The sequence below is a fragment of the Brevibacterium sp. CCUG 69071 genome, assembly GCF_021023135.1.
Lineage (GTDB): Bacteria > Actinomycetota > Actinomycetes > Actinomycetales > Brevibacteriaceae > Brevibacterium.
On record NZ_PGFV01000001.1, the window covers coordinates 859,936 to 1,090,621 of the forward strand.

At 66.2% G+C, this 230,686-nt stretch carries 191 protein-coding genes, 4 tRNA genes and 2 pseudogenes (2 of these 197 running past the window's edge); 64 read left to right on the plus strand and 133 right to left on the minus strand.

What is annotated here, in order from left to right; translation table 11 throughout:
• The 5 genes from CV023_RS03985 to rpsD form a co-directional block, all read right to left on the minus strand.
• On the minus strand, positions 1-761 hold the 5' portion of the coding sequence (locus CV023_RS03985) for a shikimate dehydrogenase family protein (RefSeq protein ID WP_230744157.1). The gene continues 94 nt to the left of window position 1, outside the view; only the first 761 of its 855 coding nucleotides appear in the window; its start codon is at positions 759-761; the stop codon falls past the left edge of the window.
• Positions 758-1,900 carry an endolytic transglycosylase MltG gene (gene mltG, locus CV023_RS03990; RefSeq protein ID WP_230744158.1) on the minus strand — a complete coding sequence of 381 codons (1,143 nt, stop codon included), beginning with the start codon at positions 1,898-1,900 and terminating at the stop codon, positions 758-760. Before mltG ends, CV023_RS03985 begins: the two co-directional genes overlap by 4 nt.
• Positions 1,897-2,373, minus strand: a complete 477-nt coding sequence (ruvX, locus tag CV023_RS03995; RefSeq protein ID WP_230744159.1) for a Holliday junction resolvase RuvX — start codon at positions 2,371-2,373, stop codon at positions 1,897-1,899. The genes mltG and ruvX overlap by 4 nt, the downstream gene beginning before the upstream one ends.
• Positions 2,370-5,024 (minus strand): alanine--tRNA ligase, encoded by a 2,655-nt coding sequence (alaS, locus tag CV023_RS04000; RefSeq protein ID WP_230744160.1) that lies wholly within the window; start codon positions 5,022-5,024, stop codon positions 2,370-2,372. The genes ruvX and alaS overlap by 4 nt, the downstream gene beginning before the upstream one ends.
• 204 nt (positions 5,025-5,228) lie before the next feature.
• Positions 5,229-5,828, minus strand: a complete 600-nt coding sequence (gene rpsD, locus CV023_RS04005; RefSeq protein WP_230744394.1) for a 30S ribosomal protein S4 — start codon at positions 5,826-5,828, stop codon at positions 5,229-5,231.
• A gap of 354 nt (positions 5,829-6,182) precedes the next feature.
• On the opposite strand from rpsD, the gene CV023_RS04010 reads away from it, so the two are divergent.
• Positions 6,183-6,743, plus strand: a complete 561-nt coding sequence (locus tag CV023_RS04010; RefSeq protein ID WP_230744161.1) for an NUDIX hydrolase — start codon at positions 6,183-6,185, stop codon at positions 6,741-6,743.
• 6 nt (positions 6,744-6,749) lie between these two features.
• Here CV023_RS04010 and CV023_RS18965 read toward each other — a convergent pair whose 3' ends face one another.
• From CV023_RS18965 to CV023_RS04035, 5 genes are all read right to left on the minus strand, one after another.
• On the minus strand, positions 6,750-8,327 hold the full coding sequence (locus CV023_RS18965) for a cation:proton antiporter family protein (RefSeq protein WP_230744162.1): 1,578 nt from the start codon (positions 8,325-8,327) through the stop codon (positions 6,750-6,752).
• A 123-nt stretch (positions 8,328-8,450) separates the two neighbouring features.
• Positions 8,451-9,944, minus strand: a complete 1,494-nt coding sequence (locus CV023_RS04020; RefSeq protein WP_230744163.1) for a replication-associated recombination protein A — start codon at positions 9,942-9,944, stop codon at positions 8,451-8,453.
• Positions 9,944-11,725, minus strand: coding sequence for an aspartate--tRNA ligase (gene aspS, locus CV023_RS04025; protein ID WP_230744164.1), 1,782 nt, complete (start codon positions 11,723-11,725; stop codon positions 9,944-9,946). Before aspS ends, CV023_RS04020 begins: the two co-directional genes overlap by 1 nt.
• Positions 11,726-11,783: 58 nt before the next feature.
• A complete protein-coding gene (gene hisS, locus CV023_RS04030; protein WP_230744165.1) occupies positions 11,784-13,118 on the minus strand; it encodes a histidine--tRNA ligase in 1,335 nt (444 codons plus the stop codon).
• A gap of 114 nt (positions 13,119-13,232) precedes the next feature.
• Complete coding sequence (locus CV023_RS04035) at positions 13,233-13,877, minus strand: MBL fold metallo-hydrolase (protein ID WP_230744166.1); 645 nt, start codon at positions 13,875-13,877, stop codon at positions 13,233-13,235.
• Positions 13,878-13,996: 119 nt separating this feature from the next.
• On the opposite strand from CV023_RS04035, the gene CV023_RS04040 reads away from it, so the two are divergent.
• Positions 13,997-15,349 carry a DUF349 domain-containing protein gene (locus CV023_RS04040; protein ID WP_230744167.1) on the plus strand — a complete coding sequence of 451 codons (1,353 nt, stop codon included), beginning with the start codon at positions 13,997-13,999 and terminating at the stop codon, positions 15,347-15,349.
• Positions 15,350-15,471: 122 nt separating this feature from the next.
• The gene (locus CV023_RS04045; RefSeq protein WP_230744168.1) at positions 15,472-16,020 is read left to right on the plus strand and encodes a hypothetical protein; all 549 of its coding nucleotides are present in this window, start codon (positions 15,472-15,474) and stop codon (positions 16,018-16,020) included.
• Positions 16,021-16,062: 42 nt separating this feature from the next.
• On the opposite strand, the gene CV023_RS04050 is transcribed toward CV023_RS04045, so the two are convergent.
• The 17 genes from CV023_RS04050 to CV023_RS04130 form a co-directional block, all read right to left on the minus strand.
• Entirely contained in the window at positions 16,063-18,357 is a 2,295-nt protein-coding gene (locus tag CV023_RS04050) for a RelA/SpoT family protein (RefSeq protein WP_284934631.1), read from the minus strand.
• Between the two features lie 18 nt (positions 18,358-18,375).
• Positions 18,376-19,392: a protein translocase subunit SecF gene (gene secF, locus CV023_RS04055; protein ID WP_230744169.1), complete on the minus strand. Its 1,017-nt coding sequence runs from the start codon at positions 19,390-19,392 to the stop codon at positions 18,376-18,378.
• Positions 19,389-21,734, minus strand: a complete 2,346-nt coding sequence (secD, locus tag CV023_RS04060) for a protein translocase subunit SecD (protein ID WP_230744396.1) — start codon at positions 21,732-21,734, stop codon at positions 19,389-19,391. Before secD ends, secF begins: the two co-directional genes overlap by 4 nt.
• A gap of 104 nt (positions 21,735-21,838) precedes the next feature.
• Positions 21,839-22,453: a preprotein translocase subunit YajC gene (locus CV023_RS04065; protein ID WP_230744170.1), complete on the minus strand. Its 615-nt coding sequence runs from the start codon at positions 22,451-22,453 to the stop codon at positions 21,839-21,841.
• 87 nt (positions 22,454-22,540) lie between these two features.
• Complete coding sequence (gene ruvB / locus CV023_RS04070) at positions 22,541-23,584, minus strand: Holliday junction branch migration DNA helicase RuvB (RefSeq protein WP_230744397.1); 1,044 nt, start codon at positions 23,582-23,584, stop codon at positions 22,541-22,543.
• Positions 23,585-23,643: 59 nt separating this feature from the next.
• Positions 23,644-24,240, minus strand: coding sequence for a Holliday junction branch migration protein RuvA (gene ruvA / locus CV023_RS04075; RefSeq protein WP_230744171.1), 597 nt, complete (start codon positions 24,238-24,240; stop codon positions 23,644-23,646).
• An 88-nt stretch (positions 24,241-24,328) separates the two neighbouring features.
• On the minus strand, positions 24,329-24,925 hold the full coding sequence (gene ruvC / locus CV023_RS04080; RefSeq protein ID WP_230744172.1) for a crossover junction endodeoxyribonuclease RuvC: 597 nt from the start codon (positions 24,923-24,925) through the stop codon (positions 24,329-24,331).
• A complete protein-coding gene (locus tag CV023_RS04085; RefSeq protein ID WP_230744173.1) occupies positions 24,925-25,677 on the minus strand; it encodes a YebC/PmpR family DNA-binding transcriptional regulator in 753 nt (250 codons plus the stop codon). The genes ruvC and CV023_RS04085 overlap by 1 nt, the downstream gene beginning before the upstream one ends.
• Positions 25,678-25,735: 58 nt before the next feature.
• A complete protein-coding gene (locus tag CV023_RS04090) occupies positions 25,736-26,215 on the minus strand; it encodes an NUDIX hydrolase (RefSeq protein ID WP_230744174.1) in 480 nt (159 codons plus the stop codon).
• Positions 26,216-26,397: 182 nt separating this feature from the next.
• Positions 26,398-28,380, minus strand: a complete 1,983-nt coding sequence (locus CV023_RS04095; RefSeq protein WP_230744175.1) for an alpha/beta hydrolase family protein — start codon at positions 28,378-28,380, stop codon at positions 26,398-26,400.
• Positions 28,377-28,985, minus strand: a complete 609-nt coding sequence (locus tag CV023_RS04100) for an HIT family protein (protein ID WP_230744176.1) — start codon at positions 28,983-28,985, stop codon at positions 28,377-28,379. The genes CV023_RS04095 and CV023_RS04100 overlap by 4 nt, the downstream gene beginning before the upstream one ends.
• On the minus strand, positions 28,982-30,988 hold the full coding sequence (thrS, locus tag CV023_RS04105; RefSeq protein ID WP_230744177.1) for a threonine--tRNA ligase: 2,007 nt from the start codon (positions 30,986-30,988) through the stop codon (positions 28,982-28,984). The genes CV023_RS04100 and thrS overlap by 4 nt, the downstream gene beginning before the upstream one ends.
• Before the next feature lie 179 nt (positions 30,989-31,167).
• The gene (locus tag CV023_RS04110) at positions 31,168-32,481 is read right to left on the minus strand and encodes a DUF4190 domain-containing protein (RefSeq protein WP_230744178.1); all 1,314 of its coding nucleotides are present in this window, start codon (positions 32,479-32,481) and stop codon (positions 31,168-31,170) included.
• Positions 32,482-32,715: 234 nt separating this feature from the next.
• A tRNA-Val gene (locus CV023_RS04115) sits at positions 32,716-32,787 on the minus strand.
• A 36-nt stretch (positions 32,788-32,823) separates the two neighbouring features.
• Positions 32,824-32,895 (minus strand) — tRNA-Val (locus CV023_RS04120).
• Between the two features lie 33 nt (positions 32,896-32,928).
• A tRNA-Cys gene (locus CV023_RS04125) sits at positions 32,929-32,999 on the minus strand.
• A gap of 26 nt (positions 33,000-33,025) precedes the next feature.
• Positions 33,026-33,098: transfer RNA gene (locus CV023_RS04130), tRNA-Gly, on the minus strand.
• 136 nt (positions 33,099-33,234) lie between these two features.
• On the opposite strand from CV023_RS04130, the gene CV023_RS04135 reads away from it, so the two are divergent.
• Positions 33,235-33,711 carry a PGPGW domain-containing protein gene (locus CV023_RS04135; RefSeq protein WP_230744179.1) on the plus strand — a complete coding sequence of 159 codons (477 nt, stop codon included), beginning with the start codon at positions 33,235-33,237 and terminating at the stop codon, positions 33,709-33,711.
• 71 nt (positions 33,712-33,782) lie between these two features.
• On the opposite strand, the gene zapE is transcribed toward CV023_RS04135, so the two are convergent.
• The 8 genes from zapE to hrcA all read right to left on the minus strand — a co-directional run bounded on the left by zapE (position 33,783) and on the right by hrcA (position 41,757).
• Positions 33,783-34,796, minus strand: coding sequence for a cell division protein ZapE (gene zapE, locus CV023_RS04140; RefSeq protein ID WP_230744180.1), 1,014 nt, complete (start codon positions 34,794-34,796; stop codon positions 33,783-33,785).
• 147 nt (positions 34,797-34,943) lie between these two features.
• Positions 34,944-35,879: a GTPase Era gene (gene era / locus CV023_RS04145; protein WP_230744181.1), complete on the minus strand. Its 936-nt coding sequence runs from the start codon at positions 35,877-35,879 to the stop codon at positions 34,944-34,946.
• 1 nt (position 35,880) lies between these two features.
• Complete coding sequence (locus CV023_RS04150; RefSeq protein WP_230744182.1) at positions 35,881-37,134, minus strand: hemolysin family protein; 1,254 nt, start codon at positions 37,132-37,134, stop codon at positions 35,881-35,883.
• A gap of 3 nt (positions 37,135-37,137) precedes the next feature.
• Positions 37,138-37,626: an rRNA maturation RNase YbeY gene (gene ybeY / locus CV023_RS04155; protein ID WP_230744183.1), complete on the minus strand. Its 489-nt coding sequence runs from the start codon at positions 37,624-37,626 to the stop codon at positions 37,138-37,140.
• A complete protein-coding gene (locus CV023_RS04160) occupies positions 37,623-38,624 on the minus strand; it encodes a PhoH family protein (RefSeq protein ID WP_230744184.1) in 1,002 nt (333 codons plus the stop codon). Before CV023_RS04160 ends, ybeY begins: the two co-directional genes overlap by 4 nt.
• A 97-nt stretch (positions 38,625-38,721) precedes the next feature.
• The gene (locus CV023_RS04165; protein WP_230744185.1) at positions 38,722-39,477 is read right to left on the minus strand and encodes a 16S rRNA (uracil(1498)-N(3))-methyltransferase; all 756 of its coding nucleotides are present in this window, start codon (positions 39,475-39,477) and stop codon (positions 38,722-38,724) included.
• Entirely contained in the window at positions 39,474-40,592 is a 1,119-nt protein-coding gene (gene dnaJ, locus CV023_RS04170) for a molecular chaperone DnaJ (protein WP_230744186.1), read from the minus strand. The genes CV023_RS04165 and dnaJ overlap by 4 nt, the downstream gene beginning before the upstream one ends.
• 97 nt (positions 40,593-40,689) lie before the next feature.
• Complete coding sequence (hrcA, locus tag CV023_RS04175) at positions 40,690-41,757, minus strand: heat-inducible transcriptional repressor HrcA (RefSeq protein ID WP_230744187.1); 1,068 nt, start codon at positions 41,755-41,757, stop codon at positions 40,690-40,692.
• A gap of 244 nt (positions 41,758-42,001) precedes the next feature.
• Between hrcA and CV023_RS04180 the strand changes: the two genes are divergently transcribed.
• Both CV023_RS04180 and CV023_RS04185 read left to right on the plus strand, forming a co-directional pair.
• Positions 42,002-42,868: a DUF3097 domain-containing protein gene (locus CV023_RS04180; RefSeq protein WP_230744188.1), complete on the plus strand. Its 867-nt coding sequence runs from the start codon at positions 42,002-42,004 to the stop codon at positions 42,866-42,868.
• 150 nt (positions 42,869-43,018) lie between these two features.
• Complete coding sequence (locus CV023_RS04185) at positions 43,019-43,762, plus strand: DUF4870 domain-containing protein (RefSeq protein WP_230744189.1); 744 nt, start codon at positions 43,019-43,021, stop codon at positions 43,760-43,762.
• 172 nt (positions 43,763-43,934) lie between these two features.
• On the opposite strand, the gene hemW is transcribed toward CV023_RS04185, so the two are convergent.
• Both hemW and lepA read right to left on the minus strand, forming a co-directional pair.
• Positions 43,935-45,167, minus strand: coding sequence for a radical SAM family heme chaperone HemW (hemW, locus tag CV023_RS04190; RefSeq protein ID WP_230744190.1), 1,233 nt, complete (start codon positions 45,165-45,167; stop codon positions 43,935-43,937).
• A complete protein-coding gene (gene lepA, locus CV023_RS04195) occupies positions 45,168-47,039 on the minus strand; it encodes a translation elongation factor 4 (RefSeq protein ID WP_230744191.1) in 1,872 nt (623 codons plus the stop codon).
• Between the two features lie 130 nt (positions 47,040-47,169).
• On the opposite strand from lepA, the gene CV023_RS04200 reads away from it, so the two are divergent.
• From CV023_RS04200 to rpsT, 3 genes are all read left to right on the plus strand, one after another.
• Positions 47,170-47,943: an endonuclease/exonuclease/phosphatase family protein gene (locus CV023_RS04200; RefSeq protein ID WP_230744192.1), complete on the plus strand. Its 774-nt coding sequence runs from the start codon at positions 47,170-47,172 to the stop codon at positions 47,941-47,943.
• A gap of 54 nt (positions 47,944-47,997) precedes the next feature.
• Entirely contained in the window at positions 47,998-48,615 is a 618-nt protein-coding gene (locus CV023_RS04205; RefSeq protein WP_230744193.1) for a type II toxin-antitoxin system PemK/MazF family toxin, read from the plus strand.
• Between the two features lie 198 nt (positions 48,616-48,813).
• Complete coding sequence (rpsT, locus tag CV023_RS04210) at positions 48,814-49,074, plus strand: 30S ribosomal protein S20 (RefSeq protein ID WP_230744194.1); 261 nt, start codon at positions 48,814-48,816, stop codon at positions 49,072-49,074.
• Positions 49,075-49,245: 171 nt separating this feature from the next.
• Here rpsT and holA read toward each other — a convergent pair whose 3' ends face one another.
• The 5 genes from holA to CV023_RS04235 all read right to left on the minus strand — a co-directional run bounded on the left by holA (position 49,246) and on the right by CV023_RS04235 (position 55,951).
• Positions 49,246-50,229 (minus strand): DNA polymerase III subunit delta, encoded by a 984-nt coding sequence (gene holA, locus CV023_RS04215; protein ID WP_230744195.1) that lies wholly within the window; start codon positions 50,227-50,229, stop codon positions 49,246-49,248.
• 38 nt (positions 50,230-50,267) lie between these two features.
• On the minus strand, positions 50,268-52,562 hold the full coding sequence (locus tag CV023_RS04220) for a ComEC/Rec2 family competence protein (RefSeq protein WP_230744196.1): 2,295 nt from the start codon (positions 52,560-52,562) through the stop codon (positions 50,268-50,270).
• A gap of 160 nt (positions 52,563-52,722) precedes the next feature.
• The gene (locus CV023_RS04225; protein WP_230744197.1) at positions 52,723-53,598 is read right to left on the minus strand and encodes a helix-hairpin-helix domain-containing protein; all 876 of its coding nucleotides are present in this window, start codon (positions 53,596-53,598) and stop codon (positions 52,723-52,725) included.
• Positions 53,599-53,771: 173 nt separating this feature from the next.
• Positions 53,772-54,647: a DegV family protein gene (locus CV023_RS04230; RefSeq protein WP_230744198.1), complete on the minus strand. Its 876-nt coding sequence runs from the start codon at positions 54,645-54,647 to the stop codon at positions 53,772-53,774.
• Complete coding sequence (locus tag CV023_RS04235; RefSeq protein WP_230744199.1) at positions 54,644-55,951, minus strand: UDP-glucose dehydrogenase family protein; 1,308 nt, start codon at positions 55,949-55,951, stop codon at positions 54,644-54,646. The genes CV023_RS04230 and CV023_RS04235 overlap by 4 nt, the downstream gene beginning before the upstream one ends.
• Before the next feature lie 120 nt (positions 55,952-56,071).
• On the opposite strand from CV023_RS04235, the gene CV023_RS04240 reads away from it, so the two are divergent.
• Complete coding sequence (locus CV023_RS04240) at positions 56,072-56,767, plus strand: hypothetical protein (protein ID WP_230744200.1); 696 nt, start codon at positions 56,072-56,074, stop codon at positions 56,765-56,767.
• 11 nt (positions 56,768-56,778) lie between these two features.
• Here the strand turns inward: CV023_RS04240 and nadE are convergent, their stop codons facing one another.
• Positions 56,779-57,612: an ammonia-dependent NAD(+) synthetase gene (gene nadE, locus CV023_RS04245; protein WP_230744201.1), complete on the minus strand. Its 834-nt coding sequence runs from the start codon at positions 57,610-57,612 to the stop codon at positions 56,779-56,781.
• 35 nt (positions 57,613-57,647) lie between these two features.
• Entirely contained in the window at positions 57,648-60,569 is a 2,922-nt protein-coding gene (gene leuS / locus CV023_RS04250; RefSeq protein WP_230744202.1) for a leucine--tRNA ligase, read from the minus strand.
• A 192-nt stretch (positions 60,570-60,761) separates the two neighbouring features.
• On the opposite strand from leuS, the gene CV023_RS04255 reads away from it, so the two are divergent.
• Positions 60,762-62,570 carry an AMP-dependent synthetase/ligase gene (locus tag CV023_RS04255; RefSeq protein ID WP_230744203.1) on the plus strand — a complete coding sequence of 603 codons (1,809 nt, stop codon included), beginning with the start codon at positions 60,762-60,764 and terminating at the stop codon, positions 62,568-62,570.
• Between the two features lie 151 nt (positions 62,571-62,721).
• Entirely contained in the window at positions 62,722-63,756 is a 1,035-nt protein-coding gene (locus tag CV023_RS04260; RefSeq protein ID WP_230744204.1) for a glutathione S-transferase family protein, read from the plus strand.
• 11 nt (positions 63,757-63,767) lie between these two features.
• On the opposite strand, the gene CV023_RS04265 is transcribed toward CV023_RS04260, so the two are convergent.
• The gene (locus tag CV023_RS04265; RefSeq protein WP_230744205.1) at positions 63,768-64,472 is read right to left on the minus strand and encodes a DedA family protein; all 705 of its coding nucleotides are present in this window, start codon (positions 64,470-64,472) and stop codon (positions 63,768-63,770) included.
• Between the two features lie 101 nt (positions 64,473-64,573).
• On the opposite strand from CV023_RS04265, the gene CV023_RS04270 reads away from it, so the two are divergent.
• Together CV023_RS04270 and CV023_RS04275 are read left to right on the plus strand one after the other, a co-directional pair.
• On the plus strand, positions 64,574-65,614 hold the full coding sequence (locus tag CV023_RS04270) for a YhjD/YihY/BrkB family envelope integrity protein (protein ID WP_230744206.1): 1,041 nt from the start codon (positions 64,574-64,576) through the stop codon (positions 65,612-65,614).
• 53 nt (positions 65,615-65,667) lie between these two features.
• Positions 65,668-67,095 carry a glyceraldehyde-3-phosphate dehydrogenase gene (locus CV023_RS04275; protein WP_230744207.1) on the plus strand — a complete coding sequence of 476 codons (1,428 nt, stop codon included), beginning with the start codon at positions 65,668-65,670 and terminating at the stop codon, positions 67,093-67,095.
• A gap of 184 nt (positions 67,096-67,279) precedes the next feature.
• Here CV023_RS04275 and CV023_RS04280 read toward each other — a convergent pair whose 3' ends face one another.
• From CV023_RS04280 to CV023_RS04320, 9 genes are all read right to left on the minus strand, one after another.
• Positions 67,280-67,879 (minus strand): hypothetical protein, encoded by a 600-nt coding sequence (locus tag CV023_RS04280; RefSeq protein WP_230744208.1) that lies wholly within the window; start codon positions 67,877-67,879, stop codon positions 67,280-67,282.
• Positions 67,876-68,841: a D-2-hydroxyacid dehydrogenase gene (locus CV023_RS04285; protein WP_230744209.1), complete on the minus strand. Its 966-nt coding sequence runs from the start codon at positions 68,839-68,841 to the stop codon at positions 67,876-67,878. The genes CV023_RS04280 and CV023_RS04285 overlap by 4 nt, the downstream gene beginning before the upstream one ends.
• The gene (locus CV023_RS04290) at positions 68,783-70,486 is read right to left on the minus strand and encodes an MDR family MFS transporter (RefSeq protein WP_230744210.1); all 1,704 of its coding nucleotides are present in this window, start codon (positions 70,484-70,486) and stop codon (positions 68,783-68,785) included. Before CV023_RS04290 ends, CV023_RS04285 begins: the two co-directional genes overlap by 59 nt.
• Before the next feature lie 148 nt (positions 70,487-70,634).
• Complete coding sequence (locus CV023_RS04295) at positions 70,635-71,273, minus strand: TetR/AcrR family transcriptional regulator (RefSeq protein WP_230744211.1); 639 nt, start codon at positions 71,271-71,273, stop codon at positions 70,635-70,637.
• Positions 71,274-71,393: 120 nt separating this feature from the next.
• Complete coding sequence (dnaG, locus tag CV023_RS04300; RefSeq protein WP_230744212.1) at positions 71,394-73,640, minus strand: DNA primase; 2,247 nt, start codon at positions 73,638-73,640, stop codon at positions 71,394-71,396.
• A gap of 3 nt (positions 73,641-73,643) precedes the next feature.
• Positions 73,644-74,951: a deoxyguanosinetriphosphate triphosphohydrolase gene (locus tag CV023_RS04305; RefSeq protein ID WP_230744213.1), complete on the minus strand. Its 1,308-nt coding sequence runs from the start codon at positions 74,949-74,951 to the stop codon at positions 73,644-73,646.
• A gap of 2 nt (positions 74,952-74,953) precedes the next feature.
• Positions 74,954-76,144, minus strand: coding sequence for a tRNA dihydrouridine synthase DusB (dusB, locus tag CV023_RS04310; RefSeq protein ID WP_230744214.1), 1,191 nt, complete (start codon positions 76,142-76,144; stop codon positions 74,954-74,956).
• An 18-nt stretch (positions 76,145-76,162) separates the two neighbouring features.
• Positions 76,163-77,881, minus strand: a complete 1,719-nt coding sequence (locus CV023_RS04315) for an ATP-binding cassette domain-containing protein (protein WP_230744215.1) — start codon at positions 77,879-77,881, stop codon at positions 76,163-76,165.
• Between the two features lie 276 nt (positions 77,882-78,157).
• Positions 78,158-78,706 carry a helix-turn-helix domain-containing protein gene (locus CV023_RS04320; RefSeq protein WP_230744216.1) on the minus strand — a complete coding sequence of 183 codons (549 nt, stop codon included), beginning with the start codon at positions 78,704-78,706 and terminating at the stop codon, positions 78,158-78,160.
• A 61-nt stretch (positions 78,707-78,767) separates the two neighbouring features.
• On the opposite strand from CV023_RS04320, the gene CV023_RS04325 reads away from it, so the two are divergent.
• Entirely contained in the window at positions 78,768-80,156 is a 1,389-nt protein-coding gene (locus tag CV023_RS04325; protein WP_230744217.1) for an L-lactate permease, read from the plus strand.
• Here CV023_RS04325 and CV023_RS04330 read toward each other — a convergent pair.
• Entirely contained in the window at positions 80,153-81,481 is a 1,329-nt protein-coding gene (locus tag CV023_RS04330; protein ID WP_230744218.1) for a M24 family metallopeptidase, read from the minus strand. The two genes, CV023_RS04325 and CV023_RS04330, sit on opposite strands and share 4 nt — an antisense overlap.
• Positions 81,482-81,674: 193 nt before the next feature.
• On the opposite strand from CV023_RS04330, the gene CV023_RS04335 reads away from it, so the two are divergent.
• Both CV023_RS04335 and CV023_RS04340 read left to right on the plus strand, forming a co-directional pair.
• Positions 81,675-82,160, plus strand: a complete 486-nt coding sequence (locus CV023_RS04335) for an Lrp/AsnC family transcriptional regulator (RefSeq protein WP_230744219.1) — start codon at positions 81,675-81,677, stop codon at positions 82,158-82,160.
• Complete coding sequence (locus CV023_RS04340; protein ID WP_230744220.1) at positions 82,157-83,548, plus strand: aspartate aminotransferase family protein; 1,392 nt, start codon at positions 82,157-82,159, stop codon at positions 83,546-83,548. Before CV023_RS04335 ends, CV023_RS04340 begins: the two co-directional genes overlap by 4 nt.
• A 356-nt stretch (positions 83,549-83,904) precedes the next feature.
• Here CV023_RS04340 and CV023_RS04345 read toward each other — a convergent pair whose 3' ends face one another.
• The gene (locus tag CV023_RS04345; protein WP_230744221.1) at positions 83,905-85,401 is read right to left on the minus strand and encodes a YibE/F family protein; all 1,497 of its coding nucleotides are present in this window, start codon (positions 85,399-85,401) and stop codon (positions 83,905-83,907) included.
• Positions 85,402-85,521: 120 nt separating this feature from the next.
• Positions 85,522-86,907 carry a glycine--tRNA ligase gene (locus CV023_RS04350; protein ID WP_230744398.1) on the minus strand — a complete coding sequence of 462 codons (1,386 nt, stop codon included), beginning with the start codon at positions 86,905-86,907 and terminating at the stop codon, positions 85,522-85,524.
• Between the two features lie 346 nt (positions 86,908-87,253).
• Between CV023_RS04350 and CV023_RS04355 the strand changes: the two genes are divergently transcribed.
• Positions 87,254-89,068 carry a DEAD/DEAH box helicase gene (locus CV023_RS04355; protein WP_230744222.1) on the plus strand — a complete coding sequence of 605 codons (1,815 nt, stop codon included), beginning with the start codon at positions 87,254-87,256 and terminating at the stop codon, positions 89,066-89,068.
• Positions 89,069-89,331: 263 nt separating this feature from the next.
• Here CV023_RS04355 and CV023_RS04360 read toward each other — a convergent pair whose 3' ends face one another.
• From CV023_RS04360 to CV023_RS04375, 4 genes are all read right to left on the minus strand, one after another.
• Complete coding sequence (locus CV023_RS04360) at positions 89,332-90,108, minus strand: isoprenyl transferase (RefSeq protein WP_230744223.1); 777 nt, start codon at positions 90,106-90,108, stop codon at positions 89,332-89,334.
• Positions 90,105-90,833: a DNA repair protein RecO gene (recO, locus tag CV023_RS04365; protein ID WP_230744224.1), complete on the minus strand. Its 729-nt coding sequence runs from the start codon at positions 90,831-90,833 to the stop codon at positions 90,105-90,107. The genes CV023_RS04360 and recO overlap by 4 nt, the downstream gene beginning before the upstream one ends.
• A 190-nt stretch (positions 90,834-91,023) precedes the next feature.
• Positions 91,024-92,796 (minus strand): 2-isopropylmalate synthase, encoded by a 1,773-nt coding sequence (gene leuA / locus CV023_RS04370; protein WP_230744225.1) that lies wholly within the window; start codon positions 92,794-92,796, stop codon positions 91,024-91,026.
• Between the two features lie 248 nt (positions 92,797-93,044).
• Positions 93,045-94,343, minus strand: a complete 1,299-nt coding sequence (locus CV023_RS04375) for a DUF6636 domain-containing protein (RefSeq protein WP_230744226.1) — start codon at positions 94,341-94,343, stop codon at positions 93,045-93,047.
• Between the two features lie 60 nt (positions 94,344-94,403).
• Between CV023_RS04375 and CV023_RS04380 the strand changes: the two genes are divergently transcribed.
• Together CV023_RS04380 and CV023_RS04385 are read left to right on the plus strand one after the other, a co-directional pair.
• On the plus strand, positions 94,404-95,255 hold the full coding sequence (locus tag CV023_RS04380) for a L,D-transpeptidase family protein (RefSeq protein ID WP_230744227.1): 852 nt from the start codon (positions 94,404-94,406) through the stop codon (positions 95,253-95,255).
• A gap of 10 nt (positions 95,256-95,265) precedes the next feature.
• Positions 95,266-95,868, plus strand: a complete 603-nt coding sequence (locus CV023_RS04385) for a hypothetical protein (protein WP_230744228.1) — start codon at positions 95,266-95,268, stop codon at positions 95,866-95,868.
• Between the two features lie 91 nt (positions 95,869-95,959).
• Here CV023_RS04385 and CV023_RS04390 read toward each other — a convergent pair whose 3' ends face one another.
• Complete coding sequence (locus CV023_RS04390; RefSeq protein ID WP_230744229.1) at positions 95,960-96,619, minus strand: NAD(P)-dependent oxidoreductase; 660 nt, start codon at positions 96,617-96,619, stop codon at positions 95,960-95,962.
• 77 nt (positions 96,620-96,696) lie between these two features.
• On the minus strand, positions 96,697-98,607 hold the full coding sequence (locus tag CV023_RS04395) for an N-acetylmuramoyl-L-alanine amidase (RefSeq protein WP_230744230.1): 1,911 nt from the start codon (positions 98,605-98,607) through the stop codon (positions 96,697-96,699).
• Between the two features lie 149 nt (positions 98,608-98,756).
• Between CV023_RS04395 and CV023_RS04400 the strand changes: the two genes are divergently transcribed.
• On the plus strand, positions 98,757-99,614 hold the full coding sequence (locus tag CV023_RS04400) for a DUF817 domain-containing protein (RefSeq protein WP_230744231.1): 858 nt from the start codon (positions 98,757-98,759) through the stop codon (positions 99,612-99,614).
• 39 nt (positions 99,615-99,653) lie between these two features.
• Positions 99,654-102,338 carry a penicillin acylase family protein gene (locus tag CV023_RS04405; RefSeq protein ID WP_230744232.1) on the plus strand — a complete coding sequence of 895 codons (2,685 nt, stop codon included), beginning with the start codon at positions 99,654-99,656 and terminating at the stop codon, positions 102,336-102,338.
• Between the two features lie 88 nt (positions 102,339-102,426).
• Here the strand turns inward: CV023_RS04405 and CV023_RS04410 are convergent, their stop codons facing one another.
• Complete coding sequence (locus tag CV023_RS04410; protein WP_230744233.1) at positions 102,427-103,626, minus strand: alpha/beta hydrolase family protein; 1,200 nt, start codon at positions 103,624-103,626, stop codon at positions 102,427-102,429.
• Positions 103,627-103,834: 208 nt separating this feature from the next.
• Between CV023_RS04410 and msrB the strand changes: the two genes are divergently transcribed.
• A complete protein-coding gene (gene msrB / locus CV023_RS04415; protein WP_230744399.1) occupies positions 103,835-104,305 on the plus strand; it encodes a peptide-methionine (R)-S-oxide reductase MsrB in 471 nt (156 codons plus the stop codon).
• Positions 104,302-104,817, plus strand: coding sequence for a GNAT family N-acetyltransferase (locus CV023_RS04420; protein WP_230744234.1), 516 nt, complete (start codon positions 104,302-104,304; stop codon positions 104,815-104,817). Before msrB ends, CV023_RS04420 begins: the two co-directional genes overlap by 4 nt.
• Before the next feature lie 18 nt (positions 104,818-104,835).
• Here CV023_RS04420 and CV023_RS04425 read toward each other — a convergent pair whose 3' ends face one another.
• Positions 104,836-105,327 carry a MarR family winged helix-turn-helix transcriptional regulator gene (locus tag CV023_RS04425; protein WP_230744235.1) on the minus strand — a complete coding sequence of 164 codons (492 nt, stop codon included), beginning with the start codon at positions 105,325-105,327 and terminating at the stop codon, positions 104,836-104,838.
• Positions 105,328-105,490: 163 nt separating this feature from the next.
• Between CV023_RS04425 and CV023_RS04430 the strand changes: the two genes are divergently transcribed.
• Positions 105,491-105,700 carry a hypothetical protein gene (locus CV023_RS04430; RefSeq protein ID WP_230744236.1) on the plus strand — a complete coding sequence of 70 codons (210 nt, stop codon included), beginning with the start codon at positions 105,491-105,493 and terminating at the stop codon, positions 105,698-105,700.
• A gap of 122 nt (positions 105,701-105,822) precedes the next feature.
• On the opposite strand, the gene hemQ is transcribed toward CV023_RS04430, so the two are convergent.
• Genes hemQ through hemE form a run of 3 tightly spaced genes read right to left on the minus strand, consistent with a single transcriptional unit; the run spans position 105,823 to position 109,046 of the window.
• Entirely contained in the window at positions 105,823-106,533 is a 711-nt protein-coding gene (gene hemQ, locus CV023_RS04435) for a hydrogen peroxide-dependent heme synthase (protein WP_230744237.1), read from the minus strand.
• A 58-nt stretch (positions 106,534-106,591) separates the two neighbouring features.
• On the minus strand, positions 106,592-107,995 hold the full coding sequence (hemG, locus tag CV023_RS04440; RefSeq protein ID WP_230744238.1) for a protoporphyrinogen oxidase: 1,404 nt from the start codon (positions 107,993-107,995) through the stop codon (positions 106,592-106,594).
• A 4-nt stretch (positions 107,996-107,999) separates the two neighbouring features.
• Positions 108,000-109,046 carry a uroporphyrinogen decarboxylase gene (gene hemE / locus CV023_RS04445; RefSeq protein ID WP_230744239.1) on the minus strand — a complete coding sequence of 349 codons (1,047 nt, stop codon included), beginning with the start codon at positions 109,044-109,046 and terminating at the stop codon, positions 108,000-108,002.
• A 161-nt stretch (positions 109,047-109,207) separates the two neighbouring features.
• Between hemE and CV023_RS04450 the strand changes: the two genes are divergently transcribed.
• Positions 109,208-109,822, plus strand: a complete 615-nt coding sequence (locus CV023_RS04450; RefSeq protein ID WP_230744240.1) for a DUF3000 domain-containing protein — start codon at positions 109,208-109,210, stop codon at positions 109,820-109,822.
• Between the two features lie 17 nt (positions 109,823-109,839).
• A complete protein-coding gene (locus CV023_RS04455) occupies positions 109,840-110,997 on the plus strand; it encodes a ribonuclease D (protein ID WP_230744241.1) in 1,158 nt (385 codons plus the stop codon).
• Between the two features lie 13 nt (positions 110,998-111,010).
• On the opposite strand, the gene dxs is transcribed toward CV023_RS04455, so the two are convergent.
• The 5 genes from dxs to CV023_RS04480 all read right to left on the minus strand — a co-directional run bounded on the left by dxs (position 111,011) and on the right by CV023_RS04480 (position 117,335).
• The gene (dxs, locus tag CV023_RS04460) at positions 111,011-112,981 is read right to left on the minus strand and encodes a 1-deoxy-D-xylulose-5-phosphate synthase (protein WP_230744242.1); all 1,971 of its coding nucleotides are present in this window, start codon (positions 112,979-112,981) and stop codon (positions 111,011-111,013) included.
• A gap of 204 nt (positions 112,982-113,185) precedes the next feature.
• Positions 113,186-114,223 (minus strand): hypothetical protein, encoded by a 1,038-nt coding sequence (locus CV023_RS04465; RefSeq protein ID WP_230744243.1) that lies wholly within the window; start codon positions 114,221-114,223, stop codon positions 113,186-113,188.
• An 899-nt stretch (positions 114,224-115,122) separates the two neighbouring features.
• Positions 115,123-116,214, minus strand: coding sequence for a cation diffusion facilitator family transporter (locus CV023_RS04470; protein WP_092013211.1), 1,092 nt, complete (start codon positions 116,212-116,214; stop codon positions 115,123-115,125).
• The gene (locus CV023_RS04475; protein ID WP_230744244.1) at positions 116,211-116,582 is read right to left on the minus strand and encodes an ArsR/SmtB family transcription factor; all 372 of its coding nucleotides are present in this window, start codon (positions 116,580-116,582) and stop codon (positions 116,211-116,213) included. Before CV023_RS04475 ends, CV023_RS04470 begins: the two co-directional genes overlap by 4 nt.
• 120 nt (positions 116,583-116,702) lie before the next feature.
• Positions 116,703-117,335: a TetR/AcrR family transcriptional regulator gene (locus CV023_RS04480; RefSeq protein WP_230744245.1), complete on the minus strand. Its 633-nt coding sequence runs from the start codon at positions 117,333-117,335 to the stop codon at positions 116,703-116,705.
• Positions 117,336-117,501: 166 nt separating this feature from the next.
• On the opposite strand from CV023_RS04480, the gene CV023_RS04485 reads away from it, so the two are divergent.
• Complete coding sequence (locus tag CV023_RS04485; protein WP_230744246.1) at positions 117,502-119,067, plus strand: MFS transporter; 1,566 nt, start codon at positions 117,502-117,504, stop codon at positions 119,065-119,067.
• Positions 119,068-119,389: 322 nt separating this feature from the next.
• Here CV023_RS04485 and CV023_RS04490 read toward each other — a convergent pair whose 3' ends face one another.
• Positions 119,390-120,898, minus strand: coding sequence for a multicopper oxidase family protein (locus CV023_RS04490; protein WP_230744247.1), 1,509 nt, complete (start codon positions 120,896-120,898; stop codon positions 119,390-119,392).
• Between the two features lie 206 nt (positions 120,899-121,104).
• On the minus strand, positions 121,105-121,533 hold the full coding sequence (locus CV023_RS04495) for a DUF6153 family protein (protein WP_230744248.1): 429 nt from the start codon (positions 121,531-121,533) through the stop codon (positions 121,105-121,107).
• Between the two features lie 160 nt (positions 121,534-121,693).
• Between CV023_RS04495 and CV023_RS04500 the strand changes: the two genes are divergently transcribed.
• The 14 genes from CV023_RS04500 to CV023_RS04565 all read left to right on the plus strand — a co-directional run bounded on the left by CV023_RS04500 (position 121,694) and on the right by CV023_RS04565 (position 134,405).
• Positions 121,694-121,903, plus strand: coding sequence for a heavy-metal-associated domain-containing protein (locus tag CV023_RS04500; protein WP_092013194.1), 210 nt, complete (start codon positions 121,694-121,696; stop codon positions 121,901-121,903).
• The gene (locus CV023_RS04505; protein ID WP_230744249.1) at positions 121,903-122,847 is read left to right on the plus strand and encodes a hypothetical protein; all 945 of its coding nucleotides are present in this window, start codon (positions 121,903-121,905) and stop codon (positions 122,845-122,847) included. Before CV023_RS04500 ends, CV023_RS04505 begins: the two co-directional genes overlap by 1 nt.
• Before the next feature lie 124 nt (positions 122,848-122,971).
• Positions 122,972-125,185, plus strand: coding sequence for a heavy metal translocating P-type ATPase (locus tag CV023_RS04510; protein WP_230744400.1), 2,214 nt, complete (start codon positions 122,972-122,974; stop codon positions 125,183-125,185).
• Between the two features lie 49 nt (positions 125,186-125,234).
• Positions 125,235-125,579 (plus strand): hypothetical protein, encoded by a 345-nt coding sequence (locus tag CV023_RS04515; protein WP_230744250.1) that lies wholly within the window; start codon positions 125,235-125,237, stop codon positions 125,577-125,579.
• A 148-nt stretch (positions 125,580-125,727) separates the two neighbouring features.
• A complete protein-coding gene (locus CV023_RS04520; RefSeq protein WP_230744251.1) occupies positions 125,728-126,324 on the plus strand; it encodes a YdhK family protein in 597 nt (198 codons plus the stop codon).
• Between the two features lie 90 nt (positions 126,325-126,414).
• Entirely contained in the window at positions 126,415-128,559 is a 2,145-nt protein-coding gene (locus tag CV023_RS04525) for a heavy metal translocating P-type ATPase (protein ID WP_139908189.1), read from the plus strand.
• An 11-nt stretch (positions 128,560-128,570) separates the two neighbouring features.
• Complete coding sequence (locus tag CV023_RS04530) at positions 128,571-128,894, plus strand: metal-sensitive transcriptional regulator (protein WP_230744252.1); 324 nt, start codon at positions 128,571-128,573, stop codon at positions 128,892-128,894.
• A gap of 247 nt (positions 128,895-129,141) precedes the next feature.
• Entirely contained in the window at positions 129,142-129,702 is a 561-nt protein-coding gene (locus CV023_RS04535) for a CueP family metal-binding protein (RefSeq protein WP_166971858.1), read from the plus strand.
• Positions 129,703-129,818: 116 nt separating this feature from the next.
• Entirely contained in the window at positions 129,819-130,916 is a 1,098-nt protein-coding gene (gene arsB / locus CV023_RS04540) for an ACR3 family arsenite efflux transporter (protein ID WP_166971860.1), read from the plus strand.
• On the plus strand, positions 130,913-131,929 hold the full coding sequence (locus tag CV023_RS04545) for a metalloregulator ArsR/SmtB family transcription factor (protein WP_166971862.1): 1,017 nt from the start codon (positions 130,913-130,915) through the stop codon (positions 131,927-131,929). Before arsB ends, CV023_RS04545 begins: the two co-directional genes overlap by 4 nt.
• 17 nt (positions 131,930-131,946) lie before the next feature.
• A complete protein-coding gene (locus tag CV023_RS04550; protein WP_230744253.1) occupies positions 131,947-132,369 on the plus strand; it encodes an arsenate reductase ArsC in 423 nt (140 codons plus the stop codon).
• Positions 132,366-133,415: an ArsO family NAD(P)H-dependent flavin-containing monooxygenase gene (locus CV023_RS04555; RefSeq protein ID WP_139908194.1), complete on the plus strand. Its 1,050-nt coding sequence runs from the start codon at positions 132,366-132,368 to the stop codon at positions 133,413-133,415. The genes CV023_RS04550 and CV023_RS04555 overlap by 4 nt, the downstream gene beginning before the upstream one ends.
• Before the next feature lie 101 nt (positions 133,416-133,516).
• Positions 133,517-133,804 carry a hypothetical protein gene (locus tag CV023_RS04560; protein ID WP_230744254.1) on the plus strand — a complete coding sequence of 96 codons (288 nt, stop codon included), beginning with the start codon at positions 133,517-133,519 and terminating at the stop codon, positions 133,802-133,804.
• Positions 133,805-133,973: 169 nt separating this feature from the next.
• Positions 133,974-134,405, plus strand: coding sequence for an arsenate-mycothiol transferase ArsC (locus tag CV023_RS04565; protein ID WP_157689076.1), 432 nt, complete (start codon positions 133,974-133,976; stop codon positions 134,403-134,405).
• Here the strand turns inward: CV023_RS04565 and CV023_RS04570 are convergent.
• From CV023_RS04570 to CV023_RS04600, 7 genes are all read right to left on the minus strand, one after another.
• Positions 134,394-134,549, minus strand: coding sequence for a hypothetical protein (locus tag CV023_RS04570; RefSeq protein ID WP_157689074.1), 156 nt, complete (start codon positions 134,547-134,549; stop codon positions 134,394-134,396). The genes CV023_RS04565 and CV023_RS04570 overlap by 12 nt on opposite strands.
• A 206-nt stretch (positions 134,550-134,755) precedes the next feature.
• Complete coding sequence (locus CV023_RS04575) at positions 134,756-135,064, minus strand: hypothetical protein (protein ID WP_039209028.1); 309 nt, start codon at positions 135,062-135,064, stop codon at positions 134,756-134,758.
• Positions 135,061-136,977 carry a heavy metal translocating P-type ATPase gene (locus tag CV023_RS04580; RefSeq protein WP_197678128.1) on the minus strand — a complete coding sequence of 639 codons (1,917 nt, stop codon included), beginning with the start codon at positions 136,975-136,977 and terminating at the stop codon, positions 135,061-135,063. Before CV023_RS04580 ends, CV023_RS04575 begins: the two co-directional genes overlap by 4 nt.
• Positions 136,974-137,327 carry a Cd(II)/Pb(II)-sensing metalloregulatory transcriptional regulator CmtR gene (gene cmtR, locus CV023_RS04585; protein ID WP_039209032.1) on the minus strand — a complete coding sequence of 118 codons (354 nt, stop codon included), beginning with the start codon at positions 137,325-137,327 and terminating at the stop codon, positions 136,974-136,976. The genes CV023_RS04580 and cmtR overlap by 4 nt, the downstream gene beginning before the upstream one ends.
• An 88-nt stretch (positions 137,328-137,415) precedes the next feature.
• Entirely contained in the window at positions 137,416-138,597 is a 1,182-nt protein-coding gene (locus CV023_RS04590; RefSeq protein WP_230744255.1) for an MFS transporter, read from the minus strand.
• A 70-nt stretch (positions 138,598-138,667) separates the two neighbouring features.
• The gene (locus tag CV023_RS04595; protein ID WP_230744256.1) at positions 138,668-139,732 is read right to left on the minus strand and encodes a flavin-containing monooxygenase; all 1,065 of its coding nucleotides are present in this window, start codon (positions 139,730-139,732) and stop codon (positions 138,668-138,670) included.
• The gene (locus CV023_RS04600; RefSeq protein WP_230744257.1) at positions 139,729-141,057 is read right to left on the minus strand and encodes an FAD-dependent oxidoreductase; all 1,329 of its coding nucleotides are present in this window, start codon (positions 141,055-141,057) and stop codon (positions 139,729-139,731) included. The genes CV023_RS04595 and CV023_RS04600 overlap by 4 nt, the downstream gene beginning before the upstream one ends.
• 74 nt (positions 141,058-141,131) lie before the next feature.
• Here CV023_RS04600 and CV023_RS04605 point away from each other — a divergent pair, with 74 nt between their 5' ends.
• Complete coding sequence (locus CV023_RS04605) at positions 141,132-141,476, plus strand: ArsR/SmtB family transcription factor (RefSeq protein ID WP_092013154.1); 345 nt, start codon at positions 141,132-141,134, stop codon at positions 141,474-141,476.
• A gap of 227 nt (positions 141,477-141,703) precedes the next feature.
• Here the strand turns inward: CV023_RS04605 and CV023_RS04610 are convergent, their stop codons facing one another.
• Both CV023_RS04610 and CV023_RS04620 read right to left on the minus strand, forming a co-directional pair.
• Entirely contained in the window at positions 141,704-142,678 is a 975-nt protein-coding gene (locus CV023_RS04610; RefSeq protein WP_139908196.1) for a hypothetical protein, read from the minus strand.
• A gap of 318 nt (positions 142,679-142,996) precedes the next feature.
• Complete coding sequence (locus CV023_RS04620) at positions 142,997-144,529, minus strand: Abi family protein (RefSeq protein WP_139908197.1); 1,533 nt, start codon at positions 144,527-144,529, stop codon at positions 142,997-142,999.
• Between the two features lie 812 nt (positions 144,530-145,341).
• On the opposite strand from CV023_RS04620, the gene CV023_RS04625 reads away from it, so the two are divergent.
• Positions 145,342-146,703, plus strand: a complete 1,362-nt coding sequence (locus CV023_RS04625) for a hypothetical protein (protein ID WP_230744258.1) — start codon at positions 145,342-145,344, stop codon at positions 146,701-146,703.
• Positions 146,704-146,844: 141 nt separating this feature from the next.
• Here the strand turns inward: CV023_RS04625 and CV023_RS04630 are convergent, their stop codons facing one another.
• Positions 146,845-148,599 (minus strand): MFS transporter, encoded by a 1,755-nt coding sequence (locus CV023_RS04630; RefSeq protein WP_230744259.1) that lies wholly within the window; start codon positions 148,597-148,599, stop codon positions 146,845-146,847.
• A gap of 134 nt (positions 148,600-148,733) precedes the next feature.
• Here CV023_RS04630 and CV023_RS04635 point away from each other — a divergent pair, with 134 nt between their 5' ends.
• Positions 148,734-149,108: an ArsR/SmtB family transcription factor gene (locus CV023_RS04635; protein ID WP_092107781.1), complete on the plus strand. Its 375-nt coding sequence runs from the start codon at positions 148,734-148,736 to the stop codon at positions 149,106-149,108.
• A 97-nt stretch (positions 149,109-149,205) separates the two neighbouring features.
• On the opposite strand, the pseudogene CV023_RS04640 reads toward CV023_RS04635, so the two are convergent.
• The 6 genes and pseudogenes from CV023_RS04640 to dnaE (CV023_RS04665) form a co-directional block, all read right to left on the minus strand.
• Positions 149,206-150,090: pseudogene (locus tag CV023_RS04640) on the minus strand (IS481 family transposase); the annotation flags it as partial.
• Between the two features lie 10 nt (positions 150,091-150,100).
• Positions 150,101-150,986, minus strand: a protein-coding gene (locus CV023_RS04645) for an IS5 family transposase (protein ID WP_230744260.1) whose coding sequence is annotated in 2 segments (ribosomal slippage) — positions 150,101-150,634 and positions 150,636-150,986 — 885 coding nt in all. Because the reading frame shifts where the segments join, the coding sequence is not laid out codon by codon here.
• Positions 150,987-151,031: 45 nt separating this feature from the next.
• A pseudogene (locus CV023_RS04650) lies at positions 151,032-151,154 on the minus strand (IS481 family transposase); the annotation flags it as partial.
• On the minus strand, positions 151,151-151,588 hold the full coding sequence (locus CV023_RS04655) for a MarR family winged helix-turn-helix transcriptional regulator (protein ID WP_230744261.1): 438 nt from the start codon (positions 151,586-151,588) through the stop codon (positions 151,151-151,153). The pseudogene CV023_RS04650 and the gene CV023_RS04655, both read right to left, overlap by 4 nt.
• Entirely contained in the window at positions 151,585-151,965 is a 381-nt protein-coding gene (locus CV023_RS04660) for a hypothetical protein (RefSeq protein ID WP_230744262.1), read from the minus strand. The genes CV023_RS04655 and CV023_RS04660 overlap by 4 nt, the downstream gene beginning before the upstream one ends.
• Positions 151,966-152,172: 207 nt before the next feature.
• On the minus strand, positions 152,173-155,685 hold the full coding sequence (gene dnaE / locus CV023_RS04665) for a DNA polymerase III subunit alpha (protein ID WP_230744263.1): 3,513 nt from the start codon (positions 155,683-155,685) through the stop codon (positions 152,173-152,175).
• A 121-nt stretch (positions 155,686-155,806) separates the two neighbouring features.
• On the opposite strand from dnaE (CV023_RS04665), the gene CV023_RS04670 reads away from it, so the two are divergent.
• On the plus strand, positions 155,807-156,727 hold the full coding sequence (locus CV023_RS04670) for a LysR family transcriptional regulator (protein WP_092107773.1): 921 nt from the start codon (positions 155,807-155,809) through the stop codon (positions 156,725-156,727).
• 889 nt (positions 156,728-157,616) lie between these two features.
• Here the strand turns inward: CV023_RS04670 and acnA are convergent.
• Positions 157,617-160,301 (minus strand): aconitate hydratase AcnA, encoded by a 2,685-nt coding sequence (gene acnA, locus CV023_RS04675; protein ID WP_230744264.1) that lies wholly within the window; start codon positions 160,299-160,301, stop codon positions 157,617-157,619.
• Between the two features lie 334 nt (positions 160,302-160,635).
• Here acnA and CV023_RS04680 point away from each other — a divergent pair, with 334 nt between their 5' ends.
• Complete coding sequence (locus tag CV023_RS04680) at positions 160,636-160,836, plus strand: hypothetical protein (protein WP_230744265.1); 201 nt, start codon at positions 160,636-160,638, stop codon at positions 160,834-160,836.
• Here the strand turns inward: CV023_RS04680 and CV023_RS04685 are convergent.
• Positions 160,817-162,190 carry a class I SAM-dependent RNA methyltransferase gene (locus CV023_RS04685; protein WP_230744266.1) on the minus strand — a complete coding sequence of 458 codons (1,374 nt, stop codon included), beginning with the start codon at positions 162,188-162,190 and terminating at the stop codon, positions 160,817-160,819. The two genes, CV023_RS04680 and CV023_RS04685, sit on opposite strands and share 20 nt — an antisense overlap.
• Before the next feature lie 6 nt (positions 162,191-162,196).
• Positions 162,197-164,107 (minus strand): APC family permease, encoded by a 1,911-nt coding sequence (locus tag CV023_RS04690; RefSeq protein WP_230744401.1) that lies wholly within the window; start codon positions 164,105-164,107, stop codon positions 162,197-162,199.
• Between the two features lie 137 nt (positions 164,108-164,244).
• Here CV023_RS04690 and CV023_RS04695 point away from each other — a divergent pair, with 137 nt between their 5' ends.
• Together CV023_RS04695 and CV023_RS04700 are read left to right on the plus strand one after the other, a co-directional pair.
• Positions 164,245-164,916 carry a potassium channel family protein gene (locus CV023_RS04695; RefSeq protein WP_230744267.1) on the plus strand — a complete coding sequence of 224 codons (672 nt, stop codon included), beginning with the start codon at positions 164,245-164,247 and terminating at the stop codon, positions 164,914-164,916.
• Positions 164,913-165,578: a potassium channel family protein gene (locus CV023_RS04700; protein ID WP_230744268.1), complete on the plus strand. Its 666-nt coding sequence runs from the start codon at positions 164,913-164,915 to the stop codon at positions 165,576-165,578. Before CV023_RS04695 ends, CV023_RS04700 begins: the two co-directional genes overlap by 4 nt.
• A 55-nt stretch (positions 165,579-165,633) precedes the next feature.
• On the opposite strand, the gene CV023_RS04705 is transcribed toward CV023_RS04700, so the two are convergent.
• The 3 genes from CV023_RS04705 to dut are packed head-to-tail and all read right to left on the minus strand — an operon-like array spanning position 165,634 to position 167,399.
• Entirely contained in the window at positions 165,634-166,011 is a 378-nt protein-coding gene (locus CV023_RS04705) for an OB-fold nucleic acid binding domain-containing protein (RefSeq protein ID WP_230744269.1), read from the minus strand.
• A 5-nt stretch (positions 166,012-166,016) separates the two neighbouring features.
• Positions 166,017-166,919, minus strand: a complete 903-nt coding sequence (locus CV023_RS04710; protein WP_230744270.1) for a DUF3710 domain-containing protein — start codon at positions 166,917-166,919, stop codon at positions 166,017-166,019.
• Positions 166,920-166,925: 6 nt separating this feature from the next.
• Complete coding sequence (gene dut, locus CV023_RS04715) at positions 166,926-167,399, minus strand: dUTP diphosphatase (protein WP_230744271.1); 474 nt, start codon at positions 167,397-167,399, stop codon at positions 166,926-166,928.
• A gap of 64 nt (positions 167,400-167,463) precedes the next feature.
• Here dut and CV023_RS04720 point away from each other — a divergent pair, with 64 nt between their 5' ends.
• The gene (locus tag CV023_RS04720; RefSeq protein WP_230744272.1) at positions 167,464-167,919 is read left to right on the plus strand and encodes a DUF3093 domain-containing protein; all 456 of its coding nucleotides are present in this window, start codon (positions 167,464-167,466) and stop codon (positions 167,917-167,919) included.
• Between the two features lie 197 nt (positions 167,920-168,116).
• Here CV023_RS04720 and CV023_RS04725 read toward each other — a convergent pair whose 3' ends face one another.
• Entirely contained in the window at positions 168,117-168,416 is a 300-nt protein-coding gene (locus tag CV023_RS04725) for a DUF4193 domain-containing protein (protein ID WP_135541258.1), read from the minus strand.
• A 289-nt stretch (positions 168,417-168,705) separates the two neighbouring features.
• Here CV023_RS04725 and CV023_RS04730 point away from each other — a divergent pair, with 289 nt between their 5' ends.
• Positions 168,706-168,933 carry a hypothetical protein gene (locus tag CV023_RS04730; protein ID WP_230744273.1) on the plus strand — a complete coding sequence of 76 codons (228 nt, stop codon included), beginning with the start codon at positions 168,706-168,708 and terminating at the stop codon, positions 168,931-168,933.
• A gap of 150 nt (positions 168,934-169,083) precedes the next feature.
• On the opposite strand, the gene CV023_RS04735 is transcribed toward CV023_RS04730, so the two are convergent.
• Positions 169,084-170,250 carry a ferrochelatase gene (locus CV023_RS04735; protein ID WP_230744274.1) on the minus strand — a complete coding sequence of 389 codons (1,167 nt, stop codon included), beginning with the start codon at positions 170,248-170,250 and terminating at the stop codon, positions 169,084-169,086.
• Positions 170,251-170,467: 217 nt separating this feature from the next.
• Between CV023_RS04735 and sepH the strand changes: the two genes are divergently transcribed.
• Complete coding sequence (sepH, locus tag CV023_RS04740) at positions 170,468-171,595, plus strand: septation protein SepH (protein WP_230744275.1); 1,128 nt, start codon at positions 170,468-170,470, stop codon at positions 171,593-171,595.
• Here the strand turns inward: sepH and cydC are convergent.
• Genes cydC through CV023_RS04755 form a run of 3 tightly spaced genes read right to left on the minus strand, consistent with a single transcriptional unit; the run spans position 171,570 to position 177,693 of the window.
• A complete protein-coding gene (gene cydC / locus CV023_RS04745; RefSeq protein WP_230744276.1) occupies positions 171,570-175,085 on the minus strand; it encodes a thiol reductant ABC exporter subunit CydC in 3,516 nt (1,171 codons plus the stop codon). The genes sepH and cydC overlap by 26 nt on opposite strands.
• A complete protein-coding gene (gene cydB, locus CV023_RS04750; protein ID WP_230744277.1) occupies positions 175,082-176,104 on the minus strand; it encodes a cytochrome d ubiquinol oxidase subunit II in 1,023 nt (340 codons plus the stop codon). The genes cydC and cydB overlap by 4 nt, the downstream gene beginning before the upstream one ends.
• A gap of 11 nt (positions 176,105-176,115) precedes the next feature.
• A complete protein-coding gene (locus CV023_RS04755; RefSeq protein WP_230744278.1) occupies positions 176,116-177,693 on the minus strand; it encodes a cytochrome ubiquinol oxidase subunit I in 1,578 nt (525 codons plus the stop codon).
• Between the two features lie 293 nt (positions 177,694-177,986).
• Between CV023_RS04755 and CV023_RS04760 the strand changes: the two genes are divergently transcribed.
• Both CV023_RS04760 and CV023_RS04765 read left to right on the plus strand, forming a co-directional pair.
• Positions 177,987-178,349, plus strand: a complete 363-nt coding sequence (locus tag CV023_RS04760) for a BlaI/MecI/CopY family transcriptional regulator (protein ID WP_230744279.1) — start codon at positions 177,987-177,989, stop codon at positions 178,347-178,349.
• Positions 178,350-178,367: 18 nt separating this feature from the next.
• Positions 178,368-179,261 (plus strand): M56 family metallopeptidase, encoded by an 894-nt coding sequence (locus CV023_RS04765; RefSeq protein ID WP_230744280.1) that lies wholly within the window; start codon positions 178,368-178,370, stop codon positions 179,259-179,261.
• Positions 179,262-179,440: 179 nt separating this feature from the next.
• On the opposite strand, the gene CV023_RS04770 is transcribed toward CV023_RS04765, so the two are convergent.
• On the minus strand, positions 179,441-181,552 hold the full coding sequence (locus tag CV023_RS04770) for a DNA gyrase/topoisomerase IV subunit B (RefSeq protein ID WP_230744281.1): 2,112 nt from the start codon (positions 181,550-181,552) through the stop codon (positions 179,441-179,443).
• Between the two features lie 127 nt (positions 181,553-181,679).
• Here CV023_RS04770 and CV023_RS04775 point away from each other — a divergent pair, with 127 nt between their 5' ends.
• Complete coding sequence (locus tag CV023_RS04775; protein WP_230744282.1) at positions 181,680-182,531, plus strand: N-acetylmuramoyl-L-alanine amidase; 852 nt, start codon at positions 181,680-181,682, stop codon at positions 182,529-182,531.
• 71 nt (positions 182,532-182,602) lie between these two features.
• On the opposite strand, the gene CV023_RS04780 is transcribed toward CV023_RS04775, so the two are convergent.
• Together CV023_RS04780 and CV023_RS04785 are read right to left on the minus strand one after the other, a co-directional pair.
• Positions 182,603-184,111 carry an RNA polymerase sigma factor gene (locus tag CV023_RS04780; protein ID WP_269067043.1) on the minus strand — a complete coding sequence of 503 codons (1,509 nt, stop codon included), beginning with the start codon at positions 184,109-184,111 and terminating at the stop codon, positions 182,603-182,605.
• A gap of 138 nt (positions 184,112-184,249) precedes the next feature.
• Positions 184,250-185,461 (minus strand): DUF4192 family protein, encoded by a 1,212-nt coding sequence (locus CV023_RS04785; protein ID WP_230744284.1) that lies wholly within the window; start codon positions 185,459-185,461, stop codon positions 184,250-184,252.
• A 206-nt stretch (positions 185,462-185,667) separates the two neighbouring features.
• Between CV023_RS04785 and CV023_RS04790 the strand changes: the two genes are divergently transcribed.
• Entirely contained in the window at positions 185,668-186,459 is a 792-nt protein-coding gene (locus tag CV023_RS04790; RefSeq protein ID WP_230744285.1) for a spermidine synthase, read from the plus strand.
• An 87-nt stretch (positions 186,460-186,546) separates the two neighbouring features.
• Entirely contained in the window at positions 186,547-188,766 is a 2,220-nt protein-coding gene (locus CV023_RS04795; protein WP_230744286.1) for a HelD family protein, read from the plus strand.
• Between the two features lie 518 nt (positions 188,767-189,284).
• On the opposite strand, the gene nrdR is transcribed toward CV023_RS04795, so the two are convergent.
• The 22 genes from nrdR to mraZ all read right to left on the minus strand — a co-directional run bounded on the left by nrdR (position 189,285) and on the right by mraZ (position 215,414).
• A complete protein-coding gene (nrdR, locus tag CV023_RS04800) occupies positions 189,285-189,782 on the minus strand; it encodes a transcriptional regulator NrdR (protein WP_230744287.1) in 498 nt (165 codons plus the stop codon).
• Positions 189,783-189,784: 2 nt separating this feature from the next.
• Positions 189,785-191,095 (minus strand): histidinol dehydrogenase, encoded by a 1,311-nt coding sequence (gene hisD, locus CV023_RS04805; RefSeq protein ID WP_230744288.1) that lies wholly within the window; start codon positions 191,093-191,095, stop codon positions 189,785-189,787.
• A 35-nt stretch (positions 191,096-191,130) separates the two neighbouring features.
• Complete coding sequence (dnaE, locus tag CV023_RS04810; protein WP_230744402.1) at positions 191,131-194,643, minus strand: DNA polymerase III subunit alpha; 3,513 nt, start codon at positions 194,641-194,643, stop codon at positions 191,131-191,133.
• Between the two features lie 132 nt (positions 194,644-194,775).
• On the minus strand, positions 194,776-195,699 hold the full coding sequence (locus tag CV023_RS04815) for an RluA family pseudouridine synthase (protein ID WP_230744289.1): 924 nt from the start codon (positions 195,697-195,699) through the stop codon (positions 194,776-194,778).
• Complete coding sequence (locus CV023_RS04820; RefSeq protein WP_230744290.1) at positions 195,692-196,228, minus strand: signal peptidase II; 537 nt, start codon at positions 196,226-196,228, stop codon at positions 195,692-195,694. The genes CV023_RS04815 and CV023_RS04820 overlap by 8 nt, the downstream gene beginning before the upstream one ends.
• Before the next feature lie 210 nt (positions 196,229-196,438).
• Positions 196,439-197,272: a DivIVA domain-containing protein gene (locus CV023_RS04825; RefSeq protein WP_230744291.1), complete on the minus strand. Its 834-nt coding sequence runs from the start codon at positions 197,270-197,272 to the stop codon at positions 196,439-196,441.
• A gap of 354 nt (positions 197,273-197,626) precedes the next feature.
• On the minus strand, positions 197,627-197,926 hold the full coding sequence (locus CV023_RS04830; RefSeq protein ID WP_230744292.1) for a YggT family protein: 300 nt from the start codon (positions 197,924-197,926) through the stop codon (positions 197,627-197,629).
• A gap of 140 nt (positions 197,927-198,066) precedes the next feature.
• Complete coding sequence (locus CV023_RS04835; RefSeq protein WP_230744293.1) at positions 198,067-198,603, minus strand: cell division protein SepF; 537 nt, start codon at positions 198,601-198,603, stop codon at positions 198,067-198,069.
• A gap of 77 nt (positions 198,604-198,680) precedes the next feature.
• Positions 198,681-199,439 carry a peptidoglycan editing factor PgeF gene (gene pgeF, locus CV023_RS04840; protein ID WP_230744294.1) on the minus strand — a complete coding sequence of 253 codons (759 nt, stop codon included), beginning with the start codon at positions 199,437-199,439 and terminating at the stop codon, positions 198,681-198,683.
• A 1-nt stretch (position 199,440) separates the two neighbouring features.
• Positions 199,441-200,631 carry a cell division protein FtsZ gene (ftsZ, locus tag CV023_RS04845; RefSeq protein ID WP_230744295.1) on the minus strand — a complete coding sequence of 397 codons (1,191 nt, stop codon included), beginning with the start codon at positions 200,629-200,631 and terminating at the stop codon, positions 199,441-199,443.
• A gap of 172 nt (positions 200,632-200,803) precedes the next feature.
• A complete protein-coding gene (locus CV023_RS04850) occupies positions 200,804-201,559 on the minus strand; it encodes a cell division protein FtsQ/DivIB (RefSeq protein ID WP_230744296.1) in 756 nt (251 codons plus the stop codon).
• Positions 201,560-201,564: 5 nt separating this feature from the next.
• Positions 201,565-202,965 carry a UDP-N-acetylmuramate--L-alanine ligase gene (gene murC / locus CV023_RS04855; RefSeq protein ID WP_230744297.1) on the minus strand — a complete coding sequence of 467 codons (1,401 nt, stop codon included), beginning with the start codon at positions 202,963-202,965 and terminating at the stop codon, positions 201,565-201,567.
• 2 nt (positions 202,966-202,967) lie between these two features.
• Positions 202,968-204,068, minus strand: coding sequence for a UDP-N-acetylglucosamine--N-acetylmuramyl-(pentapeptide) pyrophosphoryl-undecaprenol N-acetylglucosamine transferase (locus CV023_RS04860; RefSeq protein ID WP_230744298.1), 1,101 nt, complete (start codon positions 204,066-204,068; stop codon positions 202,968-202,970).
• Position 204,069: 1 nt separating this feature from the next.
• Positions 204,070-205,737 carry a putative lipid II flippase FtsW gene (gene ftsW / locus CV023_RS04865; protein WP_230744299.1) on the minus strand — a complete coding sequence of 556 codons (1,668 nt, stop codon included), beginning with the start codon at positions 205,735-205,737 and terminating at the stop codon, positions 204,070-204,072.
• A gap of 1 nt (position 205,738) precedes the next feature.
• Positions 205,739-207,289: a UDP-N-acetylmuramoyl-L-alanine--D-glutamate ligase gene (gene murD, locus CV023_RS04870; protein ID WP_230744300.1), complete on the minus strand. Its 1,551-nt coding sequence runs from the start codon at positions 207,287-207,289 to the stop codon at positions 205,739-205,741.
• Positions 207,282-208,370, minus strand: coding sequence for a phospho-N-acetylmuramoyl-pentapeptide-transferase (gene mraY, locus CV023_RS04875; RefSeq protein WP_230744301.1), 1,089 nt, complete (start codon positions 208,368-208,370; stop codon positions 207,282-207,284). The genes murD and mraY overlap by 8 nt, the downstream gene beginning before the upstream one ends.
• Entirely contained in the window at positions 208,367-209,833 is a 1,467-nt protein-coding gene (locus tag CV023_RS04880) for a UDP-N-acetylmuramoyl-tripeptide--D-alanyl-D-alanine ligase (protein ID WP_230744302.1), read from the minus strand. The genes mraY and CV023_RS04880 overlap by 4 nt, the downstream gene beginning before the upstream one ends.
• Before the next feature lies 1 nt (position 209,834).
• Positions 209,835-211,433, minus strand: coding sequence for a UDP-N-acetylmuramoyl-L-alanyl-D-glutamate--2,6-diaminopimelate ligase (locus CV023_RS04885; RefSeq protein ID WP_230744303.1), 1,599 nt, complete (start codon positions 211,431-211,433; stop codon positions 209,835-209,837).
• The gene (locus CV023_RS04890) at positions 211,433-213,214 is read right to left on the minus strand and encodes a peptidoglycan D,D-transpeptidase FtsI family protein (RefSeq protein WP_230744304.1); all 1,782 of its coding nucleotides are present in this window, start codon (positions 213,212-213,214) and stop codon (positions 211,433-211,435) included. The genes CV023_RS04885 and CV023_RS04890 overlap by 1 nt, the downstream gene beginning before the upstream one ends.
• 74 nt (positions 213,215-213,288) lie before the next feature.
• The gene (locus CV023_RS04895) at positions 213,289-213,858 is read right to left on the minus strand and encodes a hypothetical protein (RefSeq protein WP_230744305.1); all 570 of its coding nucleotides are present in this window, start codon (positions 213,856-213,858) and stop codon (positions 213,289-213,291) included.
• On the minus strand, positions 213,855-214,817 hold the full coding sequence (gene rsmH / locus CV023_RS04900) for a 16S rRNA (cytosine(1402)-N(4))-methyltransferase RsmH (RefSeq protein ID WP_230744306.1): 963 nt from the start codon (positions 214,815-214,817) through the stop codon (positions 213,855-213,857). The genes CV023_RS04895 and rsmH overlap by 4 nt, the downstream gene beginning before the upstream one ends.
• 165 nt (positions 214,818-214,982) lie before the next feature.
• Complete coding sequence (gene mraZ, locus CV023_RS04905) at positions 214,983-215,414, minus strand: division/cell wall cluster transcriptional repressor MraZ (protein ID WP_230744307.1); 432 nt, start codon at positions 215,412-215,414, stop codon at positions 214,983-214,985.
• Positions 215,415-215,920: 506 nt separating this feature from the next.
• Here mraZ and CV023_RS04910 point away from each other — a divergent pair.
• The 3 genes from CV023_RS04910 to CV023_RS04920 are packed head-to-tail and all read left to right on the plus strand — an operon-like array spanning position 215,921 to position 220,633.
• Positions 215,921-216,910 carry an AAA family ATPase gene (locus CV023_RS04910; protein WP_230744308.1) on the plus strand — a complete coding sequence of 330 codons (990 nt, stop codon included), beginning with the start codon at positions 215,921-215,923 and terminating at the stop codon, positions 216,908-216,910.
• A 4-nt stretch (positions 216,911-216,914) separates the two neighbouring features.
• Entirely contained in the window at positions 216,915-218,066 is a 1,152-nt protein-coding gene (locus CV023_RS04915; RefSeq protein ID WP_230744309.1) for a DUF58 domain-containing protein, read from the plus strand.
• Positions 218,027-220,633: a transglutaminase family protein gene (locus CV023_RS04920; protein ID WP_230744310.1), complete on the plus strand. Its 2,607-nt coding sequence runs from the start codon at positions 218,027-218,029 to the stop codon at positions 220,631-220,633. Before CV023_RS04915 ends, CV023_RS04920 begins: the two co-directional genes overlap by 40 nt.
• Positions 220,634-220,792: 159 nt before the next feature.
• Here the strand turns inward: CV023_RS04920 and CV023_RS04925 are convergent, their stop codons facing one another.
• The 3 genes from CV023_RS04925 to dinB form a co-directional block, all read right to left on the minus strand.
• Positions 220,793-221,401, minus strand: coding sequence for a YdcF family protein (locus CV023_RS04925; RefSeq protein ID WP_230744311.1), 609 nt, complete (start codon positions 221,399-221,401; stop codon positions 220,793-220,795).
• 73 nt (positions 221,402-221,474) lie between these two features.
• Positions 221,475-221,891 (minus strand): DUF3040 domain-containing protein, encoded by a 417-nt coding sequence (locus CV023_RS04930; protein WP_230744312.1) that lies wholly within the window; start codon positions 221,889-221,891, stop codon positions 221,475-221,477.
• A 123-nt stretch (positions 221,892-222,014) separates the two neighbouring features.
• Positions 222,015-223,259 carry a DNA polymerase IV gene (gene dinB / locus CV023_RS04935; RefSeq protein WP_230744313.1) on the minus strand — a complete coding sequence of 415 codons (1,245 nt, stop codon included), beginning with the start codon at positions 223,257-223,259 and terminating at the stop codon, positions 222,015-222,017.
• A gap of 98 nt (positions 223,260-223,357) precedes the next feature.
• Between dinB and CV023_RS04940 the strand changes: the two genes are divergently transcribed.
• The gene (locus tag CV023_RS04940; protein ID WP_230744314.1) at positions 223,358-223,897 is read left to right on the plus strand and encodes a hypothetical protein; all 540 of its coding nucleotides are present in this window, start codon (positions 223,358-223,360) and stop codon (positions 223,895-223,897) included.
• Positions 223,894-225,096 carry a polyprenyl synthetase family protein gene (locus tag CV023_RS04945; RefSeq protein WP_230744315.1) on the plus strand — a complete coding sequence of 401 codons (1,203 nt, stop codon included), beginning with the start codon at positions 223,894-223,896 and terminating at the stop codon, positions 225,094-225,096. Before CV023_RS04940 ends, CV023_RS04945 begins: the two co-directional genes overlap by 4 nt.
• Before the next feature lie 73 nt (positions 225,097-225,169).
• Here CV023_RS04945 and CV023_RS04950 read toward each other — a convergent pair whose 3' ends face one another.
• The gene (locus tag CV023_RS04950) at positions 225,170-225,523 is read right to left on the minus strand and encodes an Rv2175c family DNA-binding protein (RefSeq protein WP_230744316.1); all 354 of its coding nucleotides are present in this window, start codon (positions 225,521-225,523) and stop codon (positions 225,170-225,172) included.
• A gap of 128 nt (positions 225,524-225,651) precedes the next feature.
• Here CV023_RS04950 and CV023_RS04955 point away from each other — a divergent pair, with 128 nt between their 5' ends.
• Positions 225,652-226,839 (plus strand): lytic transglycosylase, encoded by a 1,188-nt coding sequence (locus tag CV023_RS04955; RefSeq protein ID WP_230744317.1) that lies wholly within the window; start codon positions 225,652-225,654, stop codon positions 226,837-226,839.
• Complete coding sequence (locus tag CV023_RS04960) at positions 226,836-228,920, plus strand: protein kinase domain-containing protein (protein ID WP_230744318.1); 2,085 nt, start codon at positions 226,836-226,838, stop codon at positions 228,918-228,920. The genes CV023_RS04955 and CV023_RS04960 overlap by 4 nt, the downstream gene beginning before the upstream one ends.
• 87 nt (positions 228,921-229,007) lie before the next feature.
• Here the strand turns inward: CV023_RS04960 and CV023_RS04965 are convergent, their stop codons facing one another.
• Together CV023_RS04965 and CV023_RS04970 are read right to left on the minus strand one after the other, a co-directional pair.
• Positions 229,008-230,402 carry a class II 3-deoxy-7-phosphoheptulonate synthase gene (locus tag CV023_RS04965; protein ID WP_230744319.1) on the minus strand — a complete coding sequence of 465 codons (1,395 nt, stop codon included), beginning with the start codon at positions 230,400-230,402 and terminating at the stop codon, positions 229,008-229,010.
• Between the two features lie 30 nt (positions 230,403-230,432).
• Positions 230,433-230,686: the 3' portion of a bifunctional nuclease family protein gene (locus CV023_RS04970; RefSeq protein ID WP_230744320.1), read on the minus strand. It continues 232 nt past the right edge of the window; only the last 254 of its 486 coding nucleotides appear in the window; its start codon lies beyond the right edge, outside the window — the gene reads right to left on this strand; its stop codon occupies positions 230,433-230,435.

Here is a 230,686-nt window from a genome sequence, read left to right on the forward strand (position 1 = left end):
TCGTGCTGGGCGACGGCCTGTTCGACGAGCATCGCGGTGCCCCCGACAGGGCTCAACCCGTGCGAGGCGGCCGCGGCCAGGAATGCCGATTCGGCGGCATAGGCGACGTCGAGGGCGACTCCCCCGCCGAACTCCGGTGCCCAGTCGAGGGCGGGGACCGCCTCGGCGGGCAGGGTGGAGATGACGATGTCCGCGACTGCGATCCGCGACAGCGGACCGGTCCCTGCCGTGATGTCGAGTTCCTCCGCGAGCGTGAGCACGCGGCGGGCACGGTCCGGGTTGCGCACGAGGAAGTCGACTTCGGTGACGCCGAGGTCACGACAGGCCACCAGCGCCGAGGCGGCGGTGGCCCCGGCACCGAGGATGACCGCCCGAGATGCTGCCGCACCGTCGTCGCGCTCCCCGTTGTCGAGGTGCGGTGCGATGGCGCGCACGATCCCCTGCACATCGGTGTTGGCGACCAGTGTGCGCTCCGGGAACCGGACGAGCGTGTTGCCGACGTCGGTCAGGGCTGCGGTGTCGTCGAGTCGCCATCCGGCGGCCCGGGCGAGTTCGACGAGGCGGTCCTTCAGCGGCATCGTCAGCGAGAACCCGGTGTAATCCGGGTGGCCGGCGAGGAACGCCTCGAGATCGTCGCTGCCGAGTTCGATGCGCTCGTATTCGCTCGCGTCCAGGCCGAGGGCGGTGAAGGCGGCCCGGTGCAGCAGCGGCGATTTCGAGTGGGAGATGGGCTGCCCGAGCACGGCGGCGCGGATGATCATCCTTCCCCGTTGTCCTCGCTGTGCTCCTTGAGCCACTTCCGGTAGATCTCGACGTTCTTCTGGTGTTCGTCGTAGGTCTCGGCGAACTTCGTCTCCCCCGTGTCCGGGTTCGTGGCGACGAAGAACTGCCAGTCGCCCTTGCTCGGGTTGAGGGCGGCGTCGACGGCTCCGGAGCTCGGGGCGTTGATCGGGCCGGGAGGCAGTCCCTTCTTCTTGTACGTGTTGTACGGCGAATCGGACTCGCGTTCCTTCTTCGTCGTCGTCAGGTCGGAGCGGGCACCGTGGATGTAGGCCACGGTGGCATCGGACTGGAGCAGTCCGCCGGTCTGCGAGTGGTCGGAGATGCGGTTGAGGAAGACGCGCGCGACCTTTTTACGCACCTCCTCGTCGCCCGGTGATTCCTTCTCGACGAGGCTGGCCAGCGTGAGGATGCGGTTCGCGTCCTTGCCCTCGACCCCGGCTTCGTCCAGTTCGGCCGAGGTCTTATCGACCATCTCCTGGACGACGTTCTCCGCGGTCTTCGACTTCTCCAGATCGTAGGTCGCCGGGTACAGGTAGCCTTCGAGGCTGGGGGCGTCGATGTCGAGCCCGTAGTCCTTCGGGGTCTTGTCGTCGATGGCCTTGTCGACCTCTTCGTCCTTCATCCCCGATTCGATCATGATGGTCTTGATCTCTTCGACCTGCTTGCCCTCGGCGACGGTGATCTTCGGCGGGGCGATGGGATTGACGAGCGCTTCGACGGCGGCCTTGGAGCTCATCTTCTCCCGCATCGTCACAGTTCCGGCCTGGATCGTGACCTCGCGGTTCTCGATCTCGTCGAGGAAGGGTTCGGAGTTCATGATGACTCCCTCCTCGACGAGCTGGTTCGCCACGGAGCGGGCGGAGGAGCCGGGCGGGATCTCCACGGAGACCTCGTTCGTTCCCTGCCCTTCGTAGTCGCCCTTGGGCCCGAAGAGGTCGTTGAACACGCCGCCGGCGGCCTTGATTCCGAAGAATCCGCCGAAGCCGAAGATGAGGACGCAGATGACGACGATGGTCGTCGTCCGCCGCTTGCGCATCATCCGCCGGTGCTTCTTGGCCTTGACCTCGGATCGGGTCAGGCCGTCGTCTTCCGAGAACTCACCTGGGAACGGGCTCATTGCTCACTCTCCTCGTCGGGCATTGCTCGTCCGGCGGGGGCACCGGTGTTGTGTTCGAACTCGAGGGCGTTCTGCAGGATGATCACGGCCGCTTGGGCGTCGACGATCTCACGTCGCTGCCGGGAGCTCTTGCCCGCGGCGGCGAGAGCCTGGTGGGCTTCGACGGTGGTGAAGCGTTCGTCGACGAGACGGATCGGCGTGTGTGTGGCCACCGCGATGCGGCGGGCGAATTCCAGCGCCGAGGCGGCTGCTGCTCGGGCCGCCCCGTCGAGGGACTTGGGGTCCCCGACGAGGAGTTCGATCGGCTCGTATTCGGCGACGAGGTCCTGCAGCTCACGCAGAGCCGCGGGTTCGTCCTTCCGTCGGACCACGCTCAGCGGGGTCGCGAGGATGCCTTCGGGATCGCTGGCGGCGACCCCGATGCGCACGGAGCCGATGTCGAGGCCCAAGCGACGGCCTCGGCGGAAACTCACTGGAGGGCCGCCTTGACTGCTGCGATGGCAGCGGGGATCGCAGTGCTGTCGCTGCCGCCGCCCTGGGCGAGGTCGGGCTTGCCGCCTCCGCCGCCGCCGAGCTCGCCGCAGGCCAGCGACACGAGCTTGCCGGCCTGCAGGCCGTCGGCGCGGGCGGCTTCGGTGGTGCCGATGACAACGACGGGCTTCGAACCGCTCGTGCCGATACCGAGGACGACGGCGGCACGGTCGGAGACTCGGGCGCGCAGATCGGTGACGATGGTGCGGATGTCACCGCCGTTTGCGACCTCGCCGAGCTCGGCGACGACGAAGAGGGTCGAGCCCACAGTCTGCGCCTGGTCGAGGAACGATCCCGCCTTGGCGAGGAGCTGCTGGGAGTTCAGTCGGGCGATCTCCTTCTCGGCGTCCTTGAGCCGGCCCATGAGGTCGGAGACGCGTTCGGGCACATCGGTGCCGGGAACCTTGAGCATCTCGGACAGGGAGGAGACGATGGTGCGCTCGGCCGCCAGGGAGCGGAAGGCGTCCATGCCGACGGCGGCTTCGATGCGACGGACGCCCGAGCCCACGGAGGCCTCCGAGAGCACGGAGATCGGTCCGACCTCCGAGGACGCGCCGACGTGGGTGCCGCCGCAGAGTTCGCGGGAGAAGGGTCCGCCGATGTCGACGACGCGGACGATGTTCGGGTACTTCTCGCCGAACAGGGCCATCGCACCGGATTTCCGTGCCTCCTCGAAGGGCAGGTATTCGGTGCCGACATCGTAGTTCGAGCGGACCGCAAGGTTCGCAACGTCTTCGATCTCGGCACGCATCTGGGTGCTCGGGGCCTCGGGGAAGGAGTAGTCGAAGCGCATGTAGCCGGGCTGGTTCATCGAGCCGGCCTGCACGGCGTGGTCGCCGAGGATCTCCCGCAGCGCCGCGTGGACGAGGTGGGTGGCGGTGTGCGCCTGGGAGCCCTGGAAGCGGTGGTCGTGATCGACCACGGCGAGCACCTCGTCGCCGACGCGGATCTCCCCGTCGATGACCTCGACCCGGTGGGCGGGCAGGCCCTTGATCGGGTTCTGCACATCGCTGACCTGCGCGGTGAATCCGTGCCCGCGGATCTGGCCGATATCGGCGCGCTGACCGCCGGATTCGGCGTAGAACGGGGTCAGGTCGAGGATGACGTCGGCACTCTGGCCGACGGTGAGGACCTCCTGGGCGATGCCGTCTGCGACGATGCCGCGGATCCTGGAATCGGCCTCGAGACGGTCGTAGCCGACGAATTCGCTGGCACCGTCGGCGAGCAGGGCGGAGTAGGCGGAGAGGTCGGCGTGGCCACCGCCTTTCTTCGCCTTCGCATCGGCCTTGGCGCGAGTCCGCTGTTCCTCCATGAGGGTCCGGAAGCCGGCTTCGTCGACCGAAACCCCATGTTCGGCGGCCATCTCAAGGGTGAGATCGATGGGGAAGCCGTGGGTGTCGTGGAGGGCGAAGGCGACATCGCCGCTGAGCGTCCGATCCGAACCGGTCAGTGACTCGGCCGCGGTGGTGAACAGCTGGGTGCCGGATTCGAGGGTGCGCAGGAACGCCTTCTCTTCGGCGTAGGCGATGCGGGAGATCCGGTCGAAATCGGTTTCCAGCTCCGGGTAGGACAGCTTCATCGCCTGCATAGACACGGGCAGCAGCTCGGGCAGGACCTCGTCGTTGACGCCGAGGAGGCGCATCGCTCGCACGGCACGACGGAGCAGCCGGCGCAGGATGTAACCGCGTCCTTCGTTGCCCGGGCGCACACCGTCGCCGATGATGATCAGCGAGGAGCGGACGTGGTCGGCGACGACGCGCATCTGCACGTCCGCGTCGTGGTCGTCGCCGTAGGCGTGGCCGGAGAGTCGGCTGGCGACCTCGATGACGGGGAACACCTCGTCGATCTCGTACATGTTCTCGACGCCCTGGAGCAGGAAGGCCACGCGTTCGAGGCCCATGCCGGTATCGATGTTCTTCGCGGGCAGTTCGCCGGCGATGTCGAAGTCGACCTTGGAGCGAACCTCGGAGAGTTCGAACTCCATGAACACGAGGTTCCAGATCTCGATGTAGCGGTCCTCATCGGCGACGGGGCCGCCTTCGACGCCGTAGCCGGGGCCGCGGTCGAAGTAGATCTCGGAGCAGTAGCCGCCGGGGCCGGGCTGCCCGGTGTGCCAGAAGTTGTCCTCGTTGCCGCGCGACTGGATGCGCTCACGGGGAATGGAGGTCTCCTCGAGCCACATGTCGATGGTCTCGAGGTCGTCCTCGTGGACGGTGGCCCAGAGCAGATCGGCGTTGAAGCCGAGTCCGCCCTCGGCGACGGGGTTCGTCAGCAGACCCCAGGCGAAGGAGATGGCTTCGCGTTTGAAGTAGTCGCCGAAGGAGAAGTTGCCGTTCATCTGGAAGAACGTGCCGTGACGGGTGGTCTTGCCGACCTCTTCGATGTCGCCGGTGCGCACGCACTTCTGCACGCTCGTCGCGCGGTTGAAGGGGGCGGGTTCCCGTCCGGTGAGGTACGGGATGAACTGGACCATGCCCGCGATGTTGAACAGGATGGACGGATCGGAGCTGATCACCGACGCTGAGGGAACCACGACGTGCCCGTTCGCTTCGAAGTAGTCCAACCAGCGTTGCTTGATCTCTGCCGTCTTCAATCCAAGACCTTTCGTATTGCTCGTGCGCTCTGGCACATATCAGGGACTAGTTTAGTGGCTCCACCACATTATGCGAGGTCGCCGTGTGCGGGGAACCGACCCGCCGGGGCACGACGGCTGTGTGAATGCACAACCGCCCGGAACATGATGTTCCGGGCGGTTGTGTCTGCGGTGACCGCTGTGATCGCGTGAGCGATCGAAGGATCAGCGCGAGTAGTGCTCGACGACCAGCTGCACGTCGACGGTCACGGGGACCTCTTCGCGCTTGGGGCGACGGACCAGGGTGGACTGCAGACCTTCGAGGTTCACCGACAGGTAACCCGGAACCGCGGGGAGGACATCCTGGTGTCCGCCGGCGGCTGCGACCTGGAAGGGGTCCATCGATGCGCTGCGCTCGTGCACCTGGATGGTCTGGCCTTCCTTCACACGGAAGGAGGGGCGATCGACGCGCTGACCGTCAACGGTGATGTGACGGTGCACGACGAACTGACGGGCCTGGGCGATGGTGCGGGCGAAGCCCGAACGCAGCACCAGGGCGTCGAGACGCATTTCGAGGAGCTCGACCATGGTCTCACCGGTCAGACCGGCGAGGCGGCTGGCTTCCTTGTAGGTCTTGAGCATCTGGGCCTCGCGGATGCCGTACTGGGCGCGCAGACGCTGCTTCTCCTTGAGACGGACCGAGTAGTCGCTGTCGTTGCGACGACGGGCACGGCCGTGCTCGCCTGGAGGGTAGGGGCGACGTTCGAAGTACTTCTCAGCCTTCGGGGTCAGCGGCAGGCCGAGAGCGCGCGAGAGGCGCGTCATCCGGCGGTTACGTGCTGGTGCTGGCACTGGTTTACCTTTCATCAAAATGGTGTGTCACGACAGGCCTGGGGTTCTCGCCCTGGTCGAAACCGTTGTTTCCCTGGGTGGGAAAGAGGGATTGAGCGTCGAGATCCGCTCGCACCGACCGCCTTTAGCGTGCAGGCACAACAGCTACCTATCTTAGCCGGAGGCCGCTCCCCTGCGCAAAGCCGCACCGGGCAGGCCCGACCGTGATCTTCACGACGTTCGGTTCGCGCGCGGCCAGGCTACATTGGTCATGACGGTCGGCCTGCGATCGTCCGGGCGAGCAACGACGACCGAGTTGTGATGCCGCGGCCGCAGAAGGGTGCCAGCATGTCCGAACCGGAATGGGAATTCGTCTCCAAGTCGGTGGTCCACCGCGGCTACCTCACACTCAGCGAGCATCAGGTCAGGCTGCCCACCGGAGAGTCCATTCGCTACGAGGTCGATGAGTCCGTTCCATTCAATGTCGCGGTGCTCGGGCTGACCGAAGAAGGCCACCTGCGCTTGGCGAGGCAGTACCGATACCCGATCCGCCGGTGGATCTATGATCTTCCGGGCGGAGGAGCCGAGCACGGTGAGGCTCCCATCGATGCGGCTGCTCGCGAGTACGAGGAGGAGACCGGTCTGCGCCCGGTCGACCTCACTCATCTGTTCACCTTCTTCCAGAATCCCGCTCGCATGGCATTTCCGGTCCACCTCTACTTCTGCCGCGACACCGTGCCGGGCACACCGATCACCGACGATCCGCAGGAGGTCGTAAGGACCGTGACCATGCCGGTCACGGAGCTCGACCGACTGACCGCCGCCGGAGAGATCATCGATCCGCCGCTGCTCATCAGCCGAATGGTCGCAGCACAGCGGGGCATTCTGCCGCCTGTCCACACGGCCTGAGCATGTTCACCCGCCCTGGGTTTTCATGGCGGCGTCGGCGACGGCGGCACCTGAACCGCTGTAGATGTTGACCACGGCGTGGACTCCCGCCTTGGTGAAGCGTCGGGCCTGATCGGGGCGCTGGACGACTGCGGCGATGGTGCCCTCGAAACCGGCGATCCGCAACTGCTCGAGCGCGAAGATGTTCGAGTCGTGGAGGGCCATGGCGAGGATGACGGTGTGGGCCTGCCCGCCGACGACGAGGCGGTGCCAGAACTCGTGGTCGGTGGCATCTCCCTCGAGGACCGTGAAGTCATCGGACCGGAGGGCAGAGATCACCGCATGGTCGTTGTCGATTCCGATCACAGACAGCCCACCCGTGTCGACGAAGCGCTCATAGGCGCCCCGACCGATCCGACCCATGCCGAGCACGACCACCTCGGCGCCGCCGGTGTCGATGGGGCGATCCGTGGGCCGCAGACGGGCTTCGTTCTCTGCCGGCAGGATGTCGTCGCACCAGGCCACGATCTGCAGGCTGTAGGCGTTGGCCAGGGAGGAGATGATCATGCCCACGGCCACGGCCAGTGCCGTCACCGTCAGCCAGTTGTCGGCGAACAGTCCGTTGCCGACGCCGACGGCGACGACGATGAGGGCGAATTCGGAGAAGTTGCTCAGGGCCAGGCTGGTGCGGATGCTCGTGCGATTGCGCAGACCGAAGACGCGGCCCATGAGATAGAAGCTGATGAAGTTGAAGGGGATGAGGACCACACAGAGGATGAGCGCCATGCCCAGGTCGGACCAGGTCGGCACCGCTTGGAGCCCGATGACGACGAAGAATGCGACGAGGAAGAGCTCCTTGACGCTGAACAGCGACTTCGAGAGCTCACCCGAGCGAGGGTGGCTGGCGAAGAGCAGCCCCATCGCCAGGGCTCCGAGGTCCCCGTGGATGCCCACGGATTCGAAGGCGACATAGCCGGGACCCAATGCCATGACGACCCCGAACAGCACGAGCAGCTCTCCGCGTCCGATCCGGTCGAGGATGCGCCGCAGCACCCAGGCAGCCGGGACGAGCAGGACCAGCGCGAAGGCCCAGGGGCTCGGCGGCTCCTCCCCTGCGGCCGTGATGAAGGCGACGGCGGCGAGATCCTGCAGGACGAGCACGGCGATGGCGATCTGTCCGTAGTACGAGCCGTCATCGGAGCGGTCTTCGAGTACCTTGACCACCAGCACCGTCGAGGAGAAGGACAGTGCGAAGCCGAGCAGAGCAAGGGTGCCGACTCCCCCGCCGAGGCTGACGACCCCGATGGTCGCGGCCGCACCGATGGTGCCCGCCCCGACCAGGACGACGGTGAGCATGTGCAGCAGTGCGGTGCCGTAGGCCTCGGGTTGGAGAAGGGAGCGCAGGTCGAACTTCAGTCCGATCGTGAACAGGAGCAGGACGACGCCGATATCGGAGACCTCGTCGAGGCCGGCGAAGGCGGTGAATCCGAGGAAGTGGAGGAGGAATCCGGCTCCGAGGAAGCCGACGAGCGGGGGGATCCGCAGCTCATAGGCGACCATTCCCAGGACCAGCGCGGCCGCGATGGTAACGATGATCTCTGCCACAGCGGCCCTCCTCGGTCGGTGTTGGGCATCGCGACCGATTCTCGCAGCCACTCTCTTCGGTGGTGCGCGGCGCGTGCCCTCACCACCAAAATTACCGCTTCGCCGGTCGAAGTGACAGTTCGCTCAGGGGCGCAGCAGCCGTCGCAGGCTCTCCAGCCGCTCGCCCATCGTGCGTTCCATGCCGTTGCCGCTGGGTTCGTAGTACCGCTTGTCCCGCAGAGTCTCGGGCAGGTATTCCTGGTCGGCAACACCGTGCGGATAGTCGTGGGAGTATTTGTAGCCCTCACCGTGGCCGAGTTCCTTCGCCCCCGGATAGTGGGCGTCGCGGAGGTGGTCGGGGACCTGCCCGGCCAGACCGTTCTTGACGTCGGCGATCGCCGCGTCCAAGGCACGGTAGCTTGCGTTCGACTTCGGTGCCATGGCCAGGTAGGTGACCGCCTCGGCGAGGGGGATCCGGCCTTCGGGCATGCCGATGTTCTGCACCGCGGTGGAAGCGGCCACGGCGATGGGCAGCGCCTGCGGATCGGCCATGCCGATGTCCTCGGCCGCGGAGATGACGACGCGGCGGGCGATGAAGCGCGGGTCCTCCCCCGCCACGATCATCCGCGCCAGGTAGTGCAGGGCGGCATCGACGTCGGAGCCGCGGATGGATTTGATGAACGCTGAGACGACGTCATAGTGCTGATCGCCGTTGCGGTCATAGCGGAGCACGGTCTCGCTGCTCGCCTCGGCGCAGGCCTCTTCGGTGATGAGGATCGGCGCAGCGTCCGCGGCCTCGTCATCGTCCGCGGTCTCCTCGCCGTCTGTCTCGTCATCGTCCTCGGTCTCGACAGCGCCGTCGGCCTCGGACACACGCTGCGCGGTCTCGCCCTGAGCCGACGCAATGCCGGCGGCCGCTTCGAGAATCGTCAGCGACCGCCTGGCATCGGCCCCGGCGATGCGGACGATGAAGTCCTTGGCCTCAGGACTGAGTTCGAAGCCTCCCGCCAGTCCGCGCTCGCTGGCGATCGCGCGGTCCAGCAGCCTGCCGATGGCGTCATCGTCGAGCGGTCGCAGGGTCAGCAGGAGCGACCGTGAGAGCAGCGGGGAGATGACCGAGAACGAAGGGTTCTCCGTCGTCGCGGCGACGAGCACGACGAGGCGGTTCTCCACCGCCGGCAGCAGCGCGTCCTGCTGGGCCTTGGAGAACCGGTGGATCTCGTCGAGGAAGAGCACGGTGGTGCGCTGATACATCTCCCGCTCACGGCGGGCGTTCTCGATCACCTGCCGGACGTCCTTGACTCCGGCGGTGATCGCCGAGAGCTCGACGAAGGTCCGGCCCGGAGCGTGGGAGATGACGTGGGCCAAGGTGGTCTTGCCGACTCCCGGTGGACCCCACAGGATCACCGAGGAGGCTCCGGCCCGGTCTCCCCCACTGGCCTCGACGAGTTGGTTGAGCGGGGAACCCGGGAAGGTGAGATGTTCCTGTCCGACCACCTCGGCGATGGTGCGCGGTCGCATCCGCACGGCCAGCGGATCGAGCGCTCGGCCCGTCGCCGCGGATGAGGAACCGGCGAAGCCCGGACCCGGTGTTTCCTGGTCCGGGCCGTCGGAGAACAGATTGGGTTCCTGGGTCATCAGGACGCGGCGTCGTCGTCTTCCGGTTCGAAGTCCACGCCCGCCTCGGCGCGCTGGGCATCGGTGATCGGTGCCGGTGCCGCGGTCAGCGGATCGTAGCCGCCGCCGGACTTCGGGAAGGCGATGACCTCACGGATCGAGTCCACCCCGGCCAGCAGAGACACGATGCGGTCCCAGCCGAAGGCGATGCCGCCGTGCGGGGGCGCACCGAATTTGAAGGCCTCGAGGAGGAAGCCGAACTTCTCCTCGGCCTCCTCTTCGCTGATGCCCATGATCCGGAACACGCGCTCCTGGATGTCCTTGCGGTGGATGCGGATCGAACCGCCGCCGATCTCGTTGCCGTTGCACACGATGTCGTAGGCGTAGGCCAGGGCGGCACCGGGATCGGATTCGAGAGTGTCGAGGAATTCGGGCTTCGGGGCGGTGAACGCGTGGTGGACGGCGGTCCATGCACCCTCACCGACGGCGACGTCTCCGGCGGCCTGAGCCGCGGCGGCCGATTCGAACAGGGGCGCGTCGACGACCCACACGAAGGCCCAGTCGCCGTCCTTGATCAGTCCGGTGCGCTCGGCGATCTCGTTGCGGGCGCCGCCGAGGAGGGCGCGCATGCTGCGATCACCGGCGGCGAAGAAGATGGCGTCGCCCGGGTTCGCGCCGGCGGCCTCGAGGAGTCCGGCCTTCTCCTCTTCGGAGATGTTCTTGGCCACGGGGCCCGACAGTGTGCCGTCCTCGGCCACGAGCACATACGCGAGTCCCTTGGCGCCGCGCTGCTTCGCCCAGTCCTGCCAGGCGTCGAGCTGCCGCCGGGGCAGGGAGCCGCCGCCCGGGTAGACGACCGAGCCGACGTACTCGGACTGGAAGACCCGGAACGGGGTGTTCGCGAAGAACTCGGTGAGGTTGTGCAGTTCGAGGTCGAAGCGCAGATCCGGTTTGTCCGAACCGTAGCGCTCCATCGCATCGTGGTAGGTGATGTGCGGGATCGGCGTGGTGATCTCGTGCCCGATGAGCTTCCACAGCGCGGTCAGGATCTCCTCGGCCAGGGCGATGATGTCGTCCTGTTCGACGAAGGAGGCTTCGATGTCGAGCTGGGTGAACTCGGGCTGACGGTCGGCGCGGAAGTCCTCATCCCGGTAGCAGCGGGCGATCTGGTAGTAGCGCTCCATGCCGGCGACCTGGAGGAGCTGCTTGAACAGCTGCGGGGACTGCGGCAGGGCGTACCAGGAGCCGGGCTTGAGGCGCGCAGGCACAAGGAAGTCGCGGGCGCCCTCGGGGGTCGACCGGGTCAGCGTCGGCGTCTCGATCTCGAGGAACTTGTGGTCATCCAGGACGCTGCGGGCGGCCTTGTTGACGTCCGAGCGCAGACGCATGGTCGCGGCCGGACCCGAACGGCGCAGGTCGAGGTAGCGGTAGCGCAGGCGGGTCTCCTCGCCCACGGTGCCGGAGTCCTCGGCATGGTCGGAGACCTGGAAGGGCAGCGCCGAAGCTTCGGAGAGGATCTCGACGGTGGTGTCGATGATCTCGATCTCACCGGTGGGCAGGTTCGGGTTCGTGTTGCCCTCGGGGCGCTGGGAGACGGTGCCGGTGACCTTGACGACGGTTTCGTTGCGCAGCTGGTGCGCATCGTCCTCACGGACGACGACCTGGACGATCCCCGAGGCGTCGCGCAGATCGATGAAGGCCACTCCTCCGTGATCGCGACGGCGGTCGACCCACCCGGTCAGGGTGACGGTCTCTCCTGCCTGTGTGGCTCGCAGGGTTCCGTTTTCGTGGCTTCGCAGCACCTAGGGCTCCTTTTGATGTTGATGTGTCAGCGCGCAGTCAATGATAGTCGCTCGCCGCTCAGGCCTTGTACACCCGCGGCCGGAGGTCGGCCTCCGGCGGTTCCCAGGTCTGCGGGTCGGCGGGAGTCTGCTCACCTGAGCGGATGTCCTTGACCTCGTGACCGGACTCCCCGCCGGTGAACCAGACGAAGGGGATCTCGCGACGTTCTGCGTAGCGGATCTGCTTGCCGAACTTGGCCGCGCTCGGCGACACCTCGCAGGCGATGTCGCGGGCACGCAGGGCGGTGGCCACGGCGTCCGCCTCGGCGCGTCCCTCTTCGTCGGTCACGGCCACGACCACCGCCGAAGGGGTGCCGCGGGTGGCGCTGATGCCCGATTCGGGATCGAGGATGAAGGCCATGAGACGCGAGACCCCGATCGACATGCCCACCCCGGGGTAGGTCTTCTTGCCCACCGTGGCCAGCGAATCGTAGCGACCGCCGGAGGCCACGGAGCCGAGCTCTTCGTAACCGATCAGCTGGGTCTCGTAGACCGCTCCCGTGTAGTAGTCGAGACCGCGGGCGATCTTGAGCTGGGCGACGATGACGCCCGGTGCCCGATCGTGGGCGGCGCGCAGCATCGTCGTCAGCGAGTCGAGGCCGGCGTCGAGGAGGGGGTGCTCGACGCCGAGCGCGCGCACCTCCTCGGCGAAGTCCGGTGAATAGGATTCGATGGCGGCCAGTTCGAGGCACAGCCGCTGCTGTTCCTCGGTCGCTCCCGCCTCGGTCGCCAGCAGCTTCGCGACTTCCTCGGGCCCGATCTTGTCGTATTTGTCGAGGCAGCGCAGCACAGCCTGGATGTTCTCCAGCCCGATGCCGCGGGCGAAGCCTTCGAGCAGGCGACGGTCGTTGACGACGATCTTGACTCCGGGCACGCCCAGAGGTGCGAGTCGGGCGAAGGCATCGGCGACGGCCAGCGGGATCTCGACCTCGAAGTGTCCGGGCAGCTCGGCATCGGCGATGACGTCAATATCGGCCTGGATGAACTCACGGTAGCGGCCCTGCTGGGGGCGTTCGCCGCGCCACACGGGTTGGACGCGGGCGGCCTTGAACGGGAAGCTCAGCTCGTTCGCGTTGTCGGCGATATAGCGGGCCAGAGGCACCGTGAGGTCGAAGTGCAGTCCCAGGGGGCTGCGTTCGGCACCTTCGGAGTGGAGGCGGGAGACGGCGAAGATCTCCTTGTCGATCTCCCCGTCCTTGGCCAGCTGGCTGATCGGCTCGACGGCCCGGTGGTTGAGTGCGGAGAAGCCGTGCAGGGCGAAGGTGTGCTCGAGGATGTCGATGACCTTCTTCTCGATCACGCGTTCGGCGGGAAGTCGTTCCGGGAATCCGGACAGACGGGCTGACTTCGCCATTATTCTCCTTGCTCTCAGTGCTGTGTGTTGTGTCTGCGGTGTCTGTTTGTATCGGGGATGTCTGCGGTAGGCAGATGTGTCCGTGGTGCTGCGGTCCTGCGGCCTGCGGCTCGGTCAGAAGAACGGGTTGGTGGCCAGTTCGTGGCCGACCCGCGAACCGGGGCCGTGTCCAGGATAGATCGGAACGTCGGGCAGCGTGGCGAATGCCCGCAGGGATTCCCCCATCGCCGCGGCGTCCCCGCCCGGGAGGTCGACCCGGCCGATGGCACCGGCGAAGACGACGTCACCGGTGAAGATGATCTCCTCGTCATCGGCGCTCACCCGCAGCAGCATCGAGCCTTCCGTGTGCCCGGGCGCGGCGACGGCGGTGACACTCAGCCCCGCGATCTCCAGGACCTGACCATCGCTCAGCCCGGTGACTTCCGGTGCCTGCCAGCCCTCGACCAGGGGCGCGAGCATCGGCGCGAACTGCGGGCTGAGTGTGCGTGCCGGATCGGCCAGGCGATAACGGTCGGGATCGCCGAGGTGGACGGGAACGTCCCAGCGGGCAAGCACATTGCCCAGCCCCAGGATGTGGTCGGGGTGGCCGTGGGTGAGGAAGACGGCACGCGGACGCAGCCCCTCCTCGGCGAGGATCTCCGCCAGACCGGGAGCACAGTCGTAGCCGGAGTCGACGAGGATGCACTCCTCGGCCCCCTCGGCGCGGACGACATAGCAGTTGACGTCGAGGAATTCGGCGTGGGTCGTGAATACATCCATACGCAAAGTCTATCCAGAGGCTCCGCCTTGGTTATGCTGGGATAACGTCCAATCAGAGATCGAGTGATCGGCAGGCGCGAGAGCCCGCCGGTTCGACCGATGGAAACAAGGTGAGAATCATGTCGACCCCGACGCCGAAGCCGACCCCCCGCCCGTCTTCCCTGCCCCGCCCGCAGGCGGCACAGGTGGTGAATGCGACGACCGTCGATCATGACGCCGAGGTCGCTCGTGCGGTCGCCCATGGTCGGGCCGATGAGGACGGCAATGTGTTCGTCATCACCCCGGAGGGTGAGCGCGCCGTCGGACAGTACCCGGACGCCACCGGCGCCGAGGCGCTCGAATACTTCGCGAAGAAGTACGTCGAACTCGTCGAACACTCCGTTCACCTGCGCAACCGACTTTCGGCAGGAGCTCCCGGCAAGGAGATCGTGCAGGCGGCGAAGACGCTGCAGGAGTCGCTGCCGGAAGCGAACGTCGTCGGCGACCTCCGCGGCCTGTCGGGAACCCTCGACACACTCGTCTCCGATGCCGAGGCCACGGACTCGCAGCAGGCCGCTCGGGCCGAGGCGGCGAAGCTCGAAGCCGCCGCCGAGCGTGAGGAGATCGTCGCCGAGGCCGAGTCTCTGGCCAAGCGGGATCCGGAGAAGATCCAGTGGAAACAGTCCGGTGCCCGACTGCGCGAGCTCTTCGCGCAGTGGAAGGACAAGCAGCGCAGCGGTCCGCGTCTGCCGCGTTCGGTCGACCAGGAGCTGTGGGGCCGCTTCTCCCAGGCCCGGAACACCTTCGAGCACAAGCGCAAGGAGTTCTTCGCCGAGCTCGACAAGGTCAATTCCGAGGGCAAGCGGATCAAGGAGAAGATCGTCGCCGAGGCGGAGTCGCTGTCCGGTTCGACCGATTTCCGCACCGTGTCCCAGAAATACAAAGATCTGATGACTCAGTGGAAGCGGGCGCCGCGAGCCTCGCGGAAGGATGATGACGCCCTGTGGGCTCGCTTCCGGGCCGCGCAGGATGTGTTCTTCTCGGCTCGGGATGCGGAGAACGCCGCTCTCGACGAGGAGTACAAGGGCAACCTCGAGGTCAAGGAAGGGCTGCTGAAGAAGGCCCAGGCGCTGCTGCCGATCACCGACCCGGTCGCGGCGAAGAAGCAGCTGCGGGTCATCCAGGACGAGTGGGAAGACGCCGGCAAGGTCCCCCGCGCCGATGTCTCGCGGATGGAAGGCGGCCTGCGCGATGTCGAACGGGCCCTGTCCGAAGCCGAGGACGCCGCCTGGCAGCGCAGCAATCCGGAGACCAAGGCCCGCACCTCGGGGGCGCTGAGCCAGCTCGACGATTCGATCGCAGAGCTCGAGGACAAGCTCACCGCCGCGAAGTCCGGTGGGGATGAGAAGGCCGTGACCGAGGCCCAGGCCGCCCTCGACGCCCGCCGCGCCTGGCGGGATCAGCTGGCGCAGACTGCCGCCGAACTCGACTGAGCAGAGCGGACGAGCGGAGACGAGTTCCGGTCGTCCACAGGCATCGACGCTCGAGTCGACACTTATCCACAGTTGGCCGATGCGACCTTGTCAGCGCCTCCGTACACCGCGATAGTGGCTGTATGGAGGCGCTGTTTCATCTGCGGGACTACGGGTACGAACATCTCACCGAGCTCACCCTCGACGGTCTGCTGACCCAGCTGACGGAGACCACGTGGGTACGCAAGGGTGCCGTGCTCGGTCCCGACGACCGGATGGCGGCGCTGCACACCCTGACACCCCAGGGACTCGTGCTCTCCCACGACAGCGCCTGGTGGGTTCATCGGGGGCTGGGACGGGCACCGTCGCCGCTGTCGTTCATCACCCACCCGCGACGCCGATTCGTCACCGAATCCGGATTGGACGTCCACGAACTCACGCTCACCGATGACGAATGCGAGTGCATCGACGGTCGCCTGCTGACGACCGAGGAGCGCACCCTCTACGATCTGCTGCTGCCCCAGGTGCGCACACCCGGTGATCATTCGCCTCGGGTGGTGAGGAACCTCATCGACGAGGTGCCCGGAGCGACCCGACGACGGTTCCGGCTCTATCTCGACAGCGTCTCGCGCCGTCCGTACGTGGCACAGATCCGTTCGACCTTCGAACGCTGCTGCGAACTCCCGAGATGACCCTCGGATTCAGCCGGCGGGCGTCGACGGCCCGAGCAGGTTCTATCCCCCGGCGATGCGGTAGACGTCGAAGACGCCTTCGACTTTCCGCACGGCGGAGAGCACGGTGTCCAGATGGCTCGCGTCGCTCATCTCGAAGACGAACTTCGACTGCGCGACCCTGGCCCGCGAGGTCGCCACGGAGGCGGAGAGGATATTGACATGCGTGTCCGTGAGGACCTTCGTGATGTCCGAGAGCAGGCCCGACCGGTCGAGGGCCTCGACCTGGATCTGGACGAGGTAGATGCCGCTGGTCTTCTCGCCCCAGGAGACCTCGACGATGCGTTCGGGCTCCCGTTCGAGGGAGACGACGTTCGGGCAGTCGACACGATGCACGGACACCCCGGAGCCGCGGGTGACGAAGCCGACGATCTCATCGCCGGGCACCGGGGTGCAGCAGCGGGCGAGTTTGACGAGCACATCGTCGACGCCTTTGACCGTGACCCCCTCCGAGGAGGAATGGTGTCCCGATGATTGGCCCGTGCGGTTGCGCGGTGCCGGCAGGACGGTTTCGTCGTCGTCCTCGCCGACCTCCTTGGCCAGCAGGTCCACGACATGGGCCGCCGAGGTGATGCCGTTGCCGATCGCGGCGTAGAGCGCGGTGACATCGGGCAGCCGGAGTTCGGTGGCGACGACCTGCAGAGCCTCCTGGCTCATCAGCGCCGATGCCGAGAGGGTGTGCCGACGCATCGCCCTGGCCAGCTGTTCGCGGCCGTTCTCGATCGCCTCTTCGCGGCGCTCCTTCGAGAACCACTGCCGGATCTTGCTTCTGGCCCGCGGGCTCTTGACGAAGCCGAGCCAATCGCGGCTCGGACCGGCGTTCTCATCCTTGGAGGTGAAGACCTCGACCGAGTCGCCGTTCTTCAGTTCGGTGTCCAGGGCCACGAGTCGTCCGTTGACCCTGGCGCCCATGGTCTTGTGCCCGACCTCGGTGTGCACGGCATAGGAGAAGTCGACGGGTGTCGCCCCCGCGGGCAGGCTCATCACGTCTCCCTTGGGGGTGAAGACGTAGACCTCCTTCGAATTCACCTCGTAGCGGAGGTTGTCGAGGAACTCCTCGGGGTCGCTGACCTCGCGCTGCCAGTCAAGCAGCTGCCGCAGCCAGGCGGCGTCGTCGACCTCGCCATCGTCGGAGACCTTGACCGAGCGGGCGGTGTTCGAGGTCACGGCCTTCGAGGGATTGCCGCGGTCCTTGTACTTCCAGTGGGCGGCCACGCCGAACTCGGCACGCCGATCCATCTCATGGGTCCGGATCTGGATCTCCACCGGTTTGCCGTTGGGGCCAATGACCGTCGTGTGCAGGCTCTGGTACATGTTGTACTTCGGCATCGCGATGTAGTCCTTGAACCGGCCGGGCACAGGATTCCAGCGGGCGTGGACGATGCCGAGCGTGGCGTAGCACTCCCGCACCGATTCGACGAGGACGCGGACGCCGACGAGGTCGTAGATGTCGGCGAATTCGTGGCCGCGGACGACCATCTTCTGGTAGATCGAGTAGTAGTGCTTGGGTCGGCCGGTGATCGCGGCCTCGATGCCGGACTCCCGCAGCTCGGAATTGAGTTCGTGCGAGACGGTCGCGAGGTACTTCTCGCGTTCGGGGGCGCGATCGGCGACGAGGCGGACCACCTCGTCGTAGACCTTCGGGTGGAGCACCTGGAACGACAGATCCTCGAGTTCCCACTTGATCGTGTTCATCCCCAGCCGGTGTGCCAGCGGAGCGTAGATCTCGAGGGTCTCCCGGGCCTTCTTCGTACTCGAGGAGGCGGGAACGAACTTCCAGGTGCGGGCGTTGTGGAGTCGGTCGGCGAGCTTGATCACGAGGACGCGGATGTCCTTGGCCATGGCCACGATCATCTTGCGCACGGTCTCGGACTGCGCCGCCTGACCGTAGGTGAGTTTGTCGAGCTTGGTCACGCCGTCGACCATGGCCGCGACCTCGGGCCCGAACTCCTCGGTCAGCTCGGACAGGGAATAGGAGGTGTCCTCAACCGTGTCGTGGAGCAGAGCGGCGGCCAGAGTGACCGGAAGCATGCCGATCTCGGCGAGGATCGTCGCCACCGCGATCGGGTGGGTGATGTAGGCGTCCCCGGACTTCCGGGTCTGACCGCGATGAGCTTCCTCCGCGACCTGGTAGGCGCGGACCACCAGGTCGATGTCGGCCTTGGGGTGGTTCGACTGCAGCGCCCTGATCATCGGGCCCAGAACCCTCGGATACCCGGGGTTGTTCTGGGCCCTGGCCGCCCACCAGGCTAGACGAGAGATGCCGCGCGGGCGGCGCGATTCGGCGGAAGAAGCCATGACATCTCCTCTCTCGACTCAGACCTCGGCGTGGATCACCGGCGGGACGTCTTCGACCCCTCTGTCCAAGCGTAGTTGACGAACCGCCTCTTCCTGTTCACGCACGGCCGGTTCATGTGCCCGGAGCAGGGCGTAGAGCGGGCTGGCCACGAACAGGGTCGAGGATGCTGCGACGATCATACCGATGAACAGCGACAGTGAGATGTCGACGAGGGTGCCGGCGTTGAGCGCCAGGACGCCGATGAAGAGGATCGAGGCGACGGGCAGGACGGAGACCACCGTGGTGTTGATCGACCGCACCGTGGTCTGGTTGACGCCGAGGTTGACCAGCTCGGAGAACTTGAGATCCCGCTTCTCCTTGAAACGGGCCGTGTTCTCTCGGATCTTGTCGAAGACCACCACCGTGTCATAGAGGGAGAAGCTCAGCACGGTGAGGAATCCGATGACCGCTTCAGGGGTCACCTCGATGCCGGTGGCCGAGTAGATGCCCATCGTGACGATCATGACGACGACGAGGCCGATGATCGCAGCCAAGGACATCTTCCAGGTGCGGAAGTACAGGGCCATGACGATCATCGCGATGGCGACGAAGATGACGAGCGCGCGGATCATCTTCTCCGTCACGTCCTGACCCCATTCGGGTCCGACGAAGGTCGAGGTCACATCCTCGTTCGAGACGTCGTAACCCTCGATCAGGGCATCACGGACCTGCTGCATCTCGTCGTCCGAGAGCTGATTCGTCTCGATCTGCACTGCGGTGTCGCTGGTCGGTGTCAGACGCGGTTCCGAACCAGAGACGGCGCCGGAGACGATGCCCTCACCCTTGCCGGGCGAGGTGTCGCTGACGTGGTCGATCTGGAACTGCGAGCCGCCTTTGAAGGCGATGCCGAAGTTGAATCCGGCGATCAGCGGGACGAGGAGCGAGAGGATGACGAGAACTCCGGCGATCGCCAGCCACAGCTTGCCCTTCCCGACGAAGGGAATGGAGGTCTCACCGTTGTGGAGCCGGTTGCCCCAGGCAAAGAACCGTTTCACTTGTCTGCCTCCTTGCCCTCGTCAGCGTCCTTCTCCTGGGCGGCTCTGCGTGCCGCCGCCTTCCGTTCGGCGATCGTGCCGCCGGCCGGAGCGGATTCGGAGCCCGTCGAGCGGGTCTTCTTCTTCGCCTTGCGCGGCTTCGCCGCAGACTCGGTGGTCGACTCGGCGTCACGGTCGTCAGACTTGTCGACGACCGACTCATCTGCCGTCGACTTCGCGTCCGTCGCTGATTTCTCGTCCGTCGATTCGGCGTCCGCCGATTCGGCTTCCGCCGTCGACTTCGCGTCCCTCGCCGACTTCGCGTCCTTCGCTGACTTCGCGTCCGAGGAACCGGCCTTCGCCGCAGCACCGGAGTCCGCAGACGCGGAGCCGACGGTGGCCGGAGCCCGGTCCTCGGCCTCACTCTCGGTCGAGGCGATGCCGGCCTTGCGGTTGCGAGCCTTCTCGCGGCGTTTGGCCTCCGGAGACTTCTCGCTGTCGTCGATGCTCAGGCCCAGCGCACCTCGGTAGGCGGCCGGTTTGACCCCGAGCAGCCTCGGATCCATTCCCGACAGCGGGTGCCCCTGACCGAAGAACTTCGTTCTCGCAAGCACCTCGAGCATCGGGTGGGTGAAGAGGAAGACGACGATGACGTCGACGATCACGGCGAGGCCGAAGGTGAAGGCGAAGCCGCGCACCGATCCGACCGCGAGGATGTAGAGGATGATCGCGGCGAGCATGTTCACGCCCTTGGACGCGTAGATGGTCCGCTTCGCCCGGTCCCAACCCACTTCGACGGCCGAGAGGAGATTTCTGCCGCTGCGCAGCTCGTCTCTCACGCGCTCGAAGTAGACGATGAACGAGTCCGCGGCCATGCCGATGCCGATGATGATACCGGCCAAGCCCGCCAGTGACAGTCGGTAGCCGTACCTCCACGAGGCCAGGAGCAGAAGCAGATACGTCAGCACGCCGACGACCACGATGCTCGAGACCGTGACGAGGCCGAGCACCCGATACTGCAGGAGTGAGTAGACGACGACGAGGATGAGTCCTGCCAGACCGGTGAGCAGACCGATGGTGAGGTAGTTCGACCCCAGCGTCGGTGAGATCTGGTCCTCGCTCTGGACCTGGAAGCTCAGCGGCAGGGAGCCGTTCTTGAGCTGGTCGGCCAGAGTCTGTGCCGAGTCGAGCGTGAAGTTGCCTGAGATCTCGGCCTTGCCGTCGGTGATGACGGCGTTGGAGGTCGGGGCGGAGAGCACGTTGCCGTCGAGCACGATGGCGAACTGGTTATAGGGCTGCTGCTTTCCGGTGATGTCCGAGGTGATCTGCTTGAAGATCTCTCGACCGGTGGAGTCGAACTCGAGGTTGACGGCCGGCTGGTTGGTCTGGGTGCCGTTGGCACCCGTCTGGTAGCCGAAGCTGGCGTCGGCGAGGTGATCGCCGGAGAGTTCGACGGGACCGAGAACGTACTTGGCCTGTCCGTCCGAGGCACAGGCGACGACCGGTTCGTCGGCGGGCAGCTGCTCGCCTCCGGTGCGGTTCTTCGGATCGGTGCAGTCGAGTTCGGTGTACTTCTTGATGATGTCATCGGACTGCCACTTGTCCGCGTCCGCTTCCGGGTCGAACAGGGGCCGCGGGGTCGAGTCGGTGACCTTGGTGTCCTCGCCCGTCCCCTCGCCGGCTCCCTCGCCCGAATCACCGGTGTCTCCGCTGTCGGTGCTCGACTCCCCGGAGTCCTTCCCGGCGGGTCCGGGAACTTGGCCGCCGGCCTTGGCCGGTTCGTCTCCGGAGGTCGTATCACTCGTCTCACCGGCGGACCGAGAGACCTGCCCGCCCCCTGCGGGGTCGGTGCCCTCGGCCTGACCGGAGCCGTCGGACTGGCCTGCCCCGTCGGCACCGGTGAGATCCTCGAGGCGCTTCTTCTCCTCATCGCTGAGGCCGTCGTCCGAAGACTGTTCGGAGCTGTCCCCGCTCTGTTCCTGCTCCTTCTGGATTGCCTCCTGGGAGCGCGGATCACCGACGAGGGCGACCCTGCGGAACACGAGCTGCGCGGACGAGCGGACCAGGTTGCGGGTCTCCTCGTCGGGGTTGCCCGGGAGGTTCACGATGATGTTGCGGTCACCCTGGGTCGTGATCTCGGCCTCGGAGACACCCGTCGAGTCGACGCGCTGCCGAATGATGGAGACAGCCTGGTCGAGCTGTTCCTTGCTGATGTCCGTGTCCTCCGAGACCTGCGGCTCGAGGATGATCGAGGTACCGCCCTCGAGGTCGAGCGCAAGCTTCGGCGAGGTTGTGGCATTCGACCAGATGACCCCGCCGGCGATGATGCCGGCAAGGGCAAGTGTGACGATGATGAGCCACATGAAGCGCAGACCAGGGCGCGGCTTTTCTTCAATATCGGACACGTTTCAGCTTTCGATCGAGTGCAGAGTGCGGCCAGAAGTGAGCGAAGTCAGTTCTGTCTGACTCAGTTCTTCTTGTCGGTGTCGGTATCGGTGGAATCCGAGCCCTCGGCATCAACATCGTCGGCGTCGAGCACATCCGAGTCACTGTCCGCGGGATTCGTCGACGAAGTCTCTGAGTCCGTGCCTGCCTTGAGCTCTGTGTCGGCGTCGAGCTCTGTCTCGGCGTCGACGGCAGGATCTCTCGTGTCGGCGGCTTCGGCCTTGAGGTCGTCGGTCTCGCTCAGGCTCTCGTCGTCGGCGGTGCCCGCGGCCCGCTTGCGCTCGTTCATGGCGTCGAGTTCGGCATCGGTGATGGCCGGAGAATCGGCCTCGACATCGGTCGGCTCCGCGGCATCGGCGGCGGGAGCGTCGACCGGAGCGACATCGGTCTGCGGGTTGTCGATCTGACCGATCGCCTGACGGTGGACGCGCAGCACTGTGCCCGGTCCGGATTCGATGGTGACCTGGTTGCTCTCTTCGTCGATGGAGAGCACGGTGCCGAAGACACCGAAGGTCGTCATCACTGTGGCACCCGGTACGAGACCGGTTTTGATCTGTTCCGCACGCGCCTTCTGCTTACGCCGAGAGTTGAACAGGAAAAAGATGAGCAACGCAGCAAGCGCGAGAGGGATCAGCAAATCCACAAGTATCTACCTTTCATAAGTACGAACCAGTCCACTAGCTTAGTTCGTCCTCAGTACCCATGGCGAACTCAACCGCCGGGATCAGAACTCATAGTTTGCTGGGATCTGCATCCCCAGGTGCTTCCAGGCCGCCGAGGTGGCGACGCGGCCGCGTGGTGTGCGGCTGATCAGACCCTCCCGCACGAGGTAGGGCTCGGAGACGGTTTCGACCGTATCGGCCTCTTCCCCGACCGACACGGCCAGTGTCCCCAGGCCCACCGGTCCCCCGCCGAAGCGTTTGCACAGCACCTCGAGAACCGAGCGATCGAGGCGGTCGAGACCGAGGGCGTCGACTTCGTAGACTTCGAGGGCGTTGACCGCGGCGTCGTGATCGATGATGCCGCTGCCGCGCACCTGCGCCCAGTCCCGGACCCGGCGCAGCAGACGGTTGGCGATGCGCGGGGTGCCGCGCGAACGGGTGGAGATCTCCTGCAGGCCCGCCAGCTCCGCTTCGATGCCGAGCATCTGCGCCGAGCGTCGCAGCACGGTGAGCAGATCCGTACTCGAGTAGAAGTCGAGGAGACCGGTGAAGCCGAAGCGGTCGCGCAGCGGTGCAGGCAGCAGCCCCGAGCGGGTGGTCGCCCCGACCATCGTGAAGGACGGAAGGTCGAGGGGAATCGCGGTGGCTCCAGGGCCCTTGCCGACGATGACGTCGACGCGGAAGTCCTCCATGGCCACGTAGAGCATCTCCTCGGCGGCCCGGGCCATGCGGTGGATCTCATCGATGAAGAGCACTTCCCCCTCCTCGAGGGAGGAGAGGATCGCGGCGAGGTCACCCGCGTGCTGGACCGCCGGCCCCGAGGTGACGCGCAGGCTCGACTGCATCTCATGCGCGATGATCATGGCCAGGGTCGTCTTGCCCAGTCCGGGAGGGCCGGAGAGGAGGACATGGTCGGGAGCCTTGCTGCGGGCCTTCGCCGCGTCGAGGACCAGGGAGAGCTGCTCCCTGACCTGCGGCTGGCCGATGAAGTCTTTGAGCCCCTTCGGGCGCAGGGCGGCTTCTGCATCACGTTCGGCGGTCTCGGCACGGCCGGAGACCAGACGATCCTGTTCGGCGCCGGTGAGACCCTGGTCGCCGAAGTCCATCTCATAGGATCCGGGATCGGTCTCCCCTGCCGCCCGGTCTGCGTCGAAGGACGGATCGGTCATTTCCTGGCACCGAGCACTTTGAGTGAGGCCTTGAGCAGCACCGAGGTCCCGGCATCGGCTCCGAGGTCCTTGACCACCTCGGCGACGACATCGGCGGCCTGGGCCTCTTTCCACCCGAGGCCGACGAGGGCATCGATGACCTGCTGATTGCTGCCGCCGAAGGACAGCTGCGGTCCGGGTGTCGAGCCGGCGAGCTTGGGCAGTTTGTTCTCGAGTTCGAGGATGATCCGGGAGGCGCCCTTCTTGCCGATGCCCGGGACTCGGGTCAATGCGGTGGCGTCCTGGTTCGAGATCGCGGAGGCGAGCTCTTCGGGTCCCATCACGGAGACGATGGCCATGGCCAGGCGCGGTCCGATCCCCGAGATCGAGAGGAGCACCTCGAAGGTGTGGTTCTCGTCCTCGGCGCCGAAGCCGAAGAGGGTCATGGAATCCTCACGCACGACCAGCGTCGTGACGAGGTCGATGTCCGCGCCGTGGCGGGTCGACGCCAGAGTGTCCGGGGTGACGTGGACCTTGCGTCCCACACCATAGGTGAGAACGACGAGGTGGTCAGCTGCGATGCGGTGGACCGTACCGCTGAGGAAACTGATCACGACCAGCCTTTCGAGTGGGAACACTTGTACGAATCCAGGTTAGCAGGAGGCCTCCACGGCACCTGTCCGCGACACGAGTCTGCGCCCACTACTTCGTCTTGCGCATGGCCTCTGCCCACTGCTGCTGAGCTTTGGTCAGACCGGACCCCTGGCGTCCTCCGGACTTGCGCTCGGTCAGGTCCTTGTTCGCTCCCGGCGTCGATTGGGCGCTCAGGGCGCCTCGCCAGGAATGGCAGATCGCGATCGCCAACGCATCGGCGGCGTCCGCGGGCTTCGGCGGCGCTTCGAGCCCGAGGATCCTGGTGACCATGTTCGTCACCTGCTTCTTGCCCGCCCGCCCGGAGCCGGTGATCGCGGCTTTGACCTCGGAGGGCGTGTGCATCGCCACCGGCAGTCCGCGTCGGGCGGCCAGGCCCATCGTTAGGCCCGAGGCCTGAGCGGTGCCCATGATGGTGGACACGTCGTTGCGGGCGAAGACGCGTTCGATGGCCACCATGTCGGGACGGTACTCATCGAGCCAGGAGTCGAACGCCTCGGCGATGGCCCCGAGGCGCAGGTCCACTGAATCCGCGGACGGAGTGCGCAGCACGTCGACGGCCACCATCCGGGCCTTCCGCGCGGGCAGGGTGTCGATGACACCCAGCCCGCAGCGGGTCAGGCCGGGGTCGACGCCGAGGATCCGCATCAGGCGTCGAGTTCGGCGAGAACCTCATCGCTGACATCGGCATTCGAGTACACGTTCTGCACTTCGTCGCTGTCTTCGAGCGCATCGATGAGGTTGAAGACCTTGCGTGCGGTCTCCGCGTCGAGTCCGACCTCGAGCTCGGGGACGAAGGAGGCCTCCGCCGAGTCGTAGTCGATGCCGGCTTCGACGAGAGCGGTGCGGACGTCGACGAGGTCGGTGGCCTCGCAGATGATCTCGAACTTCTCGCCCTCGTCCTTGACCTCTTCGGCTCCCGCGTCGAGCGTCGCCAGGAGGATCGCATCCTCATCGGTGCCCTCGGCGGGAACCTCGATGACGCCCTTACGGTTGAAGTTGTAGGTCACGGAACCGGGATCGGCCATCGAACCGCCGTTGCGGGTGACCGCCACGCGGACCTCTGAGGCGGCACGGTTGCGGTTGTCGGTGAGGCACTCGATGAGCAGCGCCACACCGCCGGCGGCATAGCCTTCGTACATGATCGTCTCGTAGTTGACCGCGGAACCGTCGAGGCCGCCGCCGCGCTTGACCGCGCGGGTGATGTTGTCGGCCGGGACCGAGTTCTTCTTGGCTTTCTGGATCGCATCGAACAGCGTCGGATTGCCCTCGGGATCAGGTCCACCGTTGCGTGCGGCAACCTCGATGTTCTTGATCAGCTTGGCAAACAGCTTGCCGCGCTTGGCATCGATGGCAGCTTTCTTGTGTTTAGTCGTTGCCCATTTGGAATGACCTGACACTGGTGTTCCTTCCTCTAGTTGCAGCCTTTCAAGTCTATACGCTCAAGGTCCGCGGCCCTCAATCGATGACAAGCGGGACCTCGGGCACCGCGCCCGTGGTCGCCAGCTCGATGAGGCTGAGCAGATCCTTCGGATAGATCGTCTCCGTCGTCGACATCAGCTCGTCCCTGGTCCACCAGCGGAACTCGAGCAGACTGCGCTTCTCGATGTCGGTCCACACGGCGTCCTCGAGTTCGATGTCCTCGGAGGTCCGGAACGCGAAGTAGGTCTCGTGCTGGCGCAGCTTCTTCTCCGTGAATTCGAAGACCTCGTCACGGGTCGCCAAGGGGCCGATGAGTTCGCCGGGTTCGCATTCGAGTCCCGTCTCCTCCGCGAGCTCGCGTGCCGCGGTCTGAGCGGCCGACTCGCCCATCTCGGAACCTCCGCCGCAGGTCATCCACCATTGGTGGGTGGGTGTGAGCAGATCCTGGGCTCGAATCAGAAGGACCTCGTCGCGCTCATTGAGTAATACGACCCGTGAGGCTTTACGAGGTTTCATGGTTCTCCAGGAGTTGGCGGCGAGGCGACGTAGTGTTCTGCAGAATAGTGATGCCGTGGGGTTTCGGCAACAGCGATTTCGGAGACGAGAGAACGATAGCGGGAAGTCTCGTTCCCACCAAGTCGGAAGCCGAAATGCGGGGTCGGGTGATCGCCGAGGAGGCGGTGGTGCAGCTCATGATCTCAGCCGACCGTCGCTGCGGAGTCGGAATCCGAGTTCAGATGCTGGTCCCACCAGTCGAGGATCGCCTCGAACCGCTGGCGGCGATGTCGGGGCTGTCCGGCCCGGGAGAGCTCATGGTTCTCCCCCGGGAAGATCAGCAGTTCGGTGTCGACTCCGGACCGCTGCAGGGCGGCGTAGTACTGCTGGGCCTGTTCGAGCGGACAGCGGAAGTCGAGTTCGGAGTGCATGACCAGGCTGGGTGTGCGGACCTGCCCGGCATGGGCCAAGGGCGACTGCCGGGCGATGGCCGTCCTCTCACGTGTTGTGTACTCCTCGGTGAAGAAGCGTCCGATGTCGGAGGTGCCAACGAAGCTGTCGGGATCGAGGTACCCGCGTTCGACGATGGCGGCGCGGAACCGATGATCGTGTGCGGTGATCATCGCCGTGAGGTAGCCGCCGTACGATCCGCCCTGCACGCCGAGGCGGCTGCCGTCGAGATCGGCATCCTCACTCAGCGCATGGTCGAGCACGGCGAGGACATCGGCCATCGCCGGATCCGCCATGTTCCCCTGCACCGCGGTCCCCCAGCTGCGCGTCCGCCCGCCGGAGCCGCGCGGGTTCGCGTAGACGACGGCGTAGCCGGCCGAGGTGAGCACCTGGGTCTCATCGAACCAGCCGTGGGTGTATTGGGCGAAGGGTCCGCCGTGGATGTTGAGGATGACCGGGAACGGCCCCTGCCCGGAAGGCTTGGCCAGCCATCCGGTGATGGTTCCGTCTTCGCCTTCGACGCGCAGCACCTGGGGAAGCACGGAGTTCGCCGGTGCGGGGTGTTCCAGGATGCTGCTCGCACCGCCTGGGGCGGCCGGTCCGCTCAGCGGCACACTTCCGAGCACGGCTTGGCTGCCCGGGGTGGCTGCGGTGAAGATCACGGTCTCGGCCGAGGCGTCGAAGCCGTTGACCACGGTGATCTCATCGGTGAGGAAGTCGAGTTCGTCCAGGCCCGCCTCGGCGGCGCAGAGGTCGATCCTGGCCAGCCGGGAGGCTCCGTCGGTGTCGACGACGGCCAGCACGAACTGGGCACCGTCGGCATCTGCCACCACCCGCGGACGGATCGAGGCGATGGCCACGGTCTCCGGGTCCGTCAGGCGTCGGGTCGTCCCCGTGCTCACCTGATGGAGGTAGAGCCCGGGCATCTGTCCGACGAAGTCGAGTGCGTCCCGGCTCAGATCGTTGGCCACGAGCAGCACGGAGTCGTCATCGATCCACCGGTGCAGGTTCACGCTCAGTCGCGGCAGGTCCAGCGCTCGCGCCTCGTCGACGCCGAGCAGCCACACCGTCGACCGCAGATCGGGTTCGCCCTGGTCCGGTGCCACCGCGGAGATCACGCTCGCCCAGTGGCCGCCGGTCGAGAACTGAGGGTCGTGCACGTCCGATTCGGGGGTCGAGAGCAGAGTCGAGAGCGGAACCTCGGCGCTGCCGGAGACTCCGGCCTTGCCGAGCCCCGGTTCCACGAGATCGACGAGGAACGCCCGCGCCGGACGGTCTTTGGTGTAGCCGAGGCCGTTGCTCAGATAGGCCGCAGAGCGGATGCGTCGCGGTGCCTCCTCGGTGGCTGGAATGTCCTCGTCCTCGCCGTAGCGGCCGGGTTCGGCGACGCGGGCGACGTAGAGCGCCCGTGCGCCTTCGTCATCGATGGCGAATTCGGACACGCCGAGGTGGTTGTCGGTGATCCGGTGTGCGGCCTCGAGGCTGGGGCCAGCGAAGAGCTGCGGGGCTTCCTTCTTCGCGGCGCTGAGGTACCCCGACCAGTTCGGGTGCACCTGTGCCGCCGAGTCATGCCAGTTGTGGGTCAGCCGCGTCGACCGGTCCTCGGTGAGTGCGAACAGCTGGGAGAGGTAGCTGTTCGACTCGAGGTCGGGACGGGTGATCGTGATGACCGCCTCGTCCCCGCGCTGCAGCGGGGACGAGTATTCGGCCAATGTGTCGAGATCTTCGGGGTTCATCGATTCCATTCCTTCGACAGCGCCGCCTGCACCTCACTGTGCACCTGCGGCAGCGCCTTGGTCTCCGCCACGATCGGCAGGAAGTTGGCATCCCCGCCCCACCGCGGCACGATGTGCTGATGTAGGTGGGCGGCGATTCCGGCACCGGCGACCGGTCCCTGGTTCATGCCCAGATTGAAGCCGTGAGGGTTCGAGACCGCACGGATGACCCGCATCGCCCTCTGCGTGAAGTGGGCGAGCTCGACCGTTTCGGCTTCGCTCAGCTCCGTGTAGTCAGCGACGTGGCGATAGGGGCAGATGAGCAGGTGACCGGGGTTGTACGGGTAGAGGTTGAGCACCGCGTACACGGTCTCGCCGCGGGCGACGATGAGTCCCTCCGCATCGGATTTCGAGGGCGCCGTGCAGAACGGGCATTCGTCTGCACTGGAGTCCTTCGGCTTGTCCTGTCCGCCGATGTAGACCATCCGGTGCGGGGTCCAAAGGCGTTGGAAGCCGTCGGGTTCGCCCGGGAAGCCGGCCGCCGCCTCCGGTTCGGGCGGCCCCTCGCCGAGGTGGTCCTCCCCAGGTGCCGGCGGTCCGGTTCCGCTGTCGCCGCCCTCGGTCATACCTGGGCCTTGGTGTCGATGGATTCGAGGATCCGTCGCACCGCCTCGGCGACGGGCACGCCGTTGTCCTGCTCTCCGCTGCGGAAGCGGAAGGACACCGCACCGGCGTCACGGTCCTCTCCCCCGGCGATGAGGACGAAGGGGACCTTCGACTTCGAGGCGTTGCGGATCTTCTTCGGGAACCGGTCGTCGCTGTCGTCGATCTCGACGCGGACGCCGGCGGCGCGCAGCTCGGCGGCGACCTCGGCGAGGTAGTCGTTGAACTCCTCGGCCACCGGGATGCAGGTGACCTGCACGGGAGCCAGCCACACGGGGAACGCTCCGGCGTAGTGCTCGGTGAGCACGCCGAGGAAGCGTTCGATGGATCCGAACTTCGCGGAGTGGATCATCACCGGCTGCTGGCGGGAGCCGTCGGCAGCGACGTATTCGAGGCCGAAGCGCTCGGGCTGGTTGAAGTCGAGCTGGACGGTCGACATCTGCCAGGTCCGGCCGATGGCGTCGCGTGCCTGGACGGAGATCTTCGGTCCATAGAAGGCGGCGCCGCCCGGGTCAGGGACGAGTTCGAGTCCGGTCTCCTCGGCGACCTCTTCGAGGACTCTCGTCGCCTCTTCCCACTGTTCGTCCGAGCCGATGAACTTATCGGCCTTCTTTCCGTCCTCGTCTCGGGTGGAGAGTTCGAGGTAGAAGTCGTCGAGGCCGAAGTCGCGCAGCAGGCTGAGCACGAAGTTCAGCAGATGGCGGATCTCCTTCCCGGCGTCCTCCTGGGCGACATAGGAGTGCGAGTCGTCCTGGGTCAGGGCGCGGACGCGGGTGAGGCCGTGGATGACTCCGGAGGCCTCGTCGCGGTAGACGGTGCCGAATTCGAAGAGCCGCAGCGGCAGATCACGGTAGGACCGTCCGCGTGAGCGGTAGATGAGGTTGTGCATCGGGCAGTTCATCGCCTTGAGGCGATAGGGGGTGCCCTCCTTGACGATCTCACCGGATTCGTCGCGGACCTCGTCGACGCTCATCGGCGGGAACATGTTCTCGCCGTAGTAGGGCAGGTGGCCCGAGGTGTAGTACAGGGTCTCCTTCGAGATGTGCGGGGTACCGACGTACTCGAAGCCCTCCTCGATGTGGCGGGCGCGGACGTAGTCCTCCATCTCCCGCTTGATGACGCCGCCCTTGGGGTGGAACACGGGCAGTCCGGAGCCGAGCTCCTCGGGGAAGGAGAAGAGGTCGAGTTCGGCACCGAGCTTGCGGTGGTCGCGGCGCTCCGCCTCGGCGAGACGGTCCTGGTGGGCCTTGAGGTCCTCTTTCGAGGCCCACGCGGTGCCGTAGACGCGCTGCAGGCTCGCATTCGCCTGGTCGCCGCGCCAGTAGGCCGCCGAGGAGCGGGTGACGGCGAAGCCGTTGCCGATGAGCTTCGTGTTCGGCAGGTGCGGGCCGCGGCAGAGGTCCTGCCACACGACTTCGCCCTTGCGGTCGACGTTCTCATAGACGGTCAGTTCGCCGGCTCCGACCTCGACGGAGGCCGAATCGTCGGATCCTGCGCCTTTGTCACTGATCAATTCGAGCTTGTACGGCTCGTTCGCCATCCGCTCCTTGGCTTCGGACTCGGTGACGACGACGCGGTTGAAGGTCTGGCCGGACTTGACGATCTGGGCGGCCTTCTTCTGGATCGCCTTGAGGTCTTCGGGGGTGAAGGGTTCGGCGACATCGAAGTCGAAGTAGTAGCCGTCGGTGATGTAGGGGCCGATGCCGAGTCTGGCTCCGGGGAACAGGTCCTGCACGGCCTGCGCGGTGACGTGGGCCGCGGAGTGGCGGAGGATGTCGAGTCCGGCGGGAGAGTCGATGGTGATCGGGCTGATCGAGTCTCCGGCGGTGAGTTCACGGCTGAGATCGGCGGGTTCGCCGTTGAGCCAGACGGCAACGACTGTGCGGTCCGTGGAGAAGAGCTCCGTGCCGGTCAGTCCCTGTTTCCAAGGAATGCTCTCGCCCGCGCAGTCAATGCTGTCTGCCACTGATCTTCTCCGTTCGTCTGGGATGAGGACTTCTCGTCCTCCGAGTCTAGTACCAATTCGGTGGTGCCAAATCAGTTGGGTGGCAGTCGTGTGACTGCCACCCAACTGGTGAATTCTACGTGATCTGCGTCCGCTGCGGGTTCACCGGTCTGTGCGACCGCCGGACCCGCATTCGGACATCACTGCTTGCTGAACTCGAAGTCCGTTCCGCTGCCGAGGTCCTCGATGAGCGAAAGCTTGAGATGCATCCCGTCGACATCGGAGGAGGGGACGCCGAAGGCAAACTCATAAGTCCTCTCCCCCTCGGCGGGAACGGGATCGGCGAAAGCGAGAGAGCCTTTGTACTTCGATCCGTCGAACACGTCCTGATAGTTCGCGGCGTTGCCGTCGCTAGCCGTCAGAGTCGCCAAGGTGAGTTCGACATCGGAGCTAGATGCGTTCTTGATGGTCATCGTGACGATGGCGATCTCACCATTGGACGATTCGGCTCCCGATGCGTACTGGTCGGCGGTTCCGGGGCGCACCTGCACAGCCGCAGTGAGGTCGTCGCCGATGGTGACCTCGCCACCCTCGACGGGCGCGGCCTCTTCGCCTTCAGAATCGCCTGCGCCCTGGCTGGGATCCTGTGCCGGATCGGAGGGATCCTGGGCAGGATCGGACGCGCCCGAGGTCGAGATTCCGGCGGACTTGCTTGCCTCGTCAGAGGCAGCTTTTCCGAGCAAGCCGATTCCGAGGATGAGTGCGACGACGACGATGATCGACAGTAGAACCGAGATGATTCCGAGCACGATGCCGGTGATGCTGAGGCCCTTGTTCGACGCGGTTCCTTTCTTCACCGCGCTCAGGCCGACGAAGCCGAAGACGACTGCGGCCGCGCCGAAGAGGAATCCTGCTCCGAACACGAAGGACAAGAGGATGCCGACGATGCCGCCGATGAGGGCGAGGATGCCCCAGATGTTCTTCGAGGTGTTGCCGCCGGTAACCGGGGGGAACTGGCCGTACCCGGCGTTGGGATTGGCCGGAGTGAACTGGTCGGATCCGCCGTCTGCGCCGGCGTAGGCCGGCTGCTGACCGTACTGGTTCGCGTCATAGCCCTGAGCATTGGCGTCGTAGCCGGGGTTCTGTCCGTACTGGTTCTGGTCGTAGTAAGGGTTCTGTCCGTACTGGTTCTGATCGTACTGAGCACCGCCGTCGTTGTGCTGCCCGTACTGGGGCTGGGAACCGTACTGCTGCTGACCCTGCTGGTCCTGCTGCCCATATTGGGGAGGCTGCTGCCCGTACTGCGGCTGAGCAGGCTGGGAACCGAAGGACTGATCCTGCTCGTTCGGGGATCCGTACTGCGATGCCTGACCGCCGGACTGGCCACCGTTCTGGTCGCCGCCGTATCCGGGCCCGTTGGGCTGCCCGCCGTTCTGACCGTTGGGGTTCTGACCGTTGGGGTTCTGATTGCCCGAGCCGTTGTCCGGCCCGTACGGGTTCTGAGGAGTAGACATGAGTGCTCCGAAGTCTTCGTCGTTGTTTACCGTCACTAGCGTACTAGTTAAAGTGCGGCTTGACTCATACAGAGGGCGTGGCAGTCCTGGAACACCACGGCCACACAGCCGAATGGGCCCCTCGCGGGTCCCCTCCGCCAGCTCTCCGCAGCACCCCGCCGAACTATCGCGGTTTCCTGCGGGATTCGCCGTGAATGCACGAAGCCCCGAGCATATCGCTCGAGGCTTCTTCTGTGCGCGATACTGGGATCGAACCAGTGACCTCTTCCGTGTCAGGGAAGCGCGCTACCGCTGCGCCAATCGCGCTCTATTCATTTGTTGCACCGGAACACGTGGTCCCTGTGCGCGATACTGGGATCGAACCAGTGACCTCTTCCGTGTGAAGGAAGCGCGCTACCGCTGCGCCAATCGCGCTGATCGACCAACATACCATGTTGGACGGATCCGAGGTGGCGACGGGATTCGAACCCGTGTATACGGCTTTGCAGGCCGCTGCCTCGCCTCTCGGCCACGCCACCGTCAAGGCGGTGCCATGACGCCTCCGAGCGGATGACGGGACTCGAACCCGCGACCCTCACCTTGGCAAGGTGATGCTCTACCAACTGAGCCACATCCGCATTTCTCGCTGCCCGGTTTCCCTGGCAACGAGATATAACTCTATACGCAGCCGGCGGCTGACGCAAAATCGGAAACGGGTGATCGTAGTCACAGGCATCGATCAAGCATTCAGGCTGATCCATTTAAGATGTGTGGGTGGACCAGGAATCCCCGCACAGCCGCCCCAAAGGGTGGCTGTCACGTCATCACAAGCAAGGCACCCGACCGTGGCGCAGGCTGCGATTGGGCTTCCTGCGCTGGCGGGGCACGGTCATGGCCAATCCCCACACCGCCCGCCTCTATCGCCTCATCGTCGGCGGCCTCGGCACCCTCATCGTGCTCATCGGGCTCGTCCTCGTGCCGCTGCCTGGGCCGGGCTGGCTCATCGTCATCATCGGCCTCTTCGTCATCTCCAGCGAGTTCAACTGGGCGCGCAGGATCCTGCACTTCGTGCGAGTCAACGTCGAGCGCTGGACGCACTGGATCATGGCGCAGCCGATCTGGGTCCGGTGGACCGTCGCGGCCCTCACGGCCGCGTTCGTGGCCGTCATCGTGTGGTGCATGCTCCGGATCATCGGACTGCCCGATTGGGTGCCCGAGCTCGAAGTCCTCGAGTTCCTCGACCTGCAGTAGTCCGGGGAGGACTCACCCGCAGAGAACCGGCCCGGTCAGGTCCGTGCCGGAGTGAACCATCCCGGGGAGGACTACTCCGGGGAGGACAGCGCGGTGAGGCGCGACAGGCAGCGCATGTACTTCTTCCGGTAGCCACCGGCCAGCGAATCCTCGGTGAAGACCTTGTCGAGGGCCTGACCGGAGTTGATGATGCGGACGTTGCGATCGTAGAGCCGGTCGACGAGCGCGACGAAGCGCAGCGCCACACTCTCGTTCTCGATCGTGGTGACGTTCTCCCACGCGGCTGCGTCGACGCCGTCGACCATGCGGCCGTAGCGTGAGGGATGGACGGTGGAGAGATGTTCGAGCAGCGTCGAGAAGTCGTCGCGGGCGACCACACCGGTGAGCTCGCCGGCAGCGGCATCGAGCTCCTCCGCGGGGACCGGGTCCGCCGGGGCACTCAGCGCCCGGTGACGGTAGTCCTGACCGTCGATGCGGTAGACCTCGAACTGATCGGCCAGCGCCTGGATCTCGCGGAGGAAGTCCTGGGCGGCGAAGCGTCCCTCGCCCAGCGATCCGGGCAGGGTGTTCGAGGTGGCGATGATCTTCACTCCGGCATCCGTGAGCTCTCTCATCAGCCGTGACATCAGCACGGTGTCGCCCGGATCGTCGAGTTCGAACTCGTCGACGCAGACGAGCTTCATCTCCGAGAGGTCGTCACGGGCTCGGGCGAAGCCGAGGGCACCCACGAGGTTCGTGTACTCGACGAAGGTGCCGAAGGTCGCAGGCTTGTCGTTCGCGTGCCACGCCGAGGCCAGCAGGTGGGTCTTGCCCACGCCGTAGCCGCCGTCGAGGTAGACGCCCTTGGGACCGGAGCTGCCCTTCGAGAACAGCTTGCCGAAGAGACCCTTCGACTGGGTCTGCGCGGTGAACTCCTCGAGCTTGTTCCGCGCCTCTGCCTGGGAGGGTTCGGCAGGGTCGGTGCGATAGCTGTCGAAGGAGACGTCTTCGAACTGCGGGGGCGGGACGAGTCCCGCGATGAGCTCTTCGGGTGCGACATGGGGGGATCGGTCGCTCAGTGCGACCGTGGTCTGCTCGGCATTCACTCGGCCTAGTCTATTGCAGTGCGTTTGCCCCCGATCAACCGCCCGACGTGAGAAGGCGCTCACCTGTGCACGCGGGCACGCGGCACGGACCGCTCAGGATCCGCCGCGAGGCCCGCGAGCCTCGCGAGCCCGATCGGCACCGGCAGGTCAGTTGAAGTCGAAGCCGAGACGGCCGAGCTGCTTCGGGTCCCGCTGCCAGTCCTTGGCGACCTTGACGTGGAGGTCGAGGTAGACCTTCGTTCCCAGCAGCTTCTCGATGCCCCGCCGAGATTCGGAGCCGATCCCCTTGAGGCGGCTTCCGCCCTTGCCGATGATGATCGCCTTCTGGCTGGGACGTTCGACGAACAGGTTGACGTGGATGTTCCACAGCGGGTTGTCCTCGCTGCGACCCTCGCGGGGATACATCTCCTCGACCTGCACGGCCAGGGAGTGGGGCAGCTCGTCGCGGACGCCTTCGAGGGCGGCCTCACGGACGAGTTCGGCGATCATCATCTCCTCGGGCTCGTCGGTGAGCTCGCCGTCCGGGTAGAGCGGCGGGGAGACAGGCAGATGTCCGGCAAGCACGGTGTCGACCGTGTCGACCTGGAAGCCGTCGACGGCGGAGACCGGAACCACATCGGCGAAGTCGGCGAGCTCGCCGACGGCCAGCAGCGCCTCGGCGACCTTGTCCTTCGGCACCCGGTCGACCTTCGTGACCAGGGCGATGATCGGCGTCCTGCCGTCGAGGAGTTCGAGCTGGGAGGCGATGTAGCGGTCCCCCGGCCCGATCGGCTCATCGGCCGGCAGGCAGAAGCCGATCACGTCGACCTCGCTCAGGGTTGCGGCGACGAGGTCGTTGAGTCGGCTGCCGAGCAGGGTGCGGGGTTTGTGCAGGCCCGGGGTGTCGACGAGGATCAGCTGGTGGTCGTCCTTGTGGACGATGCCGCGGATCGTGTGCCGAGTGGTCTGGGGCTTCGCCGAGGTGATCGCCACCTTCTCCCCCACCAGAGCGTTCGTCAGCGTCGACTTGCCCGTGTTCGGTCGGCCCACGAAGCAGGCGAACCCGGCCCGGTAGTCTTCCGGGTAGTCCGTGCGAAAGTCCATCTCAGTCCTCTTCCTGTGTCACCTTGACGTGGGCGATGCGGTGTCGGCGTCCCTGGCCCTCCATCGCTTCGATGCGCAGCCCCGAGATCTTCGCAGTCGACCCGGCGATGGGGACGCGGCCGATGAGTTTGGTCAGCAGTCCGCCGACGCTGTTGACGTCGTCTTCGTCGATCTTGACGTCGAAGTGCTCGGCGAAATCGGAGATCGACATCCGGGTGCTGATGAGGAAGGTGCCGTCGGCTTCCTCAACGAGTTCGTCATCGCTGGAATCGTATTCGTCCTCGATCTCGCCGACGATCTCCTCGACGATGTCTTCGATGGTGACCAGACCGGCTGTGCCCCCGTATTCGTCGACGAGGATCGCCAGATGGGTCGAGTCGAGCTGCATCTGCGAGAGCAGATCGTCAGCGGGCTTCGTCTCCGGGACGAAGAGCACGCCGCGGGCGAGGATGTCGACGGGCCGCTCGGAGTCCTCCGGGTGCAGGTGCAGCCGTCTGGCCACGTCCTTGAGGTAGGCAACACCTTGGATGTCGTCGAGGTCCTCCCCGCTGACCGGGATGCGGGAGAACCCTGACCGGAGGAAGAGGTTCATCACCTTATGCAGCGGGGTGCCGGAGATGACGGTGACGAGGTCGGTCCGCGGGACCATGACCTCGTTGGCTGTGGTGTCGGAGAGGTTGAACACGGACTGGATCATCTCGCGTTCGCCGTCTTCGATGATGTCGGACTCGCTGGCGCGTTCGACGAGGTCGCGCAGCTGCTCGGAGGTCACGAAGGGACCGTCCTTATACACCTTGTCCGGGGTCAGCAGGTTGCCGAGCAGGACGAGGATCTTCGTCACCGGTGTGAGGACGACGAGGACGAGCCTGACCACCCAGCTGAGATTGAGGCTGACGGCCAGGGATCGGCGCCGCCCGATGGTGCGCGGGGAGACTCCGGCCACGACGAAGACCGCCACCGAGGCGGTGAGCACGGTGAGCACGACCATGACGGGGCCGACCGAGTAAATCGAATCGTAGGCCAGGGCGATGAACACCGTGGCCAGGGCCTCGAGGAAGTTGCGGACGAAGATGATGACATTGATGTTCGTGGGCAGATCGGCGAGGATCCGCTCGACCCGCTCCGCCGACTTCTTGCCCTCGTCCTTGGCGTCCTGGACCGCATGATGGGAGACGCTGAGCAGCGCCGCATCCACGGCGGACAGGGTTGCGGAGACGACGAGGCACAGTGCAGCCCCGAGAAACAACCAGATCACGGCTCAGACCTCGGTGGGAGTGGGAATGTCGGTGCGACCGTCGTAGCGGGCGGCGAAGAACGTCAGCAGCAGATGACGCTGGAGGGCGAACATCTGCTCCCGCTCCTCGGGCTCGCCGTGGTCGTAGCCGAGCAGGTGGAGGAATCCGTGGACGGTGAGCAGCAGGATCTCGTCCATCGTCGAATGCCCCGCCTCGGCGGCCTGCTTCTCGGCCACCTCGGGGCAGATGATGATGTCGCCCATCTGACCCTCGGTGGGTGCTTCGGCCCGGCCCTGACTCAGCTGGTCCATCGGGAAGGACATGACATCGGTCGGTCCTTCGAGGTCCATCCAGGTGACGTGGAGTTCGGCCATCGCGGCCGCCTCGACCATGGTCACGGCGAGTTCGGCACCGGGATGCATATGCAGGGCCTGGCCGAGGTATTCGGTCAGTGCCACGACCTCGTCGAGATCCACCTCGGCGGCGGTCTCGTTCGCGATCTCCGTGTTCACTTCGCACTCCCCCACAGGTCGTAGGCGTCGACGATCTTCGTCACCAGGGAATGCCTGACGACGTCCTTGCTGCCGAGTTCGCAGAACTCGAGGTCCTCGATGCCGGTGAGGATGTCCCGGACCATCTTGAGTCCGCTGCGGGTCTTGCCCGGCAGATCGATCTGGGACACGTCGCCGGTGACGACCATCCGGGATCCGAAGCCGAGGCGGGTGAGGAACATCTTCATCTGCTCGCCGGTCGTGTTCTGCGCCTCGTCGAGGATGATGAACGCGTCGTTGAGGGTGCGTCCGCGCATGTACGCCAGCGGGGCGACCTCGATCGTGCCGGTCTCGATGAGCAGCGGGATCGACTCGGGGTCGACCATGTCGTGCAGTGCGTCGTAGAGCGGTCGCACATAGGGGTCGATCTTGTCGTTGAGAGTCCCGGGCAGATAGCCGAGGCTCTCGCCGGCTTCCACGGCCGGACGGGTGAGGATGATCCGGGAGACCTCTTTGTGCTGGAGGGCGTTGACGGCCATGGCCATCGCCAGATAGGTCTTGCCTGTGCCGGCCGGTCCGATGCCGAAGGTGATCGTATGGTGGCGGATGGCCTTGACGTAGTCGTGCTGACCCATCGTCTTGGGTCGGATCGACTTTCCCCGGGTGGAGAGGATGTTCGTGCCCAGCACCGCCGAGGCGGCCGTGCCCTCGGAGGAGAACGAGGTCACCCGGTCGATCGTCTCCTCGTTGATCCGATGCCCGGAGGCGTGGAGCTTCTTGAGCTCGCCGATCACGGAGACGAAGGCCTCGATGCGGGCGGGGTCGCCGACGGCCTGGACCTGGTTGGCTCTGACGTGGATGTCGAGGTCGGGGAAGGTCCGCTCGAGCTTGCGCAGGTTCGACTCCCCCGGCCCGAAGAACTCGACGAGGTCGATGGAGTCGGGAATCACGAGACGGACTGTGTCGGACGCGGCCGCCGCCTGTTCCGATGCGGCCGAGTCTCCGGGTTCGGTGTTCACAGAGTTCGTGTTGCGGGTGGAGGTGTCCAGAATGATCCTTCGCTGATGCGTGCACTCGGCTGAGTGCGGGTGTGTGCTTCCATCGTAGTCCGCTTCCTCACCAACGGCCCAATGAATTCTGGGCCATGACGAGACCGGCGGGTCCGGCCGAGGAGGTCCGCAGGATCGTGGGTCCGAGGAGGACGGGAGCGGCGCCGAAGTTCTCAAGTGCTGTGAGCTCGGCATCGCTGATGCCCCCTTCGGGTCCGATGACGAAGACGATCCGCTCGGGTGTCGTCTCGGCCTCGGCCAGTTCTCTCAGCGCCTGTGAGAGGCTCACCTCGGCAGTCTCGTGGAGGGCGAACACGGCGTCGGCCTCCGAGAGCGCCGTCACCAGTCCGGTGCCGCGGACCAGGTCGCACAGGTGCGGGAACCGTGAGCGCCGGGCCTGGAGGGAGGCGGCGTGGAGCAGGTTGTCCCACTTCGCGGCCATCTTCTCCCGCTTCTTCGCAGGCCAGTCGGCGATCGATCGTTCGGCGGCCCAGGGGATGACCTCGTCGACCCCGATCTCCGTGGCCGTTTCGATCGCCTGCAGATCGCGGTCGCCCTTGGCCAGGGCCTGGACGAGGACCAGCCGTGGGCCGCTCGTCTCGTCCCGGGTCACCGCGGTGACGTCAAGTGCCAGTTCGCTCGCCGAGGCGGTCGTGACCGTTCCGCTCGCCCGTGTCCCCTGCCCGTCGACGATGTCGACGGCCTCTCCGGGACCGATCCGGCGGACCCGGACCGCGTGTCCGGCCACGTCCTCACCGAGGATGAGCACGTGGCCGGGGACCGCCTCGGCGGCCTGCAGGGAATGGAACGTGGGTCGGCTCACCGACCGGCGAACTTCTCACGCATGCGGGAGAACATGCCCCGGTTCTGGGTGGTGATCTGTGCCCGCGGGGTCTCTTCGGCGCGGAGTTCGGCGAGCTTCTCCAGCAGTTCCCGCTGTTCGTCGTCGAGGGCGTCCGGGGTGACGACGTCGACGGTGATGAGCAGATCTCCGCGGGTCTCCGAGCGCAGTCGGGTGGCGCCGAGGCCCGCGAGTTTGACGACGGTGCCCGACTGGGTGCCCGGTTCGATGTTGAGGTCCTGGTTGCCGTCGAAGGTCTCGAAGGGGATCGAGGCGCCGAGGGCAGCCGCCGTCATCGGTACGGTCACCGAGGCGCGGAGGTGGTCTCCATCGCGTTGGAAGACCTCGTGGCGGGCGACCATGACCTCGACGAAGAGGTCACCGGCGGGGCCGCCGCCGGGGCCGACCTCGCCCTGGCTGCCGAGCTGGATCCGGGTGCCGTCGGAGACGCCGGCGGGGATGCGGATCTTCATGGTCCGCTGTTTGCGGACGCGACCGTCGCCCTGGCAGTTGAGGCAGGGGTTGGGGATGACGGTGCCGAAGCCGTGGCAGGAGTTGCACGTCTGGTTGGTGACCATCTGCCCGAGCAGAGTCCGCGTCATCCGCTGCACGCTGCCCGAACCGTGGCACAGGGTGCAGGTCTCGACGGAGGTGCCCGCCTGAGTGCCGGCACCCGAGCAGGTGTCGCAGACGACCGCGGTGGTGACGTCGAGGTCGACGGTGCCGCCGAAGGCTGCGGTCTTGAGGTCGATGTTGACGCCGACGAGGGCGTCCTTGCCGCGCTGGGTCCGCGGCATCGGGCCGCCGGCCTGGCCGCCGCCACCGCCGAAGAAGGTTTCGAAGATGTCGCCGAAACCGCCGAAGCCGCCGGCGCCGGCAGGGAATCCCTGACCGTTCTCGCCGCCGCCCATGTCGTAGTTGCGACGCTTCTCCGAGTCGGAGAGGACGTCATAGGCCAAAGAGATGGCTTTGAACTCGTCCTCGTGCCCGGGGTTCACATCCGGGTGGTACTTCCGGGCGAGCTTGCGGTAGGACGCCTTGATTTCAGCCGCCGAAGCATCCTTGGACACTCCGAGTGTTTCATAGTGATCGGCCACAGAAACTTCTCTCTCCCTGGTGGTGTGGTTGGTTCGCGTGTGTGGTGCCGGCTGCTGTGTGCGGCAGGTCTGTCATTCTTCCGAGCTATCTTCCGAGCTATCCGCGATCGAGGATCGAGGAGACGTACTTCGCGACCGCGCGCACGGCCGAGATCGTCATCGGATAGTCCATTCTCGTCGGTCCGAGGACGGCAAGTCGAGCCGAGGAACCCGCGTCATGACCATATTCGGCGGCCACAACGGATGTCGAACTGAAGGATTCGTGAGTATTCTCACGACCGATGCGCACGCTGATCTCCTCCTGGTCCTCGGCCATCGAGGTGAGCAGGCGCAGCAGCACCACCTGCTCTTCGAAGGCCTCGAGGATCGGGGCCATCTTCTCCCCGAACTCGCTGCCGGAGCGGGCGAGGTTGGCGGTGCCGGCCATGATGATGCGCTCCTCGCGGGTGGCCGCGGCGAGATCGACCACGGCCTCTCGGACCTGGGCGAGCACGCTCGTCTCCGCGCCTGCGGCCCCGACTTTGTCGGAATCGGCTGGCGTCGCGGAGGATTCGGCATCGGCTGCGTTCCTCGGCAGACTCCCGTTCATCACCTTCGCGAGCTTCTGCCCGGCGAAGTCGGCGTTGATCCGGTCCCTGATTCCCCTCAGCGCCTCATTGTCTGTGGGCGTCGGGGTGGTCACGGTCCGCTGTTCGACCTGTCCGGCATCGGTGATGAGGACGACGAGGATGCGGGTCGGCCCGAGTCCGACGATCTCGATGTGTTTGATTCTGGCCAGGGACACCGTCGGGTACTGGATCAGCGCCACCTGGTGGGTCAGCCCCGAGAGCACACGAACGGTGCGGTCGAGCATCTCGTCGAGTTCGACATTGCCGTCGATGAGTTTGAAGATGGCGCTGCGCTCGGCCTGGGTCAGCGGCTTGAAGTCATCGATGCGGTCGACAAACATCCGGTAGCCGAGATCGGTCGGGATGCGCCCGGCGGAGGTGTGCGGCTGGGCGATGTAGCCCTCCTGCTCCAGGTGCGCCATGTCATTGCGGATCGTCGCAGGCGAGACGCCGAGGGTGTGTCGCTGGACGATGGCTTTGGATCCGACCGGCTCGTTGGTGGCGACGAAGTCCTCGACGATCGCGCGCAGGACCTGTGCTCGTCTGCTGTCGTTCATCCGTCTCCTCCCCACTCTTGGCACTCGCTGGACCTGAGTGCCAATTCTACGCTTCTTGGGTGGCGATTTCACTTCAGGCCCCGCCTCGGCGGCCTTTCGCCGGTGCTCCGGCGAGACTCTTCCGGGTGCGTTCGGCTGGCTTTCCCGGATGCTCTGGGCGAGCTCTCCCAGGCGCTCTGGCCAGGCTTTCCCGGGTGTGCTCGGCAGGTCTGCGCGCACGCACGGTCGTCCTTGATTAGGCTGGGTGCCCGTGAACGCCTTTGATCGCTACGGACCCGATGTGCTCTCGGGATCCTCACCTTCCTCGCACCGTCCCAAGAAGTCCCGTCCCGTCGAGCTCGGACTCGGAATGGTGCTCGAGGACGCCATGAGCGGCTATGTCGGGGCGGTGGTCGGAGCCGAGAAGACCACGGCCGGGGTCGTCGTCAACCTCGAGGATCGGACCGGGAAGGTCAGAGCGTTCCCGCTCGGACCGGGATTCCTGCTCGATGGTCAGCCCGTCGACATCACCCTGCCGCGGAAGAAGAAGTCGAGTTCTCCCGGACGCACCGCCTCGGGCTCGCGCGCCGTCAGCGGAGCTCAGGCCAGAGTGGCCCGGGGTTCGCGGATCTGGGTCGAGGGCAAGCACGATGCGGAGCTGGTGGAGAAGATCTGGGGTGATGACCTGCGCATCGAAGGCGTGGTCGTCGAACCCCTCGGCGGCCTCGATGATGTCGCGGACAAGCTCGAGGCGTTCGGCCCCGACAGGGAACATCGGGTGGGTGTGCTCGCCGATCACCTGGTGTCGGGGACGAAGGAGTCGAAGATCGCCGAGGCGGTCCGTGCCGATCCGCGCTACCGCGACGTCGTCCACATCATCGGTCACCCCTATGTCGACATCTGGCAGGCGGTGAAGCCGCATGTGGTCGGAATTCGTCAGTGGCCGACAGTGCCGCGTGGAGAGGACTGGAAGACCGGAATCCTGCGGCGCATCGGATGGCCGCATGCCGATCACCGGGATGTTGCCCGGGGGTGGGTGCGCATCCTCGGGAAGGTGAGCACGATCGCCGATGTCGAGCCCACGCTCTCGGGTCGGGTCGAGGAGCTCATCGACTTCGTCACTGTCGCCTGAGTCGAGTCTGGGTCTGAGTCGGTCGTGACGTCGCCGGGCCGTGTTGCAGAGTTGGCACAGTCTTCGGGGTTTCCTCCCTGCGGCGGCGGGGCCGACTGCGATAGTGTGAAACCCAGGAAGCCCCTGACCGGAAGCCCCGAAAGGAACAGCATGTCGAACAACCCCGAGCAGCCGAACAACGGCCGCCCCATGCCGCCGAACTACTCCCAGGCCTCTGGTCCCCAACAGCCCTACACTCAGCAGAACCAGAGCGTCTGGTCCCAGCAGCAGTACGGGTCCCAGCAGAGTCAGCCTCAGTATGGCTCCCAGCAGCAGAGCTACGGCTCGCAGCAGCAGAACCCCCAGTCATACGGCGCTCAGCATTCCGGCTACGGCTCCCAGCAGCAGTACAGCCAGCAGCAATACGCCCAGCAGCCCTACGGCGCCGGCGCTCAGTCCTATGGCTACGGTGCTCCACAGGCGGTGAACCCGGCGCTGTTCAACTCTCAGGCGCTGCCGGAGAACGCCTACGGTCCCGGATCTGAGCAGTTCTGGCAGCCCAGCGAGTCCGAGCGGACAACCGTGATGTGGACGCACATCGGAGCCCTGTTCATCGGCTTCCTCCCGCTCATCATGTTCCTCGTCAAGAAGGACGAGTCCCCCTTCGTTCGGGAGCACACCCGTCAGGGTCTCAACGCGTGGATCACGAACGTGATCGCCACCTTCGCAGCCACCTTCGTGCTCGGCATCGTCGGGTTCATCCTCGCCCTGGTCACCTTCGGGATCGGCATCATCGTCATGTACCTCGCATGCCTCATCCCCTTGGTCTATGTCGTCCTCTACATCATCGCCGCGATCGCAGGAAGCAAGGGCGAGGGCTACAAGTTCCCGCTGACCTTCAACTTCGTCAAGTAAACGGCATCGGCGTCGCCGAATAACCGACGCCGATCATACGGTCCGGGCCCGGTCGAATTCCTTCGGCCGGCCCGGACTGCTACGTTCTGGAGCCGAGAGCGAAGTGCCGAGAGCCGAGCACAGCCGAAGGCCGTGGCGGTGCTGGCCGCCTCGAGCCGTCTCAGGTGCGCACTCAGACCAAGTAGTCGGTGAGGATCCTGACCATATAGTCGGCCATCAGGCGTCCCTGCAGGGTCGGCTGGAACCATCCCTGCGCGACAGCCTCGGCGTCGAGCAGACCCTGGTTCACGAAGTTCCTGATCGCCAGTTCGCTGCCGGGGCCCAGGGTGTCGAGGCGCAGCTCCGAATCGATCCGGGCGGCGAGCATGATCCTCTCGATCTCCCGGGTCTGGGCCGAGAGGACCTCACGGCCGATGCCCGGGGAGTCACCGGCCAAGAGCCGATCGGACCAGGCCTTGGGATGCTTCGCATTCCAGAACCGCACTCCCCCGATGTGGGAATGGGCACCGGGCCCGAAACCCCACCAGTCGGCGTTGCGCCAATAGGCCATATTGTGTTCGCAGCGCGTCGCCGCAGACGTCGACCAGTTGCTCACCTCGTACCAGCGGAGCCCGGCTGCGGTCATGGCGGCATCGGCGATCTCGTACTTATCAGCCAGATCGTCCTCATCGGGCATCGGCAGCTGGCCGCGCCGGACCATCGCCCCCATCTTCGTGCCCGGTTCGACGATGAGCGAATAGGCGGAGATGTGGTCGACCTCGTTGGCCAGGGCGACGTCGAGTGAGCGGCGCCAGTCGTCGATCGACTCCCCCGGGGTGCCGTAGATGAGGTCGAGGCTGAGTTCGAGCCCGGCATCCTTTACCCACCTGGCCACGTCCGGGATCTTCTCCGGATCGTGGGTGCGGTCCAAGGTCGCAAGCACATGCGGCACGGCCGACTGCATGCCCAGGGAGATGCGGGTGAAGCCGGCCCCGGCCAGCGTCGCGATATAGGCCGGGTCGAGCGTGTCCGGGTTCGCTTCCGTCGTGACCTCGACATCGGCGGCCAGACGGTACCGTGCCCGGATATCGGTCAGCACTCCGGCGAGCACCGAGGCATCCAGCATGGTCGGAGTGCCGCCGCCGAAGAAGATCGTCGAGACCTCACGGTCCCCGGCCCCCACCTCGGCGAGGGTGCGCACGGACAGATCGAGTTCGCGGGACAGATTCGCCCGGTAGTCGTCCCGGGAGGCACCGGGACCGAGGTCCTCGGCGGTGTAGGTGTTGAAGTCGCAATAGCCGCAGCGGACCCGGCAGTAGGGGACGTGGACGTAGAGACTCAGTCCGCGGTCCGCGGCCCCGACACCCGCCGAGGCGGGGAGGGAGCCGTCGAGCGGAGGAACCTCACCGGTCGGATGGGCGGGCACTTACTTCTTGGCGTCCTTCTTCGTCTCCGGCTCGTCCGAGGACAGCGCGGCGATGAAGGCCTCCTGCGGGACTTCGACGGTGCCGACCATCTTCATCCGCTTCTTGCCTTCCTTCTGCTTCTCGAGCAGCTTGCGCTTACGGCTGATGTCGCCGCCGTAGCACTTGCTCAGCACGTCCTTGCGCATCGCGCGGATGGTCTCACGGGCGATGATGCGTGAGCCGATGGCGGCCTGGATGGGCACCTCGAACTGCTGGCGCGGGATCAGCTTGCGCAGCTTCCCAGCCATCGCCACACCGTAGGAGTATGCCTTGTCGCGGTGGACGATCGCGGAGAAGGCGTCGACCTGGTCGCCGTGGAGCAGGATGTCGACCTTGACGAGATCGGCGGCGTCCTCGCCGTCATCGGAGTAGTCGAGTGAGGCGTAGCCCTTCGTGCGGGACTTGAGCTGGTCGAAGAAGTCGAAGACGATCTCGGCCAGGGGCAGGCGGTAGCGGATCTCGACACGATCCGAGGACAGGTAGTCCATGCCCTGGAGTTTGCCGCGGCGGTCCTGGCAGAGCTCCATCACGGCACCGATGAAATCGCTCGGGGTGAGGATCGTGGCCTGGACCATCGGCTCGCGGACTTCCTTGATCTTGCCGGTGGGATATTCGCTCGGATTCGTCACCGTCATCTCTTCCCTATCCTCCATCGTCACCTCGTAGATGACGCTGGGGGCGGTGGAGATGAGGTCGAGATCGAATTCGCGCTCCAGGCGGTCGCGGAGGACCTCGAGGTGGAGCAGTCCGAGGAAGCCGCAGCGGAAGCCGAAGCCCAGAGCCGTCGACGTCTCGGGTTCGTAGACGAGCGAGGCGTCGTTGAGCTTGAGCTTGTCGAGGGCGTCGCGCAGCGCCGGGTAGTCGGAGCCGTCGATCGGGAACAGACCGGAGAAGACCATCGGCTTGGGCTCTTCGTAGCCTTCGAGCGCCTCCTCGGCCGGGGACGAGAGCAGAGTGACCGTGTCGCCGACCTTCGAGAGGCGGACGTCTTTAACGCCGGTGATGAGGTAGCCGACCTCACCGACGCCGAGGCCTTTGGTCGCGTTCGGCTCGGGTGAGGAGACGCCGATCTCGAGGAGTTCGTGGGTGCTGCGAGTCGACATCATCTCGATCTTCTCACGCGGTTTGAGCGCACCGTCGACGAGGCGGACGTACGTCACGACTCCCCGATAGGTGTCGTAGACCGAATCGAAGATCATCGCCCTGGCCGGGGCATCGGCATCGCCGACGGGTGCCGGGATGTCGGTGGTGATGCGGTCGAGCACGGCCTCGACGCCTTCGCCGGTCTTGCCGGAGACGAGCAGGCAGTCCTCGGGCTCGCACCCGATGAGGTTCGCCAGCTCCTCGGCGTATTTGTCCGGCTGGGCAGCCGGGAGGTCGATCTTGTTGAGCACGGGAATGATCGTCAGGTCGTTCTCCATGGCCAGGTACAGGTTGGCCAGCGTCTGGGCTTCGATGCCCTGCGCGGAGTCGACGAGCAGGAGGGCGCCCTCACAGGCGGCCAGGGACCGGGAGACCTCGTAGCTGAAGTCCACGTGGCCCGGAGTGTCGATCATGTTCAGCGCGTAGGGGGTCCCGTCGGTCTCCCAAGGCATCCGCACGGCCTGGGATTTGATCGTGATTCCGCGCTCGCGTTCGATGTCCATGCGGTCGAGGTACTGGGCACGCATATCGCGCTGCTTGACCGCGCCGGTGATCTGGAGCATCCGGTCGGCCAGGGTCGATTTCCCGTGGTCGATATGAGCGATGATGCAGAAATTGCGGATCAGCTCGGGTGAGGTCGCGGACGGTGATATCCGCTTGAGTGATTCTGCATTCACCTGAGGTGACATGACGCCCTTCCTTCGACAGACCAGAACTCCCATTGTTCCATGGGTTGCACGGGAGACTGGAATCCGCGCCGTCCCATTCGCCGGGGGCCGAGTGGGACGAAATCGGTCGATGATCGGCGATGATGGGTACATGAGCGATTTCTCGATCATGAGCTTCAACCTCAGATATCCGGCCATGGACGGACATCCTGTGGCCACGCGCCTGCCCATCGCCGCCGAGCTGATCCGTGATGCCCACCCCCACATCGTCGGCACTCAGGAGGGCGAGCTCGACCAGCTCGAGACTCTCGTGTCCCTGCTGCCCGAGGAGTACATCTGGCTCGGGGAGGGCCATTCCGGAGGGAACGCCGGTGAGTTCACCGCCGTCATCTACGACTCCACCCGCTTCGATGTCGAGGCCGTCGATATCAGCTGGCTCTCGGAGCAGCCGGAGACGGTGGCCTCCGAATCCTGGGGCGTCTCGCATGCCCGGACGCTCACGACGGTGGATTTCACGGACATCGGCTCGGGGCGCCGGCTGCGGGTGCTCAACACCCACCTCGACCACAAGTCGGAGCGTGCCCGCCTGGAGTCGGGGAAGATCATGGCCGAGACCATCGCCGAGGTGGACGTCCCCTGCGTGGTCACCGGAGATTTCAATGTCGCCACCGGTTCGCCCGTCTACGACTATTTCTGCACCGAGCTCGGGCTCACCGACACCGGCGCCGAGGTGCCGGGTGAGAACATCGGCACCTTCCACCGGTATCGGGGACCGAAGACCGGTGACGGTCGCATCGATTGGATCCTGACCACCTCGGCGCTGGAGACCCTGTCGACCCGGATCAATACCTTCAACGTCGACGGCACCTATCCTTCGGACCATTTTCCGATCGAGGCGATGCTGCGCTTCCGGGATCAGCACTGAGCTTCGGGGATCTGCGATGAATGGTCTCAGCGTCCTCGTCTAGGCTTGGTGCCCATGAGCTGGAAATCATTGGTCAACCGTGCAGTCAGGATCGGCGTCCGCGAAGGTGTGCGCTATCTCAAGGACGCGAAGGCGAAGAACGATTCGGGCCCCTCCCGGGACACGCCCCGCGAGGGCGGACCGCACCCGCGGCCCGGATCGGATTCTCCGGCCGACTCCGGCAGCCGTCGCCAGAGCCCCGCACCGCAGCAGTCCGGGACGGGCGCCGGCGCCTATCCGGGCGACTACCGGGGATCGATCTCCGTGTCCTACTCCCCCGATCTCGACGGCGACGCCGACCCCGGTGAGGTCGTCTGGGGGTGGATCCCCTACGAGGAGGATCATTCTCAGGGCAAGGACCGTCCCTCTCTCGTCGTCGGCCGCGACGGCAGGTGGGTGCTCGTGCTCATGCTCACCAGCAAGGACCATATTCCCGGCGGATTCGGCGAGGTGCGCGAGGACCGCAATGCCAAGTGGATGAACATCGGATCGGGTGACTGGGACTCCCAGGGCAGGCCCTCCGAGATCCGCCTCGACCGCGTCATCCGCGTCGACCCGAACTCGATCCGCCGCGAGGGCGCGATCATGCCCCGCGAGGTCTTCGAAAAGGTCGCCGCGAACATCGAGAGCTGAGGCCCCGCGAGGATTTCCGACTCGGCGCGCGAGCCTGTAACATAGGCTGCTGTGTCTTCATCATGGCGTGTGTCTCGCCGAGGTCGGGTGAAGATGCCATTCGATTCGATGTCATCGATGTGTTTCCCCGCGGAGATGAGAGTGTCGATCGGATGTGCCCTCACGACCATGTATCACTAACACGAAAGAGTGTTGAAATTGGCTAATATCAAGTCCCAGATGAAGCGGATCAAGACCAACGAGAAGGCCCGCCAGCGCAACAAGGCTGTCCGGTCCGAGGTTCGGTCCTACGTCCGCGTCGTTCGCGAGAACATTGCTGCCGGCCAGAAGGACGAAGCGCAGCAGGCTTATGCTGTGGCCGCCCGCAAGCTCGACAAGGCTGTTTCGAAGGGTGTTCTGCACAAGAACAACGCTGCGAACCGCAAGTCGCGCCTGGCTTCGCAGATCAACGCTCTCTGAGTCGAGCGCTGAGGCTCTAGCTTCGAGGGGCCCGATCCGTTACGGATCGGGCCCCTCTCGCATTCATCACTCGCGTCCATCCCCATCCGCTCCGCCCCACAACTACCTGGCGGGGGCCCAGCTACGTGGCGCCACGTAGCTGGGCCCCCGCCAGGTAGTTGTGGGAGAGTGTCAGCGTTGCCGAGCCAGGCGGCAGACCTCGGAGACGAACCATTCGACGGCGTAGACGGGATCACGGCCGCCGCCCTTGACGGCTTCATCGGCTTCGGCCGCGGCGATGAGCGATTGGCCCAGCGCCACTTCGTTCCAGCGTCGCACCTCGCGGCGGGCGCGGTCGACCTGCCAGGGCGCCATCTTCAGCTCTGCGGCGAGTTCCCCGCTCGATCCGGAGAATCCCTGCACCTTGGCCATCCCCCGCAGCTTCATCGCCACGGCGGCGACCAGCGGCACCGGATCGGAACCGGTCGAGAGAGAGTGCCGAAGCAGGCTGAGCGCGTTCTTCGCGTCCCCGGACACCGCCGCATCGGCGACCTTGAAGCCCGTGGCCTCGACCCGACCGCCGTAGTACTGGTCGACGACCCGGGCGGTGATCGTGCCCTCGGTGTCCTCGATGAGCTGATCGACTCCGGCATTGAGCTCGGCGAGGTCGGAACCCAGCGCCGACATCAATGCGGCCATTCCCGCCTCGTCGATCTGTCGCTTCGCCGCCTTGAACCGCCCCTGGGCGAACTTGGCACGGTCGCTCTCGTTCTTCAGCGTCCCGGCATCGACCCGGGGGAAGCCCGCGGTCTCGACCTTCTTGACGAGTTTCGCACCCCGGTTGCCGCCGCCGTGCAGGAGCAGGACGACGGCGTCGTCATTGGGCTCGTCGAGATAGGCCAGCGCGTCCTTGAGGAAGTCCTCGGAGCATTTCTCGACGGAGTCGACGACGATGAGCTTCGCGGAGGAGAACAGTGAGGGCGAGGCGGCCATCGCCAGTTCCCCGGCCTGGTAACCCGCAGCGTCGAATTCGATCTCCTCCGGGTCCTTCTTCCTTGCGGCAGAGACGATGCGGTCCTTGGCCATGCGCACGAGCACGGATTCGTTCCCGGAGATCATGACGACGGGGGCCGGTTTCGCCGAACTCCACGGGACCAGGGTCTTCTTCACTGCCATGGTCTCAGCCTATCGTCTGCCCGGGACACGACGCGCGCTCACTGTCTGCTCTCCGGACAGTTCCGGCCCGTGCTGGATCGAGCCTCGGCGTAGATCGCGATCGACCCGCAGCGGTCGGTGCGCAGCACCGGCACGGGACCGAATGCGGTGATCGCGCGGGGATTCGGATGCCCGTAGCTGTTCTCCCCCACCGAGATCACGCCCATGCGTGCAGCAGCCGCGGCGAAGAAGTCCTCCGAGAGGTCCGCCGAGCCGTGGTGCGGGGCGATGAGTACGTCGACCGGTTCGAGGCTCTGGGCGATGATGTACTGCTCCTCCTCGCCGACGTCGCCGGGGATGAGATAGCTCACCCCGTCCGCTTCGACCCTGAGCACCAGAGAGTCCTCGTTGCGCACCTCGGTGCTGGCGTCATCGCCCGGGGTGCCGCCCGCCCCGACCCCCGGCACCGTATCCGGCGACGCGGCCGTCCCTGCGGCCGACCCGGCGCCAGGCACCGGGGCCGGTTGCAGTCGCCCGGGGCCGGCCCGCAGCGGCGGCCACAACACCTCGATCTTCGCCGCCCCGGAGTTGATCGTCTCGCCGCGGTACGTCGCCACCGCCTCGGCACCGGTGTCGGTCACGATCTGCCGGGTCTCCGGTGCGTCGGCGACGTTGGCCGACACCCACAGGCGCCCGAGTGTCCGTGACCAGGTGGTCCCGGCGTATCCGGCATAGTGATCGGCGTCGAAATGGGAGATGACCAGGTCGAAGGTCTCGATCCCAGATTCGTCGAGGCAGGTGTCGATGGGACCAGGCTCCTTGCCGGTGTCGACGACCAGCCCTCGACCGCCGCCGAGGTTGATCAGCGTCCCCGAGCCCTGACCGACATCGCAGACGAGCACCAGCCAGTCGGCGGCCGGCGCCTTCGTCCGACCGGTGACGATGACCGTCGCGGTCAGCGCGATGCACAGCACGAGGATCGGCAGCCCCCACAGCCTCCTGCGCACAAGCAGCCAGGTACCCACGCTGAGGATGAGCAGCAGGCCGAGGGCGATGAGCGTGCCCCAGGGCGGCTCCGGCCAGTCGAGAGCGGCCCCGGGCAGGCTCGCGCAGATGCGCGCGACCTCGACGATCCACCAGGCCGGCAATGCCGCCAGCCAGGCCGGTGCCTGCGCACACCACAGCAGCAACGGGATGCCGAGGAGTCCGAGGCCCGCGCAGACCATCGAGACGAATCCGAGCACGGTCGCCGGCAGCACCGCCGGTGCAGCCAAGGCGTTCGCGGCCACCGACCAGGCCCCGATGCGCGGATCGATGGCCACGAGCACCGGGGTGCAGGCCAGCTGAGCGATGAGGGGGACGACCACGGCGGTGACCAGAACGGAGGGCAGGAAGGAGAAATGGACGCTGAGACGGAGCAGGAGGATCGGGACGATGAACATGATCGCCGCCGTCGAGACCACGGAGAGCACGAAACCCACCGAGGTCGCGAGCACCGGTACGAAGGCGAGCAGCAGGCACACCGTCGAGCACATCACCGCTGCCGGGGCGATGCCACCCCCGCGGAGGAACACGAGGGCGACCGCGATCGCCATGCCCGCCGCCCGGATCGCGCTGGGTTCGAAGCCGACGATGAACACGTAGCCTGCGCAGGTGAGCACCCCGACGGTGACCCGTGTGCGGGGACCGGCCCGACAGGCCCCGGCCAGCAGACCCGCGCCGAGGCTGACGATCGTGACATTGCTGCCGGAGACCGCGGAGATGTGGGTCAGGGACACCACCCGCATGTCATCCTGCATCCGCTCGCCCTGCGGATCGGTGTCGCCGATGACGAGCCCGGGCAGCAGGTCCCCGCCTTCGTGGCCTACGGCCCGGGAGTCCTCGCTCAGCCGGGAGCGCAGCTCCGCACGCCATTGCCAGACCCCGTTCGGTTCGCGCAGCACCTGTGGATCCTCGCTGCTGATCCGGATGTCGTTGAGTCGTTCGGTGCGCATCAGCACGCGCGAGCCGTCGGCCGGGACGGAGGGACTGAGTACCTCGGCGATCCCGGTCTGAGTGAGCAGCGTCAGCCGTGACCACCCGGATGCTCCGGGCTGACTGTGACCGATCACGGTTCCCGTGACGTCCGTGTCCTCGGCGGGTCCGCGGGAGCCGCCCAATGCCGTGATCTGGATCGTGAGCAGGCACGCGAACATGATGAGCACCACGCCGAGGTGGTGGTGCCGGCGCAGGCAGAGAAACCCCAGCCCGGCCACGACAGGGGTGGCGAGCAGCGCCCAGGGCCCGAGTCCGATCAGGGCCGCAGCCCACAGTCCCGCCGCACACACGAAGAGCCGCAGCGAGCCGGGCCGCACCTGGGAGATTGTGCGCGCCCGCTCCATCCCGACCCGCCACAGCTGGCCGCTCCCCTGCCACAGCTGCCCACCCCGCTGCCGTAGTTGCGCACACCGTTTCCGCAGGGGCACCGAACGTGCCCGGACCGAGCGATCCGAGGAATTCAGGAGATCCGAGGGATCAGCCGACGGAGACAAGGTCTCTGAGACTCTCGAAGGTCTTAGGTCCGATGCCCTTGACGAGCAGAAGGTCATCGACGCTGCCGAACGGCTGGGTCTCCCTGTGGGCGATGATCGCCTCGGCGGTGACCGGTCCGACTCCGGGCAGCGTCTGCAGGGTCGCGGCATCCGCGGTGTTGAGGTCGATCTTGCCGCCGGCTGTCCCGGATCCAGCGCCGCTTCCCGTTCCGGACGCGGTTCCGGTGCCGCCGGCATCGGCGGTGCCGCCCGGAGGATCTCCGGCAGCGGTCGAACCGCCCGACGTTCCTGCAGAATCCCCTCCGCTCCCCTGCGCATCGGAGGAGCCCGCGGGCGGTTCCTCACCCTCGGCGGGGATGTGGATCTGCTCCCCGTCTTGGAGCACCCGGGCGAGGTTGATCGATTCGGAATCGGCATCACCCTGCAGCCCACCGGCGGCTTCGACGGCATCCTGCACCCGCGCACCGGCGCCGAGGGTGACGACCGACGGAGCGTGCACAGCACCCGTGACGTGGACGACGACCTTTCCGTTCCCGGCGGCCTCGGGCCCCGCCCTCTGGTTCGCCCCGGCCACGTTGTCCCCGGCCGGATCTGCGCCGGCCGAGCCGCCGGCGGTGTCGGACTGACCGGCCGTCGGGTCGTGCTGTTCGGCCGGGCGGAACACATAGAGCGCAAGAAGCAGGACCGCCACCGTCGCCAGTGCCAGGGCCACGAGAACGGGCAGACGGATCCGCCGCGCTGCGACCGGCTCCTCCTCTCCCTCGGTGTCGGCGGTGAAGACGTCTCCCGGCACCCAGCCTCCACGCTCGGCGCTGGAGTCGATGAGACTCGCGAAGCGATCATCGGGAGACACAGCCATGCCTCGACGCTAGATCCGGCGAACCTGCCGGGCCATCCTCGGCGAGCCGCCTGTGGAAACCGCTCGCCCGTCCACAGGCCCACAGCACATCAGTCGCCGGGTCCTCCACAGGAGATCACGCGCAAGTGAGCTGCGCGTCCTGCCCGTCTGTCCGGCCGACCGTCCTCCCCGTCTCAGGGAGTCGTCTGCACCGTGACCCCGATCGTGCCGGGCCCGACGTGAGCGGTGATGATCGTCGAAAGCGTCCGGAACGAAGTCTCCACCCCGATCTCCTCGAGCTTCTCGGTCAGGGCGTGCACATCCGCCGCCTCGGCGTCTCCTTCGGCCTGCTGGATCTCGACGTGGACCTGCCGATCCTCCGCAGCGATCTCGGCGGCGGACTGCCCCGCGATCGCGACGATCCGCTCGAGCGCCTTCGACCGGGTCCGCACGCGGGCCACGGGCGTGACGACGCCGGCGCTGAGGCCGAGCACCGGGACGATCTGCAGTGCCCGGCCGAGCAGGGATGATGCGGCCCCGATGCGACCGCCTCGGCGCAGGTGTTCGAGACTTGACGGGGCGAACACGGTCCGGGTCTCCCCGGCGCACCAGTCGGCCACGGTGCCGGCGATGGAGTCCAGATCATGGCCTTGGACGATCCCCGCGGCCGCCACCGACAGTGCCCCGGCCAGGCCCGCCGAGGTGGTGCGGGAGTCGACGACGCTGATTCGAGCCGATTCGCCTTGGGCCGCGGTGACCGCCGAATCGCAAGTCCCCGAGAGGTCACCGGACATGGTCACGGTGATGATCGCCTCGGCGCCGTGGTCGATGAGGGTTGAATAGGCTTTCGTGAACTGCGCCGGAGTAGCCATCGAGGTGGAGACCTCGGCTCCCTCGGCCATCTTCGCGCACAGGTCCGCTGCACCGAGCTCACCGTCGGTGAACGCGATCCCGCCGACGAGCACGGTCAGCGGAACGACGGCGAAGAGGTCACCGGTGGTCTCGCGCAGACGCGCCTGCTCGGCATCCGAGAGCTGCGCCGTCGAGTCGGTGACCAGGCCGATCCTCATGGTCGGCCCAGGGCCCGATAGGTCCAGCCCGCGCTGCGCCACTGCTCAGGGGTCAGCACATTGCGGCCGTCGACGAGGACCTTCCCGGACACCAGCTCGGCGGTGGCCTGCGGGTCGAGGTCCCGGTACTCGCGCCATTCGGTCAGCAGCAGCACCGCATCAGATCCGGTCAGCGCCTCGGTGGTGTCGGTGACGTAGTTGAGTTCGGGGAACGTGCGGGAGGCATTGGCGATCGCCTGCGGATCGGTCACCGTGACCACCCCGCCCTGGGTCGCGATCAGGCGGGCCACGGCCAGCGCCGGCGAGTCCCGGACATCGTCGCTGTCGGGTTTAAACGCGGCGCCGAGGATCGTGATCTTCTTGCCGATAAACGAGCCGCCCAGGGTGTCGCGGGCGATGTCGACCATCCGCACCCTCCGACGCATGTTGATCGAGTCGATCTCCTTGAGGAATGCCACGGCCTGATCGGCACCGAGCTCACCGGCGCGGGCCATGAATGCCCGGATGTCCTTGGGCAGGCAGCCGCCGCCGAAGCCGAGCCCGGCGTTGAGGAACTTCCGTCCGATCCGATCGTCCATCCCGATCGCGTCGGCGAGCTGGGTGACGTCGGCGCCGGAGGCCTCGCACAGTTCGGCCATGGCGTTGATGAACGAGATCTTCGTAGCCAGGAACGAATTCGCCGCGGTCTTGACCAGCTCGGCGGTCGCGAAGTCGGTGACCATCCGGGGAGTGTCCTCGGCGAGCATCGAGGCATAGACCTCATCGAGTCCGGCTACGGCCGGATTGTCCGCCCGACCGTCGGCGACGCCGTAGACCAGACGATTCGGATGCAGGGTGTCATCGACGGCATGGCCTTCGCGGAGGAACTCGGGATTCCACATCATCGCCGCCCCGGTGCCGGCGATGACTCCGGCCAGACGCTCGGCCGTGCCGACGGGAACCGTGGACTTACCCACAACCACCGACGTCGAAGTCAGGTGCGGAACGAGGGAATCGACAGCCGCATCGACATAGGTGACATCGGCGGCGAACTCGCCGGGCTTCTGCGGAGTGCCCACACAGACGAAGTGGACTCCGGCAGCGGCGGCACGTGAGACATCGGTGGTGAATTCGAGGCTGCCCTTGTCCTGGGCCTTCACCAGCAATTCACTCAGCCCCGGTTCGAAGAAGGGCGGACGGCCCTGGGTGAGAGCCTCGATCTTGGCCTCATCGACATCGACGCCGACGACCTCATGACCCAGCGACGCCATCGCCGCTGCATGCACCGCACCAAGATATCCGCAACCGATGACTGAAATCTTCAACCCGAGTCTCCCTGTGTCGTCGTGCTGTCTCGTCGTGCGACGCGGACATGCCGTTTCGCACCACACTATATGCCACGCGGTTGCACGATTTGCGGAGGTTGAAACAGTACCCTTGGAATTGTGAAGCGTTTCTTGGATTTCCTCACCAACTCACCGGCGGCGGTGACATTCGCGGTGCTCACCGTGCTCGGCATCGTGGCCTTCGCCATCCCCGGGCTGCACCCGTACGCCTGGATCATCGGGCTGATTCTGTGCCTGGGAGTGATCGTCGCCCTGCTCATGTTCCACGGAGAATGGCGACGCGCCCAGGTCCAGATCGACTCGCTGCGCCAGCAGCTGAGCACGGAGCGCGGCCGCATCGACTCGCTCGGACCGGCCGTGGTCGACGACGAGGTCACGCGGCTGCCCGATGAGGAGCGTGCGCAGCGGATCCTCGAGCTGCTGCCCGATTCGGCGGGACTCGTGCAGTCCCTGCGCCTTGACGCGACCTTCGGCACGCTCGCCGTCGACGAGCTCGAGCCCCTCAAGGCCTTCCGCAGCGAATTCGCGAAGTCGAGCTTCGACAATCCGCGCTCCCACACCGCCTTCATGAACCTCTACCGTGCCGCCGAGGCGCTGGCGATCTGGGTCGATGAGGAGACCCGGGAACTGCCCGCGGACTCCGCGAAGCGCGAGATCCGTCCCGGCGACACCCGTGAAGACGGGTGGCGTGAGTACACCGAGGCCCGCAGCCGCGGCGAGAGGCTCGGCGACCGATTCGTCTCCGCACGCTGGGAATTCAACCAGACCGCACTGGAGCTCGGCCTCATCGCCTGAGGCGACTCAGCTCAGTGCCGGATCCACCAATTGTCGGTCGGGCTCACCGGGGTGCGTCGTTTGTGCTCGGTGACGCGGTACTTCTCGATCAGCGCCGAGGCGGCGGCCGGGTCGATCTCCTTGCCTTCGAGGAAATCGTCGATCTGCTCGTAGCTCAGCCCCAGCGATGATTCGTCGGTCTGTCCCGGCTGGTCGTCGAGCAGATCCGCCGTCGGAGCCTTGTTCACGAGATGTTCGGGCGCGCCGAGGTGGCCGAGCAATGCCCGCCCCTGACGCTTGCTCAGCCCGGCCAAGGGGACAACATCGGCGGCCCCGTCACCGAACTTCGTGAAGAAGCCCGTGACCGCCTCGGCGGCGTGATCCGTGCCGACGACGAGGAGTCGCTTCTCCCCCGCCAGCTCGAACTGGGCGATCATTCGCATGCGGGCCTTGACATTGCCCTTGCCGAAGTCCGTGATCGCCGTCCCCGTCGCAGTGAGGTACTCCTCGGCCGCGGCCTCGGTCGCCGATCCGATGTTGAAGACGAGCTCATGGTCGGCGGCGATGAAGACCAGGGCGTCCTGAGCGTCCTGCTCATCGGCCTGCACATGATGGGGCAGACGCAGCGCCCAGAACTCGGCCTCAGCGCCGCGCGCCCGCAGGTCCTCGACGGCCAGCTGGCACAGGCGTCCGGCCAGGGTGGAGTCCTGACCGCCGCTGATGCCCAGGACCAGCCCTTTGGCTCCGGTGGTCAGCACATAGTCGACGAGGAATTCGACGCGGCGCGAGATCTCCGTGGCCGGATCGATCGTCGACCGCACACCGAGGGTGTGCCGGATCTCGTCTTGGGTGCTCGCTGTAGGCATGAATGTTCCGTCCTGATCGGGTGCGACGCCGTGTCTCAGGCGTCGGGGACGATGTTGACGAGCTTGGGCGCCCGTACGATGACCTTGCGGATCCCGGCTCCGCCGAGCGCCTTGACGGCATTCGGCGATTCCAGGGCCAGCTTCTCCAGCTCCGCCTCGGAGATGTCGGGATCCACTTCGAGACGTGCCCGCACCTTGCCCTTGACCTGCACCACGCAGGTGACCTGGTCGGCCACGAGATGCTGCGGATCGACCTCGGGGAACGGAGCATAGGTGATCGTCGACTCGTGACCCAGCCGCGACCACAGCTCTTCTGCCAAGTGCGGTGCGAAGGGGGCGAGCATGATCGCCAGCGGCTCGAGCAGATCGCGATCGGCCCCGCCCTGCTTGGTGGCATGGTTGGTGAGCACGATGAGCTTCGAGATCGCCGTGTTGAAGCGCAGGTGGTCCATGTCCTCACGGACACCGGCGATGACCTGGTGGAGGACCTTGAGCGACTCGGCGTCGGAGGTTCCCTCACCGACGATGCTGCGACCGTCCGACTCGTCGACGAAGAGACGCCAGACGCGCTGCAGGAACCGGTGGGCCCCGACCACGGCGCGCGTCTCCCAGGGGCGATCCTGTTCGAGCGGTCCCATGGACATCTCGTAGACGCGGAAGGTGTCGGCACCGTAGGCGTCGTACATCTCATCTGGCATGACCGAGTTCTTCAGGGACTTGCCGATCTTGCCGTACTCGCGGTTGACCTGCTGGCCGTTGTACCAGAAGGTCAGTTCGCCGTTGTCCTCGGTCCGCTCCTCCACCTCGGCGGCGGGGACGTACACACCGCGGGAATCCGTGTAGGCATAGGCCTGGATGTAGCCCTGGTTGACCAGGCGGTGGAACGGTTCGGAGGAGGAGATGTGGCCGAGATCGAAGAGGATCTTGTGCCAGAACCGGGCATAGAGCAGGTGGAGCACAGCGTGCTCGACGCCGCCGACGTAGAGGTCGGCGCCGCCGCGAGGCTTGCTCTCGCGCGGGCCCAGCCAGTACTCCTCATTGGCCGGGTCGACGAGCCGCTCGCTGTTGTGCGGATCGGCATAGCGCAGCTGGTACCAGGAGGAACCTGCCCAGTTGGGCATCGTGTTCGTCTCACGGTGGTACTTCTTCGGTCCGTCGCCGAGGTCGAGCTCGACCTCGACCCAGTCCCGGTTCCGGCCCAGGGCCGGTTCGGGCCGGCTGTCGGCGTCGTCGGGTTCGTAGGTCCGCGGAGCGAAGTCCTCGACCTCGGGCAGGCCCACGGGCAGCATCTCATCGGGCAGGGCGACGGGAGTGCCGTCCTCGTTGTAGACGATGGGGAAGGGTTCGCCCCAGTAGCGCTGCCGGGAGAACAGCCAGTCGCGCAGACGGTACTGGGTGGATTCGGTGGCCAGGCCCTTGCCTGCCAGCCATGCGGTGATCTCGGCCTTCGCCGCATCGACCTCGAGGCCGTTGATGTCGATCTCCTCGTTCGCCGAATTGATCATCACTCCGGGACCGGTGTAGACGGAGTCCTCGTCGTGGTCGGCCGGCGGCTGCACGGTGCGGTTATAGGGCAGCCCGAAGGTCTTCGCGAAGTCCCAGTCTCGGGGGTCTTCACCGGGCACGCCCATGACCGCGCCGGTGCCGTAGCCCATGAGCACATAGTCGGCGATGAACACGGGGATCCGTCCGCCGGTGGCCGGATTGACGGCGTAGGAGCCGGTGAAGATGCCGGTCTTCTCGCGGCTCTGCTGACGGTCCGCGTCGGTCTTCGCCGCGGCCTCACGCTGGTAGGCGGCGATCGCCTCGGCGGGGGTCGACTCCCCTCCGCGCCAAGACTCCGGAGCGCCCGGTTCCCAGGCGGCGGCAGTCAGCTCGGTCACCTGCGGGTGCTCGGGGCTGAGCACCATGTAGGTCGCACCGAACAGGGTGTCCGGTCGGGTGGTGTAGACCTCGATCTCGGCCTCGGATTCGGCCACGGGCAGACGCAGCAGCGCACCCTTGGAGCGGCCGATCCAGTTGACCTGCATGCTGCGCACGGCACTCGGCCAGTCCAGGGAGTCGAGATCGTCGATGAGACGGTCGGCGTAGGCGGTGATACGCATGTTCCACTGCCGCAGCCGGCGAGTGTAGACGGGGAAGTTTCCGCGTTCGGACAGGCCTTCGGCGGTGACCTCCTCATTGGCCAGCACGGTGCCCAGGCCCGGGCACCAGTTGACCGGGGATTCCGAGACATAGGCGAGGCGGTAGCCCTGCAGCACGTCTTCGCGTTCGGCTGGGCTGAGTTCGGCCCAGGCACGCCCGTCGGGGGTCGCACGGGTGCCCGCGGCGAACTGCTCGATCAGCGTGCCGATCGGGCGGGCCGCTCCCGTCGAATCCTCGCCCGGGGTGCTCGCCTCCGGGTCGTACCAGGAGTTGAAGATCTGCAGGAAGATCCACTGCGTCCACTTGACGAAGTCATCGTCGGTGGTCGCGAAGCTGCGGCGGGCATCGTGGGCCAGGCCCAGTCGACGCAGCTGTTCGGTCATGTTCGAGATGTTCGCATCGGTGGTGATGCGCGGGTGTTGGCCCGTCTGGACGGCGTAGAGGTCTGCGGGCAGACCGAAGGCGTCATAGGACAGGGCGTGCATGACGTTGTGTCCGCGCATCCGCTGGTAGCGGCCGAACACGTCGGTGCCCAGGTAGCCCAGGGGGTGACCGACGTGCAGACCCGCACCGGAGGGGTACGGGAACATGTCCATGATGTAGAGGGATTCGCGCTCACTGAGATCGGCCGGGGGTCCGTAGCCGGAGGGCACATCCTGAGAGCCGAGTTCACCGGTGGCGCTGAGATCACCGCTCGGGTTCGGGGTGTGGAACGTCCCCGACTGCTCCCATGTGCTCTGCCACGACTTCTCGATCTTCTCGGCCAGCGACGCATCGTAGCGGTAGCCGGTCTCCTCAGGATTGGTCGACATTACCTTCCTTCACTGACTGGGTGTGAGCGGGTTTCGACCATCGTACTCTGAACAATCCCTGATTCGACTTGGTTAGACTGCTGGAGAGAAGCTCACGACGCATTTGCCCGGGCAAACGTGAGCGATTTCACCTCGACCTGGCCGAGCAGTAAGATAACTGTTCAGTAACTTATGTTCGACGAAGGAGACCTCATGAGCCAAGACACAATGCCCCAGTCATCGATGCCGGCCGTCGGCTTCGAGGTCGATACAACCTCGTCGACGACCGATGTCTTCCTCGCTAAGGTCGCCGAGAACCCCGACAATCCGACCGTGGCCAAGCCCGTCGACGATGGCTGGGAAGAGGTCAGCGCCGGTGACTTCCTCAGCCAGGTTCGGTCCGCAGCCAAGGGACTCATCGCCGCCGGCGTCGAGGTCGGCGATCGCATCGCCATCTTCGGACCGACCTCATACGAGTGGACGCTCAGCGACTACTCCGTGTGGTTCGCCGGAGCGATCTCGGTGCCCTTCTACGACACCTCCTCCGAAGACCAGCTCGCCTGGATGATCAAGGACGCGGCAGTCGGCCGCGGGCTCGTCTCCAGCCGCGAACATGCCGATCGTGTCCTCGCGGCGGCCGCCGCAGCCGGGGTCGATGCTCCGCAGCTGTGGATCTGGGATCAGGGAGCCTTCGCCGAACTCGAGGCGACGGGCCGCGCGGTCAGCGATGAGGCGCTCGAAGCCGCCCGCGGTCAGGTCACCGCCGACTCCGTTGCCACACTCATCTACACCTCGGGTACGACCGGCAAGCCCAAAGGCTGTGTGCTCACGCACGGCAACTTCGTGCAGACTGCGCAGGCCGCCGAGCACCAGATTCCGGTGGTCTTCGCCAAGAACATGCGCTGCCTGCTCTTCCTCCCCCAGGCCCATGTGTTCGCCCGCTTCATCGAGGTGCTCTCGATCAGCACCGGTGCCGTCCTGGCCCACCAGTCCGATCTCACGAAGCTCACCGATGCCCTCGGCAGCTTCCGACCCAGCTTCATCCTCGGCGTCCCCCGCGTCTTCGAAAAGGTCTTCAACTCGGCGTTGGCGAAGGCAGAGTCGGGAGGCAAGGACAAGATCTTCCGTCGAGCCGAGCGGGTCGCCGTGGCCTATTCGAAGGCGCTTGACGCCGGTAAGGTTCCGGCCACGCTCAAACTTCAGCATGCGCTCTTCGACAGACTCGTCTACTCAAAGCTGCGCGCAGTGATGGGCGACAACGTCTCTCACGCAGTCTCCGGCGGCGGACCGCTCGGCACTCATCTCGGTCACTTCTTCCGCGGCATCGGTCTCGTCGTCCTCGAAGGATACGGTCTGACCGAGACCACGGCCCCGATCACGGTGAATGTGCCGGAGAAGTCGAAGATCGGCACCGTCGGGGTTCCCCTGCCCGGTGCGAGCGTCGCGATCGCCCCGGACGGCGAGATCCTGGCCAAGGGAGTCCCCGTCTTCCGGGAGTACTGGAACAACCCCGAGGCGACCGCCGAGGAATTCCACGACGGCTGGTTCGCCACCGGCGACCTCGGCTCCCTCGATGAGGATGGCTACCTCACGATCCGCGGCCGCAAGAAGGAGCTCATCGTCACCTCGAGCGGCAAGAACATCGCTCCGGCACCGCTCGAGGACGCTCTGCGCCGCCATCCGATCATCAGCCATCCGGTGGTGGTCGGTGACAACCGGAAGTTCGTCTCAGCGCTCGTCTTCCTCGATTCCGAGATGCTGCCGACCTGGCTGAAGAACCACGACCTGCCCGAGATGGATCTGCGGGAAGCCGCGGCAGACGAAACGGTGAGGGCCACGATCGAACAGGCTATCGAACGGGTGAACAAGACGGTGTCCCGGGCCGAGGGGATCAAGAAGTTCACGATCCTGCCGGTCGAACTCAGCGAGGACAACGGCTATCTCTCGGCCAAGCAGTCGGTCAAGCGTCACCTCATCGCCAAGGACTTCGCCGCCGACATCGACGCACTCTACGAAGGCTGATTCCCCGCGCGGTCCTCGGCGCCGTTGCTGAGGGCCGCACTGAGGACCGCGCGGGGCGCAGCCTCCTTCAGTTCCTTACCCCGTCCGGAGCTCGTTCGACGTAGGCTGGAGTCGATAGCCCATGCGGGGCCAATTTCGGGAGGAGACCACCATGTCGGATGAGCAGAGCGGCAGCTACGTGACCGAGGGCGAAGAGTTCAACCGCGACACGAACTACATCGACGACCGGATCCTCGATGATCCGAACGCAAGGTGGCCGGCCGAACCGGGTCGCTACCGCCTCATCGCCGCACGCGCCTGCCCATGGGCGAACCGAGCGATCATCGTCCGTCGGCTCCTCGGCCTCGAGGACGTCATCTCTCTGGGGATGCCGGGGCCGACGCATGACTGGCGTTCGTGGACCTTCGATCTCGATCCCGGAGGCGTCGACCCGGTGCTCGGCATCGAACGCCTCCAACAGGCCTTCTTCGCCAGATTCCCCGACTACCCGCGGGGCATCACCGTGCCCGCCATCGTCGACATCGCCTCCGGCGGGGTCGTGACGAACGACTTCCCGCAGATCACCGAGGACTTCTCCACCCAGTGGAGGGCCCATCACCGGGAGGGCGCACCGAATCTCTGGCCCGAGGAGTCTCGGGAGGAGATGGAGAAGGTGATGCGTCTGATCTACACCGAGATCAACAACGGGGTCTACCGCTGCGGTTTCGCCGGTTCCCAGGAGGCTTACGAGGCCGCCTTCGACCGTCTGTTCTCGGCCTTGGACATCGTCGAGGAGCGACTCGGCCGGTCTCGATTCCTCATGGGCGGATCGATCACCGAGGCGGATGTGCGTCTGTTCACGACCCTGGCCCGTTTCGATCCGGTGTACTACGGCCACTTCAAATGCAACCGGCAGGGACTGCACCAGTTCGAGAACCTGTGGGGATATGCCCGCGACCTGTACCAGACCCCCGGATTCGGCGACACGATCGACTTCGTGCAGATCAAAGAGCACTACTACATCGTCCACACCGATGTGAACCCCACCCAGATCGTGCCGCAGGGGCCCGATCTCTCCAATTGGCTCTCTGCCCACGGACGGGAGAAGTTCGGCGGCTCACCCTTCGGCGACGGGACTCCTCCGGGACCCGTCAAGGCAGGCGAAGAGGTGCCCTACGAGCACACCGCAGCCGCCTGGGTCAGTTGAGACTCTGAGGCTCAGGCCTCGGGCTGACCCGCGGTGCGCTGTCGGCGGTGCTTGCAGATCTTGAGGACGATCCAGACGGCGACGAAGGCGACCACAGCGACGATGACCACCGTCTGGAAGTATCCGGCATAGGTCTCGACGATCGACCAGTTCTCGCCGAGGTAGAACCCGGCGACGATGAGGATCGTGTTCCAGATCGCGCTGCCGATCGTCGTGAGCAGCGTGAACTTGAGGATCGGCATGTTCCGCATGCCCGCGGGAATCGAGATGAGCGATCGGAAGATCGGAACCATCCGACCGAAGAACACGGCCTTGTCACCGTGCTTGTCGAACCAGGCGACCGTCTTGTGGACGTCGTCGACGTCGACGAGCGGCATCTTCACAGCGACCCGAGCGATGCGTTCGAGGCCGATCCGCTTGCCCAGCGCCCACAACAGGATCGCCCCGCTGAGCGACCCGAGTGTCGCGCAGATGATCGCGAGCACGATGTTCATCTCGCCCCTGCTCGAGGTGAAGCCGGCGAGGGGCAGCACGAGTTCGCTGGGGATCGGCGGGAAGATGTTGTCGAGGAACACCATGAACCCGACTCCGAGCGGTCCCAGCGTCTCCATGATCGTCACTGTCCAGGCGGAGAATCCGCTGAGGTTATCGGCGGCGCTCGACCCCGAGGACATCAGGAGATCAGCTGCGGGACCGGTCGAAAATGAAGTCGGCATGGTCAAAAGTCTAGATAAAGGCGCGGCCCACCGCTCACAGTGCCCTCACAGCGGCTAGTGTTGAAACGGAAACCTGCGGGTACAGATCGAAGGAGCACGGAGTGACACCAGCGAAGGTTCTGGCTTCACGCAACACGGTCGCCGAAGTCGGCCACCACGCCATCACCCAGCCCGGGCCCGCCCACCTCATGCGCGCAGTCAAGCGCTTCGGTGAGCGTCTGGGCAACCAGTTCGGTGCGGCCATCACCTACTTCCTCGTGCTCGCGGTCATGCCGATCGCCATGTTCACCTTCGCGGCTCTCGGCTTCGTCCTCGATGTGCTCCGTCCGGACCTCGTCCCCGTCATCACCGACCAGATCGAAACCTACGTCGGAGGCAACTCGAGCCTGACCGAACAGCTCGAGTCCTTCCTCACCAGCTGGCAGTCGGTCGGAATCATCGCCATCCTCGCCGCGCTCTACACGGGCCAGGGCTTCATCGGCAACCTCGGCGCCGCCGTCCGCGCCCAGCTGCACGCCGACTTCGAAGACGCGGTTCCCGAGAAATCCTTCGTGATGAAGATCCTGTCGAATGTCGGGACCCTCCTCGGACTCATCGTCGGGCTCCTCCTGACCGTGGCTCTGACCATCGTCGGCACCGGACTGCCCTCGGTCATCGGCGATGCCTTCGGCCTGCCCGGTTGGGCCAGGGCGCTGCTGGTCATCGTGCCCCTCATCATCGCCCTCGGTGCCGCCTGGCTGATCTTCATGTTCCTGTTCACTACCCTGCCCGAACGGTCGGTGGGCAAGCAGGCGAAGGTCCGCGGCTCTCTCATCGGCGCCGTGGCCTTCGTCGTCCTCCTCAACTTCGCGACCGTGCTCGTCGACCTGTTCTCCGGGAACAAGGCCGCAGGCGTGTTCGGGTCGATCATCGCGATCATGCTGACGATGAACATCTTCGCCCGCATCATCCTCTTCGTCGCCGCCTGGATCGGCACCGCGAATCCGCCGCGGCCGCAGGAGGACCAATCACCCGAATACCGCTTCGTCGAACCCAAGGTGCAGGCCCAGAGTCTCGGCGCTCTGCTCACCGGGGCCGGCATCATCGCACTCACCCTGCTTGGATTCCGGCGACTCGACGAACGCAGGTCCGACCGCCGGTAGGCAACGCGTTAGACTGTCCTCGAATCCGCTAACTGATCGAGGAGACACGACCTTTGACTGACGCAACGACTGCGCGCCTGGACGAATGGGCGAAGAAGCAGACCGCCGCCGAAGACCTGATTCCGCTCGTGGGACGCCTGTACCGCGAGAACGACGTGCTGCTGACCCTCTTCGGGCGGTCGCTGCTGAACAAGTCGGTGACCGGGATGATCAAGGCGCACCGCTATGCGCGCCACTTCCTCGGCGAGGAACTCGATATCGCGATCACCCACAAGATCGTCACCGCTCTGGCCGAACTCGATCTCGGTCCCGCGCGGATCGACCTCGGTCGCCTCGTGGAGAAGATGGACGACCCTGCCGGTTCGATCGAGGAATTCCTCGCCACGGAACTCGCCGAGATTGTCGGTTCTCAGGTCGATGAGGGCGAGTCCCGCGACGTCGTCCTCTACGGCTTCGGCCGCATCGGTCGTCTCCTGGCCCGGATCCTCATCGACCGTGCCGGCGGGACCGGTATGCGCCTGCGTGCGATCGTCGTCCGCAAGGGCGGCGAGAACGACATCGTCAAGCGCGCCTCTCTGCTCCGCCGTGACTCCGTGCACGGAAAGTTCGACGGCACCATCGTCGTCGACGAAGAGGCGAACACGATCCAGGCCAACGGCACCCTGATCCAGGTCATCTACTCCGATGACCCCTCACAGGTCGACTACACCGCCTACGGCATCACCGATGCGATCATCGTCGACAACACCGGCAAGTGGCGCGACGAGGAGGGCCTGTCCAAGCACCTCGCCTGCCCCGGTGCCTCGAAGGTCCTGCTCACTGCGCCCGGCAAGGGCGAGGTCAAGAACATCGTCTACGGCGTCAACGATGCCGCGATCCTCGACACAGACACCGTGATGTCCGCAGCTTCGTGCACGACGAACGCGATCACGCCGGTGCTCAAGGCGATCCATGATCGCTTCGGCGTCCGCAACGGCCACGTCGAGACCGTGCACTCGTTCACCAACGACCAGAATCTCATCGACAACTTCCACAAGGGCTCGCGCCGTGGACGTGCCGCCGGACTGAACATGGTGCTCACCGAGACCGGTGCCGCCAAGGCAGTGGCCAAGGCGCTCCCCGAGCTCAAGGGCAAGCTCTCGGGCAACGCGATCCGGGTTCCGACCCCGAACGTGTCGATGGCGATCCTCAACCTCAACCTCGAGACCGCCACCGACGTCGAGGAGCTCAACGCCTTCCTCCGCGAGACCTCGATGCACTCGTCGCTGCGCAACCAGGTCGACTACGTCACCTCCCCCGAGCTGGTCTCGAGCGATCTCGTCGGCTCGAAGCGCGCCGGCGTCGTCGATGGTCTGGCGACCATCGTCGATGAGGACCGTGTCGTCGTCTATGTCTGGTACGACAACGAGTTCGGCTACAGCTGCCAGGTCGTCCGCTGTGTGGCGAAGATGACCGGTGTGGACGTTCCCGCGTTCCCATGATCCGCGGCTGAACCGCTTCCCGTCCCGGCCAGGCAGATCTCCTGCGATCGCCCTGTCCGGACACGTGAGCTGAGAAGGCGCCTGCAGTCATCGACTGCAGGCGCCTTCTGTCGTGCGGCCGCCGAAAACGCCGAGGGCAGGGTTCGCCGGGACCAAGGGTGCGGCCGCCGGACGCGGGACCGGCTCAGTCCCGCTCCCCCGCCTCCGCTTCGTTCTCCATCGCCTCGTGGAGCCAGATCGGGGTGAATGTGGCGAACCGGCCGGCCAGTTCGTCATCGCTGTCGAGCATCACCGCAAGCCGGTCATCGGCGGATTCGAGCTCATTGGCCCAGATCGGTCCGAGGCAGGCCAGCAGCGCACAGGCGATGACGATCGCGATGGCGAGGATCGGCGTCTGCGACCACAGCAGCCAGCCGAAGAGCAGGCCGAGGATCGCAAAGGCGATAGCGATCGCCATGCCGCCGCTGCGGGTCCGCGGAGCCTTCGCTTTGGCCGGCTTCGCGGCGGCGATCGAATCGAGGATGTCCCGGTTGATCCGCGTCCAGGCGATGATCGCCCCGAGAGCGCAGACGATCCCGATCATGATCAGACTGAAGGCGGAGAACAGCAGGACCGCGTCGATACGGTCGCCCTGCGCCTGCATGGCAGCACCGAGACCCGCAATGAGCATCGCACCGGCGAGCACCAGCATGCTCAGCAGCCGAGCTCGGCGCACGGCGATGAGTTCGGCGAGGATCCGCGCCAGCAGCGCCCGTTCGCGATTCGGATCGTGTTCGCCGCTCATCGCACGTACCCTCGCTGCTTGTCGACCGTGTGGGTGAAGGCACGCCCGGCCTCGTAGTCCTCGAACAGTGCATGGAACTGTTCGGCCAATCGCATCCGCCAGCCGTCGGTGTCCCCGCTCATGTGCGGGGTGATGATGACATTGTCCATCTGCCACAGCGGATGCTTAGCCGGAAGCGGTTCGGTATCGAAGACGTCGAGGCAGGCACCGGCGATGCTGTGTGTCTCCAGAGCAGCGACGAGGGCAGCAGTGTCGACGGTGTCTCCACGGCCGACGTTGATGAAGCAGGCATCCGGTTCCATGGCGGCGAACACCTCGGCGTCGATGAGCCCGCGGGTCTGCTCCGTCAGCGGTGCGACGTCGATGACCCAGTCGAAGCCGGTGAGATGATCGACCAGTCGAGCCGAGTCGACGACCTCATCGAAGTCGGGGTCGCCGCTGCGGGCCCGGCTGCCGGCGCCGGTGACGCGGACGTCGAGGGCCGTGAGCACGCGGGCGATCGCCCGTCCGATCGCTCCGGTGCCCACGATCATCGCCCTCGACCCGGCGAGGTCGCGGGTCGAACGTCGATTCCACACAGCTCTGCGCTGATCCTTCAGCGACTTCACGGAGGCCTTGGCCTGCATGAGGATGTAGTTGAGGACGAACTCGGCGATCGGCCGGTCGAAGACTCCCCGCGCATTGGTCACAACCACCTCGGAGGCTGCGAGCTCATCGAAGAGCAGGGAGTCGACCCCGGCGGCTGCCGCATGGATCCAGCTCAGCGAATCGGCGCGGTGGAACTCACTGGCAAGTGCCGTGGAGAAGAAGTCCCACTGCAGGAGGACATCGGTGCCCGGCAGCGCGGAGCCGAGCTCCTCGGCCGCGACGATGCGAAGCTCGACGTCCTCCCGGTTGCCCAGGTCAGTGAGCAGGGCGGGAACGTCCGTTCCCGGTCTGTTGAGAATGGTCAGTACCGTCATCCATCGTTTCCTTCGCCAGCGGGGTCACGCCCACACTAGCCGATCGTTCACCGTCGATGTCGACGCGCTCACGCTGTGATGTGTCGGTCTTGAGGGTCTGCGCCAGCGGGGTGTTCTTCAGGAAGCAGAGGACCGCGAAGCCGATGACCAGCAGAGGTGCGACCCACAGGAAGAGCGGAACCAGAGCATCATTGTAGGAGTTGATGATGAGCGAGTGCAGAGGCTCGGGCATGTCGGCGACGATCTTGGGCGTCAGCCCGGTCGAGGACATCTTCGGCAGCGGAATCGACGGGGCCGACTTCATCAGCTCGCCCATTCCGTCCTTGATGTTGTCCATCAGCCGTTGGGTGAAGACCGATCCAATGAAGGCCATGCCCAGGGTGGCTCCGACCTGGCGGAAGTAGTTGTTCGACGCCGTGGCGGTGCCGACCATGGACACCGGGAACGCGTTCTGCACGACGAGGACGAGAGTCTGCATGCTCATTCCCAGGCCGAGTCCCAGCAGCGCCAGACATCCCATGGTCTCCCAGGCGGGGCTGTCGGCCTTGAGCTGGGAGAGCAGGACGAGCGAGGCGGCGATGATGAGGACACCCATCAGCGGGTACTTCAAGTACTTGCCGGTGCGGGAGACGACGAAGCCGATCAGGGTCGAGGAGATGAGCATCGTGCCCATCATCGGCACCATCATCAGTCCGGCGACGGTGGCGTCGATGCCGTGGACCATCTGCAGATAGGTCGGCATGTAGGACAGGACGCCGAACATGCCCACACCGATGAACAGACCTGCGATCGTGCACAGCAGGAAGTCCCGGTTCTTGAACAGGTACATTGGGATGACCGGTTCGCTGACCTTGAGCTCGACGAGGATGAAGGCGACGATCGACACCGCGCCGAGGATGATGAGTCCGTTGATCTGCCAGGAGCCCCACTCGTAGTCATGTCCGCCCCAGGCGGAGACGAGGACGATGCACGAGGTCACGATGGACACCAGTGCCATGCCACCGACATCGATCTTCGGGCGGTGGCCCTTGTTGTGCTTGGGGACTTTGAGGAAGATCGCGGCCGCGAAGAGGGCGATGATGCCGAGCGGGAAGTTGATCGCGAAGGCCCAGCGCCAGCCGGGACCCTCCGTCAGCCATCCGCCGATGAGCGGTCCGGCCACGGAGGACACAGCGAAGGCGGAGCCCATGATGCCCATGTACTTTCCGCGTTCGCGGGCCGGGACCACCGAGGCGATGATCGACTGCGAGAGGATCATCATTCCGCCGCCGCCGATGCCCTGAAGGACGCGGCCGAAGATGAGCATGGGCATCGCGTCGGCGATGAGAGCGAACGCCGAGCCGGCGAGGAAGCAGCAGATGGCGAACATGAACAGGGGCTTGCGGCCGAAGAGGTCGCCGACCTTGCCGTAGATGGGCATCATGATCGTCGAGGCGAGCATGAAGGCGGTCGAGACCCACAGCATCTGATCGACGCCATCGAGTTCGCCGACGATCGTCGGCAGCGCCGTCGCCAGCACCGTCTGGTTGAGGGAGAACATGAACATCGCGATCATCAGTCCCACGAACAGAAGGATGATCCCCGAGGTCTTCATGGGTTCGGCGTCGCCTGGCGGTTGAGGCTTCACTGTTGCGGTATCGGTCATTTCCCCGGTCCTCAGATCCTGGTTTCTTCTCATCACAGCCTTGATTGCAATCGTTCGGGTTTCACGGTCGGTGGGGTGTCGATCGATGGGTGTTTCGGTGGATGGTGCCGTTACAGGCGGTCGATGGGGGTGCCGGTCGGTGATGCCGTCACAGACGGTCGAGGACCTTGAGGAAGAGCCCGAGGGACTCTTCGTAGATCTCCCCGGTCCCGCCCTTCTCATCAACGAGCTCCGGTGATCTCTTGATCGCCTGCCCGGCGTGGTTGAGCGGCACGCGGCAGAGCTGGGTGAGCATTCGGGCGCTGCGTCTGGCGGAGTCCTCACTGGAGAATTCCTGCCCGAGGAAGCGCAGCCGCTCGAGCACATGGCCGGCCACGAGCTCTTCGAGCGCCTCGGCCCGGTCGAAGCGTTTGCTCACGAGCTCGGGATAGCGGGCGAAGAGTGCGCGCCGACGTGCGGGCAGTTCGGGATCGATCGAGCCCATCAGCATCGCCTCTCGCACGAACATCGCGGTGTCCCTGGCCAGGTCGCTGCGACCGTTCTCGGAATGGACGTAGTCGTGCACGAGCTGCTCGTCGATGTTCGACTGGTCGAGCCCGACGATGGCGTCTTCCTTCGAGGCGTAGTAGTTGAAGAAGGTTCGGGTGGAGACGCCGGCGTCTGCGGCGATGGTCGCCACCGTCGCACATTCGAGGCCGTCCTCGAGCACCCGCGTGATCGCTGCCTCGTGAAGGGCATTGCGGGTCTGCCGCGCCTTTCGCGAGCGCAGGGATTCGTTTTCGGTCATGAGACCATTTTGCATCTCATGCAAGTTTTCACCAACTGCAAATTTGCAATTGTGCATAATTTCACTCGGAGAGTGCCCCCGAGGTGTGACGGCCGACTCGGATGATTCCGAGCCGGCCGCTCACATGAGCATCTTCAGCCTCGCTCGATGCTGTTCGAGGGTCTGCAGCTGACCGAGCAGAGTCGACTGCGCCTCGGTGTCGGTGGTGTCCTGCCGCTGCAGTCGGGAATGGAGCTCCTTAGCGATGCGTTCGAGGTCATAGTCGAAGAGTCTGGCGACGATCCCGCGGGCGAAGCGATCGGCGCCGGTGTCCTCGGCCAGCGGCAGTGGAGTGACGAGCAGCTGGGTGACGTAGGGCTTGAGATCGTCGTCGCTGACCTCGAGGACCCTCTCTGCCCACCTGGTTGTGCCCGTTCCGGCGGTCTTCAGGCCACCCGCGCGTTTGAGCGTCTCCTGGATCCGCCGATACCCGGGGTGTTCGAAGGCCTTCGCCGACAGCGAGTCGAAGAGCTTCGCGTTGACGAGTTCCGGGTGTTGGAGTGCCACCATGAGCACACCCTTCTCGGTCTTCAGCCGGGCAGGGCTGATGGGTGCCGAGAGGTTGGAGACGTCGGGGCGCTCCTCATAGACGTACTCGAGCGAGCGATCCTCGCCGGATCCCACTCCTTCCCCGGCCGGGGAGCCAGGTGCGCCCACCTGCTGTGACCGACCGAGGCCTCGGCCGCGGTCCCCTGCAGGGTCTCCGGTTGTTCCGTGCCCGGCGGATGGCCGTCCCTGTTGCCCGCCCTGCGGAGCGCGTCCGAAAGAGTCCTGTCCCGGTGGCGTTCCCTGCGGCCCTCGCGGCCCCGGTCGGTCGGGAGCCTGGTGGCTAGGAGTCTGCCCGTCAGGAGTTCGCCCGTCCGGAGTCTGCCGGGCAGGAGCCTGGCCGGGAGGAGCTTGGCTCGGCGGGGCCTGGCCGGGCTGCGGACCCTGCGCTGCGCGCCCCGGCGGTTCGGCGGAATGTGCCGGCCCGGGTTCACGGGCGGGCCCGCCCTGGCTGCGCTTCGGCTGCTTGCGCGCGGTCTTCACAGCAGCCTCCACCTCGGCGATGTCGACGCCGATGCGGCCCGCGACGAAGCGGTAGTAATGGGGCAGGCTGTTGCGGTCGCGGATGTCGGTCAGCGTCTCGGCGGTGGTCTTCACCGCGGCGATCCGGCCCTCGACGGTATCGAGGTCGAAACGGGAGATCGCCGTGGTGATGACGAACTCGAACAGCGGTTTGCAGTTGTCGACGAGCTCACGCAGCGCCGCATCGCCCTTCTCCATCCGCAGATCGCAGGGGTCGAGCCCATCGGGTTCGACGGCCACGAAGGTCTGGGCGGTGAATTCGCTGTCGAATTCGAAGGCCTTGAGCGCGGCCTTCTGCCCCGCCTCGTCGCCGTCGAAGGTGAAGATCACCTGCCCGGTGGGATCATCACCGAGGAGGCGACGCACGATCTTGACATGCTCGGCCCCGAAGGCAGTGCCGCACGTCGCCACGGCCTGGCCGACGCCTGCCAGGTGCGCGGCCATGACATCGGTGTAGCCCTCGACGATGACCACGCGCTTCGTCTTCGCGATCTCCTTCTTCGCCAGATCGAGTCCGTAGAGGACCTGGTTCTTGTGATAGAGCGCGGTCTCCGGCGTATTCAGGTACTTCGGGCCCTGGTCGTCATCGAAGAGGCGACGCGCGCCGAAGCCGATGGTCCGCGAGGTCATGTCCTTGATCGGCCACACGACTCGGCCGCGGAAGCGGTCGTAGCTCCCCCGGCTGCCCTGGCTGGCCAGCCCACCGGCGAGGATCTCCTCCTCGCTGAATCCGGCACGGCCGAGGTGACTTGTCAGGGCGTCCCAGGACTTCGGTGCGAAGCCGAGGCCGAACTGCCTGCTCGAGGCCGGTGGGAATCCGCGTCCGGAGAGGAAGTCCCGGCCGATCGTGCCGGCCTCGGATTCGAGGGATTCGGCGAAGAAGCGTTCGGCCACCTCGTGCATCTCGAGCAGCCGCTGCCTTCTGCTCGCCTGTTCCCGGTCCGGGCCTTTGCCGTCTTCGTAGCGCAGGTGCATGCCGATCTTGCCGGCCAGGGTCTCGACCGCCTCGACGAAGCTGAGCTGTTCGACCTTCTGCAGGAAGGTGAAGACGTCGCCGGACTCCCCGCACCCGAAGCAGTGGTACATTCCCACCTGGGGTCGGACGGTGAACGAGGGCGTCTTCTCGTCGTGGAAGGGGCACAGCCCCTTGAGGGAACCGATTCCGGCGGTCTTGAGCGTGACGAAATCGCCGATGACCTCGTCGATGCGGGTGCGCGAGCGGAGTTCGTCGATGTCCTCGCGCTTGATCAGTCCGGCCATGGTCTAGAGTCGATCTCCCTCGCCGGCCTTGAGCCGATGGTAGAGCGCCCACGCGGAATGGTCGGTCAGAGAGGCGATCTGATCGACGATGACCCGCAGCCTGGCGGCGTCATCGGCGGCTTCGGCATGGTCGGCGGCGAACATCGGGTCCATGCGGCCAGGCTTCTCCGCGTACCACTGCGAGAGCTCGGTGATCACGGCGGACTGGATGTCATGGAGGCGCAGTCGGTCCTCGGCGACCATCACGGTCAGCGTCGCCATGCCTTTGAGCACCGCGATCTCGATTCCGGTCTGCTCGGGCACGACGAGGGACGCCGAGTACCTCGCCAGCGGCTCCCAGCCGTACTCCTCACGAGTGGCCGCCTCGGCGGCACCGATGAACCGGCCGATGAGCTGACTGGTCATGTGCTTGAGGCTCGCCTGCACCCGACGGGAGCCGTCGAAGGTCTCCGCCGGCCAATAGGCGGCCGCCTGCAGGCGGGAGAGCGCTTTGTCCATCTCCGCATCGCTCGTCTCGGGCAGGTACCACATGCGGGTGATGTCGAAGAGCTCGGCCCGACGGGCATCCGCGGTGAACTCACTCAGGTGCAGGTGGCCGGCGACGACGGCGTCCTCGACGTCGTGGACCGAATAGGAGATGTCGTCGGCGAGGTCCATGACCTGCGCCTCGAGGCACTTCCTGCCGTTGGCGATGCCCGCCCGGTAGAAGTCGAACACCGCCGTGTCGTCGTCGTAGACACCGAATTTCCGGACTCCCGAATCGCGTCGTCCGGTCGAGGCTTCGCTGCGCGACCAGGGGTACTTCGTCAACGCGTCGAGGCTGGCCCGGGTGAGGTTGAGACCGGCGGGGCGCCCGTCGGCGGCGATGACCTTCGGTTCGATCCTGGTCACCAGACGCAGGGTCTGGGCGTTGCCTTCGAAGCCGCCGATGTCGGCGCACAGGGCATCGAGGATGGTCTCCCCGTGATGGCCGAAGGGCGGGTGTCCGAGGTCGTGGCTGAGGCAGGCGGTGTCGACGATATCGGGATCGCAGCCGAGGTAACGGGCGAGCTCGCGGCCGACCTGGGCGACCTCGAGGGAATGCGTGAGCCGGGTGCGGACGAAATCGTCCGTTCCCGGGGACACCACCTGGGTCTTCGCGCCGAGGCGGCGCAGGCCGGCCGAGTGCAGCACCCGGGCACGGTCACGTTGGAAGGCTGATCGGCGCGGATTCTTCGCCGGCTCGCTCACCCACCGTTCCTCGTCCCGAGCCGAATAGACGGCCACGGCACCCGTGCGCACCGAGGCCTGCGGGTGAACGTCGAAGGACATGGTCATCCTCCCGAGATGTCGAGTTCGGCCTCGGACAGCAGCGACTTCCCGCTGGCGTCGAAGACGCGCGAATCGAGCCACCCCTCGGGCAGATGCGGACGCTTCGGACGGGTCGTGCGACCCCGCGAACCCTCGGCGGCCTCTCCCGGGTACTCCGCGGTCGTGTCGAGCTGATCGAGCAGACCGGCGAGCTCCTCGAGGGAGGAGACCATCGCCAGCTGGCTGCGCAGATCTCCCCCGACGGGGTAGCCCTTGAAGTACCAGGCGATGTGTTTGCGCAGGTCGCGCACGCCGTAGAATTCGTCGCCGTAGTAGTCGACGAGGTACTGACCGTGCTTGTAGACCGCCTGGGCCACCTCGGCGAGGCCGGGACGGTAGCGTTCTCCGCTGCCGCTGAGTGCATTGGCGAGGTCACCGAAGAGCCAGGGGCGACCCTGGCAGCCGCGGCCGATGACGACACCGTCGCAGCCGGTGCGGCTCATCATCTCCAGCGCGTCCTCCGCGGCGAAGATGTCGCCGTTGCCCAGCACCGGAACGGTGTCGCCGAGGTGGTCCTTGAGCCGGGCGATCGCGTCCCAGTCGGCTTTTCCGGAGTAGAGGTCAGCGGTCGTGCGCCCGTGCAGGGCCACCGCGGCCACACCCGCGTTGCGGGCCGTCTCGCCGGCGTCGAGATAGGTGTGGTGGTCGGCGTCGATGCCTTTGCGCATCTTCACCGTCACCGGGATCCCGCCGCGGGAGGCCTCGTTCACGGCGGTGGTGACGATGGCGGTGAACAGGTCCTGCTTCCAGGGCAGCGCCGAGCCGCCGCCCTTGCGGGTGACCTTGGGCACGGGGCAGCCGAAGTTGAGGTCGATGTGATCGGCCCGATCCTCCTCGACGAGCATCCGCACCGCTTGGCCGATGGTCACCGGGTCGACGCCGTAGAGCTGGACCGAGCGTGGGGTCTCGTAGGGTTCGTGGGCGATGATGCGCATGCTCTTGGGGCTCCGCTCGACGAGCGCCCGGGATGTCACCATCTCGGTCACGTAGAGACCGGCACCGTACTCGCGGCAGAGCCTGCGGAAGGCGGTGTTCGTGATCCCCGCCATCGGAGCGAGCACGACCGGCGAGGACAGCTCGATGGGACCGATGCGCAGGGGCGCTGCGGCGGTCGGGGACACGGTTTCTGGGTTGGCACTGATGACACTCACCATGACATTATCCCAAAGCCGTCAAAATCCGACATCTGCGCCCCTCTCGGCATGATCGTCAAGGCCTCCATCGCCGCCTCCTCGCCCATCGTCGTACCGGCGTCTCCGCACTCCCGCATCGTCTCCTCCGTCATCATCAACCGCCTCGACGCGCAGAAATTCCCGCACGTCCCATTCGACTTCCAGGCCCAGATCCTCGGCGAGGCGATCGTCGTGGGTGACGACGATCATCGCCCCGCCGAATCCCTCGAGCGCGGTGACCAGCGCGGTGAGCGAGGACAGGTCGAGGTTGTTGCCGGGCTCGTCGAGGACGAGCAGCTGCGGGGCAGGGTCCTGAAGCAGACTCCCGGCCAACGCCACACGGAACCGCTCTCCGCCCGAGAGCGTCGAGCACAGCTGCGAGGTCCGGCCGGCGCGCAGGCCCATCGCCGCCATCACCTCGTGGACCCGATGCGGATCGAGTCCCGGATTGCCCGCACGGACCGCATCCATGACGCTCAGGTCCCCGGGCAGCCGGTACTGCTGGTCGAGGTGGGCGACGGGCACCTGCGTGCGGATCTCCAGGTCCCCGAAGAGCTCCCGGACCGGCGCGCCGGTCTCCCGCCGGTCGAGGAGCGCGGCGAGCAGCGTCGACTTGCCGGCACCGTTGGGACCGGTCAGCCGCACCCGTTCGGGTCCGACGAGTAGTCGCGGACGTTCGAGCACCGCCGAGGTGATCTCGAGGACACGTTTGGCCGAATGCACGACCGTCTCGGGCAGGTCCAGGCGGATCTGGGCGTCGCGCCGGAGCGCGTCCTTGGCGGCATCGAACTCGGAGCTCGCCTTCGCCTCGTCGGCGGCCTTGTCACCGCGTCGCTTCGCCGCTGACTTCTCCGCGAAGTTCGTCAGTCCGTTCATCGCGATCTTCGGTCGGCGCTTGTTCTCCTTGTCCTTCGCGGCCTTGCGGTCGGCGCGGGCGAGCTTCGTCTCGAGTTCGATCCGCTGTCGTTTCTCGATGGCCAGTGACTTCTTCGCATCGACGACGTCTTGTCGCTTCGCCTCCTCCTCGGCGGCGACCATCGACACGTAATCGTCGAAGTTGCCGCCGTAGACGCGCAGCCGATCCGTCATCTCGACGATCGAGTCGACCGATTCGAGCAGATCCCGATCATGGGAGATGACCAACGTGGGACCTCTGCGGGACCGCAGCAGGCTCACGAGCATGGCGCGCCCGGAACCGTCGAGGTTGTTGCTGGGCTCATCGAGGATCAGCCAGTTCGTTTCGGCCATAGCGGCCCGGGCGAGTCCCACGCGCATGGCCTGACCGCCCGAGAACGTCGAGAGTCGCCGGTCGAGTTCGGCGGCCGTGAGCGCGAGATCGACATCTGCCAGGGCGCTCAGTGCACGTTCCTCGATGTCCCAGTCATCGCCGATGATCTCGAACTCGCGGGTCTCGGCGGTCCCGGCCAGTGCTGTCGCCAGGGCAGTTCTCACGGAGGCTATGCCGAGCGCTTCGGCGACGGTGTCCTTCGCGTGTGGGAGGAGCTGATCGATGTAGACGGCACCGCTCGCGCCGCTGATGGTCCCGGTCGTCGCCCGGAGTTCTCCGACGATCAGCCTGGCGAGAGTGGACTTTCCCGCCCCGTTGTCGCCGACGAGACCGACGAGGCCGGTGGGAATGGTGGCGGTGAGACCGCCAAGGACCTCGGTATCGTCGCCGAGGCGGTATCCGAGTCCGGAGATGGAGATGGCAGAAGGCATGAGTGTCCTCATTTCGTGCGCAGAGTTGCGTCGCGGGTCCGCAGCACCCGCAGTTCACGGAAATGAGAAGTTACTTCACGTCGAGGAGGTCCTTCGCCGGGAATGGGTCAGCTCAAGGATGCCCGAGGCTGACAAGGCACGTCAAGGCCGCAGGCAAGTACAGGCCCGGTCGCCCACACAAGAGGCCCGCCTCGTCGGGTTCGTCGACGCACGGTCTCTGACGATGGCGCGTGGCCTCAGACCACGACGCACGGTCTCTGACGATGACACGTGGCCTCAGACGATGACGAGCATGAGCTCGGCGGGCCGATCGCCGGGGTTCGACAGCTGGTGGGGCACATCGCCCGGTGCCTGCGCGCAGTCCCCAGCATGCAGAGTGGTGCGGCGGTCGATGGTGACGATCTCGATGCTGCCGGCCAGGACGAAGAAGGTCTCGCGGGAGCCGCTGCGGTGGGCGGCGAACGACGCGGTCTCGCTGTGCGGGTCGAGCTTGTAGTGGACGACCTCCATGTTCTCCTGCGGCGCCGGGAGGTCACGTCGCCAGGTGCCCGTACCGTAGGAGGTGTTCGAGGTGATCGCGTCGCTGCGGGTGATGACCACCTCGGGGGCGGCCAGCAGCTCCCCCACGTCGACGCCGAGGGCACGCGAGAGTCCCATCGCGTTGGACACCGAGGTGTCCTGTTCACCGCGTTCGATCTTGGACAGGGCCGCCCGTGAGAGGCCGGCCCGGATCGCGAGTTCGTTGAGAGTGAGGTCGTTGTACTTGCGGCGGGCCCTGATCCGCGCACCGAACACCCGCGCCCCGAGATCCTCTGTCTTCGCCATCGTCACATCATAGTATATTCTTGGATAGTAGATCTACTTCCACCAAAGGAGATTGACGATCATGGCGGCGATGTCGGCTCTCATTCCCATCCTCCTGGCCATCGTCCTGCTGCTGCTCAAGCAGAGTTCGTGGATCGCGGCCCTCGCCGGAGCCGTCGCTGCCGGAATCGTGCTCGCAGTCTTCTACCCCACCCCCGCCTCGGCGCTGGTGGAGGCCGGTGCTGACTACTTCCCGCTCATCCTCGAGGTCGCACTGATCCTCCTCTTCGGCATGACCCTGGCCCGGCTCCTCGAGGCGGCCGGATCGATGACGGAGATCTCAACCTGGGTTGAATCGCTGGCTCCCAGCCGCTCCTTCGGCGTGGCTCTCGTGGTCTTCGGCATCGTGCCCTTCGCCGAATCCGTCACCGGCTTCGGCATCGGGGTCACGATCGGCGTCCCGGTGCTGCGTCATCTCGGCTGCTCGCTGCGCCAGTCGGCGATCCTCGGCCTCCTTGGGCTGATCGCCGTGCCCTGGGGAGCCCTCGGTCCGGGTACCACGGTCGCGGCGGCGCTGGCGAACCTGGACGTCGATGAGCTGGGACTGGCCACCGCCTGGCTCAATGCGATCCCCGTCGTCATCGTCACCATCTCGGTGCTGCTCATCATGCGCCCCGGTCTGGTCTCTGCGCTCGGTGTCATCGCGTCCGCCGGCCTGATGTGGGTCGGCATCCTGGGTGCGAGCTACGTCGTCGGCATGGCTCCGGCCGGGATCATCGGCTCGCTCATCGTCATCGTCGCACTCGGCACCCTCTTCATCCTCCGCGCCCGCCGATCGAGTCTGACCCGCAGCCTCGGACTCGCCGTCCTGCCCTACGCAACCCTGACGATCGGCCTGCTCCTGGCCCGCGCGCTGCACTCCGCCGTGCCCAACCTGCTCACGCAGATCCTCGCCTCTCCCCCGTTCTGGCTGGCGATGGCGTGTGTGATCGCGGCCTTCCGCGTCCCCGCACGGCGCAGCGTGGCCACCTCGGCCTCCCGCTCCTGGCTGCCCATCGGCGCAGGGACGGCGGCGTTCATGTTCATGGGCTGGCTGATGACGACCTCGGGCATGAGCGAGGCGATCGGCTCGCTGCTGCCCGCGGGCCTCGTGCTGCTGACTCCGTGGCTGACGGCAGCCGGGGCCGTGCTCACAGGATCGAACACCGGGGCGAACTCGATGTTCACGGGCACCCTCGACGCCGTCGCCACCTCGTCCCATGTGTCCTCGATGCCGGTCATCGCCGCGGGCAATGCGGCCGGTTCGCTGGCCGCTCTGGCCGCGCCCCCACGCGTGGCGATGGCCGTGCAGATGGCCGATTCCTCGGCCCCCACCTCGGCGAATGACGTCACCTGGGTGCAGGGTCGGGCACTGACCGTGTCCGCACTCAACGCCCTCGCCCTCGGCCTGTGGATCCAGTTCGCGGTCTAGACGCGGATGATCTCGCGCGGGAAGCCGGTGAAGGTGTCGCAGCCGGTGTCGGTGATGAGGATCGACTCGGAGAGCTCGTAGCCGTAGCCGTTCATCCACATGCCGCAGATGAGGTGGAAGGCCATGCCGGCCTCGAGGTACTGGTCGTCCTCCGTCCGGATCGAGATCGTCCGCTCGCCCCAGTCGGGCGGGTAGCCGATGCCGATCGAATAGCCGAGGCGGCTGGGCTTCTCGAGACCCGACAGGGCGAGCACGCGATTCCAGGTACGGGCCAGCTCGGCCGTCGGCACCTCGGGTGCGGCGACCTCGAGCACCGCGGCCAGCGCCTCGGCGACCACACCCTCCAACCGGATCAGCTCCTGCTTCGGGGTGCCGGTGACCGCGGTCCTGGCCAGCGGAACGTGGTAGCGGCGGTGGACGCCGGCGAGCTCGATGCTCACCGCCTCGTCGGCGAGGAACTTCCGCTCCGTCCAGCTCAGATGCGGGGTGTCAGCACTCTCACCGGTGGGCATCAGCGGCACGATCGCCGGGTAGTCGCCGGTCACGCCTCCCCCGCCCTTGGCCTGCGCGGCAGAGATCGCCGAGGCGACCTCGTTCTGCCCGACACCGACGCCGACCGCACCCAGGGCCGCATCCATGGCCGCCGTGGTCACGGTCGCGGCCTTGCGCATGAGGGCCACCTCGGCGGGTGATTTGATGGCTCGGATCCAGTTGACGAGTTCGAAGGAGTCGACCAGCCGCCACTCCGGAACGCCGTTGACGAGCGCCCGGAAGGCGCGCGGGGAGAAGAAGTGGGAGTCCATCTCGACTCCCACCGGTGATGTCGACGCCCGGGCGACCTCCCAGCGTTGGCGCAGCGCGAAGGCGACCCAGTCGAAGGGATGGATATGAGGGCGGTGCACGTAGCGTTCGGGGTAGCCGACGATGTCCTCGGGCGGCAGCCAGGAGGTGTGGGTGGCACCGCGGGCGTCCATATCGCGGGTGAACAGCGTCATCGGTCCCGAGGCGGGCACGAAGAGGAGTTGCGGGGTGTAGAACGACCAGGCGTTGTAGCCGGTCAAATAGTAGATGTTGGCGGGGTCGGTGACGATCAGGGCCGAGAGCCCCTGGTCGACCATGCGATTGCGCACCGAGGCGATTCGCCCCAGGTACTCCTCCGGGGAGAACGCGAGGTCGGCGGCGCCGATCGTGTCGACCTCGCCCGGGGTGGGCTGGACGCGCGCTCTGACTTCCTGTCCCGCCGTGCCCTGTTCGGCTCCGGGGCGCATGCCGTGGACATCGGGCCGATTGTCTTCTGGCGCGTAGAACAGCTCACCCTCATTCATACCTTCAGTGTGGTGATCGCGATCACATCGTGTCAATCACTGCGGCTACGCGTGTTGTCGAGTGTGAGATCGCGAAATTCTGACGAATCCGGAATCAAACATTTTACGATTCGACTGAATCCGCATGACGAGGTGCGCATTCCGACGAATTCCATGTTAGATTGGGTTGAGACCCAAATCACGGAGGTGAAAGATGGCGCAATCGGCGCCGAACGGAGGCAGTTCCCGACTGGGCAACCTCGACGAGAAATCCAAGGCGATCATCGTCGAACTCCAGCATGACGGACGCAGGTCATACTCCGCCATCGGCAAGTCCGTCGGGCTCTCCGAAGCCGCCGTGCGACAGCGGGTCTCCAGGCTCATCGATTCCGGTGTGATGGAGATCGTCGCCGTCACCGATCCGCTGAGCTTGGGCTTCGCCCGACAGGCCATGGTCGGCCTGAAGGTGCGCGGCGATATCTCGAAGGTCGCCGACAGGCTCCACGGCTACGACGAGATCGACTATCTCGTCGTCACCGCTGGGTCGTTCGACATCCTCGTCGAGATCGTATGCGAATCGGATCGACACCTGATCGAATTCGTCAACGAGGAACTCCGCTCCATCGACGCCGTCGTGGACACGGAGCTCTTCATGTACCTCTCACTGGAAAAGCAGAAATACAATTGGGGGACACGATGACAGACAATGTCACGAGGGCTGGCACTCCTTATCAGGATGCCATCCGCAACAACGTGTGGATGCATATGGCTCCGCACCAGTCACTGTTCAATGGTGGAGAGGCGCCGGTCATCGTTCGCGGCGAAGGCCACCACATCTTCGACGACAAGGGCAAGAAGTACCTCGACGGCCTTGCCGGACTGTTCACGGTCCAGGTGGGTCACGGTCGTGAGGAGATCGCCAAGGCGATGTACGACCAGACCCTGAAGCTGCCGTTCATGCCGCTGTGGTCCTTCGCCCACCCGCAGGCCATCGAGGTCTCCGAACGCCTGGCCAGCTTCGCGCCGGGCGATCTCAACCGCGTCTTCCTCACCTCCGGCGGCGGCGACTCCGTGGAGTCGGCGATGAAGCTGGCGAAGAACTACTTCAAGCTCACCGGCAAGCCGGGCAAGCACAAGATCATCTCGCGTGCGACCGCCTACCACGGCACTCCGCACGGGGCACTGTCCGTGACGTCCCTGCCCGGTCTGCGCGAGCAGTTCGCTCCGCTGGTGCCCGGTGCCATGAAGGTCCCGAACACGAACTTCTACCGTTCGCCCGAGCCCTACGCCCACGATGAGAAGGCCTTCGGCCGCTGGGCCGCCGATCGCATCGGCGAAGCCATCGAATTCGAGGGTGCCGATTCGGTTGCCGCCGTTTTCCTCGAGCCGGTGCAGAACTCCGGTGGCTGCTTCCCGCCGCCTCCGGGATACTTCGACCGCGTCCGCGAGATCTGCGACGAGTACGACGTGCTCCTGGTCTCGGACGAGACGATCTGCGCCTATGGTCGCATCGGCGACATGTACGCCTGCAACGACTTCGGCTACGTCCCCGACATCATCACCTCGGCCAAGGGCATCACCTCCGGTTATGCCCCGTTGGGTGCGATGGTCGCCTCGGATCGTCTGTTCGAGCCCTTCGGCCCCGGCGGCGAAGAGACCTTCTACCACGGCTACACCTTCGGCGGGCACCCCGTCGCCTGTGCCGCAGCGATGGCGAACTTCGACGTGTTCGAGTCCGAGAAGCTCAACGATCACGTGCATGAGAATGCTGCGGCGTTCAAGTTCACGCTCGAGAAGCTCAAGGATCTGCCGATCGTCGGCGACGTCCGCGGTGAGGGATTCTTCTACGGCATCGAGCTCGTCAAGGATCGCGACACAAAGGAGTCCTTCACCGAGGAGGAGTCGGAGCGGATCCTCAAGAACTTCGTCTCGGCGAAGATGTACGAGAACGGCCTGTACTGCCGCGCCGACGACCGCGGAGACCCGGTCATCCAGCTCTCGCCCCCGCTGACCGTGGGTCAGGCCGAGTTCGACGAGATGGAGCAGATCATCCGCAGCGTCCTCACCGAGGCCTGGACGATGTTCTGATCCGGCGCTGCTCGGCTCGGCAGCGCTGATTCCGCTCCGGTCTCACGGTACGGGTACGGACTCACGTTGCGCTGCCGAGTGCGTCTTCGACGGCCCCGATTCCTCTCCGAGGAGTCGGGGCCGTTTCGCGTCCGCGCTTAGCAGTCGTGTGCGTCCTTGCGGGCAGCTTCTCCGCGCCTGGCAGCGCATCTGCGCCTAGCAGCTTGCCTGAAGACCCACTGTCATGGACTAGTTCACGTCACTGGGACTTCTGGCAAGCTGGAGCACGCGACTACGTACCAGCGCGCGGCTGCGTGAGCACCGTGCATCGGCACGGCCGCAAGTATGACGCGTGGCGGGGTGGTGCGTAGCCGTGCTCAGCGATCCGAATCGCGCTCGCGCCGGCGCAGCTCCCGTCTGGTCAGCGGCGGCTCCTCCGACGACGATCGCGCCGAGGATGACGTTGATGGCGCTGGTGGCGATTGCCGGCCCACCCGCTCCGCAGTTGGCGGGACCGCCTCGGTGCTGGTGCTGGCCCGTGCTGCCGAGTCTGACGTTGATGGCGCTCGGAACGACTCCGAGCCCGCGTGCTCCCTGGCCGGCGGAACCGCCTCGGCGTCGACAGCCGTCGCGGCCATCACGGCGCCGCCGACGCCGACGGCCGCGAGTTCGTCCTCGGGCAGAGGTTCACGCGGCGGGCGCAGGCCCGAGCGCACCACGAGCACGCCGAGGCCGGTGGTCAGCGGGATCGCGACGACCAGGCCGATCGAGCACACGAGGATGCTCACGACCTCGATCGACATCTCCCCCAGCGTCAGCGTCTCGAAGAACGACTGATCGTAGGCGGAGACGATGATGAGCGTCGTCAGCGCCGATCCGACATAGGCGAAGGTGATCGTGTACACGGTCGAGGCGATATGGTCGCGGCCGATCCGCATCGCGCGGGCGAAGAGCTGCCCGGGCTTGAGGTTCGGGGCCACTGTCGCCAGCTCCCACACCGCCGAGGCCTGGGTGATCGTCACATCGTTGAGCACGCCGAGGCCGGTCACGAGGATCGCGCAGACGATGAGATCGGTCATAGACAGATCCGTGGTGTCCGCGAGCAGGAACCCGTCCTCGGTGTAGGCGATGCCCAGGCTCGCCCACGAGGTCATCCAGGCCCCGAGGACGCCGGTGAGGATGATGCCGAGCACCGTGCCGAACAGAGCCGTCGTCGTCCGCGTCGAGATGCCGTGCGCGAGATAGAGGGCGATGAGCATGATCGCGCTCGCCGAGATCATGGCCACGAGCACCGGGGGTTTGCCGTCGAGGATCGCGGGAAGCATGAACACCAGCAGCACGACTCCGGCGAAGCCGAGGCCGACCAGCGCTCTCAAGCCCCGGAAACCGGCGACGACGAGGACGACGACCCCGTAGATGATCGCCAGGGCGAGGATCGGCACATCGCGGTCATAGTCGATGAAGACGAAGTCCGTACCGGTCTCGGCGCGGTCCGGAGACTCGGTGAAGTCGAGGACCTTGACCACGTCGCCGACGCCGATCCCGGACTTGATCGCATCGGGAGTCACGTACAGGCTTCCCTCGTGGCCGTCGGCTTCGGCCTGGAAGGTCATGCAGTCGGCCTGGAGCATCGGATCCGTCTCACCGGGACCGCAGTCCGAGGCGTCCACCGCGGTGACTCTCGCCTCGGTGTCGGAGACGCCCTCGGCCGAGTTCGTCGTCGGTCCCCCGCCGGGCAGGTCCTTGTCCGGCCCGTCCGGCCACAGCAGGAACAGCCCGACGATCGTGGTCAGGACCAGAGGGACCAGGCACACGATCATGATCAGACGAACCCGAGCAGAGGCCCGAGGTTCGCGGTGGAGCGTCATATGCATGGCGGACCTTCAATCAGTGGCTGATCGAGCTGAGACGTCGACCGATGTTGGTGCTACCCGAGGGCGGCCCAGCCACCTGGCGCCAGGTGGCTGGGCCGCCGTCGGGTAGCAGTGGGAGGGTCAGGCTCCGCCGAGGTGCTCGGCCAGGTAGGCCTCCACCTGGTCGAGGCTGACGCGCTCCTGGCTCATGTCATCACGTTTGCGGATGGTGACCGCGGAGTCCTCGAGGGAGTCGAAGTCGAAGGTGATGCACAGCGGGGTGCCGACCTCGTCCTGTCGGCGGTAACGACGACCGATCGCACCCGCGTCGTCGAAGTCGATGTTCCAGCGCTTGCGCAGCCGGGCGGCGAGCTCCTTGGCCTGCGGGGAGAGCTTCTCGTTCCGGCTCAGAGGCAGCACGGCGGCCTTGACCGGGGCCAGACGCGGATCGAGCTTGAGCACGATGCGCTTGTCCACTCCGCCCTTGGTGTTCGGTGCCTCATCCTCGGTGTAGGCGTCGATGAGGAAGGCCATCATCGACCGGGTGAGGCCGAAGGAGGGTTCGATGACGTACGGGGTATAGCGGTCGCCGCTGGCCTGATCGAAGTACTGCAGCTTCGCCCCCGACAGCTCGGTGTGGGTGCCCAGATCGTAGTCGGTGCGGTTGGCCACGCCCATCAGCTCGCCCCATTCGGAGCCCTGGAAGCCGAACCGGTATTCGACGTCGATGGTGCCCGAAGAGTAGTGGGCACGGTCGTCTTCGGGCACGTCGAGGCGGCGCACGTTGTCCTCGGAGATGCCGAGGTCGATGAACCAGTCCCAGCAGGCTTCGACCCACTGGCGGTAGTAGTCGTCGGCCTCGTCCGGGTGGACGAAGTACTCGATCTCCATCTGCTCGAACTCGCGCGTGCGGAAGATGAAGTTGCCCGGGGTGATCTCGTTGCGGAAGGCCTTGCCGATCTGGCCGATGCCGAACGGCGGCTTCTTCCGGGCTGCGGTGAGCACATTGTTGAAGTTGACGAAGATGCCCTGCGCAGTCTCCGGACGCAGGTAGTGCAGTCCGGATTCGGAGTCGACGGGGCCGAGGAAGGTCTTGACCAGACCGGAGAACTCCTGCGGTTCGGTCCACTGTCCGCGGGTGCCGCAGTCGGGGCAGACGATGTCGCCCATGCCGTTCTCAGGGGCCTTCTTGTTCTTCGCCTCATAGGCCTCGACGAGGTGGTCCTCGCGGTGGCGCTTGTGGCAGTTGAGGCATTCGACGAGCGGATCGACGAAGGTCTCGACGTGACCGGAAGCCTCCCACACCCGCTTGGGCAAGATGATCGAGGAGTCGAGGCCGACGACGTCCTCGCGGCCGCGGACGAAGTTCTGCCACCACTGGGCCTTGATGTTGTCCTTGAGTTCGACCCCCAACGGACCGTAGTCCCATGCCGACCTGGACCCGCCGTAGATCTCTCCGGCCTGGAAGACGAATCCTCTGCGCTTGGCCAACGCGATGACGGCATCCAACTTGGACTGTGCCACGATGTTCTCTCCTTGGGGTAGTTCGCCGACGGCCGGCTGCCGTGGCTCGCACGACAAGCCTATCGGTTATCCGCACCCGGACGGGACCTCGCCGCTATTGTCGGGAGGCGACGGAACTCACACCTTCCCCGAGGGCCCGGAACCACCTCGGCGCGGGTCGAGCATGTAGAATCGAATCACACCCAAACCTTTCTCCGTAATGACGGTTTACAGCGTCTGTCCAAGTCAGAACTTGGATCTCTACGGTTTCGGCCCGGATTGCTCACGATGATTGCACAAGCGGCCGCAGGGTAGATCGCCACTACAGTCATCTGCGATCAAGTGTGTGCCGACGTGAGAGAGAAAACTCATGACCGATGTGTCCACGACCGACGAACCGACCACACCGAAATTCTCCGAGCTGAACCTGCACCCGCTCGTCCTCAAGGCCGTCGAGGCTCAGGGCTACGAGACCCCGACGCCGATCCAGGCGGCGACCATCCCGGCACTGACCGATGGCCGCGACGTCATCGGCCTGGCCCAGACCGGTACCGGCAAGACCGCAGCGTTCGCGCTGCCGGCCCTGTCCCACCTCGCCGAGGCGGGTCGTGCCAACGACGGCCCCTTCGCCCTCGTGCTCACCCCGACCCGTGAGCTCGCGATCCAGGTCGCCGAGGCGTTCACCTCCTATGCGACGAACCTCGACGACTTCTCCGTCCTCCCCATCTACGGCGGACAGTCCTACGGCCCGCAGCTGGCCGGACTCAAGCGCGGAGCCCAGGTCGTCGTCGGTACCCCCGGTCGCGTCATCGACCACCTCAAGAAGGGCTCCCTCAAGCTCGGCAGCCTCCAGCACCTCATCCTCGATGAGGCCGACGAGATGCTCAAGATGGGCTTCGCCGAGGACATCGAGGAGATCTTCAGCCAGTCCGGCGATTCGCGTCAGGTGGCGCTCTTCTCCGCGACCATGCCGACCTCGATCCACCGCCTGACCGGCAAGTACCTCAACAATCCCGAAGAGGTCCGCGTCGCATCGAAGTCGCAGACCGGCGCGAACATCCGCCAGCGCTACTTCATGGTCCAGCACTCCCACAAGCTCGACGCCCTGACCCGCATCCTCGAAGTCGAGGAGTACGAGGGCATCATCATGTTCGTGCGCACCAAGCAGGCGACCGAAGAGCTGGCGGAGAAGCTGCGTGCTCGCGGGTTCAAGGCCTCGGCGATCAACGGCGACATCCCCCAGCAGGCCCGTGAGCGCACGATCGACATGCTCCGCGAAGGCAAGATCGACATCCTCGTCGCCACCGATGTCGCCGCCCGCGGCCTCGACGTCGAGCGCATCTCACTGGTCGTCAACTACGACATTCCGCACGACACCGAGTCCTACGTCCACCGCATCGGCCGGACCGGCCGCGCCGGACGCTCGGGCGAGGCGATCCTCTTCGTCACCCCGCGCGAGCAGCGTCTGCTCGGCTCCATCGAGCGGGCGACGAAGCAGAAGGTCGAACCGCTGACCATGCCCAGCGTCGAACAGCTGACGAACACCCGTGTGGAGAAGTTCACCAAGCGCATCGACGATGTGCTCGCCACGACCGATCTGACCGAGCTCTCCGCGGTCATCGAAGGCTACGAGCTCTCCCGCGACGTTCCTGCAGCGACCGTCGCCGCGGCCCTGGCTTCGCTGGTCCTCGAGTCGAACTCCCTCAAGGCCGAACCGATGCCCGAGCCTGCTCGCGGCAAGCCGGTACGCGACCGCGACGGCGGACGTGATGGCGGCCGCAAGGAGCGCGGACCTCGTCAGCGCGATGAGAACATGACCACCTACCGTCTGGCCGTGGGACGCAATGAGCGCCTGCAGCCCGGCGCCGTCGTCGGTGCCATCGCGAACGAGGGTGGCATCACCTCGAAGCAGATCGGCCACATCGACATCCGGTCGAACCACACCCTGGTCGATCTGCCCAAGGACCTCGATCCCTCCGTGCTGCGCAAGCTCTCACACACCGAGATCCAGGGTCGGCCCATCGACATCCGTCCGGATTCGGGTCGTCCGGGACGCCCGTTCAAGAAGCGCAACTTCGACAAGCAGCCCGGTGATGACCGCAACTTCCGCGGCGATCGCCGAGGCGGCAAGAAGTTCGGTGGCGGCGGACGCGGCGGCAGCGACCGTCCCCGCGACCGCTACTGAGTCCCACACAGGAAGCTCCTCGGGCCTGAACTTGAGCTCGGGTTCCGGTCTGAGGACCGCTCCCTGAGCTTTGGTTCCGGCACGAGATCAACGGCCCCGCAGCATCGCGCTGCGGGGCCGTTGCTGTGCCAGGTTTCTTTCGGCATGCCGGGGTTACCGTGTAGCCATGCCGGGGTTGCTGTCGCCGTGTGTTGGGGCCGTCGCCGTGTGTTGGGGCCGTCGCCGTGTATCGGGGTCGTTGCCGTCGGCGGCGAGCCGACCGCTCAGGCGGTGGGGGTGTCCACGGCCCCGCCGAAGCGACGGTCGCGTCGGGCGTACTCCTCGATGGCCGCCCACAGGGTGCGGCGGTCGACATCGGGCCAGAGCACGTCCTGGAAGACCATCTCGGCATAGGCCGACTGCCAGAGCAGGAAGTTCGAGGTCCGCTGCTCCCCCGATGACCGCAGGAACAGGTCGACGTCGGGGACTTCGGGTGCGTAGAGACGCGATCGCACGGTCTTCTCGCTCACCTTGCCGGGCTTGAGTTTCCCCGCAGCCACCTCGGCGGTGATCTCATTGATCGCGTCGATGATCTCGGACCGACCCCCGTAGTTGACGCAGAACTGGAGGACCAGGCCTGTGTTGTGCTTGGTCATCTCGGCGGCGGTCTCGAGTTCGGAGATGACCGACCGCCACAGCCTGCCGGGGCGTCCTGCCCACACGATGCGGACTCCGAGTTCGTTGAGCTCATCGCGACGGCGCCGGATGACGTCGCGGTTGAACCCCATGAGGAAGCGCACCTCTTCGGGTGAGCGCTTCCAGTTCTCGGTGGAGAACGCATAGGCGGAGAGGTAGTCGACGCCGATCTCGATGGCGCCGTGGATGACATCGAGCAGTGAAGCTTCGCCGGCCTTGTGCCCCTCGGTGCGCGGCAGTCCCCGCTGATTCGCCCAGCGGCCGTTGCCGTCCATGACGATAGCCACATGATCGGGCACGAACTTCTTGTCGATGCGCGGTGCCCGGGCTCCGCTGGGGTGCGCCGGTGGTGCGGGGTAGCTCATGTGCTCTCCAGGACTCTCAACGATCGGATGTTGCGCTCGAGGTGCCACGACACCCAGTCGGAGACGAGCTTGGAGCCGTCCATCTGGTCGTGCAGGTCGGTGGCTTCCGCGCTCTCCCAGTCACCTGAGAGCAGAGCGGCCATGTGCTCGAGCGCATCGGTGTCGGGCAGTGCCGCCCCCGAGGGACGGCAGTTCGTGCAGACGGCTCCGCCGAGGGATGCCGAGAAGGCGCGGTGCGGACCCGGCTGGCCGCACTGGGCGCAGTCGAGCAGGCTCGGCGCCCACCCGGCCACGGACATCGCCCGCAGCAGATACGCGTCGAGGGACAGCCTCGGCGGGTGTTCGCCTTTGCACAGGGAGCGGATCGCGGAGACGAGGAGGAGGAAATGGGTCCGGGTGTGGGTCTCGACTTCGGTGATGCCGGCGGCGGTCTCGGCCATCACCGAGGCGGCCGAGTAGGCATCGTAGTCGGCTCCGAGTCCGGCGGCGAAGGGTTCGACGAGTTCGACCTGGGTGACGATGTCGAGGCTGCGGCCGACGTGGCACTGCAGGTCGACGAGCATGAAGGGTTCGAGGCGGGAGCCGAATCGTGACTTCGTGCGGCGGATTCCCTTCGCGACGGCGCGGATGAGACCGTGGCTGCGGGTGAGCACGGTGACGATGCGGTCGGCCTCGCCGAGCTTGTGCCCCTGGAGCACGATGCCTTCATCACGGTAGTTGTGCACCCGGCCATTATCGCAGAGTGCCGTGTGGATTCGGCGGTGCCGCACGCGCTCACCCGTGTGAGATTGCCCCACACACGAACTGACCTCGCTGTGCACGCCCGGTTCCCGGGGCGCACAGCGAGGTCAGCGAATGTCAGTCAGCGAGCGACGTCAGCGGACGAAGTCTGCGAGCGACGTCAGCAAAACGTGATCAGCGGTCGCGGTCCCGGTCGCGATCCCGGGCGGCGCGGTTGACCGCGGAGATCACGGCCTTGAGCGAGGCCTTCGTGATGTTCGGGTGCAGGCCCGCTCCCCACACCACACGATCCTCGACGGCGAGTTCGACATAGGCCGCGGCCATCGTGTCGGCACCGGAGCCGATCGCGTGCTCGGTGTAGTCCTGGAGTCGGATGTCGACGTCGAAGTTCTCGACGAGGATCTTCACCAGCGCATCGATCGGTCCCTTGCCGTGGCCTTCGTAGCTGCGCTCCTGACCGTCGACGATGAGATCGACCTCGACGCGTTCGGCCGAGCCGGAGTCATCGACCGTGCCCGAATCGGTGCGCAGGCCCACGATCTGGAACCGGCCCCAGGTGTTGTCCTCATCATCGCTGGGCAGGTACTCGTAGTTGAAGATCTTGCGGATCTCTTCGGCGTTGACCTCGCCACCGCCCTCGGTGTGCATCTGCACGGCGCGGGAGAATTCGACCTGCATCCGACGCGGCAGATCGAGACCGTACTCGCTCTTGAGCAGGTAGGTGACGCCGCCCTTGCCGGACTGGGAGTTCACACGGATGATCGCCTCGTAGGAGCGGCCCAGGTCCTTCGGGTCGACCGGCAGGTAGGGCATATCCCATTCCATCAGGTCAACGGGCGTGCCCTGGGCGTTCGCCTTCTTCTCCCGATCGGCGAAGGCCTTGTTGATCGCGTCCTGGTGCGAACCGGAGAACGAGGTGAAGACGAGGTCGCCGCCGTAGGGGTGGCGTTCGTGGACACCGATCTGGTTGCATTCGGTAACGGTGTGGATGACTTCGTCGATGTCGGAGAAGTCGAGTTCGGGGTCGACGCCCTGGGTGTAGAGGTTGAGTGCGACGGTGACCAGGTCGAGGTTGCCGGTGCGCTCACCGTTGCCGAACAGGCAGCCTTCGATGCGGTCGGCGCCGGCCATGATGCCCAGCTCCGCGGCGGCGACACCGGTGCCCCGGTCGTTGTGCGGGTGCAGGGACACGGCCACCTCGTCGCGGTAGGGCATGTTCCGGCAGAACCATTCGATCTGGTCAGCGTAGGTGTTCGGGGTGCCCCGCTCCACGGTGGCGGGCAGGTTGACCACGGTCTCGCGACCGGAGGCCGGCTGCCACATGTCGAGCACGGAGCCGACGATGTCGAGGGCGAACTCGGGTTCGGTGTCGACGAAGATCTCCGGTGAGTACTGGTAGCCGAAGTCGGCATCGCCGAGCAGCGACTCGGCATGCTTCATCACTGCCTGGGTGCCGCGGGTGGCGATCTCACGGGTCTGATCGAAGCCGTCGCCGTCGAAGCCGAAGACGACCTTGCGGAAGACCGGCGCGGTCGCGTTGTAGAGGTGCACGGTGGGCATCTTGGCCCCGACGAGGGATTCGACGGTGCGTTCGATGAGGTCCTCGCGGGCCTGGGTGAGCACCGAGATCCTGACATCGTCGGGGATCGCGTCCTGTTCGATGATCTCGCGGACGAAGTCGAAGTCGACCTGGCTGGCGGCGGGGAATCCGACCTCGATCTCCTTGAAGCCGAGCTTGACGAGGAGATCGAACATCTTGCGTTTGCGGTCCGGGGTCATCGGGTCGATGAGCGCCTGGTTGCCGTCGCGCAGATCCGTGCTCAGCCACCTGGGGGCCTTGCGGATGAGCTGATCGGGCCAGGTGCGGTCGCGCATATCGAGGGCGATGCGATCCTGGAAGGACTTGTACTTATCGAACGGCATCGGGGACGGCTTCTGCAGTTTCATTGTTCCTCAATCTCTATGTTCGTACGCTTTCACAGCATAGAAGACTCCGCGACGAGTGTGCTGTCCGATCAGGACTCGTCGCGGCAAGGAAGGAGAAGCAACCTGTGAGCCACGTGTTCACCGTAGACCCGTTGGCGTCGCCTCTCGACCTTCTGTCCACATCCTAAGATCGCCGAGGCGGCCCGACCGTCCGGAGCGACCCCACAGTCAGGCCCGCGCCGAGGCGGTCCGCCCCGAGCTGCCGACGCTCAGTCGAGGAAGTCGACCGAGGCTCGGCGGACGGTGAATCCGATTCCGGAGTCATCGGATTTGCAGGTCATTCCCTCCTCGGTGGAGGTGCAGGTCATGCCCTGTGCGGTGATCGATTCGCCGTAGCCGAGGACTCGTGCGGGTCCGTTCGACGACGGTGCCTCGACGCAGGAGAAGCCGGCCCCTTCATTGTTCGCGACGACGATGGCGCCCCATTCGTCCAGCTGGCAGTCATCGGGCTTCTCCGGCGGGCTGTAGTCGTAGTCCTTGATTACGCAGCGCGCGCGTTCGGAGTCGATGGTGCAGGCGATGTTGCCCGAGGGCGATGCGAAGGTCTCCTCGGCCACGGGTGCCTCGGAGCTCTCGGTCGGATCGCTGCTCGGTTCGGAGCCGAGTCCGCCGCTGGGTTCCTGGCTCGGTGCGCTGCTGGTGGTCTCGTCATTTCCCTGGACCGAATCCCAGGCGATGTAGCCGACGATGCCCACGGCCAGAATCAAGGCGATGGCGGCGAGCACCCACAGCCAGGCGGGCACCTTCTTCGTCTCCGGTTCCCGTCGGTAAGGGCCACCCGGACCGCCGGGGCCACCGTGGCCGCCCGGCCCGTAGGGTCCTCCGGGTCCGCTTGGTCCGCCGGGGCCACCGGGTCCGACCGGCTGTCCGGGTCCGGCTCCCGCATAGGCGGCGGCAAATGTTCCACCGCCGGGATGTCCGCTGCCCGGGTAGGCTCCGGCAGGCGGGCCTCCGACCGAGGGCTGGCTGCCTCCGGGATGGGAATAGCTTCCCTGGCGGTCGGCAGCGCCGACCGACCCGTAGACCGGGGGTCCCGACTGCGGCCGGCCGGACTGCGGCCGCCCGGACTGGGGCTGCCCCGCATGCGCAGTGGAATCGTCCACGTGGCCGGGCGCACCGAAGTCGGATCCCCAGGGTGCTGGCTGCGGGTTCCACTGTTTGGGCGCCGAGGCGGACTCCGCCTCGGCGAGGTCTTCGGAACTGGCCTTGCGCGGCTTTCCGCCGGAGTCGACCGGGCCCGCCTCCTCGGCGGCACCGTATCCGCCGGCGGCGGCGAGCTGCCGGAGTTCCTCGAGGCTGAGAACCTCGGTGGCTTCGGCTCCGTCGGAGGCGACCATCGATCGCAGTCGTTCCAGCTCCTCGGAGCTGAGTGCTTGGGTCGATCCATCCGCTGTCGCCGATTTGTCCTGGCCGATGAACAACTGCGTTGTGATCGAATCCGGAGACTCCTCGGCCGGTTTCCGACGCCCGGGGCGCGGAGGATGGTTCGGCACGGGTGGAATGCTCATGGGGTCATTTTCGCACAGTCAATACCGTGAGGTTCTCAAGGTTCGTGAGATGATGGCCTCATGCTCAGTGGAGGAACCAAGCGTGCGAGGAGCCTTGCTCTCGCCGTCCTCGCTCTTCCCCTCACTCTGACTCTGACCTCGTGCGCGACCAGCGCCGGAAGCTCCGATGAGGACTCCTCGGGACTCCACGCCACCTCGGTCGCCGGGCCGGCGCAGCAGTCGAGCTACGGTGATTTCGCTGCTCCCGCGCAGAGCGTTCCGGCCACGGGCAATGCTGAGAACGCCGAGGATGCCGGGAGTTCGGCATCCACCGGACCGGCCCATTCGGTATCCGTTCCCGGGCTCGGCTCCGAATTCTCGGCGCAGATCCCGGAGGAGACGTCCCAGGTCATCGTCACCAGCTCCCCCGATGCGAAGTCGGATTCCGGGACCCTGAGCTTCTACGAGTTCACCGACGAGAAGTGGAAGAAGCTCAAGACCTTCGATACCCACAACGGCAGCAACGGCTGGCTGGCCGATCGCCGCGAGGGCGACAAGACCACACCGATCGGTGTCTTCACCCTCAGCGATGCCGGCGGGTACAAGGCCGATCCGGGCACCAAGCTGCCGTACACGCAGGATGACCGGCTGCCGTCCTCGGCGAATGTCGCCTATGGTGCCGATTACGAATCGGTCTTCGACTACATCATCGCCATCGACTACAACCGCGCGACCGGCAAGGCACCGACCGATAAGACTCGGCCGATGGGCTGGGACAAAGGCGGCGGCATCTGGCTCCACCTCGACCACGACTCGGGCACCAACGGCTGCGTGACGCTCAAGGAGAAGGATCTCAAGTGGATCCTTGAGAACATCGATCCCGAGGCCCATCCGCGCATCGCCATGGGTCCCGAGGCCGAGCTGAAGAAGTAGGTCCGGCCAAGTGCGTCCCCTCATCATCTCGCTCGTGCAGTCGATCAACGGCTCCTATGCGCAGGACGGATGGTCGACGGGGGTGTCCACGGATGCTGATTTCGCGTACTTCCGATCCCTGCGCCGAGGTGCGAGTGCGATCATCGTCGACCGTCGCACGGCGCTCAATCCGCAGCTGCCCGTCATCAATGCTCCCGGCAAGGCGCTCGAGCACACCCCGGTGCACGTGCTCACCGAATCCGATGCGACGTCGCTGCAGCGCGAGCTTACCGAGCTCGGGCTCGACTACCGTGTTCAGCATTTCACCCCCGCCACCGTCGCCGAGGTGCTCGCCGGGATCCCGACGGCTCCGTCCCCCGCATCACGGCAGGCGAATTCTGTGGGCAGTGGGACCGATGTCGATGAGGATGCACTGCTGTGCGAGTCGGGACCGAATCTCGCCTTCCGCCTCCTCGACGCCTACCCCGCCGCCGAGCTGCATCTGAGCCTCAGCCCCCGCTACATCCGGAGTTCCGGCAGCCACTTCTCTCGGCTCGAGACCGAGATCGACCTCCGCGTCATCGACGTGCGCACTATCGACGATCAGGTCTTCATCCGCTACGTGAAGGCCTGAGCGAGAGCTGACCCGGTCAGGGCGGCGTCGGTGAGGCCGCCGATCCGCTCAGGACGATCTCGGTGACACCGCCGAAACTCAGCGATGCCGCCTACTCGGGTGAGATCTCGGTGCTCAGCTCGGCGTCACCGGGGCTGCTGAAGATTCGGGCAGCGGCCGCGGCCACCTCGGTGATGCCGATCGTCTCGACTCCCCCGGACAGGTCGTTGCGGTCGTCGCCGTCGATGGGGGCCATGACCCGCAGTTCGCGGAAGTCGACGGTGTCCGTCTCCGCCTCGGCGACCCGCAGCAGCATGTTCTGGGCGGCCCCGAAGACGCTGATCGCCCCCGATCCGACGCAGGCCTCGACGCTGGCGACCCCGTTGAGAGCGAGGTGGACGATCTGTGCGCTGCCCGCCTCGGACAGCAGCTTCGACACCGCGCACGCGGCGAAGTGCCCACGCAGATAGGATCTGTAGTCCGAATCTAAGGACTCGATCCCCCGCTCGAGCATGGGCTCGTCGACGTACCAACCGCCGACCGCGGCGATCACCGCGTCGACGGCGGGACCGGACTGAGCCCGAACCGCCTCGGCGGCTCCTTCCGGATCGTCGACCCAATCAGGCAGGACGATCGGGTCAAAGGGCACCGCACCGTCCGCCTGCGAGCGCACGATGCCGCTGATGCGATGACCGCCGAACTGCTCGTCGCCGAGGTGCTTCGCCAATGCGCTGCCCACGTGCCCGGAAGCACCGAAGATGAGGATGTGCATGCTCCAGAGTCTAGGGCCCATGAGTCGATATGCCCCATGGGCCCCGTTCCCGGTTCCCGACTATGTCGCGAAGACGACTAGCCCGCGTAGACCTTGACCCCTTCACCCTTCTTGTACGTCATGTACCCGTGTTCGAAGTTCTGGCGGGTCTTGCCCTTGGAGGCGAACTCGCCGCTCGTCGGCAGTCCCAGACTGCTGCGCTCCCAGCCCAGGCTCTTCCATTTGGTGAGCATCCCGTGGCTGAGCGGCTGCCCCTTGGTCTTCGAGGACCAGGTGATCATCCCCGAGGCGAAGTTCTGATAGGCGGCGTTGTCGCGGTACTTGAACTTCTTCTCGTCGCTCTTTGGGAATCCCAGAACGCCCTTCTCATACTTCACGGCCTTGTACGCGGTGCGGATCCCGCCTTTGTTCAGGTGTGCCCCGGTCGGTGAGGACCAGTAGACGGTCCCCTTCGCGAAGTGCTGATAGGCGCCGTTGGGATTCTTCAGCGCCTTCTCGGTGCCACGGGCTTCCCCGGTCGACTTTGAGTTCGCTCGGAAATACGTGCCGATGGCTCCCTTGACGGGATAGCCTCCGACCTTCGACTGCATCGACTTCGCCCCGGACCGGATCGACCCGAGCTTGCCGTAGAACGCGGTGCCCGGGCACTCCGTGTAGCTCGTGTCCCGGTGCCCGGAGACGACGTTGAGACTGACCTTCTTCCCTTCGGGGTACCGGCTCGTCGCTCCCCCGCCCGAAGTCAGGGTCATCTTCCCCGTCGGGTTGAAGGAGTACTGGTTGGCCTTCCACGCCACGAGGCGTTTGACCGAGTTCTGGGCGGCGGTTGCCGGGGCCGATCCTGTGAAGGTGCCCATCACGCTGATGCCGAGAGTGTAGGAGTTGAACCCCGAGGCGTGGGCCCCGGTGATCGAGAGGTCGATGCTGCCGGCTCGTCCTTCGTAGATGGTGCCGTACTTGTCGACGAGGAAGTTGTACCCGAGGTCGCACCAGCCGCGTTCCTTCGTGTGATAGGCGAGGTAGCCGCGGATGATGCCCGGAGCCTGCGCCTTCGTGTACGAGTTCGAACCCGCGGTGTGGTGGATGAAGATGCCCTTGGTCGTCGAGGTCTTGTCCGTCTCACAGCGGACGAGCTTCTCATCGGCGCCCCATTCCTTGCGGGTGACGATGTTCGCCCCCAGCTCTTGGTGGGCGACCTGTGCCGAGATCCCCGAGGAGGGCGCCGAGGCGGCCGTTCCCGTCTTCTTCGCCAGCGCGGTGTCGGCGGTGGTCACCGGAGAGACCACGTTCGTGATCTCGAGGTCGGTGGTGTCCTTCTCGTCACCGGAGGTGCGCACCTCGGCGGCGGTGGCATCGAGGATCGGCACGGCCTCTGAATGGCCGTCGGCGGCGGCAGCGGGAATCTGTCCGGCCTCGGCCGAAGCCGGATCGGGTCCGCCCTCGTCATCGGCGGCCAGCTCTTCCCATTTCGACCATCCGGAGCCGTCCTTGTACCGGATCTCGATGCCGGGGTCATCGCCCTGCCAGCTCGCACCGAGGATGTTGACCTCGTCCGCATCGAGCGAGATGGCCTTGACCTGCGAGGGCTTCGCCGCGAAGGTCTTCGTCGTGGTGCCGTCGTTGCGCGAGACCTGCGGCGACGCACCCTTCGAGGAGTCCGTGGAGTCCGAATCCTTGGAGGCGGCATCCTTCCCGTCCGACTGGGAGGGTTCGGCCCCGGAAGGCTCGGAGGACTCCCCCGACTCCGACCCTGAGTCCTTGAGCCCGGGCTCAGACCCGGACTCGGATGACTGGGAAGGCCCTGCTCCCAGCCCCGGGGAGTCCGTCTCGGTCGCGGCGAGCGCGGGGGCGGTCAGACTCGTCGCTGCGAGGATTCCGGCGAAAGCCAGTGCGGACAGCTGTGTTCGTTTCATCGATTCCGGTTCCTTTGCGGTGTGCTCGACGCAGAGTCCGTGATCATCGATCGTCGAACCCCCTGTGCTGTCGCTCATACTATTGAGAATCCGCGCGTTCGTGAAGAGAACTCGCAGATCTTGTCCAGAGAATTCTCAACCCGGACACCGGGGGCCAGTCGCCGGTCCTGAGCGATCCGAGCGATAGTGTGCTGGTACGACACGACTGACTCGAACCCGAAGGACCCATGGCCGATCACAGCGAACTCACCCGGCTGGAACGCTTCCTCGATCGCTTCGCCAACCGGTACCTCGGTCGGGTTCCCGCAGGAGTCCAGGAGTTCCTCGCCTTCGGCATCAAACAGGCCTGGGCCTGCCTGTTCGGGGCGCTCATGCTCGCAGCCATCATCGCCACCGCCTGGTTCTACCCCGCTGATGCAGGGCTGGCCCGCAACGATCTCCTCGTCATCCTCGCCGTGATCATCCAGATCGGCATGCTCGCGCTGCGTCTGGAGACCGGGCGCGAGGTGATCGTCATCATCGTCTTCCACCTCGTCGGCACCGGGATGGAGCTGTTCAAGACCGCGGTCGGTTCGTGGAACTACGCACCCGGGGGCGTCCTGCACATCGGCGCGGTCCCCCTGTTCACGGGGTTCATGTATGCGGCCGTGGGATCCTATCTCGTCCGCGTCTACCGACTCTTCGACCTCAGGTTCACCCATTACCCGCCGAGGTGGCTCACCGTCATCATCGCCGCCGCCATCTACCTCAACTTCTTCACTCACCATTTCGTCCTCGACGCCCGCTACGTCCTCGTGGCGGCAGTGGGCATCGTCTTCCTCCGCTGTCGCATGCACTTCCACGTCCACCGGCGCACCCTGCGGATGCCGGTGCTGCTGGCATTCGTCCTCGTGGCCTTCTTCATCTGGATCGCGGAGAACATCGGGACGGCGACGGGCGCCTGGCTGTATCCGAGCCAGACCGAGAGCTGGCACCTGGTGCCGCTGACGAAGCTCGTGGCCTGGTTCCTGCTGATGATGATCTCAGTCGTCCTCGTCACCCTCGTCTATCCGCCCAAACGCCCCACCGACGCCGACGCCTCCTGATACTGTGAACTCACATACCTGCACGGTCGAAGGAGACTCATGGCGGCGTCGGATTCCCGGGCATCGAGCCCCCTCGTGGAGGCGGTCCGCCCGCCGAACGGCAGCCACCTCTCCGTCAGCACGAAGGTCCTCCTCCGCATCCTCGCCGCCATCCTGGCGCTCCTGCTCATCCTCACCCTGATCGGCGTCTTCATCGTTCGTCGGTCCTTCCCGACCACCGAGGGCGAACTCTCCCTGCCCGGTCTCGACGCCGAGGTGACCGTGACCAGAGATGCCTCCGGCATTCCCACCATCGAAGCCGAGACCGCACACGATCTGTTCCTCGCCCAAGGCTTCGTCCACGCTCAGGACCGGTTCTGGGAGATGGATTTCCGCCGCCATGTCACCTCCGGTCGGCTCTCCGAGCTCTTCGGCGAATCTCAGTTCGGCACCGACACCTTCATCCGCACCCTGGGGTGGAGACACGTCGCCGAACAGGAGGTCGCCGACTTCGACCCGACCACACGCGAGTACTACGAAGCCTATGCCGCGGGGGTCAACGCCTACATCCACGACCGTTCGCCCACCGAGCTGTCCCTCGAGTACGGGGTCCTCGGCCTGCAGACCGGTGGGATCGAGATCGAGGAGTGGACCCCGACCGACAGCGTGACCTGGCTCAAGGCCATGGCCTGGGATCTGCGTTCGAACATCGAGGACGAGATCGACCGGACCATCGTCGGCGCCGGCCTGTCCGAGGAGCACTTGGCTGACATCTTTCCCGACTACCCCTACGACTCCCGGCCGACGATCGTCGACGGCACCCCCGGCGGCCCAGCCGCCGACGGCCCGACTGCCGGCGACAATCAGCCCGCCGATGACGCTCAGGCAGGGGGCGAGATCACCTCAGCCCCCACCTCGGCGAGCGCCGAAGGATCCACCCACACCCCCACCGAGGTGTCCGAGGGCACTCCCACCGACCTCGTCGAACTCCGACGGACCCTGCAGTCCCTGCCCGCCCTGCTGGGCACGAACAGCCACGACATCGGGTCGAACTCCTGGGTCGTCTCCGGTGAGCACACCGAAAGCGGGGCACCGCTGCTGGCCAACGACCCGCACCTGTCCCCCGCCATGCCCTCCGTGTGGCAGCAGATCGGCCTGCGATGTGCCCAGGTCAGCGCCGAATGCCCCCTCGACGTCACCGGATTCTCCTTCTCGGGACTGCCCGGCGTCGTCATCGGACACAACCAGTCGATCGCCTGGGGGCTGACGAACCTCGGCCCCGATGTCGCCGACCTCGTGGTCGAGAAGATCCGCGATGCCGAAGTGATCCGCGATTCCGGCAGCGAACCGGTGCAGGTGCGCAAGGAGACGGTGAAGATCGCGAAGGACGAACCCCGGGAGATCACGATCCGCTCCACCAGCCACGGTCCCCTCGTCTCCTCACTCGACGGCCCCTACCGGAAGGTCCTCGACGCCTCCACCGGGGCGAACACGGAGAAAACCCAGTCCGGTCCCGCCGAGGAGCACTACCGGCTCGCCCTCGAATGGACGGCACTGGAACCGGGGTCGACGGCCACCGCGATCTTCGCCATCAACCGGGCCACGACCTGGCAGGAGTTCCGCCAGGCGGCCTCGCTCTTCGACGTCCCCGCCCAGAACCTCGTCTACGCCGATGTGAAGGGCAACATCGGCTACCAGGCGCCGGGCAAGATCCCCCGCCGAGGTGAGGGCGACGGAATGCTTCCGAGGCAGGGATGGAAGTCCGCCCAGGACTGGCAGGGCTACCTCGACTTCGCGGACCTGCCGAGCCTGTACAACCCCGACCGGGGATGGATCGTCACGGCCAACAATCCCGTCACCCGTCCCGGTGAGTCGGTGCAGCTGAGCAACGACTTCGACGACGGCGACCGCGCGGCCAGGATCACCGAGCTGCTCGAAGACGCGATCGCAGACGGCGATGTCGGCAACGCGGACATGGCCGCTATCCAAGGGGATGACCAGAACCCCCTGGCACGCCACCTGCTGCCGCTGCTGCTCGAGATGGAGTCCGGCAAGGACACCGACATCACCGCCGCGCAGGAGCTGCTGGCCGACTGGGACGGACACGATGACGCCGACAGCGCCGCCGCGGCCTACTTCAATGTGCTCGCCAAGACCATCCTCGACCAGGTCTTCGCCCCCAAGCTGCCCAAGGGCGCGCCTCCCTCGGGCGGGTCCCACTGGTACCTCGTCATCGAGAACCAGCTCGCCCAGCCTGATTCGCAGTGGTGGGACGACGGGCAGGTCCGGGGTAGGGACGATGCGCTGCGTCGGGCCATGCGCACGGCATGGAAGCGGACCCAGGATCTGCTCGGCACCGAGCCCGTGACCTGGCGGTGGGGAACCCTGCACGAGCTGACCATCCGCAACGCCAGCCTCGGCGAATCCGGGGTCACGGCCGTGGAGAAGCTGTTCAACCGAGGGCCCTATGAGGTCTCCGGCGGGTCCGGGGTCGTCAACGCCACGGGATGGGACGCCTCGGTGGGTTTCGAGACGAACTGGGTGCCGTCGATGCGTCAGATCATCGACCTTAGCGATTTCGACTCCTCCCGGTGGATCAACCTCACCGGGGCCTCGGGGCATGCCTTCCACCCGCACTATGCCGATCAGACCGAGGACTGGGCGGCCAACCGGACTCGGCCCTGGCCCTATACGCGGCAGGCCGTGACCGAAGCTGCCGAGGACACCTTGGTGTTGCGGCCCTAGGTGCTGCGGCCCTGAGTAATCGGTCCAGAGCGATCGGGCCGTCCTGTTCGCCGTGCACGCCGTGGCCCGGCTCAGGGCTTCAGGAGACTCAGGGCTTCGGGAGGATCTTCGCCTCGAGGAAGTTCGCCACATCGTCTTCCCAGCGGACCGGGTCGATGTTCCATTCCTTGGTGTGCCGGGACTTCTCGTAGACGGGCATCGTCACGAGATCGCGACGCACCGAGGCCAGGGCGTGGGAGGGTGCGGAGGGCACGAATTCGTCGTCATCGGAGTGGATGAGCAGCACCGGAACGTCGAGTTCGGCGGCGCGGGTCACCCAGTCCATCCGACCGAGGTCGAGCGGGGTCTGCAGCCCGGTGATGGGACGGGCCCAGGGCTGGGTGATCATCTCCAGGGTCAGCTTCGCGATCGGCGTCGGCAGCATGTTCTTCCGCGCCTGGCCGTCGAGGACATTGACCCAGTCGACGACGGGACCGTCGAGGACGAGGGCGGTGACGAAGCGGCGATTGCGGCCCCGGGAGGCCGCCTGTAGGGCGATCGCTCCGCCCATCGACCAGCCGAAGAGGACGACGCGGCGGGCGCCGTTGGCCACGGCATAGTCGATCGCGGCATCGACGTCGATCCATTCGGTGTCGCCGAGGCCGTAGCGGGATGTCGTCTCCACGCGCACCTCGGCGTCGTTGCGGTAGGACATCGCGATCGCCGGGACCCCGAGCGTGTTGAGCACGGGGGCGGCGCGCAGGCCTTCGGCGCGGGTGCTCGCGCGGCCGTGGACGAGGATCGCCCAAGTGTCCTTGGGCTCCGGATCGTCGGTGGGCAGCAGCCACGCGGGCAGCCGACCGGCATCGGATTCGATCTCGATGTCCTCGTACTTCACGCCTGCGGCCAGCGGTTCGGGGTAGACGACGCCCGTCCAGCGTCCCTGCCAGGCGCGTCGGATGTCGCCGCGGGTGACCGAGAGGATCTCTCGTGAGACGGTCCGCGACCGTGGATCGTATTCGACGATGTCGCCGATCACGGCATGCCCGGAGCCCTGATTGAAGTAGAGGCCGTAGGTGCCCGGCACGGTGGTCTCTTCATCGGCGGGGAGATGGATGCGCATATTCGGCGGGAAGCCGTCGATGTGCAGGATGTCCAACTCCTCCGGAGCGTTCTCCGGCACAACGATTCTGCGTGCGAAATAGGCTGCCAATCCCGAGGACGCCACCGAGATCACGGCACCGATCCCGGCACCGACACCCACGGACAGCGCCAACAGACGAGTCGGGAATTTCGTGTCGCGGACCATGAAAACCTCCTGCTCTCATTGTTCACCACGGAATGAGAAGTCTCCAAACGCTGTTGTGCAGGTCAGAGACCGAATGCGCGTCCGCCGAGGCGGGTGATCGGATATCCCGCACCCCGCGTCAGACCGCAGTGGGACAATAGAGCAGATGACAACGGACCACGGCATCCGCCGAGACGACCGCAACCACGAAGAAGCACCGGAGGCCACAATGACCCACACGCCGAACTCCGAGACCGACACCGCACCCGAGGAGATCCGCTGGCAGGACGTGCTCAGCCCCGAGGAGTTCTCGGTGCTGCGCCAAGGCGGAACCGAACGCCCCTTCACCGGCGAATACGTCGACACGACCACCGTCGGCATGTACCAGTGCCGTGCCTGCGGGGCCGACCTGTTCCCCTCGGACACGAAGTTCTCCTCACACTGCGGATGGCCTTCGTTCTACGCGCCCTTGGCCGAGGACCGAGTGCGCTACATCCGCGACACCTCCATGGGCATGGAGCGCGTCGAGGTCAGGTGCGCCAACTGCGATTCGCACATGGGTCACCTGTTCGAGGGCGAGGGATACAACACGCCCACCGACCTGCGCTACTGCATCAACTCGATCTCGCTCAAGCTCAACGACGGTGAGGGCGGTGCCGACTCCGCCGGCCGCAGCGACTCCGCCGAGGGCGAGGAGTGAACCCGGCACCGGAACTCATCGTCCGCACCTTCGACGATCTCAGTCGCGACGAGCTCTACGGGATCCTGCAGCTGCGTTCCCAGGTCTTCGTCGTCGAACAGAACTGCGTCTTCCTCGATCAGGACGGGACCGACACCTTGACCGGGACGTTGCATGCCTTCTTCCCCGGTGAGTCGCGGACCATGCAGGACACCCACGGCGCCGAGGTGGGGCGTAGCCTCATGCCCCGCTCCTATGCTCGTGTGCTGCCGCCCGGTTTCCCGGACGGTCCGGCCTCCGAACCGGGAGCGCGCAGCATCGGCCGGGTCGTCACCGATCCGGCCGCACGCGGGCAGGGCTGGAGCGGACGGCTCATCGCCGGACTGGTCGAGGCCTACGGTGCCGAGCCGCTGACGCTCAACGCCCAGAGCCACCTCGAGGGCTTCTACTCTCGATTCGGGTTTGCCCCGAACGGCCCGCGCTTCATGGAAGACGGCATCGAGCACACGCCGATGTCCCGGCTCGCCGACTGAGCGTCAGCCGACGAAGCATCAGGACGCCGACTGCGCATCCTGACTGTTCTGCGCCTCCGAGGCGTCGACGGCGGCGATGAGGCGCGTCATCGTCGCGTGCAACTCGCGCAGGCCCTGCTCGTCGATGTCGAGCTTGGCCATCATCCGACCGGGAATCGATTCGGCGGTCGTGCGCAGTTCGCGTCCGGTTCCGGTCAGCGAGACCTCGACGATGCGTTCGTCCTCGCTGCTGCGGGTGCGTTCGACATAGCCGAGCGTGGCGAGCCTCTTGACCAGGGGTGAGACCGTTCCGGCCTCGAGGCGGAGCATGTCCGCGATCCTGCGCATCGGCAGTGTTCCGTGCTGCCAAAGGGCGAGCATCACCAGGTACTGCGGATGCGTGAGGCTGATCGGCTCGAGCACCTCACGATATGCCCCGATCACGCTGCGCGAGGCTACAGCCAGCGCAAAGCAGATCTGACTCTCCAATGCCAAGGGGTCATGCGGGGCCGCCGCTTCCGGTGTCGACATGGATACCTCGTCTTCGGTCGGAACCGGGCCCTCGCGGCCATCGATGATGTGAGCGAGAGAACCCGGATCATTTACTTAGTGCACTAACGATTAGTGTACAATCAAACTATCCCGTTCGCATCGATCATCCCGCCGCGCGGCCCGAGAATTGGAGTGGATGCCCATGTCAGATCACCACGACCCGCAACGCGGCGTCGCCTGGCTCAATCGCTTCTTCCGCAGGATCGTCGGGCCTGCTCAGGTCGACAACTCGCGCCCCGGAGGCTACTTCGAAGACGAGAACCTGCGCCACCAGCAGCTCGAGGCGATGGGCCTGGAGATGCGCACCGATGCCAACGGCCACTCCTACGTGGTGAAGAAGAACTCCGACTGACTCGGTGCGATCGCGCGTGACACCGTCGCTCGGCGCGATCTCGAGTGGCGCCGCTGCCAGGCGCGGACATGAGACCGACGAAATGAGCTCGGGCCCCGAGCTTTCTCAGCAGTGTCGGAGACTCAGCGCCAGTCGGTGATGATGTCGACGAGTTCGCGGCGGGGTCCGGTGTAGAACGGGATCTCCTCGCGCACATGCAGACGCGCCTCGGTGTTGCGCAGGTCGCGCATGAGGTCGACGATGCGATGGAGCTCGGCCGCCTCGAAGGCAAGCAGCCACTCGTAGTCGCCGAGGGCGAAGGACGCGATGGTGTTGGCCTTGACGTCCTTGTATCCGGCGGCCGCCATGCCGTGATCGCGCAGCATCTTCGACCGTTCCGCCGGATCGAGGAGGTACCAGTCGTAGGAGCGGACAAACGGGTAGACGCAGATGTAATCGCCCGGCTCATCATCGGTGAGCAGCGCCGGCAGGTGGGCCTTGTTGAATTCGGCGGGACGGTGGAGGCCGACCACGGACCACACGGGTTCGAGGATGCCGCCGAGCAGGCTGCGGCGCACCGCGGAGTAGGCCGCCTGCACGAGTTCGATGCTCGGTGCGTGGTACCAGAACATCACATCGGCATCGGCGCGCAGGGCCGAGACGTCGTAGATTCCACGCACCACGAGCCCCTGCTCCTTGAGCGGGGCGAGTGCCGAATGGACCTCATCGGCGAGTTCGGCGCGGTTGGCATCGCCGAGCTCACCGGCCGAGGCGAAGACCGAGTAGGCGATGTAGCGGGTCTCGGAATTGGCCTTCTCGATCTGCTCGTCGCTGGGGTGGGAGTATTCGCTCATTCCTGCTCCTTCTCTGTTCTCTGGATTCGTACTCTGGATTCGTTGTCGGACTGGTCATTCATTCGTCTGCCGCGGCCAGGCGTGCGGCGACCGCCTCGGCGCGGGAGATGCAGGCGGGGATGCCGACGCCGTCGAAGGCGGATCCGGCGAGTTCGAGGCCGTCGATGGCGGCGATGTCGGCGTCGATGTCCCCGATGAGCTCAGCGTGCCCGGGCAGGTACTGCGGCAGGGCCTGATCCCAGCGTTGGACCTCGGCGGCCAGGAGTCGGTCGCCGGTGCGGCCGGTGATCGACTGCCAGTCGGCGAAGGCCTTCTCAATGAGATCGGCATCGTCGAGGGATCTCCATCCGTCGGGTCCGTCGCCGCGACGGCCGATGCTCATCCGCATCAGTGCGGTGCCCGCGGGAATGTGGCTGCGCAGCCAGGGCCATTTGTTCGACACGAAGGTCGAGGCCTTGATCAGAGTGTCTTCGGTCGGAGGGACGAGGAATCCGGAGCCGGTGAAGGGTTCGGAACCGAGTTCGATCAGGGCCGGCACCAACGCGGTGGTGGCGTAGGGCACCTGGCCCAGCAGTGCCGCGGACCGGGGAGCCTCCTCGGCGAGGAGATCCTTTGTCACATGGGCGGGGGTGGCGAGGACGAGGCGATCGGATTCGATGGTCGATTCCGCGGTCTCGACGAACCAGCGTCCGCTCTCTCCCCGCACCGAGGTGACTCCGGCGTCGAGGCGGATGGTCCCGCCGGCCGCACGGATCCGGTCCGCGAGGGCGGGAATGAGTCGATTGATCCCGCCGACGAGGCTCATGAACACCGGTTCGGCTCCGGTGCCGGTCGGACGTGCGGCGGCCTGCTCATCGCGGGCGGCCAGCAGCCGGGAGACGAGGTCGAGCACGGAGGTGCCTTCGCGTGCCGCCGGGAGCAGGGCGGGCACGGTCGCGGCCAGGGACAGTTCCCGGCAGCGGCCCGCGTAGACCCCGCCGAGGAGCGGGTCGACGAGGGTGTCGACGAGATCCGGGCCGAGGCGTTCGCTGAGGAAATCTCCGAGTGAGGTGTCCGCACCGTCGATCGGTTCGGTGATGACCTCGTGGGCGAGACGCTTCGCGGCGTCGGGCCCGATGAGCTCGGCCACCTCGGCGGCCTCGGCGGGCACTCCCATCACGGTGCGTTTGGGAATGGGGCGCAGGCGGCCTCCGGTGAACACCTGTGAGGAGTGTTCGGCCGAGGGGAATTCGACGTCGAGGCCGAGTTCGGCGGCGAGTTCCTTCGCCTCCGGGCGCCGGAACAGGCTGGCCTCGGCACCCGTGTCGAGCCCGATCGGGATCGCACCTGACAGCGTGGACTGCTGCAGGCACCCGCCGAGGCGGGACCCGGATTCGAGGACGGTGACCCGGTGGTCAGCGGCGAGCCGAAAGGCGGCGACGAGGCCGGAGATCCCTCCCCCGACGATCGTGATCTCGCTCATCGGCTCAGGCGCGTTCTGCGAGGATCTGTTCGGAGACCCTGTGCACCTCGGCGACGATGCGTCCCGGGACCTCGGGGTCCGTGTCCGGAAGCACACCGTGGCCGAGGTTGAAGACGAAGCCGCGGTCGAGCTCGAGCCCCTGTCGCACGATCGCCTCGATGCGCGGGGCCAGTGCCTCCCACGGGGCGAAGAGCAGCGCGGGGTCGAGGTTGCCCTGCAGGGCTTGGCCGGGCTGGACGCGGGTGGCGGCGTCGGCGAGGTCGACGCGGAAGTCGACGCCGACGGCCGAGGATCCGGCCCGGGACATCGAGGTCAGCAGCTCACCGGTCTGGACGCCGAAGTGGATGCTGGGCACCTCGTGGCCGGCCAGTGCGGCGAAGACCGCGGCGGAGTGCTCGAGCACCTGGTTCTCGTAGTCGCGGCGGGACACGTATCCGGCCCAGGAGTCGAAGAGTTGGAAGGCCCTGGCCCCGGCCGAGAGCTGGACGTCGATGAAAGTCGCGGAGATGCGAGCGAGTTTGGCCAGCAGGGCCGCGAAGCTCGCAGGATCGGCAGCCATGAACGACTTCGTCTTCTCATGGTTCTTGCTCGGCCCGCCTTCGATGAGGTAGCTGGCCAGGGTGAACGGGGCTCCGGCGAAGCCGATGAGCGGGGTGTCGGCATCGAGTTCGGCGACGACGCGGCCGATCGATTCGGCGATGTCGGGGATGTCCGCGGGGTCGAGCTCCGGAAGGGCGTCGACGTCGGCACGGCTGCGGATGGGGTCGGCGATGACCGGGCCCTTGCCGGCCACGATCTCGACATCGACCCCGGCCGCTTGGAGGGGAACGACGATATCGGAGAAGAAGATCGCGGCGTCGACGCCGTGGCGGCGCACGGGCTGCAGGGTGATCTCCGAGACCAGCTCGGGGTCACGGCAGGCCGCGAGCATCGCAGTGCCCTCCCGCAGCTTCCGGTACTCAGGGAGGGAACGTCCGGCCTGACGCATGAACCAGACAGGGGTGCGGGTGATCGGCTCCGAACGCAACGCCGACAGCAGGGGTGAAGTCATGGTTCCATCCTCCCATTCTTCGCATCCCTTGGCCCACCCGGTTCCGGTTTCAAGACGCAGTGTCTTGACTCTCACATTCCGTGGTCCGTGCCGGAAAACTCTTGCCGCTCGCACGGCGTGGACGGTTCTCCTCGTTCCGGGGCTGATCTATCGTGGCGACTGTGGTCAACACCTCACCTCTCAATCGCATCCCGGCGGAGTTCACCGCCGTGACCTCGGTTCTGCGCGAAGCGCGGAACACGAACAATGTGTCGATTTCCGAGATCCCGGCCCCGGCCCGTCTGGCGCCGTACTCCTATGCCCTCGGCGCCGAGGTGCGTGCCGATGAGACCTTCCTGCAGGCCAGCGACGAGACGATCGACGAGTTGGCCACCGGCCGGATCGTCGTCCTCTACGATCCCAGCTCCCCCGAGGAGTGGGAGGGCCAGTTCCGGATCGTGTCCTATATCCGTGCCGAGCTCGAACACGAGCTGGGCAATGAGACGATGCTCGGCCATGTGGCGTGGAGCTGGCTCGAGGAGGCGCTCGAGTCCAACGACTGCGAGGTCGTCGCCGCCGGCGGCACGACGACCCGGGTGCTCTCGGACAGCTTCGGAACTCTGGCCAGCCGTCCGGCCACGATAGACTTGGAGCTGCGTGCTTCGTGGACCCCGGTGATCGCCGAGCCGGATCTGATCGGCAATCACTTCGAAGCGTGGATCGATCTGCTCAGCACAGTCGCCGGACTGCCACCTCTTCCTGAAGGAGTATCAGCCCTGCCCGGGCGTCGTCGATGACAACTGAACTACCGCTCTTGGCCACACCCGCTCACGGCATCCCCGAAGTCGTCGACACCCAGGATGGCTTCTCCGCAGCCTGCAGCGATCTCAACGCGGCCACCGGTCCGATCGCCATCGACGCCGAACGCGCCTCGGGCATCAGGTATGGCCAGCGAGCGTTCCTCGTCCAACTGCGCCGTGAAGGTGCGGGAACCTTCCTCCTCGACTCCGAGACTCTCGGCGACCTCAGCCCGCTCAACCCCGCCCTCGGCGAGGACGAGTGGGTCATCCATTCGGTCACTCAGGATCTGCCCTGCCTGCAGGATCGCGGCATGCGGCCCGGCGCCCTCTTCGACACCGAGCTCGCCGCACGTCTGCTCGGCTGGGAGAAGTTCGGCCTGGCGGCGGTCGCCGAGCGGACTCTCGGAGTGCGACTGGCGAAGGAGCATTCCGCGGCGGACTGGTCGAAGCGACCGCTGCCCGAGGAATGGCTGAACTACGCCGCCCTCGATGTCGAGGTGCTGCTGCCGATCCGGGACATCCTCCACGAGGCTCTCGTCGAGGCCGACCGGTGGGAGTACGCCCGGCAGGAGTTCGAGCATCTGCTCGATTTCGAACCCAAGCATCGCAATGAACCCTGGCGGCGCACGCACGGACTCTCGAAGATCAAGTCGCGTCGCGACATCGCCCGCGTGCGGGAGCTGTGGATCGCCCGCGACGCCATGGCCTTTGAGGCGGATGTGGCACCGACGAAGATCCTACGCGACCGAGATCTCACCGCTTTGGCGCAGTCGAGGGTGCAGTCGAGTGATGACATCATGCGCGACTGGCCGAAACTCTCCCGTGCGGATTCGGGTCGCCTCTTCCGTGCCTACCGCAAGGCCGGTCGGCTGCCCGTCGATGAGCTTCCCTCCCGGCGCGAATCCGGCGAGGAACCCAGAGAGCGCAGCCCCTTCAGCCATGCCGATCTCAAGGATCGGGTCGCAGCGCTGAAGTCCGCGATGGGCGAATTGGCGGAGGAGCTGACAATGCCCCACGATGTCCTCCTGCAGCCTGCGATCGTCAAGTCACTCGCGGCCGTCGGACGAATGGATGTCCCGGCCTTCCTCGCCGAGCGCGGTGCCAGGGACTGGCAGATAGAGCTGAGCACCCCCGCACTCACGAAGACGCTGGAGTCCCTCCCCCGCGCCTAGCGGTCTTGCTGACTCAGCCGGCGGTTCGTGCCCGTGCACGGAGACGATCGGTCACCTCGGCAGGGAGGTTGCGGAGGATCTCGCGCGCCATCGTGGCGACGTCGAGGCCCGCGTGGTCGAGGATCTCCACACGGCTTCCCTGCGGCAGGAATTCAACCGGCACACCGAGCTCGAGAACCCCTGGACGCAGCTGCGCATCACTCAGTTCGAACCGAATCTGAGCCCCGACTCCCCTGCCTTCGATTCCGTCCTCGATCACGGCCACGAGCCTGTGATCCATCGCCAGGTCGATGACGCTGCCCGGCACCGGCAGCACCCACCGCGGATCGACGATGCTCACGCGCACGCCGTCCTCGGCCAAGTGATCGGCGAGTTCCCCGGCGCGCTCGGCGAACGGTCCGACGGAGACGATGAGCACATCGGCATCTGTGCCCTGCGGTCCTTCCCGGAGGACGTCGACGCCGTCGTGCAGGCGGCGAATCGCGGGCACATCGGCGCCGACGCTGCCGCGAGGGAAGCGAATCACGCTCGGGCCGTCCTCGATCGCTACGGCCTCGTTCAGTTCCTCGACCAGCCGCGCGCCGTCGCGCGGTGCGGCGAGTCGGAGTGCGGGTACGAGGCGCAGCAACGCCATGTCCCAGATTCCGTGGTGGCTGGCGCCGTCGGGCCCGGTGACTCCGGCCCGGTCGAGGACGAAGGTGACCGCCTGCCTGTGCAGGGCGACGTCCATGAGCACTTGGTCGAAGGCGCGGCTGAGGAAGGTTGCGTACAGACAGACGACGGGGTGCAGGCCGCCGAAGGACAGACCGGCGGCGGAGGCCACAGCGTGCTGTTCGGCGATGCCGACGTCGAAGACCCGGTCCGGGAATGCCTCAGCGAACTTCGCGAGCCCCACCGGCTGCAGCATCGCCGCGGTGACGGCGACGATATCGTCCCTGGTCTGTGCGATCTCGAGGATCTCGTCGCCGAACACCGATGTCCAGGAGGTCTGTGTCGAACGAGCCGCTTTTCCCTTCGACGGAACTGGCCGTCCCGTGGATGGATCGATGACACCCACGGAGTGGAACTGATCGGCATCGTCGTTGAGCGCCGGGTCGTAGCCGTGGCCTTTCTCCGTGATCAGGTGCACGATGATCGGGCCGTCCTCGTACTGCCGGGCCCGCTGCAGGGCCTCCTCGACCGCGGCCAGATCATGACCATCGACAGGTCCGAGGCACTTGATTCCGAGTGCGCCGAACAGTCCGCTCTGCGGCTGGACCGTCCATTCTCGGAACGAGCTCGTCTCATCCTCGGACCGGACTTCCTTGTGGCCGGGCGAACCTGCTTGGCCGGGCGATCCCGCTTGGCCGGGCGATCCGGTCTCCCCGCCTGATGCGGTACGTGATGCGTCACGCAGTCGGCCGAGATGCTCGGCGATTCCACCCACCGTCGGGGCGTAGGACAGACCGTTGTCGTTGACGACGATGACGAGCCTGCGCGGCGGGGTCGACTTGTCCGCGGCGATCGTGTTGAGCGCCTCCCAGGCAAGGCCTCCGGTCAGTGCCCCGTCGCCGATGACCGCGACCACGTGGCGGTCCGTCTCACCGCTGAGCCCTCGGGCCTTGGCGATGCCGTCGGCCCAGGACAGGGACGCCGAGGCGTGGGAGTTCTCAAGGACGTCGTGGTCGCTCTCGCTCCGACTGGGATAGCCGGAGAGCCCGCTGCGCTGGCGCAGAGTGGAGAATTCGCCCCTTCGTCCCGTCAGCAGTTTGTGCACGTAGGCCTGGTGGCCGACGTCGAAGAGGATGGTGTCCCGCGGGGAGTCGAAGACCCTGTGGATGCCCACTGTCAGTTCAACCACGCCGAGGTTGGGTCCGAGATGTCCGCCCGTGCCGGCGACCGTGGCCACCAGGTAGTCGCGGATCTCCTCTGCCAACGTTTCGCACTCGGCACCGTCGAGTCTGCGCAGGTCTGCCGGTGACGCGATCGACTCGAGGAGGGTCATACGGGGCCTTGCTCCTGAACTCTTCGCTGACGGACGGATTCCACTCGAACCATCGTAGCGCGGCCCACTCCCCCACCCGAAGAGTCCACGCTTCACGGCCTCTGCATCGAGACACTTCCTGCCGCACGTTCCCGGCTCGCGCCCGGCCCAGCCCGCACGTCCTACAGCGAGTGACATAACGCACCGTAGCACCGAGTGGCTATGTCACTCTCGCGATGATTTGCTGAGCTTGACCTTCCGAGGATCGCTGTCCATGCGCGGCCACAGGAGCACCACGAGCGCCGTCATGATGAGGGCAACCACTCCGGCCAACGGGAACATGAATGCGACGAGTATCCACAGGAGAATGCCGCCGATTCCAGTGGAGTCCGAATACACTGCCTGAGCCGTCGACAGACTGCTCAGCAGGTTGGCGGAGACCAGGGCGAAGAAAGTGATGGTGCCGAAAGCCGCCGCGACAGGGACGGAGGTGGCCACGGTCGAGACAAATCGGCGGATCCCCACCAGTGACACGGCCCCGATGATTCCGGCCAGCGCCATCAGACCGAACTTCACTTCCCAGGTTTCGCCTGTCATGACATCGGCGGGGGCGAGGAATTCGACGGTGAGGACGGTGATGACGATGAGGATGGCGGCAAAAGACAGCGCCCAGACAGCAAACACGATTCTCGTGCGATGACGACCGCGCTGTTGAGAAGCGCCGTTGACTGCCGCGGGTGTCTCCCCTGCCGCCGACGTCTCTCGAAGGCGAGGGGCTGCATCTCGCCTGGACATGATCAGCCAGACGACCACGCCGGCCAGTAAGAATGGGTAGATCAGAATCCCGATGTACGGGAGGAAGGCCAACGGTGTGAAGACGATGGAGACGATGTCGGCAAGCGACGAGTCGGCATCGTAGAACACCAGACCGACGAGCTCAACAAGCCCGGCTCCAAGGATGACGATGACACTGACGAGCGCAAATGCAGACCGGACTCCTGCGGGCAGCCCCCGTCCGATGTTGAGTGCGCACGCGGCAGCCACCGCAGCGAAGAAGAATCCGCAGAGACTCGTCACCCACGGCCGGGCGACGAAGTAGCTCTCTGACGCGACGTGCATGCCCACGTAGCCGGCCCATGCGACCAGGTGAACGGCGTAGGCGACTATGAGTGCGCCGAAGCCCAGCGGCCGGTCCTGCACCGACCACCCGCGCTCCGACGCCGACGACGATCGCGCTGATCCACCACCAGGACCCTTTTCCATGCGCTGATCATCGCACACACTTCGGATTCAATGATGCAGCCACTCGTACGTTTCTGCGCCCGGTGCTACAGGGGCGCGCCCCGCCATTGCGTGCACGTCCTACAGCGAGTGACATAACGCCCCGGAGGAACGCGTGGGTATGTCACTCTCGCGACGTTTTGCTGAGCGCAGGCTTCGGGCGCCCGTAGCCACCGGGGCAACCGGCACCGCTACCCACTCCCCGCCGAAACTCACACGTCCTACAGCGAGTGACATAACGCACCGAAGGAACGCGTGGGTGTGTCATTCTTGCGAGGTTACGGGGGGCTGCAGGCCATAAACACCCGAGTGGGTGGCTCGGCCGCGTCCCCGGAACGGCCGCGCTGACGGCCCCGTCCGACGGAGTCCGGGCGGGGACGCGACGAGGGCCGGTGGGAATCAATCCCACCGGCCCTCGACCGTTTTCACTCAGCGACCGCAGCCGCCGCGTTCATTCAGCGTCCGTACTCATTGAGCAACAAGCCGCGACCGCGATCACGCAGCGGCCACAACGACCACTGCGCGACCGTCAGGCCGCCTGCCTGAATCAGGCGGTCGCGAGCTGACGCAGCACGTATTGAGACATGCTTCGTCGACGTGCACGGTAGTCAAGCGCTCGAGTCCGACAGCAAATCCCCTGGTCAGAGGCGCGCTATGAATCCTGCGGGGGCTTTCCCGCAGCCGCTGACACATCGCCGTCGACACGCTTCGACTACGGTAGATTCGCCATGAATGGTGACTATCCCGGGTCGGGCCCCGAGGACATGGAAGGGGCTTCGTCAGTCATCCATCGCTGAAACAGGCATCCAGTCGAATCAATCACGCGCAGGCGTCCGTCTCACGAAGCCTGTCTCGAGCCATGTCATCACGCGACTCACACTCTAGAGCTTTGGGGCCACCTGCACGGCCATCTCGTCCACGTTCGGCATGTGCTGCTTCACCGAACCCTCTGCCTCCGCCGCCAGCCGGTCGGCATCGGCAAGGCTCGTCACGGAGGTGCGGACGAGCGCGTCGCCGTGGAGGCGGTGCCCGACCCAGCGCATCCGCACCCGCTCCACCGACTCGACCTCGGCCAGATGCCCCAGGGCGCGCTCGGCGCGTTCGACGAGCTCCGGCTCAACGCCGTCCATCAACCGTCGGCCGACCGAGCGCACGGTGCCCACCAGCAGCACTGCGATCATGGCCGAGATCAGCAGGCCAACGATCGGGTCGGCCAAGGGGAAGCCGAGCAGCACGCCGATCCCGCCGGCCACGACGGCCAGAGAGGTAAACCCGTCGGTGCGGGCGTGGATGCCGTCGGCGACCAGGGCGGCCGAGCCGATCTTTCTGCCCACGCGAATTCGGTAGACGGCGACCGCCTCATTGCCGAGGAAGCCGATGATGCCGGCCACGATCACCCAGCCGATGTTCTCCATCGGGCGAGGGTTGAGCATGCGGTCGATCGCTTCCCACGCGGCGATGACCGCGGACAGGGCGATCATCAGGACGATGAACAGCCCGGCAAGGTCCTCGGCCCGGTTGAAGCCATAGGTGTACTTCCGTGTGGCGACCCGTCGGGACAGCACGAACGCGATCCACAGCGGCACTGCGGTCAGGGCGTCGGAGAGGTTGTGGATCGTGTCGGCCAGCAGCGCGACCGAGCCGGAGAATGCGACGACGACGGCCTGCAGCACGGTCGTTGCCAGCATGAGCACTAGGCTGATCTTCAGCGCGCGGATTCCCTCGGAGTGGGCTTCCATCGCGTCGTCGATCGAGTCGGCGGCGTCGTGGGAGTGCGGCACGAAGATCCCGTAGAGGAAGCCCTTGAACCCCGTCGGGTGGGAGTGGCCGTGCTCGCCGTGGTCATGGGAGTGGTCATGACCGTGCGCATACTCGTGATTCTGGCCGTGATCATGATCCGCGTGATCATGCGCGGACGATCCGCTCTCCTGCTCGTGCTCAGCGTGCGGATGGGCGTGGCTGTGCTCGGTCATTCTTCTGCTCGTTCGTCGTGGTGATGGGCCGGGACCTGCCCATTGGCGACAGAGTGCTCGGCCTGGAAGATCGCGTCGGACACCAGCTGGGAGGCGTGCTCGTTCTCCAGCCGATAGAACACCCGTTGCCCCTCCTGCCGGGTCGACACGATCCGGGCCATCCGCAGCTTCGCCAGGTGCTGCGACACCGCGGCCGGCGACTTGCCCACGCTCTCGGCGATATGGTTCACCGACAGCTCGTCGCTGCGGCGCAGCGCAAGGACGATCCGGACCCGGGTCGCGTCGGCAAGGAGTCCGAACACCTCAACGGCAAGTTCCACGTATTGGCTGTCGGAGTCGAGCCCGCACATCTGCTTATCTGCATCCATACGCAGATTATTGCATACTCGAACGTAAGTGCGCACGGGTACGTAGTGAGCGAGGTGCCGCCGGTCGCCCGCGTTCAGCTCGAGAGGGTGACGAGGTGCCCTGGCTGTCGATTCGGCGAGTCAGACGCGATCGTTGGCGGCGAAAGCGGAGCGCAGTGTGACGACGATGACGCGGGCCGCGTCATCTCTATCGAGCCGGCCGGCCGTGACTTCTTCGGCTGCGGCGTTCATGGTCAGGTGGGTGACCGCGAGGAGCCAGTCGACAGGCAGGTCCGCACGGAAGACGCCCTCGCACTGACCACGCTCGAGAAGCCCCCGCATCCGGGCTTCGGCCTTCTCGTGCATCTCGCGGATGCGGGCCGGCTGCAGCTCGCGCTGAGCCACCACGAGCACGGCGCGAATGCGCTCCAGGAGCATCCAGCTCGAGGCGATCAGGGCCTCGAACGCCTCGCCGGGATCACCGTCGAGAGACACGTCGGCCAGGACGACTTCGGCCTGTTCGAGGCTGTCGGCCAGCGTTGCGTCGATGAGCTCGGCGCGCGTCTTGAAATGCCCATAGAGGGTCATCCGACCGACGCCCGCCTCGGCGGCGATGTCGGCGACGGAGGCATCGGGGTCCTTCCGGAGCGCGTCCGGCGTCGCCGCGAGGATCTTCGCCCGGTTGCGCTGGGCGTCAGCCCGCTGGTTAGCCGTCTTTCCTCGCCGCACCGGCTTCTGCTCACCAGCGCCGGCCGCGCCCTTGCCGTTCGGCATGCCCCACCTCTAACTCGTACGGGAATATACGAGCTAGTATAGCCGTTAGAAGTCGTACACCGATGCTTGACTTCGGCTGAGGGCCTCCCGGCCCGTGACAACCCTGTTGAGAGCGAAAGGACCAATGCAGCCATGAGAACGACGACGCAGAACAAGGCGGTGCGCCATGTCTGAGACGAATGCACCTGCACCCCGGACCGGGGCGAAGCAGTGGTGGGGGCTCGCGGTCCTCGTGATCCCGTCGACCCTGCTGTTCATGATGCTGACGATTCTGTTCCTGGCGGCCCCGAACATGGCCGCCGACCTGAATCCGACGAGCGCACAGCTGCTGTGGATCCTCGACATCTACGGGTTCGTCATGGCTGGATTCTTGGTCGCGATGGGCGTCCTCGGCGACCGGATCGGCAAGCGGCTGCTCATGGTGATCGGCGCGGTCCTGTTCGGGATCGTGTCCATCGCTGCGGCGTTGACGACCAGTCCCGAGCTGATGATCGCCTGGCGCGCCGTCCTCGGCGTGGGAGGAGCCATGATGCTCCCGTCCACGCTGGGACTGATCTTCGTGCTCTTCGCCGACCCGAAGGCGCGAGGCGTCGCGATCGGCGTGTGGGCCGGCGGGATCTCCGCCGGCGTCGCCCTCGGACCACTGCTGTCCGGACTGCTGCTGGAAGTCTTCGGCTGGCAGGCGACGTTCCTGGTCGCGGTGCCCGTGATGGCGTTGGTGGCCATCGGCGCGCCGCTGCTGCTGCCTGAGCACAAGGATCCGACCGCGAAGATCGATCTGCTCAGCGCACTGCTCCTGGTCGCCTCGCTGCTGGCCATCATCTACGGCGTCAAGCGCTTCGCCACCCAGGAGCCGGCCGGTCCGTCGATCGGCCTGCTGATCGCCGGAGCACTGGTCGGGTTGTGGTTCGTGATCCGGCAGCTGCGCGCGACCCAGCCTCTGCTCGACGTGCGGCTGTTCGCCAACCGCACCGTCAGCGGAGCACTTGCGGTGTTCCTCCTCTCGGCCGCGGCGCTGGGTGGGGTGTACTCGCTGTTCACCCAGTACCTGCAGCAGGTCCAGGGGCTCTCGCCCATGCAGGCCGGGCTGTCGATCCTGCCCGCCGCGGCAGTCCTCATCGTCGTCTCGACCCTCTCGCCGATGCTCGCCCGGAAGTTCCGGCCGGGCAACGTGATCGCCGTCGGGCTGCTCACCCAGGTCGTCGGCTACATCCTGTTCACCCAGCTCGACGCCGGCACTGGTCTCGCGCTCGTGATCGCGAGCTTCGTCGTCACCTACCCCGGGGTCGCGCCGTCCATGGCGCTCACCACGGACCTGGTGGTGAGCTCGGTCCCACCGGAGAAGGCCGGCGGTGCCTCCGGGCTCGCGACGACCGTCAATGACCTCGGGATCTCCCTCGGCGTCGCGGTCATCGGCAGCATCGGGATCGCCGCCTACCGCAGCCAGATCTCCGGCTCCCTGCCCGATGGGCTGCCGCCGGAGGCGGCGGCCGCGGCCGAGACCGGGATCGACGGGGCCATCGCCGCCGCCGGGCAGCTGCCAGGCGACATCGGAGCGGCACTGACGACCGCGGCCCAGCAGGCGTTCACCAGCGGACTCAACGCCGCCGGGATCACCTCCGCGATCATCGCTGCCCTCGCGGCGATCATCGCCGCCGTCGGTCTGCGCCACATCCGCCCCACCGGGCAGGCCCACGACGAGGCCGAGAAGGAGCCCGCTCAGGAGTCGTGACATACCCCCGACCGTTCGTGTCCGGCGGACGGATGAGTTCGCCGGACGCGAACGCCGACACCCGCGACAGGTACGCCGAGAGGACGGCAGTTGCGTCCCGCGACGAGGCCGCCGAACGACGCCGAAGGAGTCACGATGACCACGCTCAGAACCACCATCGACACTGTCCGACACTCACCGACGTTGCGGCGTGCGCTGCACTGCCTGCTCCGATGCGCCGCGTCGGGGGCATCGGATCGTCTCGCCCAGGTCACGAAGACACCATGTCCGCGCATTTGAGGCGCAGGGCCGCGCACCCGGTAAGGTGTGCGGCCCCGGTGCGTCAGTTCTCCTGGTAGGCGATCGTCGTCATCATCCCGGCTTCCCCGTGGTAGACGTTGTGGCAGTGCGTGAGCCACCGCCCGGGGTTGTCGGCGTCGAACTCGACGCGCAGCGTCGTGCCGGGCAGGACGATCGAGGTGTCCTTGCGTGGCCCGCCGCCGGGAAGCTGGTAGGTGTGCCCGTGCAGGTGCATCGGGTGCCACATCGTCGTCGAGTTCTTGAACTCGAGGGCGACCCGCTCCCCGTCGGCGATGCCGAGGGCGTCGCGCATCGGTTGGTCCATGTTCATGCGCTTGCCGTTGATTGCCCAGTCGTACTTCTCCATGCCGCCGGTCAGATCGAGGGTGAGCGTGCGGTCGACGCCGCGCTTGGGGAGAGCGACCTCGCCGGCTGCCCTGAGGTCGGCCGCTGTGGCGGGATTCTTCGTCTGCGGCAGCGTCACGTCCTTCGCGGGTGCGCTGCCCGATCCGGTGCGCAGGATGGCGAGGGCCTGGTCCTGCTTGCCGAGGGCCTCGGCGACGACGGCGAACGCACCGTCGCCGGCGGTGATGACCGCGTCGTAGCGCTCCCCCATGCCGAGCACGACGCTCTCGGCCTCGTGCGGCTCGACGGGGAATCCGTCGGTGTGGGTGATCGTCAGCGGGTGCTCGGAGACCCCGAAGCGGAAGGCGGTGTCGCCGCCGGCGTTGATGATCCTCAGCCTGATCCGCTCCCCGGGCTTGGCGGTGAAGGTCTGGGGGTCGTTCGCGGGAGTGCCGTTGATCAGGTAGAGGGGGTAGTAGACGTCGCCGGCGTCGCCGCCGAGCAGCGGCGAGGTCGCGCCCATGAGGGTGTTGCCCATCCGCATCGGCCCCATGTCCATGCCACCGTGGTCCATCATCCCCTTCTCAAGCTCGGCGAGGACCTCGTCGGGCGTCGCGGTGACGCCGTCGAGCCAGTCGTCGAGGACGATGACCCATTCCTTGTCGTAGTCGCCCTTCTCGTTCGGATCGTCGATGATCAGCGGCGCATACAGGCCGCGGTCGAGCTGCGTGCCGACGTGGGGGTGGAACCAGAACGTGCCCGGCTCGGGCAGGGTGAACTCGTAGTCGTACGATCCGCCGGGCTCGATGGGCTCCTGGGTGAGGCTCGGCACTCCGTCCATGTCGTTGCGCAGGGCCAGGCCGTGCCAGTGGAGGCTGGTCGGGTCGGGCAGGTCGTTGGTGAAGTCGACCTTCAGGGTGTCGCCGACGTTTCCGCGCAGCGGCTTGGTCGCCGACGCTCTCCGGTACGCCCAGGTCTTGGCGGTCTTCCCGCCGAGGTCTAGTGTGACCGGCTCGGCGGTCAGCGCGCGTTGCACGATCGTTCCGGTGCGGTGGCGCTTCGCCTCGGCGGCACTGACTGCGGTGCTGCTGGGCCCAATGAACGAGTTTGTCTTGGTGACAGTGGTGCTGCATCCGGCGAGGCCGGCGGCGGTCAGCGTCAATGCGCTGACGGACAGGAACTGTCGACGGTTCAGGGTGGAATGCATGGGTGATGTCCTTCTTTGTCGATGGTGAACGGGGCCACGACATCGCGCCTGCGCGCTCGACGATCACGGATAGCCGGAGGCGCAGGGCTGCCTGGCCCCGGAAGAGGGGCCAGCGTTTTGGGACACGGTGTCGTGGCAGGCACGGCAGGGTCGTGGACCCGCCGAGGCAGCTGATTGAGGAACGCCGCATCGGCGCTCCTCAATGCTCACGTTCGGTAGATCGACAGCTCCAGATGCGTCAGCGCGAACCGGCGAGGCGTCTCGGACGGCGGAGCCGGCATGGGCGCAGAGGCGGGTGTGGGCACAGCCGCGACGGACGGAACGGGGAGGGCCGGAATGCTTTCGGCCGTAGGCGCGGAGACACAGGTGGAGTCGCCGCTGTTCATTGCGTCTGCGCAGCCGCCGGAGCCGCGCACCAGGCCCTGTGCTCCGGACGCGCTCGACATGGAGGCGGTAGTCGTCATGCCCGTCATGCCGGGAGAAGACGAGGATGCGTGAGCAGGCGACGCCGTGGAGGTCGTCGCCGCTGCCGGCCCGCCGACCAGCGCGTGCATGCCGAGAAGACCAGTGATCAGCAGCGCCGCAAGAACGACCAGCTGAAGCCAGTGCCGGCTGCGGCGGGGTTCATCGGTCACGGTCTCCACAGCCAAAGCATACCCCGGAGGCGTATCCCCTCGACGCGGCGGGCTCATTCAACGGCGAGTCCGGCTTGCCTTGCAGGAATACCCTCAAGGGGTATACGGTTGCACTCACACAGGTACCCACCGGGGGTACCCAGATTGAGGAGGCTATCCGATGGCTGCGAACGAATACCAGGTGACGGGCATGACCTGCGGGCACTGCGAGGTGTCGGTCCGCGAGGAGGTCGGCGAGATTTCCGGTGTCACCGACGTCCAGGTCAGCGCACAGACCGGCAAGCTCGTCGTCTCCGCCTCCGACGAGGTCGACGACGCCAAGGTCCTGGCCGCGGTCGAGGAAGCCGGCTACACGGCGGTCCGGGTCTGATGAAGGCACCAGTCAGGCTCGCGGCCTACGGCGCTGGGCTGGTGGTGGCGTTCGGCGCAGCCTTCGGGCTCGCCGGCGTCGCCGTCCCCGACAGCGTCGTGACTGCCTGGGCCAAGAGCAGCGACTCGAACGCCCACGGCGAGGGTCACAGCGACACGGAGGAGCAAAACATGGAGCACGCGATGAACGGCGTCTCGGCCAGCGCTGCCGGCTACATCCTCTCCCCCGTCACGGCCCCCTCGGGCACCAATGATGCCGGCACGCTGAGCTTCCGGATCCTCGACGAGGACGGGCAGCCGGTGACGGAGTACACGACGACCCATGAGAAGGATTTGCACCTGATCGTGGTGCGCACCGACGGGACGCAGTTCCGCCACGTGCACCCGGACTTGGACGAGGCCACCGGCACCTGGTCGGAGTCATCGTGGAGCTGGGACGAGGCGGGAACCTACCGCGTCTACGCCGACTTCACAGCCGGGCAGGACGCCGAGGGGGTCACGCTCACCCGCGCTGTCGAGGTCGCCGGCGACTACGCCCCGGTCGAAGCGACGGTCTCGCGCACCGTCGAGGTCGACGGGTACACCGTCACCCTCGATGGTGACCTCGCCGCCGGAAGCACGAACGAACTGACAGCCACCGTAGAGCGCAACGGCAAGCCGGTCACCGCACTCCAGCCCTACCTCGGCGCGTACGGCCACCTGGTCGCGCTGCGAGAGGGCGATCTGGCCTACCTGCACGTGCACCCCGCCGGCGAAGAGCCCAAAGCGGGGTCGACCGGAGGACCAGACGTCGGCTTCGCCGCCGAGGTCCCCACCGCCGGCCGGTACCTGCTGTACCTGGACTTCCAGGTCGACGGGCAGGTCCGCACCGCACGGTTCGTGGTCGACGCCGGGCACGGCGACGGCACTCAGGCAGACGACGAATCGCACTCGGGCGGCCACTGAACCCCAAAGGGCAGGGCGTCGCCGAAGAAGCAACAGGAAAGGATTTGCAGTGAGCACCCAAGCTGCAACGAACACCGAAGCGCCGCTGGTCGCGGACGCCGGCATCGAACTCGAGATCGGCGGGATGACCTGCGCCTCCTGCGCGAACCGGATCGAGAAGAAGCTCAACAAGCTCGAGGGCGTCTCCGCCACGGTCAACTACGCCACCGAGAAGGCCAAGGTCACCGTGCCCGCCGGCTACGACCCCGCCTTGCTGGTCGCCGAGGTGGAGAAGACCGGGTACACCGCCGCCATGCCCAAGCCCAAGGACGCGACGTCATCGGGCCCGACCGGCAACGAGGGCGAAGCTCCCGACTCCGAACTGACATCGCTCAAGCACCGCCTCATCGGCGCGATCGTGCTCACCGTCCCGGTGATCGCCATGGCCATGGTTCCCGCGCTCCAGTTCACCTACTGGCAGTGGGCCTCTCTGGCCCTGGCCGCACCGGTGATCGTGTGGGCGGCCTGGCCGTTCCACAAGGCGGCGTGGACCAACCTGCGCCACGGCACCGCGACCATGGACACCCTCATCTCCATGGGCACGACCGCGGCGTTCCTGTGGTCGCTCTACGCCCTGTTCCTCGGCACCGCCGGGACGCCGGGGATGACGCATCCCTTCGAGTTCACCATCGCTCCGTCCGACGGCGCGGGCAACATCTACCTCGAGGCCGCCGCCGGCGTGACGATGTTCATCCTCGCCGGCCGCTACTTCGAGAAGCGCTCCAAGCGCCAGGCCGGTGCCGCACTGCGCGCGCTGCTCGAGCTCGGCGCGAAGGAGGTCTCGGTCCTGCGCGGCGGGGCCGAGGTCAAGATCCCGATCGACGACCTTCAGGTCGGCGACGAATTCGTCGTCCGCCCGGGCGAGAAGATCGCCACCGACGGCACCGTCGTATCCGGGACATCGGCCGTGGACGCCTCTATGCTCACCGGAGAGTCCGTGCCGGTCGAGGTCGTCGCTGGCGACCCGGTCACGGGCGCGACCGTCAACGCCGGCGGCCGCCTGGTCATCCACGCCACCCGCGTCGGATCGGGCACCCAACTGGCGCAGATGGCCAAACTCGTCGAGGACGCCCAGACCGGCAAGGCCGCGGTCCAGCGCCTGGCCGACCGGATCTCCGGCGTGTTCGTCCCGATCGTCATCGCTATCGCCGTCATCGCCCTCGGCGCATGGCTCGGGGCCGGATTCCCCGTCTCCGCGGCCTTCACCGCAGCGGTCGCGGTCCTCGTCATCGCCTGCCCCTGCGCCCTCGGCCTGGCCACCCCCACCGCACTGCTAGTCGGCACCGGCCGCGGCGCGCAGATGGGCGTGCTCATCAAAGGCCCCGAGGTCCTCGAATCCACCCGCAAGGTCGACACTGTGGTGCTGGACAAGACCGGCACCGTCACCACCGGCAAAATGACCCTGGTCGAGGCGATCACCGAGCCCGGCGTCGACCGCACCGAGCTGCTGCGCCTGGCAGGCGCGTTGGAGGACGCCTCCGAGCACCCGATCGCCCAGGCCATCGCCAAGGGCGCGGTCCAGAAGGTCGGGAAGCTGCCCACGCCCGAGGACTTTGCGAACATCGAGGGCAAGGGCGTCCAGGGCGTCGTCGACGGCCGCGGGGTGCTCGTCGGCCGGGAGTCCCTGCTGGCCGACTGGTCTCAGCACCTTTCCCCCGATGTCGCCGCCGCCAAGGCCGCAGCCGAGGACGAGGGCAAGACTGTCGTCGCCGTTGGTTGGGACGGACAGGCCCGCGGGATCCTCGTCGTCGCCGACGCCGTCAAGCCCACCAGCGCCGAGGCCATCGCCGGCCTGAAGGGTCTCGGCCTCACCCCGGTCCTGCTCACTGGCGACAACGAGGCCGTCGCCCGGCGGATCGCCGCCGAGGTCGGCATCGAGAAGGTCATCGCCGAGGTTCTGCCCAAGGACAAGGTCGACGTCGTCACCGGACTCCAGGACGAGGGCCAGGTCGTCGCAATGGTCGGCGACGGCGTCAACGACGCCCCGGCGCTGGCCCAGGCCGACCTGGGCCTGGCGATGGGCACCGGCACCGACGTCGCCATTGAGGCCTCCGACATCACGCTCGTGCGCGGGGACCTGAGGGCCGCGGTCGACGCGATCCGGCTCTCCCGCAGGACCCTGGGCACGATCAAGTCGAACCTGTTCTGGGCGTTTGCCTACAACGTCGCGGCCATCCCGGTCGCAGCGCTGGGCATGCTCAACCCCATGCTCGCAGGCGCGGCGATGGCGTTCTCCAGCGTCTTCGTCGTCGGTAACAGCCTCCGCCTGCGCGGGTTCCGCAGCGTCGCCAAGCAGTGACGCCGCAGAACCGATCATCATCCGAACACACGAAAGGCATTCACCGAGAATGAGCAACGAAGACCAGGTATCCACCAGCTGCTGCAGCACCTCCCCCGCAGCCAAGGCATCCGCCGCCGAGGAACCTGTCAGCGATGGTTCCAGCTGCGGCGGCATGATCGGCGCAGAGAACCCCGCCGCCGATTCCGGACATCGCGATAACCTTCTCGTCGAAGGAAGCGACGACGACATGACCACCTGCCCCGTCATGGTCGGCAATCCGGTCAACAAGCAGGACGCCGAAGAAAAGGGCCTATTCCGCGACTACGACGGGCAGCGCTTCTGGCTCTGCTGCCCAGGCTGCGGACCGACCTTCGACTCCGATCCAGCCAAGTACGCCGCCAACATGGCCTGATCCTTCGACGACCCGGGGCTGCAGCATCACTGCTGCCGCCCCGGGTCGACTGGATCGTAGCTGAGCGATTCCACGCCCGCCGATCGATATTTGACCGATACCCCAGAGGGGTATAATGTTGATCGGGCCAGAATTCATAGGAGACTTTATGCGCAAGCGCCTCATGACCACCGTCGCCGCAGGAGTGCTCGGCGGAGCACTCGTGCTCACCGGCTGCAGCACCGGAGGAGACCAGGACCAAGCGACGCCCTCATCGACCAGCCAGCACGAGGGCCACGGAAGCAGTGGCAGCAGTTCTGACAGCGGCGGGATGGAGCATCCGATGGACGGCGGCCCCGCCCCCGAGGGCATCGAGAAGGCTGCGTCGCCGAAGTACCCGGCCGGCACCGAGGTCACGCTCACCGCCGAACACATGGAGGGCATGGACGGCGCAAACGCCACGATCGCCGGCGCGTTCGACACCTACACCTACGCGGTGAACTTCACGCCCACCACCGGCGGGGATCCGGTCAAGGATCACAAGTGGGTCGTGCAGGAGGAGATCAAGGACGCCGGAGATGGGCGTCTGGCCGACGGCACCGAGGTCACTCTCGAGGCCGAACACATGGAGGGCATGAAAGGCGCGAAGGCGACTATCGCCTCCTCCACCGACGAGACCGTTTACATGGTCGACTACGAGTCCGACGGCATGACGATGACCAACCACAAGTGGGTCGTCGAGAGCGAGATCAAGCCGGCCTCCTGAGCCGGTCGCCGCGGGCCCATTCAAGGTCCGCGGCGAGACACGACCCGATCGAAGGAAAGACCGGGGAAGAACGAGGGGAAGCGAAGAGCAATGACGGACCCGACCACGCATCACCATGACCACGACGGCGTCGCGACCACCGAGTCCGGCCATGTTGACGCCTCGCGCGCCGAGCACGAAGGCCACACCATGGAACATGGTGACCACGCCGGGCACGGTGATCACGGCAGTGGTCATGGTGGTCATGCGGGCCACGGCGACCACGTCGGCCAGTTCCGCAGGCTGTTCTGGATCAACCTCGTCATCGCCATCCCGGTGGTCGCGTTCTCCCCCATGTTCGCCATGCTCCTCGGGTACTCCGTGCCCGGCTGGGCAGGCTGGGTGGCCGCGGTGCTCGGCACCGTCATGTACGCCTGGGGCGGCACCCCGTTCCTCACCGGTGCCGTCAGCGAGCTGAAGAGCCGCCAGCCGGGGATGATGCTGCTGATCGCGCTCGGCATCACCGTCGCGTTCCTCGCCTCCTGGGCCGCCACGCTCGGGCTCGTCCACCACGAGCTCGAGTTCTGGTGGGAGCTGGCGCTGCTGATCGTCATCATGCTGCTGGGCCACTGGATCGAGATGCGCTCCCTGGCCCAGACCACCTCCGCGCTGGACTCCCTGGCCGCACTGCTGCCCGATGAGGCGGAGCGCGTCGAGGGCGACGACGTCGTCAAGCTCGACCCGGCCGACCTGCGCGTCGGCGACGTCGTCATCGTCCGCCCCGGCGGCAGCGTCCCCGCCGACGGCACCATCGTCGACGGCCGCGCCGACATGGACGAGTCCATGATCACCGGAGAATCGCGTCCCGTCGCCCGCGGCGAGGGCGATGCAGTCACCGCCGGCACCGTGGCCACCGACTCCGGCCTGCGCGTCGAGATCACCGCCACCGGCGACGACACGGCGCTGGCGGGCATCAACCGGCTCGTCGCCGAGGCGCAGGGCTCCTCCTCCCGCGCCCAGCGCATCGCCGACCGCGCCGCCGCCCTGCTGTTCTGGTTCGCCCTCGGTGCGGCCCTGATCACCGCAGTCGTTTGGACTCTCTTCGGGCTCCCCGACGATGCGGTCATTCGCACCATCACCGTCCTCGTCATCGCCTGCCCACACGCGCTGGGCCTAGCGATCCCGCTGGTGGTCTCCATCGCCACCGAGCGCGCCGCCCGCGGCGGCGTCCTGGTCAAGGACCGCCTCGCGCTGGAGTCCATGCGCCTGGTCGATGCGGTGCTCTTCGACAAGACCGGCACCCTGACCAAGGGCGAGCCCACCGTCACCGGCGTCGAATCGACCGGCGACCTGGACTCCGACGAGGTGCTCGCCCTGGCCGCCGCGGCCGAGGCCGACAGCGAGCACCCGCTCGCCCGGTCCATAGTCACCGCCGCCAAGGAGAAGAGCCTCGCCCTCGAGCCGGCCAGTGGGTTCTCCTCCTCCCCGGCAGTCGGCGTCACCGCGACCGTGGCCGACCAGGAGATTCGCGTCGGCGGTCCACGGCTGCTCGAGGAGACCGGGCAGGACGAGGTCGACACGGCCGACGCGTGGCGGGCCGAGGGTGCGATCATCCTGCACGTCCTCCGCGACGGCCAAGTGATCGGCGGCCTCAAGCTCGCCGACGAGGTCCGGCCCGAGTCCCGCGACGCCGTCGACGCCCTCCATGAGCTCGGCGTCGAGGTCGTTATGATCACCGGCGACGCCGAGGCCGTGGCGAACGAGGTTGGCCGGGAACTCAGCATCGACCGTGTCTTCGCCGGCGTCCGCCCCGAGGACAAGTCCGCCAAGGTCGCTGCGCTCCAGGACGAGGGCAAGAGGGTCGCGATGGTCGGCGACGGCGTCAACGATGCCCCTGCGCTGGCGCAGTCCGACGTCGGTATCGCCATCGGGGCAGGCACAGACGTCGCCATCGCCTCTGCCGGCGTCATCCTCGCCAGCTCCGACCCGCGCAGCGTCCTGTCGGTCATCCAGCTCTCCCGTGCCGCATACCGTAAAATGAAGCAGAACCTGTGGTGGGCTGCCGGATACAACCTGCTCTCTGTACCGCTCGCGGCGGGCGTGCTCGCACCTGTCGGGTTCGTCCTGCCGATGTCGGTCGGCGCGATCCTGATGTCGATCTCCACTGTCGTCGTCGCGCTCAATGCCCAGCTGCTGCGTCGCATCGACCTCACCCCAGATGCCAGCACTCGCTCCGTCCTGGAGCACCAGAAGTGAAGGACACACCCATGAACACCGACACTGCAACCGATGAGACCGGGGCGCACCAGCACGGTTACATCAGCGACAAGGACCGTTACCGCAACCGCATGAAGCGCATCGAAGGCCAGGCCCGCGGCATCACCAAGATGATCGACGACGAGAAGTACTGCATCGACATCCTCACCCAGGTCTCGGCGCTCACCCGGGCCCTGCAGGGGGTAGCGACCGGCCTGCTCGATGACCACCTCAAGCACTGCGTGCTCGACGCCGCCAAGCAAGGCGATGAGGACGCGGCCATCGCCAAGATCCAGGAAGCCACCGATGCCATCAATCGCCTCGTCCGCTCCTGACACCATCCGATTTCGTCAATACAGGATGCCTCGGACCGGTTGCGCCCCCGGGTCAAGACAAGGCTCTCGATGTCTCCTGGCAGGCGTGCGCTGCGCTTCGTCTTGCCCTTGGCACCGGCGAAATCGGGCTGCGTTAGGACTTACCTGACGACATGAACACTTTCACCTGAGAAAAGAGTTGGGCATGCCCCTTGCCATTGTTACTCCGATTCAGCCCTCCAGGAGCCGCCTGAGACTCTGCGCGACCATGACCGCGCTGGCGACCAGCACCGTCCTCCTGCTCAGCGGCTGTGCTGATGCGGAACCGTCCGCTGACGCAGGATCCGATCACTCACTGGTGGTCGAGCATAATCTAGACGGACTGAATGCACAGGAAATCATCAAGCGCCTCGACACAACGAAGGTGGCAGATCGCTCGTCTGAACTCATCGCTTCGATTGAATCCGACCAACTCGTCCTGACCGACGATCAGAACAATCAAACCACTCTGCCGATGCCAGAAGACGAATTCTACGTCTCTATCGCCCCATATCGCGGCCAGACTCACGAATGTTACTTTCACAGCCTCACTACTTGCCGCGGCGAGCTCGCCAATACTGACGTCGACGTCACCGTGGTCGAGGCGACGTCCGGGAAGACCATCCTCGATGAAACACTCACGACTTACGACAACGGATTCGTCGGACTCTGGCTGCCCCGCGGCATTGACGCGACGCTCACGGTCAGCACCGGAGACCGCATCGCGAAGCAGGACATTTCGACCCGCATCGACGACCCCACCTGCTTGACTGGTCTTCAGCTGACTTGACGCCCGGACGCTGAAAATGGCGAGGAGCTGCAGATCACCGCGATGGGCGAGCCGCGGTTTCGGAGGGTGAGCACGACTGACTTGCTGATTGAATCGATATCCTTCAATATAGAGGCATGTCTAATCAAGCATCTCTCACTGCACCCCCTGTGACGCGACGGCTCTCGACCCTGGACAGGTGGCTGCCGCTGTGGATCGGGCTGGCGATGGTCGCAGGCCTCCTTCTGGGACGATTCATTCCTGGAATCTCGGAGTTGCTGTCGCACATGGAGATCGGCGGGATCTCCATGCCGATCGCGCTCGGCCTTCTCGTGATGATGTACCCGGTCCTGGCCAAGGTCCGCTACGACAAAGTCGCCGCCGTCACCGGCGACAAGAAGCTCCTCATCTCCTCTCTGGTACTCAATTGGCTCGCCGGGCCGGCGATCATGTTCGCCCTGGCCTGGCTGCTCCTGCCCGACATTCCCGAGTACCGCACCGGGCTCATCATCGTCGGTCTGGCCCGCTGCATCGCCATGGTCGTGATCTGGAACGACCTGGCCTGCGGCGACCGCGAGGCGACCGCGGTGCTAGTGGCGATCAACTCGGTCTTCCAGGTCGTCATGTTCTCCGTCCTCGGCTGGTTCTACCTCAGCGTCCTGCCGAGCTGGCTCGGCCTGGACACACAAGGGCTCGAGGTGTCGATGGGCCAGATTGCCCTCAACGTCCTCGTCTTCCTCGGAGTGCCCCTGGTCGCGGGATTCGCCTCGCGCTGGATCGGTGAGAAGCGCAAGGGCCGGGACTGGTACGAGGAGAAATTTGTTCCTAAGGTCGGACCATGGGCCTTGTACGGGCTGCTGTTCACTGTGGTACTGCTGTTCGCCCTCCAGGGTGAGCAGATCACGAGCCGGCCGCTGGACGTCGTCCGGATCGCTCTGCCGCTACTGGTGTACTTCGCCGTCATGTGGTTCGCCGGCCTGCTGCTGGGCAAAGGCATCGGCCTCGGTTATGCACGGTCGACGACACTGGCATTCACTGCGGCGGGCAACAACTTCGAGCTCGCCATCGCCGTCGCGATCGGCACCTTCGGCGCGACTTCCGGCCAGGCACTGGCCGGCGTCGTCGGACCGCTCATCGAGGTGCCCGTCCTCGTCGGCCTCGTCTACGTCTCCCTCTGGGCCGCCAAGGCGTGGTTCCGCACCGATCCCTATAACCAGGAGGTACGAACGTCATGACCGACATCGCCCTGACGCCAGCCGCCCCCGATGAAGACTGCCTGCCCCAAGTGACGCCGATCTCGACGGCCCTCGGCCAGGAGGTTGCCGCGACACTCGCGGGCACCCTCAAAGCCCTCGCCGACCCATTGCGTCTGCGGATGCTCTCGGCGATCGCAGCCGATCCTCGCGGCGAGTCGTGCGTATGCGATCTCGCCGACCTCGCCGACGTCTCACAGCCGACCGTCTCCCACCACCTCAAGGTCCTCCGGACAGTGGGGCTGCTCGATTCCGAGCGCCGTGGGACTTGGGTCTGGTACAGCATCGCGCCAGGGAAAAGTGACGCTGTCGCCGCCTTGCTCGAAGGATTCGCACCGGCGGCCGTCGCCCCCAGCATGGAACCGGAAACGACGGCCGCCGCAGAGCTGGAGAGCATGGACGAGCACATCGAGCGTCTGGCCGCCGACCTCGCCAACGCGACGTCGCAGCTGCCGCGGGATACCGTCACCAGCATCGTCCGGGAATCGTACACGGCGCTGGCCCGGTCGGCGAAGATCACACGCTACCTGGTGCCCCTGAGCGAACGCTTCGCTCGGCAGCGACTGGCTGACCTCACCCGCAACCGAGCAACCGCACCGCCTCAGGTGCTGTTTGTCTGCGTCGCCAACGCAGGTCGCTCCCAGCTGGCCGCGGCGCTGACCCGCAGCCTGTCCGAGGGCAGGGTCGTCGCCCGATCCGCCGGCTCGACCCCGGCGGCGGGCATCCACCCGCACGTGCGCGACCTCGTCGCCGAGATCGACCGCGAGGCCGCCGACGAGGCGTTCCCCAAGCCGCTCACCGACGACGCCATTCGCGCCGCCGATGTCGTGGTGACCATGGGCTGCGGCGACGCCTGCCCCGTCGTCCCCGGAGTCCGGTACGAAGACTGGGCTGTCGGCGACCCGGCCCTGGCATCGCCGGAGGGACTCGCCGCTATCCGCGACGACATCGCTACACGCGTCAGCCGACTCCTCCCCACCTTCACCACCGAATGAACGAGAGAAGCACAGATATGAACGATCGCACGCCCTCCGTCCTGTTCGTCTGCGTCCACAACGCCGGCCGCTCCCAGATGGCCGCCGGCTGGCTGCGCCACCTCGCCGGGAATCAAATCGAGGTCCGCTCAGCAGGATCCATGCCCGCCGAGCAGATCAACCCGATCGCTGTCGAGGCCATGGCCGAAGAGGGGATCGACATCACCGCCGAGGAACCCAAGGTCCTCACCACCGAGGCCGTGCAGGACTCCGACGTCGTCATCACGATGGGCTGCGGCGACGCCTGCCCGTACTTCCCCGGCAAGCGCTACGAGGACTGGAAGCTCGACGATCCCGCTGGCCAGGGCATCGAGGCGGTACGCCCGATCCGCGACGAGATCAGGTTTCGAATCGAGACGCTCACCGCAGAGCTGCTCGATCAGGACCCGGCGCGGGCGTGAGTGACGTCGTCGTCATCGGAGGAGGCCAGGCCGGACTCGCCGCAGGATATTTCCTCCGCCGCGCCGGCCTGGACTTCGTCATCCTCGACGAACAGGAACGACCGGGCGGGGCCTGGCAGCACGGCTGGCAATCGCTCAGGATGTTCTCCCCAGCCCAGTACAGCCCCCTGCCCGGATGGCCGATGCCCGCCCAGACCGGCGAGACGTTCCCCACCGCAGGCCACGTCGTGGACTACCTCGAACGATACGAGGAGCGCTACGAGTTGCCTGTGCGCCGGTCGGTCGGCGTCACCAGCGTCCGCCGGGGGCATGAGCGTTGGACCGTGGACACGGACGCAGGCTCTCTGAAGGCCGCTTCGGTGATCAGTGCCACCGGCACGTGGCAGAGCCCCTACCTGCCGTACTTCCCCGGTCAGGACACGTTCTCCGGCAGGCAGCTGCACACCGTCGCCTACGACTCGCCCGACATGTTCGCCGGCCAACGGGTCGTGATCGTCGGCGGAGGGAATTCCGCCGCGCAGATCCTCGCCGAGGTCTCCACGGTGGCCGAGACGCTGTGGGTCACCCGGCACCCACCGCGATTCATGCCAGACGATGTCGACGGCAGAGTGCTCTTCGACGTCGCTACCGCCCGCGAGGCAGCCCGTCGCTCTGGCCGGAACCACGACGGTGTGGCCGGACTTGGAGACATCGTCATGGTGCCTCCCGTGCAGGCGGCACGAGATCGCGGCGTCCTGGACCGTTCGCCCATGTTCGACCACCTCAGCCCGACGGGAGTCTCCTGGAACGACGGCCGAGAGCACGAGTGCGATGCGATCATCTGGTGCACCGGCTTCCGCCCACACCTCAGCCACCTGAGCGGGCTCGGCCTGACCCGCGAGCACGGCCATCCCGCCACCGACGACACTCGAAGCATCGACCACCCCGGGCTGCACCTGCTCGGCTACGGCGACTGGACCGGATTCGCCTCCGCCACCATCATCGGCGCGGCCCGCACCGCCAAGCCCGCCGTCGCCGAGATCGGCGCTCGGATGGCTAGGGCTTAAGGCTGATGTCGGACGTATCGATGGCGCAGATGATATTGACGTCTATCGATGCGTCGCGTAGATTTTCTATATAGATTATCATCGAATCAAGGAGTTGGCAGATGGACTGCTGGGAACACGAAACGGCCGGCCAGGGTTCTTTCCCCGCCGTCGCGTTCTGCCGGCACTGCGGCGCGGCGCTGTGCCGGGAGCATGCGACAGTCTGCACGGACGAACGCGTTCGCCAGAACGGCATGGGATCGCCCACGCGCCTGCTGCCTGACGGCCGGAAGATCTGCTGCTCGACCTGCCGCGAAGCTTTCGTCGAGTCCATCCCCGTGCACCGAGCGGAGCAACGCCTGCGCGATCTGGCAGCCACCGGGCCAGAGTCCGCAACCGCATCGTGCTGACCCGGCTGGCGCGCCCCTGTTGATGAGTGGTGGACATTAACGACGCTCTATGGAACCTCAACGATGACGAGCCGCCGGCATGCAGGGACTGCGCGGCCGCAATGACATCGCGGCCCGTGTCCACGAGCTCAACGTCGTTCTTACCAACTATTGAACAAAGGTAGATATCGTGATCGAGAAGAAGCCGTCCGTCCTGTTCGTCTGCGTCAAGAACGCAGGCAAGTCGCAGATGGCCGCCGCACTCATGCGCCAGGTCGCCGGCGACTCCGTCCGGGTGCACTCGGCCGGCACCTCCCCCGGGACAGCGCTCAATGCCTTGTCCGCTGCCTCTGTCGCCGAGGTCGGGGCTAGCATGGCCGACGAGCACCCGAAGCCGATCGATCCCACTATGCTGCAGACTGCGGACCGCGTCGTCGTCATCGGCGACGAGGCCGTCGTCGAGCCCGTGCCGGGGATGGCCGGGACCATCGAGACATGGACGATCGACGAGCCCTCGGCGCGAGGGATCGAGGGCGAGGAACGAATGCGCCTGGTCCGCGACGAGCTCGCCGAGAAGGTCCGTTGCCTGGCCGCGGGGCTTGTCAAGACGTCAGAGCCCTGAGCCGGCCACGCACCCCTCGCCGTCGTCGCCTTCGCCCGCCTGGACGTTCTCTGGCGCGCTGGCGATCCTGAACACCTCCTCAAGGTCAGCGAGGACGGCGAAGTCGCTGGCGACGGTGCCGGTCGCCTCGGCCGTCGGCTTCACCAGGAGAGACTCGTCACCAGCAGCACTCAAGTTACTGCACATATGGATGCCAAAGGCCGATTGCGTCCACGATCGCCTCCCACCCGCTCGACATTCACTCCATCATCAGCCGGTGCGCCGGCGCGCCCATCCGGCTACGGGTTATCCGCATGTCCCCGTTGAGCTCAATACCGAATTGAGCAACTAATGGCACTCACCGCTGGCCGTCAATCCAGTCTCGCGCGCAGCGCCGCTTCGATCTGCTCCTGACCAGGTGCGCCAGCGAACCCCTTCCCTGTGGCATAAACCCGGCACGCCAGCGAACGAACCGGTGTCGTTGGGAACAGGTCGACACCGTCGACGAGGATCGTGGGCGAGCCTGCGAACTGCGCGTTCGTTGCATCGACCTCGGTGTGAATCGTGACCAATTGGATGGGCACGGCCGTGAGTCCGAGAACATCCAGTGCTGCGCGCGCGTTGGCTTCGGCGCTGGCCGTGTTCGGGCAGTCGACGATGTGGAGCAGTTCGACCTTCACGAGATCTGCTCCTTCCGGGCCCGGGCGGCACGCAGGCCGTTGAGGATCACGACGACCTCTGCGATCTCATGCACGAGCACCACAGCGGCAAGCCCCAAGACACCGAACAAGGCAAGCGGAAGCAGGACGGTGATGATCAGCAGCGACAGAACGATGTTCTGGTTGATGATGTGCCGTCCCCGGCGGGCGTGGTCGAACGCGCGCGGGAGCAGACGCAGGTCGTGGCCGGTGAAGGCGACGTCGGCTGACTCGATCGCGGCATCGGAACCGGTGGCACCCATCGCGATGCCGATGTCCGCAGCCGCGAGGGCCGGGGCGTCGTTGATGCCGTCGCCGATCATCGCGACCGATCCGTTCTTCTCGCCGAGCTCGGCGATCGCTGAGGCCTTGTCCTGGGGGCGCAGCTCGGCGCGCACGTCATCGATCCAGGCCTGCGCGGCCAGGGCGCGGGCGGTGCGGGCGTTGTCGCCGGTGAGCATCGTCACCTCGACGCCCTGTCCGGCGAGGGTGCGGACCACCTCGGGGACCTCGGGGCGCAGCTCGTCGCGGACGCCGATCGCAGCCGCGGCGGTGCCGTCACGGTGCACGATCACGACCGTCATGCCTTGCTCCTCCAGACCCGCGACCCGATCGCCGAGACTCCCGGCGTCGAGCCAGCGCGGGCTGCCGACCGTGATTCGCGCGCCGTCGAGGGTGCCTTCGATGCCGTGACCTGCCTGCTCGGTCACGGCATCGGCCACAGGCGTACCCGGTGCGGCGGCGGTGATTGCCGAAGCGAGCGGGTGGGTGCTGTGCTGCTCCAGTGCGGCCGCCCACGCCAGCGCCTGCGCCTCGGTCACTCCGTCGGCGGTGAGCACCGCGTTGACGGCGGGCTCGTTGCGGGTCAGGGTGCCAGTCTTGTCCACGGCGACGTGGCGGATCACGCCGAACCGCTCGAACACGGCACCCGACTTGATGATCACGCCGAACTTGCTCGCCGACCCGATCGCGGCCACCACCGTCAGCGGCACCGAGATCGCCAGTGCGCACGGCGAGGCCGCCACGAGCACCACGAGGGCGCGGGTGATCCACAGCTCCGGGTCGCCGAACAGCGACCCGATGACCGCCACCAGGACGGCGAGGATCAACACACCGGGCACGAGTGGTCGGGCGATGCGGTCGGCGAGGCGGGCGCGGTCACCCTTCTCCGCCTGCGCCTTCTCCACCAGGTCGACGATCGTGGTCAGCGAGTTGTCGGTGCCCGCAGCGGTCGTCTCGACTTCCAGCGCGCCGGCGGTGTTGATCGCCCCAGCCGACACCGTGTCGCCGGGCTCGACCTCGACCGGGATCGACTCGCCGGTGATCGCGGAGGTGTCCAGGCTGGATCGTCCCGTCCGGACGATGCCGTCGGTCGCGATCCGCTCGCCCGGCCGCACCAGCATGAACTGACGGACAGCGAGATCCTTGGCCGCGACCTCGACCGATGCGCCGCCTTGGCGGATCGTGGCGGTCTCCGGGACGAGCTTGAGCAGCGCCCGCAGCCCGCCGCGGGCGCGATCCATCGCCTTGTCCTCCAGTGCCTCGGCGATCGAGTACAAGAACGCCAGCGCAGCGGCCTCCTCGACGTAGCCGAGGATGACCGCGCCGATCGCGCTGATCGTCATCAGGAGGCTGATGCTGAGCTTGCCCTTGAACAGCTTCCGGATCGCGCCCGGGGTGAACGTCGACGCGCCCAACAGCAGACCGATCCAGAACAGCACCAACGCCGGGACCTCCAGCCCCGACCATTCCAGCACCAGGCCAGTTAAGAACGCGACGCCAGAGAAGACCGGGACCATGATCCCGGCATCACGCCACCAGGGACGTCCCTGCTCCTCCTCGGCTTCCTCCCCGGTTTGAGTCTCCGGCTCGTCGCAGCCGCACGCCGCGCTCACGCGCCCGACTCGCAGCAGCCCGGCACAGTGCACTCGGCGTCCACGCACGGCGCGTGCTCGTCGACCGCGAGGGTCACATCCATCAGGGCCGTCAGCGCCGCCGCGAGGTGCGGGTCGGCGATCTCGTAGCGCGTCTGCCGCCCCTCGGGCTCGGCCACGACGATCCCGCAGTCGCGCAGGCAGGTCAGATGGTTCGAGACGTTCGAACGGGTCAGCTCTAGCTCGCGCGAGAGCACGGCCGGGTAGCTCGGGCCGGCAAGCAGGGTCATCAGGATCCGAGAGCGGGTCGGGTCCGCCATGGCCCGGCCGAGTCGATTCATGACGTCGAGGCGTGAAGCAATAGTCAGCATGCACTGAACTATACAGTGGCCGCTGAACTATTGTCGATCCTTATGTTGGCTCGACGCTGATCCCACCCCGGGGATCCCCTCGATGACCTCACGATTGACGGCGGAACTCGCCGACCTGCATATCCAGCGGGCGCATCCGACCGGCGGTTGTCGCCCTGCCGTGTGTGCTGGCGACCGTGAGGACGGTCCCTACGGCGGCCACCGCGGCCAGGACCGCGAAACCGGTTGCGTAGCTGCCGGTGACCTCGGCAAGGACCGCACCGGCCCCGGGAGCCAAGGCGGTGGCCAGCAGGACCGGGAGGCCGAGGACGCCGGAGAGGCGGCCGTATCCGCGTGCGCCCCACCGATCAGTGACCGCGGTCGCCTGGAGCAGCGTCGCGATGCCGCGCCCGACCCCGGCGGTCATCGACGCCGCGACCAGCAGACCAACCGGCCCGGGGACCACAGCGAGCACCGAGGTGCTGACGGTGACGAGGCCGAACACGGTCACGGTGCGCACGGTCAGCGAGGCATGCCGGGCAAGAGCGGTGTAGACGAGCCGACCGGCGACCTGCCCGAGTCCGCCGAGGCCGAGCACCCAGGCGGCGGCCTGAGGACTCAGGCCGCGCTCGAGCATAAGCGGCACCAGAGCCAGCAACGCGGCGTACATCGCCAGGGCCACCAAGGTCAGTCCGGCGGCAAGCAACCGGAACCGTGAGTCCCGCACGACGCCGGCAGCGTATGCCTTCTCAGCCTCTGGCTCCTCCGCGTCGACATGCACCGGGCGGGGCCAGGGGCGTCGCAGCACGAGCCAGTGGACCGGGACCGTGAGGACCGCCAGTACGACCGCCGCCCAGAAGTACGTGCCTCGCCATCCCAGCTGGTCATACGCGGCTGCGGTCAACGGCGCGAAGACCGTGCTCGCCAGTCCTGCCACCAGCGTCAGCGTGGTCAGCGCGCCGAGTCGGCCCGCAACGAACCAGCCGGTGATCGCGGCGAAGGCCGGCGGGTAGAGCACTCCGGCCATGGCGACTCCGGCCAGCGCCCAACCGACGACGAACACCAACAGATTCGGCGACGCGGCAATCACCACCAGCGTCACGACGCCGAGACCCGAGCCAGCCGTCATGACGAGACGGGGTCCGTGCCGATCGATAAAGCGCCCGACCGGCACCCCGGCCAACGCCGACACAGCCAGGGCCACAGAGAACGCCGAGGTCACGGCCACCGACGACCAGCCAGTGTCCGAGCTGATCCGCGGAACCAGGACCGGGAAAGCATAGTAGAGCAAGCCCCACGAGACGATCTCGGTCACGCACAGCGCAGCCAGCACCCTTCCCCGCCCGGGCCGCACAACAGCCTCAGCCAACGACGACGCCCCTCGACTGCCTGGCCAGGGCATCGACGACGTAACCCGCGTCGCGGTGGACACCGCGCAGGGTGTTCGACGAGAACGAGCGCTGGAACTCCAGGCCCAGGAACGCCAGGCCAGGCAGCACGGTCGAGACGCCGCGATCGTGCCTCGGCGCGCCGGCCTCATCGAGGACGCCGAGAGATCGCAGGTACGGCATGTGCGGCCGATAGCCTGTCGCGAAGACTATTGAGTCGACGCGCTCCCGCGAGCCGTCGGGCCACGCGACACCGTCCGGGACGTAATTGGCGAACATCGGCCGCTCGTCTGGATGTGCCGCCTCGAGCGCAGCCCTGTACTGTCCGTCGTCGATGATCGGTGTGCCTGTGATGATCCTGGCGAGGACCGACGGCGGCAGGAGGTCAGCGCGGGTGAACCGCAACCACCAGTGCAGGTCGCGCCCGGCAATGACCTGCGGCGCATACCGGACACGGTCCCGCACCGCCAGCGACGTCTCCGCGTGGTCGGCCAGTTCGTGGGCGATCTGGACGGCAGAGTTGCCCGCACCGACGACCACGACCCGCTGACCGGCGAACTCCTCCGGCGACCGGTAGTCGGCCACGTGCAGGACCCGGCCCTGAAATTTCTCCCGGCCGGGGATCATCGGCACGTAGGGGTTGGCGAACGACCCCGAGGCAGCGATGAGTGCATCCCCGACCAGGCTGCTCCCATCGGCCAGCTCCACGGCAAAGCCCGGGCCGTCGGCGGCGACCTCGGTGACGCGAGCATTGGTCCGCACCTCGACGCCCAGCCACTCTGCGTAGCCGCGGAGGTAGTCGGCGACCTCGCCGCGGCCCGGGTACCCGTCGGGGTCGCCGGGGAACCGGTGACCCGGGAAGGCGCTGTACCGGCGCGGGGAGAACAGCCGCAGGCTGTCGTAGTAGCGCGGCCACGACCCAACCGGCTCGTCACCGGCCTCGAGCACCACCGGCTCCCAGCCGCGGTCACGCCCAGCACGGGCCGCGGCGAGGCCCGACTGCCCGCCGCCCACGATCAACAGGCGACCGCGGCTCATCCGTCGGTCCTCGTGCCGATCTGGACCAGCTGGGGCGCGGGTGTGCAGCACCCGCCCGACGTCGCCTGCTCCGGGGCGTCGAACAGGCCCGATCCGCCGCACACGCCGGTGTCGGGCAGCTCCAGCTCGACACGGTCAGCCGCCTCGTGATCGCCGGCGAGCTCGGCGACGACACTGCGGACCTGCTCGTATCCGGTCATCGCTAGAAACGTTGGAGCGCGGCCGTAGGACTTCGCGCCGACGATGTAGAAGCCCGGTTCCGGGTGGGCGAGATCGGTCGCCCCCGTGGCGTGCACTGAGCCGCAGGAATGAAGATTCGGATCAACCTCAGTGGCGACCTTCGTCGGAGCCTGCAGGCGCACGTCGAGGTCGAGTCGGACTTCGGAGAGGAACGACAGGTCGGGACGAAAGCCCGTCGCGACGACCACTCGGTCCGCGGGTTCGAGTCGGCGTCCGTCCTCGGCGACGAGCACCGCCCGACCGTCTTCGACGAGGACCCGCTCGGTACGGAATCCGGTGACGAGGTCGATGAAGCCATCCTCGACTACCTTCTTCGCTCGCTGGCCCAGGGCACCGCGCTCGGGCAGTTCGTCGGCGGAACCGCCGCCGAAGGCGTTGCCGACGGTACCGCGGCGCAGCGCCCAGGTCACCCGGGTGCCCGGCTCGCGGCGGACCACTGTCGCGAGGTCGCCGATCGCGGTCGCGGCCGAGTGGCCGCTGCCGACCACGACGATGTGCTTGCCTGCCAGTTCGGCGGCCTCCTCGCGGCTCGGCGTGCGGTGATCAAGTAGGCCGGCTTCGACGGCGGCCTGTTCGCCGAGGGCGGGCAGTCCCTCCGCGCCCGCCGGGCTCGGTGCCCGCCAGGTGCCCGAGGCGTCGACCACAGCCTTGGCCTCAAGCCGTTCTTCAGTGTCGTCGGCGCGGCGGACGTGGACGACGAACGGCTGCTCCGCGCGGCCGGCGTCGACCGAGAGGTCGCGGCCCTTGCGGCCCACGCCTATGACGCGGGAGCTGTAGCGAACACGGTCGCTCAGCGTCTCGGCCAGCGGGGCCAGGTATTCCTCGACCCACTGAGCGCCGGTCGGGTAGCCGGTCTCGGGCGCGCTCCAACCGGTCGGCTCGAGCAGCCGGCGCGACGCTGGGTCGATGAGCTCGGACCACGGCGAGAACAGGCGGACGTGGCCCCACTCGGATACCGCAGATGCCGGACCGTCGCCCGACTCCAGGACCACGGGCTCCAGGCCTCGCTCGAGCAGATGAGCAGCAGCGGCCAGGCCCTGCGGACCGGCCCCGATAACGACGACGGGATTCACTTCAACCTCCATGTATTGATGTTCTTCGATGGGTCGAGCTTGCCCCACATATCGACAGATGTCAATGCATGAGGCAGAATGGACCCATGACCACTCCCCCAGCCATCGAGTCCGCATCCGACGTCGCGCCCTGCTGCGTCCTCGGCGAGACGATCGACGACGCGGTCGCCCAGGACCTCGCCAGGGTGTTCAAGGCTCTCGGCGATCCCACCCGGGTCAAGCTCATGTCCATCATCGCCGGAAGCAGCGCGGGCGAGATGTGCGTCTGCGACCTCACAGAACCGGTAGGCCTGTCGCAGCCGACGGTCTCCCACCACATGAAGCTGCTCGTCGAGGCCGGCCTGGTCGAGCGCGAGCAGCGCGGCCGCTGGGCGTACTACCGGCCGACCATCGACACCCTGGCGTCCGCAGCCAAGGCGCTCATCGCCTGATGGAAGGCGTGCGCGTCTGTCGACGGAGTGCCTGATTGCCGGACGACCCTCGCTCAGCAGCACTGGCGTCACCAAGACCGATTCTTCCTGCTGCGACAGCCTGCGGAAACCTGCGACGCAGCGGACACGTCGACCAAGACGAGCCAGTGCTAACTTGAAAGCACTACATCCCTCACGCCTCTCCACGATGCGCACTTGGGGGATTTTCTCTGCCCACGTCGTCAAGCTCAGACCGGTCGGTGCTGAGCCTTATCGAGCTCCGCCAGCACCTCGCCAGGATTCTTGACCAGGTCGAACAGGCTGCTTGTCCGGCGGGCCCACCGCGCTGGGTCGTCACCCTCAGCAAACGCGGCAGCCGAGGCGAACTGGTCGTGGAGATTGACCGGCAATAGGTCAGCCAGCTCCGCACCGAACTCGCCAGCGCGGCCGGCTCGAGGAGACGAAGGCCGCAAGAATCTGCCCGGCTTCCCGGTCGCCGGGATCAGTTCGTCTGATGCACCTTCAAGGGCTGCGACAGCGTCGCTCACCCAATCGGTGTCCCAGGCATCAGACAGAGGTACCGCGATCTGCTGAACGCCTTGGATCGCATCTCGTCCCAGCGCCAGTGAGAGCCCGCCTGGATCCTCGTGGTAGTTGAGGTAGCGTGCGACGTCGATTCCTGGAGGGCAGACCTCGGCGAGGACGACGTCACCAAGCCAGTTGCTGGGATCGACGATCCAACCCTCCCGTTCTGTGACAGATGGTTTCAGATGGACCCGGTAGAGGTAAAACTGATTGCCTCGGTCAGCCTGGTCGCGCATTCGCCTGAGCATGTTGTGCACCGCGGCCTCGTACGTGCCGACGTGGAGCGCTTTCGCCCGCTGCCGCGCGGCCCACGCTGTGACCCTCTCGTCGCCGCCCATCATCCTTCGGATCCCGGGCGTCAAGTCCGCCGCGGGGTCGAAGTCCCTCGACGGCCAGTCCGGCTGCGTGCTCGTGTGATACCAGAAAAACTGTGCTACCAGGTCGTCGTTCAGGGCAGGGTCGCCAGCATCGACCGTCACTCTGGGTGCGTCCTCGTGCTCGCATGTCAGGCCGCAGCCGGGACATGTCTCCTTCGCCTGCTCCCAGCGGTCGATCCAGTCCAGGTCGACGACGAAACAATGGCCGCAGCCGCCGCACAGCATGCGCCGATCGCGCCAGAAGTCAAGGGGTCGTTCCATGGCTCCATTCTCCAGGAACGTCTTGCAGAGAAGGACCAACAATCTGGTCCGGGTCGACGGGATGGTCTGTGGTCGTCGGTGCACGAGCTCTAGAACGAATCTCAGAAAGGCTGATTGACCGAAGCCAATCGTGGCCGCCCTGAACGCACGACTCCAGACCTGCGAGCTCATCGCACATTTCGATTACACCAAAGGAGAACTCCTCCTCATAGGCGGAGACGTTCCGATCGTTGACGACAATGGCCGGCTGATAGATGCACTTGGCCTCCCGGGTGGCACCCCCGAGCAAGACGCGGAAGTCGCCCGCGATGCAACGGGCTACGAGCTCATCCTGCTCGGCGCGACGAAGCTGCTCATCGCACCGGCCTCCTCGACTGCCGCTGTGAAGTCCCGCTCGGATACTGAGTGCAGCAGGTCGGCCGGCGATCGATCCGAGCCGTCCGGACCCTTCGGTAATCCAGAGTGCGATGTCTGCCACCAGTCCAACAGCGCAGACGCGAGCAGTGTTGGGTCTGTGTCTGCGTATGTGGTGACGAACATTCTGTTAATTTCCGCGAGGGCGTCGATGATTTTGCCGTCACGGAACTGGAAAGCGGGATAGTGCCTGGTCTTCCCGAGTTCGACCTCGATTACGACTTGGTATTTCCGATAGGCCCGCAACAGGCTGCGTTGAGCCGCCTTCATCGCTCGCGCGGCCTGCTCTGGCGTCCGATCGTACTCGGCGTCGATGACCTCTGCGCCAGTCAACGACGCTCGCGTCTCGGCGGCCGTCCGACACTCAGCACGGTCAAGCAGACTCGCCGCCAGCATGGGCGAAGTGTCGAGTGCGAAGCCCCGGTCCCATACAGGGCTGCTCCGCCAATCGTCGGGAAACCCGAGCTGCAACATTGAGAATCCAATCTCCTGCGACCTGGCTTCAATGAAGTCCGCGAAGTCGACGACATCCGACCGCTCCGGCGCGATGCTCAACATGAGGTGACGCAAGATGAGCAGCACGCCATAGAGCTTGTTATCCACGCCCTTGTCCGCGAGCGAAGCCAGAAGGTGGCTCGGGTCCGCGCGTGTCTGTCCCGGTGCGTCGATGACCACGTCGAACGTACGGTTCCACAAGCGGCCGTAATGCGCACAGATGTTCCGGACGTTGCGGATGTTGTTAAGCCAATTGCTCAGTGCACCGCGGTCGCCGCTACCGTCGGCGGTGCAGATTTGGAAGCGCGCGGCGAGGATCTCCTGATCGCCCTGGGGCATCAGGTCGTAAAGGCCGCTCAGGACGCCGAACGACATCACCTCCGTGGCGACCCAGATCGGCAGATGTGGACCGTATGTCTCGCGGAAGTGCACGACGAAGTCTCCGCGTGCGCGCTTCTCGTGGCGGTCGTACTCCTCGAGCCATTCGCGGTAGGCAGTGGTCGGCTCGGGAGACTCACTCGGGTCCGCCGACCGGAGCGCGCCAAGGTCGTCCGGCCGCCGATGGGCGAATCGGTCCGCCCTGCCGAGCCGGTGACCGATGTGGAACCGGAACGACGTTTCGACCATGCTGATGAAGTCACTTAGACGGGTCCGCAGCTCGTGGTCGAACTCGTACAGGGCGACCACGTGGGCCAGGCTCGTCTCGGGCATGAACGAGTCCAGGCGGATCTCGCGGCCGTCCTTGTCGAAACGGTCTGCAGGAGGCTCGGGTCGAGCTCGGTAGAGGTGCCAGTACCCCGACAGCCGGTAGTACCCGTAGCGTTCGAGGACGCCGGCAGCGAAGGTCTCTGTTCCGCAGTCCATGCCCCGCGTGCGCAGCCGCTGGATCTGCTCGGGGATCGTCAGGAATGGCTTGGCGTAGGTGCTGTCCGGCGTGCTCATCTGCTTATCGTCCTCGTGTCCCCGGCGCGGGGCAGAAAGAGAACAGGCCCGCGTCTCATCTAGAGAAGCGGACCTGTCGTGTTGGTACTAGCTTACGGCATCGGTTCACACGGACCAAACGGGCCGACGGAGCAGGACGAGGCCTTCATGAATAGCCAGCCTCACTAAGTCAATGCGTTGGCCGGGCTCTGGATTCGCTCTGAAGACTGGCCATGCAACTGCGCGCTAGAGACATCGGCGACTGGGCAGACGACCCGTTCTGGCGTCGCCACCTCGACTGAACCATAGCCACACACATGGCCCCGTCAGGCCAGAGCCTGACGGGGCGCATGTGTGAGACGCTAGAGCTACACATAAGCGGGCATGTCAGCTGTCAGATCGCCTTCTATCTGAGCGGTTCAGCTCAACTACCGGCAAGTTGGCGAAGCACGTACTGTATTGCTTTCGTTAGTGGCAGTTCGGGCCCTTGGGCACTTCAGAGACAGGTTCGGCAAACTGAAACCCCAGGTCAGACGCCGATTGTTTCCACTTGTTCACCTACCGCTACCGCAGCATGTCTCGGTGCTGATCTTGGCGGGTCAACATGCTGCGATAGCGGTTCATGTGTCAGACTCACCGCTCCATTCGGTTTGATCCGATGATCCATGCTTCTTCATCCACCGGAACGGGATCCAGGACTGCTTCGGCGAGCTTGGCAAGACGATCGGCAGTGAGATCTGGGCGCGTGGGCGACCTGTGCCGAGCACGCTTAAGGCGGCCCCCTCGGACCCATTGCATGCTTGGGCCGCCGGCGTGAATGAGAGAATCGCTCCATGCCCGACCTCTCGCCCCCAGCCGACTCCTCAGTCAGGGCGTCCATTCTCGACACCAGCGTCATCCCGCTCGGCGAGCGGGCTCTCCAGGGCATTCTCGATCATGTGATGGCCGTCGGTGACGAGGCCGAGACAACCTGTCTCGAGGTCAAGGGCCCGCTCGACATGGGAAGCAAGACGTCCACGGCCAAGATCGTGAAGTTCCTCCTGGGAGCGGCCAATCGTCGTCCGCACGAGGCGGCCCGGCATTTCCGCGGTTACGCGGTACTCGTGATCGGTGCGCAGAAGGACGATGCCCCCGGAGTGCCTCGCGGCACCGAGGCCCACGAGCTCGAGGACCGCCTCCGCCCCTACCTCGGACCGCAGTTCCCCGCCTTCGAGTTCGGGAGGATCGGAGTCGGCCGCGACAACGAAGTGCTATTCGTCATCGCCCAGCCGCCCGAGGACGGCCAGTCGATCTTCCCCTGCCACAAGAGCTATCAGGGCGACGACCGCCGCGACAGCCTCGAGGACGGAGCGATCTACGTGCGGGGCACCAGCAACACCCGTCCCGCACGGTCCGGAGAGGTCCTCGCGCTCGTCGAGCGCGCCCGCGGCGGCGGAAAGCCGCCGATCGTGCTCGAGGTGGAACTGGTCGGCTGCGTCCATCGCGTCGACCGCGTCGAGGAAGTCCTGGAGCAGCTGCTGAACTACCGAGAAGAGCAATTCAGCAAGGAACCGGAGCAGCACGAGAGGAGCTCCTTCTCCCCGGCGTCGCTCCAGTTGGCGTCGAGCGCATTCGGAACCCCGAGACCGCTGTCGAGGGAAGACCGCGAGAAGGCCCTGGCCGCTTGGCGGAGTAAAAAGGCCGAACACATCGCAGGCAGCCGGGAGCACTTCCTGGGCGCGGGACTGCTAGGAGCGGGGATCCGCGTGCTCAGCCGCGACCGTTTCATCGCGAAGCCGCGCCTGACCTTGACCTTCCACGGGTGCGAACTGTTCGACCACCTCGATGCCGACGACGCAGACTTCGAGAAAGCGGCCGAGCCAGTGCTGCGGAGACAGAATCCGCTCGGGCCAGGCTTCGACTACTCGACGCTCCGTCCCCTCCCAAGGGACTACCCCGTGAGCTGGAGCAACCGAGGCGAGGACGCGGAGATCGTGCTCACCCCGGAATCGTTGCGTCCGAACGATCCGTGGACCACCGACCAAGACGACTACGTGATCGTCGCGAGGGATCCCGGAGCCGGCTTGGTGGAGGTCTCCTGGGTCCTCACCGAGGACGGCAACGACACGGTGGCCACCGGCGAGATCACGGTGCCGACCAAGGAGCTCATCGACGCCGCCGACCTGTTCAAGTCAGTGTTCTCTGACGAGGAGTGAGCACGCCGCCAGATGCCGCTGGCGGTCGTAGCTGCGAGGGCGACCCATGAGACCAAAACTCCCGCAACGTTGCAGGGATCTCGTCTCGTTATGAAGATGTCTAAGAGACACCCTCATCGACCGCCACTGCACATCATCCAATTACGCTTGCGTTCCGGGCGAGCTCGACGCGAATATCCCTCCTGCAGCCCATGACGCGTATTCGCGAGCGATGTCTTCGAGCGCGGTGTCGCTGAGGTCACCGACGCCGTGGACGAAGAATCCGGAGCAATAGATCATGCCGACTCGTGCGGCGGTGGTGGCGTACGGGGAGGTGAGCTCGTTCATCGTTCGTCCGTAACGCCCCTCTGGCACGTAGTCGTGGGCGCGTGACCAGGTCGACACCGCGATGGTGAGCTCTTTGCCTTCCAGTGCGTGTCCGCCGGGCCCGTAGGCCCAGCCGCGTTCCAGCGCGACTTCGAGCCATTCGGATAGCAGTGGCGGGGCGCTGTACCAGCGGAAGGGGAACTGCAGGACGATCCGATTGTGCCTGGCGAGTTCCCGCTGCTCAGCTGCGGCGTCGAAGCCGTCGGTTCCGCGGACGTCTGCCAGCGCGCGGACGGTGATCTGCTCTTCGGTGTCGAGTGCTCGGAGCCAGGCGGCGTTGACGCGTGATTTCTCCAGGTCGGGGTGGGCGGCGATCACCAGTGTGGTTGGCTGCATGGTCTCGTCGGCTACTTTCGCTGGTGGGCGTTCTGTTGATTCGTCCCGCGTGCTGACGCGCACGATGACCAGGGCGATCACTGCGACGACACCGAGGAGCGTTGCAAACGCGATCACGGCATTGCCGAGCCCGATGGCGTCAGCGAGATAGCCGGTGGCCACCGGCAAGACTCCAGCCGGGACGTAGCCGGAGATGTTGAGCGCGGCGTTGGACTCGGCGCGTCGTTCGGGAACGATCCGTGTGGCAATAAGCGTGAGGCCGGCAAGCTGACCCAGCCCTTGGGCGGTGCCCGCGAACAGAGCGGCGGCGAGGAAGACCGGCCACCATGGCGTCACGGTGACAGCGAGCCCCAGCATCCCCATCGAGACCACGGCGGTGATGGAACTGAGTGCGAGATGCTCTCGAGTGGAGAGGCTGCCCGCGGCGAACTGGATCCCGGTCGCAAGAAGGAACATTGCGCAGGCGACAGCCCCCGCAATCAGGGGGTCCGGAACGCCGATCGGTCCAGCCAGTACCGAGGGCCCCAGCGAGAGCACGAAGGAGGTCGCTGTGATGCCCGGGCCGAAGGTAGCTGCGCCCCACAGGAGTTCACGCCGACGATCCCGTGGAGGCATCGGCCAACGAAGGAGTCGTTCGCCCGTGCTTCCGACCTGCACCGCCCGTGCCAGCGGCAACCGCATACTGACTGCCAGGGCCGCGAGGCCCAGCGCCGTGACGACGGCGAACGTCCACAGCTGCGGTGTGGGGGTGGTCTTCGCGGTGATCTCCGAGAGCATCGGGCCGAGGCCTGCGCCGAGCACCATGGAGGCGGACGCGATGAGACTGCCTGCCCTCTTGCGCGCAGACGGCGCGACGTCGACTACTGCGGCCATCCCCGCCGTCACCGCTCCTCCGACGGCGACGCCGGCCAGCAGCCGGGCCAGCAGCAGCCACGCGACGTCCAGGGCGAGCATGAACAGCGCCCCGGATGCAATCGCGGCCACCATGGCCGGCACGAGGACCACGCGCCGCCCGTATCGGTCGGCAAGCCCGCCGGCGACGATGAGCGTGCCCACCAGCCCGACCATGTAGCAGGCAAAGATGATCGTGAGCGTCCCGGACGAGAAGCCCCACTCCCGCTGCCACTCGACGTACAGCGGCGTCGAGGCGTTGGACAGCACGAACACCGATACGACCGTCAGTGCTGCTGCCACGGACCATCTGAGATTCCGTTGTTCGACTTCTCGCTTGATCTCCACCGCCTAGTTCGAAACTACTCGTATCAGTACGAGTCGAGTCGAACTTATCATCAGTACGAAGAATCTCCAACAGCGGGTAGACTGCGGGCATGCACACACTTGCGCCGACCTACGCCAATGAGACGGGGCCGCCTGACGAGCTCCCCGAGCGACTGCCGGAGCCTGCGGTGGATGAGATCCGTCTCGAGCGCATCATGGGTGTGCTAGCCGAGCCCCTCAGGCTGACGATCATCCAGAAGCTCCTGCTGTCATCCGAGGACTTCGACCAGACCTGCGGGTGGTTCGGCTTCGACCGGCCCAAGTCCACACTCACGCATCACTTCAAGGCACTGCGCGAGGCCGGCGTCATCACCCAGCGCCAGTACGGCCTCGAGCGACGCAGTCGCGTCCGCCTCGAGGACCTGAACACCCGCTTCCCCGGGCTCGTCGACTTAGTGCTCGACTGGCGCGCAGACGCGGGCTGACCTGCCGGACGGGTCGCTGAGCCGGAGATAGACATATCCAGTGCGATCATCGGATCGAACAGTACGCGCGCATGCCTTGCGGGCCATGTCATTCACGTTAGCTGTATGAGGGCCGGACGTTGGTGACGCCTTTCTGCAAGCGCGACGCCGGCGGCTGGCCGCTCGCGCCTGAATGGGACCGGTGATAGTTGTAGTGGATGTTGCAGACGGCGATCGCTGCCGTGCGGGCGTCCTCGCTGGCGAAGCCCCGGGCGTAGAGCAGCTCCTCGGCCAGGATGCGCTGGTAGCGCTCCACCTTTCCGTTGCGGCGAGGGGTGTATGGCTTGGTCCTCTGGTGCCGGGACTGGTTGCCGACGATCCGGGCGAAGTCGCCGGAGCGATAGCACGCGCCATTGTCTGTGAGGACGCGGTGGATGTGGAAGATGCCGTGTGCGGCGAACCAGACCTTCGCTCGGGCCAGGAACGCCGCCGCGGTGGCTCCCTTCTCGTCGCTCAGCGGTTCGGTGCAGGAGAGCCTGGAGAAGCCGTCGACGGCGGAGTGCAAGTAGATGTAGCCGCGCTTTGCGCCCGCTGATTTGGCGCGACCTGCGGCCTTGGCCTGGTCACTGTCGCGGCCATGGATCTACCAGCCGCCACCGTCGGGGATCCTGCCGACCTTCTTCACATCGAGGTGCACCATGTGGCCGAGCCAGTGGGCCGAGATCTTTCCTGGCTTGCGGTTGTTATCCCCTCCTGGGTCGATGAACCGTCGTTGAGCGAGGCCGAGCCTGGTCAGATGCCGGCTGACGGTTCGGCGGTTGATCGTGACCTCGAGCTCGTCGAGCTCGTCAGTGATGCGTTGGGCTGACCGCTTGTGCTCACGCCGCCAGGTTTCGATCCGCTCGATGACCCAGGCTGGTGTGGCGTTCGGGCTCCGGTGGGGGCTCGATGAGCGGTCGCGCAGCCCGGCATCTCCGGGACGTCGCCATCGGTTGACCCACTTAGGGCGTGTCTCATAACCGTTTGAGCCAGATGGTGATGGCCCGTACGACCGCGCCGCCGCGGTAGTTGACGGCGAGTTTGTCGTAGCGGGTGTTGAGGCCACGCCACTGCTTGTCATCGTTGAAGCCGCGCTCGACGACGTTGCGCGCCCTGTAGTCCTCGCGGTCATAGGTCACGGGGCGACCGCCTTTCGCCCCGCGTCGCTTGCGGTGTCTCTGCTGATCGGCAGGCTCCGGGATGACCGAGACGATGTCACGATCGCGCAGGTGCTGCCGGATCGCGCGGGAGGAGTATGCCTTGTCGCCGCGGACGCGCTCGGGCCTGGTGCGCGGCCTGCCCGGTCCGTGGCGGGCGACGCGCAGGTGCTCCATCAGGATGGAGAACATCGGCGCGTCGCCGGCCTGGCCGGGCCCGACGAGCACGACCAGCGGGCCGCCTTTCCCATCGACGAGGTGATGGATCTTCGTCGACAATCCGCCGCGTGACCGGCCGATCGCGTGATCAGCAGGCTCCGCGCGCAGATCCTTGTAATTCGATTCAGCCCCCTGTGTCGCGAGGCAGGTTCGTCGCATGCTGATGGGCGCGGTTGACCGTCGAGTCAACACTCACGTCCCACACCAGCTCACCAGCGGCGTCCGCGTCGGCGAGCACCTCCGCATGGATCTTGTCCCACGTGCCATCTTTGCTGAGGTCGCTGTGACGACGCCACAAGGTCGTCCAGGCTCCGAACTCAGCAGGCACATCCCGCCACGGTGAGCCCGTCCGGAACCGCCAGACGATGCCCTCGACGATCAGACGGTGATCGGCGAACGGCCGCCCACCCTTCGGCGACGCCTTCGGCATCAACGGCTCGATACGAGCCCAGGCTTCATCGGAGAACGTCTGAGTACGAGACATGCCTCAAGTCTCCGACGAGAATCACCCGACGGTTATGAGACACGCCCTAGATGCGCAGGCACGCGAGATCCCCATCTCGGCGGCCACATGGGCGATGGGACGCGTCTTACATCGCTCGACCAGTCGGCGGCGTCCCTCGAGGCTGAGCGGGGCGTTGGCGTGGCTCATGCGTCCATCTCGTATGAGCGGTCCATCAGGTCGGTCATCGCCTGTTGGAAGTCGCGGCGCTTCTTGTCGCTCCAGCCTGTGGTCAGCTCAACGAACACTTCCTCCTGCCAACGATGCGCTTGGTCCAGGATCGACCGGCCCGCAGAGGTGAGTGATGCTTCGCGTCGTCGGCCATCGGTCGCGGACGCTGCCATGACGAGATACCCGGCTGCGGTGGCGCTCTTGATCAACCGTGACGCGCCGCTCTGGTCGAGCCCGATCTCCTGCGCGATCGCGTTCACCGTTGCCGGGCTGGCGCGCAGCCTCAGAGCATGGACAGCCTCGCACACGAGCACGAGCCGCCCCTGCTCACCGCCAGTGTCTGCTGCGGCAGAGCGGCGTGACCAGTGCCTGACGAAATGGAACAGGACCTGTCCCGGGCCGAGGTCTGTCACTCGGTTGCCGCCATCTCGCGGCAGATGTAGGCCAGCTCGAGAGCGGCCTTGAGGTCTGGCAGCCTGAAAGCAGCCGTGACCTTCCCGGCGGCAGCGCGGAAGACGGTCGCTACTCGCGTGGATTCCGTGCTCTTGGGCCAGGTCGCGTCCTCCCCGACCACCATCAGTCGCTCGCTTACAGGGTGCCAGGACAGCGGGACCAGCTTGATCCCCGAGCGCTCCACCCACTCGGCAAACTGCGCAGGCGTGATCGGGCCCGCGCCCTTCGGGCCGAGCACGACGACCGGATCGCCTACCGCACGCTCAGATCGCTGCAGGTCGCGGGCATTGACGCTCGCATGCCACTCGTTGATCGCTTCTTCAAGGTTGGGTTCCATGACCAGAAGTATATGCGATTCGCATGCATCGACGCTCGAGTGGCCGCGACATCAACCTCCTGCCCCGCAACAACTAGCAGGCGCGTCGGGGGCAGCGGCGCACGGCCGTGACATCACAGTGAAAGGCGCAGCACCAAGTTTCGACTCACCTGAGCATGAGCCCCATGACCGATATCCTAGGGAAGCTGATTTCCCTATGGCCGGCAGCTACTCGATCGAGTTCGCGCCCAGCAGTGCCTTGACTTCCGCATAGAGGTCATTCGTCACAGACACCGGGTGGTTGGGGAGATCGAAGTGGACGATGCTCTGCGGCTTGCGCATCTTCAGATGGGTCGCCGTCTCTCCTGGATGCCTTGACAGAATGTCGCCGAGTTCGGTGACCCGTGGTTCCGTGGTGGCGTCTTCTGCAATAAGGATGGTGAATGGCCGGTCGTGCCGGTCGATCATGGCATCCAGGACTTCGATGCCGTCGGCATGGAGGTTGAGTCCCTCGTCACGGACGCTCACTCGTCCGGTCACAGCGACGACTACGTCTTGTTCGAGGGCCGATGAATAGAGCTGGTGCGTCTTGCCCATCACCATGACGGTGACATCAGCGCTCAGGTCTTCAACGCGAACGATCGCGTAAGGATTTCCAGAGGACTTGGCAACACGTTGCTGGACTTGAGTGATCAGACCCGCCACGGTGATGCGCTGACCGTCCTTGGGCGGCTTCTCTCCCAGTAGCTGCTCGATTGCATGGGTCGACCGCTTCGAGAGCTGCTGCTCAAGCCCGGTAAGCGGATGGTCGGAGACATAGAGTCCGAGCATGTCGCGCTCGTGACCGAGCTTCTCGAGCCTTCCCCACTCAGGGAGTGTTGGGATCTCGGCCGACACATCATCGAATCCCTCGCCATCGATCCCGGCGAACAGGTCGTACTGCCCGCGTGCCTCTTCCCGTTTGACGGACGTCGTAGCGTCGACAGCTTCTTTGTGGATGCTGACGAGTGCACGCCGAGAATGGCCGTACTGGTCGAACGCCCCTGCCTTGATCAGCGATTCGACCGCCCGCTTGTTGGTCGCCTCCTGCGGAACTCTCCGGAGGAAGTCGTGAAACTCTTCGAATGGACGCTCTTTCCGGGTGCGCACGATCTGTTCGACCACGTTGCCGCCCACATTGCGGATCGCCTCGAGACCGAAGCGGATGTCTTCGCCGACGGCGGCGAAGTACCGGATCGACTCGTTGACGTCCGGTGGGAGGACGCGGATACCCATCCTGCGGGTCTCCCCGAGGTAGAGCGCCATTTTGTCGCGATTCTCTCCCACACTGGTCAGCAGTGCGGCCATGTACTCAGCTGGGTAGTGCGCCTTGAGGTAGGCCGTCCAGTAACTGAGGAGGCCGTAGGCGGCGGAGTGGGCCTTGTTGAAGGCGTAGTCGGAGAACGGCAGGAGGATGTTCCACAGGGTCGTGATCGCCTCCTCGCTGTAGCCGTTCGTACGCATCCCGGATGAGAACCCCTCGAATTGCTTGTCGAGCTCGGCCTTTTTCTTTTTGCCCATCGCACGGCGCAGCAGGTCGGCCTGACCGAGCGTGAAGCCCGCAAGGACCTGAGCGATGGTCATGACCTGCTCTTGGTAGACGATCAGCCCGTACGTCTTGCCCAGGACCTCATCCAGCGGCTCGGCGAGCTCGGGGTGGATGGGGACGATCTCCTGCTGCCCGGTTTTGCGCAGCGCGTAGTTGATGTGCGAGTTGGCCCCCATCGGGCCTGGCCGGTACAGGGCACCCACAGCGGTGATGTCCTCGAAGTGATCAGGTCGCGCGAGCCGCAGTAGAGACCGCATGGCGTCGCCGTCGAACTGGATGACCCCGAGCGTGTCGCCGCGGCGCATGAGCTCGAAGACGCCGGCGTCATTGAGCGGCAGCTCCTCGAGGTCGATCTCCTCGCCACGGTTGGTGCGGATGTTGTCGAGCGCGTCGCTGATGATGGTGAGGTTCCGCAGACCGAGGAAGTCCATCTTGATCAGGCCGAGGCCCTCACACGTCGGATAGTCGAACTGGGTGATGATCTGCCCATCTTGGTCCCGCTTCATCAGTGGGATCACGTCCATGAGGGGCTCGCTGGACATGATCACCCCGGCCGCGTGCACTCCCCACTGCCGCTTGAGGTTCTCCAACCCTGTCGCGGTGTCGTAGACGGTCCGAACCTCGGGGTCGGATTCGATGAGAGCCCGGACGTCCTGAGCTTCGGCGTAGCGCGGATGCTCGGAGTCGAAGATGCCGCTGAGGGGGATGTCCTTGCCGGAGACGGTCGGAGGCATGGCCTTGGTGACCTTCTCCCCCATGCTGAAGGGGTGTCCGAGGACGCGAGCAGAATCCTTCAGTGCTTGCTTGGCCTTGATCGTGCCGTAGGTGACGATCTGTGCGACCCGGTCGTCACCGTACTTATCGGTGACGTACTGGATGACCTCGCCCCGGCGGCGATCGTCGAAGTCCACGTCAAAGTCAGGCATCGACACGCGATCGGGGTTCAGGAACCGCTCGAAGATCAGATCGTGGACGAGCGGGTCGAGTCCGGTAATCGTCAGCGCGTAGGCGACCATCGACCCGGCTCCGGAGCCGCGTCCAGGTCCGACGCGGATGCCCTGGCTCTTGGCCCACTGGATGAAGTCGGCGACAACGAGGAAGTAACCGGCGAAGCCCATCTGGAGGATGATCGCGGTCTCGTACTCCGCGCGCTCACGTACCTCCTGGCTGATGCCACCCGGGTAGCGCATGTTCAGTCCGCGCTCGATCTCCTTGACCAGCCAGGTCTCCTCGGTCTCCCCGTCGGGCACGGGGAACCGCGGCATGTAGTTCGCCGAGGTATCGAACTCGACGTTGCACCGTTCGGCGATCAGCAATGTGTTGTCGCAGGCCTCCGGGAAGTCGCGGAACAAGTGCCGCATCTGCGCGGCTGATTTCAGATAGAACTCGTCGGCGTCGAACTTGAAGCGTTTCGGGTCGTCCATGGTTGACCCGGACTGCACACACAGCAGAGCGGCGTGGCTCTTCGCGTCGTCTGCAGCGACGTAGTGCAGGTCGTTCGTGGCCACGAGCGGCAGGCCGAGGTCTTTCGCGATTCTGATGAGGTCGCCCATCACACGCTTCTCGATTCCCAGGCCGTGATCCATGAGTTCGCAGAAGTAGTTCTCCGCCCCGAAGATGTCGCGGAAGTCCGCCGCCGCCTGCCGGGCCTCGTCGTACTGTCCGAGACGAAGACGCGTCTGGACCTCGCTGGAGGGGCAGCCGGTCGTCGCGATGAGGCCCCGTCCGTAAGTGCTCAGGAGCTCGCGGTCCATCCTCGGCTTGAAGTACTGCCCCTCCATCGAGGCCAACGATGAGAGCCGGAAGAGGTTGTGCATGCCCCCGGTCGTCTCCGCGAGCATCGTCAAGTGCGTGTACGCCCCGGCCCCCGACACGTCGTCTCGAGATCCGTCACCCCAGCGGACACGGGTACGCTCCGAGCGGTGAGTGCCTGGGGTCAGATACGCCTCGGTCCCGATGATCGGCTTGATACCAGCGTCCTTCGCGGTCCGCCAGAACTCGAACGCCCCGAAGACGTTCCCGTGGTCTGTCACGGCGACCGCGGGCATGCCCTGACGGGCGGCTTCGTCCACGAGCGGACCGATGTGGGCGGCCCCATCGAGCATGGAGTACTCGCTGTGCACGTGGAGATGGACAAACTCTTCTGTTGGCATCTGCGTCCTTCCGAACAACGCGTGGTTGACCGGTCCAGTTCAACAGTGCATACAGACGTGCATCCAACAACGTGGACATCGGTGCGCCACAACCAGACGTTGTACCCCGTAGAGTGGCGGCATGGATGTGGAAACAGTGAAGACGTTCCTCGCCGTCGCCGAGTTCGGGCAGTTCCAAGAGGCGGCGGCCGAGCTGGGGGTCACCCAACAGGCGATCTCGAAGCGCGTCTCCCGGCTGGAGTCGGAGCTCGGAGTCCGCGTCTTCGCCCGCACGCCGCGAGGAGCGCAGCTCAGCGTCGACGGACAGGCGTTCCTTCCGCACGCTCGGGAGCTGGTTCAGGTTGCGGAACGCGCTGTCGACTCGGTCCATCCCGGACGTCGGGCGCTGCGGGTCGACGTCCTCCACCGAAGGATCGCGCCCTCAGTGCTGATGCGCGAGTTCCACCGGAGCAACCCCCACATGCTGCTCGACGTCGTAACCCTTGGCACGGCCAGCGTCATCCACGCGATCGACGCGATTCGCGCAGGCACCATCGATGCCTCTTTCCGCGCGGTCCTGCACGAATCGCCGGACCAGTGGACTGACATCGCTGCACCCCGGGTCTTCGAATCACGAATGGAGGTACTCGTCGGCCCACATCATCCGCTTGCCTCCGCCAAGTCGCTGGCACCTCATGACCTGCGGGCCCATCGCATCTGGATCCCAGGGATCCTGCCAGGAACCGAATGGGCTCACTACTACGACAGGCTCGCTGCCGATTTCGATCTCAGTATCGATGGCGTTGGCCCGCATTTCGGCGACGAGGCCTTGCTCGAGGAGATCGCTGACTCGAAGTCCCTGATGACGTTCGTGGGCGACAGGGATCGCTACCTCTGGCCGACGCATTTCGACCTTCGCCGAATCCCGCTGAGGGATCCAGCTCCGATCTACCCCTACTCGCTCGTGTACCGCAAGGACAACGCACATCCCGCGATCCCGGGGCTACTCAACTACTTCAAGAGTCTGGAGAGCACTTCTGCGGGCACAACCTGGCTTCCCTAGCCTCACGACAGAAGCATCCACCGCGCCTGTGCCGTCGAGCTGTCGCCCCGCAACGTCTCCGTTCGCTGTACGTCAAAGTCACTCGGTGTCAGAAGTGCGACCGTCCTCACCACCCGGAGTCGGGACGAACGATCTGTCACCTCCTCTTCGCGCTATGGTCGTGCCATCACGATCAGCCCGCTGCAAGGCGGGGCTAATTCTAATCGCGGGGAGTACACCGCCGTTGCGGAACTGATGTCTATAAGACTCGGCCTCGTCACAACCCTTCGATTGAGCACAATCACGATCAACGCGCCATGCGAACCGATCTGCGCCTCATAGATCGTAGTTCGGACCGGGCCAGCCCGTGCTAGACTGAAATCACTACATCCCCCACGCCTCTCCGAGATGCGCACTTGGGGGATTTTCTCTGCCCATGTCCACGAGGTGGGCCAATGACTCGCCACGACGCTCGACTCGCCCACCTCGTCCGCGGGGTACCCTTCACTACGACAAGCCGCCCTTGGCGCTGGACGAACTCGTTGACCACCTCGCCCACCGTGTCCTGGCTCGAGGGAGACGATGCGCTGCCAGAGAAATCGAGGAAGTGGCTCTACCCCTCCTCGTATCCCTGCAGACGGCTCTGGAGACGATCTCCCCCAGTAGCGGCTGGTCGCGACGGCCCCACGGACTGATCGATTCCCGACTCCCGGTGAACCTGCGCGGCATGGGAATCCCTCAAGACTGGGCCGATGACCCGTCCTGACGTCTACACCTCGACTGAGCCATATACAGAAGACGCATGCGCCCTGCCAGGCCGAAGCCTGACGGGGCGCATGCGTGAGAGGCTGGAGCTACATGCGGCCGTCCGCGTCAGCGTCCAGATCGTCTCGTGTCTGAGCCGATCGGCTCAACTACCGGCAAGTTGCCGCAGCACGTACTGCAGGATGCCGCCGTTGCGGTAGTAGTCGGCTTCACCCGGGGTGTCGATGCGGACCACTGCGTCGAATTCGACGGTCGTGCCGTCTTCCTTCTCCGCGGTGACCTTTACGGTCTTCGGGGTGGTACCTTCGTTGAGCTCCGTGATACCGGAGATCGAGAAGGTCTCCGTGCCGTCGAGGCCCAGCGACTCCGTCGACTCGCCGGCGGGGTACTGCAGCGGCAGCACGCCCATGCCGATGAGGTTCGAGCGGTGGATGCGCTCGAAGCTCTCGGTGATGACAGCGGCGACGCCGAGCAGCTTGGTGCCCTTGGCGGCCCAGTCACGCGAGGATCCCGAACCGTACTCCTTGCCACCGAGGACGACCAGCGGAACGCCGGCTTCCTGGTAGTTGACAGAGGCGTCGTAGATCGTCGTCTGCGGAGCGCCCTCCTGCGTGAAGTCGCGGGTGAAGCCACCCTGGACTCCGTCGAGGAGCTGGTTCTGCAGGCGGATGTTGGCGAAGGTGCCGCGGATCATCACTTCGTGGTTGCCGCGACGCGAGCCGTAGGAGTTGAAGTCCTTGCGCTCGACGCCGTGCTCGACGAGGTACTTGCCGGCCGGGGTGTCGGCCTTGAAGGAACCTGCGGGCGAGATGTGGTCGGTGGTCACCGAGTCGCCGAGCTTCGCAAGCACGCGGGCGCCCTTGATGTCGGTCACGGCGTTGGGCTCGAGTCCCATGCCGTCGAAGAAGCTGGGCTTGCGGACGTAGGTCGAGTTGTCGTCCCACTCGAAGGTCGCACCCTCGGGAGTCTGCAGAGCCTTCCAGCGGTCGTCGCCTTCGAAGATCTTGCCGTACTCGTTGTCGAACATGTCCGTCGAGATCGACGAGGCGATGACCGACTCGACCTCTTCCGGCGATGGCCAGAGGTCCTTGAGGTAGACGTCGACGCCGTCCGAGTCCTTGCCCAGGGGCTGGTTCTCGAAGTCGAAGTCCATGGTTCCGGCCAGCGCGTAGGCGATGACCAGCGGAGGCGAAGCCAGGTAGTTCATCTTCACATCGGGGCTGATGCGACCCTCGAAGTTGCGGTTGCCCGAGAGCACCGCGGTGACCGAGAGGTCGTTCTCCTGGATGCTGTCCGAGATCTCAGACTCCAGCGGACCGGAGTTGCCGATGCAGGTGGTGCAGCCGTAGCCGACGACGAAGAAGTTCAGGGCCTCGAGGTCTTCGATGAGACCGGCCTTGTTGTAGTAGTCGGTGACGACCTTCGACCCCGGTGCGATGGAGGTCTTGACCCACGGCTTCGAGTTGAGTCCGCGCTTGCGGGCATTGCGGGCCAGCAGGCCGGCCGCCAGCATCACCGAGGGGTTCGAGGTGTTGGTGCAGGAGGTGATCGAAGCGATCGCCACGGCGCCGTTGGCCAGTTCGAAGCTGCGTCCGTCACCGGTGGTGACTTCGGCCGACTTGTTCTCTTCGCCGGGAGCGGCGTAGTTGTGGATGTCCTTGGCGAACTGGTTCTTGGCATCCGAGAGCTCGATGCGGTCCTGCGGACGCTTCGGTCCCGAGATCGAGGGCACGACGGTCGAGAGATCGAGTTCGAGGTACTCGGAGTACTCGACCTCGTTGTCCGGATCGTGCCACAGACCCTGGGTCTTCGCGTAGTCCTCGACGAGCTGGATCTGCTCGGCGGAGCGACCGGTCAGCTTGAGGTAGTCGATGGTGACTTCGTCGATCGGGAAGATCGCCGCGGTCGAACCGAACTCGGGGCTCATGTTGCCGATCGTCGCACGGTTGGCCAGCGGCACCTCGGCGACGCCCTTGCCGTAGAACTCGACGAACTTGCCGACGGCTCCGTGCTGACGGAGCATGTCGGTGATCGTGAGCACGACGTCGGTCGCGGTCACACCGGCGGGGATCTCACCGGTGAGCTTGAAGCCGACGACGCGCGGAATGAGCATCGACACGGGCTGGCCGAGCATCGCGGCCTCGGCCTCGATGCCGCCGACGCCCCAGCCGAGCACACCGAGGCCGTTGACCATGGTGGTGTGCGAGTCGGTGCCGACCAGGGTGTCCGGGTAGGCCCGGAGAACTCCGCCGACCTCGCGCGGCATGACCACGCGGGCGAGGTGCTCGATGTTGACCTGGTGGACGATGCCCATGCCCGGGGGGACGACCTTGAAGTCGTCGAACGCGGTCTGGCCCCAGCGCAGGAACTGGTAGCGCTCACCATTGCGCTGGTACTCGATGTCCATGTTGAGTTCGATCGCATCGGCGGTGCCGAAGTTGTCGATCTGCACGGAGTGGTCGATGACCAGCTCGGCCGGAGCCAGCGGGTTGACCTGATCCGGACTGCCGCCGAGCTCGACGACCTTCTCACGCATGGTGGCGAGGTCGACGATGCAGGGAACTCCGGTGAAGTCCTGCATCACAACGCGCGCGGGGGTGAACTGGATTTCGGTGTTCGGCTCGGCGCTGGGGTCCCAGCTGCCGAGCGCTTCGATATGCTCCGAAGTGATGTTTGCGCCGTCTTCCGTGCGCAGCAGGTTCTCCAACAGCACCTTGAGGCTAAAGGGAAGCTTCTCCGACCCTGCGACCTTGTCCAGGCGATAGATCTCGTAGTCCGTATCGCCCACGGTCAGGGTGCTCTTCGACTTGAACGTATCGACGTTGCTCATCGTGATTCTCCTGTTTCATCCGATACTCATCCAAGAAACCGGGCAAGCCCTTGCACCGCGCACCGATTTACGCGACACATATGTTTCCAAAAGTATCTTGACGTCAAGATAAATTCTATCGTATTTCGTGGTCTTTGACCACCTCCGACACCACCCTGCGGGAACCACTGGAATCGGGTTTTCCCCAGGCGAAGATCCGGTCACCTCCACAGCCCTCCCGAGCCCGCGGAACCTAGGCTGGAAGCAGATTCCAGCCATTCCCGGAGGCCATCGCCGAGGCTGTGGTCACGGTCCCGGCAACCGCCCCGAAACGCACCTCGACCAAGGAGTACCCATGGACCCGTTCACACTCGGCGCCGGATTCGGTTTCGGCGCCCTGCTCGTCGGCATCATCTTCGCCGTCATCTGCCATTCGATCGCCAAGGAGAAGGGCCGCTCGTCCGGCTGGTGGGGGCTGTGGGGCTTCCTCACGACCTTCATCGCGATGGTCGTCATCGTCCTCCTCCCCCGCAAGGTCACCGCCGCAGCACGGTGACCGTCTCCACGTGTGCGGTCAGCGGGAAGAGATCGAAGCCCTCGAGGCTCTCGATCGCGAATCCGCCGGCGCTCAGCGCGGCCAGATCCCGCGCGAGCGTGCCCGCATCGCAGGAGACGTAGACGATGGTGGCGGCCGTCGATTCGACCAGGCTCTTCGTCACCGCCTTGCCCGCCCCGGCCCGAGGAGGGTCGAGGATGATGGCATCGGACTCCGGAAGCCGGGCCTTCTCGACGCCGAGCGTGAGGAATTCGGCATCCACCCCTGCGGCATTGCTTCGGGCGTGCTCGATGGCCGGGCCCACGCCTTCGACCCCGAAAAGGTGCGCCCCCGTGGCTCTGGCCGCCTCCAAGCCGAGCAGCCCGACCCCGCAGTAGAGGTCCGTGAGCGAACGCGGCGAACCGCCGAGTGCCGCGGTGACCCGGCCGCTGAGCAGTTCGGGCGCGTCCCGGTGGACCTGCCAGAAGCCATCGGCGCCGACCCGATAGTCAGTCCCCGCCACCGTCTCGGTGAGCACTGATCGTCCACGCACGACAGACAGTTCCCGCCGAGGCGGCCCACCCTGCCGCTGTCCGCCCCGCGATCCGCGGCGTCCGGAGCGACGGCCCTTCGAGTCCTCGTCGTCCGCGACCGTCTCAGCGAGGATCGACCACTGCTCGGGCAGAGCCTCGGTCAAGGCGGTCACCGCCGCAGGGTCGCAGTCGCCGCGGACGATCACGGCTCCGTCGTCGCCGGCCCAGGCGAACTCGAGTCGCCGGGCGCCGGGCAGGCGCAGTCCGCTCAGATCCACCTCGGCGATGGCGGGGCAGGCCAGGGGCGCCGAGTTGACCGGTACGACATCATGGGAGCGCGGTGCCAGCATCCCGAGTCGGCCCTGCTCATCGACGGCGAGCTGCACACGGGTCCGCCAGTCGGTTCCGCGCCCGGTGTGCTCCTCCCCCGGTGCGGGATGGACCTCGACGCTGCGGTCGAGGTGCCCGATCCGGGAGAGCTGATCGGCGATCACTTCGGCCTTGAGCGCCCGACTGTGCGCGAGCTCGACGTGGGCGTATTCCATCCCGCCGAAGAGCAGCGGTGACGCGTCCGGCTGGGATCCGGAGCGAAGCGATTCGGGAAGGTAGTCGAGACGGCGGTCGGGAACCCGGAACTCGCTGGGCTCGAGCACCTCGGTGACCTCGGCGCGGAGGAACTTCGCAGCCGGACCCGCCTCGGTGCGAGCCCGGACTCGCTCCCCCGGCAGCGCCCCGGTGACGAAGACGACCTGCCCGTCATGACGGGCGATGGACGAACCGCCGGCGGCCGGGGATGCGATGTCGAGGGTCAGCTCCTGGGCCGGCAGCTCGGGTGTGCTCATGGGTGTCTATGCCTGTCTGTACAGCGAATTGTCGGTCTCCGGTCCGTCCCCGCCGTACTGGCGGGAGAAGGAGCGCAGGCGCCATGGCACCGAGACCACGACGACATTGGGCACGAGCAGCAGCCGGGTCCGCAGCTTGAGCGCGACCTGATTGTGCAGAATGTGCTCCCACCATCGTCCCACGATGAACTGGGGGATGTAGACGATGACCAGGTCGCGTGGGGACCGGCGACGGATCGCCAGGACATGGGCGAGCAGCGGTCGGACGAGTTCCCGATAGGGCGAATCGAGCACCGTCAGCGGCACCGGCAGCTCCATGTCGTTCCACTTCTTCTGCAGAGCCGTGGCCGCCTCCTCATCGACGGCGACGGTGATCGCCTCGAGCTGGCTCGACCGAGTGACACGAGCATAGGCAAGGGCCCGCAGGGTGGGCTTGTTGATCTCGTTGACGACGACGATCGCGTGCGTATTCGACGGGATCGTGCGCGAATCCACATCCGTCTCGGGGGTGAGTTCGCTGGTCACCCGCCCGTAGTGGCGGTGGATGGCGCCCATCACGAGGTAGAGCCCGGCCATCGCCGCGACCGCCAGCCACGCTCCGGCGAGGAACTTCGAGACGATGACGACGAGGAGGACTCCGCCGGCGATGACGCAGCCTGCGGCATTGATGATCCGGTTCGCGTGCATCCGCAGGCGCGCCTTCGAGCCGATGACCAGGCGCAGCCGTTTGTTCCAGTGCAGAACCATACCCGCCTGGCCGACGACGAAGCTCGCGAAGACGCCGACGAGGTAGAGCTGGATGAGCGCCGTCGCCGAGGCGCGGGTGGCGATGACGAGCACCATCGCTGCGATGGCCAGCAGCAGGATGCCGTTGGAGAAGGTCAGTCTGTCGCCCTTGCTGGCGAGCTGCTTGGGCAGGAATTCGTCGCGGGCCAGCCGAGAGGCCAGCCCCGGGAAACCCTCGACGGCGGTGTTGGCGGCGACGATGAGCACGAGTGCTGCGACGAGGACCACGAGATAGAACATGATCGGAGTGGTGTCGAAGATCGCATGGGCGAGCTGCGCGAGCACCGGCTCCTGTTCGTATTCGGCGCTGACGGCGCTGCCGTCGGCGCGGACCAGGTAGAGGTGCGGATCGTCGACGTATTTGATTCCCGTCACCGAGGCGAGATAGGTCAGGCCCGTGAGCATGAGTGCGGCGAGCAGTCCGCTGAGCAGCAGCGTGTTGCCGGCGTTCTTGCCGCGCGGCTTCTTAAAGGCCGGCACCGCGGTGGCCACGGTCTGCACGCCGGCCAGGGCCACGGAACCCGAGGAGAAGGCGCGGAGGACGATGAGCACCGTGGCCAGTCCCAGGGTCGCCTCGTCCTGCACACCGCTGTGGACGATCGTGTAGTCGGCGGTCTCGGCATGCGGGGTGTCGCCGACTCCGACGCGCAGGAGGCCGACGCACATGGTGAGGAACACGGCGGCGAGGAACAGGTAGGTCGGCACGGCCAACAGCATCGGGGTGGCCCGGGACCCGCGCAGACCGGCCAGGGTAATCAGCAGGATGCCGACGATCGCGACTCCCACCCGGTAGGGCGCCAGGGGCGGGAAGGCCGTAGTGATGTAGGCGGCAAAGACCGTCATGGACACTGCCAAGGTGAGCACATAGTCCACGAGCAGGGCCGCCGCGACGATGAGTCCGGCCCGGGAGCCGAGGTTCTTCGAGGCCACCTCGTAGTCGCCGCCGCCCGAAGGATAGGCCTTGACGTTGATCCGATAGCAGGCGACGATCACGAGGATCACCGCTCCGACGGCGATGCCGATCCACGGTGAGACGGTCAGTGCCACGAGTGAGGTCAGCGACAGGGCCAGGAGGATCTCATCGGGGGCGTAGGCCACCGATGAGAGCATGTCGGAGGCGAAGACGGGCATCGCGATGCGCTTCTTCAGCGCGGGCGCGCGTCTGTCCTCACTGCGGAAGGGCCGTCCAACGAGTAGTCTTTTGACGGCATCAGAAAAACTGCTGGCCACGGGCACCAATGGTAGATCACTGTGAGAGGAATACCCCCATGCACTTCGTGATTATGGGCTGCGGCCGAGTCGGGGCCTCGCTGGCCAAGGCTCTCGACGGCAACGGCCATTCCGTCGCCGTGGTCGACCGTGATCCCGACGCCTTCCTCAAACTCGGTCGTGACTTCTCCGGTTCGACGATCACCGGACTCGGCTTCGACCGGGAGACTCTGACGCAGGCGAAGACGTCCGAGGCCTATGCCTTCGCGGCCGTCTCCAGCGGGGACAATTCCAATATCCTGGCCGCGCGTGTCGCCCGTGAGACCTTCGGGGTGAGCAATGTCGCCGCCCGGATCTACGACCCCAACCGTGCCCAGGTCTTCGAGCGCCTCGGCATTCCGACGGTGCCGACCGTGCGGTGGACGGCCGAGCAGGTGATGCGCAAGCTCGTTCCCCAGGGATCGATCACCGAGTACCGGGAGCCCTCGGGCAATCTCGTCCTCGCCGAGGTGCACCTCGATCCGGGATGGGTCGCGCGTCCGATCAGAGAGGTCGAGAAGCGGACCAAGGCGCGGGTGGCTTACGTGACTCGGCTCTCCGAGGGCATCGTCGCCCATGAGGATCTGCTGCTCCAGGACGGGGATCTCGTCCATCTCATGTGTCCCATCGACCGCCTCGGCGAGATCGAGAAGATCCTTGACCAGCCCGTGCAAGCAGTGGAGGAAGAATGAGAGTCGTCATCGCCGGCGCCGGATCGGTCGGTCGATCCGTGGCCCGGGAGCTCATCGACAAGAAGCACACGGTGCTGCTCATCGACCAGAACAAGGAGGCGCTGGGCCATGAGCGGATCCCCGGTGCCGAATGGCTGCTCACGGATGCCTGCGAGCTCGAGGGGCTCGGCGAGGCCAAACTCGAAGAGGCCGATGTCGTCGTCGCCGCCACCGGTGACGACAAGACCAACCTCGTCCTGTCGCTGCTGGCGAAGACCGAGTTCGGGGTCCCGCGCACGGTCTCGCGGGTGAATAATCCGAAGAACGAATGGCTCTTCGACGACAACTGGGGCGTCGATGTCGCAGTGTCGACGCCGAGGCTGATGACCGCACTCGTCGAAGAGGCCGTCGAGGTCGGCGGTCTGGTGCATCTGATGAGTTTCGAACGCGGCCGCGCGGGACTCATGGAGTTCACGGTCCACGAGAGTTCCGAGCTGGTGGCCTCGCGGATCGGCGGCATAGCCTTTCCCGTCGACACGGTGCTCGTGGCGATCATTCGCAACTCACGGGCCTTCGCACCGAGCTCCGACGATGTCATCGAAGCCGGAGACGAGCTGTTCTTCCTCTCCTCGCCCGATCAGGAACCGGCGCTGCTCGGACTCCTGCAGGGCGCCACGGCCTGAACAGACTGGCGCGGTTGGCCGGCCCGCCTCGGCGCCACGGCCTGAAACGCGGGCCTCAGTCTTCCGAGTCGTCGCGGGTCTGAACGAGTTCGTAGACGGGATTGTGGGCGGTCAGCGTCCCGTCGGCGTTGCAGAACCGGCCTTCCAGGACGATCAGGGCACCGGGCCTGACTCCGCTGATCTCGCGGCGGCCGAGGAACTGTGCACGGGCCTCCCCCGTCCCGTCGGCCACGGTGATCGTCAGTCGCGGGTTCTCTCCGTTGCACGACTGCGTGACGGCGGAGACGACTCCGGCGATCCTCGACATCTGTCGGGACCGGAGTTCGGCAACGCTGATCACACCGGGTATCCGGCTGACCATGCGCAGATCGGCCCGCGCCTCGGCGTCTCTCGAGCCGAAGTCGCGGACCAGTCGGGTGAGCGCGTTGAGCATGGGCGTCAACGGATCTCGGTGATCTCGGGTCCGCGTTCGAACGGATTGAGCTCGTCCTCGTCCTTCTTCTCTTCGGCGTCCTCGTCATTGTCGACCTGCGGTGCGGTGAGCACGATGAGTTCGCGTGGGGCCATGGCCTCGACGCCGCGATCGACGACGACGCCGCGGAAGAGTGCTGAGAGTTCGGCACGGACCTCGTCATCGGTCACGGCCTTGCCGGAGAACACGGCACGAACGAACCAGCGGGGACCGTCGACGCCGGCGAAGCGCATCGCGCGCTTGCCCGGACGCCCGGATTCGGTCTTGGCAGGCACCTCGACGGCGAGCTCCTTGCCCAGCGAGGTGTGCAACTCACTGGCCTGGCCTCCCTGGGAGGTCACGCTGTCGCTGAGCTGACCGCGCACGGTGTTCCACAGTCCTTCGGAGCGTGGGGTCGCGAAGGCCTGGAGCTGAATGCCGCCGCCTTCGTGGATGAGGGTCACCGCGAGCACTCGCTGGGAGTCGTCATCGGTGTCGAGGCGGACCTGCATGCCGTCGACGACGGGGACTCTGAGGGCGCCGAGGTCGAGGCGGTTGAGCTCCGGGTAGTCCTCGGAGGCGTCGAAGGGGCCTTTCTCCGAGCGATCGAACGGGGCCGACTTCTCGAGCTTGGCTTCCTCGTCGTCGTCCTCGGAATCCTCGTCATCGTCGCTGTTCGACGCTGCGGAGTCATCATTCGACTCCGCATCCCCGTCCGATTCCGAAGTCTCGTCCGCGTCTTCGACATCGTCATCCACGTCGTCGCCATCATCGTCGCGGTCGACCGCCTCGGCGTCGTCGATCGCGTCCTCAGTCACCTCGTCGGCACGCGTCGTCTCCTCGTCGGTTGTCTCCGACGATGACTTCTTGAATCGTGAGAACAGTCCCATGAGCTTTCACACATCCTTCTCGGTCAGACCTGCCACGACGCCGCCGGTGGATCCGAATCCTCCGGCACCGCGGTCGCTGTCGTCGAGATTGTCGACGAGGTGGAAGTCTGCTTGTCTGATTTCCTGGATCACGAGCTGGGCGATGCGATCGCCGCGGGCGATCCGCAGTGGTGTCGTGGCGTCGAGGTTGATCAGCGGTACCTTGATCTCGCCCCGGTACCCGGCGTCGATCGTGCCGGGAGCGTTGACGACGGTGACCCCGTGCTTGCTGGAGAGCCCCGAGCGGGGATGGACGAAGCCCGCGTACCCGATGGGCAGGGCGATGGCGATGCCGGTGGGAACGACCTTCCGCTCGAAGGGTTCGAGCACGAAGTCGATCGCGGAGCACAGATCGGCACCCGCATCGGCGGCATGAGCGTAGCTCGGTGGAGTCATTCCGGCATCGAGCAGCTTGAGGTCGATCTTGAGGATTTCCGTCACAAAGATGCACTCTAACGCCAGAGCCTGAGCGCTTCCAAACATACCGCTATGGGAGAATGTGGACATGGCAACGACTCAACCCGGAACGCATGTGGTCTACCAGGAGAAGCTTCGTCCCTCGATCGGCATGTGGACCCTCATCATCATCGGCGCCGCCTCGACCGCGCTGATGGTTCTGCCCGTGTGGAAGCTGGGGATCATCATCCTCCCGGTCATCACCTTCGTCCTCCTCGCCTGGTGGCTGACCTCGCTGACGATCACGATCATCGTCACCGAACGCCAGCTCTTCGTCGGCGACGCCCACATCGACCGCCGCTTCATCTCCCAGGCCTACGCCTATGACGCCGAGGCGGCCCGACAGGCCCGTGGAACCGGGCTCGATGCGCGGGCCTTCCTCCGGCTGCGTCCGTGGGCCAAGCTCGCGGTGCGCATCGACATCGACGATGCGAGCGATCCGACTCCCTACTGGCTGGTCTCGAGCAGGAACCCCAAGGAGTTCGCCACAGCCCTGAGCTCCTGAGGTCTGAGTTCCCGAACCCTGAGTTCCTGAGCGGGGTGGTGCTGCACCGGCTCTACGCTGCCGTCGGCGCAGCACCGCCTGCACCACGACGCCGCACAGCGGCCCCTTCTCACAAAACACCGTCTGCAAAGCACCGTCGGCACAAACAAAAACGCGCCCCTTACAAGGGCGCGTTCGTGTTTCCTCCGACAGTGAGCTCAGCCGGCACAGTCCGTGCAGATGGGGACTCCGCCTTCTTCTGTCGCCAGCTGCGACCGGTGCCTGACCAAGAAGCATTCCATGCAGGTGAACTCATCGTTCTGCTTGGGCAGGACTCGGACGGAGAGCTCTTCGTTCGACAGGTCCGCACCGGGGAGTTCGAACCCTTCCGCAACCGCTGTCTCGTCCTCGTCGATCTTGCTGGCCTGCGCCTGAGAACGCTGAGCTTTGAGCTGCTCTATCGAATCACTTTTGATCTCATCGTCTTGTTTGCGAGGTGCGTCGTAATCTGTTGCCATATGGCCTCATCGCTCTCTGTCAGGGGGGCGCCGAAAGGAATGCCTGATCCCTCTCACGTGATGTGTCCCCAGCATTGTGCACTGTATGCTTGACATTGGCAAGATCAGATCGTCCATAGTCATCGTGATTCTCATCACGGATGTTTCGGTTCGTGACGGCCCACACATAAAGCTCTTGAAAAGCTCTGCGAGAATGCTAGTGTCGAACAGTGCCGACAGCCAGTCCTGTCGGAATGTAACCGGGAAGGTCCCCTCAGCGGAAGACGCCCCGAGGAAGGACGGATGCACGATGAGTGAATTCGCAAATCAGCTCGATACCAGGATCGACGATGTCCGTCATCGCATTCATGAAGCCCGGTCCGCCGGAGACGAGTTTCTCGTCGAGAACCTCATCGACGATCTCCAGAACCTCCTGGAGCTCGCCGATCGCAATGATGTCGACACAGGCCCGATCGCCGAGGTGATCAAGGCCGAAACGGGAGCCCTCCCGGTCATCTCGGATCCAGAGGGGTCCTGACCCCGGGCCGCACGGCCCTTCAGACGACGATCCCTCTCTCGCAGCGACTGCGAGGGAGGGATCGTCGTTTCTCGGGGCCTGGCGAGGCCGCTGAGGCCCGCTCAGGCGGCTTGAGGCTCGCTCAGACTCGATCGGGCCCGTTCAGCCTGCTCAGACGGCTGACTCGGCGGCCGCTTCCGGGACCGAGTCCTCGCCGGCGGCACGAGTCGATCGCGCCGGCCAGTTGGGCAGCGTCGCTCGCTCGATGCGGCCACGACAGCATTCGATGCTGCAGGCTCCGCTGCCGGGCACCAAGGGCGTCGTTCCCGGAATCGCCGGGGCCTCGACGTCTTCGCCCCGCAGTTGGGCGACTCGTTCCTCGATGAGATCGACGAGCCCGGCGACGAAGGTCGGATGCGTGCCGACCGTGGCCACCCGGGTGAACGCGAACTCGAGCTCCTCGGCTGTCTCCTTCGCCTCGGTGTCGAGGTCGAAGGCGACCTCCATATGGTCGGAGATGAAGCCGATGGGCACGAGGATGACTCCGGTCACCCCCTCCTCGGCGAGCTCATTCATCCGATCATTGACATCGGGTTCGAGCCACGGCACCTCCGGGGAGCCGGAGCGGGAGCAGAAGACGAGCTCGGCGGGCAGCCGCTCGGAGTCGCTCAGGCCGTCCACGAGGTGGGCCATGAGCTCTTCGTGCTGAGCGAGGTAGCCGGTCGACTCCACAGCCGAGGCATCCTGCATGACGTTCGGGATCGAATGGGTGACGAAGAGGAGTCGATGCTTCGCCCCGTCGAGCTCTCCGACCTGCGCACGGAAGTCGGCCAGACCCTGCTTGAGCAGGACGGCGCAGGACTCGGCGTAGCCGGGGTGGTTGTAGAACTGGCGGATCTTGTCGATCGAGACTCTCGTGCCCTCAGCAGCCAGAGTGTCGATCGTCTTGGCGAAGTCCTCCCGGTACTGTCGGCAGGACGAGTAGGAGGAGTACGCGGACGTGTCGATCGAGAGGAAGCGGGTTCGCCCCTGCTCCGCCTCGGCCCGGACCTGATCGGTCAGATAGGGCTTCCAGTTGCGGTTTCCCCAGATCAGCGGGGTGTCGATCCCTCGGCGGTCGAGCTCGTCACGCAGCGCCGCGAGAAGAGCCTTGTTCTGATCGTTGATCGGCGACCTGCCGCCGAAGCCGTAGTAGTGCTCACCTACCTCTTCGAGTCGCTCCTCAGGGATCCCGCGACCGGCGGTGACGTTCTTGAGGAATGGAACCACTTCTTCTGGGGCCTCCGGACCTCCGAATGACATGAGGAGGAGGGCATCGATGGGCGCAGTCGTATTCACACCGCCGATTTTACAGCCTGTAGAGAATCATTGCCCGTTGTCCGCACAGTGAGCCTGATCCACTCAGCGTTCGAACGGACCCGCGGCCCAGCCGATGCCGGACAGACTCCGGGCGGCGATCTGCCCGGTGATTTCGCGACTCGCGCGGAAATCTGCTCTGCTCGCGCCCCGGGACGTGACACGATGCGAAGTGAGACGCGATTAAGGAGCTGAAGGCATGCGTGAACTGATCTTGCACGGAGTCGACGCCGAAGGTGCGCATCTGCTGCTGACCGACGAGAACGGTCTGCAGTACAGGGTCGCCCTCGACGACGCTCTGTATGCGGCAGTCCGCAAGGACCGCGCCCAGGTCAAGGCCGACTCCCCCGTTCGACCTCGGGACATCCAGGCGATGATCCGCGGAGGAATGAGCGCCGAGGACGTCATCGCCTCCACCGGCGCGGACATCGAACAGGTGCGCACCTATGAGCGCCCGGCCCTGGCCGAACGCGCCCATATGGCCCACACGGCCAGTCGCCACCCGATCTATTCCGATCACGACCCCAATGGGGATCCGACTCCGCTCATCGAGCTCTGCCAGACCCGCCTGGCCATGCGCGACGTCGACATCGAGACGATGGACTGGGACGCTTGGAAGCAGCAGGATGGCAATTGGTACATCCAGCTCAGCTTCACTGCGGCCGACCGGGTCCGCACCGCCGGGTGGAACTACTACCGCCGCTCGCTGACTCCGATCGACGATGAGGCATCGTGGCTCTCCGGTTCGGGCCCGACCGACACCGGACCAATCCCGAACTACGGCAGCGGCACCGAACGCCGACAGACCACCGAAGAAGTCGATGTGCCCCCGGTGCCCGACACCGCCCCTGCAGCATCGACGCACGCGGCCACCGGCGACCGGGGCCCTGAGTCCCAGTCCCCGCGGGACCACCAGGCCGAGACCGGTCGCATCCTCGAGAACCTCCGCAAGCGTCGTCGACACGAAGACGAGGACGAATCGCGGACCCGTCTGCGTGCGGTCACCGAAGATCCCGAGACTCACCCGCAGGGTGCCCACACCGCTCCGGGACGCCCCGAGGCGGCCGGCGATGATGAGGTCTTCGCCTTCGAAGACGCCTCGGCCCACGATCCCGAGGATCCGCAGGTGCCGACCCAGGAGGTCGGCACCTTCGATGACGACAACCAGCTCTCCCTACTCAACGAGCCCGGGGTCAGCGAGGGTGCGGATCAGTACAAGGACCGCGGAGGTGCCAAGGGCGCCGACTCGAAGCCGAAGTCGAAGAAGAACTCCCGCGCCTCGATCCCCAGCTGGGACGAGATCATGTTCGGCTCGAAGCGGGACTGACAGCCTCGCCGAGGTTGATCACCCGGTCCTCGGCCGCGATGAGATCGTGGTCGTGGGTGACCATCACGACCGTGCGTGAGCGCAGATTCTCCCGCAGGTCTTCCATCAGTGCCGTCGCGGTCTCCGCATCGAGGTGAGCCGTCGGTTCGTCGAGGACGATGACCTCGGCCCCGCTGAGCAGGGTCCTCGCGACGGCGAGTCGCTGCCGCTGTCCGCCCGAGACATCGGCTCCGTGGTCGCCGACCCAGAGGTCGAGTCCTTCGCCGTGCGCCCATTCCTCGAGTCCGGCGGTGCGCAGGGCGGCGAACATCTCCTCGGCCGTGGGGGTGTCCTTCCGCGCCAACGCCAGATTCCCCCGCACCGTCGACCGGAAGATGTGCGCCTCCTGCGGGCACCAGGCGATCCGGCCGACCAGATCGGACGGTGCGAGTTCGCTCATATCGATCGTGGAGCCCGCCGCGTCCGTGGCTCGGTAGCTGCCCGACCAGGGGTCGAGGAACCGCAGCAGGATGCTCAGAGCCGTCGATTTCCCGCTTCCGCTGGCTCCGCACAGCAGCGTCCAGCGTCCCTGCTCGGCATGCAGATCGAACTCGCGCAGCACCGGTTCGCCATCCCAGCCGACCGTGATGGCCTCGAGGTCGAGTTCGCGCACCCGCAGTGCCCCGGCGCCGAGGCGGTCCGCGTCTTCCAGCGCAGCGTCCGAATTCGGTGCGCCACGACCTGTACGGACTGCCCGGGTCTCCGCTGAGGTCGATTCCCCCAAGTCGGGCAGGCGGTCGAGGACGATCCCGAGCGCCGGCCACTGTCGGAAGGCGCCCAGCGCCGCGGAGAAGACCTCGCCCAGCCCCAAGGCCATGAGGACGAGGACGGCGAGGATCTCCGTGGGAGCATCGGAGATCAGGGATGCCGCGAGTGCCGTGGCCACGGTGCTCAGCTGCACCCACAGCTGAGCCAGCCCGAAGCCGCGTGCCGATGCCCGCTGGGCGCGGACGAGGCGTGATTCGTGGCCCTGCAGCTCCGCGAGCACCGCGGCATCGGCACGGTTGGCCCGCAGATCGTCCTTGGCCCCAAGACCGCGAGCGAGCAGCCCGAGGATCCGGCTCCGTTCGTCCCGTGCTCGGCGGGCGACCGAGCTCTCCGTCGCGATGACGATGACCGGCAGCAGCACGAGATTGAGCGCACCGATGCCGATGAACAGGACCACCGTGGAGGGATCGAGCATCCCGGCCGCGATGACGACCGCGATGAGCACGAGCGCTGAGGCGATCGGCGGGAACAGGGTGCGGGGCACGAGATCGCGGACATCGTCGGCGTCGGAGACCATGGAGCGCAGCGCGGCATCGGAGGTGAGCATCGTCCGGTCGCTCATGCCGACCTTCTCGAAGTGCCGCCACAGTCCCGCACGGAGCCGGCCGAGGGAGGAGAAGATCGCCGAATGGAGCTTGAGCCTGCTGAGGTAGAGCAGCACGGAGCGGCTGAGGCCGAAGAATCGGACGCCGACGATGGCGACCAGCAGGATCATGATCGGCGGCTGGTAGGAGGCTTCGACGATGAGCCACGCCGAGACCGCGGTCAGTGCGATCGCGGCGAGGCTCGAGCCGCACGAGGCGAGAAGGGCCACGAGCGTCGTCGGGTTCAGCAGCGGCAGGCTCGAGCGCAGGATCGACCACCGCCGGCGCAGGACTGCCGTCCAGGGTGAGTTCGCCGAGGCGGTCCCGGGCCGGCCGTGTCGGTGCCCGTCCCGCGCCGGCAGGGTCTCCGGGGTGCCGTCGCGCTCCGGCGGCGTGGCTACCGGGTTGCCGTCGGTCGCGAATCGTTCTGCGACGGCGCCGTCATGGTCTGCGATCCGAGTCCCGGCTCCCCCGGAGCCCCGATCAGCGTTCGCCGACGTACCGGCAGTCGTGGGAGCCTCGGCGGCTGCCCCGGCAACGGCCGCGGGCGTGACGGCCGAACCGGGAACCTCGATCACCGTCCTGGAGGGTGCGAACTCTGTGTCGGCCAGGGACCGGACCCGATCGTCATGGCTGGCCGCGACCACGCGGATGGTCCGGGCCGCCTCGGCGATCAGGTCGATGATGATGGCCGCGTTGTCATCGTCGAGGTGCGCGGTAGGCTCATCGAGGACGAGCACCTCGGCCCTCGCGGAGAGGCGGGGCAGGATCCGCACGAGGGCGAGGCGCCGCTGCTGGCCCAGGCTCAGCGCGGCCGTCGGCATCTCGACGTCCACGGGCAGGCGTGCCTCGGTCAGGGCTTCGAACTGCTGCTCGTGTGGCAGTCCGAAGAGGTCGAGCTCACCTCCGAGGGTATGGGCGAAGAGCCGCGGAGTCTGCGGGACGAATGCCGCGGGCATCGGCCTCAGGGTCGTCTCGGCCCCGGCGGGCAGGGTGTCGGTCAGGGCGGCAAGGATCGTCGACTTGCCGGCCCCGGATCTGCCGGCGACCACGGTCACTCCCGGTGACGATGCGATCGTCGCCGTCCACGAGATCCGGGTCCCATTCGGATAGGTGACCTGGTGGTCCGGGCCGGGGAGACTCGTCCCGGAACCGCCCACCGCAGGGCGCGCCCCTGACTCTTCGGCCTCGTCGATGAGCGCCTGCGCCCGGTTCCGGGACTCGCGCCCGTTCTCACTCGCGTGATAGCCGGCGCCGAGCTCGCGCAGGGGGATGAAGCATTCGGGGGCGAGGAGGAGGACGAGCAGTCCCGAACCGAGGTCCATGCTCCCGTTGACCAGTCGCAGGCCGATGACCACGGCGACGAGGGCCACGGAGATCGTGGCGATGAGTTCGAGTGCGAGGCTGGACAGGAAGGCGATGCGCAGGGTGGCGAGATTCGCGGTGTGATACTTCTCGCCGAGTTCTCGCAGCCGTTTCGCGTGATCGCGCGAGCGGCCGAGCCCGATGAGCACGGGCAGGCCTTCGGCGAGTTCGGCCAGATGGTCCGAGAGCCGTTCGAGGGCGGTGGAGCTCTCCGCCGTCGATTCAGCCGTGTAGCGGCCGATGAGGATCATGAACACGGGCACCAGCGGCAGGCAGATGGCGATGATGAACGCCGAGAGCAGGTCAGTGAAGACGATTCGGGTGAGCAGCACGACCGGAACCACGGCTGCGGACGAAAGTGCCGGGACGACGGTGGTGAAGTAGTCGTCGAGGTCGTCGATCCCACGGGTCGCCGTCACCGCCGCATCCACCCGGGGACGGCCACGGCCGCGCAGGAGCGCGGTGAGCAGGCGCGAGCGCAGCAGTCGTCTGCTCTCCCCTGCCAGACCCGCGCCGAGGCTGCGGTCGGCCCACAGCCCGAGCCCGCGCAGACCGGCTCCGAGGAGTCCGAGGACCACCCACGTGGCGGTCGGGGAGCCGCCGATGATTGCGCGCACGAGCGCCTCGGCGATGAGGATGATGCCTCCGGCCCGCGACAGCGCACTGAGCACGGACAGGGCGAGCCCATGCCTGCCGCGCGGCAGCTCGAACAGGATCGACAGGGGTGAGCTCACGAGCGGATCGCCACCGGCACCCGATGCGCCTCGGGGATGTGGGTCTCGGACAGGCGGCCGAGGAACATCCGATAGCTGAAGATCTGGTAGCCGATGATGATCGGCAGGAAGATCACCGTGACGATGAGCATCACCGACAACGTGTAGTGCGAGGACGAGGCCGAGGCGATGGTCAGCGAGTTCGCCGGGTCAAGCGTCGAGGGCAGCACATCGGGGTAGGCCCCGGCGAAGACCGCGGCGATACCGGCGACGAGGTAGATTCCGTGGAGGACGAAGGCCCGCTTCTCGGCTCCCGCGCGCACGGCGAAGAAGGCGGCGATGAAGGCGGCCAGGGAAGCGGCGACGAGGACGGCCAGCCAGGTCCGGTGCGTGATCGAGAGGGCGAACCAGATGAGGAACGGCACCGCGGCCGGCAGCATCAGACGCACCGCCCAGCGCTGTGCCCGCGCACGGATGTCTGCCTGGGTCTTCAGCCCGAGATAGATCAGGCCGTGGGCCAGAGTGAAGCCGAGTCCACCGAGTCCGCCGAGCACGGCCGGCCAGGAGAGCCAGGCGAAGGCTCCTCCGACGAGGTCGCCGTTGGCGTTGAGCGGCAGACCGGTGGTCGTGATCGCGAGCATCGCGCCGACGCAGAAGGCGGTGCCGGCCGAGCCCAGCGCCATCGCCCAGGTCCAGAAGGACTTCCACGCCTGAGTATGGCCTTTGCCGCGGTATTCGATGGCCACGGCACGGAAGATCAGTGCCAGCAGGCACACGGTCAGGGGAATGTAGAGGGCGCTGAACAGCGAGGCGTACCAGTGCGGGAAGGCCGCGAAGGTCGCACCGGCGGCCGTGATCAGCCAGACCTCGTTGCCGTCCCAGACGGGTCCGATCGAGTTGAGCAGCACGCGTTTGCCGCGTTCGCTGCGGGAGAGCACCGGCATGAGCATGCCCACGCCGAGGTCGAAGCCGTCGAGGAACAGATATCCGATCCACAGCACGACGATGAGGACGAACCAGATCGTGGCGAGAATTTCCATCGTGACTCTCCTCAGTAGGCGAATGACAGGACGTCGTCGCCGTCATTCGTGATCGTCGGTGTGTGCTTCTTCTTCGACTCGGCGAGTTCGGGCATCGCCGAGGCGACCCCTCCCCTGATGTAGACCGTGAGCAGCCGCAGTTCGACGACCATCAGCACGCCGTAGACCAGAGACAGGCTGATCAGGGAGAACAGGAGCATCGGAGGGGTCACTTCGGGTGAGAGGGCGGCTTGGGTGAACATGTACACCCCGTCGAGCTGGGCCGGGTTGGGAGCGACGACGAAGGGCTGGCGGCCCATCTCCGTGAACACCCAGCCGGCGGAGTTCGCGATGAAGGGGGTGGTGATGGCCAGCAGCGCACCGCGCATCAGCCAGGTCGAGCGCGGAACGGTTCCCTTGCGGGTCAGCCACAGTCCGATGACACAGACCCCGGCGGCGATCAGGCCGAAGCCGATCATGAAGCGGAATCCCCAGTAGGTGACGATCATGATGGGCTGGTAGTCGATGGCCTCCCCCGCATGCTGGCCGTACTTGGGGTCATCGGGCAGGTTGGTGCCGTACTTCTCCTGGTAGTCCGGCAGCAGGGTGTTGACGCCGTGGACGGGGGTGGAGAAGTCGCCCTTGGCCAGGAACGAGAGGAGTCCGGGAATCTCGAAGATGTTCTCGACTCCGTCGCAGTCGTTCGTCGCGGGGTCGCCGATGGTGAGCACGGAGAATTCGGTGCCGTCGTGGCAGGCGCCTTCGGCCGAGGCCATCTTCATCGGCTGCTGTTCGAACATCAGCTTGGCCTGCACGTCGCCGGTGATGGCGACCCCGGCGAAGGCGATGATTCCGACGATGGCGCCGATGCGCAGGGAGCGGATCCACACGGCGTGGTCGATTCTGTCGCGGCCGGGCACCTCGGGCGCCTCGCCGACGACGACCTTGCCTGACTCATCGACCGTGTCGATGCCGTCACGGCGCCGCCGGTGCAGGTGGTACCAGGAGATGCCGAGCAGGAAGGAGCCGCCGACGGCGAGTGCGCCGAAGAGCGTGTGCGTGTAGGCCGCCAAGGCGGTGTTGTTCGTCAGCACCGCCCACACGTCGGTCATCACCGGCCGGCCGTCGACCATCTCGACGCCGACGGGGTGCTGCATCCACGAGTTCGCGACGATGATGAAGTACGCGGAGATCCAGGACCCGATGACCGCGCACCACAGCGCGCCGAGGTGGATCGCCCGTGGGAGCCGGCCCCACCCGAAGATCCAGAGACCGAGGAAAGTCGATTCGAGGAAGAAGGCGAGAAGTGCCTCCAGCGCCAGCGGGGCGCCGAAGACGTCGCCGACGAAGCGGGAGTACTCGCTCCAGGCCATTCCGAACTGGAACTCCTGGACCAGGCCGGTGGCCACACCCATGATGAAGTTGATGAGGAAGAGCTTGCCGAAGAACTTCGTACTCCGCAGATACACCTCGTTGCCGGTGCGGTGATACATCGTCTGCAGAATCGCGACGAGCATCCCGAGCCCGAGGGTGAGCGGAACCATCCAGAAGTGATAGACGGTGGTGATGCCGAATTGCCACCGTCCGATGAGAACCGGGTCGAGGTCCATGGGCACTCCGTTCGGAAAGACTGTTTTTCTACGTCACGTAGAATTCTACATCCAGTAGAAACGGTCTCGTCGTCGTTTCGCCATTCAGAATGATTCGTACCAGCGCCGAGCGGCCATCGCCCGACTGCTTCCAGGCTACTCCCCGAAGCAGCGGCAGTCGCGGCCTCCGCACGGCCGGAGATCCGGGCGCGCGAAACCCACGACACGTTGAGTCATGTCACATGGAATTCGACACGTTGTAGAGGTAGAATCGGTGAGCAGAGAGAAACATCACCACGAAGGACAAGGACACTGTGGGAACACTGGGCGAACTCGAACGAAGCGTCATGGACGCCATCTGGGTGCATGACGACGGACTGAGTGCTGCCGAACTCCGCGATGTCCTCGCCGATCGCGATCTGGCGCTGACGACGGTGCACACCGTCCTCACCCGACTCGAGAAGAAGGGCTTCGTCACCCGAGATCGCAGCATCCGACCGCACCGCTACCTCGCGGTGTCCACGCGCGAAGACCATGTTGCCGAGCTGATGACGGAGATGCTCTCCCAGGCTCCCGATCGCCAGGCTGTTCTCGCTCGGTTCCTCGGTACGGTGTCCGAAGCCGACACCAAGGCGCTGCGCACCCTGCTCGGGCGCAACCACTCGACCAACTCCTGACTCAGGTCGGTCACCGCCATGACCATCGTGGGATCGATCCTTGCGGTCCTCGCTTTTCTGCTCGCGTGGCCGATTCCGTCTGCCCTCTCGCGTTTCCGCGGCGACCCGATCTCCGAGGTCGTCCTCTGGCAGTCGGTCGGACTCTCCGGTGGTCTCTCCCTCATCGGCACCGCCCTGGCTTTCGCGGTCTCCCCCTCGTCCTCGAGTCTCCCCCAGGGCCTATGGCAGCTCGTGCGCGGCGAGTCCCACACCGAACTCTCCATTCTCGCCTGGGTCTTCCTCGTCATCGCGCTCCTGCTCATCGGTCGGCTCCTGGGATGCCTGGCCCTGACCTTCTACACCGCCCGCAGGACCCGGCTGCGCCATGACGAGATCCTGCACCTGCTCAGCGAACCCTCGGCGACCCATCCCGACACGAGGATCATCGCCACAGACGAAGCGGTCGCCTACTGCCTTCCCCAAGGACCCAGAAAAGGCACCGCCGTGCTCTCGACAGGACTGCTCGAAGCACTGGGTGAGAACGAACGCACCGCGGTCATCGCCCATGAGCGGGCGCATCTGGACTTCCGTCATGATGTGCTCGTCATCCCCTTCGCCGCCTGGCATCGGGCGCTGCCGTTCTTCTCTGCCACAGCGATCGGACTGAATTCGGTCAACCGGCTCATCGAACTGATGGCCGATGATCAGGCCCGCAAGCACGTCGATCCGCTGATTCTGGCTCAGGCGGTGCGCGCGGCGGCGGCGATCAGTCCGGAGCACCGAGGCGATCTCTCCGAGCAGCGCATCCGCCGCCTCTCGCGCCCGCTGGATTCGACCCGGATCCCGGTCAGACTGACCTCGATCCTGCTCGCGATCCTGCTGCTGCTCGTGCCCACCGCGCTCATCCTCACCCCCGCGGTCTTCGGGCTCTGATGTTCTTCAGGCGCTGATAGTCTTCTTCAGTCTCTGAAGATCTTCGGCCTCTGAACGACAGGAGCCCCCGACCGCTGCTGCGGCCGGGGGCTCCGTTCTCTGATGCCGCCGCGTTCGCTCAGCCAATCACCGCGACTTCGGCTCTCGACCGGGATGTCGGCTCTCGACCGGGACGTCGCTCAGCTGTCGATGCGTTCGGCGTCGAGGACCGCGGCACCGGAGACGATGAATTCCTTCCGCGGTCCCACCGAGGAGCCCATGAGGAGTTCGAAGGTGTTCTCGGCGGCTTCGGCATCGGCCATCGTGACTCTGCGCAGTGTGCGCATGTCCGGGTCCATCGTCGTCTCGGCCAACTGGTCGGCATCCATCTCGCCGAGTCCCTTGTAGCGCTGGATCGGCTCTTTGTAGGTCTTCTTGGACTTCTCGAGCTTCTTCAGCAGCGCGTGCAGCTCGGCTTCCGAGTAGGTGTAGACGACGTCGTTGGGGGTTCCGCGCTTCGTCACGACCTCCACCCGATGCAGCGGCGGCACCGCGGCGAAGACCCTTCCCTCTTCGACCAGGGGCTTCATGTAGCGGAAGAACAGGGTCAGCAGCAGGGTGCGGATGTGGGCGCCGTCGACGTCGGCATCGGTCATGATGATGACTCGGCCGTAGCGGGCGGCCTCGACGTCGAAGCTGCGACCGGACCCGGCGCCGATGACCTGGATCAGGGCGGCGCATTCCACATTGGCCAGCATGTCGGCCAGGGTCGCCTTCTGGACGTTGAGGATCTTGCCGCGGATCGGGAACAGTGCCTGATGATCGGAGTTGCGGGCGGCCTTGGCCGTGCCCATCGCCGAGTCGCCCTCGACGATGAACAGCTCCGTGTTCTCCACTCCGTTGTCACGGCAGTCGTAGAGCTTCGCCGGCAGCGAGGACGCCTCGAGCGCGGTCTTGCGACGCTGATTCTCCTTGTGCGTGCGTGCTGAGATGCGCGACTTGAGTTCGGCGACGACCTTCTCCATGAGCACGGCCGCCTGCTGCTTCTCGGCCCGCTTCGTCGACGACAGGATGTCGCCGAGCTGCGCTTCGACGGTCTTGGCCACGATCTGGCGGACCGCGGCAGTGCCGAGGACCTCCTTGGTCTGGCCCTCGAACTGCGGTTCGGACAGCTGCACGGTGACCACCGCGGTCAGACCGGCGAGGACATCGTCCTTCTCGAGTTTGTCCTTGCCGAGTTTGAGCTTGCGCGCATTCGCCTCGACGGCCTTGCGCATCGCCTTGAGGCTGGCTTGTTCGAACCCGGAGAGGTGGGTGCCGCCGTGCGGGGTGGAGACGACGTTGACGAAGGACTTGATCTTCGTGTCATAGCCGGTCCCCCAGCGCAGCGCGATGTCGACGCCGACTTCGCGTTCGACCTCTTTCGAGACCAGGTGCCCGGTCGAGTCGAGCACCGGCACCGTCTCCTTGAAGCTGCCGGTGTTCTGCAGTCGCCAGGTGTCGGTGATCGGCGGATCGATCGAGAGGTGGTCGACGAATTCGGTGATGCCGCCGTCGAACTTGAAGACCTCTTCGCGTTCGGCGATGACTTCGCCCGTCTCATCGCGGGCGACGCGGCGGCGATCGACGATGCGCAGCTCGAGTCCGGGAACGAGGAACGCCGTCTGTCGGGCGCGCTCGACGAGGTGCGGGTAGTCGAACTGGGCCTTGGAGAGGAAGATCTGCGGATCGGCCCAGTACTGGACCCGGGTGCCGGTGGCTCCGCGTTTGGCCTTGCCGACGATGTCGAGGCCGGTCGCCTCCTGGAACTCCTCGAAGGGGTTGTCGGGTCCAGGCTGGCCCGAAGAGTCGTCGAATCGGCCGGGCACACCTCGGCGGAAGGACATCTTGTGCACCTTCGAACCGCGGATGACCTCGACGTCGAGGCGCGCGGACAGGGCATTGACGACGGAGGCGCCGACACCGTGCAGTCCGCCGGAGGCCGCATAGGAGGTGCCGCCGAACTTGCCGCCGGCGTGGAGCTTGGTCATCACGACCTCCACACCGGTCAGCCCGGTCTTCGGCTCGATGTCGACAGGGATGCCGCGGCCCTTGTCGGTCACCGCGACCGAGCCGTCGGGGGCGAGCTCGATGAGGATCTCTTTGCCGTGACCACCCAGGGCCTCGTCGACGGAGTTGTCGATGACCTCCCACAGACAGTGCATGAGTCCGCGGGAGTCCGTCGTTCCTATGTACATTCCCGGGCGCTTGCGCACCGCCTCGAGTCCGGACAGAACTGACAGATGCCTGGCGCCGTAGCTTTCGTCTTCCACAGATTTCCTCTCGTTCGATTAAATCCTAATCGCTGGCGGCCCGGATCCCGCATTCCTCGGTGCCGTGTCGAGATCCGATCCCCGCGAAACTGCGCTTTTCGGCCGCTTTTGCTGAAACAATGACGGCATGACGCGTTCCCGCCTTCTCCTGCCTCTCGTGTTGTGCGCCGGGCTCGCACTGCCGGGTCTGAGCGCCTGCGGCGAGGACGTCGGCACACCGTCCGCCCCGACCCCGGTCGATCCCGAGGCCGTAGCCGATCCCACCGAGTCCGGCACCCAGGCCGCCGAACCCGACGCCGGTGCCGCGGACGGAACGAAGTCCCCAGCTCCCGAGGCCGATCTCAGCGGCCGCACCATCGCCATCGATCCCGGTCACAACGGAGGAAATGCCTCCCACACCTCGGAGATCGCCCGTCCCGTGCCCGATGGTCGAGGCGGGACGAAGGCCTGCAATACGACGGGCACCGCGACCGCCTCGGACTTTCCGGAGACCGATTTCACCTGGGCCGTCGCCGGCATCCTCACCGAATCCCTTGAGGATGCCGGCGCCGAGGTGGTCCTCAGTCGCCACGACAACGACGGAGTCGGTCCGTGCGTGGATGAGCGGGGCACCTTCGCCGATGACGCCGATGTGCTCGTGAGCATCCACGCCAATGGCAGCGAGTCCACCTCGGTGCAGGGTTTCCACGTCATCGTCGCGAAGCCGGGGACTTCCGCCGACGTCGAAGAGGACTCGGACCGGCTGGCGAAGTCGCTGAGCTCGTCCATGGGCGAGTCCTTCACTCAGAACACGGCCTACGGCAAGCAGGCGATCAGTCGCCGTCCGGACCTGGCGGGGCTGAACAACGCCTCGGTGCCCGCCGTCATCGTCGAGTGCGGCGAGATGCGCAATCCCGAGGAGGCGAAGCTGATGGAGGAGAAGTCCGGTCAGCAGAAGTACGCGGACGCCCTGCTGCACGGCATCCTCGACTGGTTCTGAACGAAAGACAGCCGCGGCCCGAGCGGACCGCGGCTGTCTCATCATCCGTCTGCGAAGGACTCCTCGACGAATCAGTCGAGGTAGTCGCGCAGCACCTGGGACCGGGACGGGTGACGCAGCTTCGCCATGGTCTTGGACTCTATCTGGCGGATCCGCTCACGAGTGACCCCGTAGACCTTGCCGATCTCGTCCAGGGTCTTCGGCTGACCGTCGTTGAGCCCGAAGCGCATGGAGACGACACCGGCCTCACGCTCGGAGAGCGTATCGAGGACCGAATGCAGCTGCTCCTGCAGCAGGGTGAAGCTGACCGAATCCGAGGGGACGACCGCTTCGGAGTCCTCGATGAGGTCGCCGAACTCCGAGTCGCCGTCCTCGCCCAGCGGCGTGTGCAGTGAGATCGGCTCGCGACCGTACTTCTGGACCTCGACGACGCGCTCGGGCGTCATGTCGAGTTCCTTGGCGAGCTCTTCGGGGCTCGGCTCGCGACCCAGGTCCTGCAGCATCTGCCGCTGCACCCGAGCCAGCTTGTTGATGACCTCGACCATGTGCACCGGGATGCGGATGGTGCGGGCCTGGTCTGCCATGGCGCGGGTGATGGCCTGACGGATCCACCAGGTCGCATACGTGGAGAACTTGAATCCCTTGGTGTAGTCGAACTTCTCGACCGCACGGATCAGGCCCAGGTTGCCCTCCTGGATGAGGTCGAGGAAGAGCATTCCACGACCGGTGTAGCGCTTGGCCAGGGACACGACGAGACGGAGGTTCGCCTCGAGCAGGTGGTTCTTCGCGATCCGACCGTCGTGGATGATCCACTTGTAGTCCATGGTCGCCCGCGGTTCGCTGACCTCTCCGGTGTCGAGGAGGTGTTCGGCGTACATGCCGGCCTCGATGCGCTTGGCCAGGTCCACCTCTTCGGCGGCGTTGAGCAGCGCCACCTTGCCGATCTGCTTGAGGTAGTCCTTGACCGGGTCGGCGGTGGCACCGGCGGAGACGACCTGCTGAGCCGGAGCATCCTCCTCGTCGGCGTCGGAGACGATGAAGCCGCCCGCCTCGGTGACGGCGGCGTTCTTCTCCTTCTCCTCCGAGTTCTTCGTCTCGGTCGCCTCGGCGGGGCTCTGCTCGGTCGCCAGGGCATCCGCGGTGGGCTCGACCTCCTCGGCGGTGTCGATGTCCACATCGGACTTCTTCTTCGCCCCGGCGCCCTTGGCAGGCTTGTCGGCGGCGGCCTTCTTCGCCTCTTTGGCCGCGGTCGACTTGGTCGTCTCCCCCGACTTGGCGGTAGAAGCAGCCTTCGCCCCCGTGGTCTTCGCCGCGGCGGTCTTGGTCACGGTGGACTTCGCTGCGGTCGTCTTCTTCGCCGCAGTGGTCTTCGCCGCAGTGGTCTTCGCAGGTGCAGTCTTCTTGGCTGTGGAGCTCGACGCCTTCGTCGTCTTCGCGGATCCCTTCGACGCCGTTGCGGTCTTGGATCCACCGGTCGAGGTAGTGGCCGTTCCCTCCGACTTCTCCGTCACCGTTGTGGATTCCTTGTCGACTCTCGGCACGTGTTCACCTTTCGCGAGCGTTGAAACTTCTCCATGCATCAGGACAGTACTAAGACCCATGTCAAGGGGTCCGAGGATCGGTCCCAGGGCGAACGCAGAGTTCTCCCATGATGCAATGACAGGGTCAACGCTCAATTTTCTCACGTTATTCCCGCCTTTGCGAATCGACGTTCGGCTTCAGAACGGGGCGGTCGGTGTCGCCATCAGCCAGCGGGGCAGGTAACCGGCCTCCACGGCCCCCGTGATCAGCTTCGCCATCCCATGCTCCGCGTCGAGCTCGAGGGCGGCGCGGGCGAACTGCTCGGCCATCGTCGATCCGCCCAGGGCCCATTCGAACCAGGCGATGACGGCATAGGCGGTGGCTCGAACATCGGGATGGCCGAGCGGGAGATAGGCCCGGAGGAATGCGATGCCCACCAGCACATCCCGAGGGCGCGGCGAGCGCGCTGACAGTCCCACGATCTGCCCGGCCGCCGCCGCTGAGGATCCTTGCCTCCGGGCGATCTCGTACAGCTGGCCCGGCGCACAGTCGAGGACCGCCTCGGGGACGAAGTCTGGGTGATCGAAGCTGAGGATCATCTCGAGCGTGTCCCTGGACCATTTCTGACCGAGGATGGTGTCGATGGCGATGACCGTGCGCAGACCGAGCAGATTCGAGAACTCCGATTCCTCGAAGGCGGCGTCGTCGCGACGGATTCGGTCGAGTTCCGGATAGACCTCGGCGAGGACGTCGAAGGCTTCGCGCAGCTCCATTGCTGTGGTCTCGGCGTCCTTGCGGCTGAGGGCGAACTCTTCATCGCTCAGGGGTCTGGTCACGAGTTCCTGCGGTGAGGCCACGGGGTTGGAGCCTCCGGCGATGAGTTCGGTCGCGCAGGCAGAGGTGGTGGCATCGGCGAGCGGCCTGCGGTTCTCTCCGTCCTCGTCGATCCGACCGAAGCTCTCCCCGGCGATCCACCACGCGCTCAGAGTGTCGATCTCCTTCTCGCCCAGGGAGATGGCGATCTCGTCGATCGCCGCCCTGATCAGTCCCCTGTGCACCTGGAGGTACTCGCCGGAGTCGGCTGGGTCGCCGGATACTGCAGGGTCACCGGAGCCGGCTCGGTCGCCGATCGAGCCGATGCTCAGGTACTCCTCGTCGTAGAGGAGGAGGAAGACCCCGCTGACAGCGCACGCGCGCGAGATCAGATCGGCGTACCACCCGCCGCCTTCGGCGACGATGCACGCGGCCGTCTCAAGTGTGAAGTCGGTGCGCAACGTCGTCGCGCACGACTGCGTTCCATCGGCCTCGGTGCCGACGATGACGGCGACCAGACTGTCCTGCGGGATGTAGCCGAGGGTGTGCGGCACGATCCCGATGATGTCCTCGGCGGTTCTGGCTGGAGTCTCCATGGCTTCTCTCCTCACGTCCTTCTGCCGCTGCGCTGCGGCCCTGTGCCAACTTCAGCCGAATGTCCTTCCACTGCGCCAGACTCGCCGGCCCGCCTGTGGAAGACGTCCCCGTGTCCACAGGGCGATTGCACTCGAGTCGCATCATCGGTCCCCACGGAGATCCGGGCCGAATTGCATCAGGGGGCCGACTGGCATAGAAGGGAGGTGTGGCGAAGAGACAGATATTCACAGCCCCCAGCGCGCAAGTCGTCGACATCAAGACGGGTACCGCACGACTCGAGAAGGTCGACGGCGAGGCCGACAGCTATGTCCTCCACGTCAACGGCGTCCCCTCCTCGTCGATCACCCTCAGCGATCCCCTGCGCCTCGACTTCGAGTACCTCGACTGGATGTTCCGTGCGATCGAGGTCCAGGCTGCTGCCGGGTCGCTGCGTGCCGTCCACATCGGCGCCGCCGGCTGCGCCCTGGCCCGGGCGCTGCATGCGGCGCGGCCGGGGTCGAAGCAGACGGCGATCGACATCGACCCCGTGCTGCTCGACTGTTCGCGTCGGTGGTTCGACCTGCCCCGCTCCCCCGCCTTGGCCCTGCGCGCCGGTGACGGGGCAGTCGAGATCGACTCCTTCCGGCCCGACACCCTCGACGTCCTCGTCCGCGATGCCTTCTCCTCCGACGAGGTTCCCGCGGACTTGCAGACCGACACGTTCTTCGCCGCCTGCGCACTCGCACTCAAGGACACCGGCATCTACCTCGCCAATGTCCCCGACTCCGGCGACCACCGGGTGCTCAAGGCCGAACTGGTGGAGCTGCGTAGGCATTTCGCGCACTGTGCCGCGGCCACCGAACCAGCGATCCTCAAGGGCCGCAGGCGCGGCAATGTCGTGGTCTTCGCCTCGAATTCTCCCCTCCCCACGGCCGATCTCGATCGTCGTCTGCGCACCGCCCACACCATGGCGACGTTCCTCGACGAAGACGAATTGCGCTCCCGCCTCGGCGTGTGACAGAGAGCACGGGGACCGAATTGTGGTGTTCGGCTACATTCGGCGCCGAAAGTTCGGCATAATTGAATGCCGACCGGGGAAGGTGAGATGACCGAGACTTCTGAAATACACGTTGAGCAGACCAAGCTCGACGAGCTCTATGCACGACTCGATGAGCTGCGGGAGGAGACGAGCTACCGTCTGGGGACGGTGAGGATCTCCGAAGTCGGCGGCAACCATCAGCACCGCAGCGAACGCGACGCCTTCGCCACTCTCTACGAGGATCAGCTGATCCGACTCAACAGCGCCGAGGAGGGGCTGTGCTTCGGACGCCTCGACTTCCTCGACGAGTCCGCTCCCAGCTACATCGGCCGCATCGGGCTCACCGATGCCCAGCGCCAGCAGATCCTCATCGACTGGAGGGCCCCGGCCGCGGAGCGCTTCTACCAGTCGACCGCGGCCAATCCCGACGGAGTCGTGCGCCGTCGCCACCTGGTCACGAAAGACCGGAAGGTCACCGATCTCGAAGACGATGTGCTCGACATCGACGCCCTCGACGACGCGGACCGCTCGAACCTGCAGGGCGAGGGCGCGCTGATCGCGGCCCTGACCACTCATCGCACGGGTCGGATGGGCGATATCGTCGCCACTATCCAGGCCGAGCAGGACGCCATCATCCGCCAGCCCCTGCAGGGCGTGCTCGTCGTGCAGGGCGGCCCCGGCACCGGCAAGACCGCGGTGGCTCTGCACCGTGCCGCCTATCTGCTCTACCGTCACCGGGAACGGATCGCGAAATCGGGTGTGCTCCTCGTCGGGCCCTCCACCGTGTTCCTCAAATACATCGAGAAGGTGCTGCCCAGCCTCGGCGAGACGGGTGCACTGCTGCTGACTCCCGGTCAGCTCTATCCCGGCCTCGAGACCGATACGGCCGACGCCCCCGACACGGCCCGGGTCAAGGGACGTGCGGAGATGGCGCGCGTGCTGAAGAATCACGTCGCGAACTATGAGCGCGTTCCCGATCAGGATGAGGAGCTGCGTGTCGGCTCCTACACGATCTGGCTGCGCAGGCGCGATGTGCGCAGCGCCCGGGACCGTGCCCGGCGCAGCGGGGATCCGCACAATGCCTCCCGCAACGGCTTCGCCACCGGTCTGCTCAAGATCCTCGCCGAGGATCTTGCCAAGGAGATGGGCCTCGACGGCGCCGGAGAGCGTCTGCCCGAGCTGCTCGAAGAGCTGCGCTCGAGCGTCGACGTCCGCCGTGCCCTCAACCTCGCGTGGTTCCCCATCAGCCCCGCCTCTGCCCTACGGGCGCTGCTGAACAAGCCGCACAAGCTGCAGGCCGCTGCGGGCAGGATGCTCAGCCCGGCCGAGCAGGAGCTGCTGCTGCGACCGACGAATGCGCCGTTCACGGTCGAAGACGTTCCGCTGCTCGATGAGCTGGCCGAGCTGCTGGGCACGAGCCCCCAACAGACCCAGGCCCGCGACGATTCCGCGCGGGAGTACGCCGAGGCGGTCGTCGACATGACCGAGACCGGGGGCATGGTCAGCGCCGAGACCCTCGCGGCCCGCTGGGAGGAGGAAGGCCCAGCCATTACCCTCGCCGAGCGCGCCATCGAGGATCGGGAATGGACCTACGGCCACCTCGTCGTCGATGAGGCGCAGGAGCTCTCCCCCATGCAGTGGCGCCTCCTGTTCCGGCGGGTGCCCTCGAAGTCGGCGACCGTCGTCGGGGACCTCGCCCAGTCCACCCAGGTCGACAGGGCCCGCACCTGGCGGTCGATCCTCGGGGACTTCGTCGGTGACCGCTACGCCCTCCAGGTGCTCACGGTTTCCTACCGCACCCCGCAGTCGGTGATGGATCTGGCGAACAGCTTCCTGCATCGCCATTTCCCGCAGCTCGAACTCGTCGAGTCGGTGCGCCAGGGCGGTCAGGATCCGCGCCTGGATTCGTATGCCACCGGCGCCGAGGTGCTCGCGGGCCTGGTCTCGGCTGCGACGGAGGAGGTCGAGGCCGTCGACGGCGGCAAGATCGCCGTCATCGCCGATGACCTGCTCATCGACGCGGTCGCCGAGGCGCTCGCCGGCTTCGACATCGGACGCTCGGAGACCGGGCTGGACAGTCAGATCGCCGTCATCACACCGCAGCAGGCCAAAGGTCTCGAGTTCGATTCGGTCATCATCGTCGAGCCCGGGCAGATCGCGCCGGTCGGGAGTGAGGACGGGGCCGGGGCGCTCTATGTGTCCCTGACCCGCACCACCGAACGGCTGCGGATCCTCGCCTCCGTCGACACCGAACTCACGGAGCTCATGCACCCCAGCACGGACTGAGCCGCCAGCTGACCCGCTGACGGTTCGGCCTCCAGACGCCCCTGGAGGCTCAGTCAACGCGAAATCCGCACCATTTGCGGCTCAGTCCACGCGAAGCTCGAAAACATCGTCACAAGAGACGACTTTTTCGAGCTTCGCGTGGACTGGCAGCTCCCTCGCCGCGGGACGGCTTGGTGATGAGACGATGTGGCGACGAGACGTCGTGGTGATGAGACAGTGTGATGGCGGGACGTCGTCATCGCGCGGGGCTGCAGGCGGAATGGTCTGAGGCGCACGCCCAACGCAGAGCAGCCGGGTTGATGGTCAGATAGCACACCTGCAGGCGGAAAAGTTAAAGGCCGCTTGGGTTCGGCTTCCCCTCCGAACCGCAAGCGGCCGCGCGCCGTAGCGCGCACTGTCAATATTACACAACTATCGCTGTGGCAGTGCACTCGGATCCGAGATTTCTGTGAGGAATTTTCCTCGACCTCACATCCGCGCCGATGCAGGCGGTCGGATCGTCGACCCGAGCCGGGTGATCAGGCCTGGAAGTCCTCGGGCAGCGGTTCGCGCGTCTCCCCCGCGCGAAGCAGCGCATCTGCTCGCAGGGAGTCGATGGCGGCTTCGAAGTCCTCGAGCGAGTCGAAGCCCTGGTAGACGCTGGCGAAGCGCAGGTAGGCGACCTGGTCGAGCTCACGCAGGGGTTCGAGGATGCTCAGGCCCACCTCGTCGGCATCGATCTCCGCGATGCCCTTCGAGCGGATGTCCTCCTCGACCTTCTGCGCCAGCTTCGCCAGATCGTCATCGCCGACGGGACGTCCCTGGCAGGCCTTGCGCACCCCGGACATGATCTTCTGGCGGGAGAACTCCTCGGTCACTCCCGACCGTTTGATCACCGACAGGCTCGTGGCCTCCATGGTCGTGAAGCGGCGACCGCAGTGACGGCACTGCCGCCTCCGGCGGATCGCGGCACCGTCTTCGCTGGTCCTCGAATCGACGACCCGGGAATCCGACTCACGGCAGAACGGACAGCGCATCTCTACTCCTCGAATCGAATCGACACGGCCCGACCATGCGCCGGGAGCGCTTCGCTGGCAGCGAGCACCTCGACATGGTCGGCGACCTCGGCCAGTGCCGCGCGGTCGTAGTCGATGACCTGGCTGACCTTGATGAACGAGTGCACACCGAGGCCCGAGCCGTGCGCGGCCGTACCCATGGTCGGCAGCACGTGGTTCGAGCCGGCGCAGTAGTCGCCGAGGGACACGGGAGACCAATCGCCGAGGAACACAGCTCCCCCGTTGGTGATCCGCCCAGCCACGGCAGCCGCCTCGGCGGTGTGGATCTCGACGTGCTCGCCGGCGTAGCCGTTGACGACGGCGATGCCGGCATCGAGGTCGTCGACGAGCACGATCGCCGACTGCTGACCGGCCAGAGCCGTGGCGATGCGCTCGGAGTTGCTGGCCTCGGGAGTCTGCGCCCGCAGCTGCTCACGCACCCGCTCGGCCAATTCGGCGGAATCGGTGACGAGCACGGAGGCGGCGAGTTCATCGTGCTCGGCCTGGCTGATGAGGTCGGCGGCGACGAAGGCCGGATTCGCGGTCGAATCCGCGAGGATGATGATCTCCGTCGGACCGGCCACCGCATCGATGCCGACCTGGGAACGCACGAGCGACTTCGCGGCCGCGACGTAGGCGTTGCCGGGGCCAGTGATGAGATCGACCGGTTCCAGCACCTCCTCGTCGTCGAACCCGAAGGCCAGTGCTCCGACGGCCTGAGCCCCGCCCATCGCCCAGACTTCTTCGACGCCGAGGAGCCGGGCGGTGGCGAGCACTGTCGGGTGCGGCAGGCCGTCGGCCTGCGGCGGGCTTGCGATCGCCAGCGAGTGCGCCCCGGCGACCTGCGCGGGGACGACGTTCATGATCACCGTCGACGGGTAGACGGCGAGACCGCCCGGCACATAGAGACCGACCCGTTCGATCGGCAGGTGCCGAGTGGTGACGAAGGCACCGTCGGCCAGCTGAGTGCGCACATCGGCGGGACGTTGGTCCTCGGCGACGCGGCGAGCCCGCGAGATGGATTCGCTCAGGGCGGCCCGGACCTCGGGTGCCAGTTGTGCCTCGGCGGCATCGATGGCCGAGGTCGGCACGCGCAGTGCATCGACCTCGACCGCATCGAACCGCGCGGTGAAGTCCTTCACGGCCCGGGAGCCGCCGGTCCGCACGGTCTCGAGCAGCTCGGCCACCCGACGTTCGATGTCGGCATGGGTCTCGGCGGCGCGCGGCAGGCGCTGGTTGAGGAATCGCTTGCTCAGGGTCTCACCGCGGAAGTCCAGAATGTTCACCCGCACCATTCTAGTCCCCGCCCGACTATCGGCCGCAGGCCGGTTCAGGAGCTGAAACAGCGTGAGCCGAGCAGCGCCTTGAGATCGCCGTAGAGGCTCGGATTCGGGTTGACTCGGATCGACCTGTCGAGGCGCATCACCGTCTGCCTGCCCGGTTGGGACAGGATGAGGTGGACATCCGTCTGCCCCTTGTTCGACTCGAGGATCCGCTTGAGTTTGCCCGCCATCTCCTCGGTGGCCTTCTCCATCGGCATCATGAGGTTGAGCGGGCGGTCGTTGGGGTCCGTGACGTCCGGGATCGTCATCGACATCGCCATCAGCGAGGTGGGCCGGTCGTCCGAGGTCCGGATCCGGCCGGTCAGCGAGATCACGAGGTCGGTGGCCAGCAGGCTCGCCACCGGTTCGTAGGTGTCACCGAAGAACATCACTTCGACCTCGGCCTCAAGGTCCTCCAAGGTGACGATCGCATAGGGCTTGCCGGAGTTCTTCGACACCTTGCGGGCGACCTGGGTGATCATTCCGCAGACCTTGATCTGGGAACCGTCATGACGGTGCGATTCAGGATCGACCACCTCGGCGATGGAGGCATCGGACTCGGCGGCCAGCACGCCCTCGAGCCCGTTGAGCGGATGGTCGGAGACGTAGAGCCCGATCATGTCGCGTTCGAAGGCGAGCTTCTCCTTCTTCTCCCATTCCGGGCGGTCCGGGATGGCGACCGAGAAGCTCGGCGCATCGTCGTCACCGCCGCCGAGGCCGGCGAAGAGGTCGAACTGTCCGTTCGCCTCCTGACGCTTGACGCCGATGACCGAGTCCACGGCCTCCTCGTGCACCTCCACCAGAGACCTGCGGGACTGTCCGAGCGAGTCGAAGCCGCCCGCTTTGATGAGCGATTCGATCGTGCGCTTGTTGCAGACGTGGCTGGGGACCTTGTCGAGGAAGTCCGTGAACGAGGTGTAGGCGCCCTTCTCGGCGCGGGCTTCGACGATGCCGTCGACGACGTTCGCTCCGACGTTGCGGACCGCACCCATGCCGAAGCGGATGTCCTCCCCGACAGGGGTGAAGTGCAGGGCGGAGTCGTTGACGTCCGGGGGCAGCACGGTGATCCCGAGCCGGCGGCACTCGTTGAGGTAGATGGCGAGCTTGTCCTTGTTGTCGCCGACCGAGGTGAGCAGGGCCGCCATGTACTCCGCCGTGTAATGGGCCTTGAGATAGGCCGTCCAGTAGGAGACGACGCCGTAGGCCGCGGAGTGAGCCTTGTTGAACGCGTAGTCCGAGAACGGCAGAAGGATGTCCCACAGCGCCTGCGCTGCGGCCTCGGAGTAGCCGCGTTCCTTCATTCCCCCGAAGAAGCCGACCTGCTGCTTGTCGAGCTCGGACTTCTTCTTCTTGCCCATCGCGCGGCGGAGGATGTCGGCTTGGCCCAGAGAATAGCCGGCGACCTTCTGCGCGATGGCCATCACCTGCTCCTGGTAGATGATGAGGCCGTAGGTGGTGTCGAGGATGTCCTTGAGCGGTTCCTCAAGCTCCGGGTGGATCGGGGTGACTTCCTGCAGATTGTTCTTGCGCAGGGCGTAGTTCGTGTGGGAGTCCGCGCCCATCGGACCGGGACGGTAGAGGGCGAGGGTCGCCGAGATGTCCTCGAAGTTGTCGGGCTTCATCATTCGCAGCAGGGCGCGCAGTCCGCCGCCGTCGAGCTGGAACACCCCGAGCGTGTCACCGCGGGTGAGCAGTTCGTATGCTGCCCGATCGTCGAGTTCGAGGTGCTCGAGGTCGAGATCGACGTCGCGGTTGGACTTGATGTTCTCCACCGCGTCGGACACGATCGTGAGGTTACGCAGACCCAGGAAGTCCATCTTGATCAGTCCGAGACCTTCGGAGGTCGGGTAGTCGAACTGGGTGATGACCTGGCCGTCCTGGAAGCGGCGCATGATCGGGATGACGTCGATGATCGGGTCCGAGGACATGATCACACCGGCGGCGTGGACGCCCCACTGCCGCTTCAGTCCCTCGAGACCCTTCGCAGTCTCGAAGGTCTCTCGCGCCTCCGGGTTCGAATCGACGAAGTCGCGGAACTCCCCGGCTTCCTTGTAGCGCTTGGAACCCGAGTCCTCGATGTCCTTGAGCGGAATGTCCTTGGCCATCTCCGCCGGGGGCAGAGCCTTCGTCAGCTGCTCGCCGAGGGAGAAGGGTTTGCCGAGGACTCGGGCGGAGTCCTTGAGCGCCTGCTTGGTCTTGATCGTGCCGTAGGTGACGATCATCGACACACGTTCGTCACCGTACTTCTCCGTCACATAGTCGATGACCTCGCCGCGGCGGCGATCATCGAAGTCGACGTCGAAGTCGGGCATGGACACACGGTCCGGGTTGAGGAAGCGCTCGAAGAACAGTCCGTGCTGGAGCGGGTCGAGGTCAGTGATGCGCATCGCGTAGGCGACCATCGAACCGGCACCGGAACCACGTCCGGGTCCGACGCGGATGCCGTTGTCCTTGGACCAGTTGATGAAGTCGGCGACGACGAGGAAGTAGCCGGGGAAGCCCATCGAGATGATGATGTCGAGTTCGTAGTCGGCCTGCTTGCGGACATCGTCGGGAACGCCGTCCGGGTAGCGGTAGTCGAGACCCTTCGCGACCTCTTTGATCAGCCACGAGGTCTCGTCCTCACCGGGCGGGCAGGGGAACTTCGGCATGTAGTTCGCCGAGGTGTCGAAGGAGACTTCGCACTTCTCCGCGATCTCCAGAGTGTTGTCGCAGGCCTCGGGGAATTCGGCGAACAGCCTGCGCATCTCCGCCGGCGTCTTGAGGTAGTAGCCGGAGCCGGAGAACGCGAACCGGGATCCGCCCTGATCGTAGGTGGGCTCGATGAGCTTGGATCCGGACTGGATGGCCAGCAGGGCCTCGTGGGCCTTCGCATCGGATTCGTGGGTGTAGTGCAGGTCGTTGGTCGCGACCAGCGGAATGTCCATCTCCTTGGACAGGCGCAGCAGGTCCTTGGTCACGCGCTTCTCGATGGACAGTCCGTGGTCCATGAGTTCGCAGTAGTAGTTCTCGGCTCCGAAGAGCTCGCGGTACTTCCCGGCCGCGGCCTTTGCCTCGTCGTACTGGCCCAGGCGCAGGCGGGTCTGGATCTCCCCCGACGGGCAGCCCGTGGTCGCGATGAGTCCCTCGGAATAGGTTTCGAGAAGATCCTGGTCGAGGCGCGGCCACTTCGCGGTCACCGAGTCCAGGGAGGCATAGGAGGAGGCCTTGAACAGGTTGCGCATGCCCGTGTTGTTCTTCGACAGCAGGGTCATGTGGGTGTAGAGACCGCCGCCGGAGAGGTCATCGCGCTTCTGCGATTCCTCGGTCCGCCACTTCACCCTGGTCTTGTCCCGGCGATCGGTTCCGGGAGTCACATAGGCTTCGACGCCGATGATCGGTTTGATGTCGGCGGCTGTGGCCTGGGACCAGAAGTCGAAGGCTCCGAACAGGTAGCCGTGGTCGGTCGTGGCGATGGCCGACATCCCTGAGGCCTTCGTCGCCGCCATGAGATCGCCGAGGCGGGCCGCACCGTCGAGCATGGAGTATTCGGTGTGGACGTGAAGATGGACGAAGTCCTCGTTGGGCACAGACTGCCTTCCCTCTGATATGACCGTTGCTGGTCCCTCAGCTTAGTCCATTCTGCGGCCGTGCGGAGCAGCTCGCCGAGGTGCTCAGGGGGTGCGGATGCGGTCGATCGCGGTCTGCAGATCCTCGGGATATCCGCTCTCGAATTCCACCCACTGCTGCGTGTCGGGGTGGTGGAAGCCGAGTTTGACGGCGTGCAGCCATTGCCGTTCGAGTCCGAGATCCTTGGCCAGGACCGGGTCGGCACCGTAGGGAAGATCACCTGCGCAGGGGTGCTTCGTGGCGGAGAAGTGAACGCGGATCTGGTGTGTCCGTCCGGTCTCGAGATGGACCTCGACCAGGGAGGCGCGACGATGCGCTTCGAGCACCTCGTAGTGGGTGATCGCGTTCTTGCCGCCGCTGTGCACGGCGTAGAGGCCGTCGTGCCTGGGGTGGCGGGCGATGGGGGCGTCGATCGTGCCGAGCACCGGGTCGGGAAGGCCCTGCACGACGGCATGGTAGGTCTTCTCGACGGTGCGGTCTTTGAAGGCGCGCTTGAGCACGCTGTAGGCGTATTCGCTCTTCGCGATCACCATCAGCCCGGAGGTTCCGACGTCGAGGCGCTGGACGATTCCCTGTCGTTCGGGTGCCCCGGAGGTGGCGATCCGGTAGCCGGCGGCGGCGAGCCCGCCGACGACGGTGCGACCGGTCCAACCGAGTGCCGGATGGGCGGCCACGCCGACGGGTTTGTCGACGACGATGAAGGCGTCTTCGTCGTGGACGATCCGCATCCCGGGGACGGGATCGGCCACCACTTCGAGGGGCCGCCTGGGTTCGGGCATCATGATGTCGAGTCGTTCGCCGGCGATGACCCGATCGGATTTGCCCACGGCGCGTCCTGACATCTGCACTCCACCGTCGGCGCAGATGTCGGCGACGGCGGTGCGGGAGAGTCCGAGCAGCTTCGACAGCGCGGAATCGACACGCTGGCCTTCGAGGCCTTCGGGGACGAGGATGGAACGTTCACTCATGTGTGTCCTCTTTCACGCGCTTGGAGTCGGAGCCGTCGAGTTCGATGCCTTTGAGGCTGGCGATCACCAGCGTGACCGCTGCGGCAGTGATCGCGATGTCGGCGACATTGCAGATGAACAGAGACAGGTCGATGAAGTCGACGACTGCTCCGTGCAGGAATCCGGGTTGGCGGAAGAGTCGGTCGACGAGGTTGCCGAAGAGTCCGCCGAGCAGGAGGCCGAGGCCGATCGCCCAGGTCCGGGACGCCAGCTTGCGGGAGAGCACGATGATCGCGATGAAGACGCCGATGGCGATGAGCGGGAACACCCACGTCACTCCCGATCCCAGGCCGAGAGCGGCCCCGGGGTTGCGGTAGAAGGTGAAGCCGGCCAGAGAGCCGAGCACTGGAACCGGCGGATGCCCTTCGAGGAGGGTGACTGCGAGGAACTTCGTGAGCTGATCGACGACCAGCACGAGTGCTGCGATCCCGAACAGTACGGCGAGCATCGTGGAGCGCGATCGTTTCGCCCGGGAGGCAACATCATTCATTCGGATCATTCTAGCTCACCGGGCATCCAGACGAGGACCCCGCGGTACCGGGCGGCACGTACCCGACGCATGGATGACTCGTTGGCACGACCCTGCGACCCCGGAGGACCGGAAGCACCGAGCCACCGCCTCCACACCTGCGTGTCCCGGATACGAGCGAGGCCCGGGAACTCATATGAGTACCCGGGCCTCGGATGTCGCTATGCGAGATCAGAGCTTGTGGTTCGAGGTGCCCAGCGGGTTGTTCCCGTCGAGGGTTTCCGGAGCCAGGCTCGTGGAGTTCTCGAGATCGCGCAGCTGATCATTGAGGTAGCTCTTGAGGCGAGTGCGGTACTGGCGTTCGAAGTTCGAGAGCTGATCGATGGAGCGTTCCAGCGTCGACTTCTGCGACTCGAGGGTCGACAGCGTCTCGTCGCGCTTCGATTCGGCCTTGCCGACGATGTCGGCGGCTTCCTTCTCCGCACCCTTGATGAGTTCGTCGCGCTTGCGCTCACCTTCGGCGACGTGCTCGTCGTGGACGCGCTGTGCCAGTGCGATGAGGCCGTGGGCGTCGCCGTCCGAGGCGGCCGCGCCGAGCCCGAGTCCAGCGGCGGTGCCGGCTGCGCCGGCGGTCGCCGCAGGGGCGGCGTTGGCAGAAGGAGCCGGCTCGCTCTGCTGCGGAGCGGGTGCGGCTTCCTTGACGACGGGAGCCTGAGTCTGTTCTTCGGCGACCGGTGCTGCGGGAGCCTCGGGTGCCTTCTCTGCCTTCGGTGCCGGGGCTTCGGTGGCCTCGGACGGAGCGGGGACGGCGGCAGGCATGGCCTGCGTCGCGTCGGCATCCTGAACCGGAGCGGCAGGAGCGGAAGCGCCGCCTGCTTCGAGTTCCTTCACACGCTGTTCAGCGGTGGAGAGCTTCTGACGCAGTTCGTCGTTCTCCTGGTAGAGACGACGAATCTCTACGACAACCTCGTCGAGGAAATCGTCGACTTCATCCTGGTCGTACCCGTCGCGGAACTTCACATGCTGGAACCGCTTGTTTACTACGTCTTCAGGCGTGAGCGCCATGAGGTCACCTTTGGTCGATCTGCAATCATTACGCTGCCGCCCCGAAGGACGACTTCAACGTCACATTAGCGTAACACCTGCGGTCCTGTCGTGCAGAAATGCCGTGTCACACCGTCAATGACGAAGTTTTCCGACTCGAGACTAACAACATTCCGAACGCTTCGGCCAACCGAGTCCACCAAGCTTCATGCTCGAACCGGTTCGAGCGGCATCTGCTCGAGTTCGTTCACCCGGGGACCAATTCGCTCGTTCACCCGGAGACCAGACCGCCGGTGTGATACGGACTCCCACTCCGGTGTGAAACGAACTCACCCAAGGGAGCGAGCCGGACTCACGCTCCGCTGGAAGCCGGGCTCATACTCCCGTGCGGGAGAGGTTGAACAGCACGGAGGCGAGGATCTGGATGCCGATGAGCAGGACGATGAACCCGAGATCGAGAGACACCTGGCCCAGTCGCAGCGGCGGGATCACCTTGCGCAGCAGGCGCAGCGGCGGGTCCGTCAGCGTGTAGACGATCTCGGCCAGGACGAGGAAGAAGCCTGCCGGCTTCCAGTCGCGGGAGAAGACCTGCACGAGGTCGAGGACGACCCGCGCGAGGAGAACATAGACATAAAGGCTGAGTGCCGTGCCGAGGATGTAGAAGATGATGGCCACGTGGTTCCCTCGCGCCTTTCGTTGCTGCTGTCGCTGACTGAATCTCGAGTCTCAAGCCTAACGGCTCGACCTGAAGAAGAGGTGAGAGGACCCCGACCCGGCTCAGGTGGCCGCGCCGGTGTCCTCGACTGTGGACTCGCTCAGCTCTGGTTGAAGAAGCTCGCCTGCGTGTCGGGATCGGCTTCGCTCTCGCCGCTGACTTCGATGCTCTCCGGGGTCAGCAGGAAGACCTTGTTCGTCACGCGTTCGATCGACCCGTGCAGGCCGAAGATCAGGCCGGCGGAGAAGTCGACGAGGCGCTTCGAGTTGTTCTCGTCCATCTCCGAGAGGTTCATGATCACCGGGGTGCCCTCGCGGAAGGCAGCACCGATGACCATGGCGTCGTTGTAGCTGCGGGGGTGGATGGTCTTGATGCGATTCATTGAGATTCCTGGCGCCGGGGTGTCTACGGGACGAATCGGTGTGGGGTGGATCGGCGTCACCTGCGCGGGTGCCCGGTGCTCTTCCACGGGTGCGTAGTCGTCACCGGGTTCGTCATAGGTCTCGACGACCTCACGGTCACGTCGGTCCGAGTCACGGCGATCGGACTCACGACGGTCGGACTCACGACGGTCGAGGGTCTCGTCCTCTTCTTCGACGAAACCCAGGTATTCCAGCGTCTTCTTGATTGCTGACATGTCTTCGCTCCTCGGCCTTCGGCACTTGCTCGCCTGTCGCCCAAACTATCGCAGTCGGCAGCTGCGACAGGTGAGTCTCATGGGTGTGTCGTGGAGTTTTCTTCTTCCAACCAGACGACTCCGGCGAACCGTCCGGTTCGCTGCTGCCTCCGATAGGAGAACAGGTCGTCCGATTCCTTCGTGCAGGTCCGGGAGAAATGGTCGATGGCCACTCCCTCCCGGCGCAGCTGCTCGGCCACGGCTCCGGCCACGTCGATCGCCGGGGTTCCGGTCACCGACACCGAGGCGGCCACGGGTTCGACCGCGGCGACTTCGTCTCGGAGTTCGCCCGGCACTTCGTAGCAGCGCGGGCAGACGGAGGGTCCGATCACGGCGTGGATGTCGCCCGCCCCGAGCTCGCGCATGTTCGCCACGGTCTCACCGACCACTCCCGCGGACATCCCGGGACGTCCCGCGTGGATGGCGGCGATGATGCCCGTCGTGGTGTCGGCGAGCATGATCGGGGTGCAGTCGGCGACCATGATCGCCAAACCGATTCCCGGCACCGAGGTGACCTGGGCGTCGGCTTCGACCGGTGCCTCCCGCAGGCGCTCCGGTCTCTCGATCGTGTGCACCCGGGTCCCGTGGATCTGGGACACGAACGCCAACCGTTCCCCGCTCAGCCCCAGGACCTGGGCCAGCGCGGCACGATTGGCGGCGACGAGTTCGTCATCGTCACCGACATGGCGGGCCAGGTTGAACGAGGAGAAGTCCCCGCTCGAGTACCCGCCGTGTCGGTCCGTGAAGGCGACGTGTGCGTTCAGCCTGCCCGGGATGACGAACCGCGAGTGCAGCATGTCACTTGAGGAAGTCGGGAATGTCGAGGTCGTTGTCGAGACTCGAGGTGCTGCGTTCGCTCGGCAGCGAGGTCGGGATCTGGTGCTCGTCTCCGCTGCGCGACTGCTCGGTCTCGATCTCTCCGGTCTCGACCTTCGATGCTCCGGACTCGCCGATCAGCGGCGACTCGGCTTCAGCCTCGGCGGGGGCGGCTGCGGGAACCGCGGCGGGGATGGTCTCCCCCACGGTCACCTCCTGGCCCGGGCCGGTGTTGTCGAAGCCGGCGGCGATGACGGTGACCCGGCATTCGTCGCCGATGTTGTCGTCGATGACGGCACCGAAGATGATGTTCGCCTCGGGGTGGGCGGCTTCCTGGACCAGACGTGCGGCCTCGTTGACCTCGAACAGGCCGAGGTCGGCTCCACCCTGGATGCAGAAGAGCACACCGTGGGCGCCGTCGATGCTGGCTTCGAGCAGCGGGGAGGCGATGGCCGATTCGGCCGCCTGGACCGCGCGGTCGTCGCCGGTGGCGGCACCGATGCCCATGAGGGCGGTGCCGGCATCCTGCATGACCGACTTGACGTCGGCGAAGTCGAGGTTGATCAGTCCGGGAACCGAGATGAGGTCGGTGATGCCCTGGACACCGGAGCGCAGCACCTCATCGGCGGAACGGAAGGCCTCGACGACGGAGACGCTGCGATCGGAGATCGAGAGCAGACGGTCGTTCGGGATGACGATGAGGGTGTCGACCTCTTCGCGCAGTGCGGCGATGCCGGCTTCGGCCTGCGCGGAACGGCGACGTCCCTCGAAGGTGAACGGGCGGGTGACGACGCCGATGGTCAGTGCGCCCAGCGAGCGGGCCACACGGGCGACGACGGGTGCGGCACCGGTTCCGGTGCCACCGCCCTCACCGGCGGTGACGAAGACCATGTCGGCGCCTTCGAGGGCGTCGCGGATGGCCTCTTCGGAGGAGTCCGCGGCCTTCCGGCCGATCTCCGGATCGGCTCCGGCGCCGAGGCCGCGGGTCTGGTCGCGCCCGATCTCGAGCTTGACGTCGGCGTCCGAGAGCACGAGTGCCTGGGCGTCGGTGTTGATTGCGATGAACTCCACGCCCCGCAGGCCGACGTCGATCATCCTCTGCACAGCGTTGACACCACCGCCGCCGGTACCGGCAACCTTGATATCCGCTCCGGATTGTGGGAATTCAGCCAAGTCGGTTCCTCGTCTCACGCGCATCATCCACGCATCTTCTGCGTGCACATTCGGTCGGTGTTCTCTGCCCCGAGGCTATTGGCCGGGGCAGGAGTGCTGCAACCATTCTCGCCGGAGTGTCGGACTTCGGCCAAACTTCAGCTCCGGTGTGTCGGGGCCAATGCGATTGTTTTCAGTTGGTCACGGGCACAGAGGGCACGGAGACGTCGATATCAGTGCGTCCGTCCTCGGCCAGCTGCACCGCCGTGCGCATCTTCAGGCTCGCACTCGTCGAGTCCCCGAAGACCACCTTCGCCTTCGTCTCACCGGTGCCGATTTCCCCGGTGATGGTGTTCTCGTCCTTCGCTTCGATGGTGGTCACCTCCCGGCGGAGTTCGGGACGCAGCTCGGCCATGAATCGGATCACGGCGGCCGCGGTCTCCTGGTCGGGTGCCCCACCCGAGTCGCCGAGGACCGTCACGCCCTTCGGGGCGGTGTCGACGGTGCCCAGGTCCACCGCCTCGGCGTCGTAGAGGGTGAAGCCGGCGTCCTCGGTGATGGCGAGGACCGGGGTCCGGTCGGTGATCTCGATGTTCAGCGTCCGCGGTCCCCCGTAGTGGACGGAGGCCTCCTGGGCTCGGGGGAACTCCTTGAGCACCGCCTTCTCGATCTTTCCGGGGCGGATCTGCGGCAGCGGTGTGCCGCCGCTGGTGTCGATGACGGAGGCGGCCACCTCGTCGTGATCGACGAGCTTGCTGCCGGAGACCTCGACCTTCTCGAGACCGAGCAGGGGTGAGAACCAGGCCACGGCCGCGACCGCGAGCACCGCGAGGATGATGCCGATGGACAGCAAGCGTCTGCGCCAGAGCTGCTGCTTCCGGGCCCGGATGACGCCGGTGAGATCCGCTGTGGAATTGTCATCGGTGCGTGCTTCGGGAAGGGGCACCATGGGCCTCAGCTCTCCAGAGCGGTGAGCAGCTCGGGTCCGAGGATCGTCACGTCACCGGCGCCGACGGTGAGCACGAGGTCCCCGGGGCGCACGCGTTCGGCGACGTAGGGCACCGCGGCGGCGAACGACTCGATGAAGGTCACGTGCTCGTGCGGGACCCGGTCGGCGATGAGCGCTCCGGTGACTCCGGGAACAGGGTCCTCACGGGCCGGGAACACATCGAGCACGACGACCTCGTCGGCGAGTCCGAGGGCCTGGCCGAACTCCTCCCGGAACTCCATGGTCCGCGAGTACAGGTGCGGTTGGAAGATCGCCCACACCCGTCCCTCGTCGGTGACGACCCCACGGGCGGCGCTGAGCACCGCTCGCAGCTCGGTGGGGTGGTGGGCGTAGTCGTCGATGACCCGCACGCCTGCGGCGATGCCGCGTTCCTCGAAGCGTCGACGCGTGCCGCCGTAGCCGCCGAGTCCGGCCGCGGCCTTGACGATGTCCGCGCCGAGGCTGTGGGCCACGGCGATCGCGGCCGTGGCGTTGAGTGCGTTGTGCTTGCCGGGCTGGCGCAGGGCCACCGCCAGCGGTTCGGCGTGGCCGGGCACGTCGAGGACGAATTCGGAGCCGAGTCCCGATTCGAGATCGCGGAGAACGATGTCGGCGGTCTCCGCGGTTCCGTAGAGCAGGACTTCGGCCCCGGAGGCGCGGGCCTGGGTGGCGACATCGAGGGACCCGGCGTCGTCGGCGCAGGCGATGATCGTGCCTCCGCGGGCCTGGATGCCGTTGCAGAATTCGATGAAGGCCTCCCGCACCTTCTCGGCGGTCCCGTAGTGGTCGAGGTGGTCGGCCTCGACGTTGGTGAGGATGCCGATGGCGGGTTCGTAGAGCAGGAAGGACCCGTCGGATTCGTCCGCCTCGGCGACGAAGACGTCCCCGGTGCCCAGGTGCGCATTCGTGCCCGTGGTAGAGAGCACTCCCCCGATGACGAACGACGGGTCGAGGCCGCAGGCCTGGAGCGCCACCGTGGTCATCGAGGTCGTCGTGGTCTTGCCGTGGGTGCCGGCGACGGCCACGGCCCGACGTTCGAGCATGAGGGAGGCCAGCGCACCGGAGCGGTGGAGGATCCGCAGCCCCCGGCGCTGCGCTTCGAGCAGCTCCGGATTGTCCTTGCGGATGGCCGAGGAGATGACGAGGGTGTCGGCGGCGCCGAGGTTGTCCGCCGCATGCCCGATCGCGACCTTGGCGCCGAGGGTCCGCAGGACCTCGACGACGGCGGATTCCTTGGCGTCCGAGCCGGACACGGACACTCCGTTCATGACCATGATGCGGGCGATTCCGGACATGCCGGAGCCGCCGATGCCGATGAAGTGGACGGCGCCGAGTTCGGTGGCGGGGACGATCTGGGACGTGCTCATGTTCAGCCTCTCAGGGCGCGGGTGACGATCTTGGCCATGGTGGTTGCGGCGTTGGTGGGATAGTGGAGTCCGAGTCCGGCTCGGCTCATCGCCGCCAGTCGCTGCGCGTCGGTGACCAGCGGGAGGATTGTCTCGGTCACGGTCGACGGGGCGAAGTCCGCGTTGTCGACCATCTTCGCCGCCCCCGCACGGACGCTGCCGGCGGCGTTGAGGCGCTGTTCGCCGTTGCCGATCGCCAGCGGCACGTAGAGGGCGGGCACGCCCGCTACCGTGGCTTCGGAGACGGTCGCGGCCCCGGAGCGGGCGACGAGCAGGTCGGCGACTCCGTAGGCCCGGTGCATGCCGTTGACGTAGTCGACGACGTGGTAGTCGGGCAGGTCGGCGGCGACGGCCCGCAGGTCCGAGTCCTTGCCTGCACCGGTGATGTGGAGGACCTGGACGCCGGCCTCCTGGCACAGCGGCGCCGCGGCGAGGAAGGCATCGTTGATCCGCTGTGCACCGGAGGACCCGCCGGTGACGACGAGCACAGGCTTGTCATCACGCAGGCCCAGCTCCTGCCGGTAGGCCCGCCGCAGCGCTTCGTCGCTGCGGTCGAGGCTGCTGATCTCAGTGGGCATGGGCATGCCGACGAGCGCGGAGTTGCGCAGCTTGGTGTCGGGGAAGGTGATGCCGACCATGCCGGGCTTCGTCAGCATCGCGCCGAGGCGGTTGGCCATGCCCGGCTTCGCATTCGCCTCGTGGACGACCAGCGGGATCTTCGCCTGCTTCGCGGCGATGAACGCCGGCGGACAGACATACCCGCCGACGCCGACGACGGCCCCGACCTCGCGCTCGGCGATGATCCGCTTGACCTCGGAGATGTTGGAGGCGAACCGGCCGGGGAACTTCAGTGCCGCGGGGTTGATCGAGCGCGGCATCGGGACCTTGTCGATCGTGAGCAGCTCGAACCCGGCCTGCGGCACGATCTCGGTCTCGAGGCCGTCGGGGGTGCCGAGGGCGAACACGTCCCAGTCGGGGTGGGTCTTGCGCAGCTGCCGGCCGATCGCCAGCATCGGCGAAATGTGCCCGGTGGTCCCGCCACCGGCCAGAAGAACACTCGTCATCTCACTTCCTCACTTTTCGACGGGCAAGTACGGCGAAGGATGATCGCATCCGATCCTTGTGCACCTTGATCGCCGAGTCGGCGCCTGCCTCGGTGCGGGCGAAGGACAGGAGCACGCCCACCGCCAAGAGGGAGGCGATGATCGAGGATCCGCCGTAGGAGACGAAGGGCAGGGGCAGTCCGATCACGGGCAGCAGCCCGGTGACGACGCCGATGTTGATGCCGGCCTGACCGATCAGCCAGGCGAAGAGGCCGGCGGTGGTGATCTGGACGAACAGGCTGGATGAGCGCATGATGATCCGGAACATGCCGTAGGCGAGGATCGCGAAGACGAGGACCACAGCCAGAGAGCCGAGCAGTCCGAGCTCCTCGCCGATGATCGCGAAGATGAAGTCGTTGTGGGCCTCGGGCAGCCAGGACCATTTCTCACGGCTGGCGCCGAGTCCGACGCCGAGCCAGCCGCCGGAGGCCAAGGAGAAGAGTCCGTGGTTGGACTGCCAGGCCTGTCCGGTGATGTCGGTCGCGGACTGATCCGCGTGGCCGGTCAGCAGTGCCTCGATGCGTCTGAGTCGGTTCTCCGAGCTGAGCACGAAGAAGGTCACGGCCGCCGCCATGGAGCCGATGAGCAGGGCGAAGTACCGCCAGGGGTAGCCGCCGATGAGCAGGCAGACGAAGGCCATGGCCATGAGCACGAGGGCCGTGCCGAGGTCGTTGCCGGCGGCGATGAGGCCGACGGCGAAGAGGATTCCCGGGACGACGGGGATCATGGCGTGGCCGAAGGTCGTCATCTTCCCGAATTTGTTCGCCAGCACGCAGCCGAGCCACACGGCCAGGGCGATCTTGAGGAATTCGGAGGGCTGGAGCTGGAAGGTGCCGATCGCGATCCAGTTCGCGTTGCCCTTCGTGGACTTGCCGAGGCCGGGGATGAAGACTGCGGCCTGCATGACCACGCCGAGGCCGAGTGCCGGCCAGGCGAGTCTGCACCACAGCGAGAGCGGGACGAAGCTGCCTCCGATCATCAGCACGATGCCGATGGCGGCGAAGCCCGCCTGCTTGTTGAAGTAGGCGAAGGAAGATCCGGCGCCCCCGTCATAGGACGTGATCGAGGACGCGGAGAGGACCATGACGAGGCCGAGTCCCGTCAGCGCGAGCACCGCCACGAGGACGATGTAGTAGGTCGTCAGCGGGTAGGCGGAGACGCGGGCGAATTCACGGCGCAGCGAGGCGAAGACGGCCCGGCCGGGGAACTCCCGACGGGTCCGGGCACTGCCGCCCGGAGACTTCGCCGAGCCGGTGCTCGTCTTCTTCGGCTTCGGTGTGGTGACCGTCGGGGCGGATTTCGCCGAGGTGGCCGACGTCGATTTCGTGCCGCCCACGGTCCGGCCGGCGCCGCTCTTTCCGGCGCCGCTCTTGCCAGCGGGTTTCTTTCCGGCGGAGCTCGTCCCGGCAGATCTGCTCGCGGTCGGCTGGCGTGCAGCAGGCGTCTTCGCCGAGGTGGTCGACGTCGGCTTCTGACCGCCGGATTTGTGGCCGCTGGACTTGGAGCCGCCTGACTTGGAACCGCCGGACTTGAGGTCGGCGGATTTCAGCGCCGAGGCCTTCGCCTTCGACTTGGCCGAGTTCCTGCGGCGTCGGCGCTCATCCGCCTTCGCGGTGGTCTGCCGTCCCATCTCAGCGCTCCAGGTGGGACTGGACTGCCTCGGTGAAGAGCTCACCCCGGGTGTTGTAGTTGAGGAACTGGTCCATGCTCGCCGCCGCCGGGGCCAGCAGCACCGTATCGCCCGATGAGGCGAGTTCGGCCGCTGCGCTCACCGCCGCCGAGGCGACTGCTTCGCCGCGGCGATTCGGCACTCCCGAATCCACGGCCAGGGCCGGTTCGATGCGGATGACGGTGAGCTCCGGCACGGTCTCGGCAATCGCCGAGCGGAAGGCCGAATCGTCCTCGCCGATGAGCACCACGGCCTTGAGGCGGGAGGCATTGTCGGCGATCAGGGACGTGAAGTCGGCGCCTTTGGGCAGGCCGCCGGCGATCCAGACGATCGAGTCGAAGCTGCCCAGGGAGGCGTTCGCGGCGTGGGTGTTCGTCGCCTTGGAGTCGTCGACCCAGCGGATCCCGTCGCGTTCGCCGAGGGTGACCATCCGGTGCGCGCCCGTCGAATGCGCGCACAGGCCTGCGGCGATCGCCTGGCCGGGAACGTCGATGCTGCGGGCCAGGGCGGCTGCGGCCAGGGCATTGGCGACCTGATGGGCGGCCGGTTCCCCACCGTCCGCGCCGGTGGCCGCCGCGACATCGGACAGGGAGGCGATCTCGGCGGCCGAGGAGTAGCGCTGCGGGATGAAGGCTCGGTCGACGAGCAGATCTTCGACCACGCCGAGTTCTCCGGGGCGGGGGATTCCGGTGGTGAAGCCGATGGCCTTGGCCCCAGCGATGACATCGGCGTCCTCGACCATGTGCAGGGTCGCCTCGTCGGCAGTATTGTACACGCAGGCGAGCTTCGCGTTGTGGTAGATCTTCGCCTTGTCGGCCGCGTAGGCTTCGGCGCTGCCGTGCCAGTCGAGGTGGTCGGGGGCGATGTTGAGCACGGCGGCGGCCTCGGCGCTCATCGATTCCTGCCAGTGCAGCTGGAAGCTCGAGAGTTCGATCGCGAGGACCTCGAGGCCGGGTTCGAGCACGGCTTCGAGCAGCGGTGCGCCGATGTTGCCGCAGGCCTTGGCCTTCAGTCCCGCGGCGTGCAGCATCGACTCGAGCATGGTCGTCGTCGTGGTCTTGCCGTTGGTGCCGGTGATGGCCAGCCATTTGGCGTCGTTGGTGCCCCTGATCCGCCAGGCCAGCTCGACTTCGCCGATCACGGGCACCCCCGCCTCGGCGGCGGCCTTGAGCACGGGCTGGTCGGGACGCCAGCCCGGGGAGGTGACGACGAGGTCGAAGTGACCTTCGGGCAGTTCTTCGACGTGTTCGGGTCCGCGGCGGATGTCGACGTCGAAGACCTCGAGGATCTGGACCTTCTCGCTGACGTCGGAGCGATCGTCACCGTCGATGACGATGACGTCGGCACCCCGTTCGCCGAGGTGGACGGCCGCGGGGAAGCCCGTCACCCCGAGTCCGGTGACGAGGATCCGCAGTCCGGCCAGGGATGACGAGGGTCCGTTCAGGTCTGCGGGGATCGCGGCCGTCGAGTTCGCCTCGGCGGCCGCTTCTCCGGTGTTCGGGGTCTCAGCCAACGCGGGACACCCATTCGGCGTAGAAGAGGCAGATGCCGGCGACGACGAACAGGGCGGCGATGATCCAGAATCTCACCACGATCGTGACTTCCGCCCAGCCCTTGAGTTCGAAGTGGTGCTGCAGGGGCGCCATCCTGAACACGCGCTTGCCCGTGGTCTTGAAGGAGGCGACCTGGATGATCACGGACATGGTGATGATGACGAAGAGTCCGCCGAGGATGATGAGCAGCAGCTCGGTCCGGGACATGATGGCCAGGCCTGCGAAGGCGCCGCCGATGGCCAGGGAACCCGTGTCGCCCATGAAGATCTTCGCCGGCGAGGTGTTGAACCATAGGAAGCCGAAGCAGGCGGCGGCCATCGCTGCGGCGACCATTGCCAGGTCGCGGGGGTCGCGCATGTAGTAGCAGGCGTTCGTGGCCTCGGACATGAGGTTGCAGTTCTGGGTCGACTGCCAGGTGCCGATGACCACGTAGGCGGCGAAGACGACCACCGAGGCGCCGGCGGCCAGGCCGTCGAGTCCGTCGGTGAGGTTGACGGCGTTCGAGACCGCGGTGACGATGAGGTTCGCCCAGATGACGAACAGGATGAGGCCGAGCACCGCGGAGCCGAAGGCAAGGTCGAGGTTGGTGTCGCGGATGAACGACACCTTCGTCGAAGCCGGGGTCTCCCCGAAGGAGTTCGGGAACTGGAGGCCGAGGACGGCGAAGGAGATGCCGACGAAGGCCTGACCGATGAGTTTGGGCACCGGCCGCAGGCCGAGGGAGCGCTGCTTCTTGATCTTGATGAAGTCGTCGAGGAAGCCGACGATGCCGAGTCCGGCGGCCAGCCACAGGACCAGCAGTCCCGAGGCGGTGGGCACGGAGCCGGTGAATAGGTGTCCGAGCAGATAGGCGAGGATGGCTGCGCCGATGATGACGACGCCGCCCATCGTCGGTGTGCCGCGCTTCGTCGCATGCGAGGTGGGACCGTCGTCACGGACGAACTGGCCGTACCCGCGCTTGACGAGGACACGGATGAACAGCGGCGTGCCCACCAGCGCGAAGATCAGGGCCAGGCAGGCTGCGAGCAGTACGGCGATCATTGGCCCCCCGATACACCGGCGATTTCATCCCCGAGATACCGCAGTCCGGCGTCACGGGAGGATTTGAACAGGACGATATCGCCGGGGGCGAGTTCTGCGCCCAGCAGATCGCGCGCCTCGGCGGCGGTGGCCACCCAGGTGGCCTCGTTGCCCCACGACCCTTCGAGGTTCGCGGCATTGAAGATCGGCTTCGCGCCCTCGCCGACGACGATGGTGCGGGTGATGTTGAGCCGGACCACGAGTTCGCCGATGTCGGAATGGGCCGACACGGACTCGTCTCCGAGTTCGAGCATCTCTCCGAGCACGGCGAAGGTCCGCCGCGGTCGGCTCTCCTCATCCCCGCGGCCCATCGAGGCCAGGGTCTTCAGAGAGGCGCGCATGGATTCGGGGTTCGCATTGTAGGCGTCGTTGAGCACGGTCACGCCCGAGGGCGAGTCGATGAGCTCCATCCGCCACCGGCTCGCCGCCGAGGAGGTCGAGAGTGTGGTCACGATCGATTTGGATGCGACGCCGCAGGCATGGGCGATCGCGGCGGCGGCCAGGCCGTTGCCGACGTGGTGTTCGCCGATGAGTGCCAGGCGCACCTCCCGCGGTTCCTCACCGGGCAGGTGGAGGACGAAGGAGGGGTGACCGGAGGAGTCGGTGGTGACTCCGGTCCCGCGGACCACCGAATCATCCCCGGCGACCCATTCCGGCAGGGACTCGCGCTGGGAGAACCACAGGGTGGACACCTCGGGGGCGAGGACCTCACGCATTCCGGCGACCCGGGAGTCATCGGCATTGAGGATCGCGGTGGAGCCGGCGACGAGGGATTCGACGAGTTCGGCCTTGGCCCGTGCGGTGTTCTCGATCGAGCCGAAGACGCCCGAGTGGGCAGTTCCCACGGCGAGCTCGACCGCGATGTCGGGACGGATCAGGCTCGTCAGGTAGGCGAGGTTGCCGATCGAGCGGGCCCCCATCTCGAGGACGAGGAACCGCGTGGACTCATCGGCGCGCAGGGCCGTCAGCGGCACTCCGACCTCGTTGTTGTACGAGTTCGGCGGCCACACGGTCTCGGCCTCGCCGGCGAGCAGGTCCGCGGCCAGATCCTTCACGGTAGTCTTGCCGACGGAGCCGGTGATCGCGATGACGGTGAGCTCACCGGCTTCGCGCAGGCCTTCGATGCTGTGTCGGGCGAGGACGCCCAGGGCTTCGGTGGCGTCGGGGACGACGACGGTAGGCAGTGGGGAGTCATCGACGGTGGGGACGGATTCGCCGATGATCAGGGCCGCGCCCGCCTCGATGGCGGCTGCGGCGAATTCGATGCCGTCGAAGTTCTCGCCTCGGCGGGCAACATAGATGTCACCGGAGCCGATCTCTCTCGAGTCGGTCACTACTCCGGCGGTCAGTTGGGTCTCGGGGTCGATGCCGTACAACTCGCCGCTCAGGGCAGTTGCGATCTCGGCTGCAGTCAGTCGCTTCATATCAACTGTGAACTTTACCTGGTTGGGAGCCGCCCAGTCGCATGGACAGCGCCTCGCGTGTCCTCGACCGGTCGTCGAAGTCGGTCACCACGGTGCCCACGGTCTGGCCGGTCTCGTGGCCCTTTCCCGCGATCAGCACGGTGGTTTCGGGGTCTGCGGAGGCGATCGCCGTGTCGATGGCTTCGCCCCGATCGGCGACCTCGATGATCTTCTTCACACGTGCCGTGCCCGCGGCGATCTCCGCCTCGATTCCCGCGCGGATCGCCGCCCGGATCTCCTCCGGGTCCTCGGTGCGAGGATTGTCGTCGGTGAGGATGATCACGTCAGCGGCCGCCGCTGCGGCCCGACCCATGCCGGGTCGTTTGCCGCGGTCGCGGTCGCCGCCGGCGCCGAAGACGATGACGAGGTCCTCGCTGTCGGCGTGCAGCGACTGCAGGGCCTTGGCGATCGCATCGGGCGTGTGCGAGTAGTCGACGATCGCGCGGGGCAGCTTCTCGGGGTGGGACTGGCCGTGGGCGCGGGGGCCGGAGACGTCGATGATCTCCATCCTTCCCGGCACCGAGGCGGTGAAGCTCGTCCCGATCCGCCCCAGATCCTCGGGGCTGACCCCGGATTCGACGAGCATGGCCGCGGCGAGGGCGGTGTTCGTGACGTTGAAGTCACCCGGCAGCGGGGACCGCAGCCGGATCGACGTGGCAGCGCCGGTCCGGTCCGTGTCCGCGGCCGAGGAGTCGCCTCCCGCGCCGAGGTGGAGCGTGAACTCGGATTCTCCGGGGGTGTGGTCGATCAGCCATTCGCTGCGCTCGTCTCGGCCAAGGGTGCGCACGGGCACGTGGGCGGCTGCGACCATCTTCTCTCCCCATTCGTCTTCGACGACGATGACCGCCTGGTCGGCGAAGCGACGGGTGAAGAGCATGGCCTTCGCCGCGAAGTACTCCTCCATCGTGTTGTGGAAGTCGAGGTGATCCTGGGACAGATTGGTGAAGCCGGCGACGCGGAAGTGGGCACCGTCGACGCGATGCTGACTGAGCGCGTGCGAGGAGACCTCCATGGCGCAGGTCTCGACCTGTGCCTCACGCATCTTCCCGAACAGAGCGTGGAGTTCGGGAGCCTCGGGGGTGGTGCGCACGCTCGGCACGGTGTCGCCGGCGATGAGGGTGGCGACGGTGCCGATGACGCCGGTGCGGCGGCCGAGGGCCTCGAGCATTCCGTCGATGAGGTAGGTCGTCGTCGTCTTCCCGTTCGTCCCGGTGACGCCGAGGAGTTCCGGCTGCCCGGTGGTGCCGTAGACGGCGGCGGAGACGTAGCCGAGGATGGAGCGGGGATGCTCCACGATCAGGGCGCTCACCTGTGACAGTGCCGCGTCATCGACGGCGGCGGTGATCCGGTCCCACCCGCTCGCATCGGTGAGGATCGCAGCCACACCGTCGGCGATGAGTTCGGGGGCGAACTTCGCTCCGTGGACGTTGGCGCCGGGCAGTGCCGCATAGAGCATTCCGGGCACCACGGTGCGCGAGTCGTGGGAGACCCCGGTGACCTCGCGTTCCGGGTCTCCGTGGATGGTGCCGGGGGCGATCGGCAGCAGCTGTGAGAGGCGCATCATTTCCATTCTCGGGCAGGGAGCTGTGGTTCCGTCGTCGACGGGGGGATCTTGAGGTGCCGCATGGTGAAGCCGGCGACGTCGGAGAAGACGGGGGCGGCGGCGCTTCCACCGTAGTAGCCGTCTCGGGGCCTCTGCAACGTCACGGAGATCGCGACCTGCGGGTCTTCGGCGGGCAGGACGCCGACGAAGGAGGCCGTGTAGCCGTCGTAGCCTCCGCCTTCGGCTGCCGGTGCCTGCGCGGTTCCGGTCTTGCCTGCGACGCGGTAGCCCGAGACCTGCGCGGACTTGCCGGTGCCTTCGGCGACCACGCCTTCGAGGATGCTCAGGGTCTGATCGGCCGCCTTCTCGCTGATCACCCGTTCGGGCTTGCCAGCGGGTTCGGAGATCGGCTTGCCCGAGGGTCCGATCATGCCGTCGACGAGCGTCGAGGGCACGTGCACTCCGCCGTTGGCGATGGTGGCGATGACATCGGTGGTCTGCAGGGCGTTCGCGGCCACGCCCTGACCGAACATGACCGTGTACTTCGTGCGGCCGTCCCAGTCCGTGTAGGGGTGGAGGATGCCTCCGGTCTCGGCGGGGAAGCCGATGCCCGAGGTGGAGCCGAAGCCGAACTTCTTCATGTACTCGTAGCGCTGCTCCTCGGTCAGCTTCTCCCCGGCCAGGATCGTGCCCGTGTTCGAGGATTCGGCGAGGATGCCCGCGAAGGTCAGCTTCTCGTCGGGGTGTTCGTGGGAGTCGCGGAACTCCTCGTCATTGGGTGCCTTCCATTTGTAGGGCACCGTGAACTCGTCTTCGGGGTCGACCAGTCCCTGGTCGAGCAGGGCGGCGGCGGTGACCATCTTCGCCGTCGATCCGGGCTCGAAGACGTCGGTGAAGATCCGCGAGCCGCGATCGTCGGCGTCGACCTTGCCCGGGGAGTTCGGATCGACCGTCGGGGCATCGGCGGCGGCGAGGATCCGGCCGGTCTTGATCTCCTTGACGACGATCGATCCGGATTCGGCCTTGTGCTTCTGCCGCTGCTCCTCGATGGCCTGCTGGGCGTAGTACTGGATGTCCGGGTCGATCGTCGTCTGCAGTCCTTCACCGTCGACGGCGTCCTGGATGTTGTTGTCCCCGAGCGGGATGATCTCTCCGCGTGCACCCTTCTCGTACTGCTGTCTGCCGTCGCGGCCAGAGAGCTGTTCGTCGTAGGCCTGTTCGAGGCCGGCTTGGGCGTGGCCGTCGGAGCTGAGGAAGCCGACGAGGTTGCCGGCCACTCCCCCGGAGGGATAGGAGCGCACGGCGTATTCCTCGGCGGAGACGCCGAGGATCTCGAGCTTCTTCACTGCCCGCCAGGTCTCGGAGGTCAGCCCCTTGGCCACGGGGTTCCAGCGCTTGTCGCCGACGAGCTTCGGGTAGAGCAGTCCGGGATCGGTGTCGAGCGGACCGGCCAGAGCTTCGGCTGCGCCCCAGGCGCCGACGAGTTTGCCGTCGACCTTGTACTGGGCGACGTTCTCCTGGTCGACGACGAGCTGGTAGCGGGAGACGCTGTCGGCGAGCACCGTGCCGTCGGAGGCCAGAATCTGACCGCGATCGGCGGGCAGGGTTCGAGTGACCAGCCGGTTGTCCAGGGCCTTCTCAGCGAGCTTCATCGAGTCCATGCCCTGGATCGAGACCAGGCGGACCGAGGTGATGAGGAGGGCGAGGATCGAGACGGCCGCGATGAGTCCCATCCGCAGACGCAGATTGGGGCCTGTGCGTTTGCCGGTCTTCTTCACCCGAGATCTACGTGGGCCCATTGCACTGTCCTTGGTCCTTGCTTAGTGGGCGAATGGTTCCGCGGCTGGTCGGGATCGGCCCGATGCGGTGCGTCCTACTTCGGAGCTTCCTGGCTCGGCGCGGCGACGTCCTGGCTGGGGCTGCCGCCGACGACGGGAAGCTTCTCATCCGATCGTAGATTGGGTCGCAGGTCTTCGCGGGTATCGGCACGCGGACCCGGGACAACTGTCGGCTTTTTCTTTCCGCTGACGTCGATCGGCGGGGCGTCGATGATCTTTCCGGTCTTGGCGTCGAGGAACTCCGGCGAGGAGTCGCGGACGAGGCCGAGCTCCTCGGCGGCGATCGAGATGTTCTGCGGCGACTCGCGGTAGGAGTTGTCCTCGACGAGACGATCCTTCTGCTCGGCCAGCTGATCCTTCTCGGAGTTGAGCTGGTCGATCTGATAGGAGGTGTGGGAGATGAAGATGTTGAGCAGCAGCACCGCGAGGAGAGTGGCGATGAGGATCGTCACGCACAGCAGTGAGAACGGCACCCGGGCCTTGGGCAGTTCGAACTTGAGCAGCCGGAGCTTCGGTGCGGGCTGCGGCCCGCCGGCGGTCTCCTCGAGGGCTCGGCTGCGTTCGGTCACGTGGGGGCGACCGATGGTCGCGTGGGCGGTCTTCACTGTTGTGCCTCCCTGATCTTCTCGACTGCACGCAGCCGCACGCTCTTGGCACGCGGATTCGTCTCTGCTTCTTCTTCATCGGCCTGTTCGGCCCCGCGGATGATCTCCTTCAGCCAGGGCTGGAGCTCTTCGGGGACTACGGGCATGTCCGGTGGGGCCTGGGTCGTCGCGGCGGTGCGGAAGATCTTCTTCACGATCGTGTCCTCGAGTGACTGATAGGACTCGATGACCGCAACTCCCCCGATGTGCAGGGCCTCGAGCGCGGCCGGCAGTGCCGTGCGCAGCACCCCGAGCTCGTCGTTGACTTCGATCCGCAGCGCCTGGAAGGTGCGTTTGGCCGGGTGGGACTTCTTCTTCGTCTCGGGGATCACCCGGGAGAGCATCGCCGCGAGCTGCTGGGAGGTCTCCCATGGCGTGTGGGCGCGGTCGGTGACGATGATCTTCGCGATCCGACCGGCCATCTTCTCCTCGCCGTAGTCGCGGAGGATCCGCCGCAGCTCGGCTTCGGAGTAGGTGGCGAGCACCTCGGCGGCAGTGAGCTGCTGTGTCCGGTCCATCCGCATGTCCAGCGGCGCGGGCCGGGAATAGGAGAATCCGCGCTCGTCTTCGTCGAGCTGGAGGGAGGAGACGCCGAGATCGAGCAGGATTGCGCTGATCGCCTCGACCCCGAGGTCGGCGAGCACCTGCGGCAGTTCGTCGTCGACGGCGTGGACGATGTCGGTGCGATCACTGAAGGGCGAGAGGCGCTTCGTGGCGATGTCGATGGCCTGAGTGTCCCGGTCGATGCCGATCAGGTGGACGTCGGGGAAGGCGGTGAGGATGGCCTCGGAGTGCCCGCCCATACCCAGGGTTCCGTCGACGACGACCGGAGTGTTACCGTGCTGCCTGGCGGCATCGACCCCGTGTCCGATGAGCTCGACCACGCGCTCGAGGAGCACCGGGGTGTGCTGAGCGTTCATGGAGGGGTCCTTCGTGGGTCGTGGTCGTGGGATGAGCTGCTGGAGCCAGAACCTTGTCCGCCGCGGCCCTGGCACCGGGGAAGTGTGTCAGGACTTCCGAGCTTCGGAAACGGGGAAGTTCCCCGAAACTCGAGCACGGCGGGCAAGGATCAAACCCGAGCAGGATCAGATCACTCCGGGGATCACCTCCTCTTCGCGCTCGGCGAATGCCTGCTGCGCTCCGACCAGGTAGTTCTCCCAGGTCGGTGAATCCCAGATCTCGACGCGGTTGCCCATGCCGATCACTGCGACTTCCCGATCAAGTGATGCGTACTGCCGCAATATGTTCGGGACCGTGATGCGTCCCTGTTTGTCCGGTTGATCCGCAAATGCCGCCGACAGGAACACACGCTGGTAATCGCGGGCTTCCTTGTTCGTCTTCGGCGCGTTCTGGATTCGCTCATGCTCGGCTTCGAACTCCGTGGTGGGGAACAGGGTGAGGCAGTTCTCCTGTCCACGGGTCAATACGAGACCGGGCGAAAGCTCCTCGCGGAACTTTGCGGGCAGGATGAGGCGACCTTTGTCGTCGAGCTTCTGCATATGAGTGCCCAAGAACATGTCGTCTCACCCCTTTCGAAACCCAATCGGCTCCGATAGCAACCACAGTACTCCACTTCCCTCCACCTATTCCAGCACTTCTCCCCCATCGACTCTCCAGAGGCAGTGTTTTCCCAGGTCAGACCAGTGGAGGAAAGTGGAGATTTTTTCCCTGCTGGTGTGCCGCGGGCGAGCCTCGGCCGGGGTGATCGACGGATCCGCCGGGACTTCCGACCACCTCGGCGGGGGTGGGATTTCGGTGCCGATCCCCGAGATCTCGGGGCAGTCAGCGAAATGGAGCGCCGAGGCGGCCCGCCCCGGGGAGGGAAGTGGAGGGTCCGCGTGGAGGAAAGTGGGGAATGGGGTGGGGAGCGAAGTGGGGAGTGCGGTGGGGAGGAAAGTGGTGGGGCCGGCGTCAGTCCTTTCGGGGAGGCCTGTGGAGGCACGAAGTGTGAGTCCTCTGACGTCGCGCGATGCTGAGAGAAACTCGTGTGGCCCGGCAACGCGGGATAAGGGACAATGGCCCTATGTCGATCAGCCAAGAAGGAACTCAGACCAATTCCGCGATCGGTGCCGAGCACATCGAATGGGTCCAGCACCTGACCTCTCGGGCACGCACGGCGATGAACGCGGTCCTCGAGGGCAAGGACGAGGCTGTGGGCCTGTCACTGATCGCCCTGCTCGCCGGCGGGCACGTCCTCCTCGAGGATGTCCCCGGAGTCGGCAAGACCCTGCTGGCCCGCGCCATGGGCAAGGTCGTCGACGGATCGGTCCGTCGCATCCAGTTCACCCCCGACCTGCTGCCGACCGACGTCGTCGGCGTCAACCTGTTCAATCAGGAGACCCGGCACTTCGAGTTCCGCCAGGGACCGGTGTTCGCCAACATCGTCATCGCCGATGAGATCAACCGCGCCTCACCGAAGACCCAGTCGGCGATGCTCGAGTGCATGGCCGAGGGCCAGGCCACGATCGACGGCCAGACCTATCAGATGCCTGCGCCCTTCATCGTCGTGGCCACCCAGAACCCGATCGACATGGAGGGCACCTATGCCCTGCCGGAAGCGCAGCGCGACCGCTTCATGACCCGCATCTCGCTCGGGTACCCCAACACCGCCGACGAGGTGGACCTGCTCGACAATCAGATCGAGCACGACCCGCTCACCAGCGCCACACCCGTGACCAACCTCGAGCAGATCACTCAGGCCCGCGGCATCGTCCGCCATGTCTCTGCGAGTCGGCAGCTGCGCGAATACATCGTCGCCATCCTGCAGGCCAGCCGCAGCGATCAGTCGATCCTGCTCGGCTCCTCCCCACGCGGCGGCGTGCACCTGCTGCGCGCTGCGAAGGCGAGGGCGGCCCTGTCGGGACGGACCTTCGTCACCCCCGATGATGTCCAGGCACTCGCCCCGTACATCCTCGCGCACCGGATCATCCCCCGCGACGGCGATGACTCCGACCTCGCGGCCGACCTGATCGGACGCGTGATCTCCCGCTTGCCGGTGTCGACGAACCAGTGACCGCATGCGTCTGAGCACATCGGGAATCATCTTCGTCCTCGCCGGGGCGGCCCTCATCGTCACGGCGTATCGCTTCGCGCTGCCGGGGCTCCTTCCGGCCGGACTTCTGCTCCTGGCGCTCGTGCTGCTCTCGGCGCTGCTCATCGTCTGGGGCACTCGGCGGGTCTCGATCACCCTGCGCACGAACCTGCCCTCGGCGGCCTTGGCACCGTCGGCACAGCGCTATCCGCTGGCTCCGGAGGGCAAGGAGGTCGAGCTCGAAGCCACCGTGGTCAATGTCGGCCAGTTGGCGATCCCGGCCTCGACGATCGACTTCGTGACCGCCGAGGGCTTCGGCGACTCCACCGTCGGCGAGGTCCCGCCCCTGGCACACGGCAGCGGACAGGCGGTGCGGACCTCGTTCACGCCGAACCGCCGCGGCATCAGCGGCCTCGAATCCGTGCTCATCACCTTGGCCGGTCCCTTCGGTCTGGTGACGATGAAGAAGAAGGCACACGGGTCCTTCCCGATTGCAGTCTCGGTGCCGATCCTCGGCGCCAGGATCCCGACGGACTCGGCGATCCGTCCCGCCCGCCTCGATGAGGGCAAGGTCCGTCGAGGGCACACCACTCGAGACTTCCACACCCGCGAATACGTGCCCGGCGATGATCTGCGGCACGTGCACTGGCCGACGACGGCGAAGTCCGGGGACCTGATGGTCCGCCACGAGGCCGATGAGGAGACGCTGCACGCGCTCATCGTCATCGACCTCGCCGGTCGCGACGGTCACCCCGACGAGCTCGAGGTCGAGTTCCTGCTCGCCGCTGCCGCTGCGGCGGGCTCGGCCTTCCTCCGCGCCGACTACGAACTCTTCGTCGTCGCCCCCGGTCACCAGATCCGATTCAAAGGACACCGCGACATCGAACGACTGCGACTGCTCTCCGCGCTCATCGAACCCGGCCCGGTCGAGCTGCCTGCCCATGACAATCCCAATCACATCGTCATCTGCGCCGCCGAGCAGGCGCGCGGCGAGGAACTCGCCGCGAACTTCTCCCGCCGGGTGCCGGTGACGATCCGCACCCTCGACGAGATCAGCGATCTGACCATGATGGGGCTGAGCGAGGATCTGCCGGAGTCGTGGACGAGCTTCGAATCGAAGAGACGGGTGACCCGATGAGCACTCCGACCCGATTCGATCCCGAGACCTCGGCCGGCGGCTCCGCGCCTGCCGACGTCCGTCCACCTGCAGCTGCTGTGAACCAGGGTTCCGGGTGGCCCGAGGCGCTCACCGTCTTCGTGGCGATGGTCCTGGCCGCTGTTGCGCTCTCGGCGGTGTTCTCCGACTTCGCCTGGCTGCCGCCCGTCCTCGTCTCGATCGCCCTCATCGTCATCGTCGGGCTGATCTTCCGCAGCGTGCCCGTGCTGCGTGCCAGCGGCACCGCCGTCATCGCCCAGTGCGTCGTCGGTGTGTTCGCGGTCTTCGTGCTCTGCGCCCCGGACACGCTGCTGCTCGGGATCATTCCCAGCGGCAGCTCCTTCACCACGGTCATCGACCTGCTCTCCTCCGGCGTCAGCGATCTCTACGCCACGACTCCCCCGGCGGCGAGCACCCCAGGTTTCACCGCAATGCTGACGATCGCGTTCACCCTGATCACGATCCTCATCGACGGTCTCGTCTCCGACCTCAAGGCCCCGAAGGTCAGCGGTGTGCTGCTGCTGGTGCTATGGATGATCCCCGTCTTCTTCGCCCCCGCTCAGGTCCGGTGGTGGCATGTGGTCGCGATTCTCGCGGCCTTCCTCCTGCTCATGCTCAGCCGCTACCTGCCGTCGACGAGATGGCGCGGTGGGCTCACCGCCCTTGTGGCCGGTGCCCTGGCCGTGGGGATCGGCATCGGCATTCCCGTGCTGCTGCCGCCCGTGCCGACTCTGCCTGACCGTGCGGCGAGCGATAAGGGCGACCTGACCGTGACGAATCCGTTCCTCGATCTGCGCAAGGATCTGGGCGATCGGGACGATGCCGTGCTCTTCAGCTACCAGACCACCGATCCCGATGCGGAGCCGATCCGGCTGACGTCGATCGATTCCTTCGACGGGCAGGCCTGGGCGCCGAGTCCGTTCTCCCTCGATCCCTTCGCGATCGCTTCGGAGGGGATGCCGTGGCCCGAGGGGCTGCCGCGGGATCGGAACTTCAAGGAAGAGACCATCGACGTCACTGTCGGTGACGACTTCGATCAGCAGTACCTGCCCACCCCCTATGCGCCCCAGCAGCCGGACGGTCTCGATCGTCGTTGGATTTATGACGAGAAGTCGCTGACCATCGTCGGCAACGGAGAGAAGTCCGGCGGTCAGCAGTATTCGATGCAGTATCTGTCGGCCGACCCCGACGTCGACGATCTCAAGACCGCGAGCCCGGTCAGCACCGGAGACTTCGAAACCGAACTTGAGGTGCCCGAGAGCCTGCCGGATACGGTCCACGAGACCGCCGAGCGGGTGACCGCGGATGCGAACAACCAGTGGGAGGCCGCGGTGCTGCTGCAGGCCTACTTCCGCAGCGGCGAGTTCGAGTACTCACTCGATGCCCCGGAGAAGGCCAGCGGGGACGCGATCTCCGACTTCCTCGCGGACAAGAAGGGCTACTGCGTCCAGTTCTCGTCGGCGATGACGATCATGGCGCGGACCATGGGCATTCCCGCCCGCATCGGAGTCGGCTACGCCAGCGGCGAGGAGTCCGACGGCGGATATGACGTGAGCATGCAGGATTCGCATGCCTGGCCGGAGCTCTACTTCGAGGGCGTCGGTTGGGTCCGGTTCGAACCGACTCCCGGCGGTCCGGCCGGCGATCCGCCGAAGTGGACCGTCGCCAGCGGTTCGGAACAGGATGACTCCGCCGATGAGGAGGAGACCTCGGATCCGAGCGAGGAGGCCACGGACGGTGCCGAAGAGACCGAGGCAGCCGAATCGGAGGCTCCGAGCAAAGAGGAGTCGACCGAGGCCGCCGAGCCCGCGGGTTCGAACTTCAGCACCTTTGCCTGGGCCGGTGTCATCGTTCTCGTGCTCGTGCTGCTCGCACTGGTCCCCGCGATCTGGCGGATGATCCTGCGTTCGCGCAGGACGAAGGATCCGCAGAATCTCGAGGCGGTGTGGACGGAGGTCAGGGCACTGGCCACCGACTACGGTCAGAGCATCGACCCGAGCGGGACGCTGCGCTACAACGAGCTGGTCCTTGCCGGTGTCGCTCCGAGGGCCGGCACAGAGGATTCGTCGTTCTCGTCCCCGAGTTCCCGACGCTCGAGCGGCTCGGCATCCCGACCGGACTCCGGTTCGGCTGCCGGGTCGAACTCCGGGACGGCAGCACCGAAGAGCGCGGCCGCGGTGGCCACCGGTGCCGGGAACGGCAGCGACGGTGGTGGTGAGGCTTCCGCGGACGTTGCCGGCGGCACAAGCTCCGACGGCACGGCCTCTGAGGGCTCGGACCGGGAGAGGCGCGGCGACGAGCGATTCAATGCTCTGCGCAGACCCGCACCGGCGGGCACGAGCGCTCGTGCCCACGATGATACGGCGCTGGCCGCATTCATCGCCGCCCTCGAGGCGCAGAGGTACGGTTCGACGAGTCAGAGCATCGACTCCTCCGAGGTGAGTGCCCTGGTCGACGAGGTGAGTTCGGATCTGGCCGACCGGGCGAGGCCGGGGACGAAGATCTCGGCCAAGCTCTGGCCGGCGAGCATCTTCAACCCACCGCGCTGAGGCGGCGCCGACCACGCTGAGCCAGCGTCGTCCGCGCTGAGGCGGCGCAGCAGCTACGGACCGGTGAGCGATGCCCACACCGAAATCGGTGTGGGCATCGCTCATGTTCGCAGGCAGCGACAGACGCTGATCGGCCTTGCATCAAGGTGGTTTCGTCGATCAGGCGCGGCGAGACCCGTCGATCGTTCTGCGCAGGTCCGGCAGCCCGAGCAGTGCGGCGACCGGTTTGACGACAGTGATCTCTCCGAAACGGTGGTCCTCTCCCCTGACCAGGCGCCGGGCCAGATCAGGTCTGCTCTCCCAGAGGAGGAATCGGGCCTTCTCGGCATGGATCGAATTCGACACGATCTTGATCGTATCGGCGCCATCGAGGCTCACGATCGCATTCTCGACATTTTCCTGCGTGCTGGTGCTCGCGGTCTCCAGCACGATGCAACCGGTGAATCCGAGCTCTTCGCGGGCATAGTCGGACATCAGCTCCGCCTCCGAGACGGGCCCGGCCACCGCCGCACCGCAGAGCAGAAGGGTCGACTCCCGCGCCAGAGGATCGATCGACCGGATCCCAGCCCGAACGCGGTAGCGGTTGAGGAAGTTCGCGCGCTCACCGGGATTGCGATATCCCAGCACCACCACGATTTCGCGACCGCCACGGTTGTGATCGCCGCCGAGCCATCCTCGGCTTGCGCGCCAATGAGTGAGCTCTCCGAAGGCGAGGAGCGCAGCCAACGCACCGGCGAGGCTCAGGGTGAGACAGGAGGCTGTGCGCATGCGGGCATCGTATCCCTCGGGATATGAGAAGAGCGCCCACGAGTGGAGGGCGCTCCTGTCGATGAGGTGATGGTCATTCGCCGCGCTGGCGCTTTTCCCACCGGTCTTCGATCCGGCTCATGAAGCCGCCCGAGCCGCCCTTCGCTTCGGGGTTCGGGCTCTTCGAGGTCGGAGTGGTCTTCGCTGCGGTGCCGCCGACCTGTCCGGGACGGCTGAACGCCCAGTACATTCCGGCGACCATGAGGCCGAAGCCGACGACGCCGAGGGCGATCCACCACGTGGAGCTGCTGACCAGAGAGATCGCGAGGATCGTCGCGGCGAGTCCGGCGAGTGCGATGAGGATTCCAAGCACGAAGCGCTTGGCGGAGAAGCCGGGACCCGTGGCCGCGGCCTGAGTTTCCGAAATATTGCGCGCGAAACGTGGGTCTTCACTGCGCAGCTGCTTCTCCAACTGATCGAGTAGCTGCTGTTCGTGATCGGAGAGTGGCATCTCGAACCCCCGTTTCCCTACTACGGACTGATGAGACAATCATAGTCTCTGAACACCGAAAAAACATCTTGGGAACGAGAGTACTGGCCGGATTCCCACTGCGTCTTCAGACTATGGCAGAACTCACTCGCCTTTCGGATCCGACTGCCTGCGCAACAGCGAGGCCTGCGAAATCGCGGAGGTGCCGAACCTGCGCCTGACATCGTCGAGGGCGACCTCGGCCTCCCGACCCGAATGCTCCGGCTCATCGAGTCTGGCCTGCCGCCCACTGACGGCGTAGTCCATCAGGCCTGCTGCCCGCACACCGAGCAGCCGGACGCCCTGCGGCCTCTGTTCACGCAGCTTGCGCAGGGACGGCCGCAGTGCCTCGTACATCTCCCGTGCGAGATCGGTGGGCGCCTCGAGGGTGATCGAGCGCGACAGCGTGGTGAAGTCCGCGAGACGGTACTTCATCCCCAGGGTGGTCGCCACCTTCCCTTCGGCCCGCACCCGATGAGCGACCTTGTCCGCCAGACGCAGCAGCTCGTGCTCCAAAGCGTCGAGCTCCCACACGTCCTCGCCGAAGGTGTGCTCGTTGCTGATCGAATGATCCCTGGCCTGACGGTCCATCCCATGCGAGTCCAGTCCGTGGGCGCTGCGCCACAGGTGGTGCCCATGGGCGCCGAACACTCGCCCGGCCCAGGCCTCGTCGACGGCGGCGAGATCGCCGATCAGACGGATGCCGTACTTCGAGAACGACTCACGGGTCTTCTCCCCCACCCCGGGCAGCGCTTCGATGGGCATCGGGTCGAGGAACTCCTGGGTCTTCGCCAATGGGACGAGGAGCTGACCATTGGGTTTGGCCCGCGTCGACGCGAGCTTCGCCACCACGCGGCTGCCGGCGATGCCGACGGAGGCGCTCAGTCCCGTCCGCTCCCGGATGCGGGCCCGCAGCTCGGAGGTGATCCGGATCGGAGAGCCGAGTCTGCGCACGGCACCGGCGACATCGATGTAGGCCTCGTCCACACTCACCTGCAGGTAGTCGGGGGTGACGGTGGCGACGAGGTCGAAGACTTGGCGGGAGTAGTCCGAATACAGACCGTGGGACGGTGGGATCACCTCGGCGAAGGGGCACAGCGTGATGGCCCGGGACATCGGCATCGCCGCATGCACTCCGTACTCGCGGGCCTCGTAGCTGGCCGAGACGACGACACCGCGGCCGCTGCGGCCGCCGACGATGACGGGACGACCGAGCAGCTCCGGTCGGCTGAGCAGTTCGACGGAGACGAAGAAGGAGTCCATGTCGAGATGAAGCATGGTCGCACCGGTGTCGTCCGAGCCCAGTCGGCTCAGATCGCCACCGGACCGTGCCAGCTGCTTCCGACTCATCGTCCGCCCTTGTCCATCGCCTGCCTCCGCTCGCCGCCGGTCCCCTGGCTGCGGGGGTTCCGTCGGTTCCATCGGTGAAGTCCGGGTACCCTAGAGACATGGTATCGCGCACCACTGTCATGACATTGCCGATCGCTCTGACCCTCGTGCTCACAGGCTGCTCGGGCACGGGCGACGACGCTGCGGAACAGACCCCGTCTGCCGAGGCGTCCCAGTCCACGGACACCGCTTCCGCACCCGAGGAGTCCGAGTCCGCGGGCACGGAGGACGCCGAGGGTGACGCAGCAGCGTCGACGGACATCGAGGATCTGCCCGACTACGTCAAGCCCTACCCGGATTCGACCGTGCTCTCGAGTTCGGTGGCTCCGGCGGAGACCGACAAGGACACGAAGAAGCCCGAGCAGGTCAGCCTCGTGGTCAGGGCCGAGGCCGACGCCAAGGACATCTTCAAGTTCTACGAGAAGGAACTGGGCAAGGCCGACTTCGAAGCTTACGGCGACGAGGTCAAGACGGACAGCGGCCGGGTGATGAACTTCAAGCACAAGAAGAACGACGGACTCCTCGTCGTCACCGTCGCTGAGGACCCCGAGAACAAGGACAACTCGATCGTCACGGTCGGCGGGAACATCGTTCAATGACCCGAGCCGACGTCACGGACCCGTTCGACCCCCGGACGCCGCGCACGATCTCCGGCCTCGACGATCCGAAAGCCATCGTCGCCGAGGTGACCGCGGAGATCGAAGCGTTCCTGGCGGAGAAGGCCGATGAGTTCACCGCCATCTCCCCCGACGCACGCGAGATCGGCCGAGCACTGCTCGACTACACACGGGGCGGGAAGCGGATCCGCCCGGTCCTGCTGTGGTGGGGTTATCAACTCGCCGTCGGTGAGGACTTCGACCGGGAGCGGTTGAGCTCCGGACTCGCCCAGGCTGCGGGCTCGCTCGAACTCCTCCACGCCGCCGCACTCATCCACGACGACGTCATCGACCATTCGGACACCAGGCGCGGAGAACCCGCCCTGCACCGGAAGTTCGAATCCCGGCATGCGGCCAAGGGCTACAAAGGCGAGGGCGATTCCTTCGGCGTGGCCTCGGCCATCGTCATCGGCGACATCTGCCTGGCCCTGAGCGAGGAGATGTTCGAACGTTCCCAGGACAGCCTCGGCATCACCGCGCAGGCTCGCGAACTGCGGGCCACGCTGCGCCGCGACGTCATGGTCGGTCAGTACCTCGATGTGCTCGCCGAGGTGATTCCGCTCAGCGATGAGCGCATCGGCGAGCGGGCGTGGGAGGTGCTCAGCTTCAAGTCGGCGAAGTATTCGGTCGAGCAGCCGCTCCTCCTCGGCGCCGCGATGGGCGGAGCGGATGCCGAGCAGCTGAGCGAGATCTCCCGGTTCGGTCTGCCTCTGGGCCAGGCCTTCCAGCTGCGTGACGATGTCCTCGGCATCGTCGGGGATCCCGCGGCGACCGGCAAGCCTTCGGGCGATGACATCCGTGAGGGCAAGCGGACCGTACTCATCGCGGAGACGGTGCGCAGGCTCTCATCCGCACAGTCCGAGATCCTCGCAGATCGGCTGGGAGTTCCGTCCCTGACCGACGCCGAGGTGGACGAATGCGTCGAGATGATCACCGCCACCGGCGGGCTCGCCGCCGTGGAGGCATTCATCGAGGACAAACGTGCGGAGGCCCTGGCGGTCCTCGACGAATGGGCCCGCGCCGCCGAACCGGTCGCCGACCAGAACTCCGGGCCGCAATCGGAACCGCGCACCCGCCTCGGCGATGGTGCCCATCGACGTCTCGCGGAGTTCGCGGACGCGCTGGCCTACCGCACGAGTTAAACGGCGATGCGAGGGCCGAACGGTGACGTTCGGGCCGCGATCGCAGTTCTTCTCAGCGCGATCGCAGGTCTTCTCAGAAGGCCAGGGCCTGTGCCCGGCGCCTGACTTCCTTGCGATTGCCCGCACGGAGCAGATCGATGGGGCGCCCGGGCAGGGAGTCATCGGGGGTGAACAGCCATTCGATGGCTTCCTCGTCGCCGAACCCGGCATCGCGCAGCGTACTCAGCGTGCCCTTGACCGGGGTGACGACGGACCCGTCTTCGCGGAAGAAGGCGAGCGGCACCTGCATGACCTTGGGCTTACCGTGTTTGTAGCCGCAGATCGCGCCGTCTTCGAGCAGACGTCGCACCTGTGAGATGCCGAGTCCGGTCATCTCCGCAATATCGGGCAGCGTGGCCCAGTCCTGGACGAGTTCTTCCGTATTCACGCCCACCAGCCTAGCAATATTCGGCGAAACACCTCGCCATGCGGAACCGAATGCTCGGGTGGAGGCCGGTCACTCGATAGTCTGGATGATGAACCTTCCCCATTCGACATGAAGCCAACAGGTGACAGATGACACGCACGCGACGGACTCCTCAGACGCCCGTTACCGCCGCCCCTGACATCCGTGCTGCCTCAAAGGTGAATTCGACGGGCCCGATCCCCGGCACCGAGAACATCGAATCCACTGACCCCACGGAACCTGCGGCGGACGCAGACCAGCCCCACGACGATGCGCCCTCAACCGACTCTGCACACGCCGACTCAGAACCTGCCGACTCCGCAACTGCCGACTCCGCAACTGCCGAGTCCGGCCCTGCCGACTCTGGCCCCGTCACTTCCGCCGGGTCCGGCCCGCAGTGGACCTCCGGAACCACCGGCGTGACCGTTCCCGTCACCCACGGCGGCCGTACCTACAAGGCGAAGCAGGGCGACACTCTCTACGGCGTCGCCAGCAAACACGGAGTCTCCGTGCCTGCTTTGGCCGAGCTCAACCGGATCTCTCCACGGCAAAATCTGCACCAGGGTCAGGTGCTGTCCCTGCCGGAGAAGAACGACCTGCCCGACGTGGATCCTTCGCACATCGTCGCCCCGGGTGAGACCCTGGCGGGGATCGCGGCGCGACACGGCGTCGCACCCGCGACGCTGCGCCGGGCCAATGCGATGGGCGATGACTCCTACATCACGGTCGGTGAGCTTCTGCTGCTGCGGACCTCGGCCGCTCGCCCCAGACGCAGCGCCCCCGAGGTGCCCACGGACATTCCCCGCGTCGCCACCAGTACACAGGTCGAGGGCATCCATCCCGCGGTCCTCCACGCCGCCCGACTGAACAAATTCACCCTCCTGCACCGGCGCCATCCCGCACCTGCACAGGCCAAACTGCTCGTGGCCCGGATCGCCGAAGAGCTCGGTGCCGACCCCGCGCTCATGCAGGCGGTCGCCGCCCAGGAGTCCGGCTTTCAGCACACCACCGTCTCCGCCGGCAACGCGATCGGCATCATGCAGGTGACTCCGCGGTCGGGCCGTTGGGCCAGCGACATCGTCGGCCGTGGCCTCGATCTCCTCGACATCGCGGACAACATCGTCGCCGGCACCGTCATCCTCGGCTGGCTCATCGAGACGGCCGAGTCCGAGGACGAGGCACTGGCCGGCTACTACCAGGATCTGCGCTCGGTGCGCAGCGACGGTCTCCTGCCGGAGACGAAGGCCTTCGTCCGAGCCGTGCAGCTGCAGCGCAACCGGATGCGGGAGGCCCTGTGAGCACCCGACAGGATCCGCTGATCGGCACCGTCCTCAACGACCGCTATCGCATCGACGCCAAGATCGCCCGCGGCGGGATGGCGATGGTCTATCGCGGCACGGATCTCCGCCTCGACCGTGAGATCGCGATCAAGGTGATGCACGAACACCTGATCTCCGATGACACCTTCGTCGAACGCTTCCGCCGTGAGGCCATCAACGCCGGGCGACTCACCCACCCCAACCTCGTGGCCATCCACGACCAGGCCCGGGATGGGGACATCGTCTACCTCGTCATGGAGCACTTGCCCTCGGTGACCCTGCGCCGCGAACTCAAGCACCGCGGCACCTTCACACCCAGGCAGGCCATCGTCGTCCTCGACGCGATCCTCGCCGCCCTTGAAGCTGTCCATTCGACCGGCATCATCCACCGCGACCTCAAGCCCGACAATGTGCTGCTGGGCACCGACGGCCAGGTCAAACTCGCCGATTTCGGTCTTGCTCGAGCCGTCACCACCGCGACCACGACGAAGACGCTCATCGGCACCGTCGGCTATGTCGCGCCGGAGCTCGTGACTCGGGCCGGGGCGGATGCCCGCACCGATCTCTACACGGTCGGCATCATGTTCTACGAGATGCTCACCGGCACGCAGCCCTACACCGATGATGTGCCGATCCAGGTCGCCTACCGTCACGTCCACGACACCGTTCCCCCGCCCTCGGAGAAGGTGCCGAGGCTGAGTCCGCGTCTCGACGCGCTCGTGCTGTGGGCGACGTCGAAGGATCCCGAAGATCGGCCCGATGACGCCGCACAGTTCCGCAATGCCCTCGCCGAGGCGCGCGCTGAGATGAACGAAGCCGAACTCGACCTCGGCGATCCCGATGTCGAGCCCGGCGAGCACTCCCCCGCCCTGACCGCGAGCATCGATCTCGGGGAAGAGGTACCCAAGGAGAAGAAGTCCCGCACCGACGAGATCCCCTACCTCGAGACCGACGAAGTCGACGACGCGGTTCCCGCCGCCGAAGACGATGAGGACGCGACGAGTTCCGGAGCCGGAGCCGCTGGAGCCGGCATCGCCGGTGCCGGGGCTGCCGCTGCCGGCATCGGCGGTGTCACGACAGCACCCAGCTCCGCCTCTGCCTCCGAGGACGATGCGGCCTCCGAGAATGATGCGGCTTCCGAGGATGATGCTGACCAGCCCGATGACAACTCGGCCGGCGAGGCCGATGATGGGACCGCCGTCGCTGCCGGCGCTGCCGGAGACGGAGCAGCCGGAACCGGGGCGGCCGCCGTAGGGACCACCTCGGCGGGGGCAGTGCCTCATCGCAGACGTCGGCGCCGCCTGCTGACGACCATCGTCGCCGTCGCCGCCGTGCTCGCGCTCGTCGCGTGGCTCGTCATCGCGAACCAACCGGCACCGACGTCCATCGTGCCTGCTCAGTTGGCCGGCAAGCAGCTTGAAGAGGTGACCTCGCAGCTCGAGGACTCCGACCTGCAGGCGGAGCCGAAGGAAGTCTTCGACGACACCATCCCGGCCGGACAGGTGATCGGCACCGAACCCGTGAGCGGCGCCGAACTCGCCCCCGATTCGACGGTCACCGTCGTCGTGTCTAAGGGCGAGGAGATGTTCGCGGTGCCCGATCTCGAGGGCAAGACCTCCGACGAAGCGGAGAAGGCGCTGAAGGACGCCGAGCTCTCGGTGGGCAAGGTCGACGAGGAATACAGCGACTCGGTCAAGAACGACGTCGTCATCTCGGCGTCGAAGAAGGCCGGCGAGGAGCTGTCCAAGGACACGAAGATCGATCTCGTGGTCTCCAAGGGCGTCGCCCCGACGCCCGTGCCCGACGTCGAAGGCCTCACCTTCGACGCCGCCTATGCGACCCTGGCCAAGCGCGGCTTCCGGGTCGGCAAGGACGAGGTCTTCTCCGATGACGTGCCCAAGGGCAAGGTGGTCTCGCAATTCCCGAAGAGCACCGAATCGAAGCCGGTCGACTCCCTCATCATCGTCCGCGTCTCCAAGGGCAAGGAGAAGAAAGAGGAGTCCAAGGACGACAAGAAGGATGAGAAGAAGGACGAGGACGACAAGGACAAGAAGGACTAGTCGCCGAGCCGTCCCTTCAGCATTGACAATGCCGGTGGCCCTGCAGATCTGCAGGGCCACCGGCATTCTCGTGCAGGGGGTGAGGAATCAGCCTCGGCGGGTGAGGTACTCCGCGACCTGGAAGGCCATCTCCAGGGACTGATCGTGGTTGAGTCGCGGATCGACGAGAGTCTCGTAGCGACGACGCAGACCTTCGTCGTCGATCTCCGTGGCTCCGCCCATGATCTCGGTGACGTCATCGCCGGTGAGCTCGATATGCAGGCCGCCGGGAATGGTCCCCGCGTCCTGGTGAGCGGTGAAGAAACCTTCGACCTCGGCCATGACGTCTTCGAACCTGCGGGTCTTGTACCCCGTGTTCGAGGTGATGGTGTTGCCGTGCATCGGATCGCAGACCCACGTCACGTGCGGCAGACGATCGCCGATGCCGGCCAGCAGCTTCGGCAGGGACTCGCCGATCTTGCCGGCGCCCATCCGAGTGACGAAGGTCAGGCGTCCGGGCTCGGCCTCGGGGTCGAGCTTGTCCGCGAGGGCAAGAGCGTCCTCGGCGGTTGCGGTCGGGCCGAGCTTGACGCCGATGGGGTTGCGGACCTTCGACAGGAAGTCGACGTGGGCACCGTCGATCTCACGGGTGCGTTCACCGATCCACAGGAAGTGACCCGAGACATCATAGGCCTGGCCAGTGCGGGAGTCGATTCTCGTCAGCGCACGTTCGTATTCAAGCAGAAGCGCCTCGTGGGCGGCGTAGAACTCGGTGGTTTTGAGCGCATCGAAGTCGGCCCCACAGGCGTCCATGAAGCGGATCGCACGATCGATCTCGGCGGCCGTCTGCTCGTAGCGCTGGTATCCGGGATTCGAGGCCAGGAAGCCGCGGTTCCATTCGTGGACGAAGCGCAGATCGGCGAATCCGCCTTGGGTGAAGGCGCGGATGAGATTGAGGGTCGAGGCAGAGACGTGGTACGCCTGCAGGAGCCTCGCCGGGTCGTGCCGGCGGGACTCCTCGGTGAACTCGTATCCGTTGACGATGTCGCCGCGGAACGAGGGAAGCGTCACCCCGTCTCGCGTCTCCATGTCTGCCGAGCGCGGCTTGGCGAACTGACCGGCCATCCGGCCGATCTTGACCACAGGCATCGAACCGCCGTAGGTCAGCACGGCCGCCATCTGCAGCACGGTCTGGATTCGCGCACGGATCTTATCGGCTTGGGCACCGGCGAAGGATTCGGCGCAGTCGCCACCGGCGAGGACGAATGCCTCGCCACGGGAGGCGGCTGCGATGCGCTGCTTGAGCACATCGGCCTCACCGGCGAAGATCAGCGGAGGCGAGCTGCGCAGATTGCCCAGTGCCTCTTCCAGCGCCTGTCCGTCGAGATAGGTCGGCTGCTGCTTCGGATCCATCTCCCGCCAGGTGTCGAGGCCTCCGAGGTCGTCGGCATCGGCTGAGGCGATGTTCCGATTGGCGAATACAGGATCGGTATGAAGGCTCACAACGGTTCTTTCATGACGGTTCTTCGATGGCTAGGACGTTTCGGGACCGGTTTCGAAGTCTTCGGCGGAGACATTGTCGAGGAAGTCCCTGAACTGGGCGACTTCGTCCTCGTCGGCCTCCGGGGCTTCGATGCCGGATTCCTCGAGCAGTTCGGAGTCGACGTAGACGGGGCAGTGGGCGGTCAGCGCCAAGGTCACGGCGTCCGAGGGCCTGGCGGAGATCGCCTTGCCGTCGCTCGTGTGCAACTCGGCGAGGAAGATCTGCCCGTCCTTGCCGGTGATGG

Coding starts and splice junctions, on each gene's coding strand:
- CV023_RS04825 (WP_230744291.1), bottom strand. CDS start 197,272: ATGGCGCTCACGCCTGAAGACGTAGTAAACAAGCGGTTCCAGCATGTG.
- CV023_RS04880 (WP_230744302.1), bottom strand. CDS start 209,833: ATGAAGCGACTGACTGCAGCCGAGATCGCAACTGCCCTGAGCGGCGAG.
- holA (WP_230744195.1), bottom strand. CDS start 50,229: ATGGCAGTGAAGAAGACCCTGGTCCCGTGGAGTTCGGCGAAACCGGCC.
- CV023_RS04465 (WP_230744243.1), bottom strand. CDS start 114,223: ATGGAAAAGGGTCCTGGTGGTGGATCAGCGCGATCGTCGTCGGCGTCG.
- CV023_RS04320 (WP_230744216.1), bottom strand. CDS start 78,706: ATGGCGAAGACAGAGGATCTCGGGGCGCGGGTGTTCGGTGCGCGGATC.
- CV023_RS04635 (WP_092107781.1), top strand. CDS start 148,734: ATGCACACACTTGCGCCGACCTACGCCAATGAGACGGGGCCGCCTGAC.
- CV023_RS04500 (WP_092013194.1), top strand. CDS start 121,694: ATGGCTGCGAACGAATACCAGGTGACGGGCATGACCTGCGGGCACTGC.
- dnaE (WP_230744263.1), bottom strand. CDS start 155,685: ATGCCAACAGAAGAGTTTGTCCATCTCCACGTGCACAGCGAGTACTCC.
- dinB (WP_230744313.1), bottom strand. CDS start 223,259: ATGAGTCGGAAGCAGCTGGCACGGTCCGGTGGCGATCTGAGCCGACTG.
- CV023_RS04110 (WP_230744178.1), bottom strand. CDS start 32,481: ATGTCTACTCCTCAGAACCCGTACGGGCCGGACAACGGCTCGGGCAAT.
- CV023_RS04230 (WP_230744198.1), bottom strand. CDS start 54,647: ATGAGGATCGGCCTGGTCACCGACTCGACGGCGCAGCTCTCGGATGCC.
- dnaE (WP_230744402.1), bottom strand. CDS start 194,643: ATGCTCGACGGTGCGGCCCGCCTCGGCGATCTCATGGCGGCGACGAAG.
- CV023_RS04700 (WP_230744268.1), top strand. CDS start 164,913: ATGAGAGTCGTCATCGCCGGCGCCGGATCGGTCGGTCGATCCGTGGCC.
- CV023_RS04795 (WP_230744286.1), top strand. CDS start 186,547: ATGACCGAGACTTCTGAAATACACGTTGAGCAGACCAAGCTCGACGAG.
- CV023_RS04200 (WP_230744192.1), top strand. CDS start 47,170: ATGAGCGATTTCTCGATCATGAGCTTCAACCTCAGATATCCGGCCATG.
- CV023_RS04520 (WP_230744251.1), top strand. CDS start 125,728: ATGCGCAAGCGCCTCATGACCACCGTCGCCGCAGGAGTGCTCGGCGGA.
- CV023_RS04475 (WP_230744244.1), bottom strand. CDS start 116,582: ATGGATGCAGATAAGCAGATGTGCGGGCTCGACTCCGACAGCCAATAC.
- CV023_RS04955 (WP_230744317.1), top strand. CDS start 225,652: ATGACACGCACGCGACGGACTCCTCAGACGCCCGTTACCGCCGCCCCT.
- CV023_RS04360 (WP_230744223.1), bottom strand. CDS start 90,108: ATGAGCTACCCCGCACCACCGGCGCACCCCAGCGGAGCCCGGGCACCG.
- CV023_RS04910 (WP_230744308.1), top strand. CDS start 215,921: ATGTCGATCAGCCAAGAAGGAACTCAGACCAATTCCGCGATCGGTGCC.
- CV023_RS04835 (WP_230744293.1), bottom strand. CDS start 198,603: ATGTCAGCAATCAAGAAGACGCTGGAATACCTGGGTTTCGTCGAAGAA.
- CV023_RS04815 (WP_230744289.1), bottom strand. CDS start 195,699: ATGAGTGAACGTTCCATCCTCGTCCCCGAAGGCCTCGAAGGCCAGCGT.
- hisD (WP_230744288.1), bottom strand. CDS start 191,095: ATGGTGCGGGTGAACATTCTGGACTTCCGCGGTGAGACCCTGAGCAAG.
- CV023_RS04940 (WP_230744314.1), top strand. CDS start 223,358: ATGGTATCGCGCACCACTGTCATGACATTGCCGATCGCTCTGACCCTC.
- CV023_RS04285 (WP_230744209.1), bottom strand. CDS start 68,841: ATGACGGTACTGACCATTCTCAACAGACCGGGAACGGACGTTCCCGCC.
- CV023_RS04525 (WP_139908189.1), top strand. CDS start 126,415: ATGACGGACCCGACCACGCATCACCATGACCACGACGGCGTCGCGACC.
- CV023_RS04185 (WP_230744189.1), top strand. CDS start 43,019: ATGTCGAACAACCCCGAGCAGCCGAACAACGGCCGCCCCATGCCGCCG.
- CV023_RS04265 (WP_230744205.1), bottom strand. CDS start 64,472: ATGCCGACTTCATTTTCGACCGGTCCCGCAGCTGATCTCCTGATGTCC.
- CV023_RS04425 (WP_230744235.1), bottom strand. CDS start 105,327: ATGTCGACACCGGAAGCGGCGGCCCCGCATGACCCCTTGGCATTGGAG.
- dnaG (WP_230744212.1), bottom strand. CDS start 73,640: ATGGCCGGACTGATCAAGCGCGAGGACATCGACGAACTCCGCTCGCGC.
- ruvB (WP_230744397.1), bottom strand. CDS start 23,584: ATGGACTTCGGCGACCAGGGTCTCACCGGCGCCGAACAGGATCGTCTG.
- mltG (WP_230744158.1), bottom strand. CDS start 1,900: ATGAGCCCGTTCCCAGGTGAGTTCTCGGAAGACGACGGCCTGACCCGA.
- CV023_RS04705 (WP_230744269.1), bottom strand. CDS start 166,011: ATGCTCAACGCGCTCACCCGACTGGTCCGCGACTTCGGCTCGAGAGAC.
- cydB (WP_230744277.1), bottom strand. CDS start 176,104: ATGGAAATTCTCGCCACGATCTGGTTCGTCCTCATCGTCGTGCTGTGG.
- CV023_RS04100 (WP_230744176.1), bottom strand. CDS start 28,985: ATGACCGAGGGCGGCGACAGCGGAACCGGACCGCCGGCACCTGGGGAG.
- CV023_RS04510 (WP_230744400.1), top strand. CDS start 122,972: ATGACCTGCGCCTCCTGCGCGAACCGGATCGAGAAGAAGCTCAACAAG.
- CV023_RS04530 (WP_230744252.1), top strand. CDS start 128,571: ATGAACACCGACACTGCAACCGATGAGACCGGGGCGCACCAGCACGGT.
- CV023_RS04620 (WP_139908197.1), bottom strand. CDS start 144,529: ATGAGCACGCCGGACAGCACCTACGCCAAGCCATTCCTGACGATCCCC.
- hemQ (WP_230744237.1), bottom strand. CDS start 106,533: ATGAGCGAATACTCCCACCCCAGCGACGAGCAGATCGAGAAGGCCAAT.
- CV023_RS04680 (WP_230744265.1), top strand. CDS start 160,636: ATGGACCCGTTCACACTCGGCGCCGGATTCGGTTTCGGCGCCCTGCTC.
- CV023_RS04730 (WP_230744273.1), top strand. CDS start 168,706: ATGAGTGAATTCGCAAATCAGCTCGATACCAGGATCGACGATGTCCGT.
- hrcA (WP_230744187.1), bottom strand. CDS start 41,757: ATGAACGACAGCAGACGAGCACAGGTCCTGCGCGCGATCGTCGAGGAC.
- CV023_RS04205 (WP_230744193.1), top strand. CDS start 47,998: ATGAGCTGGAAATCATTGGTCAACCGTGCAGTCAGGATCGGCGTCCGC.
- CV023_RS04775 (WP_230744282.1), top strand. CDS start 181,680: ATGACGCGTTCCCGCCTTCTCCTGCCTCTCGTGTTGTGCGCCGGGCTC.
- CV023_RS04375 (WP_230744226.1), bottom strand. CDS start 94,343: ATGAGCATTCCACCCGTGCCGAACCATCCTCCGCGCCCCGGGCGTCGG.
- CV023_RS04095 (WP_230744175.1), bottom strand. CDS start 28,380: ATGAACCCCGAAGATCTCGACACATTGGCCGAATACTCGTCCCCGCTG.
- CV023_RS04225 (WP_230744197.1), bottom strand. CDS start 53,598: ATGGCTGTGTCTCCCGATGATCGCTTCGCGAGTCTCATCGACTCCAGC.
- nadE (WP_230744201.1), bottom strand. CDS start 57,612: ATGCCTACAGCGAGCACCCAAGACGAGATCCGGCACACCCTCGGTGTG.
- hemG (WP_230744238.1), bottom strand. CDS start 107,995: ATGAGCGAGATCACGATCGTCGGGGGAGGGATCTCCGGCCTCGTCGCC.
- pgeF (WP_230744294.1), bottom strand. CDS start 199,439: ATGCTGCACTCGCGGTTCGTCATCCCGGGCAGGCTGAACGCACACGTC.
- era (WP_230744181.1), bottom strand. CDS start 35,879: ATGGACTTTCGCACGGACTACCCGGAAGACTACCGGGCCGGGTTCGCC.
- CV023_RS04040 (WP_230744167.1), top strand. CDS start 13,997: ATGTCGACCCCGACGCCGAAGCCGACCCCCCGCCCGTCTTCCCTGCCC.
- dxs (WP_230744242.1), bottom strand. CDS start 112,981: ATGACCCTCCTCGAGTCGATCGCGTCACCGGCAGACCTGCGCAGACTC.
- CV023_RS04295 (WP_230744211.1), bottom strand. CDS start 71,273: ATGACCGAAAACGAATCCCTGCGCTCGCGAAAGGCGCGGCAGACCCGC.
- CV023_RS04890 (WP_230744304.1), bottom strand. CDS start 213,214: ATGGGCCCACGTAGATCTCGGGTGAAGAAGACCGGCAAACGCACAGGC.
- CV023_RS04380 (WP_230744227.1), top strand. CDS start 94,404: ATGCTCAGTGGAGGAACCAAGCGTGCGAGGAGCCTTGCTCTCGCCGTC.
- CV023_RS04820 (WP_230744290.1), bottom strand. CDS start 196,228: ATGAATGATGTTGCCTCCCGGGCGAAACGATCGCGCTCCACGATGCTC.
- CV023_RS04340 (WP_230744220.1), top strand. CDS start 82,157: ATGACAGACAATGTCACGAGGGCTGGCACTCCTTATCAGGATGCCATC.
- CV023_RS04690 (WP_230744401.1), bottom strand. CDS start 164,107: ATGCCCGTCTTCGCCTCCGACATGCTCTCATCGGTGGCCTACGCCCCC.
- CV023_RS04410 (WP_230744233.1), bottom strand. CDS start 103,626: ATGGTCCGCGACACGAAATTCCCGACTCGTCTGTTGGCGCTGTCCGTG.
- murC (WP_230744297.1), bottom strand. CDS start 202,965: ATGAGCACGTCCCAGATCGTCCCCGCCACCGAACTCGGCGCCGTCCAC.
- CV023_RS04305 (WP_230744213.1), bottom strand. CDS start 74,951: ATGTCCTTCGACGTTCACCCGCAGGCCTCGGTGCGCACGGGTGCCGTG.
- ruvC (WP_230744172.1), bottom strand. CDS start 24,925: ATGCGGATCCTCGGCGTCGACCCCGGCCTGACCCGCTGCGGGCTGGGT.
- CV023_RS04395 (WP_230744230.1), bottom strand. CDS start 98,607: ATGAGCGACAGCACAGGGGGTTCGACGATCGATGATCACGGACTCTGC.
- hemE (WP_230744239.1), bottom strand. CDS start 109,046: ATGACTTCACCCCTGCTGTCGGCGTTGCGTTCGGAGCCGATCACCCGC.
- CV023_RS04345 (WP_230744221.1), bottom strand. CDS start 85,401: ATGCATATGACGCTCCACCGCGAACCTCGGGCCTCTGCTCGGGTTCGT.
- CV023_RS04625 (WP_230744258.1), top strand. CDS start 145,342: ATGCCCGACCTCTCGCCCCCAGCCGACTCCTCAGTCAGGGCGTCCATT.
- CV023_RS04755 (WP_230744278.1), bottom strand. CDS start 177,693: ATGGACCTCGACCCGGTTCTCATCGGACGGTGGCAATTCGGCATCACC.
- CV023_RS04915 (WP_230744309.1), top strand. CDS start 216,915: ATGCGTCTGAGCACATCGGGAATCATCTTCGTCCTCGCCGGGGCGGCC.
- CV023_RS04035 (WP_230744166.1), bottom strand. CDS start 13,877: ATGGATGTATTCACGACCCACGCCGAATTCCTCGACGTCAACTGCTAT.
- CV023_RS04020 (WP_230744163.1), bottom strand. CDS start 9,944: ATGACCCAGGAACCCAATCTGTTCTCCGACGGCCCGGACCAGGAAACA.
- CV023_RS04600 (WP_230744257.1), bottom strand. CDS start 141,057: ATGGAGGTTGAAGTGAATCCCGTCGTCGTTATCGGGGCCGGTCCGCAG.
- CV023_RS04485 (WP_230744246.1), top strand. CDS start 117,502: ATGTCTGAGACGAATGCACCTGCACCCCGGACCGGGGCGAAGCAGTGG.
- CV023_RS04335 (WP_230744219.1), top strand. CDS start 81,675: ATGGCGCAATCGGCGCCGAACGGAGGCAGTTCCCGACTGGGCAACCTC.
- CV023_RS04260 (WP_230744204.1), top strand. CDS start 62,722: ATGTCGGATGAGCAGAGCGGCAGCTACGTGACCGAGGGCGAAGAGTTC.
- CV023_RS04860 (WP_230744298.1), bottom strand. CDS start 204,068: ATGACGAGTGTTCTTCTGGCCGGTGGCGGGACCACCGGGCACATTTCG.
- CV023_RS04045 (WP_230744168.1), top strand. CDS start 15,472: ATGGAGGCGCTGTTTCATCTGCGGGACTACGGGTACGAACATCTCACC.
- rpsD (WP_230744394.1), bottom strand. CDS start 5,828: ATGACGCGCCTCTCGCGCGCTCTCGGCCTGCCGCTGACCCCGAAGGCT.
- CV023_RS04400 (WP_230744231.1), top strand. CDS start 98,757: ATGGCCGATCACAGCGAACTCACCCGGCTGGAACGCTTCCTCGATCGC.
- acnA (WP_230744264.1), bottom strand. CDS start 160,301: ATGAGCAACGTCGATACGTTCAAGTCGAAGAGCACCCTGACCGTGGGC.
- CV023_RS04355 (WP_230744222.1), top strand. CDS start 87,254: ATGACCGATGTGTCCACGACCGACGAACCGACCACACCGAAATTCTCC.
- CV023_RS04405 (WP_230744232.1), top strand. CDS start 99,654: ATGGCGGCGTCGGATTCCCGGGCATCGAGCCCCCTCGTGGAGGCGGTC.
- nrdR (WP_230744287.1), bottom strand. CDS start 189,782: ATGCGCTGTCCGTTCTGCCGTGAGTCGGATTCCCGGGTCGTCGATTCG.
- CV023_RS04480 (WP_230744245.1), bottom strand. CDS start 117,335: ATGCCGAACGGCAAGGGCGCGGCCGGCGCTGGTGAGCAGAAGCCGGTG.
- rsmH (WP_230744306.1), bottom strand. CDS start 214,817: ATGAACGCTCAGCACACCCCGGTGCTCCTCGAGCGCGTGGTCGAGCTC.
- CV023_RS04490 (WP_230744247.1), bottom strand. CDS start 120,898: ATGCATTCCACCCTGAACCGTCGACAGTTCCTGTCCGTCAGCGCATTG.
- leuS (WP_230744202.1), bottom strand. CDS start 60,569: ATGTCGACCAATCCTGAGGAGACCGGCTACCGCTACGATGCGTCGCTG.
- CV023_RS04785 (WP_230744284.1), bottom strand. CDS start 185,461: ATGGAGACTCCAGCCAGAACCGCCGAGGACATCATCGGGATCGTGCCG.
- CV023_RS04325 (WP_230744217.1), top strand. CDS start 78,768: ATGGCGGCGATGTCGGCTCTCATTCCCATCCTCCTGGCCATCGTCCTG.
- CV023_RS04560 (WP_230744254.1), top strand. CDS start 133,517: ATGGACTGCTGGGAACACGAAACGGCCGGCCAGGGTTCTTTCCCCGCC.
- CV023_RS04695 (WP_230744267.1), top strand. CDS start 164,245: ATGCACTTCGTGATTATGGGCTGCGGCCGAGTCGGGGCCTCGCTGGCC.
- CV023_RS04390 (WP_230744229.1), bottom strand. CDS start 96,619: ATGCACATCCTCATCTTCGGTGCTTCCGGGCACGTGGGCAGCGCATTG.
- CV023_RS04255 (WP_230744203.1), top strand. CDS start 60,762: ATGAGCCAAGACACAATGCCCCAGTCATCGATGCCGGCCGTCGGCTTC.
- CV023_RS04925 (WP_230744311.1), bottom strand. CDS start 221,401: ATGCGCACAGCCTCCTGTCTCACCCTGAGCCTCGCCGGTGCGTTGGCT.
- CV023_RS04470 (WP_092013211.1), bottom strand. CDS start 116,214: ATGACCGAGCACAGCCACGCCCATCCGCACGCTGAGCACGAGCAGGAG.
- CV023_RS04765 (WP_230744280.1), top strand. CDS start 178,368: ATGACCATCGTGGGATCGATCCTTGCGGTCCTCGCTTTTCTGCTCGCG.
- CV023_RS04515 (WP_230744250.1), top strand. CDS start 125,235: ATGAGCAACGAAGACCAGGTATCCACCAGCTGCTGCAGCACCTCCCCC.
- CV023_RS04610 (WP_139908196.1), bottom strand. CDS start 142,678: ATGGAACGACCCCTTGACTTCTGGCGCGATCGGCGCATGCTGTGCGGC.
- CV023_RS04280 (WP_230744208.1), bottom strand. CDS start 67,879: ATGAGCGGCGAACACGATCCGAATCGCGAACGGGCGCTGCTGGCGCGG.
- CV023_RS04550 (WP_230744253.1), top strand. CDS start 131,947: ATGAACGATCGCACGCCCTCCGTCCTGTTCGTCTGCGTCCACAACGCC.
- CV023_RS04670 (WP_092107773.1), top strand. CDS start 155,807: ATGGATGTGGAAACAGTGAAGACGTTCCTCGCCGTCGCCGAGTTCGGG.
- CV023_RS04315 (WP_230744215.1), bottom strand. CDS start 77,881: ATGCCTTCTGCCATCTCCATCTCCGGACTCGGATACCGCCTCGGCGAC.
- mraY (WP_230744301.1), bottom strand. CDS start 208,370: ATGATCGCCGTACTGCTCGCAGCCTGCCTGGCCCTGATCTTCGCGCTG.
- CV023_RS04605 (WP_092013154.1), top strand. CDS start 141,132: ATGACCACTCCCCCAGCCATCGAGTCCGCATCCGACGTCGCGCCCTGC.
- hisS (WP_230744165.1), bottom strand. CDS start 13,118: ATGGCGAAGTCAGCCCGTCTGTCCGGATTCCCGGAACGACTTCCCGCC.
- mraZ (WP_230744307.1), bottom strand. CDS start 215,414: ATGTTCTTGGGCACTCATATGCAGAAGCTCGACGACAAAGGTCGCCTC.
- CV023_RS04725 (WP_135541258.1), bottom strand. CDS start 168,416: ATGGCAACAGATTACGACGCACCTCGCAAACAAGACGATGAGATCAAA.
- ftsW (WP_230744299.1), bottom strand. CDS start 205,737: ATGGGACGGCAGACCACCGCGAAGGCGGATGAGCGCCGACGCCGCAGG.
- CV023_RS04090 (WP_230744174.1), bottom strand. CDS start 26,215: ATGAAACCTCGTAAAGCCTCACGGGTCGTATTACTCAATGAGCGCGAC.
- CV023_RS04430 (WP_230744236.1), top strand. CDS start 105,491: ATGTCAGATCACCACGACCCGCAACGCGGCGTCGCCTGGCTCAATCGC.
- CV023_RS04885 (WP_230744303.1), bottom strand. CDS start 211,433: ATGCGCCTCTCACAGCTGCTGCCGATCGCCCCCGGCACCATCCACGGA.
- sepH (WP_230744275.1), top strand. CDS start 170,468: ATGCGTGAACTGATCTTGCACGGAGTCGACGCCGAAGGTGCGCATCTG.
- CV023_RS04660 (WP_230744262.1), bottom strand. CDS start 151,965: ATGGAACCCAACCTTGAAGAAGCGATCAACGAGTGGCATGCGAGCGTC.
- lepA (WP_230744191.1), bottom strand. CDS start 47,039: ATGTCACCTCAGGTGAATGCAGAATCACTCAAGCGGATATCACCGTCC.
- CV023_RS04720 (WP_230744272.1), top strand. CDS start 167,464: ATGGCAACGACTCAACCCGGAACGCATGTGGTCTACCAGGAGAAGCTT.
- CV023_RS04710 (WP_230744270.1), bottom strand. CDS start 166,919: ATGGGACTGTTCTCACGATTCAAGAAGTCATCGTCGGAGACAACCGAC.
- CV023_RS04290 (WP_230744210.1), bottom strand. CDS start 70,486: ATGACCGATACCGCAACAGTGAAGCCTCAACCGCCAGGCGACGCCGAA.
- CV023_RS04050 (WP_284934631.1), bottom strand. CDS start 18,357: ATGGCTTCTTCCGCCGAATCGCGCCGCCCGCGCGGCATCTCTCGTCTA.
- CV023_RS04505 (WP_230744249.1), top strand. CDS start 121,903: ATGAAGGCACCAGTCAGGCTCGCGGCCTACGGCGCTGGGCTGGTGGTG.
- msrB (WP_230744399.1), top strand. CDS start 103,835: ATGACCCACACGCCGAACTCCGAGACCGACACCGCACCCGAGGAGATC.
- CV023_RS04780 (WP_269067043.1), bottom strand. CDS start 184,111: ATGCATGGAGAAGTTTCAACGCTCGCGAAAGGTGAACACGTGCCGAGA.
- dusB (WP_230744214.1), bottom strand. CDS start 76,144: ATGGTGAGTGTCATCAGTGCCAACCCAGAAACCGTGTCCCCGACCGCC.
- CV023_RS04595 (WP_230744256.1), bottom strand. CDS start 139,732: ATGAGCCGCGGTCGCCTGTTGATCGTGGGCGGCGGGCAGTCGGGCCTC.
- CV023_RS04945 (WP_230744315.1), top strand. CDS start 223,894: ATGACCCGAGCCGACGTCACGGACCCGTTCGACCCCCGGACGCCGCGC.
- secD (WP_230744396.1), bottom strand. CDS start 21,734: ATGTGGCTCATCATCGTCACACTTGCCCTTGCCGGCATCATCGCCGGC.
- CV023_RS04545 (WP_166971862.1), top strand. CDS start 130,913: ATGACCGACATCGCCCTGACGCCAGCCGCCCCCGATGAAGACTGCCTG.
- CV023_RS04010 (WP_230744161.1), top strand. CDS start 6,183: ATGTCCGAACCGGAATGGGAATTCGTCTCCAAGTCGGTGGTCCACCGC.
- arsB (WP_166971860.1), top strand. CDS start 129,819: ATGTCTAATCAAGCATCTCTCACTGCACCCCCTGTGACGCGACGGCTC.
- cmtR (WP_039209032.1), bottom strand. CDS start 137,327: ATGCTGACTATTGCTTCACGCCTCGACGTCATGAATCGACTCGGCCGG.
- CV023_RS04930 (WP_230744312.1), bottom strand. CDS start 221,891: ATGCCACTCTCCGATCACGAACAGCAGCTACTCGATCAGTTGGAGAAG.
- CV023_RS04685 (WP_230744266.1), bottom strand. CDS start 162,190: ATGAGCACACCCGAGCTGCCGGCCCAGGAGCTGACCCTCGACATCGCA.
- CV023_RS04330 (WP_230744218.1), bottom strand. CDS start 81,481: ATGAATGAGGGTGAGCTGTTCTACGCGCCAGAAGACAATCGGCCCGAT.
- leuA (WP_230744225.1), bottom strand. CDS start 92,796: ATGAAACTGCAGAAGCCGTCCCCGATGCCGTTCGATAAGTACAAGTCC.
- CV023_RS04850 (WP_230744296.1), bottom strand. CDS start 201,559: ATGGTGCCCCTTCCCGAAGCACGCACCGATGACAATTCCACAGCGGAT.
- CV023_RS04535 (WP_166971858.1), top strand. CDS start 129,142: ATGACCGCGCTGGCGACCAGCACCGTCCTCCTGCTCAGCGGCTGTGCT.